The 207159-nt window shown below is 65.3% G+C and carries 169 protein-coding genes and 3 pseudogenes; 82 read left to right on the top strand and 90 right to left on the bottom strand.

Going from position 1 to position 207159, the window contains the following annotated elements; all coding sequences use genetic code 11:
* Together QX124_RS20025 and QX124_RS20030 are read right to left on the bottom strand one after the other, a co-directional pair.
* The coding region (locus QX124_RS20025) for a fatty acid desaturase (protein ID WP_409997718.1) at positions 1-1107 on the bottom strand (1107 nt) is incomplete at its 3' end.
* A 300-nt stretch (positions 1108-1407) separates the two neighbouring features.
* Positions 1408-2487 (bottom strand): AI-2E family transporter, encoded by a 1080-nt coding sequence (locus QX124_RS20030; RefSeq protein WP_315798058.1) that lies wholly within the window; start codon positions 2485-2487, stop codon positions 1408-1410.
* Between the two features lie 786 nt (positions 2488-3273).
* Here QX124_RS20030 and QX124_RS20035 point away from each other — a divergent pair.
* The 7 genes from QX124_RS20035 (at position 3274) to QX124_RS20065 (ending at position 10820) form a co-directional block, all read left to right on the top strand.
* A complete protein-coding gene (locus QX124_RS20035) occupies positions 3274-4449 on the top strand; it encodes a transporter substrate-binding domain-containing protein (protein ID WP_315798059.1) in 1176 nt (391 codons plus the stop codon).
* A 14-nt stretch (positions 4450-4463) separates the two neighbouring features.
* Entirely contained in the window at positions 4464-5087 is a 624-nt protein-coding gene (locus tag QX124_RS20040) for an ANTAR domain-containing response regulator (protein ID WP_315737327.1), read from the top strand.
* A gap of 240 nt (positions 5088-5327) precedes the next feature.
* Entirely contained in the window at positions 5328-6203 is an 876-nt protein-coding gene (locus QX124_RS20045) for a nitrilase family protein (protein WP_315798060.1), read from the top strand.
* Between the two features lie 49 nt (positions 6204-6252).
* Positions 6253-7413, top strand: coding sequence for a substrate-binding protein (locus QX124_RS20050; protein WP_315798061.1), 1161 nt, complete (start codon positions 6253-6255; stop codon positions 7411-7413).
* A gap of 62 nt (positions 7414-7475) precedes the next feature.
* Positions 7476-8312, top strand: a complete 837-nt coding sequence (locus QX124_RS20055; protein WP_315772549.1) for a branched-chain amino acid ABC transporter permease — start codon at positions 7476-7478, stop codon at positions 8310-8312.
* A gap of 34 nt (positions 8313-8346) precedes the next feature.
* Positions 8347-10122 carry an ABC transporter permease subunit gene (locus QX124_RS20060; RefSeq protein WP_315798062.1) on the top strand — a complete coding sequence of 592 codons (1776 nt, stop codon included), beginning with the start codon at positions 8347-8349 and terminating at the stop codon, positions 10120-10122.
* Positions 10119-10820 (top strand): ABC transporter ATP-binding protein, encoded by a 702-nt coding sequence (locus QX124_RS20065; RefSeq protein WP_315798063.1) that lies wholly within the window; start codon positions 10119-10121, stop codon positions 10818-10820. Before QX124_RS20060 ends, QX124_RS20065 begins: the two co-directional genes overlap by 4 nt.
* Here the strand turns inward: QX124_RS20065 and QX124_RS20070 are convergent.
* The 7 genes from QX124_RS20070 to QX124_RS20100 form a co-directional block, all read right to left on the bottom strand.
* The gene (locus tag QX124_RS20070) at positions 10817-13939 is read right to left on the bottom strand and encodes a CusA/CzcA family heavy metal efflux RND transporter (protein ID WP_315798064.1); all 3123 of its coding nucleotides are present in this window, start codon (positions 13937-13939) and stop codon (positions 10817-10819) included. The two genes, QX124_RS20065 and QX124_RS20070, sit on opposite strands and share 4 nt — an antisense overlap.
* Before the next feature lie 42 nt (positions 13940-13981).
* On the bottom strand, positions 13982-15220 hold the full coding sequence (locus QX124_RS20075) for an efflux RND transporter periplasmic adaptor subunit (protein ID WP_409997719.1): 1239 nt from the start codon (positions 15218-15220) through the stop codon (positions 13982-13984).
* 1012 nt (positions 15221-16232) lie between these two features.
* A complete protein-coding gene (locus tag QX124_RS20080; RefSeq protein ID WP_315772543.1) occupies positions 16233-17108 on the bottom strand; it encodes a hypothetical protein in 876 nt (291 codons plus the stop codon).
* Between the two features lie 15 nt (positions 17109-17123).
* Positions 17124-17618: a hypothetical protein gene (locus QX124_RS20085; protein WP_315772542.1), complete on the bottom strand. Its 495-nt coding sequence runs from the start codon at positions 17616-17618 to the stop codon at positions 17124-17126.
* Positions 17619-17907: 289 nt separating this feature from the next.
* The gene (locus QX124_RS20090) at positions 17908-21486 is read right to left on the bottom strand and encodes an error-prone DNA polymerase (RefSeq protein WP_315772541.1); all 3579 of its coding nucleotides are present in this window, start codon (positions 21484-21486) and stop codon (positions 17908-17910) included.
* A 340-nt stretch (positions 21487-21826) separates the two neighbouring features.
* Positions 21827-23410: a DNA polymerase Y family protein gene (locus QX124_RS20095; RefSeq protein ID WP_315798066.1), complete on the bottom strand. Its 1584-nt coding sequence runs from the start codon at positions 23408-23410 to the stop codon at positions 21827-21829.
* Complete coding sequence (locus tag QX124_RS20100; RefSeq protein ID WP_315798067.1) at positions 23310-24098, bottom strand: DNA repair protein; 789 nt, start codon at positions 24096-24098, stop codon at positions 23310-23312. The genes QX124_RS20095 and QX124_RS20100 overlap by 101 nt, the downstream gene beginning before the upstream one ends.
* Before the next feature lie 173 nt (positions 24099-24271).
* On the opposite strand from QX124_RS20100, the gene QX124_RS20105 reads away from it, so the two are divergent.
* The gene (locus QX124_RS20105) at positions 24272-25510 is read left to right on the top strand and encodes a putative DNA modification/repair radical SAM protein (protein ID WP_315798068.1); all 1239 of its coding nucleotides are present in this window, start codon (positions 24272-24274) and stop codon (positions 25508-25510) included.
* A 93-nt stretch (positions 25511-25603) separates the two neighbouring features.
* Positions 25604-27088, top strand: coding sequence for a UdgX family uracil-DNA binding protein (locus QX124_RS20110; protein ID WP_315798069.1), 1485 nt, complete (start codon positions 25604-25606; stop codon positions 27086-27088).
* A gap of 19 nt (positions 27089-27107) precedes the next feature.
* Here the strand turns inward: QX124_RS20110 and QX124_RS20115 are convergent, their stop codons facing one another.
* From QX124_RS20115 to QX124_RS20125, 3 genes are all read right to left on the bottom strand, one after another.
* Positions 27108-27848 carry a methyltransferase domain-containing protein gene (locus QX124_RS20115; protein WP_315737312.1) on the bottom strand — a complete coding sequence of 247 codons (741 nt, stop codon included), beginning with the start codon at positions 27846-27848 and terminating at the stop codon, positions 27108-27110.
* 41 nt (positions 27849-27889) lie between these two features.
* Complete coding sequence (locus tag QX124_RS20120) at positions 27890-29242, bottom strand: radical SAM protein (RefSeq protein ID WP_315798070.1); 1353 nt, start codon at positions 29240-29242, stop codon at positions 27890-27892.
* Positions 29243-29412: 170 nt separating this feature from the next.
* Complete coding sequence (locus QX124_RS20125) at positions 29413-30930, bottom strand: class I SAM-dependent methyltransferase (RefSeq protein WP_315798071.1); 1518 nt, start codon at positions 30928-30930, stop codon at positions 29413-29415.
* Positions 30931-30933: 3 nt separating this feature from the next.
* Between QX124_RS20125 and QX124_RS20130 the strand changes: the two genes are divergently transcribed.
* A complete protein-coding gene (locus tag QX124_RS20130; protein WP_315798072.1) occupies positions 30934-31131 on the top strand; it encodes a hypothetical protein in 198 nt (65 codons plus the stop codon).
* A gap of 53 nt (positions 31132-31184) precedes the next feature.
* On the opposite strand, the gene QX124_RS20135 is transcribed toward QX124_RS20130, so the two are convergent.
* From QX124_RS20135 to QX124_RS20145, 3 genes are all read right to left on the bottom strand, one after another.
* Positions 31185-32006, bottom strand: a complete 822-nt coding sequence (locus QX124_RS20135) for a hypothetical protein (protein ID WP_315779699.1) — start codon at positions 32004-32006, stop codon at positions 31185-31187.
* A gap of 110 nt (positions 32007-32116) precedes the next feature.
* Positions 32117-33037 (bottom strand): DUF692 family multinuclear iron-containing protein, encoded by a 921-nt coding sequence (locus QX124_RS20140; protein ID WP_315772530.1) that lies wholly within the window; start codon positions 33035-33037, stop codon positions 32117-32119.
* Between the two features lie 758 nt (positions 33038-33795).
* Positions 33796-34965 (bottom strand): M20 aminoacylase family protein, encoded by a 1170-nt coding sequence (locus tag QX124_RS20145; RefSeq protein WP_315757710.1) that lies wholly within the window; start codon positions 34963-34965, stop codon positions 33796-33798.
* A gap of 174 nt (positions 34966-35139) precedes the next feature.
* Here QX124_RS20145 and QX124_RS20150 point away from each other — a divergent pair, with 174 nt between their 5' ends.
* Positions 35140-36759: a GMC family oxidoreductase gene (locus QX124_RS20150; RefSeq protein ID WP_315798073.1), complete on the top strand. Its 1620-nt coding sequence runs from the start codon at positions 35140-35142 to the stop codon at positions 36757-36759.
* Positions 36760-37027: 268 nt separating this feature from the next.
* Here QX124_RS20150 and QX124_RS20155 read toward each other — a convergent pair whose 3' ends face one another.
* Both QX124_RS20155 and QX124_RS31900 read right to left on the bottom strand, forming a co-directional pair.
* Positions 37028-37804, bottom strand: a complete 777-nt coding sequence (locus QX124_RS20155; protein WP_409997720.1) for a hypothetical protein — start codon at positions 37802-37804, stop codon at positions 37028-37030.
* A gap of 3 nt (positions 37805-37807) precedes the next feature.
* Entirely contained in the window at positions 37808-38200 is a 393-nt protein-coding gene (locus QX124_RS31900; RefSeq protein ID WP_409997721.1) for an acyltransferase family protein, read from the bottom strand.
* Between the two features lie 202 nt (positions 38201-38402).
* On the opposite strand from QX124_RS31900, the gene QX124_RS20160 reads away from it, so the two are divergent.
* The 4 genes from QX124_RS20160 to QX124_RS20175 all read left to right on the top strand — a co-directional run bounded on the left by QX124_RS20160 (position 38403) and on the right by QX124_RS20175 (position 41116).
* The gene (locus tag QX124_RS20160) at positions 38403-39347 is read left to right on the top strand and encodes a metallophosphoesterase family protein (RefSeq protein ID WP_315772526.1); all 945 of its coding nucleotides are present in this window, start codon (positions 38403-38405) and stop codon (positions 39345-39347) included.
* Positions 39348-39361: 14 nt separating this feature from the next.
* Complete coding sequence (locus QX124_RS20165; protein WP_315776491.1) at positions 39362-39679, top strand: cupredoxin family copper-binding protein; 318 nt, start codon at positions 39362-39364, stop codon at positions 39677-39679.
* A 97-nt stretch (positions 39680-39776) separates the two neighbouring features.
* Positions 39777-40331, top strand: a complete 555-nt coding sequence (locus QX124_RS20170; protein ID WP_315798137.1) for a sigma-70 family RNA polymerase sigma factor — start codon at positions 39777-39779, stop codon at positions 40329-40331.
* Complete coding sequence (locus QX124_RS20175; RefSeq protein WP_315798074.1) at positions 40328-41116, top strand: anti-sigma factor; 789 nt, start codon at positions 40328-40330, stop codon at positions 41114-41116. The genes QX124_RS20170 and QX124_RS20175 overlap by 4 nt, the downstream gene beginning before the upstream one ends.
* 110 nt (positions 41117-41226) lie before the next feature.
* Here the strand turns inward: QX124_RS20175 and hpnO are convergent, their stop codons facing one another.
* Positions 41227-42618, bottom strand: a complete 1392-nt coding sequence (hpnO, locus tag QX124_RS20180) for an aminobacteriohopanetriol synthase HpnO (RefSeq protein ID WP_315737300.1) — start codon at positions 42616-42618, stop codon at positions 41227-41229.
* Between the two features lie 101 nt (positions 42619-42719).
* Here hpnO and QX124_RS20185 point away from each other — a divergent pair, with 101 nt between their 5' ends.
* Entirely contained in the window at positions 42720-43346 is a 627-nt protein-coding gene (locus QX124_RS20185) for a DUF2147 domain-containing protein (protein ID WP_409997722.1), read from the top strand.
* A gap of 62 nt (positions 43347-43408) precedes the next feature.
* On the opposite strand, the gene QX124_RS20190 is transcribed toward QX124_RS20185, so the two are convergent.
* The gene (locus QX124_RS20190; RefSeq protein ID WP_315737298.1) at positions 43409-46009 is read right to left on the bottom strand and encodes an MMPL family transporter; all 2601 of its coding nucleotides are present in this window, start codon (positions 46007-46009) and stop codon (positions 43409-43411) included.
* Positions 46010-46496: 487 nt separating this feature from the next.
* On the opposite strand from QX124_RS20190, the gene ispH reads away from it, so the two are divergent.
* Both ispH and hpnH read left to right on the top strand, forming a co-directional pair.
* Positions 46497-47423, top strand: coding sequence for a 4-hydroxy-3-methylbut-2-enyl diphosphate reductase (gene ispH / locus QX124_RS20195; RefSeq protein ID WP_315714888.1), 927 nt, complete (start codon positions 46497-46499; stop codon positions 47421-47423).
* A gap of 34 nt (positions 47424-47457) precedes the next feature.
* Positions 47458-48606: an adenosyl-hopene transferase HpnH gene (hpnH, locus tag QX124_RS20200; protein WP_315714889.1), complete on the top strand. Its 1149-nt coding sequence runs from the start codon at positions 47458-47460 to the stop codon at positions 48604-48606.
* A 101-nt stretch (positions 48607-48707) separates the two neighbouring features.
* On the opposite strand, the gene QX124_RS20205 is transcribed toward hpnH, so the two are convergent.
* The 5 genes from QX124_RS20205 to QX124_RS20225 all read right to left on the bottom strand — a co-directional run bounded on the left by QX124_RS20205 (position 48708) and on the right by QX124_RS20225 (position 53242).
* The gene (locus tag QX124_RS20205; protein WP_409997723.1) at positions 48708-49472 is read right to left on the bottom strand and encodes a phosphorylase; all 765 of its coding nucleotides are present in this window, start codon (positions 49470-49472) and stop codon (positions 48708-48710) included.
* A 345-nt stretch (positions 49473-49817) separates the two neighbouring features.
* Positions 49818-51068 carry a hydroxysqualene dehydroxylase HpnE gene (gene hpnE, locus QX124_RS20210; RefSeq protein WP_315798076.1) on the bottom strand — a complete coding sequence of 417 codons (1251 nt, stop codon included), beginning with the start codon at positions 51066-51068 and terminating at the stop codon, positions 49818-49820.
* Entirely contained in the window at positions 51068-51907 is an 840-nt protein-coding gene (gene hpnD, locus QX124_RS20215) for a presqualene diphosphate synthase HpnD (RefSeq protein ID WP_315798077.1), read from the bottom strand. The genes hpnE and hpnD overlap by 1 nt, the downstream gene beginning before the upstream one ends.
* Positions 51904-52782: a squalene synthase HpnC gene (gene hpnC / locus QX124_RS20220; RefSeq protein WP_315757722.1), complete on the bottom strand. Its 879-nt coding sequence runs from the start codon at positions 52780-52782 to the stop codon at positions 51904-51906. The genes hpnD and hpnC overlap by 4 nt, the downstream gene beginning before the upstream one ends.
* A gap of 223 nt (positions 52783-53005) precedes the next feature.
* Positions 53006-53242, bottom strand: a complete 237-nt coding sequence (locus QX124_RS20225) for a hypothetical protein (protein WP_315714894.1) — start codon at positions 53240-53242, stop codon at positions 53006-53008.
* 476 nt (positions 53243-53718) lie between these two features.
* On the opposite strand from QX124_RS20225, the gene QX124_RS20230 reads away from it, so the two are divergent.
* Positions 53719-54213, top strand: a complete 495-nt coding sequence (locus tag QX124_RS20230) for a hypothetical protein (RefSeq protein WP_315737293.1) — start codon at positions 53719-53721, stop codon at positions 54211-54213.
* Positions 54214-54519: 306 nt separating this feature from the next.
* Here QX124_RS20230 and QX124_RS20235 read toward each other — a convergent pair whose 3' ends face one another.
* A complete protein-coding gene (locus QX124_RS20235; protein WP_315737292.1) occupies positions 54520-56877 on the bottom strand; it encodes an efflux RND transporter permease subunit in 2358 nt (785 codons plus the stop codon).
* Between the two features lie 399 nt (positions 56878-57276).
* Positions 57277-58863, bottom strand: a complete 1587-nt coding sequence (locus tag QX124_RS20240; RefSeq protein ID WP_315737291.1) for a B12-binding domain-containing radical SAM protein — start codon at positions 58861-58863, stop codon at positions 57277-57279.
* 583 nt (positions 58864-59446) lie between these two features.
* On the opposite strand from QX124_RS20240, the gene QX124_RS20245 reads away from it, so the two are divergent.
* The 7 genes from QX124_RS20245 (at position 59447) to QX124_RS20275 (ending at position 68233) form a co-directional block, all read left to right on the top strand.
* Positions 59447-61183, top strand: coding sequence for a methyl-accepting chemotaxis protein (locus tag QX124_RS20245; protein ID WP_315779681.1), 1737 nt, complete (start codon positions 59447-59449; stop codon positions 61181-61183).
* Positions 61184-61272: 89 nt separating this feature from the next.
* Complete coding sequence (gene folE, locus QX124_RS20250; RefSeq protein WP_315779679.1) at positions 61273-61893, top strand: GTP cyclohydrolase I FolE; 621 nt, start codon at positions 61273-61275, stop codon at positions 61891-61893.
* Positions 61894-62097: 204 nt separating this feature from the next.
* Entirely contained in the window at positions 62098-62643 is a 546-nt protein-coding gene (locus QX124_RS20255) for a sigma-70 family RNA polymerase sigma factor (protein WP_315779677.1), read from the top strand.
* Positions 62640-63290 carry a ChrR family anti-sigma-E factor gene (locus QX124_RS20260; protein WP_315798078.1) on the top strand — a complete coding sequence of 217 codons (651 nt, stop codon included), beginning with the start codon at positions 62640-62642 and terminating at the stop codon, positions 63288-63290. The genes QX124_RS20255 and QX124_RS20260 overlap by 4 nt, the downstream gene beginning before the upstream one ends.
* Positions 63291-63776: 486 nt before the next feature.
* Positions 63777-65060, top strand: coding sequence for a sodium:proton antiporter NhaD (nhaD, locus tag QX124_RS20265; RefSeq protein ID WP_315776482.1), 1284 nt, complete (start codon positions 63777-63779; stop codon positions 65058-65060).
* A gap of 55 nt (positions 65061-65115) precedes the next feature.
* Complete coding sequence (locus tag QX124_RS20270) at positions 65116-67122, top strand: PQQ-dependent sugar dehydrogenase (RefSeq protein ID WP_315798079.1); 2007 nt, start codon at positions 65116-65118, stop codon at positions 67120-67122.
* A gap of 217 nt (positions 67123-67339) precedes the next feature.
* Entirely contained in the window at positions 67340-68233 is an 894-nt protein-coding gene (locus QX124_RS20275) for an SMP-30/gluconolactonase/LRE family protein (protein ID WP_315798080.1), read from the top strand.
* A gap of 1523 nt (positions 68234-69756) precedes the next feature.
* Here the strand turns inward: QX124_RS20275 and QX124_RS20280 are convergent.
* From QX124_RS20280 to QX124_RS20295, 4 genes are all read right to left on the bottom strand, one after another.
* Positions 69757-70137, bottom strand: a complete 381-nt coding sequence (locus QX124_RS20280; protein ID WP_315714907.1) for a hypothetical protein — start codon at positions 70135-70137, stop codon at positions 69757-69759.
* A 99-nt stretch (positions 70138-70236) separates the two neighbouring features.
* Positions 70237-71115: a transglutaminase family protein gene (locus QX124_RS20285; protein ID WP_315798081.1), complete on the bottom strand. Its 879-nt coding sequence runs from the start codon at positions 71113-71115 to the stop codon at positions 70237-70239.
* Entirely contained in the window at positions 71112-73646 is a 2535-nt protein-coding gene (locus QX124_RS20290; protein ID WP_315798082.1) for a circularly permuted type 2 ATP-grasp protein, read from the bottom strand. The genes QX124_RS20285 and QX124_RS20290 overlap by 4 nt, the downstream gene beginning before the upstream one ends.
* Positions 73647-73676: 30 nt before the next feature.
* Entirely contained in the window at positions 73677-76991 is a 3315-nt protein-coding gene (locus tag QX124_RS20295) for a transglutaminase family protein (RefSeq protein WP_315798083.1), read from the bottom strand.
* Positions 76992-77425: 434 nt separating this feature from the next.
* On the opposite strand from QX124_RS20295, the gene QX124_RS20300 reads away from it, so the two are divergent.
* Positions 77426-77623, top strand: coding sequence for a hypothetical protein (locus QX124_RS20300; protein ID WP_008964013.1), 198 nt, complete (start codon positions 77426-77428; stop codon positions 77621-77623).
* A 209-nt stretch (positions 77624-77832) separates the two neighbouring features.
* Here the strand turns inward: QX124_RS20300 and QX124_RS20305 are convergent, their stop codons facing one another.
* The 4 genes from QX124_RS20305 to hpaR form a co-directional block, all read right to left on the bottom strand.
* Positions 77833-79356: an altronate dehydratase family protein gene (locus QX124_RS20305; RefSeq protein ID WP_315798084.1), complete on the bottom strand. Its 1524-nt coding sequence runs from the start codon at positions 79354-79356 to the stop codon at positions 77833-77835.
* A 111-nt stretch (positions 79357-79467) separates the two neighbouring features.
* Entirely contained in the window at positions 79468-80247 is a 780-nt protein-coding gene (locus QX124_RS20310; RefSeq protein WP_315714912.1) for an HpcH/HpaI aldolase family protein, read from the bottom strand.
* 131 nt (positions 80248-80378) lie between these two features.
* The gene (locus tag QX124_RS20315; RefSeq protein WP_315779659.1) at positions 80379-81464 is read right to left on the bottom strand and encodes a malate/lactate/ureidoglycolate dehydrogenase; all 1086 of its coding nucleotides are present in this window, start codon (positions 81462-81464) and stop codon (positions 80379-80381) included.
* Positions 81465-81622: 158 nt separating this feature from the next.
* Entirely contained in the window at positions 81623-82078 is a 456-nt protein-coding gene (hpaR, locus tag QX124_RS20320; RefSeq protein ID WP_409977900.1) for a homoprotocatechuate degradation operon regulator HpaR, read from the bottom strand.
* A gap of 177 nt (positions 82079-82255) precedes the next feature.
* On the opposite strand from hpaR, the gene hpaH reads away from it, so the two are divergent.
* Genes hpaH through QX124_RS20345 form a run of 5 tightly spaced genes read left to right on the top strand, consistent with a single transcriptional unit; the run spans position 82256 to position 87559 of the window.
* Positions 82256-83062 (top strand): 2-oxo-hept-4-ene-1,7-dioate hydratase, encoded by an 807-nt coding sequence (hpaH, locus tag QX124_RS20325; protein ID WP_315798085.1) that lies wholly within the window; start codon positions 82256-82258, stop codon positions 83060-83062.
* Between the two features lie 24 nt (positions 83063-83086).
* Positions 83087-83485 (top strand): 5-carboxymethyl-2-hydroxymuconate Delta-isomerase, encoded by a 399-nt coding sequence (locus QX124_RS20330; protein ID WP_315737276.1) that lies wholly within the window; start codon positions 83087-83089, stop codon positions 83483-83485.
* On the top strand, positions 83478-85016 hold the full coding sequence (gene hpaE / locus QX124_RS20335) for a 5-carboxymethyl-2-hydroxymuconate semialdehyde dehydrogenase (RefSeq protein WP_315737275.1): 1539 nt from the start codon (positions 83478-83480) through the stop codon (positions 85014-85016). The genes QX124_RS20330 and hpaE overlap by 8 nt, the downstream gene beginning before the upstream one ends.
* A 12-nt stretch (positions 85017-85028) precedes the next feature.
* Positions 85029-85901, top strand: a complete 873-nt coding sequence (locus QX124_RS20340) for a fumarylacetoacetate hydrolase family protein (protein ID WP_315776472.1) — start codon at positions 85029-85031, stop codon at positions 85899-85901.
* A gap of 23 nt (positions 85902-85924) precedes the next feature.
* Entirely contained in the window at positions 85925-87559 is a 1635-nt protein-coding gene (locus QX124_RS20345; RefSeq protein ID WP_315798086.1) for a thiamine pyrophosphate-dependent enzyme, read from the top strand.
* A 6-nt stretch (positions 87560-87565) separates the two neighbouring features.
* On the opposite strand, the gene QX124_RS20350 is transcribed toward QX124_RS20345, so the two are convergent.
* The 3 genes from QX124_RS20350 to QX124_RS20360 all read right to left on the bottom strand — a co-directional run bounded on the left by QX124_RS20350 (position 87566) and on the right by QX124_RS20360 (position 90278).
* Positions 87566-88801, bottom strand: a complete 1236-nt coding sequence (locus tag QX124_RS20350; protein ID WP_315798087.1) for an MFS transporter — start codon at positions 88799-88801, stop codon at positions 87566-87568.
* Between the two features lie 74 nt (positions 88802-88875).
* Complete coding sequence (gene alkB / locus QX124_RS20355) at positions 88876-89529, bottom strand: DNA oxidative demethylase AlkB (protein WP_315798088.1); 654 nt, start codon at positions 89527-89529, stop codon at positions 88876-88878.
* Between the two features lie 5 nt (positions 89530-89534).
* On the bottom strand, positions 89535-90278 hold the full coding sequence (locus QX124_RS20360; protein ID WP_315798089.1) for a 2OG-Fe(II) oxygenase: 744 nt from the start codon (positions 90276-90278) through the stop codon (positions 89535-89537).
* Positions 90279-90511: 233 nt separating this feature from the next.
* Between QX124_RS20360 and QX124_RS20365 the strand changes: the two genes are divergently transcribed.
* Complete coding sequence (locus QX124_RS20365) at positions 90512-91270, top strand: transglycosylase domain-containing protein (RefSeq protein ID WP_315798090.1); 759 nt, start codon at positions 90512-90514, stop codon at positions 91268-91270.
* A 15-nt stretch (positions 91271-91285) separates the two neighbouring features.
* Here the strand turns inward: QX124_RS20365 and QX124_RS20370 are convergent, their stop codons facing one another.
* Together QX124_RS20370 and QX124_RS20375 are read right to left on the bottom strand one after the other, a co-directional pair.
* Positions 91286-92638, bottom strand: a complete 1353-nt coding sequence (locus tag QX124_RS20370; protein WP_315798091.1) for an amidase — start codon at positions 92636-92638, stop codon at positions 91286-91288.
* 6 nt (positions 92639-92644) lie between these two features.
* A complete protein-coding gene (locus tag QX124_RS20375) occupies positions 92645-92968 on the bottom strand; it encodes a hypothetical protein (protein ID WP_315737268.1) in 324 nt (107 codons plus the stop codon).
* A gap of 191 nt (positions 92969-93159) precedes the next feature.
* Between QX124_RS20375 and QX124_RS20380 the strand changes: the two genes are divergently transcribed.
* The 4 genes from QX124_RS20380 (at position 93160) to QX124_RS20395 (ending at position 96981) form a co-directional block, all read left to right on the top strand.
* Positions 93160-93573 carry a Zn-ribbon domain-containing OB-fold protein gene (locus QX124_RS20380; RefSeq protein WP_315798092.1) on the top strand — a complete coding sequence of 138 codons (414 nt, stop codon included), beginning with the start codon at positions 93160-93162 and terminating at the stop codon, positions 93571-93573.
* A 4-nt stretch (positions 93574-93577) separates the two neighbouring features.
* Entirely contained in the window at positions 93578-94717 is a 1140-nt protein-coding gene (locus QX124_RS20385; RefSeq protein WP_315798093.1) for a thiolase C-terminal domain-containing protein, read from the top strand.
* A 108-nt stretch (positions 94718-94825) separates the two neighbouring features.
* Entirely contained in the window at positions 94826-95740 is a 915-nt protein-coding gene (locus tag QX124_RS20390; protein ID WP_315737265.1) for an SDR family oxidoreductase, read from the top strand.
* A gap of 125 nt (positions 95741-95865) precedes the next feature.
* Positions 95866-96981 carry an SMP-30/gluconolactonase/LRE family protein gene (locus QX124_RS20395; RefSeq protein WP_315798094.1) on the top strand — a complete coding sequence of 372 codons (1116 nt, stop codon included), beginning with the start codon at positions 95866-95868 and terminating at the stop codon, positions 96979-96981.
* Positions 96982-97914: 933 nt separating this feature from the next.
* On the opposite strand, the gene ppc is transcribed toward QX124_RS20395, so the two are convergent.
* The 3 genes from ppc to QX124_RS20410 form a co-directional block, all read right to left on the bottom strand.
* Positions 97915-100698 carry a phosphoenolpyruvate carboxylase gene (gene ppc / locus QX124_RS20400; RefSeq protein ID WP_315772494.1) on the bottom strand — a complete coding sequence of 928 codons (2784 nt, stop codon included), beginning with the start codon at positions 100696-100698 and terminating at the stop codon, positions 97915-97917.
* A 138-nt stretch (positions 100699-100836) separates the two neighbouring features.
* Positions 100837-102381, bottom strand: coding sequence for an acyl-CoA synthetase (locus QX124_RS20405; protein WP_315772492.1), 1545 nt, complete (start codon positions 102379-102381; stop codon positions 100837-100839).
* Positions 102382-102558: 177 nt separating this feature from the next.
* Positions 102559-103368: a crotonase/enoyl-CoA hydratase family protein gene (locus QX124_RS20410; protein WP_315772490.1), complete on the bottom strand. Its 810-nt coding sequence runs from the start codon at positions 103366-103368 to the stop codon at positions 102559-102561.
* 102 nt (positions 103369-103470) lie between these two features.
* Here QX124_RS20410 and QX124_RS20415 point away from each other — a divergent pair, with 102 nt between their 5' ends.
* Positions 103471-104346: an SDR family oxidoreductase gene (locus tag QX124_RS20415; protein ID WP_006613814.1), complete on the top strand. Its 876-nt coding sequence runs from the start codon at positions 103471-103473 to the stop codon at positions 104344-104346.
* Between the two features lie 132 nt (positions 104347-104478).
* Positions 104479-106059 carry a fatty acid--CoA ligase gene (locus tag QX124_RS20420; RefSeq protein ID WP_315772488.1) on the top strand — a complete coding sequence of 527 codons (1581 nt, stop codon included), beginning with the start codon at positions 104479-104481 and terminating at the stop codon, positions 106057-106059.
* 182 nt (positions 106060-106241) lie between these two features.
* Here QX124_RS20420 and QX124_RS20425 read toward each other — a convergent pair whose 3' ends face one another.
* On the bottom strand, positions 106242-107516 hold the full coding sequence (locus tag QX124_RS20425; RefSeq protein WP_315737259.1) for an acyl-CoA dehydrogenase family protein: 1275 nt from the start codon (positions 107514-107516) through the stop codon (positions 106242-106244).
* A gap of 166 nt (positions 107517-107682) precedes the next feature.
* Here QX124_RS20425 and QX124_RS20430 point away from each other — a divergent pair, with 166 nt between their 5' ends.
* Positions 107683-108462 carry an enoyl-CoA hydratase-related protein gene (locus QX124_RS20430; protein ID WP_315737258.1) on the top strand — a complete coding sequence of 260 codons (780 nt, stop codon included), beginning with the start codon at positions 107683-107685 and terminating at the stop codon, positions 108460-108462.
* 148 nt (positions 108463-108610) lie between these two features.
* Here QX124_RS20430 and QX124_RS20435 read toward each other — a convergent pair whose 3' ends face one another.
* From QX124_RS20435 to QX124_RS20445, 3 genes are read right to left on the bottom strand one after another with little or no spacing between them, the layout of a single operon-like run.
* Positions 108611-108997, bottom strand: a complete 387-nt coding sequence (locus QX124_RS20435; protein WP_315772486.1) for a DUF6285 domain-containing protein — start codon at positions 108995-108997, stop codon at positions 108611-108613.
* Positions 108997-109986, bottom strand: coding sequence for a phosphotransferase family protein (locus QX124_RS20440; protein ID WP_315776457.1), 990 nt, complete (start codon positions 109984-109986; stop codon positions 108997-108999). Before QX124_RS20440 ends, QX124_RS20435 begins: the two co-directional genes overlap by 1 nt.
* Positions 109983-110777, bottom strand: coding sequence for an enoyl-CoA hydratase/isomerase (locus QX124_RS20445; protein ID WP_315737255.1), 795 nt, complete (start codon positions 110775-110777; stop codon positions 109983-109985). The genes QX124_RS20440 and QX124_RS20445 overlap by 4 nt, the downstream gene beginning before the upstream one ends.
* 178 nt (positions 110778-110955) lie before the next feature.
* On the opposite strand from QX124_RS20445, the gene QX124_RS20450 reads away from it, so the two are divergent.
* Together QX124_RS20450 and QX124_RS20455 are read left to right on the top strand one after the other, a co-directional pair.
* The gene (locus QX124_RS20450) at positions 110956-111735 is read left to right on the top strand and encodes an SDR family oxidoreductase (RefSeq protein ID WP_315737254.1); all 780 of its coding nucleotides are present in this window, start codon (positions 110956-110958) and stop codon (positions 111733-111735) included.
* A 165-nt stretch (positions 111736-111900) separates the two neighbouring features.
* Entirely contained in the window at positions 111901-112734 is an 834-nt protein-coding gene (locus QX124_RS20455) for an alpha/beta hydrolase (RefSeq protein ID WP_315737253.1), read from the top strand.
* A gap of 77 nt (positions 112735-112811) precedes the next feature.
* Here QX124_RS20455 and QX124_RS20460 read toward each other — a convergent pair whose 3' ends face one another.
* On the bottom strand, positions 112812-113102 hold the full coding sequence (locus tag QX124_RS20460; RefSeq protein WP_315772483.1) for a hypothetical protein: 291 nt from the start codon (positions 113100-113102) through the stop codon (positions 112812-112814).
* Positions 113103-113285: 183 nt separating this feature from the next.
* Between QX124_RS20460 and QX124_RS20465 the strand changes: the two genes are divergently transcribed.
* Positions 113286-113897, top strand: a complete 612-nt coding sequence (locus QX124_RS20465) for a flavin reductase family protein (RefSeq protein WP_315772482.1) — start codon at positions 113286-113288, stop codon at positions 113895-113897.
* Between the two features lie 26 nt (positions 113898-113923).
* Here the strand turns inward: QX124_RS20465 and QX124_RS20470 are convergent, their stop codons facing one another.
* From QX124_RS20470 to yghU, 3 genes are all read right to left on the bottom strand, one after another.
* Positions 113924-114247: a cytochrome c gene (locus tag QX124_RS20470; RefSeq protein WP_315798095.1), complete on the bottom strand. Its 324-nt coding sequence runs from the start codon at positions 114245-114247 to the stop codon at positions 113924-113926.
* Positions 114248-114258: 11 nt separating this feature from the next.
* The gene (locus QX124_RS20475) at positions 114259-115458 is read right to left on the bottom strand and encodes a molybdopterin-dependent oxidoreductase (protein WP_315798096.1); all 1200 of its coding nucleotides are present in this window, start codon (positions 115456-115458) and stop codon (positions 114259-114261) included.
* A 346-nt stretch (positions 115459-115804) separates the two neighbouring features.
* Positions 115805-116680, bottom strand: a complete 876-nt coding sequence (gene yghU / locus QX124_RS20480) for a glutathione-dependent disulfide-bond oxidoreductase (protein WP_315798097.1) — start codon at positions 116678-116680, stop codon at positions 115805-115807.
* Positions 116681-116859: 179 nt separating this feature from the next.
* Between yghU and QX124_RS20485 the strand changes: the two genes are divergently transcribed.
* Positions 116860-118371, top strand: a complete 1512-nt coding sequence (locus QX124_RS20485; RefSeq protein WP_315798098.1) for an acetyl-CoA acetyltransferase — start codon at positions 116860-116862, stop codon at positions 118369-118371.
* A 15-nt stretch (positions 118372-118386) separates the two neighbouring features.
* Here the strand turns inward: QX124_RS20485 and QX124_RS20490 are convergent, their stop codons facing one another.
* The 11 genes and pseudogenes from QX124_RS20490 to ltnD form a co-directional block, all read right to left on the bottom strand.
* Complete coding sequence (locus QX124_RS20490; protein ID WP_315737246.1) at positions 118387-118731, bottom strand: antibiotic biosynthesis monooxygenase; 345 nt, start codon at positions 118729-118731, stop codon at positions 118387-118389.
* A gap of 113 nt (positions 118732-118844) precedes the next feature.
* Positions 118845-119951 carry a tetratricopeptide repeat protein gene (locus tag QX124_RS20495; protein ID WP_315798099.1) on the bottom strand — a complete coding sequence of 369 codons (1107 nt, stop codon included), beginning with the start codon at positions 119949-119951 and terminating at the stop codon, positions 118845-118847.
* A gap of 39 nt (positions 119952-119990) precedes the next feature.
* Positions 119991-120956, bottom strand: coding sequence for an MBL fold metallo-hydrolase (locus QX124_RS20500; RefSeq protein ID WP_315798100.1), 966 nt, complete (start codon positions 120954-120956; stop codon positions 119991-119993).
* Positions 120957-121306: 350 nt separating this feature from the next.
* On the bottom strand, positions 121307-122998 hold the full coding sequence (locus QX124_RS20505) for a methyl-accepting chemotaxis protein (protein WP_315798101.1): 1692 nt from the start codon (positions 122996-122998) through the stop codon (positions 121307-121309).
* Between the two features lie 218 nt (positions 122999-123216).
* Positions 123217-123873: pseudogene (locus QX124_RS20510) on the bottom strand (methyl-accepting chemotaxis protein); the annotation flags it as partial.
* 180 nt (positions 123874-124053) lie between these two features.
* Positions 124054-125658, bottom strand: coding sequence for an ABC transporter substrate-binding protein (locus QX124_RS20515; RefSeq protein ID WP_315798102.1), 1605 nt, complete (start codon positions 125656-125658; stop codon positions 124054-124056).
* A gap of 72 nt (positions 125659-125730) precedes the next feature.
* Positions 125731-127432: pseudogene (locus QX124_RS20520) on the bottom strand (methyl-accepting chemotaxis protein).
* Between the two features lie 528 nt (positions 127433-127960).
* Positions 127961-129988: a HAMP domain-containing methyl-accepting chemotaxis protein gene (locus QX124_RS20525; protein WP_315798103.1), complete on the bottom strand. Its 2028-nt coding sequence runs from the start codon at positions 129986-129988 to the stop codon at positions 127961-127963.
* A 278-nt stretch (positions 129989-130266) separates the two neighbouring features.
* A complete protein-coding gene (gene otnK, locus QX124_RS20530) occupies positions 130267-131544 on the bottom strand; it encodes a 3-oxo-tetronate kinase (protein WP_315798104.1) in 1278 nt (425 codons plus the stop codon).
* A complete protein-coding gene (otnI, locus tag QX124_RS20535; RefSeq protein ID WP_315798105.1) occupies positions 131541-132323 on the bottom strand; it encodes a 2-oxo-tetronate isomerase in 783 nt (260 codons plus the stop codon). Before otnI ends, otnK begins: the two co-directional genes overlap by 4 nt.
* A gap of 26 nt (positions 132324-132349) precedes the next feature.
* Positions 132350-133273: an L-threonate dehydrogenase gene (gene ltnD, locus QX124_RS20540; RefSeq protein ID WP_409997724.1), complete on the bottom strand. Its 924-nt coding sequence runs from the start codon at positions 133271-133273 to the stop codon at positions 132350-132352.
* Between the two features lie 120 nt (positions 133274-133393).
* Here ltnD and QX124_RS20545 point away from each other — a divergent pair, with 120 nt between their 5' ends.
* The 7 genes from QX124_RS20545 (at position 133394) to QX124_RS20575 (ending at position 139631) form a co-directional block, all read left to right on the top strand.
* On the top strand, positions 133394-134056 hold the full coding sequence (locus tag QX124_RS20545; RefSeq protein WP_315798106.1) for an aldolase: 663 nt from the start codon (positions 133394-133396) through the stop codon (positions 134054-134056).
* Between the two features lie 24 nt (positions 134057-134080).
* Entirely contained in the window at positions 134081-134293 is a 213-nt protein-coding gene (locus QX124_RS20550) for a hypothetical protein (protein WP_315798107.1), read from the top strand.
* A 513-nt stretch (positions 134294-134806) separates the two neighbouring features.
* Entirely contained in the window at positions 134807-135844 is a 1038-nt protein-coding gene (locus QX124_RS20555) for an ABC transporter ATP-binding protein (protein ID WP_315798138.1), read from the top strand.
* 32 nt (positions 135845-135876) lie between these two features.
* The gene (locus QX124_RS20560) at positions 135877-137166 is read left to right on the top strand and encodes a PotD/PotF family extracellular solute-binding protein (RefSeq protein ID WP_315798108.1); all 1290 of its coding nucleotides are present in this window, start codon (positions 135877-135879) and stop codon (positions 137164-137166) included.
* A 91-nt stretch (positions 137167-137257) separates the two neighbouring features.
* A complete protein-coding gene (locus tag QX124_RS20565; protein ID WP_315798109.1) occupies positions 137258-138193 on the top strand; it encodes an ABC transporter permease in 936 nt (311 codons plus the stop codon).
* 3 nt (positions 138194-138196) lie between these two features.
* The gene (locus QX124_RS20570) at positions 138197-139099 is read left to right on the top strand and encodes an ABC transporter permease (RefSeq protein ID WP_315737232.1); all 903 of its coding nucleotides are present in this window, start codon (positions 138197-138199) and stop codon (positions 139097-139099) included.
* Between the two features lie 244 nt (positions 139100-139343).
* Entirely contained in the window at positions 139344-139631 is a 288-nt protein-coding gene (locus QX124_RS20575) for a GIY-YIG nuclease family protein (protein WP_315798110.1), read from the top strand.
* Positions 139632-139853: 222 nt separating this feature from the next.
* Here the strand turns inward: QX124_RS20575 and QX124_RS20580 are convergent, their stop codons facing one another.
* The 6 genes from QX124_RS20580 to QX124_RS20605 all read right to left on the bottom strand — a co-directional run bounded on the left by QX124_RS20580 (position 139854) and on the right by QX124_RS20605 (position 145491).
* Positions 139854-140558: an ABC transporter ATP-binding protein gene (locus QX124_RS20580; RefSeq protein WP_315776444.1), complete on the bottom strand. Its 705-nt coding sequence runs from the start codon at positions 140556-140558 to the stop codon at positions 139854-139856.
* A complete protein-coding gene (locus QX124_RS20585; RefSeq protein ID WP_315757783.1) occupies positions 140542-141273 on the bottom strand; it encodes an ABC transporter ATP-binding protein in 732 nt (243 codons plus the stop codon). The genes QX124_RS20580 and QX124_RS20585 overlap by 17 nt, the downstream gene beginning before the upstream one ends.
* Positions 141270-142274, bottom strand: coding sequence for a branched-chain amino acid ABC transporter permease (locus QX124_RS20590; RefSeq protein WP_315737228.1), 1005 nt, complete (start codon positions 142272-142274; stop codon positions 141270-141272). Before QX124_RS20590 ends, QX124_RS20585 begins: the two co-directional genes overlap by 4 nt.
* Positions 142274-143152: a branched-chain amino acid ABC transporter permease gene (locus tag QX124_RS20595; protein ID WP_315737227.1), complete on the bottom strand. Its 879-nt coding sequence runs from the start codon at positions 143150-143152 to the stop codon at positions 142274-142276. Before QX124_RS20595 ends, QX124_RS20590 begins: the two co-directional genes overlap by 1 nt.
* 193 nt (positions 143153-143345) lie before the next feature.
* On the bottom strand, positions 143346-144590 hold the full coding sequence (locus tag QX124_RS20600) for an ABC transporter substrate-binding protein (protein WP_315737226.1): 1245 nt from the start codon (positions 144588-144590) through the stop codon (positions 143346-143348).
* A gap of 82 nt (positions 144591-144672) precedes the next feature.
* A complete protein-coding gene (locus QX124_RS20605; RefSeq protein ID WP_315798111.1) occupies positions 144673-145491 on the bottom strand; it encodes a putative hydro-lyase in 819 nt (272 codons plus the stop codon).
* Positions 145492-145604: 113 nt separating this feature from the next.
* On the opposite strand from QX124_RS20605, the gene QX124_RS20610 reads away from it, so the two are divergent.
* From QX124_RS20610 to QX124_RS20625, 4 genes are all read left to right on the top strand, one after another.
* On the top strand, positions 145605-146567 hold the full coding sequence (locus tag QX124_RS20610) for a LysR family transcriptional regulator (RefSeq protein WP_315776439.1): 963 nt from the start codon (positions 145605-145607) through the stop codon (positions 146565-146567).
* Complete coding sequence (locus QX124_RS20615) at positions 146564-147814, top strand: Zn-dependent hydrolase (RefSeq protein ID WP_315798112.1); 1251 nt, start codon at positions 146564-146566, stop codon at positions 147812-147814. Before QX124_RS20610 ends, QX124_RS20615 begins: the two co-directional genes overlap by 4 nt.
* A 224-nt stretch (positions 147815-148038) precedes the next feature.
* Positions 148039-148950, top strand: a complete 912-nt coding sequence (locus tag QX124_RS20620) for an NAD(P)-dependent oxidoreductase (protein WP_315798113.1) — start codon at positions 148039-148041, stop codon at positions 148948-148950.
* Between the two features lie 46 nt (positions 148951-148996).
* Entirely contained in the window at positions 148997-149350 is a 354-nt protein-coding gene (locus QX124_RS20625) for a hypothetical protein (RefSeq protein ID WP_315779591.1), read from the top strand.
* Positions 149351-149356: 6 nt separating this feature from the next.
* Here the strand turns inward: QX124_RS20625 and QX124_RS20630 are convergent, their stop codons facing one another.
* Positions 149357-150430: a tartrate dehydrogenase gene (locus QX124_RS20630; RefSeq protein WP_315798114.1), complete on the bottom strand. Its 1074-nt coding sequence runs from the start codon at positions 150428-150430 to the stop codon at positions 149357-149359.
* A 160-nt stretch (positions 150431-150590) separates the two neighbouring features.
* Between QX124_RS20630 and QX124_RS20635 the strand changes: the two genes are divergently transcribed.
* The 6 genes from QX124_RS20635 (at position 150591) to QX124_RS20660 (ending at position 157706) form a co-directional block, all read left to right on the top strand.
* Positions 150591-151367 (top strand): SDR family oxidoreductase, encoded by a 777-nt coding sequence (locus QX124_RS20635; protein ID WP_315798115.1) that lies wholly within the window; start codon positions 150591-150593, stop codon positions 151365-151367.
* Between the two features lie 79 nt (positions 151368-151446).
* The gene (locus QX124_RS20640; RefSeq protein WP_315798116.1) at positions 151447-152871 is read left to right on the top strand and encodes an amidase; all 1425 of its coding nucleotides are present in this window, start codon (positions 151447-151449) and stop codon (positions 152869-152871) included.
* Between the two features lie 202 nt (positions 152872-153073).
* Positions 153074-154396 carry an MFS transporter gene (locus QX124_RS20645; protein WP_315737218.1) on the top strand — a complete coding sequence of 441 codons (1323 nt, stop codon included), beginning with the start codon at positions 153074-153076 and terminating at the stop codon, positions 154394-154396.
* A 26-nt stretch (positions 154397-154422) separates the two neighbouring features.
* A complete protein-coding gene (locus tag QX124_RS20650; RefSeq protein ID WP_315798117.1) occupies positions 154423-155085 on the top strand; it encodes a sulfite oxidase-like oxidoreductase in 663 nt (220 codons plus the stop codon).
* Between the two features lie 179 nt (positions 155086-155264).
* Positions 155265-155630: a hypothetical protein gene (locus QX124_RS20655; RefSeq protein WP_315779585.1), complete on the top strand. Its 366-nt coding sequence runs from the start codon at positions 155265-155267 to the stop codon at positions 155628-155630.
* Positions 155631-156488: 858 nt separating this feature from the next.
* Entirely contained in the window at positions 156489-157706 is a 1218-nt protein-coding gene (locus tag QX124_RS20660) for a bifunctional alpha/beta hydrolase/OsmC family protein (RefSeq protein ID WP_315798118.1), read from the top strand.
* Position 157707: 1 nt separating this feature from the next.
* Here QX124_RS20660 and QX124_RS20665 read toward each other — a convergent pair whose 3' ends face one another.
* A complete protein-coding gene (locus tag QX124_RS20665; protein WP_315798139.1) occupies positions 157708-158754 on the bottom strand; it encodes a YeeE/YedE family protein in 1047 nt (348 codons plus the stop codon).
* Positions 158755-158968: 214 nt separating this feature from the next.
* Here QX124_RS20665 and paaI point away from each other — a divergent pair, with 214 nt between their 5' ends.
* Both paaI and paaK read left to right on the top strand, forming a co-directional pair.
* Positions 158969-159436, top strand: a complete 468-nt coding sequence (gene paaI, locus QX124_RS20670) for a hydroxyphenylacetyl-CoA thioesterase PaaI (protein WP_409997725.1) — start codon at positions 158969-158971, stop codon at positions 159434-159436.
* Between the two features lie 43 nt (positions 159437-159479).
* Positions 159480-160808 carry a phenylacetate--CoA ligase PaaK gene (gene paaK / locus QX124_RS20675; RefSeq protein ID WP_315798120.1) on the top strand — a complete coding sequence of 443 codons (1329 nt, stop codon included), beginning with the start codon at positions 159480-159482 and terminating at the stop codon, positions 160806-160808.
* Positions 160809-161054: 246 nt separating this feature from the next.
* Here the strand turns inward: paaK and paaE are convergent, their stop codons facing one another.
* The 8 genes from paaE to QX124_RS20715 form a co-directional block, all read right to left on the bottom strand.
* Complete coding sequence (paaE, locus tag QX124_RS20680) at positions 161055-162134, bottom strand: 1,2-phenylacetyl-CoA epoxidase subunit PaaE (RefSeq protein ID WP_315737212.1); 1080 nt, start codon at positions 162132-162134, stop codon at positions 161055-161057.
* Positions 162135-162239: 105 nt separating this feature from the next.
* Positions 162240-162743, bottom strand: coding sequence for a 1,2-phenylacetyl-CoA epoxidase subunit PaaD (gene paaD, locus QX124_RS20685; RefSeq protein WP_315737211.1), 504 nt, complete (start codon positions 162741-162743; stop codon positions 162240-162242).
* Positions 162737-163513 carry a 1,2-phenylacetyl-CoA epoxidase subunit PaaC gene (gene paaC / locus QX124_RS20690; RefSeq protein WP_315737210.1) on the bottom strand — a complete coding sequence of 259 codons (777 nt, stop codon included), beginning with the start codon at positions 163511-163513 and terminating at the stop codon, positions 162737-162739. The genes paaD and paaC overlap by 7 nt, the downstream gene beginning before the upstream one ends.
* A 133-nt stretch (positions 163514-163646) precedes the next feature.
* Positions 163647-163934, bottom strand: a complete 288-nt coding sequence (gene paaB, locus QX124_RS20695) for a 1,2-phenylacetyl-CoA epoxidase subunit PaaB (protein WP_315737209.1) — start codon at positions 163932-163934, stop codon at positions 163647-163649.
* Between the two features lie 13 nt (positions 163935-163947).
* On the bottom strand, positions 163948-164937 hold the full coding sequence (gene paaA, locus QX124_RS20700) for a 1,2-phenylacetyl-CoA epoxidase subunit PaaA (protein ID WP_315737208.1): 990 nt from the start codon (positions 164935-164937) through the stop codon (positions 163948-163950).
* A 78-nt stretch (positions 164938-165015) separates the two neighbouring features.
* Positions 165016-165897 carry a phenylacetic acid degradation operon negative regulatory protein PaaX gene (paaX, locus tag QX124_RS20705; protein WP_315798121.1) on the bottom strand — a complete coding sequence of 294 codons (882 nt, stop codon included), beginning with the start codon at positions 165895-165897 and terminating at the stop codon, positions 165016-165018.
* 93 nt (positions 165898-165990) lie between these two features.
* Positions 165991-166467: a phasin gene (locus tag QX124_RS20710; protein WP_315715766.1), complete on the bottom strand. Its 477-nt coding sequence runs from the start codon at positions 166465-166467 to the stop codon at positions 165991-165993.
* Positions 166468-166655: 188 nt separating this feature from the next.
* The gene (locus tag QX124_RS20715; RefSeq protein ID WP_315798122.1) at positions 166656-167426 is read right to left on the bottom strand and encodes a hypothetical protein; all 771 of its coding nucleotides are present in this window, start codon (positions 167424-167426) and stop codon (positions 166656-166658) included.
* 146 nt (positions 167427-167572) lie between these two features.
* Between QX124_RS20715 and QX124_RS20720 the strand changes: the two genes are divergently transcribed.
* Positions 167573-168493: an alpha/beta hydrolase gene (locus tag QX124_RS20720; protein WP_315779569.1), complete on the top strand. Its 921-nt coding sequence runs from the start codon at positions 167573-167575 to the stop codon at positions 168491-168493.
* A gap of 109 nt (positions 168494-168602) precedes the next feature.
* Here QX124_RS20720 and QX124_RS20725 read toward each other — a convergent pair whose 3' ends face one another.
* Together QX124_RS20725 and QX124_RS20730 are read right to left on the bottom strand one after the other, a co-directional pair.
* Positions 168603-169607 (bottom strand): alpha/beta hydrolase, encoded by a 1005-nt coding sequence (locus QX124_RS20725; RefSeq protein WP_315798123.1) that lies wholly within the window; start codon positions 169605-169607, stop codon positions 168603-168605.
* A gap of 139 nt (positions 169608-169746) precedes the next feature.
* Complete coding sequence (locus QX124_RS20730; protein ID WP_315715763.1) at positions 169747-170007, bottom strand: DUF6489 family protein; 261 nt, start codon at positions 170005-170007, stop codon at positions 169747-169749.
* A 522-nt stretch (positions 170008-170529) separates the two neighbouring features.
* Here QX124_RS20730 and QX124_RS20735 point away from each other — a divergent pair.
* The 10 genes from QX124_RS20735 to QX124_RS20780 all read left to right on the top strand — a co-directional run bounded on the left by QX124_RS20735 (position 170530) and on the right by QX124_RS20780 (position 182446).
* Positions 170530-172125: an ABC transporter substrate-binding protein gene (locus QX124_RS20735; protein WP_315737203.1), complete on the top strand. Its 1596-nt coding sequence runs from the start codon at positions 170530-170532 to the stop codon at positions 172123-172125.
* A gap of 108 nt (positions 172126-172233) precedes the next feature.
* Entirely contained in the window at positions 172234-173214 is a 981-nt protein-coding gene (locus QX124_RS20740; protein WP_315737202.1) for an ABC transporter permease, read from the top strand.
* A gap of 2 nt (positions 173215-173216) precedes the next feature.
* Entirely contained in the window at positions 173217-174182 is a 966-nt protein-coding gene (locus tag QX124_RS20745; protein ID WP_315798124.1) for an ABC transporter permease, read from the top strand.
* A gap of 34 nt (positions 174183-174216) precedes the next feature.
* Positions 174217-175200: an ABC transporter ATP-binding protein gene (locus QX124_RS20750; RefSeq protein WP_315779563.1), complete on the top strand. Its 984-nt coding sequence runs from the start codon at positions 174217-174219 to the stop codon at positions 175198-175200.
* Entirely contained in the window at positions 175197-176192 is a 996-nt protein-coding gene (locus QX124_RS20755) for an oligopeptide/dipeptide ABC transporter ATP-binding protein (protein WP_315737199.1), read from the top strand. The genes QX124_RS20750 and QX124_RS20755 overlap by 4 nt, the downstream gene beginning before the upstream one ends.
* Positions 176193-176339: 147 nt before the next feature.
* A complete protein-coding gene (locus QX124_RS20760) occupies positions 176340-178142 on the top strand; it encodes a gamma-glutamyltransferase family protein (RefSeq protein ID WP_315798125.1) in 1803 nt (600 codons plus the stop codon).
* A 15-nt stretch (positions 178143-178157) separates the two neighbouring features.
* Positions 178158-178868 (top strand): DUF1028 domain-containing protein, encoded by a 711-nt coding sequence (locus QX124_RS20765; RefSeq protein WP_315776421.1) that lies wholly within the window; start codon positions 178158-178160, stop codon positions 178866-178868.
* A gap of 84 nt (positions 178869-178952) precedes the next feature.
* Positions 178953-180464, top strand: coding sequence for an ABC transporter substrate-binding protein (locus tag QX124_RS20770; RefSeq protein WP_315798126.1), 1512 nt, complete (start codon positions 178953-178955; stop codon positions 180462-180464).
* A gap of 145 nt (positions 180465-180609) precedes the next feature.
* Positions 180610-181551 (top strand): ABC transporter permease, encoded by a 942-nt coding sequence (locus tag QX124_RS20775; RefSeq protein WP_315776419.1) that lies wholly within the window; start codon positions 180610-180612, stop codon positions 181549-181551.
* A gap of 64 nt (positions 181552-181615) precedes the next feature.
* Positions 181616-182446 (top strand): ABC transporter permease, encoded by an 831-nt coding sequence (locus QX124_RS20780; RefSeq protein ID WP_315798140.1) that lies wholly within the window; start codon positions 181616-181618, stop codon positions 182444-182446.
* Positions 182447-182707: 261 nt separating this feature from the next.
* On the opposite strand, the gene QX124_RS20785 is transcribed toward QX124_RS20780, so the two are convergent.
* The 3 genes from QX124_RS20785 to QX124_RS20795 form a co-directional block, all read right to left on the bottom strand.
* A complete protein-coding gene (locus QX124_RS20785) occupies positions 182708-185806 on the bottom strand; it encodes a MexW/MexI family multidrug efflux RND transporter permease subunit (protein ID WP_315798127.1) in 3099 nt (1032 codons plus the stop codon).
* Positions 185807-185890: 84 nt separating this feature from the next.
* On the bottom strand, positions 185891-187081 hold the full coding sequence (locus QX124_RS20790) for an efflux RND transporter periplasmic adaptor subunit (RefSeq protein ID WP_315798128.1): 1191 nt from the start codon (positions 187079-187081) through the stop codon (positions 185891-185893).
* A 1-nt stretch (position 187082) separates the two neighbouring features.
* Positions 187083-187769, bottom strand: coding sequence for a helix-turn-helix domain-containing protein (locus QX124_RS20795; RefSeq protein WP_315798141.1), 687 nt, complete (start codon positions 187767-187769; stop codon positions 187083-187085).
* Between the two features lie 279 nt (positions 187770-188048).
* Here QX124_RS20795 and QX124_RS20800 point away from each other — a divergent pair, with 279 nt between their 5' ends.
* Both QX124_RS20800 and QX124_RS20805 read left to right on the top strand, forming a co-directional pair.
* Positions 188049-189269, top strand: coding sequence for a cytochrome P450 (locus QX124_RS20800; RefSeq protein ID WP_315798129.1), 1221 nt, complete (start codon positions 188049-188051; stop codon positions 189267-189269).
* Between the two features lie 65 nt (positions 189270-189334).
* Entirely contained in the window at positions 189335-190357 is a 1023-nt protein-coding gene (locus QX124_RS20805) for a hypothetical protein (RefSeq protein WP_315798130.1), read from the top strand.
* Positions 190358-191262: 905 nt separating this feature from the next.
* On the opposite strand, the pseudogene QX124_RS20810 reads toward QX124_RS20805, so the two are convergent.
* The 3 genes and pseudogenes from QX124_RS20810 to QX124_RS20820 all read right to left on the bottom strand — a co-directional run.
* Positions 191263-191460: pseudogene (locus QX124_RS20810) on the bottom strand (NAD(P)H-binding protein); the annotation flags it as partial.
* A gap of 13 nt (positions 191461-191473) precedes the next feature.
* Complete coding sequence (locus tag QX124_RS20815) at positions 191474-192322, bottom strand: VOC family protein (RefSeq protein WP_315779548.1); 849 nt, start codon at positions 192320-192322, stop codon at positions 191474-191476.
* Entirely contained in the window at positions 192319-193578 is a 1260-nt protein-coding gene (locus QX124_RS20820) for a Glu/Leu/Phe/Val dehydrogenase (RefSeq protein WP_315758540.1), read from the bottom strand. The genes QX124_RS20815 and QX124_RS20820 overlap by 4 nt, the downstream gene beginning before the upstream one ends.
* A gap of 205 nt (positions 193579-193783) precedes the next feature.
* On the opposite strand from QX124_RS20820, the gene QX124_RS20825 reads away from it, so the two are divergent.
* Positions 193784-194677 (top strand): sugar kinase, encoded by an 894-nt coding sequence (locus QX124_RS20825; protein WP_315779861.1) that lies wholly within the window; start codon positions 193784-193786, stop codon positions 194675-194677.
* 20 nt (positions 194678-194697) lie between these two features.
* A complete protein-coding gene (gene rbsK / locus QX124_RS20830) occupies positions 194698-195606 on the top strand; it encodes a ribokinase (RefSeq protein WP_315798131.1) in 909 nt (302 codons plus the stop codon).
* Here the strand turns inward: rbsK and QX124_RS20835 are convergent.
* Entirely contained in the window at positions 195603-196838 is a 1236-nt protein-coding gene (locus QX124_RS20835; protein WP_315798132.1) for an NAD(P)/FAD-dependent oxidoreductase, read from the bottom strand. The two genes, rbsK and QX124_RS20835, sit on opposite strands and share 4 nt — an antisense overlap.
* Positions 196839-196988: 150 nt before the next feature.
* Here QX124_RS20835 and QX124_RS20840 point away from each other — a divergent pair, with 150 nt between their 5' ends.
* Positions 196989-197774: an enoyl-CoA hydratase/isomerase family protein gene (locus QX124_RS20840; protein ID WP_315798133.1), complete on the top strand. Its 786-nt coding sequence runs from the start codon at positions 196989-196991 to the stop codon at positions 197772-197774.
* Positions 197775-197782: 8 nt separating this feature from the next.
* Here the strand turns inward: QX124_RS20840 and QX124_RS20845 are convergent, their stop codons facing one another.
* Both QX124_RS20845 and QX124_RS20850 read right to left on the bottom strand, forming a co-directional pair.
* Positions 197783-199489, bottom strand: coding sequence for an IlvD/Edd family dehydratase (locus tag QX124_RS20845; protein WP_315798142.1), 1707 nt, complete (start codon positions 199487-199489; stop codon positions 197783-197785).
* A gap of 138 nt (positions 199490-199627) precedes the next feature.
* Positions 199628-200446: an NAD(P)-dependent oxidoreductase gene (locus QX124_RS20850; RefSeq protein ID WP_315737184.1), complete on the bottom strand. Its 819-nt coding sequence runs from the start codon at positions 200444-200446 to the stop codon at positions 199628-199630.
* Between the two features lie 89 nt (positions 200447-200535).
* Between QX124_RS20850 and QX124_RS20855 the strand changes: the two genes are divergently transcribed.
* Entirely contained in the window at positions 200536-201504 is a 969-nt protein-coding gene (locus tag QX124_RS20855) for an SMP-30/gluconolactonase/LRE family protein (RefSeq protein WP_315798134.1), read from the top strand.
* A gap of 112 nt (positions 201505-201616) precedes the next feature.
* On the opposite strand, the gene QX124_RS20860 is transcribed toward QX124_RS20855, so the two are convergent.
* On the bottom strand, positions 201617-203047 hold the full coding sequence (locus QX124_RS20860) for an aldehyde dehydrogenase family protein (protein WP_315772449.1): 1431 nt from the start codon (positions 203045-203047) through the stop codon (positions 201617-201619).
* Positions 203048-203532: 485 nt separating this feature from the next.
* Positions 203533-205902 (bottom strand): transketolase, encoded by a 2370-nt coding sequence (locus tag QX124_RS20865; RefSeq protein ID WP_315798135.1) that lies wholly within the window; start codon positions 205900-205902, stop codon positions 203533-203535.
* Positions 205903-206041: 139 nt separating this feature from the next.
* On the opposite strand from QX124_RS20865, the gene QX124_RS20870 reads away from it, so the two are divergent.
* Both QX124_RS20870 and QX124_RS20875 read left to right on the top strand, forming a co-directional pair.
* Entirely contained in the window at positions 206042-206503 is a 462-nt protein-coding gene (locus QX124_RS20870; protein ID WP_315737180.1) for an Lrp/AsnC family transcriptional regulator, read from the top strand.
* A gap of 70 nt (positions 206504-206573) precedes the next feature.
* Positions 206574-206792, top strand: a complete 219-nt coding sequence (locus QX124_RS20875) for a hypothetical protein (protein WP_315798136.1) — start codon at positions 206574-206576, stop codon at positions 206790-206792.
* Positions 206793-207159 lie beyond the last annotated feature (367 nt).

The following is a 207159-nucleotide window of genomic DNA, read 5'->3' on the forward strand; positions in this document are numbered from 1 at the left end:
GGCTTCGCGGAACGACACCAGCCGGCGCTGCGACTCGTCCCACAGCACCAGCCGGACGCAGCGCAGGCTCTCCGGCAGCGTGATGCGGCCGATCTCGCGCAGTTCGGGATGATCGCGCAGCACGACCGGCAGCCGGTAATAGGGAATCCGGCTCGAGAGATGGTGGACGTGGTGGATGCCGATATTGGCGGTCAGCCAGTGCAGCCATCCCGGCAGGTCGTAGTGTGAGCTGCCGTAGAGCGCGGCCTGCTGCATCGTCCAGCGCTCGTCCCGCTCCCAGACGGTGTGCTCGAACTGATGCTGGACATAGAACAGCCACACGCCGGCCATGGCGGCGAGCAGCATGATCGGGAGATGCACGACCAGGAACGCCTGGATGCCGATGAGCCACATCAGCCCGGCAACCACCAGGGCAATGCCGAAATTGGTGGCCATCGTGCTGATCCAGGGCGACCAGCCGGCCCGCATGAGACCGAACGGCAGACGGTGCTGCAGGAAGAACAAATACGCAGGCCCTGCCACGAACATGACCAGCGGGTGGCGGTACAGCCGGTAGCGCAGCCGCGCCCAGGCCGACCGCGCCTGATATTCCCGCACGGTCAACGTATCGATGTCGCCTATTCCGCGCCGATCGAGGTTGCCGCTGGTGGCGTGGTGGATCGCATGGGTGCGCCGCCACCAGTCGTAGGGCGTCAGGGTCAGCACACCGAGGACACGGCCGACCCAGTCGTTCGCCTGACGCCCGGCGAAGAAGGTGCCATGGCCGCAATCGTGCTGGATCATGAACAGACGCACCAGGAAACCGCCGGCGGGGATCGCGATGAGCAACGAAGCCCAGGCATGGCCGAGCGAGAACGCGAACCAGGCGGCCGTCCACAGGGCCACCAGCGGCACGGCGGTGATCACCAGCTCGGTCACGCTGCGCAGGCGGTTTGGCGTGCGGTAGCTGCTGAGAATCTGCATCCAGTAGCGGGCATCGGCCGCGGCGCGGCCCTCGTTATCGCCGGCGCGCAGCGTGGCGCGGTCCTTGGGCGGCACAATCGCCATCGCGACTGGCTGATCGAACTGCAATGTCGTCTCCACCTTGTGTTCTTGGCGATCGCGCATGGCGAGACCGCGGCCAAATGGACCCCTGCGGACCGCCGAACAGGCTGCAGGAGTTCGAAATCACGAGCTATCGTCGGTTTAACCGCCGTCGAAGCCAAATGGTTCATCGTGCGCCTGACAACGAACCGCTCTGGAAGAGAAAGTCTGGGACGTGGACGCCCGTCAGGAGACGGGTAAAGAGCGCATGCGGCGGATCAATGAACTTAACCCGTCGAACGCCTCATGGCTAGGAGAGGACGGGTTACGATCCGTTAATCCGCCCGATGAAATGCGCGCTCCACATTGTGCACCGCGTTCCCCTCATCCCGTCCCGCGCGTGGCATCCGGCGCCAAGGCCTCCTCACAGCGCGAGGTCGAGAAGATGTCCCAGATCGCGATGAACATTGCCGCGATCACCGGCCCGATGACGAACCCGTTGAGGCCGAATGCCTCGATCCCGCCCAATGTCGAAATCAGCACCACATAGTCGGGCATCTTGGTGTCCTGTCCGACCAGGATCGGACGCAGGACATTGTCGACGAGACCGATGACGAGGGCGCCATAGGCGATCAGGACCACACCCTGCCAGATCGATCCGATGGCAAGAAGATAGAGCGCGACCGGAAACCAGACGAGGCCCGCTCCCACTGCCGGAAGCAAGGACAGGAAGGCCATCACGACTGCCCACAGCAGGGGCGCGTTGATGCCGAGGAACCAGAACATCAGGCCGCCCAGCGCGCCTTGCGCCAGAGCGACGAGCAGACTGCCCTTCACCGTCGCGCGGATGACCACGGTGAACTTCCGCAGCAGCGCATCGCGTTGCTCCGGGCGCAGGGGAATGGCGCTCTTGATGCGCTCGGATAGCGTCTCTTCGTCACGCAGCAGGAAGAACAGCAGATAGACCATGATGAACAGATTGACGAAGACCTCGAACGTACCCTGTCCGATCACGAGCGCCTGGCTCGCAATGACCTCGCTGCCCTTCAGCAGGACGGCCGACAGCTTGCCCTTCATTCCGGCGAGGCTGCCGAGTCCGAAGCGGTTGAGCAGATCGACGACCCATGTCGGAAGCGCGGCCAGCATCTTCTGGAAATACTGTCCGATGTCGAGCTGACCGGACTGCATCTGTTTGTAGACAGCGGATGCCTCCTGTGCCAGCGACGCCCCGATCAGCGACAGCGGAAGGATGACGATCACGACGAAGATCAACACCACGACGGCCGCCGCCAGGCCGTGTCGGCCGTGCATCGACCGCGCCAACCAACGGTGCAGCGGAACGAAGACGATGACGCCGACGACGCCCCACAGAACCGCGCCGTAGAACGGCAGCAGGATCCACCCGAACATCAGCGATATCGCGACGAGCAAGAGAAGCAGGGCTCGGTCTTCGAGGCTACGCATCTGGCTTTCCTAGCGGACCGGGACCATGACTTGGACCCGTTCCTTCATCTACAGCGGACGGTTTGCCGCCTGGTCGCGAGATGGTCAACGTTCGAATTCGACTTTGGCCCCTGCCACGACGCGACGTTGCCGGCGAAAACATGCTCCAGAACGCCGAATTTGTCTGCCGTTCCAGCAACAACGCCGATTTCAAGAGCCTGCTCGAAAAATAAAACGATTCTGAAAATCAGCAAATCAGGCGTATAAGGTCCGCGTTCCGGTCCGGATGAGGGGCGTACGCGTCGTCACGAGACGTTGGACCGGCAATGCGGTGGACGCGAGGGCATCGGCGCGCATCATGTGTGCGGACGAACGATGCGCTTCGCGGACGTGAAATCGCGTGGTCCTGGCCTCCCGGTGCTGAGGCTGGAGGTTGCGGAGTCCTGATGAGCTCTGCGATCGACGGGGTCAATCAAGCCGGTCCCCGGGGAGATCGCGTATAAGCGTTAAAACCTCCGCGCAGGGAATGCCGGGATGTCTCGGCTGACCTGTGGTGACTGCCGCCTGCTTTTTTTCTGCAGGCGGGCCATGGGTGCGGCCAGCGCCCGGCATTCCCTGCGCCCTCATCGGTTCACGAGGGCCCGCCTGCCGCATGATCCGGACGCCCTGGCGTCGCGGCGATGCTGCGGCTTGCCTGATCGGGATCCCTGCCTGCGGCCCCGCCCCCGGTTGCCAACCGCACGGCGAGCCGCAATAGTCCGCGCTTCCGAGCCGGCCCGACCGGCCCGTTGACCTGGAGGCATGATGATGACGACGAGACCGGCCGCAAAATCATCCGACAAGGATGTCTGGCGCGTCGGCGTGCTGTTCTCGCGCAGCGGCCTGATGGAGGTCACGGAGTCCGAGCACTTCTTCGGCACCGCGCTGGCGATCCAGGAGATCAACCGGGACGGCGGCGTGCTCGGCCGCGAGATCGAGGTCATCGCCTATGATCCAGGCTCGCAGCCGGAAACGTTCCGCAAGCTCGCCGACCGCCTGCTCACCGAGGACGGCGCTTCCGTGATCTTCGGCTGCTCGACCTCGGCCGAGCGCAAGGCGGTGCTGCCGGCGATCGAGCGTCGCAACGGCCTGCTCTGGTATCCGTCGCTCTACGAGGGTTTTGAATATTCGCCGAACGTGATCTACACGGGACCGGCGCCGAACCAGAACGCGTTCCAGCTCGCCGAATACATCGTGCGCAAGCACGGCCCGCGCGTCTATATGATCGGCTCGGACTACATCTACCCGCGCGAATCCAACCGCATCATGCGCGACCTCGTCGAGTCCTATGCCGGCCGCGTCGTCGGCGAGCAATATGTGACGATGGAGGCTGGAGACGCCGAACTCGCACGCGGGCTCGACGCCATCAGGAACGCCGCGCCCGACGTGGTGTTCTCGACCATCGTCGGCCGCACCGCGCAGCGCTTCTACCGGATGTATGCACAGGCGGGCTTCGATCCGAAGCGGCTGCCCATCGCCAGTCTCACAATGGCTGAAGGCGAGGTCCGCGCCATCGGCGCCGAATACTGCGCGGGTCACCTCACCGCGGCGAGCTATTTCGGTACGCTCGCGCGCGACAGCAACGACCGCTTCAAGGCGGCGTTCGCCGCCGCCTTCGGCCCCGACAAGCCGGTCAGCATGTGGAGCGCCTCGGCCTATGCGCAGATCAAGCTGTTCGCGCTGGCGCTGGCGCAGGCGGGCAGCCTCGACACCCAGAAGCTGGTGGAAGCTGCGCTCGGCCTCAGCCTCGATGCGCCGGAAGGACCGATCCGGATCGATCCCGACAATAACCATGTCTGGGTGACGCCGCGGATCGGACGCGTCCGCGCCGACGGCCAGTTCGACATCGTCTGGGAGAGCAAGAGCCCGATCAAGCCCGATCCCTATCTTTCGGTGTCGCCGATCGGCGGCCGCTGGCTGAGCGAAGAGGCGCTGTCGGCATGAGGCCGGATGACCGCATGAAGCCCGGCGTGCGCCGCCTCATCGAGGAGCTGCGCGGCGCCCGCGTGCTGGTGATCCATCCACGCGACGCCGAGGGGGACGCGCTGATCGACCAGCTCAAGCGCATCGGCTGCAACGTGCGCGGCGTATGGCCGCCGCCGGCCGCGATCCCGCACGACATCGACACGGTGTTCCAGCTGATCGAGACCTCGGAGGAGATGATCTTTCCGGAAGGCACCAGCGATCATCCCCTCACCTTCATCGCCATCGTCGACTACGAGAACCCGACCATCCTGAAGCGACTGCTCGACAGCAATGCACATGGCGTCGTCAACAAGCCGATCCGATCGTTCGGCATTTTGTCGTCGCTGGTGCTGGCGCGCTCGCTGCGCGGCTATACGCGGCGGCTCGAGGGCAAGGTGCAGAAGCTCGAGGAGACCTTGAAGGCGCGGCGCGACGTCGACAAGGCGGTGAAGATCCTGATGGGGCTGAAGCAGGTCGGCGAGGTCGAGGCTTACGAGCTGATCCGCGCGCAGGCGACGCAGAAGCGCGTCGCGATGGCCGACATCGCAATCTCCATCATCAATGCACAGGAGACGCTCGGAGGACTGGGGGTGCTGGATGCGCCGGCCTCGCGCTGAGCGGGTGTTTCCGCGCTCATGCGTTGGGCAGCCGCGGCCCGAAATTTTTGCAGCCGATGGCGTTGACTTCGTATCAAGCATGGGAATTACTTGAGGCCATCGCGGACATCGGATGTCCGCCAATGGCCGGTCGGCCATTTCACATCAGGCTATGCAGCCCTCGCATTGCGCCGCAAGGCGCAGTCGGGGGCTTTTTGTTTGGCGCGCGCGGACCTCGCGAACGCAACGGAGACTCGTGCCTTGACGACGGATGACGACAGCAAAGTGCGGATCGCCTGCATCCAGATGCAGCCGATGGTCGGCGAGTTGGCAACCAACCTCGCCCACAGCCTCGATCTGATCCAACAGGCGGTGGCGCAAGGCGCCAACCTCGTGGTGCTGCCCGAGCTTGCCTCCTCCGGCTACGTGTTCAAGTCGCGCGAGGAGGCCTTCGCCGCCTCCGAGACTATCCCTGGCGGTCCCGCCGTGACGGCCTGGAGCGAGATCGCGGCCGAGCACGGCCTGCATCTCGTGGCCGGGATCTGCGAGCGCGACGGCGCAAAGCTCTACAACAGCGCGGTGCTGATCGGGCCGAAGGGCTACATCGGCACGTTCCGCAAGGTACACCTGTGGAACGAGGAGAACCTGTATTTCGAGCCCGGCAATCTCGGCTTCCCCGTCTACCACACCGAGATCGGCCGCATCGGCATGGCGATCTGCTACGATGGCTGGTTCCCGGAGAGCTATCGCCTCAACGCGCTGCAGGGCGCCGATATCGTCTGCGTGCCGACCAACTGGGTTCCGATCCCCGGCCAGGTGCCGGGCCGCGAGGCCATGGCCAACATTCTGGCGATGGCGGCGGCGCATTCCAACTCGATCTTCATCGCCTGCGCTGACCGCGTCGGCGTCGAGCGCGGCCAGCCGTTCGAGGGCCAGAGCCTGATCGTCAGCTACACCGGCTGGCCCGTCGCCGGCCCCGCGAGCCGCGATAAGGAGGAGATCGTGATTGCCGACGTCGCGCTCGGCGAGGCCCGCCGCGCCCGCAACTGGAACGCCTTCAACCAGGTCCTGCGCGACCGCCGCTCCGACGTCTATGACGAGATGCTCGGCAGCGAGGTCAAACGGGGTTGGTACTGACTGCTTCACAACGACTTTTCAGCTTTCGACCATTCACGGAGGACAATCGATGAAGTTGCGTTTGATCACCACCTCGCTGGCGCTCGCCCTTGCGGCGACGGCACTCTCCCCTGCTTTGGCCGCCGATCCGATCAAGATCGGCGTCCCCGTCGGCCTGTCCGGCGCCAACTCCGTCGTCGCTCCCTCGGTGGTGCAGTCGGCCGAGCTCGCAGTTGAGGAGATCAACGCCAAGGGCGGCGTGCTCGGCCGCAAGCTCGCGCTCGAGGTCGCCGATGACGCCTCGGGCGCCGCCGGCGCGCAGAAGGCATTCGACGCACTGATCTTCCAGAAGAAGGTCAACGTGCTGATCTCGATGGAGACCAGCGCGGCCCGCAATGCCGGCCTGCCGATCGTCGCCCGCGGCAAGACGCCCTACATCTACACCTCGTTCTACGAGGGCAAGTCCTGCAGCCCCTATCTGTATGTCAACGCCTGGGTGCCGGACCAGCAGGTGCCGCCGATCGTCGACTACTTCAACAAGGAGAAGAAGGCGAAGAACTATTTCCTGATCGGCTCCGACTACGCCTTCGGCCGCGGCATGCTCGGCTTCACCAAGAGCTACATCGAGAAGACCGGCGGCAAGGTGGTCGGCGAGGAATATCTGCCGATGGATGGCTCCGACTGGACGTCGATCATCTCCAAGCTCAAGGCATCGGGTGCGGACGCGCTGATCACCTCGACCGCGGGCGGCGCACCGAACGTGACCCTGACGAAGCAGTTGCGCGCCGCCGGCGTGAACCTGCCTTACGGCAACCTCGCCGTCGACGAGGGCACCGCCAAGGGCATGGGCGCTGATGCCGCCGGCATCTTCCTCTCCGCCTCCTACGTGACCGGCATCGACACGCCCGCCAACAAGACGTTCCTGGCGGCGATGGCCAAGAAGTTCGGTGCCGAGCTCAAGACGCCGAACGATCTCTCGGTCCCGGAATATGAGGCGGTCTACGCCTACAAGGCGGCGGCCGAGAAGGCCGGCAGCACCGACCAGGACAAGGTCCTGAAGGCGTTGGCCGAGGTCTCGGTCGACGGCCCGCGCGGCACGATCAAGATGGACAAGCAGCGCCATGCGCCGCTGACGATGTATCTCGGCCAGGTCCAGGCCGACGGCAGCGTGAAGGTGATCCAGAGCTTCCAGAACGTCGATCCCGGCGCACAGTGCCCGGGCAAGTCCTGATCGCGTATGATGACGGCGAGGCGGACCGTAGTCCGCCTCGCACCTCTCGACTGGAAATGACCATGCTGACCGTCGCCCTTGATGCCGTCACGACGGCCGCCATGCTCTTCATCATCGCCGCCGGCCTGCTGATCGTGTTCGGCGTCATGAAGATCATCAATTTCGCCCATGCCGCCTTTCTGACCGTCGGCGCCTATGCCGCGCTGGTCGGCACGCAGTTGAACCTGCCCTGGTTCCTGATCCTGCCGCTTGCCTTTGCTGCCGGCGCCGTCTGCGGCGGGGTCACCGAGGTCGTGATCGTGCGGCGTCTCTACAAGCGCCCGCTCGATGCGATCCTCGCCACCTGGGGACTCGGAATCGTGCTCGGACAGCTCATTACGTTGATGTTCGGCCGCGAGGTCCAGTTCGTGCAGGCGCCAATCTCAGGCACGATCCATCTGTTCGGGGCGGACTATTCGGCCTACCGGCTGGTGATGATCGTCGCGGCCATCATTGTCGGCCTGCTGTTCACCGCCCTGCTCAACGGGACGCGGCTCGGCCTGTCGACCAAGGCCGTGATCATGAACGAAATGCTGGCGCAGGGCCTCGGCGTCGATTCCTCGCGCGTCAGGCTCATCACCTTCGCGCTCGGCAGCGGGCTCGCTGCGCTTTCGGGCGCGCTGATCACGCCGCTGTCGAGCGTCGATCCGAACATGGGCGTGCCCTGGCTGATCGGCGCGTTCATGCTGGTCATGGTGTCCGGCGGCTCGCTGCTGGCACTGGCCGGCTCCTGTGCCGTGCTCGGGACGTTGCAGGTTCTCGTCTCCACCTTCGTCAACCCCATCCTTGGCGGGCTGACCATTGCGATCTGCGCTGCCATCGTGCTGCGGATCCGCCCGGAGGGTTTTGCCCGTGCCTGATGCGCGCCCCCTCGCCTCTCCCGAGACGCCTGCAATGAGCCGTGCGATGCCGCGCATGATCGTCCCGGTGGTGCTCGTGGCCATCGCGGCCGGCGTGATCGTCATCGCGCCGCTGCTGCTCGATACCTACCTCGTGAACATCCTGGTGCGTGCCTGCTTCGTCGCCATCGCCGCCATTACCGTCGACATCATGTGGGGCTATTGCGGCACGCTGACCTTCGGCCAGTCCGCGTTCTTCGGCATCGGCGCCTATGCGCTCGCAATCATGTTCACCGAATATGGCTTCGGCACCTGGCAGGTGTGTGCAGCGATCGCCGCCGCGGTGACGATCGCTGCAGCTGTCGCAGCTTTCACTGGCTGGCTGTCGTTCTATCCCGGCTCGACACCGCTCTACGCCTCGGTGATCTCTCTGGTGGTGCCGATCGTGCTGGTGCAGATCCTCTATTCCGGCGGCACCTTCACCGGCTCGTCCAGCGGCCTCGTCGGCTTCGAGAGCTTCGATCTGGAGATCGAGACCTGGCTGCGCCTCGCCGGTCTCGGGCTGCTTGCCACGGCCGTGCTGGCGCTCATCCTGATGCGCAGCGACACCGGGCGCCTGCTTGCAGCGCTGCGCGACAACGACGCGCGCTGCACCTATCTCGGCATCGACACCTCGCGGCTGCGCATCATCGTGCTCGTGCTGTCCGCGATCGTGTCTGCGCTCGCCGGCTTCTTCTACGCGGGCTTCGGCGCCGTCGCCGCGCCCGAGAACGCCAGCTTCACTTTCGGCACTAACCTCGTGATCATGGTCGCGCTCGGCGGCCGCGGCACCGTGATCGGTCCGGTGATCGGCGCGCTTTGCATCGAGGTGGCGAGCGCCTACCTTGCCAATAGCCTCCCCTATGTGTGGGAGCTGATCGTCGGGCTTGCGCTGATCATCGTGATCCTTGTCTTCCCGGACGGCCTGCTTGGCGCTGTGATGCGCCTGTTCAAGCGCGGTGGTTCGGGACGGAGCACTGCGACGACGCTGCGCCCGGCCGCCGCCGCCACGGCGGTCAGCAATCCGGACGCCGTTGCAATCGAAGTTCGCGCGCTCGGCAAGCATTATGGCAGTCTCGCAGTGCTGGACGGCGTGCAGTTCACGGCATATCGCGGCGAATTGCTGAGCCTCGTCGGTCCTAACGGGGCCGGCAAGACCACCTTGATCCGTTGCCTCTCCGACGGCCGCGAGCGCTCGACCGGCGACGTCGCGATCGCCGGCCATGACATCGTACGGCTGCCGCCGGATAACGTCGTCCGTTTTGGTCTCGGGCGCAAGTTCCAGACGGCTTCGGTGTTCGAGACGCTGACCGTCGCCGAGTGCCTGCGCGTCGCGCGGACACATGCTGATCCTCCTGCAATGACGTCGCGCGCGGTGACGCTGGCGCTGCCGCCTGCAGCCATGTCGGTCGTCGAACGCTCCGGGCTCAGCGAGCGGCTCGATGAGGAAGCGCGCAATCTGAGCCACGGGCTCAAGCAGGCACTTGAGCTCGCGATGGTGCTGTCGCTCGAGCCCGACGTGCTGCTGCTGGATGAGCCAACCGCCGGACTGACGCGCGCGGAACGGCAGAGCTTCGCCGACATCCTCACCGCCCTCGCCCGTCGCGACCGGCTCTGCATCCTCCTGGTCGAGCACGATCTCGATTTCGTCCGCGAGATCTCCTCGCGCATCATCGTGCTGCACCAGGGGCGCCTCGCGCTCGACGGCTCGGTCGACGAGGTCGTGAACAGCGATCTGGTGCGTGAAATATACACCGGACAGCATGTCCTGCATGCGGAGACCCTCGCATGAGCAGCGTCCTGGAAGTCAGCGATCTGGCGAGCGGCTACGGCTCGTCGGAGGTGATCAGCAATGTCGGCTTTGCGCTCGGCAAAGCCGAAACCCTTGCCATCGTCGGCAAGAACGGCATGGGCAAGACCTCGCTGCTCAAGGCCATCGTCGGCTTCCTGCCGGCCTGGCGCGGCCGAGTGAAACTTGCAGGCAAGGACGTGACGCGGGTGGCGCCGCATCTGAAGCGGAAGATGGGGCTGGTCTATGTTCCCCAGGAACATGCGCTGTTCCAGGACCTGTCGGTGCGCGACAATCTCAGACTTGGCGTGCTCACGGACGATGACATGAGCGCGCGTTTCGAGCAGGTCGGCGGCTGGTTTCCGGTGCTGACCAAGCGGCTGAGCCAGCGGGCCGGCACGCTGTCCGGCGGCGAGCAGAAGATGCTGATCGTGGCGCGCGCGCTGATGGCGAAGCCCGACGTGCTGCTGCTCGACGAGGTCACGGAAGGTCTGCAGCCGTCCGTCGTCGACCGGCTGTCCGAGGTGCTGGTGCGGGTCCGGCGCGAGATCGGCACCTCCATGATCGTGGTCGAGCAGCATCTGCCGTTCGCGCTTTCGATCAGCGACAGATACCTCGTGTTCAAGCGCGGCGAGATCGTTGATGCCGCCGCGGTCGATCGTGACTCCGCCGCGCGCATCGACGAGCACATGCGCATCTAGCGGACCCGTCGCCGCGAGAACAGCGAGATCAGGACCGGCAGCGTGATGAGGATGACCACCGGCGCCAGCATCATGCCGGTGACCACGACGATCGCGAGCGGCTTCTGCACCTGCGAGCCGATGCCGGTCGACACCGCGGCCGGCATCAGGCCGATGCCGGCGACGACGCAGGTCATCAGCACCGGCCGAAGCTGCAATTCGCCGGTGCGGATGACCGCCTCGATGCGGTCGACGCCCTCGTCGATCAGCTGGTTGAACTGCGACAGGATGATGATGCCGTCCATCACGGCGATGCCGAACAGCGCGATGAAGCCGATCGCGGCCGACACGCTGAACGGAATGCCCGACAACACGAGGCCGACGACGCCGCCGAAGATCGCCATCGGGATCACGCTCATCGCCAGCAGCGTGTCGACCATCGAGCCGAAATTGAACCACAAGAGCACGCCGATCAGAGCGAGGCTGATCGGCACCACGATCGACAACCGTTTGATTGCGTCCTGCAGATTGCCGAACTCGCCGACCCACTCGACGCGTGAGCCCGGCGGCAACTGCACCTGCTCGGCGACCTTCTGCTGCGCCTCCTGGATCGCACTGCCGAGATCACGCTCGCGCACCGAGAACTTGATCGGCAGATAGCGCTCCTGCTGCTCGCGATAGATATAGGCCGCGCCCGAGACCAGCTTGATGGTCGCGACCTCGCTCAGCGGAATCTGGGTGATGCCGTTCGGCCCCTGCGCGCCGATGCGCAAATTCTCGATCGCCTCCGCACTCTTGCGATATTCCGGCGCCAGACGGACGATGATCGGGAAATGCCGGTCGCTGCCCGGCTCGTAGAGATCTCCCGCAGTGTCACCGCCGATCGCGACCTTGATGGTGGCGTTGATGTCGCCCGGTGCAAGGCCGTAGCGCGCGGCCTTGGCGCGGTCGATGTCGATCTGGACCGTCGGCTGGCCGAGCGAGGTGAACACCGCAAGGTCGGTGACGCCCTGCACCGTCGCCAGCACCTGCTTGATCTTGTTGGCGGTGTCCGTCAGCGCCTGCAGATCATTGCCATAGAGCTTGATCGAGTTCTCGCCCTTCACGCCGGACACGGCTTCCGAAACGTTGTCCTGCAGATATTGCGAAAAGTTGAACTCGACACCGGGAAAGCGGTCGTCGAGCTGCTTCAGCAGCTCCGCAGTGAGCTGGTCCTTGTCCTTGGTGCCGGGCCAGTCCTTGACCGGCTTCAGCGGCGCGAAGAACTCGGCATTGAAGAAGCCCGCGGCATCGGTGCCGTCGTCGGGACGGCCGTGCTGCGAGACCACCGCATCGACCTCGGGCCGCGCGCGGATGATCTTGCGCATCTCGTTGACGTAGGCGTTGCCTTCCTGCAGCGAGATCGTCGGCGGCAGGGTCGCACGGATCCAGAGATTGCCCTCCTCCAGCTTGGGCAGGAATTCCAAGCCCAGCAGTCGGCCAACCACCACCGTCAGCAATACGAGGCCGATCGCGCCGGTCATCACCAGGTTGCGATTGCCGACAGCCCAGCGCAGCACCGGCAAATAGATCGCGTGCAGCAGTCGCATCAGGCGCGTCTCGGTCTCCTCGACATGCGCCGGAAGGATGATCGCACTGAGCGCGGGCGTGACCGTGAAGGTCGCGAGCAGACCGCCGGCGAGCGCATAGGCGTAGGTGCGCGCCATCGGCCCGAAGATGTTGCCCTCGACGCCGCTGAGCGTGAACAGCGGCAGAAACGCGGCGATGATGATGGCTGCGGCAAAGAAGATCGAGCGCGACACGTCCGCCGCGGCCGACAGGATCGCGTGGCCCTTCATGCCCATCATCGTTTCCGGTGAGATGTGGCTCTCCTCGGCTGCCGATAGCGGCGTGGTCTGCGTCAGCCGGCGGAAGATCGCCTCGACCATGATCACGGTGGCATCGACGATCAGGCCGAAATCGATTGCACCGACCGACAGCAGGTTGGCGGACTCGCCGCGCAGCACCAGGATGATGACGGCAAAGAACAGCGCGAACGGAATGGTGGCGCCGACGATCAGCGCGCTGCGCAGATTGCCCAGGAAAATCCACTGCAGCAGCACGATCAGGCCGATGCCGACCACCATGTTGTGCAGCACGGTGTGGGTCGTGGTGTCGATCAGGTCCTTGCGGTCGTAGATGCGCTCGATACGCACGCCGGGCGGCAGGATCGTCGAATTGTTGATCTGATCGACCAGTTGCTCGACGCGGGCGATCGTCGGCGAGCTCTGCTCGCCGCGCCGCATCAGCACGATGCCCTGGACGATGTCGTCATTGTTGTTCAGGCCGGCGATGCCGAGCCGCGGCTTCTCCGCCACCGTGACATTGGCGACGTCCTTCACCAGCACCGGGTTGCCGCCGCTCTGCGACACCATGGTGTTGGCGAGGTCGTCCATCGAGCGGATCAGGCCGACACCGCGCACGACCGCCGACTGCGTGCCGATCTCGACCGTGTTGCCGCCGACGTTGATGTTGGAGTTGCCGACCGCCTGCAAGAGCTGCGGCAGGGTCAGGCCGTTCGCGACGAGCTTGTTGAAGTCGACCTGGATCTCATAAGTCTTGGTCTTGCCGCCCCAGCCGGTGACGTCGATGACGCCAGGCACCGCGCGGAAGCGGCGCTGTAGCACCCAGTCCTGCAAGGTCTTGAGGTCGAGCACGCTGTAGCCCGGCGGACCGCGCAAGCGATAGCGATAGATTTCGCCGACCGCGCTGAGCGGTGAGATCTGCGGCGTGACGTTGCCCGGCAGCGGCGACAGTTGCGACAGGCGATTCAGCACCTGCTGCAAGGCTTCATCGTAGGTGTAGTCGAACGAGAACTGCAGCTTGACGTCGGACAGGCCATACAGCGAGATCGTGCGGATGTTGCGCAGGTTCTTGATGCCCGCGACCTGGGTCTCGATCGGGATCGTAATGTAGCGCTCGATCTCCTCGGCCGAGAGGCCGGGGCTCTGCGTCACGATGTCGACCATCGGCGGGGTCGGATCTGGATAGGCCTCGATGTTGAGCTGGCGGAATGCGATCAGACCTCCGATCAGGACGGCGACGAACATTCCGACCATCAGGAAGCGCCGCTGAACGGCGATGGCGACGAGACGGTCCATTCAGATCGGCACTTTCAGGAAGACAGGCAGGAGAAGCGCATGTCAGCTGCCCGAGGCTGCGCGATCGATGAACAGGCTGCCCTTGGTGACGATCTGCTCGCCGGCGCTCAGATTGCTTTCGACCGCGACCTGATCGCCATTGATCAAGCCGGTCTTGATCTTGCGCAACTCGATCGACTTGTCGGGGCGGGCGACCCAGACGCGGACCTGATTGCCTTCGTAGATCAGCGCCTGCCGCGGCACCGCGACCGCGGGCTGTTCGCCTGGCGAATAGATCGTCACGTTGGCGAACATCTCCGGCTTCAGCAGGCCATCCTTGTTGTCGATGGTGGCGCGGACCAGGAGCCGCCGTGTCGCCGGGTCGATCGATGCGGCGACGTAGTTGATGCTGGCCTTGAGCGGCCGGCCGGGCAGCGCCAGCACGTTGACGAGAATCTCCTCGCCGACGTTCACCAGCGCCGCATCGCTCTCGCGGACGAAGGCCGTCAGCCAGACGGTGGAGAGATCACCGATCACGAATACCGGGTCGCTCGCACCGGAATTGACATATTGTCCAGGGCCGACCTTGCGCTGCACGACCGTGCCGGCGATCGGCGAGTAGATGGTGATCTCGCGATCGATCACGCCCTTGCTCTGGAAATCGGTGATCGCGGCCTCGGTGAAGCCGAGGATGCGCAGCTTGTTGCGCGCGGCCTCCAGCGCCGTTTGTGACGACCGCATGTCATTCTGAGCCTGAACGGAGGTCGCCTCCGCCTGCTGGAAATCCTTCAGCGGGATCGCCCGGCCTTCGAACAGGTCCTTGGCGCGCTTGTACTGGATGTCGGCGAGGTCGAGGGCAGACTTCGCCTTGTTCATCGCGGTGATGGCGGCGATGAAATCGTTCTGCGCCTGCACGGTGTCGGCGGCCTCGATCACGAACAGCGGCTGGCCCTGGCGCACGGTTTCGCCGGGACGGGCGAGCAGCTTGGTGACACGGCCGGCATAGGGCGAGAAAACCGGTGTCGAACGATCCTCGTCGACGGCAACCTTGCCCTCGGTAATATGCTCGGCACGAAATATCTTCTCGCACACCGGCTCGATCGTCAGCGTCGACCATTCCGCCGCCGATGGCGTGAAGCTGGTGCCGTTGCGTTTGGACTGGCTGGAGAGCTCGATATTGTCCTTCGCAGCCGTTCCCGACCGGACCTGCATGTAGCCATAGCCGCCCGCGCCGGCCATCGCCAGGGCAGCAAGGCCGATCAGCAGCCGCTTGGTGCTGAGCATCTGCGGAGATGGGTTCATGTCAGACGCCATGGCTGGTCAGATCGGCTCGCTTTATCGGTCGACGATTCCGGCTCTGGCGGTCTCATCGTTGCGCTAATAGTGCGGAACTGGAGCTTTAAACAACCTAAAAATCGCCCACCGCGCCTCTGTTTTGCTTTAAAAATTTGAAAGTTGAACGACAGCCGTTCAGCCTGCATTCAGCTGGTTCCGGGCAATCGCGGTTTCACCGCGACGCACCATGGACGCATCGAGCGCGCGGCGGATCGCCGTGACGGTGTTGCCAGTCTGTAGGCCAAACCTCCGCGGGTACGCGCCTACTCCAGCCTGACGCCCATGCTCCGGATTTGCGTTCCAGCTCGGACGGGCTCGCAACGTTGCGCGTGTCCGCAAAAATCGAGTCATGGTTTTCAAGGCCCTGCGATGGGTGACGGTCCATCGTGCGATCATCCGTTGCAGCTTCGATCCGTTGACTGTGACACGCACATGAAGACGTCGTCTCGCGGCGCGGATGCGCCCGAGTCTTGCCGATCGTTTCACCCTCTCGTGAAGAGGGCGCAGGGAAGGCCAGGCGCCGGCTGACGCCTGCGGCCCGCCTGCGAGAAAAAATGCAGGCGGCAGGTACCACAGGTGCAGCCGAGAACGCCCGGCCTTCCCTGCGCGATGGTTTTCACGTTTACTGCGTAGTCTCCCCGGTGTCCGGCTTTTAGCCACCGTCGCCGGCGGGATCATCACCCGCGGACTTGGCGCCAGCATCGGGGCGCCAGGACCATACGCCTTCACGTCCGCAAGCCTGCCGTTCGTCCGCGCAAGGCCTCGCCCCACGCTGCGGCATCTCACAGCCATCGCTCCCCGCCCCGCGTGTCGTGACGATCGCGCGCAACGCCCCTTCTTCGATGGAGCGGGATGGCCGCAATGAAACACATTTTCTGAAAAAAAGAAAGAAAAATCTTTGATGGTCGCGCAACGAGGCCACCACCATCTCGAACATGGACCCCAACATGTTCGACAGGTGCAGCTCATGCGGCTGGCCTCAAGGCCGCGTGCTCAAAGGTGAGATTCGTCCCTGGTTGAGCAGAAGACGAACTGGCGGGCAGGATGGCTTTGGCACCGTCACGACCTCTTGGATGCCTGACCGCCACTCATCAAGAACGATCACGTGCAATTTGCCCTCCACACATGCCGAAGCTCCCAGGGCCTTGATCAGCTGCGGGAGGTCTTCCGGGTGGACGTTCGCGTCCAGCTCGACCGGTACCGGCATTGCACGCAATACATCCTTGGGCGGATTGGCAGCCCAAGCAAACACGACGACAGCGACCGCAATCAGTGGCGTCATCACGTAGGTCATCCGCACCAGTTTGTCGAACAGGAGCCGCCTGAGCTCGGAGTTGGCGGTCAGGCTGATCAAGCGTCGGGATTCTTTCAGCGCACGCCAATCGATTGGAGAGAGTGCGGAACCGTCGCGGTTGCGGGGCGCGCGCAAATATTCGCACAATTCCTCCAGGCTGTTTACCGACAGACCTTTCAGAAAAGGTCTGGCCCTGAGTTCGATCCTCTCCTTCCAGCTGCTCGGTATGCCCCTGCTGTCGGCGAAGTCCTGCAGCGTGAGACTCGGCGGCGCGATGACCTTGATGGCAAAACCGAACAGGACCCCAAGCCCGATGAAGCCGACCGCGATGGCGGAAACGGCAATCACCAGCCGTACCCCGAAACCGAAAGCCCCCAAGGAAGAGAGCGACGTTCCGACCACGACACCAGCTGCCGCGACGGCGATCCCGCTCACGATCCACTTCGCTGTTTCCCGCAATGAGACGCCCGCTGCATCGACCTGCTTTTCCTGGGCGTCCGCGAGTTCGGCGATGGCCTCGAAACCGATCGGATCCTCCTGCGCTGGCGGCCGACTCGTCATGTGCAGCCCTCAGGTTCAGACGATGTGGATATGGGCGTCGACACCGTGACCGCGGAGAGCGGTCTCGGCATCAGCTTTCAGTGCTACGTCCTTGTGATCCTTGGCTCCAACCGTAAGCACGAAGTATGGGGCTGCTTCGCCGAAGCTCTTCATAGTCCGGGACAGCTCGGCAATCTTCGGGACGTGGGCGTGCAGCGTCCCGATGTTATCGAAACTCTTGAAGACTCTCGTCTGAATATCCGGCGACAGGATCTGTTGGAGCATTTCGTCGGTCAGGCGACGCGGGATATAGGATGGCGCAGCAAGTGCGTCGGAGCTCATTGCACCCGAGAATACGAAGGGGGCAATACCGATGCCGGAAGCGGCTGCGACAACGCAGCGATTCGCAAGATCGAGCTTGTATGTCCCACCCTTCGGGACCGTGAACTGATCGTGTTCATCTAATTTGTACCGCTCGTGGGCGGCTGGGTCAGGTACCGGCGACGCGGATCGTTTGGGGGTCTCGGTCATGGTGGGTTGCCTTCTTGCCGGAATGTTCTGGAACGAACTCTCCAACAACTTAAAGTTTTGTTTATTGATTTGGATCAACCGACGAACTGAGATGAGCGCGCGCAGCGCGCCTCGCGAAGAACCGTGGAGCTCTCCGGGAAATTGATAGGCTTGAAGTCGGATGAGACCGTTGTTGCGAATCGCAATGCTTCAGCCGGTTCGACGGACCAATCCAACGATGCTGTCCTCGGAACAGGGCAGCAGCACCGGTGTCACGTGGCCATGGCGGCTGTATTGCATAGCAATGACCTCAATGAAAATCCCGCGAGCGCGGCAGGATGCGGACGTTGCGGGGGTGGCTGACGCGCTGGGAGGGAGTGTCGAGGTGATCGCGGCGGTCGTCGTTGAGCGGCTCGGCCGGCATCGGGCCGTGCGGCACGGCACCGAGACGATCGTTCGACAACAAGGCGAGATCGGCGCTGCGGTCGACCAGGCGCTCGGCGACGAGATGCACCACCTTCTCGGGGCTGCTCTGGATGCGGCCTTCGACCAGCACGAGGCGCGCGCCCATCACCTCCTTGCGGAAGGTCTCCATCACCTTCGGCCACACCACGATGTTGGCGATGCCGGTCTCGTCCTCCAGGGTCATGAACACGACGCCCTTGGCGCTGCCCGGCCGCTGCCGCACCAGCACCACGCCGGCGCAACGGACGCGACGGCGGTCGTTGGCGTGGTTGACGTCGCGGCAGGCCAGCACGCCTTCCGTAACGAAGCGCTGGCGCAGGAACTCCATCGGGTGGCCCTTCAACGACAGGCGGATGGTCTGATAGTCCGCGACCACGTGCTCCGGCAGCGGCATCTCGGGCAGCGGCTTGGCGCCCTCGTCCGGCTGCTCGCGGGCGATCGCGGCCTCGAACAGCGGCAGCGGCACATCGTCGGGCAGCCGGCGCACGGCCCAGAGCGCGGCACGACGGTCGAGCCCCAGCGAGCGGAACGCATCGGCATCGGCCAGCAGCAGCAGCGCGCGCTTGGGCAGAGCGGTGTCGCGGGCGAAGTCTTCCAGCGAGGTAAAGGGCCCACGGGCGCGCGCCTTGATGATGCGGTCGGCCCAGTCGTCGTCGCCTGTCTGGTCATTGAAGAGAGAAGCGCCGGGCATGCCGCCTCCGTCATTCCGGGGCGATGCGACATAGCAAAGCAGCGAAGCTGTTTTGCTCTGAGCACCGAACCCGGAATCTCGAGGTTCCGGGTTCGCACCATCCGGTCGCGCTTCGCGCGGCCTCCCTGGCGCGCCCCGGAACGACGGAGAAATGACATCACGAGGGAATGATACCGACGACCAAGCCTCCGCCTCGCTCCGCATCGCCTCCGACAATCGCTTGATCCGCTCCTCGTCGCGGTCGATCCAGCGGAAACCGTCGATCTGGCGGAAGCCGAGGCGGACGGCGCAGTATTTGCTACCCATTTCCTCCAGCGTGTTGTCGGCGAAGCTGTGGGACACGTCGATGTTCCGGATCTCGACGCCGTTCTTGCGGGCGTCGCCGACGATCTGCGCCGGCGCGTAGAAGCCCATCGGCTGCGAGTTGAGCAATGCGCAGCAGAACGCGTCGGGATGGAAGCATTTCAGCCAGGACGAGACATAGACGAGCTGGGCGAAGCTCGCGGCATGGCTTTCCGGAAAGCCGTAGGAGCCAAAACCCTTGATCTGGTCGAAGCAGTTCTTGGCAAAGGCCGGATCGTAGCCGCGCGCGATCATGTTGCCGACCATCTTCTCCTCATAGGAGCCGATGGTGCCGACGTTGCGGAACGTCGCCATCGCGCGGCGCAGGCCGTTGGCTTCCTCCGACGAGAACTTTGCGGCCTCGATCGCGATCCGCATCGCCTGCTCCTGGAACAGCGGCACGCCGAGCGTCTTGTGCAGCACCTTGTAAAGCTCGTCTTTCGGGCCGTTTGCCGGCGATGGATAGCTGACCTTTTCGAGACCGTTCCGGCGCCGCAGATACGGATGCACCATGTCGCCCTGGATTGGTCCGGGCCGGACGATCGCGACCTCGATGACGAGGTCGTAGAAGGTGCGCGGCTTCAGCCGCGGCAGCATGTTCATCTGCGCCCGGCTCTCGACCTGGAACACGCCGAGCGACTCGCCCCGCTGCAGCATTTGGTAGACTTCGTTGTCGTCCTCCGACCGGATATCGGAAAGCACGTATCGCTGGCCCTTGTGATCGGCGATCAGGTCGAAGCATTTGCGGATGCAGGTCAGCATGCCCAGCGCCAGCACGTCGACCTTCATCATGGACAACGCGTCGACGTCGTCCTTGTCCCATTCGATGAAGGTGCGGTCGTCCATCGCGGCATTGCCGATCGGCACGTAGCTGTCGAGCCGGTCCTGGGTCAGCACGTAGCCGCCGACATGCTGTGACAGGTGCCGCGGAAAGGTGATCAGCTCCGATGCCAGCTCCACGGCGCGGCGGATCATCGGATTGGTTGGATCGAGCCCGGCCTGGCGCACCTGCATGTCGGAGAGGCCGTCGCCCCAGCTGCCCCACACGGTGTCGGCGAGCACCGACGTGACGTCCTCGGTCAGCCCCAGCGCCTTGCCGACGTCGCGGATGGCGCTGCGCGGGCGATAATGGATGACGGTGGCGATGATCGCCGCGCGGTGCCGGCCGTAGCGGCGATAGACATATTGCATCACCTCCTCGCGCCGCGAATGCTCGAAATCGACGTCGATGTCGGGCGGCTCCAGCCGCTCCTTGGAGATGAAGCGCTCGAACAGCAGATCGATCTTGGTCGGATCGACCGAGGTGATGCCGAGCACGTAGCACACGGCCGAGTTCGCCGCTGAGCCGCGGCCCTGACACAGGATGCCCTGGCTGCGGGCGTAGCGGACGATGTCGTGAACCGTGAGGAAATAATGCGCGTAGTTGAGCTCGGCGATCAGCGCCAGCTCCTTGTCGAGGACTGCGCGCAGGCGGTCGTCGAGATCATCACCGAAATAGGTTTTGGCGCCGGCCCAAGTCAGGTCCTGCAGATGCCCCTGCGCGGTCTTGCCCGGCGGCACCGGCTCGTCGGGGTACTGGTATTTGAGCTGGTCGAGCGAGAAGACGATGCGGTCGGTGAAGCGGATGGTCTCGGCAATCGCACCGGGATGATCGCGGAACAGCCGCGCCATCTCGTGTCCCGGCTTGAGGTGGCGCTCGGCATTGACTTGGAGCCTTCGGCCGATGGCCTCGATCGAGGCTTTCTCGCGGATGCAGGTCAGCACGTCCTGCAGCATCCGCTGCTGGGGATGATGATACAGCACGTCATTGGTGGCGATCAGCGGCACCTTGACCGATGCGGCGAGACGCGCCAGCCGCGCCAGCCGGCGGCGGTCGTCGCCACGATAGAGCAGGCTGCCGGCGAGCCACACGCCTTCGGCGCGGCTGTCCTTCAGCCGCGTCAGGACTTCGCTGATGACAGCCTCGTCGAAGCGATGCGGCGGCATCAGCACCAGGAGCTGCCCCTCGATGAAATCAAACAGATCCTCGAAGGTCAGGCGGCAGTCGCCCTTGGCGACCTTGTCGAGATCGCTGCCGCGCTTGCCGCGGGTGAGCAGCTGGCACAGCCGGCCGTAAGCCGCACGGTCGCGCGGATAGACGAGGATATCCGGCGTGCCGCAGGTGAAGACGAGACGTGCACCGTACAGGAGCTTCGGCTTGTCCTTCAGCCGGTCATTGCCGAGCTCGCTATAGGCGCGCACGATGCCGGCCAACGTGTTGTGATCGGCGATGCCGATGGCTTCGAGGCCGTACGCGGCGGCCTGGTGCACGTAGTCCTGCGGATGCGAGCCACCCTGCAGGAAGGAGAAATTGGTGGTGATGCCGATCTCGGCATAGGGGACGGGGATCATGGCGCGACCGCGCAGGCTGTTTCCGTGACAGCGCGTTGCCCGCCTCCTGCAGGTGATTTGCCCCAACGCACCGGCTTGCACAGCTGCCCACCCTCCCCTGGAGGGGGAGGGTCGACACGCGCAGAGCGCGCGGCGGGGTGGGGTGAGCCCAGCAACCGGTTGTCATTGCGCCAGCTCTTCTCAGCTGCCGGTAAGTTGGCCTCGAGGACAACGGGCAGCGCAAACGCGGATGGTCTGTCACCCCACCCCGGCTCGCATGCACGCATGCGAGCCGACCCTCCCCCTCCAGGGGAGGGTGAGCAGCGGGGTCGCCGCGGGATGTGTGCCATCTCCCCCACCCTCATGCGAACAGACCGTGCATGTACCAGGCGGGCTGTACGGGCAGGCCCTCCTGCTGATCGAGCTCGCGGTCATACAACCCGTCGCGGTAGAGCCAGAAGCGCAGGCCGTGCTCGTCCTCGACGCGGAAATAGTCGCGCGTCAGCCCCTGCCCGCCCGGCCGCCACCATTCCATGGCGATGCGCTCCGGGCCTTCGGCGCGCACCACCGCATGCGCGGCACGGCGCCAGACGAAGCGCGCGGGCGGGCCGTCCGGCACCCCGGCGATCACTTGGATCGCCTCCGGCTGCGCGAACAGCCGCAACGGGCGCAGCGGCGGCTCGCCTTCGCTGCGCTCCGGCCAATCGGCCACCGTGGCGACGGCGAGATGCTGCTGCGCCCGTAACGGCAGCGCTGCCCGCTCCGGGATGTGGGTGTCGACCGGCAGATGCACGACCACACGCTTGCCGCCGATGCGCGCGGCGATGCGGTCGATCAGCGCCGACAGCTCGTCATTGTCGTGGACATGGACGTCGAGATCGCGCTGCTGCTGCACCACGATCTCGCTGCGACTCGCCGACAGCCGGATCATGTCGAAGCCGAAGCCGGGATCGAGCGGATCATTCAGGGCGTCGAGCCGCTCGCGGAACAGACGGTCGATGATTGCGGCCTCGGTGACCGGCTGGCCGGTGTCGACCGCGATGACGCGCACCAGGCCGTCGGTGCGGAAGAAGCAGGCCTCGAGCCGCCGCGCGCCCTTGCCCTGCTGTGCCATCGCCGCCACCAGCATCGCGGCGAGACTGGAGAGACTGGCCGCGATCACCGTATCGGTCGCGACCGGCTCGGCGAAGCGCTTGTCGACGATGTAGTCCGGCGGGACTTTGCGCGGGCTGATCGGCGCATCGGCCTCGCCCAGCGCCTGGGCCAGCACGCGGGTGAAGGCGACACCGAACCGCGCCGTGATCTCGTTGCGGCCGCGCGACGCGACGTCGCCGATCGTCTTCAAGCCGGCGCGGCGCAGGCCGAGCGTGATCGCCTCGCTGCCGCCAAGGGCTGCCACCGGCAGCGGCGCCACCGCGGCCGCCTCCTCGCCGTCAGGCACGATGCGGCCATGCACCTGCCGGTTCAGCGTGCGCGCACACACGGCGTTGGAGGCGATCGCTGCCGACACGGTGAGACCGTGCGCGGTCAGCGCATCGCAGAGCGACCGCATCAGTTTGGCTTCGCCGCCGAACAGATGCACGCAGCCGGTGATGTCGAGCGAAAGCCCATGCGGCGGATCCAGCGCGACCAGCGGCGTGAAGCGGTCGCACCAGTCGGCGATGCCTTCGAGCATCTTGGCGTCAGCCGCGAGGTCGGCCTCGTGGACGACGAGGTCGGGACAGACCGCGCGGGCGTTCGCCAGCGGCTGGCCGAGGCTGACGCCATGGCACGCCGCCGCCTCGTCCAGCGCATGGATCAAGAGCGCATTGGCGTCCTTGATGACGACGACCTGCGGCAGGTCGTCACGCCGATCGGCGGAGCAGTTTCGCTTGATCCGATCGATGGGCAGGCGCGGCAGCCACAGGCTGAGGATCCGCCGCCGGTTCGCTGAAACGGCACGCATCGGGGCTCCACTCCATGATCCATCGTCCGGTCTGGCCGTGACGGTTGCGAATGAGCTCGGCGTCGAGACGCGGCGCGCCCCAGGCCATCCAGGGCGCCGAGGGTAGCGACGGCGCGGTGCGGACGATCCAGCGCGTCTCGGCGGTCGAAGGTTCGGGTGTGGCTGCAATGCGCAACACGAGCGCGGTCACGCCGGACTCCTGTGCCGCCAGGGTCAGCTTGCGGCTGGCGACGAGATCGAGCTTTTGCGTCTCGCCCCACACCTCCAGCATCACCCCGCCCAGCGCATCGCAGGCGAGCGCGTCGGCCGCGGTGCGCAAGCCGTGATCGAGATCTGGCGCCCGCACGATCACGATGCGGCGCGGGTCGAGGCCAAGCTCGGCGAGCCCGCTCATCGACAGCGCGCCCATCTCGCGCTCGGCGAAATCCTGCCGGATCCAGATCAGCGGCCGGCGCGCCGCGACGCGCGCCGCGAGCCCGCACAGGAAGCCTGTCGCTGCCGTCGCCTGACGGCCGGTCTCGGCGAACACCTCATGCAGCGCGCCGGTGGCCAGGCCGCCCTGCAGCACGGCGTCGGCCTCGTCATGGCCGAGCGCGACCCGGCGCAGGTCATGTGCGCCATCTCCCGCCTCGAGACGGGCAATGCGGCCGCGCAGACGCGCGAGCGTATCCATGCGTGCGCCGGTCATCCGTCGCCGCTCCTCTTCCATCCATCGTGCGGGCGCTGCCGTTGTTGCAGTTGAACCCACGACGGCCCTCTTTGTTCATGATACGTTCTAATATAAAGCTAACGCCTTCGAGAGAGTCAATCGGGATTGCCCCGGATGTGATTCAGCGAATGGAATCAAAGGGATTCAAAGGTATGGAGCTGCTCCGCAAGCTGGAGATCCTGGCCGATGCCGCCAAGTACGACGCCTCCTGCGCCTCCAGCGGTACCGAGATGCGGGATTCCCGCGACGGCAAGGGTCTCGGCTCGACCGCGCCCGGCATGGGCATCTGCCACTCCTATGCGCCGGACGGCCGCTGCATCTCGCTGCTCAAGGTTCTGCTGACAAACGCCTGCAACTACGACTGCCTGTATTGCGTCAACCGCGCCTCCTCCAACGTGCCGCGCGCGCGCTTCACGGTCGACGAGGTGGTGAAGCTCACCATCGATTTCTATCGCCGCAACTACATCGAGGGTCTGTTCCTGTCGTCCGGCATCATCCGCAGCCCGGACTACACCATGGAGCAGGTCGTCTCGGTCGCGCGCAAATTGCGCGAGGAGCATCGCTTCCGCGGCTACATTCATCTGAAGACGATTCCGGAGGCTGACGAGGCGCTGATCGCCGAGGCCGGCCGCTATGCCGACCGGCTCAGCATCAACATCGAGACGCCGCTGGAGGCGAGCCTCACCAGGCTGGCGCCGGAGAAGGACCAGCGCGCCATCCGCCGCACCATGGGCCGTCTCCGGCTCAAGCTCGACGAGACGGTGGAAGCCAAGAAGACGGTGCGGAAGGCGCGGCCGCCGCGCTTTGCCCCTGCAGGCCAGAGCACGCAGATGATCGTCGGCGCCGACGACGCCAACGACCGCGTCATCCTGTCGACCTCGGCCAATCTCTACGGCGCCTACAAGCTCAAGCGCGTCTATTACTCCGCCTTCAGCCCGATCCCCGATGCAAGCCGCGCGCTGCCGCTGCAGGCGCCGCCCTTGGTGCGCGAGCACCGGCTGTACCAGGCCGACTGGCTGATGCGGTTCTACGGCTTCGACGCCGATGAAATCGTCGAGGAAGGCGAAGGCATGCTGCCGCTCGACATCGACCCCAAGCTCGCCTGGGCGCTGCGCCACCGCGACCGCTTCCCGCTCGACATCAACACAGCAAGCCGCGAGGAGCTGTTGCGCGTGCCCGGCTTCGGCACCCGCACGGTGGAGCGCATCCTCGCGACCCGCCGCACCACCACGATCCGCTTTGCGGATCTGGCCCAGCTCAACGTCATCAGGAACAAGGCGCTGCCGTTCATCGTTCTCTCCGACCACCGGCCACAGCCGTCCCTGCTCGACGGCGCCGCGCTGGCGGCCCGGCTGCGGCCGAAACCGCAGCAGCTGGGATTTGGATTCTAACGGAAGCCGTCATCGCGAGCGCAGCGAAGCGATCCAGGGCCGCACGAGAAGTCTGGATTGCGTCGCTTCGCTCGCAATGACGTGAGGAGAGAAATGCACGTCGTAACCCTCGACAACGACACTGATTTCGACGGCTGGCGCCGGGCAGCGCGGGCGCTGGCGATGAACGACGTCAAGCCGGCCGAGGTGAGCTGGCGCGTCAAGGGCGCGGAGGCCGATCTGTTCGACGATGAAGCCGAGACGACGCTGCCGGAGGTGCCGGAGGGCGCGTTCTCGGTGCCGGCGAGCTTCATGGAGCTCGCGGAGAGCGCGATCCTGCACAGTGACCCCAACCGCTTCACCCTGCTCTATCGGCTGCTGTGGCGTCTCAGGACCAATCACGACCTGATGGAGATCGCGACCGATCCCGACGTCGCGCAGGCCAACGCGCTGGCGCGAGCGGTGCGCCGCGACGTCCACAAGATGCATGCCTTCGTCCGCTTCCGCGAGGTCGGCCGCGAGCGCGAGACGCGCTACGTCGCCTGGTTCGAGCCGGAGCACCACATCGTCGAACGCGCCGCGCCGTTCTTCGCCCGCCGCTTCGCCGACATGCCGTGGTCGATCCTGACGCCCGAACTCTGTGCGCATTGGGACGGCAGCCGCGTCAGCTTCACGCCCGGTGTGAGCAAGGCTGACGCGCCATCCGAAGACCGGCTCGAGGAGGTGTGGCTGCGCTATTACGCCAGCATTTTCAATCCGGCACGGCTGAAAGTGAAGGCGATGGAAAAGGAGATGCCGAAGAAATACTGGCAGAACCTGCCCGAGGCGAAGCTCATCCAGCCGCTGATCGCGGCCGCCTCCCGGCGCACCACGGAGATGATCGCCGAGCCCGGCACCTCACCGCACAAGCCGCAGAAACGCGTCGAGGAGAGCGAGATGACCCGCAAGCCAACCACACACGCGCATGCTGCTGAGACCTCACGTGATGTCGAGTCCACCGATCTCGAGACCTTGCGTGAAGAAGCCGCCGGCTGCCGCGCCTGCCCGCTGTGGAAGGACGCCACGCAAACCGTGTTCGGCGAAGGCCCCGCGCATGCGCCGCTGATGCTGGTCGGCGAGCAGCCCGGCGACAAGGAGGACCTCACCGGCCATCCCTTCGTCGGTCCCGCCGGCCAGATGCTCGACCGCGCGCTGGCCGAGGCCGGCATCGACCGCAGCAAGGTCTACGTCACCAATGCGGTGAAGCACTTCAAGTTCGTGCCCCGCGGCAAGATCCGGCTGCACCAGAAGCCGAACACGCCGGAGATCAAGGCCTGCCGGCAATGGTACGAGCGCGAGCTCGCCACCGTGCGTCCGGCCCTGGTCGTGGCGCTGGGCGCCACCGCGGCGCAGTCCGTGCTCGGCAAGATCACGCCGGTCAACAAGAGCCGCGGCCATGTCGTCGACCTCGCAGACGGCCCCAAGGCGATGGTGACGGTGCACCCGTCCTACCTGCTGCGGCTGCCGGATGCCGACGCCAAGGCGCGGGAGTATGAGCGCTTCGTCGAAGACCTGAAGATCGCCGCCGCCGCGATCAAGCGCGCCGCGCACGCGGCGTGAGGCTGCCCCCAACCGGCCCTTACTTGATCGCCAGGAAGCCCTCGAAGCAGACATGCTTGTAGATCGTCATCGTGTCCACGAACCCGGCCCGCCGCAGCATGTCGAGATTGCCCTGGGTCGAGAACGGTTCCAGCACGCCCTTGAGGCTGCTGGCCTTGCCCAGCACCTCGTCCGGCGAGTAGCCGTTGTCGAGCTTGTAGTCGATATAGACCGACGTCATGATGTCCTGGAACCGCGCGTCCGGCGCCCTGACCTTCTCGAAGAACAGGAACGCGCCTCCCCAATTGAGCGACCGATAGATCGCATCGATCAGGGTCTGGCGATAGCGCGGCGGCACGAACTGCACGGTGTAGTACGACACGATGAAGTCGCTCGCCTCGTAGCCGACCTCGCAGGCATCGGCCGCCAGGTATTCCACGTTCGCCACATCCCTGCTGTGCGCCCGCGCGTAATCGATCATAGCCCGCTCGGTATCGATGCCGATCCAGCGCGTGCCGTGCGGATGGCGCTTGGCGAGTTGCCGCAGCAGCGTCCCCGTCGACGTTCCGATTTCATAGGCGACGGAATCCCGCTTCACGAAGAAATCGCTGATCTGCTCGACCAGCTTGTGGCCGGCTTCGTAGTTCGGAACCGACCTCGCGACGTGGAGATCGAAGTGCTGAGGCGTGTCGCCGCCGAAGCTCCAGCCGGCACGCGCGGCGCGGATGCCGTCACCGGTCGCGTTGTCCCGCTCGAGGGTTGCTTGCCCGGACACAACCATGACGTTTCCTCCCTGGTCGACGACGTGTTGAAACTCCCGATCTAACCGTATTGAAGCGCGCGCTCCGTCACTTTCGGCGACAACGCGTCCTTGACGGCCGGACTGAAGAACAGCGACAGCATCTCATCCTCGAACAGCCGGCCGAGCTCCGAAAGCTGCAGCCCCGCATGGCCGTCGCCGTCGCGATACGCTTCCAGGGCGCCGACGCTGCTCAGCCTGGCAACGAGCTTGTCATAATGGGCGGACAGCTCCCGGTTGTCGGCGCGCATGGCACGGCGATCGGCATCCTCGACCCGGCCGGTCCGGAGCCCTGTGGCATAGGACGTCGCCAGCAATTCCTGCCGGTCGACGGCGCGCCCCGCCGTGATCGGACTGTTGCCAGCAAGGACGGTTTCGACATAGGCGCGCACGTCGGGAACATTGCGGAAGACGTAGCCGCTCTTCGCGGCCCCGGCACTGACATGCGAATACGCGCCCGCACCGATCCCGAGAAGATCCCGTGATGGCGAGGTCCGGATCGTCTTGAACGGGTCGGCATAGCGGCGCGCGCGCACGAAGCGGTTGCCGTCGGTCAGGTCATATCCGAGCGCCGCCATCTCCTGCCAGATCAGCATGCGTCCGAACAAGGTCGCGAACTCGCTCTCGAAGCTCGCCTGCTTCAGGTCGGATTTGAGCCAGTGTCCCTGGGGGCGATCGGCAAACCGAGCGTGATACCAGGTGAGGTGCGGAGGCCGGATCTCGGCGACCATCGCCAAATTGTTCCAGGTCTCGGACGGCGACCCCTTGTACAACCCCTGGATCAGGTCGAGATTCCAGTTCTCGAAGATGTCGGCGACGATCAAGCACGCGAGAAGTGGAACGTCCCGCTTGTAGCCGCGCGCGGCATATTTGAGCACGGTATCGTCGAACGATTGCACGCCGAAACTGAGGCGCGTGACGCCCTGCTGCTTCAGAGAGCGCAGCTTCTGCTCTCCCTCGGGCGCGGTGATCGTGAGCGGGCTGCCCTCGATGCAGATCTCGGCGCCGGGCCGCACGTCGAACGTATCGCGGATCGTCGCGATCAGATCCGTCAGTGCGTCCTCATCGAGAACGAGCGGTGTGCCGCCCCCGATATAGATCGACGACACCACCGTTCCGGATCGGCGCAGCTGCGGCTCCCAGGCCGCCAGCTCGCGCTTGAGCGCATCGAGGTAGCGAACGACCTTGTCGTCGTCCGTGGCGGACTTGCTGTTCCGTCCGGCGTAGTGCTCGACCGTATAGTGACAGAACGTGCAGCGCGTCTCGCAGAACGCGATGTGCACGTAGAGGCTGATCTCGCGGCTCCAGTCGATCCCCCGCTCCAGGCAGGACGGATCGAGCGGCGTCAGCGAGTTGATCGGCGGATAGATGGCCACCGAATGCGAGCCGCCCAGGACCGTCCGGCTGATCCCCACGCCGGCTGCGTGGAGCGCGGGAAGGACGAGCGGAATTCCAAGCCGATGCAACGACGCGCGGGCTCGTTCGAAGGCGGTTTCTTGCGATCGCATATGAGCACCTCGAGCAATCACCTCAATGAAAACGAACGTCAATTTCGTTGCGCAATGATCGTCAGGTAAACGTCGGCACGCGTATCCGGATTCTCGTCCTGTCTGTACGTCACGTCGAAGGGATTGATCAGCCGCGGCATGTATTGCTTGCGCCACAGCGTGGCGTTCTCGCCCACCAGCGACGGCACGATCTGCCCCCATATGCGCTCGGTCACGATCGTCAGCTCCGGCTGCGCGAAGGCTTCGCGCATCCAGGCATAGATCCTGGCGTACTGCACCCAGGGCTGCGCCAGGGCCGACAGCTGCAGCTGGACCAGCCGATGCGTCGCCGCGATGCGGCCTCCGGGACGGACGACCCTGGCCATTTCCCTGACCATGACGGGTCCCATCCCGAGCTCCCAGATGCCGCCGGTCCACTCGTTGACGGCAGCGTCGGCGGTGGCGTCGGGCAGCGGAATGCGCTGCGCGAGGCCGGGACGAAATTGCAGATTGGTGATGTCCCGTTCGCATGCGAAGCGACGAGCCCGATCACTCAGACAGCGGAACATCTCGATGGAGATGACCAGTCCGTCCCTGCCGACGGCGGGCGAAAGCCGCCTCGCAACGCGACCGAGGCCGCCGCACACGTCGACCACGATGCTGCCGGGCTGGAGCTTCAGCAGCTCCGGATGATTGGGCAGCAGGTCATCCCCGGCGCGGACCAGCTTGTCTTCGACTTCGGGCGTCTGGCTCCAGCTATTGTCGTTCTCGCAAGACTTGAGCAGAGGCAGGCGCCAGCGCAGATATGACCGCCGAAAACGATCGGCGAGTTCGAGACCAGGACCGGACGGCAGACTCGTCGCCGTGTTTCCGAGCAGCACCTCATCGCTCGGCAGGTTCTCGATCAGAACATCTCCGAACTCGTTCTCGATGATGCTCAGCGCGTCGAAGACGCGGGCAAAGTCGTCGTCGCCGGCATCGCCATCCGGCCATAGCGTCCGCACGTCCAGAACGAGCCGGAGGCCGGAGATGAACCTGGATGCTGCCCAGCCGAGCATCCGGCTTCGCGCCGCCTCGTCGCAGATCGATTGATCCGGCGCCATCAGCACATGCACGGGAATGCAGGCCCGGACGATCTCGTCGAGCCCTGCGATCGGACGATCGGGGACGGGCCAGGCCACGTCCTCGACAGTCACTGACGCGCCGAGATGCAGCAGCGACTGGCGCAATTGGTGATCGGCGACCAGATCGCACGTCTGCACCACCGTCTGGTGCATCCGCAATGCACCGCCCTGCCGCAACCTTGCCAGTCGATCGAAGCATTTGCGATGGTCCGACAACCTCGAGCAACGCAGCAGAACTTCCGGGGGAAGCGGCTCGGCGCTCAGGCGCTCGGTCAGCTGCTCGATCGATTCCAGAGTATCCAGATCGACGACAATGGATCGGCGCAGCATCGGCTCTCGCATCTGCCATGCCTTGCGCCGAAGAAGCGCGAGCTGTTGCGCCGATGGCGTTTCAGCCGAGGTGACATGCATGAAGCCCTGGCCGTGCAGGGACGCCAGCATCTTGTCGATCATCCCTTGATCGTCATATTGCGCCCGCAGCGCGGCGAGCCTGATCGGCCGCGGCATCAGCGTCGTCACGAAATCGAGCAGACCATCGCCGGGCGGCACGACCATCCCCGCATCGAAATGGCCGTGGCTCAACAAATGATGGCCCGAAACTGTAGCGTCCACCACCTCGACGGCCGGATCCAGCATGACGAAGGCATCGTCTGACAGCCGGCCGGGAAGGCTGTCGGGAGCAGAACGCAAGGGCTTTTCAAGCGGTCTCATGGGACTGGCGCCCATTCGATGCGCGACTGAACTGAACGGTCGGTGCAGCCCTCCATCGTCAGGATGTTTCCCGATGCTAGCCCGTCCGCCCCGCTCGTCAGGACGCCCAATTCCATCAGCGATCCGACCACGGCCTGCACGTCGTCACGCGAGAGATCGCGCATCTCCAGAGCCAACTCGTCAACGGTCCGCGGCGTGCCGAGCAGGTCGAACGCCCGGGCCCCCCGCTCCGACAGTTCGGCATATTCATGCGCCAGCTCGGGCCCCGGGAAATACACCAGCCAATGGCGCGACGAGGCCTCGAGATCGTCGGACGGATCGAACTCGAACGGGTCCTCGATCCAGGGCGTGAGATCGCAGGATGACGAAACCACGACCGCAGCCGGATTGCGACGGACGCGAGCCGCCTCACCCTCGCTGCGCGCCGCCACGCCCGCGTGGCGGGCCGCGTCGACGGGCCACGCCGGCGGCGCCGACCGGCCGAGCCTGCGCGCCAAGGCGATCGTCGCGTCATCAATCGCCATGACGTCCTGATGGGCGCGGGACGCAAATTCCGGAAGCTTGGTCAGATAGGCGACGAAGCCGGCCGCACAGCGCCAGAAATTCGGTCCGTCGTCCGGATAGCCGGTCGATCTGACGAAATCCTCAGCCACAATATCGACGTCGCGACCGCTCATGTTCAGAAGGCGGCGTGTCAGCGGCACCAGATCGAGCGCCCCCAACGCATTCCTGACGAGTCCGCGCCGGTACATGCCGATATTGGCGTTCGTGGCCTCCGGCGTGCCCGCGTAGTCGGTGACGATCGCTCTCTCCTCCATGGAGAGGCCATCCGGATCTGCGGTTCGGGCGTCGGATCGGGTGATCCATGTGACGAGACCATCGTCTCTCAACACGCGACGCCAAGTGCTCCATACCAGCTCGGCATTCATCACGCGGCCTCGCTGCGGGTGGTACGGCGGCTCGCCGGTCCATAGGCGCGATCCCAGGCATTCCGCGCCCGCTCCAGGTCGGAGAGGATCAAGTCAGTGGTGCGGTCCGTATCGACCCGCTCCCCCGCGCAATAGAGGGATTGCGTCTCGTATTCGAGGATGACGGCCCCGGGGCGCGCCCGCGCCAGAACGTCATCGAGAAGGTCCCACACCTCTTCGGTGACCTGCGTGTCGTGAAGATCGTGATATTGGCCACCGATCCAACGCCCGCCTGCGAGGTGGATGGAGATGATGCGCTCGGACGGGATCGTCGCCAGGAAGCGTTGAATGGAGTAGCCGCGTGAGCCGTGGTTCTGCGCATTCGCATACAGATTGTGAAGATCGAGATGCAGATAGGTCCCCGATAGTTCCAGGATTGCCGCGAGGAACTCTTCCTCGGGCATCTCGCTGCCGGGACAGGTCCGATAATAGGCTGCGTTTTCGTGCGCGAGCGGGACGCCATAGAGCGCCTGCAGCGTGCGCGCCCGCTCGGCGAGCCGCACGACCTCCGCGCGAGAAAACTGCAGCGGACTGCTCCACACATCCGCCCAGGACGCATCGCTGTAGAAGCAGTGATTGGCAACCCAGGCCACGCCGAACTTCCTGGCCAGCGGCACGTGTCGGCGCACCGCGGCTGTCGCCGTCAGATCCTCGAAACCGAAATCTCCGCCATAGTTCGAATGTCCGAGCAGCGGAAACTTGCCTGAGACATCACGGACGAGTTCGATGGCACGGGGAGACAACACCCCCGGGCCATCGAGGGGGCTCATGATCGAGTCGAACAGGATTTCGAGCGCATCAAGCGGCTGGTCGAGGAAGGGAAACCAGCCGATCAGTTCCGGGTTGAATTGGAGTCCCACTCCAAGACGCGGAAAGCTCATAGGTCTCATCTCCGACCAGCCCGACCACGCCGGCTAAGCCAGCGCGCCGGGATTTCTTGCAGGAGATCTGCTTCAGGAGGCAGCACACTTTGCGGCTGTGGCCGCACAGCGCGCCGCAGTTGCTGCGCATCGCGCAGCGGTGGCCGCACACCGTGCCGACGCCGCCTTAGCCTGGGCATGCGCTGCCGTCGCAGCGCACTTGGCCGAGTTTGCCGCGCATTGCGCCGCAGTTGCCGCACACTTGGCCGCGGCCGCAGCCGCTTCCTTCACGGAGAGCTTCTTGACGTCCATGGGGGTTCTCCATCTGTGGAATCGAACTGGTGAACAAGGAAATTTCAGACAGGCAATGAACGCTCGATCACGAGCAGTGGCCAGAAACGCGAATGACTATAACTTACTCGCTTTCGTTGTAAATACCTTAGGTTGTGTGTTTGAAAACACTTGCCTGTTACGACAGTGACGCTGGCGGAAATTTATTTCAGCTCCGCAGACGGGCGCGCGTCGTCAGCTGCGCATCGCGTGACGCGCGCCGATACAGATCATCATTGCAGCGATGCCTGTCGTTGGGACGTGAGGAGAATTCGTAACAAACAAGCCGCACGATCGATGCAGGCGGATCGAATCAATACGCGCTGCGCCTGTCAGCGCCAGAGGCGGCAAAATAGCAAACACGCGCCCCATCCATAAGACAGGGGCGCCGACTCCGGTCGGCGCCCCTGTCTGGCGGATCAGTTCATCTGAGATGGCTGGGCCGCGGCTCACGCCGCCAGCGTGTTCTCCACCACCTTGATGAAGAACGAGGTGCCGTAGACGATCGCCTCGTCGTTGAAGTTGTAGGCGGGATGATGCAGGCCGGCGCTGTCGCCGTTGCCGACGAAGATGAAGGCGCCGGGACGAGCTTCGAGCATGTAGGCGAAGTCCTCGCCGCCCATCATCGGCGGCATCTCGTGCACGTTGGCATCGCCCGCGACCTCCTTGGCGGCGCGGATCGCGATCTCGGTCTGCTCGGCGTGATTGATCACCACGGGATAGCCGCGCGCATAGTTCAGGTCGATCTTGGCGCCGGTCATCTGGGCGACGCCGGTCACGACCTCGCGCACCCGCTTCTCCATCAGTTCGCGCACCTTCGGCGTCAGCGTCCGCACCGTGCCGCGCAGCACCGCGCTCTGCGGAATCACGTTGCGGGCGTTGCCGGCGTGGAACTCGCAGATCGACAGCACCGCGGCCTCCAGCGGATCGACGCTGCGCGACACGATCTGCTGCAGCGCCGTGACGAGCTGGGCGCCGACGAGAAGAGAGTCGATGCAATTGTGCGGCTTGGCGGCATGACCGCCATGGCCCTCGATGGTGATGTCGACCGCGTCGGTCGATGCCATCAGCGCCCCCTGGCGGATGGCGAACGCGCCGACCGGCAGGCCGGGGCCGTTGTGCATGCCGTAGACCTGATCGATCTTGAAGCGGTCGATCAGCCCGTCCTTGATCATCGCGTCCGCACCGCCACCGCCCTCCTCGGCCGGCTGGAAGATCACGGCGACCTCGCCGGCGAAATTGCGCGTCTCGGCGAGATAGCGCGCCGCGCCGAGCAGCATCGCGGTGTGGCCGTCATGGCCGCAGGCATGCATCATGCCCGGGGTCTTCGAGGCATAGGGCAGCCCGGTCGCCTCCTCGATCGGCAGCGCGTCCATGTCGGCGCGTAGTCCGAGCACCCTCACCTCGCCATGGCCGGGCTTCCGGCCCTTGATGACGCCGACCACGCCAGTCTTGCCGAGGCCCGTCACGACCTCGTCACAGCCGAACTCGCGCAGCCGCTCGGCGACGAAGGCCGCCGTCCGATGCACGTCGTAGAGCAGCTCCGGATGCGAATGGATATCCCGCCTCCAGGCCTGGATATCGGGCTGCAGATCGGCGACGCGGTTGACGATGGGCATGGGAAATCTCGTAACTCCTGTGGGACTTTGCGCCTGTTTAGCATGCAAAAGCCGCACCGCCCAAGATAAGGGCTGCGCCCGTCTCATGGCTCGGTCAACCAGCCATGAACGTGGCGCTTGTCCGGGCCCGTCCGGGCTGACTAAAAGCCTGGCAACGATGGGAAGGGAATGCCGATGCCGAGACAGCTCGAGGGGGATTTCGACTATATCGTGGTGGGCGCCGGCACTGCCGGCTGCATCCTCGCCAACCGGCTGTCGGCCGATCCGAACAGCCGCGTCCTGATTCTCGAGGCCGGCGGCAACGACAATTGGATCTGGTTCCATATTCCGGTCGGCTACCTCTTCGCGATCGGCAATCCACGCTCCGACTGGATGTTTCGTACCGAGGCCGAGCCGGGCCTGAACGGCCGCTCGCTGGCCTACCCCCGCGGCAAGGTGATCGGCGGCTGCTCCGCGATCAACGCCATGATCTCGATGCGCGGCCAGGCCGCTGACTACGACCATTGGCGCCAGCTCGGTCTCGCCGGTTGGAGCTATGCCGACGTGCTCCCGGTGTTCAAACGGCTGGAGGATCATTTTCTCGGCGAGAGCGAGCATCACGGCACCGGCGGCGGCTGGCGCATCGAGGCGCCCCGGCTGTCCTGGGCGGTGCTGGACGCGGTCGGCGACGCCGCCGAGCAGATGGGCATCCGCCGCATCCCCGACTTCAATACCGGCGACAATGAAGGCATCAGCTATTTTCACGTCAACCAGAAGCGCGGCCGGCGCTGGTCCTCCGCGCGGGGCTTTCTCAAGCCGGCGCTGAAGCGGCCTAACCTGCGGCTCGAAACCAACGTCCTCGTCGACCGCCTGATCGTCGAGAACGGCCGTGCCACAGGCGTGCGCTTCCAGCAGAATGGTGAGACCATCGAGGCGCGCACCAAGGGCGAGGTGATCCTGAGCGCCGGCTCGATCGGCTCGGTGCAGGTGCTGCAGCGCTCGGGCATCGGCCCGGCGGATTGGCTCAGCGAGCTCGGCATCGATATCGTCATCGACAGACCGGGCGTGGGGCGCAATCTGCAGGACCATCTGCAGCAGCGCGCGATCTACAAAGTGTCGGGCGTGAAGACGCTGAACGAGACCTATTACTCGCTGGTCCGCCGCGGCCTGATGGGGCTCGACTATGCGTTCCGGCGCCGCGGGCCGCTGACCATGGCGCCGTCGCAGCTCGGCATCTTCACGCGCTCGGACCCGACGCGCGACCGCGCCAACATCCAGTTTCACGTGCAGCCGCTGTCGCTCGACAAGTTCGGCGATCCCCTGCATCGTTTTCCCGCGATCACCGTCAGCGCCTGCAACCTCCGCCCGACCTCGCGCGGCACGGTGCGCATCCGCTCCGCCAGGATCGATGAGGCGCCGTCGATCGCGCCGAACTATCTGGCGACCGAGGACGACCGCCAGGTCGCGGCCGATGCCATCCGCGTCACGCGCCGGCTGATGAAGCAGAATGCGCTTGCGGCCTACAGGCCGCAGGAATATCTGCCCGGCCCGTCGGTCGGCGATGACGACGCCGCGCTGGCCAAGGCCGCCGGCGACATCGGCACCACGATCTTCCATCCCGTCGGCACCGCCAGGATGGGCACCGCAGACGATCCGATGGCGGTCGTCGACGAGCGGCTGCGCTTCCGCGGCATCGAACGGCTGCGCGTCGCCGATGCCTCGATCATGCCGACCATCACGTCAGGCAACACCAACACGCCGACGGCGATGATCGCGGAGAAGGCGGCGTCGATGATCTTGGAGGATGGGCGCTAGGCGCTCACGTCCGACTCCTCATTCCCGTCATTGCGAACGCAGCGAAGCAATCCAGGGTCCCGACCCCACTCTGGATTGCTTCTTCGCCTTGGGCTCCTCGCAATGATGCGGGAATCGTAGGGTGGGCAAAGCGGCGCCGAAGGCGGCGCGTGCCCACCGTCGTGCGGCAGACTCGGCGGCACGGCGGCGGGCACGGCGCCACTAATATCTCGGATGTGAGAGAGCACGGCATCGCCTTTGCCCACCCTACGCATCGCCGCATGCTGACCTAGATGATCCGCGCCACCAGCGGAACCCGGCGCAACAGTGCTGCTGCGAGCCAGCTCACCGACAGCGTGCCGATCAGCACGATCGCGAACTTCACGGCGGCCGGCCACGCCGGGTCGTAGACCAGATATTGCAGCCATAGCAGCGGCAGGAAGTGCAGCAGGTAGATGCCGTAGGCGGAGGGCTGGACGCGATCCATCAGCGCCAGCGGCGCCTTTGCCCAGCGCTGAAAGAAGGTCGGCACGGCGAACGCCATCGCAGCACAGAAGCTCGCGACCGCCATGCCATAGGCCGTGCGCCACCACAACGGCGGTGAATCGAAATCGGCGATCCAGTTGTGATGCGCGTAGGCCAGCAACAGGATCGCGCCGTAGCAGCTGTAGGAAAGACCGAACCAGATCCACCAGCGCCGGACCAGTGCGCCATCGGCTGCGAACGGCCCCGCCCGCAGCCCGGCGGCACCGATCGCGATGCCGGCGACGAAGAAGGTCGGGTAGAGCAGCACCCGGCTCGCCTGCAGCGGCAGCGGAAAATGTCCGGGCATGAACCAGAATCCGTCACCGAAGCCGAGATGCGGCGGCAGATAGGCCAGGTTGGCGATGACGAGGAAGATCAGGAAGCCAGTGAGCGGATAGTGCAGCAACGTTCCGGCCCAGCGCCCGAGTGCGCCGATCGCCTGCGGTGCCAGGACGCATACGAGCGCAGCCAGCATATCAAACCCCAGCAGCACGCCGAGAAACCAGGCCGAGCCGGACGGCCACGGCCCCTCGCTGATCATCCGTCACCACACCGCGCTGAACTGATCCTCGGCCACATCGTAACGGTAGTAGGCGATCGGCATGATCACGAAGATCGAAACGATATAGGGCACGCCGAGCCGCAGCGCGCGGCGCCCGACATAGTCCGACGCTCCTCTGCCCGCCAGACTCGCCGGCACGAACAGGCCGGAGATGAAGAACATGCACGACATGAAGTAGCTGTCGTTGAATAGCGCGACCAGATCGAAGCCGAGCCAGTGCATGCGGTCGCCGCCCTGACCGAAATCGGTGTAGTTGATCGCGGAGTGATAGAGCACGACCGAGAGCGTGATGAAGGTCCTGGCGCGGTCGAGCGCCACGATCCGATCGCGCGACGTCTCGGTTCGTTGCAGGGTCGGGGTCACGCGCTCATGCATCGACGTCGCATCCAGTCCATCAGCCGCTCATATATTTCGCGCGGCCCTGCGCCACATCCTGCGTGAACAGGTGAGCCGTCGGCCATTGCCGGCACGATCACGAACACGTCATCGCTTTTGGATCGCGAGAAGCCGGGAATAAACCCAGGCCACCACCGCTCTTCTCACCCGCAAGCCCGATGACGGGCAACGGGAGATGACGATGAGCCTTGGTGATCATGACGAGAACGGCGTCAGCCGCCGCAAGGTGCTGGAATGCATGACATGGGCCGGCACCGGCGTGCTCTGGACCTTGTCGGGCGGCGTGCCACGTTCGCTCGGCCTGGTCGACGCGGCGCGGGCGGCCGAGCAGCCCGCCTCCGGCCTGACCTTCCTGCAGATCAGCGACAGCCATGTCGGCTTCGACAAGCCGGCCAATCCCAACGCGATCGGGACGTTGGAAGAGGCCGTGAATCGCATCAAGGCGATGCCGGTGAAGCCGGCCTTCATGATCCATACCGGCGACATCTCGCATCTGTCGAAGGCGGCCGAGTTCGACGATGCCGACCGCATCATCTCGCAATCCCGGCTCGACGTGCACTACGTGCCGGGCGAGCACGACTTCCTCGACGAGGACGTCAAGCTCTACAAGGAGCGCTACGGCAAGGGCAGCCGCGGCGCCGGCTGGTATTCGTTCGACGCCAATGGCGTGCACTTCATCGGCCTCGTCAACGTGGTCGATCTCAAGGCCGGCGGGCTCGGCAATCTCGGCGCCGAGCAGCTTGCCTGGCTGGAGCAGGATCTCAAGGGCCGCTCCAGATCCACGCCGATCGTGGTGTTCGCGCACATCCCGCTGTGGACGGTGTATCCGCAATGGGGCTGGGGCACCGAGGATGGCGGCCGCGCGCTCGACACCCTGAAGGGGTTCGGCTCGGTGACGGTGCTGAACGGCCATATCCACCAGGTGATGCAGAAGGTCGAAGGCAACGTCACCTTCCACACCGCGCGCTCGACCGCGTTCCCGCAACCGGCGCCGGGCACGGCCCCCTCGCCCGGCCCCATGAAGGTCGAGGACGCAAGGCTGCGCAGCCTGCTCGGCATCGCCAGCATCGATTTCAAGGTCGGTGACGAGCGCCTCGCCATCATCGATACGCCGCTTGCGGGCTGAGGGACGAAAACGCGATGATCCAGCTTGTTCTTCGCGGTGCCGGCTTGGCCGCCGTACTGCTTGTTTGCGCCACGCCGGCGCGCGCCGAGACCATCAAGGTCACGATCGACAATTTCACCTTCACCCCGGCTGCGCTGACGGTGAAGGTCGGCGACACGGTGACCTGGACCAACCATGACGACATCCCGCACACGGTGGTGTCGGCCGGGAAATACAGGTCGAAGACGCTCGATACCGACGACAGCTTCTCCTTCACCTTCGCAGCCGCCGGCGACTACAAATATTTCTGCTCGCTGCATCCGCACATGACGGGACTGGTCAAGGTTGAGTAGCATCGCGAACCAGGGCATGAGCATCGTCACATGGACCGGTCGGCGGCGCAGCGCCGGCCGCGCCGTGCGACCGCGAACCGAGCCGGAGACCACGCCGGTGACAACAGCCAATGACGATCCCGAGAGGGCGCGACGCTTCCGCGAGGCGGCGCTGCCCTATCTCGACGACGTCTACACCCTGGCGCGCTATCTCCTGCGCAACCCTGCCGATGCCGAGGATGCCGTCCAAGAATGCTACCTGCGTGCGCTGAAGCATTTCGACACTTACCGTGGCCCGGCGATGAAGCCGTGGCTGTTCGCGATCCTGCGCAACGTCTGCCACGCCGAATTCGCGCGCCGCGCCGGCGCGCCGGCCAAGGCGCTCGACGACGCGCCGGAAGCGGCCGAGCAGCCCCCGCTGTGGCAGGAGAGCGCCGAGACGCCGGAAGGCGCCGTATTGCGGGAACGTGATGCCTCGGCGATCCGCCGGCTGATCGACACGCTGGCCGAGCCGTTTCGCGAGACCTTCGTCATGCGCGAGGTCAACAATCTGTCCTATCGCGAGATCGCGGCGGCGGCCGGCGTGCCGGTCGGCACCGTGATGTCGCGCCTCGCCCGCGCCCGCGCGATGCTGCGCGCCGCCTGGCTCGCGCGGGAGGAGCCACAACGATGACCTGCGATGAAGCCGAGATCCTGATCCACGCGCTGGCCGATGGCGAGCTCGACGCCGGCCACGCGCGCGAGGTCGAAGCCCATGTTGCGAGCTGCCCGCGCTGCGCCGCGGAGCTTGCTGCAATCCGGCAGATGAAGCAGATGCTCGCCGGCACCGACCTCAGCTACAAGGCGTCCCCTGCCTTGCGCCAGCGGATCGAAGCCACCCTGCCGCCGGCCGATGCGGCCTCCATCACCCCGCTCGCTGCAGTGCCGAGCCGACGCACGCTGCTGCGAGGCTTCGCCCTGGGCTCGGCGGTGTCGGCGCTGGCCGCCACCGGCCTCGTCGCCATCGTGCTGCGCAATGACGACCAGCAGCGGATCGAGGCCGAGATCGTCTCGGCGCATCTGCGCTCGCTGCAGGCCGGCCACCTCACCGACGTCATCTCGACCGATCAGCACACCGTCAAGCCCTGGTTCAACGGCAAGCTCGACGTCGCGCCTCCGGTGATCGACCTCACCGCACAAGGCTTCACGTTGATCGGCGGGCGGCTCGACTACGTCGACGCACGCGCGATCGGCGCCGTGGTCTATCGCCGCCGCCAGCACGTCATCAACCTGTTCGTGGCGCAGACCGCGTCTACCGAGCGCCGCGCCGCACGGATGGACACCGTCCAAGGCTTCAACATTCGCTCTTGGCGCGACCGCGGCCTGAGCTATTGGGCGGTCAGCGATATCGGCGCCGACGAACTCAACGAGTTCGGCGAGCGGTTCGAGCGCGCGATGGGTGCGAACAAGGAGGGATGACGCGCTCTCGCGCTTCAGTCATTGCGAGCGAAGCGTGCCCACGGTCTGTCCGGAGACGAACTGAAACGGCGGGCACGGCGCTACGCGCCTTTGCCCACCCGACGCGAACATCACGCCGATTTGCGGATCGCGTTGTCGACCAGGGTCTTGCCGAGCGACCAGATCGCGCCGGGGACCTTGTGGCTCTGCGCGATGACGTCGTCGAAGGCGCGCTCGATCCAGGCGCAGTCCTCTTCGGTGATGGTCAGCGGCGGCAGCAGCTTGATCGTGTGCAGGCCATGGCCGGCGACCTGGGTCAGGATCTTGTGATCCTTGAACAGCGGCACCGTGATGAGCTGGCAGAACAGGCCCTTGTTGGCGCTCTCCAGCATGGTCCAGGAGGCCTTGAGGCGCAGCGATTTCGGCGGACCGAACTCGACGCCGATCATCAGTCCCTTGCCGCGCACTTCCTTGAGCAGCTCGTAGCCCGGCACCATCCGCGTCAGCGCCAGCCGCAGCTCGGCGCCGCGCTTGGCGGCGGCCTCCACCAGCTTCTCGGCCTTCATCACCTCGAGCGTGGCAATGCCGGCGGCCATCGCGAGGTCGTTCTTGGCGAAGGTCGAGCCGTGCACCACGGCGCGGTCCATGCGGTTGAAGATCTTGTCGAAGATCTGCTTGCGCGTCAGCAGCGCGCCGACCGGGACATGGCCGCCGGACAGCGCCTTCGACAGCAGCACCATGTCGGGCTCGACATTCCAATGTTCCACCGCCAGGAACCGGCCGGTGCGTCCCATGCCGGTCTGGATCTCGTCGGCGATGAAGATGGTGCCATATTTCTTGCAGAGCGCGGCGGCCCCGGGCAGGAACTCGTCAGAGGGCATGTTGACGCCCTTGCCCTGGATCGGCTCGACGATGAAGGCTGCGATCTCGCGCGACGACAGCGCCTGCTCGAGCGCGGCAAGATCGTTGAAGGGGATGGCCGTGCAGCCCGGCAGCAGCGGCTCGAAGCCGTTGCGGAAGTTCGAATCATCGGTCAGCGATAGCGCGCCGTAGGTGAGGCCGTGATAGGAGTGCCCGCAATAGACGATACCAGGCCGGCCGGTCGCGCCACGCGCGAATTTGATCGCGGCTTCCACGGTCTCGGCGCCGGAATTGGCAAAGAACACCTTGTCCAGATACGGGACATATTCCAGCAGCCGCTCGGCAAGAACACCCGCCAGGGTCGAGACGTCGAGCTGAACGAGATTCGGCAGATCGCTATCGAGGACGCTTTTCAGCGCGGCGCGCAGCGTCGGATGATTGCGGCCGATTGCAAAGACGCCAAAACCGCTGAGCAGGTCAAGATAACGGGCCCCATCACGATCGTAGAGATATTGCCCTTGTCCCTTCTGGAACCCAACATCATATCCAATCGTCTTGAGAACGCGGACAAGCTGCTCGTTCAGATGCCGAGAATGCATCGTGCTGCGCTGCGCTTGGCGCTCCACAAACATCTCGGAAACGTCTAGATTGGGTTTTAGCATCGGCTACATACTTCGGTTGATGGACGTGACGTCAACTGAAAACGCGCAATGCGGCGTTTTGCCCTCATTCGCACCATCAAAGCAAGCACGGGTTTCTGCCAATGTTGCATCGCCTTAGATATCTCATGTCGACGACACTAGCATACTCTGCAGTCGTGTTCGCAGCAGGAATTTCTTCCGCGCTCGCGGCCGACCCCACCGGCGACTGGCGGGTCGCCGACGGCGTCGCGAACATCCGAGTCGCACAATGCAATGGCAGCATGTGGGGCGTCGTGGCCTGGGAGAAGACCCCGGGCGGACGCGACAGCAACAACCCCGATCCGGCCCGCCAGAGCCGTCCGACGCTCGGCATGCCGATCCTGATCGACATGAAGAAGAAGCCCGGCGCAGACGCGTGGGAAGGCCAAGTCTACAACGCCAAGGATGGGCAGCTCTACAGCTCGACCATCACGCCGATCGATCCCGATCACCTGGAGATCAAGGGCTGCGTGCTCGGCTTCCTGTGCGGCGGCGAGACCTGGACGCGGGTCGCTCCGCCGATCCCATCGAGCCCCGTGAACAGCATGGCTAAAGGTACACAGAAACCAATCGCGCCAGCCCCTGCCCCGGCGGCCAAAACGACGACCGGCGTCGGCAGTGGCGCAACCGCATTGGCCAAGCCGGGACAAAAGCCCGCGGACCAGGTCGGCGATATCTGCCTGCTGCCCGATATCGCGCGCGCCCGTTAATTGGCGTCCGTCACCCGAACAAAAAAGCGGCCGAGAGATCGGCCGCTTTTTCTATTCCGGGATCACGAGCCCTCTTGCTCCTTGATCTCGCGAGGCTTGCCCATCAGCGCCGGCTGGAACAGCAGCACGGCCGCGAGCGTGGTGACCAGCGACAGCGCCAGCAGCTTGCCCATGCTGGACGTTCCGGGATGGCTCGACAGCCACAGGCTGCCGAACGCGGTCGCCGTCGTCAGCGCGCTGAAGAAGATCGCCCGGGTCAGGCTAGTCTGCAGCAGGTTGGTGCGGCCGCCGCGCCACGCCACCACGTAGTAGATCTTGAACGCGACGCCAATGCCAAGCAGGAGCGGCAGGGCGACGATGTTGGCGAAGTTCAGCGGCAGCTTGATCAGCACGCAGATCTCCAACGTCACGGCGCCTGCGACCAGCAGCGGCACGATCGTCATCAGCACGTCGGTGAAGCGCTTCAAGGTCACCCACAACAGGAGGCTGATCACGACCAGCGAGTAGATGCCGGCGTGGATGAATGCCTTCACGATCGTGTCACCTGACTTCAGGATCGACACCGGCCCGCCGATCGCATTGGGCTCGGCCGCCAGCACCGCGTTGGCAAATCGCCTGAGATTGTCGTTGTCATTCGGATCCCCCTTCGGCTGCGCCTCGACCCGAATCAATCCGTCCTTGCTCTTCCACTGCGACACCAGCTCCGGTGGCAGGTTCGCGAGGCTGACGGGCTGCGCCTGCAGGGTGGCGCTGAGCTGCGCCAGCGTGATCTTCCACGGCTCGACGAACACCGCCTGCGCCTTGTTGCGCACCGCTTCGCTGGCGCCCGCGAGCCTGGCAAGCGCGTCGGCGAGCCGCCGCGACGCGACCGCGCCCAGCCCACTGCTCTCGCCCGCGGTGCGCCGGAGATTGTCGACGGTCGAGTTCAGGGCGTCGACATTCTCCTTGTCGCTCGGCGCCGCATCGATCTGGTCCGGATTGAGTGCAGGCCCCAGCACCTTCGCGCCCTGCGCGATCAGCTTCAGCTTGGCCGGCTGGTCCTCGGGCACGAAGCTGTCGAGCGACATCACGCGCGCCACCTCGGGCAGCTTCTCGAGCTTGGCCTCGATCGCCTTGGCCTCGGTCTCGGAGCGCGTCAGCACGTCGATCGCGTTGGCGCCCGTGTTCGGATCCTTTCGCAGGTCGAGATAGGTCGCGATCGACTCGGCGCGCGGATTGCGCAGGTTCATCGGGTTGAAGTCGAACTTCATGTAGTAGAGCAGCGGCAGGCCGGCGACGACCAGGCCGAGGGTGCCGACGATGATCGGCACGCGGTGCTTCTCGAGGAAATGATCGACCGGCGCCAGGAAGGCGTAGCCGACCGGCTCCTTCTCGCCGGGCGGATTGAGAATCCTTAGCAAGGCCGGCAGCACCGTGATCGACGACAGGAACGCGATGATCATGCCCGCGCCGGCGATGGCACCGAGCTCGGAGATGCCCTTGTAGTCGGTCGGCAGGAAGCACAGGAAACCGGCAGCCGTCGCCATCGCCGCAAGCGACAGCGGCACGGCGGAGCGACGCGCAGCTTCCGCCAGCGCCTCAGGCAGATTGTCGTTCTTGAAGCGCTCGGAACGGTAGCGCACGCTGAACTGGATGCCGAAATCGACGCCCAGGCCGATGAACAGCACGGCGAACGCGACCGACAACAGATTCAAGGAGCCGACCATCATCAGGCCAACGGCCGTGGTGAGGGCGAGGCCGATGAACAGGTTGATGAACACGGCCGAGATGATCTTGGCCGAATGCAGCGCCAGCCACAGGATGATCAGCACGACGACCACGGTGCCGATGCCGTTGACGACGGCGCCCTCCTGCACGGTGGCGTATTCCTCGTTGGCGATCGGCACCGGCCCGGTCAGCCGCACGCGCGCATGAAAACGGTTCGGGAAATCGAGCTCGACCGCGGCCTGCCGGATCGCATCGGTGGCGGCCTTGCCCGGCTCGAGCGCCTGGTAGTCGAGGATCGGCTTGAATTGGATGAAGGCGCGCTTGTCACTGTCTTCGAGCGGCTTGTCGGAGATCAACTGGCGCCAGGAGAAGGTCGCATCGCCCTTGTCGAGCACGGTCTCGACGGTCTGGGAGATGTAGTCGAACGGCCGCGCGACGTTGTCGAGCTTGACTTGCCCGCGCTTGACGCCGGCAAGGCCGGTCTCCAGCGCACCGGTCAGGCCGCGGATCGAGGGGTCCCCGGCCATGATCTCGACCAGCGGTGCCGCCGCCGCGAACTGGTCCGTCAGTTGCTTGACCTCCTCGGTCGGCAGGAACAGCAGGCCGTTCCTGGCGAAGAACTCGCCGCCGCCGAGCAGCTCGACCGATGAGAAGTTCGCGGTGTCGCCCTTGAGCTTCTTGGCGAGCGCATCGGCCGCCACACCTGTCATCTCGGGCGTCGCCGCTTCGACCACCGCCAGGATCATCCGATCGCGATCGAAGGCCTGCTCGTACTGCTGGTCGCGCTTGCGCCAGTCGAGCTCGGGCGAAATCAGCTTGTTGATGTCGGTATTGATGGAGAAATGACGCGCCGTATAGAAGCCCGCGCCTACGGAGAGCAGCAGGGCCGCAATCAATGTCGGCCAGGCAAACCGGGTGCAGGCCTTGACGATCGAGACGACAAACGTGGTCAGCACTTCGTGACTTTCTAATGTTTAGAGAGCTGGGCGGAAACGTCCGCTTCATGGCGGAGTTCCCCGATCAGGGCGAGCCCCGGACGCACACATCCTGAGCGGCGCCCCGACCCGGCCTGGCCCAACCTTGAAGACGAGGATGGTCCCTCGACGGCGGATCAGGTCGAACGATGCACGGAACCGTCGGGGCGGCTGATATAGCGGCTGTTCTCGGCGGTAAAGTGACGAACGAGTGAGAGCATAACCAACTCAATTAATTGATCTAATTTATAATTACTAAATTACCTGCGGCCGGTCGCGGGCTGTGTGCGACGGGTCACATGCGAGCGACTTGCAGACTGGCTTTCCTCTTCGCTCGATTTTTGACACAAAGCCCTGCGCTTCCATCGGTGTGGCGGGCAATTGGGGCATTCGCTGGTGCGAATATTGCAGCCCCGTCGCACGCACGGAGGTGCCGGGTCGAAAGTGAGGCAACGTGGCTGGACGTCCCATGCAGGTGTATCTCGCGCAGCCGCGCGGTTTTTGTGCTGGAGTCGTGCGTGCGATCGAGATCGTCGAGCGCGCGCTGGAGAAGTATGGCCCGCCGGTCTATGTGCGTCATGAGATCGTCCACAACAAGCACGTGGTGGAGAGCCTGAAGGCCAAGGGCGCCATCTTCGTCGAGGACCTCTCCGAGGTGCCGCCGCGCGCCGTCACCGTGTTCAGCGCCCACGGCGTTGCCCGGACGGTGGAGGAGGAAGCGGCCGCCCGCGGGCTGCCGGTGCTCAATGCCACCTGCCCGCTGGTGACCAAGGTCCACAACCAGGGCAAGCGCTACATGTCCAAAGGCCGTACCCTGGTACTGATCGGCCATGCCGGTCATCCGGAGGTCGAGGGAACCATGGGTCAGGTTCCCGGCCCGGTCCACCTGGTGCAGAACGTGGCCGATGTGGCCACCCTGCCTCTGCCGGTCGATACCCCGCTGGCCTATATTACCCAGACCACGCTCAGCGTGGACGACACCAGGGACATCATTTTAGCCCTTCAAGCCCGCTTTACAGACCTTCAAGGTCCCGATATCCGGGATATCTGCTATGCGACACAGAACCGGCAATCTGCGGTAAGGGACTTGAGCAAGCTGGTGGACGTCATCCTGGTGGTGGGCGCCGCCAACAGCTCCAACTCGAACAGACTGCGCGAGATCGGCACCGAGGCCGGGGTCGCAAGCTATCTGATCGCTGATGGCAGCGAGCTCGATCCGGTTTGGCTGAAGGATGCCAAGGCCGTCGGCATCACCGCCGGCGCCTCGGCCCCCGAAGTCCTCGTCGACGACGTCATCGAAGCCCTGCGGCGCATCGGACCGGTTGAGGTCGCGGTGGTCCCGGGGCGGGAAGAAAACATCGAATTCCGCCTGCCGGCCGAGCTGGTCGCGGGCTGATCGGTCCTCGTTTGGTCCAGAAAGAAGAGACGTAATGGCAATCCCCTTCCATAAGGAACTGCGTATCGGGGCCTATCTGATGAAGCAGAAGCTTCTCGGCCGGAAACGCTATCCGCTCGTGCTGATGCTGGAGCCGCTGTTCCGCTGCAACCTGGCGTGCGCCGGCTGCGGCAAGATCGACTATCCCGACGCGATCCTCAACCGCCGCATGAGCGCGCAGGAGTGCTGGGACGCAGCCGACGAATGCGGTGCGCCGATGGTGGCGATCCCCGGCGGCGAGCCGCTGATCCACAAGGAGATCGGCGAGATCGTGCGCGGCCTGGTCGCCCGCAAGAAGTTCGTCTCGCTCTGCACCAACGCGCTGCTGCTCGAGAAGAAGCTCGATCTGTTCGAGCCCTCCCCCTACCTCTTCTTCTCGGTGCATCTCGACGGCCTGCGCGAGCATCACGACAAGGCGGTCTCGCAGAAGGGCGTGTTCGACCGCGCCGTCTCCGCGATCAAGGCCGCCAAGGCGCGCGGCTTCACCGTCAACGTCAACGCCACGGTGTTCGACGGCCATCCCGCCGAGGAGATCGCGAAGTTCCTGGACTTCACGACCGAGCTCGGCGTCGGCGTGACCATGTCGCCCGGCTATGCCTATGAGCGCGCGCCGGACCAGGAGCACTTCCTCAACCGCACCAAGACCAAGCAGCTGTTCCGCGACGTCTTCAAGCTCGGCAAGGGCAAGAAGTGGAATTTCATGCATTCCGGTCTGTTCCTCGACTTCCTGGCCGGCAACCAGGAGTTCGAGTGCACCCCCTGGGGCATGCCTGCGCGCAACATCTTCGGCTGGCAGAAGCCCTGCTATCTGCTCGGCGAAGGCTACACCAAGACCTTCAAGGAGCTGATGGAGACCACCGACTGGGACTCCTACGGCACCGGCAAGTACGAGAAGTGCGCCGACTGCATGGCGCATTGCGGCTACGAGGCGACCGCCGCCAATGCGGCGCTGACCAACCCGATCAAGGCGATGTTCGTGTCGCTGCGCGGCATCAAGACCGAGGGTCCGATGGCGCCGGAGATCGATCTCTCCAAGCAGCGCCCGGCGCAGTACGTGTTCTCGTCGGAGGTGCAAAAGCGCCTCTCCGAGATCCGTCACGACGAGGCGATCGAGGCGCAGCAGAAGGCCTCGACGGCCGCCTGATCTTCACGGCTCTGATCAATCAAAAGGCCGCCGAGTGATCGGCGGCCTTTTTCATTGAACTGATCTCTGGATCGGGATGGACGCTACGCTCCGCAAACGGCTCACGCCTCGGCAGCGGCCAACGTCTCGGTCTCGAGGAAATGCTCAGCCGCCAGCATGCCGCTCAGCAGCAGGTCGCGGGCACCGCGCAACGAGCGCAGGGCGCGATTGAACTCGATGCCCGTCGATACCAGGCCGCGCAGCACGGTCGGATTGCGGGCGACGCCGCGCAGGATCATCGGCAGATCGATGTCGCCGTTCGGCTTGATCGCGTCCTTGGCGAGCGACGGGAGGGTGCGATGGGCGGGATCGGAGATCACCCGCAGCGCCGCGAACGGCAGCCCGTATTCGGCAGCATAGGCGGCGGCGATGTGGCTCTCCATGTCGACCGCGGCCGCCCCGGTCTTCATGCGCAGCGCCGCCTTGCGGGCCTGAGCCACCACCACCTCTTCGGCCCCGGCCAGCACGCCGCGCACGACGCGGCGCTTCTTCAGGGCGGCGCGGGCGATGTGCTCCTCGCGCAGCGACAGGCCCGACAGCCAGCGGGCATCGCCGGCGGTCACCTCGGTGGCGACGACGATGTCGCCAGCCTTGAGGCTGGGATCGAGGCCGCCGGCCACGCCAAAGCTGACGACGCCGCGGATCGAGGTCGGATCGAACACGGTGAGCAGCGAGCGCAACTGCCTGGGGTCGCTCGAGCTGCAGATCACCATCATGCCGGGCCCGGCAGCAATCCGGGCCTCCTGCACCAAGCCCGTCACGACCAAGACCGGCCGCGGATCAATCGGGCGATCCGCGGACGTATCGTCCCCCATCCCCAACTTCACAATCCGACCCCTGACACCTTCTCGGACGTCGCGTGATTCGACGTCTCCGTCTCTTGTTCCAAAGCCTCAGCCACGGCGGCGCCAGAGCGGAAAGGCCTTAACAAACCGAGGATTACGCAGAAAAAATCCGCGAGGAAACCCCGTTTGCGCCGCACTGCACCCGTACCCGATGCGTTTTTTGCCTGGTGTTGCCATTTGGCCCCGCCGATCCCTGTTCCGCCCTGGAACAAATTGCGCCGGCGCCACCAGGCGTGGAACTTTAAGCAAGAACTACGCCACGAAAATGTGAGACTCGCGGCGCCGGCGGCATGACGGCGCTGCCGGATTCGCGCCGCCCTGCACCTGTCAGCCGTGCCCGAGCAGGAGATTCGCAGCGCGGTCGCCAGAGCGGACCGAGCCCTCGATGGTCGCCGGCAGGCCGGTATCGGTCCAGTCCCCCGCCAGAGCGAGATTGCCGAACGCCGTCTTCGCTCCCGGTCGGAGCGCGTTCTGCTCGGGCGTCGCCTCGAAGGTGGCGCGACGCTCGCGCACGATCTGCCACGGCGGCAGCTCCCCCTTGATCCCGGCGGCCTTGCAGACGTCGGCCCAGATCGCGGCGGCGAGCTCCTCGCGCGGCATGTCGACCAGCCGATCGCCATTGCTGATGGTGACCGAGAGCCGCTGCGGGAAGGCGAACAGCCATTCGACCAGGCCGCCGACCACCCCGAGCAGAGCTGGTGCATCGCGCGGCGGCGTGATGCGGAAATGGGCATTGACGATGGCGCGATATTTCGTCGGCCCCGTGAGCCCCGGCAGCAGGGTCATCGCCGGCCGCGGCGGCACGGCGAGCACCACGACGTCGGACGGACCGAGCGCGACCGTTTCATCACCGCCGAACCTGAGCCCGGTGACGCGACCACCCGCATCGTCGAGGCCACGCAGCTCGCGGCCGATCCGCACGCTGCCGCCTTTGCCTTCCAGGAATTTCACGGCCGGATCGATCAGCACGCCCGACAATCCATCGCGCGCGATCAGCGGCCGGCAGGCCTGGCCGCCGGCGAGCAAGGTCTCGCGGACGATGGCGCCGGCGAGCCCCGCCGATCCTTCTGGCGGATCGCAGTTCAGTGCCGCGAGCAGCAGCGGCTGCACCAGGCGGTCGTACAGCGTACCCTTGCAGGGAATCGTGCTGCCGATCGTCTTGGACGTACCGGCCCAGATCAGCGGCGACAGCGCGAGGTAGTCGCCGAGCTTGGTATCCGGCACGCGGCGGCCCTCGTCGAACACCCACAGCGGCAGGCGGCCGTTGCCGAGATCGAGCAGCCAGCGCTGGCCGCTCCGGATGTCGACGAAGGCGAACTGCGCCTTCTCCGGCCCGACCAGCCCCGCTTCCGAGCCGATCGCGCGGGCATAGGACAGCACGTGATGATTGGCCGACAGCAGCAAATGATTGCCGTTGTCGATCACCAGGTCGGTCGCAGCGTCGTAATAGGACCGGCAGCGGCCGCCGAGCTGCTGCGTGGCCTCGTGGACGTGCACGATGTAGCCCGCATTGGCGAGCCGCACGCCGGCGGAAAGGCCGGACACGCCGGCGCCGATGATGTGAGCGGTCTTTTGCATCAGATGATTGCGTAACGGAGGATGATGCCGATCTTCGTGAGCTTGCTCACGCGGACGGGCTCGCGCGGCAGCGCGAAGCCACGTTCGAGCAGGAGGTCGAACACGGCGCGGTAGTATTTCGACATGATGCGCGGCGCACGCACCGCGCGGCGGCGATTGCGCCGCATGATCTCGTCGGCCTTCTCGAAATGCGTCTTCGCCCTGACGGCAACCGAGTTGCAGACCTTGGGCAGCGCTCGCTCCTGCGTCACCTTGGCCGGATCATCGCCGGTGATTCCGGCGAACAGCAGCGCCTCGCGCGGCAGATAGAGCCGGCCGATGGCCGCGTCCTCGTCGATGTCGCGCAGGATGTTGGTGAGCTGCAGCGCGCGGCCGAGATGGTGGGCCAGCAGGATGCCGTCCTCCTCAGGCATGCCGAAGATGCGCACCGAGAGGCGGCCGACCGCGCTCGCGACCCGGTCGCAATAAAGGTCCAGCGTGGCGAGATCTGGCGCGCGGACATCCTGCGGCACGTCCATCTCCATGCCGTCGATGATGGCGAGGAAATCCTCCCGCTTCAGGCCGAACGTCTTCACCGCGGCGACGTAGTCGCGCAGCCGCGGCGGCGGGTTGCCCTGGTAGAGCGCGTCGATGTCGTCGCGCCATTTCTGCAGCGCCGCCAGCCGCTCGGGCCGCGGCCCGTCGGAATCGGCGATATCGTCGACCTCGCGACAGAAGCTGTAGACCTGGAACATCGCGTCGCGCTGGGCGCGCGGCAGGATGCGCATGGCGGCGTAGAACGAGCTGCCGGAGGCCGCCGTGCCGTGATCGATATTGTCTGCGGTCGCCTCGAGGGTCATGCGCCGGCTGCCGATTTGGTGACGGGATGGCGCCCGGCCACGCGGCGGCCGATCTCGCCCATCACCGACGTGAAGGTGAGGCCGAGCATGCCTACGGGCGACAGGTGCACGCGCTCACTCAGCGGATCGCGCACCTTCAGCAGCGCCACGATACGGTCGGCGAAAGCCTGGATCACGGCGATCTCCAGTCCGAAACGGAAATCCTTGACGCCGCTGTTGAGGTCCCTGCCCTCATCGAGCAGCGCCGCGTTACGCACCGCGAGCTTCTGCAGGCAGGCCAGCAGTTGCGGCGGCGATCTGGACTCGCCGAGCATCTCGACGGTGGCGCCGGCTTCCGCCAGCGCATCGCGCGGCAGGTACACGCGATTGAGCGCCTTGTAGTCCTTGCCGCAGTCCTGCAGGTGGTTGTTGATCTGCAGCCCGGCGCAGATCGCATCCGAGGCCGGCCAGGTCGCGGTGGACTCGCCGTGCACATCGAGCATGAAGCGGCCGACCGGCATCGCCGAGTAGCGGCAGTAGTGGATGACCTCGTCCCAGTTCTCGTAGCGCAGCTTGGTCACATCCATCCGGAAGGCAACCAGCAGATCGAGCGCATGCCGGGGCGGCATGCCGCGCTCGGCGAGCGCCCGGCGCAGGCTGACGGCGACATCCTGGGTCTCGCCGGTCCCGGTCAGCTCGGCTTCGAGCAGATCGAGCAGCCGCAGCTTCTCCTCACCCGGCAGGCTCGGATGATCGGCGATGTCGTCGGCGGTTCGCACGAAATTGTAGAAGGCGAGGATCAGCGCCCGGTGCTCTGGACGGATGATCCAGGAGGCCACCGGAAAGTTCTCGTCCCGGTGTGTCTTGCCGGATCGCAAATCGCTCGCGGTGGTCATGGACGAAACAGCTATCAGGTTGAAAGGGCGCTACCGAAAACAATGCCCGCCGCTTCGCTCATGCGAACGGATTGCTCGCCCCCATATAGGCGAAGATCCAGCCAAAACCAATGCAATCGATGTCGGGCAGCCCATAGGATCGAACCGCCGCCCTGCCCTGAGGGGCGGGCCGGCGGTCGTTAACCAAGAGAGTTCGGAAACAACCGTTCCGAACGGCAACCGCTTACTGGTTGTGGGTCTTCAGCACCTGATCGCAGGCCGGGCTGATCTTGGGGCGGTTCTCCTTCAGGCACGCAAGGATGGTGAAGTCACCCTGATCGATGACGGCACGACAGAACTTCTGAACGTCACGCGTGCAGGCCGCCTGCTCTTCGGGCGTGCCGCCGCGGCCTTGCGCGAACGCGCCGGTGGAAACGGACACCGACGACAGCAGGGAAAGTGCCAGGAAAATCTTACGCATCGTGTTCCTTCATTTTGACAGCAGAGGAGACCTCCCGGATCGCCGATGCTGCCCGGGAAACACCTGTTTGGTTTGGCAAGGACCGCAAGCCCCCCAGCGCCGGAGGTACGCTGCCAAATGCGGCCAAATTTGCGCCCTATGATCCCGAGCGGATCAAGCTCGGACATCACAGCTTTGGCACAAACAAGGCGTTGATACTAGGGCGTTATTCTCGGAACACGTTTTTCGCATTTGGCTGTTGCAAGCATGCCGCGCGGACCGTTAGATGCAGCGCCGTCGAGGCGGCTTGCGTGCAGCCGTCTTGCGAGGACGACCATTCGGCGCCGACCCGTCGCACGGTGTCGGCGGGCATCATGGCATCCGGTCGCAGCGCCCGACCGGCCGTCATTTGAACCTAACCTTCGGCGAGAACACCAAGTGTTCGAAGCGGCGGCGTACGCCGACACAGCGGTGTCATTTTGGATGGGAAACTCGATATGAAACTGTTCGGCTCACCTTTCTCTGGGCGCGTCGTCAAGGCCGCCGGTCTCGGAGCGGCATTGTTCGTGGCGGCGACCGCGGTTCAGGCTCAGTCGGGCCCGTTCGCCGGCTTCGACGGGTCGTGGTCGGGCAACGGTACGGTCGCGCTGTCCGACGGCACCACCGAGCGCATCCGCTGCAAGGCCAGCTACAAGGTGGCCGGCGCCAATCTGAAGCAGAGTCTGCAATGCGCCAGCGACAGCTACAAGTTCCTCCTGACCAGTGACGTCACCAGCCAGGGCGATCGCATCTCCGGCAACTGGAGCGAATCCAGCCGCAACGTGAACGGCGAGCTGCAGGGCACCGCCGGCAACGGCCAGATCGACGTGTTCGTGCAGGCCGCCGGCTTCGCCGCCAGCATCACCCTGAGGACCAGCGGCAACAAGCAGGTCGTGCAGATCTCCTCCAAGGGCGAGATCCGCGGCGTCAACATCACGATGTCGAAGACCTGAACGGTCGCGACATCGTCAGCAACGGAATGCGCGAACGGCCCTGACGACGTCAGGGCCGTTTTGTTTTTTGAGACATCAGAGACCATGAGCATTGGGCCCCCCGCTGTCGTCGCCCGGCTCGCCGCCTTCGCTAAAGCTCCGGCGCGCCCTTGAACTCATGGCCGCGTCGAAGCCGAAGGCGCAGACGGGACCGGGCGACCCAGCATCCAGAGGCAGTCGTGACTAAGCCGATAAGCCGCGGCGTACTGGATCGCCCGCGTCGTACGCGGGCGATGACAGTGTTGGACTGGGCTTAGATCACGCCCCTCACACCGGCTTGCGCTTCAGCTTCTGCGACAAGTTGATCAGGAACATCGCGGTCGGGCGGAGGATGAAGAGGTCCGCGAACAGCGCCGCCACCATCGAGAACGCGCTGAGCCAGCCGAACAGCCGCAGCGACGGCAGATCCGAGAACACGGTGACGACGAGGCCGCAGGCCAGCACCACCGTGGTGAGGATCAGCGCCGGTCCGACCAGCACGGTGGCACGCTCCACCGCGACCGCGGCGCTGACGCCGGGCGCACTCTCCATCCGCAGCCGGTTCAGGAAGTGGATGGTGGCCGACAGGCCGAGGCCGAAGGAGACCGTGAGCGCCACCACGCTGGCAAATTGCAGCCCCTCCCCCATCGCCCACAACAACGTCCCGGACATCACCACCGGGAAGATGCCGGGCAGGATGCAGGCGAGCATCACCACCCAGGAGCGGAAGGCGAGCCCGATGAACATCGCCACCAGCGCGAACTCGATGGTGAGCCCGTGATTGAGCTTCTGGATCATGCTGGCGGAGTTGCGCGCGGCGATGGCGGCTAGGCCGGTGACCGCGATCTCAAAGCCGGGGTGCTTCTTCCTGACCGTGTCGAGCTCATGATCAAGCTTGTCGACCACCGGCAGCAGCTGGCTGGAATCCAGATCGGGAACGCGGCCGGCGACCACCACCGCATCCTGCTCCTTGTCGATGAAGCGGCGCACCAGATGCTCGGGGATCAGGTTGACGTATTCCTGCAGCGTCGTCGTATCGGACGAGCCGGCCTTCTCGGCCAGCCAGCGCCTGAGCGTCTCGACCGACCAGACGTTGCCGACACCGGCAGTCTTCTCGACCGTGGCATGGACGTCGGCGATGGTCTGCAACGTCTCCGGCGCATAGAGCGAGGCGCCCTTGGGAAACTGGACCAGCACATTGACCGGATTGGCGCCGGTGAGCTTGGCATCGAGCCGGTTGCTCGCCGCCACTGCCTGGCGCTTGTCCGGCACCTGGTCGGCGAGCCGGTAGCGCGGCTCCAGGCTCGCATAGACCACCGCGAGCGAGCCGACGAACACCACCGCGATCAGGCTGAACAGGCCGGGACGACCGACCATGCGCACCGCGATCCAGTAGCAGAAATTGCGCAGCGCCTGCACGCCGGCATCGGCCCCCTGGAATTTGACCGCGAACGTCTTCTCGTTGCGCACCAGCAGCACGCCGAACACCGGCACCAGCGACAGCACCGCGACCAGCGCGATGATGGTGGCGGCAAGCCCCGCCTCGCCGAACTTGCGGATCAGGTCGCTGTCGGAGAACTGCAGGGCGATGAAGGAAATGCCGGCGGTGGCGTGGGTCAGCACACAGGCGGGGCCGACGACCAGCACGGCGTTCTTGAACGCCGTCACCTTGTCCTGCCCTGCGATCAGGCGGTCGCGGGCGGCGAAGGTGAGCTGCATCGAATCGGAGAAGCTGATGACCATGATGAGCGGCGTCATCACGTTCAGGAACATGTTGAGATTGAAATTGGCCCAGCCGAGCGCGCCGAGCGCGAGCATGATCGCGATCAGCGGCGGAAACGCCGCCGCGATCATGAAGGAGACCTTGCGGAAGAAGATGATGGCGATGATGCAGCCGGCGAGAATGCCGAGAATGTTGTAGGTCAGCCCGTCACGTTCCACCGCGTTGCGGATCTCGAGCTGCATGACCGGCACGCCGGAAAGCTGGACATTCAAGCCGGTGTCGGCGAGGTTCTCCGCCATCAGCTTCCGGATGTCGCCCACCACCTTCCCGAGATCGTTCGAGGCCACCACCTTGGGCTCGAGCGACAGCACGATCAGGGCGAGCGTGCCGTCCTCCGACAACAGCTTGCCGCGGATGATCTCGTTGGACTTCACCGTTTCGATGAACTTGTCGTAGGCCTCGCCCTCCGGCAGATCCGACGGAAACAGCGCTGCCGGCAGCTTGCCGGGCGCCGGCGCCTGACGGGCCGAGAACAGCGACACCAGGCCACGGGTGCCCTCGACCAGTTGCAGGTCGGTCACGAAGTCACGCAGCTTCTCGAGGTTCTGGCGGGCCAGCAAGGTCTTGCCCTCGACCACGACGAGGACGTCGAATTCCTCGGCCGGGAACTTCTTCGTCACCTCCTCGTACTGGTGGAATTCCTTGCTGTCGGAGCGAAACAGCTGGCTGAGCGAATCGTCGATCTGGATCCGCTTGATGCCGAACACCGCCGCCACGATCAGGACGAGCAGGACGACGCAGGAGAAGATCGGCGCCTTGACCGCGAGGAGGCCGAGCCGCTCGATGCCGAAAGCGATGCTGTCGGCCGGCCGGTGCTCGACCTTCTCGACATGGACTTCGTTGTCGTGCCTGACTTCCAGCATGCGGTGTCCAGTGGTTGGGGGCGGCCTAATTCGGAAGGCCTGAGCGCATAGGGCAGAAATAAGGCCGCTCAGCGAAGCAGAGATGACCGCATTGTGGCCCGCAGCCGAAGCTAATCCTTGAAAACATGTGACAATTCGTCGAGGCCGGGTCTAGCAGGGTTCACTCCCCGGCCGCAACCACGCCCGGCCACACAAGACGGCGAGCCGGCATGGCTTCCGATCACGCCACGATTCTGCCGTGCTTGAAAAGAGCGTGGACGACCCGGACGGACGCGGGGCTCAAAAACCTGAACGACTCAAGGGACCGGTATCCGATCCGACCGAGCCGTCCCTTGCCCGGGGCAGGCCGCGGCCGGTGCTGGCGAGCACCACTCGCCGCCCCTGTCCCAGAGAGGACCGTCACCCTGCGGGAAGGGCGGCCTCGCGCAGCCGGATCGAGTAGTTCGACGCGTTCTGATTCCCGCGCGAGGCGGCGCGCGCAAACATGATGAGGTGATGCGCGATCAGCGCCACGGCGATGAAATTCTCGATCTCGCCTCGCTTCAGCTGGCTCCAGGCAAAGCGCCAGAACGGCCGCTTGTAGTCGCCGAGCACGCCCACCTTCCAGAAGATCTTGCCCATCATGACCAGGCCGCGCCTGATGTTCGGCCAGCTCTTCATCTCGTCGCTGACCGGCACCTTGATGCGGTTGGCGTAGGTGGTGTCGCATTGGTGCTTGTAGCGCGCGAGCAGCCGCTCCGGCTCATAGGCCACCTCCATGCAGCGCCGCCACGCCGTGACCACTTCGTCATAGGGCATCAGGAATTTCACGTTGGAGTCGCGGCCGTCATCGTGGACCAGCCTGCCCTCGCGCTCGAGGCGATCCCACAGCGGCGTCTTCGGCAGCGCCTGCAGCAGATTGATCGTGAGCAGCGGGATCCGGCTCTCCGCGACGAACTGCAGCAGCGCGTCCGCGGTCTGCGGCGTATCGGTGTCCAGCCCCATGATGATACCGGAGACGACCTCCATGCCATAGCCGTTGATGGTCCTGATCCCCTCCAGGATCGGCACCATCATGTTGTGGTCCTTGTGCATCGCCGTCAGCGCATCCGGGTCGGGCGTCTCGATGCCGCAGAAGATCGTGATGAAATAGGCCTCACGCATCTTCTCCAGGATCTCGGGCCGCTTGGCGATGTTGAGCGTGGCCTCGCAGGCGAGCCGCATCACATAGCCGGTGCGCTTCTGCCATTCGATCAGATGCGGCAGCAGGTCCATCGCCGCCTTGCGGTTGCCGATGAAATTGTCGTCGACGAAATAGACCGAGCCGGTGACGCCGCATTCCCTAAGCTTGTCGAGCTCGGCGATGATCTGCTGCGGCGACTTGATGCGCGGGTTGCGTCCATAGAGGCCGGGGATGTCGCAGAACTCGCACTGATAGGGGCAGCCGCTGGAATACTGGATACTGCCGAGAAAGTACTTCTTCACCTCGGCGAGCTCATAGGCCGGCACCGGGAAATCGGTCATCGCCACCCGCTCGTCGGTCCGCAGCACGACCTGCTGCGCAGGCCGCGACGGATCCCGCGCCAGCCGCGCGATCAGCTCGTCGGTGGCATCGCCGAGCTCGCCGACATGCAGATAGTCGAAGCTCGGATAGTAGTCCGGACAGGCGCTGACGGAAGGGCCGCCCAGCGCGACCGGCAGGTCGAACGCATGCGCCCTCTGGCAGATGTCGTTCATCTGCTGACGCTGGATGTGCATTCCGCTGACGAACACCGCTTCGGCCCAGGAGAAATCCTCGTCCTGCGCCGGGCGGATGTTCTCATCGATGAAGCGCACCTGCCAGGAACTTGGAAGATAGGCCGCGATCAGCAGCAGCCCCTGCGGCGGCATGAAGGCCTGGACGCCGTCGGTGAGCGGATAGGCATGCTCGAAGGTTCCGAACGACGAGGTGTAGCGCGGAAACACACAGAGAATGCGACGTACCGTTTCGATGCCCTCGAATCTCATCGACTGCCCCTCGCGACAACCCGCTAACTGGTTACCTTACGGCCGAAGATAAGGCTTCGCCACCCCTTCCGGAAAAGTTGAGTGCGATCGAGCCTTCCGCTCCTGTCGCAGGGCGCAACGTCCCCTCCGCATGCCGGATGCTCGCGCCGTCTGGCCTGATCAGACGCGCCCCGACGAGGCGACCTGATCCGATGCATCGCAATTCGGATGGCGGAATGCGAAGGGCGATCTAAAGTTCCAATGAGATGGATCATTGATCGATCGAGCGCAACGACCGTTCCCGGCCGGTCTCCGATCGGCGAACCAATTGGGGAGCGCGTGCGCGGCCGGCCACCGGTTGCAATGCATTTGCAGGGGAACGAGGGGCCTCGAAATGGCGCATGCCCTCCGTAGTCGACCGGATGCCCCGGCGCCCGCCCCTGCTGCGGAGCACCAACTAATCGATTGAAACGCCAAGCGAAGTACGCGGGGGTTGCATAATACTGACGGTGTCAACTTAACGCTTTCTCCATGAAGGTTTTGCATAACTATTAACAATCAAGCGCCTCCTGCGTCGTAGCAAAAACTCGCGGTATCTCACCTCATGACCTCACGCCCGACGTCAACGAATACGGCCACGCGCCAATCCATCGCAGTCAAGCTCTATGCAATCTTCGCGTTGTTTGCGCTATTGACCGCCGCAATCACCTGGCTGTCCGACTACAACTCGCGGCGGGCCACGGAGCTCATCAAGGCCATCGAGACGGCCAATCTCGCCGCTCACAACGTTCAGCTGGTCAACGGCCTCGTCTATGCCGTCGTCATGGAGTCCCGCGGCGTCTATATGTCGACCGACCCCGCCGTCGTAAAACAATACGGCAACGGCTTGCTCAAGTTCAATGCCGACATCCTGAAGGTCGTCGACAAGTGGCAGGCGATCGTACAGGCCGACGACGCCCAGCAATTCGCAACATTCAAGAAGCGGATCGACCAATTCGTCGAATTCCGCGCCGAACTGGTCCGCCGCGCCAATGAAATCAGCCCGGCCGCGGGACGCGAGTGGGGCGACAACGACGCCAATCGCTCCGTGCGCAAGGCGCTCAACCAGGATCTCGAGGCGCTGTCCAAAGTCTATGTCGAGCGCGCAGGAAAGATCGCCGAGGAAACGGCGCTGAACAACAAGCTCTCGCTCGTGCTGACCGGCCTTGGCGGCTTGATGTTGGTTCTGGTCGCAGCCGGCGTGGTGATCATCGCTCGCTCGATCGCTCGGCCGCTGTCTCAGATCACCGATACGATCCGCCGGGTCGCCACCGGCGCCGAGAACGTCGAAGTGCCGTATGCCGGGCGCGCCGACGAGGTCGGCGAGCTCGCTCGCGCCATCGGCGTGTTCCAGCAGGCGATGGCCCATAACCGCGACCTCAATGTCCAGGTCTCGCAGGACTCGGAAATCCGCGAAGCCCGCGCCCGCCACATCGAGACCGCGGTCGAGCAATTCCGCACCGCGATCGGCAGCGTGATGCGGACCGTCACCGAGAACGCCGCCGCGATGCGCCAAACCGCCGAGATGATCACGCGGCTGACGGCCGATGCCAACGAGCGCGCGGTCACCGCCGCCGGCGCGACGTCGCAGGCGTCGACCAACGTCTCCGCCGTCGCGAGCGCCGCCGAGGAATTGTCGACGTCCGTCGAGGAGATCGGCCGGCAGATCCGGCAGTCGGCCGGCGCCGTCGAGCAGACCGGCCAACGCACCGAGAAGTCGGTCACGGAGATCGAGGGCCTTGCCGCCGCCACCCAGCGCATCGACGGCGTGCTGACCCTGATCCAGACCATCGCCGAGCAAACCAATCTCCTCGCTCTGAATGCGACCATCGAGGCCGCCCGCGCCGGCGAGGCCGGCCGTGGTTTTGCCGTGGTCGCTCACGAGGTCAAGGCGCTGGCCGGGCAGACGGCCAAGGCGACCGAGGAGATCAGCCAGAACGTCGGCCTGATCCAGGCCTCGACCAAGACCGCGGTCGACGCGGTCCGCGAGATCGGCCAGGCGGTCCGCGGCATCAACGAGATCACCTCGAACATCTCCAATGCGATCCAGCAGCAGGACCAGGCGACGCGGGAGATCTCGGCCAACGCGCAGTCGACCGCCCAGGGCAACCAGACGCTGGTCATGAACATCGGCTCGCTCCGCGACGCCATCAGTGAGACCTCGACGGCCGCCGCCTCCGTCCTGTCGGCGTCCGGCGACCTCAACGCGACCGCGCAGACGCTCGCCAACGAGGTCGAGAAGTTCTTCCAGAACCTGCGCTCGGGTCCCTCCGCGGAGATGCGGCTGCGCAAGGCGAGCTGACGGCGGCGAGCCATCGGTCGCGGAAATCGCCCCGCAAGACGTGATCCGTTCCGATATCGGAACCGTTTCTTGGTTTTTGGAGAGCCCTCGTGCGCCAGACAGCCAAGAAACTTCCGTTCGCCTGCGACCCGGTTGCGGTCACCCAGGATGACGTCGAGGACGCCATCCGCACCATCCTGACCTGGATCGGCGAGGACCCGTCACGCGAGGGTCTCTCCGAGACCCCGGCCCGCGTCGCGCGGGCCTACAAGAGCTATTTTTCCGGCTATGAGCAGAACCCCGAGGAGTATCTGCGCAAGACGTTCGAGGAGACCGCCGGCTACGACGAGATGGTGCTGTTGCGGAACATCCCGTTCCAGAGCCATTGCGAGCACCACATGGCGCCCATCATCGGCCGCGCCTGGGTCGGCTACGTGCCGCGCAACCGCGTCGTCGGGATTTCCAAGCTCGCCCGGGTCGTCGAGGCCTATGCCAGCCGGCTGCAGATCCAGGAGCGCATGACCGCCGAGATCGCCAACATCATCGACGAGGTGCTACAGCCGCAGGGCGTGGCGGTTGTGATCAAGGCAGCCCATCACTGCATCAGCTCGCGCGGCGTCAAGAAGCACGGTGTCGATCTCACCACCAGCCGCATGCTCGGCTGCTTCCGCACCGAGCCGATGAGCCGCCAGGAGTTCCTGGCGATGGTCAATTCCGACCTGAAGGATTGAGGGTCCGGAAAATCCTCGGCCCGCTGTGATCCAGCCGTCCATGGTCCACGTTATCCAGGATTAAGCAGCGTGCCGGGGACCATGACCACGCGACTGAGAGCGACTGGATTAGCGCAATGGAACGTGGCATCGTCCCGGCATCGATTTGCACGGGCGTTCGGTGCCCGTACCAGGGTGAATGTGAGCAGAGGGCCGAAGGCGACTGTGGACTGGGCTGAATTGATCGGACGCGTCGCCGCGCGCGGCGACCGCGAGGCGTTCAAGACCCTGTTCGCGCATTTTGCGCCCCGCATCAAAGGCTTCCTCATCAAGACCGGCTGCAACGCCGACGACGCTGAGGAAATCGCCCAATCCACCATGGTGGCGGTGTGGACGAAGGCGGGGCAATTCGATCCATCGACGGCCGGCGCGGCCGCCTGGATCTTCACGATCGCGCGAAACCAGCGGATCGACGCCGCGCGCAAGGCCGCCCGCGACAGCCGGCTGAGCAAGGAGGTCGTGCGCGACGAGGAGGCCGATCCGACGCTCGCAGCCGATCAGATCGTCTCGCGTGTCGAAGATGCCACACGGGTGGCGGCCGCGATCGAAAGATTATCGGTGGAGCAATCCACCGTGATCCGCCTGTCGTTCGTTGAAGAACGACCGCATTCGGAAATCGCGGCGGTGCTCGGCCTGCCGCTGGGTACGGTAAAGTCACGAATCAGACTGGCGATGAATCGCCTGAGAGACCTGTTGGACGACGCGACATGACGATCAGCCACCACCCGCCGGAAGACCTGCTGGCCGACTTCGCCACTGGTGCGCTCGACGAGGCCGAGCGGCTGGTCGTCGGTGTCCATGTCGCCGATTGCGGCCGATGCCAGCGCTTCGTACGCGCCATCGAGCAGCTCGCCGGCGCCTCGCTGGACGCGGCCGAGCCGGTCGCGACGGGCGCGGATGCTTTCGATGCCGTGATGGCGCGCATCGATCGACGCCCGCAGGCGGCGCCGCAGGTGAGCGAGGTCGCCGTGCATGATCCCGAGCTCGCGGATGTGCCCGAGATGGTCAAGCGCTGCAAGATCGGCAAGCGCCGGCGCGTCGCGCCCGGCATCAGCATGCGCCCGATCCTGCTGCCGGGCACCGGCAAATCGCGCGCCTTCCTGCTGCACTCGGAGCCCGGGGCGCGGATGCTGGAGCATACGCATTCCGGCAATGAGCTGACCTGCGTGCTGAAGGGCAGCTTCAGCCATCTCGGCGGCTATTACGGACCCGGCGACTTCGACTATGGCGACGACGAGGTCGACCATCGTCCGGTGGTCGGTGACGAGGGCCCCTGCCTCTGCCTCGTCGCGATGACCGGCGACCTGCGCATGCACGGCCTGCTCGGCCGCCTCATCAGCCCGTTCGTCCGGCTCTGAATTCCTCCGCCGTCCTTGTGAGCGCAGCGAAGCAATCCAGGGCGACGCGAAGGGCCTGGATTGCTTCGTCGCTTCGTTCCTCGCAATGACGACCGCAAGCATTCGGGTGATCCGCATCTGACTCTGACCCGTTTCCGCTCAGAGAGAGCGCATGGCGGAGAAGGATGCGATCAGCAAGCGCGGATCAGCGGATCAGAAGGATTACGTTGCGCATCTCGGCAGACTTCTGGCCCGTGCCGGACGCAACGATGAGCAAGCTTTTGCCGAGCTCCATGCTGCTACGATCTTGAAGATGCGGAAGACCGTGCGCGCCGCAGCGCGGCCGAGATCCGCGCCATCCGCAGCCACGCCGACGCGATCGCGTCGGCGCTGGTGTAGGACCCGACGCGGTTTCGGTCCCCTGCTTGCTGGCGGACCGCCGATCGGTCATATCTGGGGCGGTTCCACGCTGCCCATGCCGAGATTCATGACCGGAAATCCCCCGCGATGACCGCTGCCATCGTCGCCGTCTTCACGCTCGCCTATGCCGTGGTGGCGCTGGAACACCCGTTCCGGATCAACAAGGCGGCCACCGCCCTGGTCGGCGCCGGCCTGATGTGGACCGTCTACGCCGTCATGGGCGGGACGGCGCCGACGGTCGCGGCCGAGCTCAACGAGTCCGTGGCCTCGACCGCGCAGATCATCTTCTTCCTGATCGGGGCGATGACCATCGTCGAGGTCATCGACGCCCACAACGGCTTCGAGGTCGTGACCTCGCTGATCGGCACCCGCAACCAGGTCACCCTGGTCTGGCTGGTCGGCTTCGTCACCTTCTTTCTCAGCGCCATGCTCGACAACCTCACCACCGCAATCGTGATGGTGTCGCTGATGAAGAAGCTGTCCGGCCGCGACGAGGACCGCCTGGTCTTCGCATCGATCATCGTCATCGCCGCCAATGCCGGCGGCGCCTGGTCGGCGATCGGCGACGTCACCACCACCATGCTGTGGATCGGCGGCCAGATCACGCCGCTCGCGATCATGAAGTCGGTCTTCATCCCCTCGCTCTTGAACCTGCTGGTCCCGCTCGCCGTCGTCAGCTTCACCCTGCGCGGCAAGCAGCTGGTGCCGCCGGCGAGCGCCGGCCTCGCCTCGATCAGCCCGATCCTGCCGTTCGAGCGCAATTTGATGTTCTTCATGGGCCTTGGCATCCTGGTCGCCGTGCCGGTGTTCAAGGCGGTGACCCACCTGCCGCCGTTCATGGGCATCCTGTTCGGCCTTGGCCTCTTGTGGATGGTCGGCGAGATCGTCCATCGCGAGAAGGCCTCCGAGCAGAAGCAGCGCCTGACCCTGGTGCATGCGCTGACCCGGATCGACATGCCCTCGATCGTGTTCTTCATCGGCATCCTGCTGGCAGTCGCCGCGCTCGAGCACACCCACATCCTCGAGGCGCTGGCGCAATGGCTCGACCGTACCGTCGGCCGGCTCGATCTGATCGTGATCGTGCTCGGGCTCGCCAGCGCCGTGATCGACAACGTGCCGCTGGTCGCGGCGTCGATGGGCATGTACAGCCTGAGCCAGTTTCCGCCGGACAGTTTTCTGTGGGAGTTCGTCGCCTATTGCGCCGGCACCGGCGGCTCGATCCTGATCATCGGCTCGGCGGCCGGCGTCGCCGCGATGGGGCTCGAGAACATCCACTTCTTCTGGTACGTGCGCCGCATCAGCGGCATCGCCTTGCTTGGCTATTTTGCCGGCGCCGCCGCCTACGTCATCCAATACAATCTGCTTCATTGATCGGGACCAACGCATGAGATGGTCGTGGCACAGTCTTGCAGCCGTCGCGACTGCCATGCTCATCGGCATCGGAGCTTGCCGCGCCGACAACGCGACGGTCCGCAGCGGCTACGCGCTCGGCCCGGCCAGTTGCGGCGACGGCGCCCTCGCCTTTCCGCGCCTCCAGATCGACATGAAGCCCGGCTTCTGCGCCGGCCTCGTCGCCAGCCGCGACGACGGCCTGCGATTTCCGCGCGGCATCGTGCAGATCCCCGGCCATCGGCTGTTCGTGATCGCGGACATGGGCGGCTGGGGCCATGACGACGGCCGGCTGCTGATCCTCGATCCCGCGGCGCCCGCCGGCCAGCGCCTCCGCGAGGCGATCATGCGGCTGTCCTATCCGTTCGGGCTTGCGGCCGGTCCCGACGGCAAGATCTACGCCGCCACCGATACGTCGATCTTCCGCTTCGATCCGCTCGCGAGCAATCCGAAAGCAACGATCGAGACCATCATCCGCGACCTGCCGGGACGCCGCCTCACGCTGCCCGACGGCACGCGCCTATCGGAAAGTGCGCATCCGCTGAAGGCATTCGCCTTCGACCGCACCGGACGGCTGTTCGTCAATATCGGCTCGCCCAGCGACAACTGCCTGTCGCCGGCGCCGATCACGCAGCCCTGCGCCGCCGGTGAAGGCACCTCGGGGCTCGCCGCGATCTGGCTGTTCACGCCACCGGCCGGCGGCGTCTTTGCGGCGCTGAAATCCGGCGATCCCTCGCCGCCGCACGAGGTCTACGCGCGCGGCCTGCGCAACTCGATGGCGCTGGCCCTGCATCCGCGCTTTCCCGATCCCGGCACCGCCTTCCTGCAGGGCGAGAACGCGCGCGATCTGCAGGACGTGTTCGCACCCAACGAGGAGATCAATGCGATCGAGCAAGGACGCCACTACGGCTGGCCCTATTGCACCGATCTCGCGACGCCGAGCCCGGAGTTCAGGCGCGTGCTGCAATCCGGCGCTCTCAGAAACTTCTGCAATGAGACCGCGCTCTACAAGCAGCCCTGGTCGCTGCTGCCACCGCACGGCGCGCCGCTCGGCATGCTCTACTACACGGGCGATCGCTTCGACGAGTTGAAGGGCAGGCTGCTGGTCGGCCTGCATGGCTACCGGCCGACCGGCAGCCGGCTGCTCGCCTATGAGGTCGACGAGCGTGGTTTCCCGAAAGTGAGCCCGGCGCCGGTGCGCTATCATGTGAGCTGCGCCGCCGAGCCGACCCGCGCTTTCCAGACCGCAGCCGGTCCCGCGCCGGCTGCGGCGTTCGACGAGGTCATCACCGGCTGGCATCGCGTCAACGGCATCCGGCCGCAAGGCGCGCCGGTCGGCATGACCGTGGCCGACGACGGCGCGATCTGGCTGGTGGAGGACAAGAACCAGACCGTGATCCGGATCGACCGCACGGACGAGGCTGCACCCGAGCCGTTGCCTTGCGACACGAGAAGCGATCAACTGATCGACCGGCTGGCCGCCTTGGTGATGGACGATGCTGCCGGGCGCGCGCGGTTGGCGATGGTGCGCAAGAACCTCGTCGAGAAACATTGTCGCGGTTGCCATTCGGATTTCGGCCTCGAGGCCGGGCAATCCGATCGAGACAAGGACCTCGCGGTGCTGCGCTTCATGCTGGCCCAGGACGGCTGGATCTATCCCGGCGATTCCGAAGCCGGCCGGCTGCGTCAGCGATTGCGCGGGTTGGGTGCCGAGCGGCAGATGCCGCCCGGGGCCGACCTGATCAAGACGGAACCAGGCTATGCGAAACTGCTTGATGTGGCCGACGACCTCGTCGCGCGCCTGGTTCCAGGCACGCGGATGCGGGTCAAAGCGGGTGGCCCGCCGCACCGCAAGTTCTTCGCCGCGGACGGCCGCGAATGCGGCGACATTCCGTTCGGCAAGATCGTCGTGGTGACCGAGAGGTCTGCCGTCAATAAGCCCGGCTTCAGCCGTTTCTTCCGGCCAGCCGACACCTATCTCAACGGCACCTGCACGGACGACGATGGCTATTACATCCAACAGCAGTTTCTGGTGCCGCTCTGACGGACGCGACGAGATCATCCCTGGGATGAGCAAAGCGACTGCCACAGGCGCAGTGTGCTCCCCTCCCCCTTGCAGGGAGGGGTCGGGGGTGGGGGTAGTCGCGAGCACCGCTGCCCGCGATGGTGGGCACGGCGTGCCGCACACGGTGTTGGCTCGGAAGCAGCGTCGCATCGCGCCCTTGCCCACCCTACGCATCCCGCGTTTGGCGGGACTCGCAATGCTCGTCCTTGCGACCGTCCCTGCTCTGGCCGCACCAAAACTGTTCGAGAGCACGCAGCTCACACCGTCAGGCGAATACACCTTCGGCATCGAGGGCCCCGCCGTCGACCGCGACGGCAATCTGTTCGTGGTCAATATCAGCAAACCCGGCACGATCGGCAGGCTGGCGCCGGAAGCGACGGCCTCGGAGAAATTCACCGAGCTGCCCGACGGCAGCATCGGCAATGCGATCCGCATCGACGCTGCCGGCGTCATGTTCGTCGCCGACTACAAGAAGCACAACATCTTCGCCATCGCGCCCGGCACCACCGAGCCCCGCCTCGTCTTCCATGCCGACGACATGAGCCAGCCCAACGACGTCACGCTGTCACGCGACGGCACCATCTATGCGAGCGATCCCAACTGGAAGGCGCGCAGCGGCCGCGTCTGGCGCATTGCGAAGGGCGCTGATGGCGTGATGCAGGGCGTGGCGATGATCGCGCCACGCGCCATGGGCACCGCCAACGGCATCGATCTCAGCCCCGACGGCCGCACGCTCTATGTCGGCGAATCCAACAGCGGCGAGATCTGGTCCTATGCGATCGACGGCGACGCGCTGACACGGCCGAAGCTGATCAAGACCTTCGAGCCGAACACGATCGACGGACTGCGCACCGACGCCAGCGGCCGGCTGCTGGTCGCGCGCATCCTCAAGGGCAGCATCGCCATGCTGGCGCCGGATGGGCGCATGATCAGGGAGATCGCGCTGAAAGCCAAGGAGCCGACCAACCTCGCCTTCGGCGGCAGCGACGGCAAGACCGTGTATGTGACCCAGCGCCAGGGCGGCTTCATCGAGTCGTTTCGGACTGATGTCGAGGGGCGAGAGCATTGTTTGCAGATGCGGAAGTGCTGAAGAAGTAGGGTATCCGGCCTATTGATCATCAAGAAATGACCGTCTTCCAAAATGGAGGCCAGCCACTTCAAGTTCGGGCCGCGCATATTCAGCGCAAACTGGACAATAGTTATGCCATTGCCCATCTCGGTCTCTTCGATTATCCCACGATTCAATGCGACTTACGTAGTTGATTGTTTGTTGAAACGATCGCAAGCCCGGCGCCACCGAAGCACCGCACTCACCATCACAATAGGCCACCCATTTTCCGTTTTTCTGCCGGATCATTGGACTTAACCTCCCGCTGCGCTATGATTTCTTCACACTTGCGGCGAATTAATGGCGAGAGGATTTTGAAATGAGCTTCTATGTCTCCTATATGACGCCGGTCAAACGAGCGCGCATACATAAGGGATCATGCCCTCACTGCCGCGATGGCAAAGGGCAGGAAAACCAAGAGAGAAACAACTCCGGACACACTGGATGGTCGCGCCCCTTTGTAAGTCTTGAGGAGGCAGAGACCTATATGGTCGAGGCCTTCCCTGGGTTTAGCGACATAGGAAAATGCGGCCACTGCAAGCCGGGCGTAGACTAACGCCAGTGGGCTTATTAACTAGTTCGTTCTGATTTTCCTCACCGAGTTGGTCTACAAGAGACATTATCACGTCGACATATCCACTATTCGCCAATTGCCCGTCGTGCCAGTTTGTCGCACGCTTGCCCACTTGTGTCGTCGGGCAAATCAGACCGATGTTTCCGGCCATCCCGGGCTCGTGAGAGGGGCGTATCGCGGTCGTCACGAACGTGGAGCCTGGGGAGCGGTGGGCGTGTGGTGCTGCAGCGTGATCAGTCGCGCGGACGAACGGCATGATGCGCACGGTGAAGTCGTGATGTCCCGACACCCCGATGCTGGTGTCAACCTGGCGCAATGCGATCGCGCTGGGGATGGTGGCCAGAAAGCCCGGCGCACCAGGGAGACCACGTATAAGCCGTAAAGCCATCGCGCAGGGAATGCCGGTTGATCCGGCTTTGCCTGTGGTTCCTGCCGCCTGCATTCTTTTCGCAGGCGGGCCATGGGTGAGGCCATCACCCGGCATTCCCTGCGCCCTCTTGTTCTCAGAGGGTTCGAGCTATCCTTCATGACTCGGACAGATCATGTCGCGAGAACGCTGCCTCATACTCCGTGTCATGTCCGCGCAGGCGGGCATCCAGTACGCCGCGGCGTCTCGATTCATCACCCCTGCTGAGGAATACTGGATCGTCTGCTTTCGCGGACAATGATAGCGGAAAGTATCCCGCCGCAGCGCGAATGGTGGAGAGACCGTGCAACAAACTCGCCGTCGTCCCAGGCAAGCCCGGGACTCATACTCCGCAGCAGGAGTGACGTGCGAGATGCTGCTAACAGCGTGCCGCCCATCACTCAGTTGGGGTTATGGATCCCGGCGTTCGCCGGGACGACAGTGATTGTGAGGCCGGCACCTTTCATCTCACCCGCAAACCAAGGCCCCCGCGTGCGCGAGGGCCTTGGTAGCAATGGCGATCGCTTATCGCCCGTACACGACCGGCGCGCGGCGCACGATCAGCGGCGGCGGCAGGTCGCGCTCCCAGACGCGGCCGTCGTCGAACTGAATGCGCATGCCGTCGGGCGAATACACCGCGCTTTCGTCGCGCGCATCGATCCACAGCCGGCTATTGGGAGCATTCCAGTCCGGCCAAGCCTGGAGGGACTCACCGGTCTCGGTGGTCAGGTTCACGGCATCGCCGTTCTGCGTCACGAAGGCCGGCGCGCCGATCATGCCGTCGCGGCACATCTGGATGCAGCGGTAGGTGCCGGTGAGGTTCGCACTCGGCTGGGCCGAGGCGCTGCCGGCGACGCAGGCGCCGACGAGGCCAATGACGATTGCAACGCGTTTCATGTCGATCACTCCATCGCTCGAAAGGGTCAGCCAGCCCCCATTCGGGCCCCTCGGGCGGATCAAGTGCGATGCGGGAAAAATGTTCCGGCCGTTCCCCGTGAGGGAACCCTACTCGACCATCACCACATCGACGGCGACGCCGAGCTTCTGCTTGCGCGAACCGACGATGATGCCATCGACCGGCGAGACGTCGGAGAAGTCGCGGCCCATGCCGAGGATGATGTGATCATTGCCGACCAGGAGATCATTGGTCGGATCGAAGCCGATCCAGCCCAGCTCCTCGCCACCCCACAGCGACACCCAGGCATGGGTGGCGTCGGCGCCCTGCAGCGGCGGCTGGCCCTCGGGCGGGATGGTGCGCAGATAGCCGCTGACATAGGCCGCGGGCAGACCGAGACCGCGCAGGCCGGCGATCATGATATGAGCAAAATCCTGGCAGACGCCGTGGCGATTGTCGAACACCTCGCGCAACGGGGTCGAGATCACGGTCGCCTTCGGATCGTATCTGAACTCCTTGCGGATGCGCCGCATGAGGTCGGCCGCGCCGGCAACGATGCCGGTGCCGGCGCGAAAGCTTGCCGCGGCATAGTCCGTCACCGGCTCCAGCACCGGCACCAGCGCGCTGGCGAAGACGTAGCCGATCGGCGACGACGGGCCGAGGCTCGTCGCCTCGAAGGCGGCATCGCGCACGTCCTCCCAGGCCGCGCTCGGCGCATCGCGCTCCGGCGGTGTGCGCGACAGCCTCACCCGCGAGCGCGAGTCGATGCGCAGGTGGCGGTGCTGAGTGTCGATCACGATGCTCTCGGTCAGCGTGCCGAAGAAATCGCGCCGCGCCGTCCGCTCCGAGGGACGCGGGCGGATGTCGATGCTATGCGAGATCAGCTCCTGGCCGTCGCCGCTAAGCGGCTCCAGGCGCAACGAGCAGCGGGCAAAGCTGACGGCGCTCTCATACTCATAGGTCGTGACATGCCGGATGTCGTAGATCACGCGAGGCCCGTCAGCTTTTCCGGCCGCGTCGCGTTCGGACCATGCGGGAAATAGTGCTGGCCAATCGCCTCCGCCAGATTGAGCAGGTCCTGCTCCAGTGCAAACAGCGTGCGGCCGTCGAGATGGGCCGCCTCCGCTGCGGTCAGCCGCGCGCCCAGCGAGATCGCGAGGCGTTGCGGCCGCTCGATCAGCCCGTTCTCCTTCAGGACCGGCAGGCTCGCAATGTGCTCGTTCAGCAGCTCGACCTGGAACGCGACCGAGCGCGGGTTATAGAGGTCGAGCACGACGAGATCGCGGATCGGCGCCAGCGCCGGGCCGATCAGATAGCGCGAGCGATAGGTGATCTGACAATCGACCAGGGTGAGCAGGACGTCGAGATCCTCGGGCGTCGCCTCGTCATAGCCGAACTGCCGCGCGAACCGCGCGGTGTTGATGGCGCGCTCGGCGCGGCGACCCATGTCGAGGAAGCGCCAGCCGGCGGCGCGGTTCATGTTCTCCTGGGCAAGGCCGGCGAAGCTCGCGAGCCGGTCGAGCGTGAGCTCGGCGATGCTGACGACGGCGTCCTCATCCTCGGCCTCCTGCGCCAGCCGATTCGGCATCTCGGTGATGACCTGCCAGGCGTCGGGCGAGAGGCGCTCGCGCAGCGAGGTCGCGGTGCGCTGCGCCGATCTGAGCAGCGAGAGCGCCGAGCCGAACTGCGCCTCGGCCTGCAAGGCTTCGGCAGCCACCTGGAATCCCTTGCTGCGCGAGGTCTGCTCAACAGCGCCCCATGCCAGCAACAGCCGCTGGATGCGCTCGGAGGTGTTGAGCTGCGCCGGCGATCCCTTGCCGGGATCACGATGCTGGGCTGCGAGCGCCCGGATCAGCCGCACGGTGGCCTCGGCGCGCTCCAGATAGCGTCCGAGCCAGAACAGATTGTCGGCGGCGCGGCTCGGCAGCACGCCGGCGATGCGGCGTATCCGCACGTTGTCGGAGCCCGGCAGCAAGGTGCGCGCCGCCACCGCCTTGTCGGCGACCACCCAGACGTCGGCGGCGCGCGCGCCGTCGCCCATCGACACCGCGCGCGCATCGAGCTTGTCGGCGATGCGGCAGAAGCCGCCGGGCATCACGGTCCAGCCGTCGGGCGTGGCCGCCGCGAACACCCGCAGCACGAACGGCCGCGGCGCGATCCGGCCGTCCTGCCACACCGGCGTGGTCGACAGCCGCACTACCTCCTGGCCGACATAATCGATGCCGCGCTGGCTGATGGCAGCGCGCAGCCGCTCGCGCTCGGCGGCCGAGAGCTCGCCGGCCAGCACCGGACCGCTGCTTGCGAAGCCCGGCACGGCGCGGCCATAGGCGCCTTCGATCGAGAACTCCTCGAGCCGCGACAGCACCTCGTCGCGCGCAGACTTCTGGCCGCACCACCACGTCGCGATGTGCGGGATCTTGAGATCCTCACCGAGCACGCGCCGGGCAAGGCTCGGCAGGAAGCCGAGCAGCGCGCGCGCCTCGAGCACGCCGGAGCCCGGCATGTTGGCGACCACGACGCCGCCCTTGCGCACGACGTCCATGAGTCCGGCAACGCCGAGCCGCGATGCCGCGTCGAGCTCGAGCGGATCGAGCGAGTTGGAATCGAGCCGCCGCAGCAGCACGTCGACGCGCTTGAGGCCGGCGACGGTGCGGATGTGCACGCGGTCGCCGCTGACGGCGAGATCGTCGCCCTCGACCAGCAGGAAGCCGAGATAGCGCGCCAGCGTCGCGTGCTCGAAATAGGTCTCGCTGAACATGCCCGGCGTGAGCACGCCGATCCGCGGCTCGTCACGATCGGCGCTGGCGCGCAGCGCATCGCGGAACGCTTCGAAGAACGGCGCGAGACGCTCGACGTTCATGGACTTGTAGATCGAGGAGAAGGCGCGCGACAGCACCAGCCGGTTTTCCAGCGCATAGCCCATGCCGGACGGCGCCTGGGTGCGGTCGTTGAGCACCCACCAGCCGCCGTCGGGCCCACGGCCGATATCGGCGGCGTAGATGCTGAGGAAGCGGCCGCCGGGCGGTTTGACGCCGCAGACCGGGCGCAGATATTCGCTGGACCCGGCGACGGCGGCCGCAGGAAGCGCGCCGCTCGCGAGCAGCCGTCCCTCGCCATAGATGTCCTGCAGCACCCGCTCGAACAGCTCGGCGCGCTGGACGATGCCCTGGGACAATTGCGCCCATTCGGACTCGTCGATCAGCAGCGGCAGATGGCTCAGAGGCCACAACCGCTCGGCGTTATCGCCCGGCGAGCGATAGGTGACGCCGGCTTCGCGCAGATGGCGATCGGCGGAGGCGAAGCGGCGCTCGATGTCGCTCGGCGCGAGTGCGGCGAAGGTCTCGGCAAAGCGGGTCCAGACCGGCCGCGGTCGGCCGTCGGCCCCGATGAACTCATCGGGGATGCCGGGGAGCCGGGCATAATCGCGCGCCCAATGCTCGGCGCGGCGCAGCGGAGAACGTGCCGCCGGCCGACCGGCGGCGGGGCTCGCTCCCTGGTCCTGGCCGCTCGAGCCGTCCATACCCTGGTCCTCCGCGCAAACTCCGTTTCATCAATGCAGGAGCGGCCTGCGCAAGTCGAGGGTCATCGGGAATTCATTTGTGCGTTCTTCCGGCGGCAGCGGGATTCGTCCGGGAGTGTGGCCGTGATCCTGGAAGCGGGCGAGCCGCCGCGCCTCCGCCTCGTAGGAGTTGATCGGCTTGGTGTCGTAGTTGCGGCCGCCGGGATGGGCGACGTGATAGACGCAGCCGCCGAGCGAACGGCCATTCCAGGTGTCGATCAGGTCGAAGGTCAGCGGCGCATGCACTGGAATCGTCGGGTGCAGACCGGAGGCCGGCTGCCACGCCTTGAAACGAACCGCCGCCACCGCCTCCGCCGAACGCCCCGTCAAGGTCATCGGCATTCTCCTACCATTGCAGGTCACGAGGTGGCGGCCTTCGATGAAACCTTCAGCTTTCACTTGAAGTCGTTCGACCGAGGAATCGACATAGCGCACCGTGCCGCCGGCCGCGCCTTCCTCGCCCAGCACATGCCAGGGCTCCAGCGCCTGCCGCAGCTCCAAGGTCACGCCGCCATGCTGCACGCGGCCGAAGGTCGGAAAACGGAACTCGAGCTGCGCCTGGTACCATTCCGGCGAGAAATCGTAGCCGGACGACCTCAGCTCATCCAGGACATCAAGAAAGTCGTCCCAGATGAAGTGAGGCAGCATGAAGCGGTCGTGCAGCGCCGTGCCCCAGCGCACGAACTTGCCTTCCTGCGGCTCGCGCCACAATTTGGCGATCAGCGCACGGATGAGAAGCTGCTGCGCCAGCGACATGCGCGGATCGGGCGGCATTTCCAGCGCACGGAACTCCACGAGTCCGAGGCGGCCCGTCGGTCCCTCCGGCGAGTAGAGCTTGTCGATGCAGATCTCCGAGCGGTGGGTATTGCCGGTGATGTCGACCAGCAGATGCCTGAACAGCCGGTCGACCAGCCACAGCGGCACGCTCTGCCCGATCCGTGGCACATTGGCGAGCGCGATCTCCAGCTCATAGAGACTGTCGTGGCGCGCCTCGTCGATGCGCGGAGCCTGGCTGGTCGGCCCGATGAACATGCCGGAGAACAAATAAGACAGCGACGGATGCCGTTGCCAATACAGGACGAGGCTCTTCAGCAGATCCGGGCGGCGCAGGAACGGCGAATCCGGCGGCGAGCTGCCACCGACAACGACGTGATTGCCGCCGCCGGTGCCGGTGTGGCGGCCGTCGATCAGGAAGCGATTGGCGCCGAGCCGCACCTTTGCAGCATCCTCATAAAGTCCGAAGGTGATGTCGACCGATTGCCGCCAGCTCGCGGCCGGCTGGATGTTGACCTCGATGACGCCCGGATCGGGCGTCACCTTGATCACCTCGATGCGCGGATCGAACGGCGGCGCATAGCCCTCCACATGAACCTTGATCTGCATCGCCTCCGCCGTCGCTTCGACCGTTGCGACGAGCTCCAGGTAGTCCTCGATGGTTTCGACGGGCGGCATGAACACGCAGAGAATGCCATCGCGGATCTCGACCGACATCGCAGTGCGGACGCCGAGCCCACCCCAGTACTGATACTGAACGTCCTGCTGCGGCTTCGGCGCGCGATCGAGCTTCGGCAACGGCGGCACCTGCGGCACGATCACCGGACGCCCCTGCGTGAACATCGGCAGCGGCCCGCGCTCCTCCATCGGGTCCTGCTCGTGGATATACGGGAAATCTTCCGGCGGAATGTAGGCCAGCGAGCCGATCGGCAACCGCAGGCCGAGCGGCGAGTCGCCGGGAATCAGGAACAGGCGCTTGCGCCGCAGGCCCCAGCGCTCGCTGCGCCAGCGCCTGGGCTGTGCATTCCAGCGCTGGATCGGCAGCACGAAGCCGCGCGGAATGTGCAGCCCTTCGTCGAACACCCGCGCCATGCGTGCGCGCTCTTCGGGATCGGCGAGCTTGGAGTCGAGTGCGTCGACGTTCTCGGGCAGCGCGGCTTCCTTCTGCAGCCAATGCGCGGGATCCTCGAACGCGGGCAGCACGTAGTCGGATTCGAGCCCGAGCGTCTCGGCGGCCGTGTCGAGGAAACGCTCCGCATCCTGGATCGTCGCCTTGCGCGGACCATCGACGCTGGCGATCAGGTCCGGATTGCGCCAGATCGGCTCACCATCCTTGCGCCAATACAGTCCGAACGCCCAGCGCGGCAGGCTTTCGCCGGGATACCACTTGCCCTGGCCATAGTGCAGCAGACCGCCGGGCGCGAAGCGCGCGCGCAGACGCCGGATCAGGCTGTCGGCGAGCCCGCGCTTGGCCGGGCCGACGGCACCCGTATTCCACTCAGCCGATTCCATGTCGTCGATCGACACGAAGGTCGGCTCGCCGCCCATCGTGAGCCGCACGTCGTTCGCGGCGAGATCGGCATCGACGGCTTCGCCGAGGCGGTCGAGCCGGTCCCACGCCTCATCCGAAAATGGCCGGGTGATCCGCGGCGCTTCGCGGATGCGCCTCACATTCATCTCGAAGTTGAAGTTGACCTCGGCAACTCCGGCGCTGCCGCTGATCGGCGCGGCCGAGTGATAGTGGGGAGTCGCAGCAACGGGGATGTGTCCCTCGCCCGCCAGCATGCCCGAGGTGACGTCAAAGCCTATCCATCCAGCACCGGGCAGATAGACCTCGGCCCAGGCATGCAGATCGGTGAAATCATTCTCGACCTCGACCGGCCCCTCGACCGGATCGATGTCGGGACGGAGCTGAATCAAATAGCCGGAGACGAAGCGGGCGGCGAGGCCGAGATGCCGCAGCGTCTGGATCAGCAGCCACGCCGAGTCGCGGCAGGAGCCGGCGGCCGACGACAGCGTCTCCTCCGGCGTTTGAACACCGGGCTCCATCCGGATGATATAACGAATCTTTTTCTGCAACTGCGCATTGAGTTCGACGAGATAGTTGACGGTGTTGTCCGCATCGCGGGGAATCGACTTCAAGTATTCCGCGAACAACGGCCCCGGCTCGATCGTCTCGAGATAGGGCGCGAGTTCCACCTTGAGACCCTCGGGATAGGCAAAGGGAAAACTGTCCGCATAAGGCTCGACGAAGAAGTCGAACGGATTGATCACGGTCATCTGCGCCGTGAAGTCGACCTCGATTTTGAGTTCGTTCACCTTCTCAGGGAAAACGTAGCGGGCCAGCCAATTGCCTTGCGGATCCTGTTGCCAGTTCACGAAATGGTTGGGCGGCGTGACCTTGAGCGAATAGCTCAGCACGGGGGTCCTGGTATGTGGTGCAGGACGCAGGCGGATGGTCTGCGGGCCCAGTTCGACCGGACGATCGTATTTGTAATGGGTGACGTGATGTAATGCGACGTAGATTGACACGAGGTTTCGGCGCTCCAGCAACTTTTTTAAGCAGAACATTGCTGTGCTTAGGGATCAAGCACTAACAAAGGGCAGAGCTGCCTATTGAACTATCCTAAGCCCGAAAGGCGGCATTTGGGTCCAGGTAGGTCGAGTTGAGCCTCCCCTGTCAGGTGCTTCAGCTGCACGCACCGGTCGCTTTTCCGGCCGCTGCGCGCCCCAATCCGGCCCGTCACGAAGAACGAGAGAAGAACAAACAACCTCTCCAGCCGCACGCGGAGAGTTGTCCACAGGAAGGCGCGCAGGCGCTCACGGAAGATTGACCAGTCCCTCAAAGCAGGGATTAACCCCGAATGATGAACTAACAAGAACTAATAGCGTTGCATTTGCCGCAATCGCTTGATAGCTCGACTACACATGCTATTTAGGACCACCATTGCCAAAAGGAGAATCAAGTGGCGAAGACAGCTAAGAAGGCAGCTACCAAGAAGTTGGCGCGGAAACCCTACACGCCCGCCGACATCAAGCTGCTGAAGCAGCACTCGAAGTCCAAGACCCCGGTTGCCAAGATCGCCAAGGCCATGAAGCGGACCGAAGGCTCGCTCCGTCAGAAGGCCCTGGCGCTCGGCATCGGCCTGGGCCACCAGCGGTAAATTGCTCTGCGCCGCTGTCGCGCGAGCGTCGGCAGGGCCAGCCCATGACGGACTGCCCACGACAGCCAGCACATGGCGGCGCGCTCACCTGTCATCTGATCTCAGTTGCGATCCAGTCTCAGCTATTGGCGATCTCAGCTGCGATCAGATGCCGGGACATGTCAGACGGCAGCCCCGATATGGGGCCGCCGAATAGCTGAGTGATCCAGCTACATCGTCGCGCCGAGCACCCAGGGTGCGAACTCGGCCCCGCCGAAATCGAAGCTCTCGCTCTTGGTCGGCTGCCCCGAGGCGGTCTTCAGCATCAATTCGAAGATGCGCTGGCCGCACTCCTGCACCGTCTCCTCGCCGTCGAGGATGGTGCCGCAATTCACGTCCATGTCGTCTTCCATCCGCTTGTACATCGGCGTGTTGGTCGCGAGCTTGATGGACGGCGCCGGCTTGCAGCCGAACACGCTGCCGCGTCCGGTCGTGAAGCAAACGAGATTGGCTCCTCCGGCCACCTGCCCCGTCGCCGCGACGGGATCGTAGCCAGGCGTGTCCATGAACACGAAGCCCTTCTTGGTGACGGCCTCGGCATAATGCAGCACATCGACCAGATTGGTGCTGCCGGCCTTGGCCATCGCGCCGAGCGACTTCTCGAGAATCGTCGTCAGGCCGCCCGCCTTGTTGCCCGGGCTGGGATTGGCGTTCATCTCCGCACCCTCGCGCGCCGTATACTCCTCCCACCAGCGCATCAGGGAGACGAGCTTCTCGCCGACGTCGCGGCTGACTGCGCGGCGCGTCAGCAGATGCTCGGCGCCATAGGTCTCGGGCGTCTCCGACAGGATCACCGTGCCACCATGTCGCACCAGCAGATCGCTTGCTGCACCGAGCGCCGGATTGGCCGAGATGCCGGAATAGCCGTCGGAGCCGCCACACTGCAGCGCGACCGTCAGTTCGCTGGCCGGAACCGTCTCGCGCTTGACCCTGTTGGCGTCGGCGAGCGCTTCCTTGACGAAAGCAATGCCGGCCTCGACGGTCTTGCGGGTGCCACCGACCTCCTGGATGTCCATCGCACGAAGGCGGCCGGCGAGCTTCTGCTCCTCCATCAGTCCGCCGATCTGATTGGCCTCGCAACCGAGACCGAGCACGATCACCGCAGAGAAGTTCGCGTGACGCGCGTAGCCGCCGAGGGTTCGCCGCAGCAGCTTCAGCGGCTCGTCGAGCGTCATGCCGCAGCCGGTCTTGTGCGTCAGCGCCACGACGCCATCGACGTTCGGGTAGTCGGCGAGCGGATCATCACCGGTGAAGGGATTCCGCTTGAAGACGTCGGCGACCAGGCCCGCGACATGCGCGCTGCAGTTCACCGACGTCAGAATGCCGATGTAGTTGCGGGTCGCAACCCGGCCATCGGGACGGCGAATGCCCTCGAACGTCGCCGGAAGATCGAAGTTCGGCGTCGGCTTCACGTCGACGCCATAGGCATAATCCTTGGCGAAATCGCCCATGCCGCAGTTCTGTGTATGAACGTGCTGCCCCGGCGCGATCGGCGCGGTAGCGAAGCCGATGATCTGGCCGTAGCGGCGGATGGGCTCGCCCTGCGCGATCGGACGCACCGCGACCTTATGCCCCGCCGGAATGCGGTCCACCGTGGCCACGCCATCGGCAACCGCGAGGCCGGGCGGCAGACTCGCACGCGCGATCAGGACGCTGTCCTCGGGATGAAGACGGATGACGGGGGCGGGAGCCATGGCAATCTCTCTTCGTTTGTATCGGTAGGTCGCAAACCGGCATGCGAATAGCGAGTTGCGAATAGCGAATGAATGAATCCCCTATTCGCTACTCCCCATTCGCAATTCGCCTCAGGCCTTGCCGCCGGAGTCCTTGCGGGTCTGCGCAACTTGCTGGCGGGCATAGACCTGCATCAGGCCGACCTCGTTGGACAAGGTCACGAGCTTAAAGCCCATGTTGATGGCGCGGACAGCGCCCTCGGCGCCGCTGCAATGAATACCGGGATTGAGCCCGCGCTTGCCGCATTCCTTCACGATCTTCTCATAGATCTTGAGGATCTCCGGCTCGTCACGATCGAGCTTCGGCACCAGGCCATAGGAAAAGCCGAGATCGGAGGGACCGATATAGACGCCGTCGATGCCTTCGACATCGAGAATGGCTTCCATGTTCTCGACCGCGGTCCTGGTCTCCATCATCGGCAGCAGCACGATCTCGTCGTTGGCCGTCTTCTGATACTCGCCCGCGCCGCCATACATGCCCGAACGGATCGGACCGTTGGAGCGCACACCCTTGGGCGGATATTTGGAATAGGAAACGAGGTTGCGCGCTTCCTGCGCTGTGTTGACCATCGGGCAGATGACGCCATAGGCACCGCCATCGAGCACCTTGCCGATGATGCCGGGCTCATTCCACGGCACGCGCACCATCGGCGTGACCGGATGGCCATGCATCGCCTGAAAGCACTGCACCATCGACAGATAGTCCTGTACCCCGTGCTGCATGTCCACGGTGACGCTGTCGAAGCCGCACTGAGCCACGACCTCCGCGGAAAAGCCCGAGGGGATCGCGAGCCAGGCATTCACCACCGTCTTGCCTTCGGCCCAGAGCTGCTTGACCTTATTGTTCGCCACGACTGCGTTTCCTTCCCTTGTTGTTCAACCGATCTGTCTCATTAGAATTCGTTGTCGCCGATGGCGCAACGCAATGCAATCCCGCTCAATTTGAGCATGGATGCTTCGCACCACCCGCAGTCACACTGATTTCACGATGTCGCCCGCTGAATGCTCGCTTCGCTGACACCCACTTCGCGTGCCGTGTTCACTATTGCCGCCCAGGTGTCATCGGGCAAGGGCACGCCATTGGCCGTACGCTCGGCCCGCATCTTGCGCTCGGGATCGCCCGGCACCAGCACCTGATCGACGCCGGAGACCGGCTTGGTCGCCCGGATGAAATCCGTGTAGCGGGTGATCTCACCATCGAAGAAGCTCGCCGGATCGACCACCTTCGGGTCGATGTAGATCGCGAGCATGCCGTTGGCAAAGCGCCGGTTTGCCGACGTCGCCCCGGTGCCGGTCAAGGCGCCGCCAAGCAGCTCACAGATGAAGGCGAGACCGGAGCCCTTGTGCTCGCCGAAGGCGCGGATCGCTCCCGTCCCCTTGGTGTGGTCGCGCGTCCCCTCGGCCTCATAGGGTCCATAGAGCACCGCCGGATCCTCGCTGAGCGTACCATCGGCATCGATCAAGGCGCCCTTGGGCAGCTTCTTGCCGCCGCGGCTCGCCACCAGGACCTTGCCCTCAGCCACGATCGAGGTCGCGAAATCGAGCACGATGGGATCCTGTCCCTGGCGTGGGATGCCGACACAATATGGCGCGGTCGAGAACCGCTTCTCGACTCCGCCATAGGGAGCCACCAGCAGCGAGCCTGCGGCCGTGACGAAATGAATGGAGACGAGTCCCTCAGCGGCGGCCATCTCCGCCCAGTCGCCGACCCGGCCGAGATGGCCGGAATTACGCAGCGCCAACGCAGCCAAGCCGCTCTTCTTGCAACGCTCGATGCCGATCTTCACGGCCTGTGGTGTCACGGTCTGGCCGTAGCCGAACTTGCCGTCGACGACCACCAGCGACGGGGTGTCGACCACGACCTCTGCGGTCTGATTGGGCACGATCGAACCCATCTTCTGCCAACGGATATAGACGGGCACGCGGATCACACCGTGGCTGTCATGCCCTGTCAGGTTGGCCGTCGTCAGATAGGTCGCGATCCGGCGGGCCTCCTCCGGCGAGGAATTGGCGTGTTCGAAGACATCGGCAACGAAATCGATGAGATGCGCAACCTTGATAGTGACCATGACAACTCGCGGGTTCGATCAGCATGCGAAAACAGAGTTAGCATGGTTTGCCATGCCTGCGACGCACGCCCTCTCCGCTCGACTGCATCGCTTCTTATCAAAACGCCGAACGGCCTGCCAAGCATGAGACCGCGCCATTGCGCTTGGTCCGCGGCATATCAGCCATCGCCGTCGTCGGAGGCGTCGAGATCGCCGCCGATGCTCTGCTCCAGCTCGCCCAGCATCTTGTGCAATGCGGCAAGCTTGCGGGCCCCATACCGGCTGGCAATCGATGCATAGATCGCCTCTGAGCTCGGCGCGACCTGCGCGATCAGCTTCATGCCCTTGGCGGAAATCGACAACACGCCCCTGCGCATGTCGCGGCTATCGACTTCGCGCTGAATCAAGCCGCGCGCCTCGAGATCGCGCAGGATGCGAGAGAGGCTGGGCCCGAGCAGGAACGCGACCCGCGCCAGCTCCGTCACCTCGATCACATCGACCGCCGCCAGCGCGCGCAAGATGCGCCATTGCTGCTCGGTCAGGCCGTGCTGTCGCAGATTGGGGCGAAACTGCCGCATCACGGCCTCACGCGCCCGCAACAAGGCCATCGGCAGCGACTGCGAGAAGTCGCGCATTGGCACCTTGCGCGCTTCCTTCGCAGCCTGCCTGGCGACCTTGGCCCTGGTCTCGCTCACATCAATCTCCCGTGGGCCATCCTGAATATTTGCACTGCAGCAAACGCCGTTTCGGTTTGCCGGCTGAAACTTAACATGTTAATCATCTGCCGCCATCTCTTTTCTGAGCGATAGACCATGCCTCTTGCGAGCGACCAGATTCATAGCTGCGCCTTACGCCTGGATCAGGCCGAAAAGAGCCGCCGCCAGATCAGGCAGTTGTCGCAGGAGTTTCCCGATATCACCATCGCAGATGCCTATGCGATCCAGGAGGCCTGGATCAGCATCAAGGTCGCCGCGGGCCGCGTCATCAGGGGTCATAAGATCGGGTTGACATCGAAGGCGATGCAGAGCGCGCTGAACATCGATGAGCCGGATTCGGGCGTGCTGCTCGACGACATGTTCTTTGCCGATGGCGGGCTGGTGCCGTCCGACCGCTTCATCGCGACGCGTATCGAGGCGGAGCTTGCCTTCGTCATGAAGCATCGTCTTTCGGGACCGGACTGCACTCTGTTCGACGTGCTCAACGCGACCGATTTCGTGGTGCCGGCATTGGAGATTCTCGACACCCGGATCGAGCGGGTTGATCAGGAAACGAAGGCGACGCGCAAGATCTTCGACACGATCGCCGACAACGCCGCAAATGCCGGCATCGTGCTCGGCGGCCGGCCGCTGCGGCCGCTCGATGCCGACCTGCGCTGGATCGGCGCACTCTGTTATAAGAACGGTCAACTGGAAGAGACCGGCTTGGCCGCCGGCGTGCTGAACAACCCGGCAACGGCCGTTGCGTGGCTCGCCAACAAGATCGCGGCAAATGGATTCGCGCTGGAGCCGGGACAGGTGGTCCTTGCCGGCTCGTTCATCCGGCCGATCGAGGCGCGCAAGGGCGACACGATCCAGGCCGACTACGGCCCGTATGGGACGGTGAGCTGTTACTTCGCCTGACGCCTGCCCCGGAGCGACCGCACCATGCCGCATTTCAGCATCGAATACTCCGCCAATCTCGACGGCTTTGTCATGATGGGCAACCTTTGCGAAGTGGTCCGCAAGGCCGCCAGCGAGACCGGGATCTTTCCGATCGGCGGCATCCGCGTGCGCGCGATCCGCTGCGAGCACTACGCGATCGCCGACGGCAAGCCCGATTCCGCCTTCCTCGCGATGCTGCTGCGGCTCGGCGAAGGCCGCGACCTCGCGGCACGGCAGAAGGCCGGCGAGCACGTCTTCAAGGCACTTTCAGATTACCTCGACCCAGTCTTCGCCAGTAGCAAGTTCGCGCTGTCCTTCGACATGCAGATCAACGATGCCGCGACCAGTTGGAAGCGCAACAACATCCACGACGCCCTGAAAGCGGAGGCATCCCATGGATAAGGCCAGTCCCAAAGCCGACATCTACAAGGCCAATCTCGACCGTGCCGCTCCCCTGCTCGCGAAGCTGAAGGACGAGGGCATCGGTCACTTCATCGACGGCAAGGTGGTGCCGGCGATCTCAGGCGCGACGTTCGAGACGAAGTCTCCGATCGACGGTGCCGTGCTCGCCAAGGTCGCGCGCGGCAATGCCGAGGACATCGATCGCGCGGCGACGTCGGCCGCCCTCGCCTTCAAGTCGTGGCGCGACATGGCGCCGGCGATGCGGCGCAAGCTGCTGCATCGCGTGGCCGACGCGATCGAGGATCATGCCGACGACATCGCCGTGCTCGAATGCATCGACACCGGTCAGGCCTATCGCTTCATGGCCAAGGCCGCGATCCGCGCCGCCGAGAATTTCCGCTTCTTCGCCGACAAATGCACCGAGGCCCGCGACGGCCTGAGCACGCCGAGCGACGAGCATTGGAACATCTCGACGCGGGTGCCGATCGGGCCTGTCGGCGTGATCACGCCGTGGAACACGCCGTTCATGCTGTCGACCTGGAAGATCGCCCCGGCGCTCGCGGCGGGCTGCACGGTCGTGCACAAGCCGGCGGAATGGTCGCCGATCACGGCGCAGTGGCTGGCCAAGCTCGCCAAGGACGCCGGCATTCCCGACGGCGTCCTCAACACCGTTCATGGCTTCGGGGAGGAGGCCGGCAGGGCGCTGACCGAGCATCCCGCGATCAAGGCAATCGGCTTCGTCGGCGAGAGCTCGACGGGATCTGCGATCATGGCGCAGGGCGCACCGACCCTGAAGCGGGTGCATTTCGAGCTCGGCGGCAAGAACCCGGTGATCGTGTTCGACGATGCCGATCTCGACCGCGCGCTCGATGCCGTCGTGTTCATGATCTACTCGCTCAACGGTGAGCGCTGCACCTCATCCAGCCGCCTGCTGGTGCAGCAGAGTATCGCCGAGACCTTTACGGCCAAGCTTGCGGCGCGCGTGCGTGCGCTGAAAGTGGGTCATCCGCTCGATCCCGCCACCGAACTCGGGCCGCTGATCCACGAGCGGCATCTCGCCAAGGTCTGCTCCTATGTCGACGTTGCACGCGAGGACGGTGCGATCATCGCCGTCGGCGGCAAGCGGTTCGACGGCCCGGGTGGCGGGCATTACGTCGAGCCGACGCTGGTGACCGGCGCGCGCCAGACCATGCGCGTGGCGCAGGAAGAAGTGTTCGGGCCGTTCCTCACCGTGATCCCGTTCCGCGACGAGGCTGACGCGATCGCGATCGCCAATGACGTGCAATACGGCCTTACCGGCTATGTCTGGACCGGCGACATGGGCCGCGCGCTGCGCGTCGCCGACGCGCTGGAAGCCGGCATGATCTGGCTGAACTCGGAGAATGTCCGCCACCTGCCAACCCCGTTCGGCGGCATGAAGGCATCGGGCATCGGCCGCGACGGCGGCGACTATTCGTTCGACTTCTACATGGAGACCAAGCACGTCTCGCTCGCGCGCGGCACCCACAAGATCCAGCGGCTCGGGGTGTAAGGAGACAAGCCCATGACCTCCCCTCGCCTCGCCACCTATGTCGCCGATGGCTCGGTCCGCTACGGACTTGCGACCGACAAGGGCCTCATCGATCTCTCCACGCGTTTCGCCCAGGATTATCCGACCTTGCGCGAGGTGATCGCCGCGGGAGCCCTGCCCCGGCTGATCGATGCCGCAGCCGGGCTGTCGCCCGATCATGGCCTCGATGCCATCAGCTGGCAGCCGCCGGTCCCCGCGCCCGAGAAGATCATCTGCATCGGCGTCAACTATCCCGATCGCAACGCCGAGTACAAGGACGGCCAGGACGCGCCGAAATATCCGTCGATGTTCATGCGCACGCCGCGCTCCTTCGTCGGCCATGACACGCCGCTGGTGCGCCCGCGCGCCTCGCCGCAGCTCGACTATGAGGGCGAGCTGGTCCTCGTAATCGGCAAGGCCGGACGGCACATTCCGGAGAGCGAGGCGCTGGATCACATCGCCGCGCTCACGCTGTGCAACGAGGGCACGATCCGCGACTGGGTGCGGCATGCGAAATTCAACGTCACGCAAGGCAAGAACTTCGATTCGACGGGCAGCCTCGGGCCCTGGATCGTGCCCTACACCAATGAGAGCCAGCTCGCCGACATCAGGCTGACCACGCACGTCAATGGCGAATTGCGCCAGGACGACCGCACGTCGCGGCTGATCTTCGGCTTCCGCTACCTCATCAACTACATCTCGACCTTCACCACGCTTGTCCCCGGTGACGTGATCGTGACGGGCACGCCCACCGGCGCCGGTGCACGGTTCGATCCGCCGCGCTATCTGAAGCCCGGCGACGTCATCGAGATCGAAGCCGAGGGCGTCGGCACCTTGCGCAACGGCGTCGTCGACGAAGCCCTGTAGAAGTTCAGAAACGGAATGTCAGCATGACCACCATGACCGGCGGCGAAGCCATCGTCAGCGGGCTCGTCGCCCACGGCGTCGACACCGTGTTCGGCCTGCCCGGCGCGCAGGTCTACGGCCTGTTCGACGCCTTCCACCAGGCGCAGTTGAAAGTCATCGGCGCCCGCCATGAGCAGGCCTGCGGCTACATGGCGTTCGGCTATGCGCGCGCCAGCGGCAAGCCCGGCGTGTTCAGCGTCGTACCGGGTCCCGGCGTGCTGAATGCTGGTGCTGCGCTGCTCACCGCCTTCGGCTGCAATGAGCCGGTGCTGTGCCTCACGGGCCAGGTGCCGACCGACTATCTCGGCCGTGGCCGCGGCCATCTGCACGAGATGCCAGACCAGCTTGCGACCTTGCGGACCTTCGTCAAATGGGCCGAGCGCATCGAATATCCCGACAGCGCGCCAACGCTCGTGTCGCGCGCCTTTCAAGAGATGATGTCCGGGCGGCGCGGCCCCGCGGCGCTGGAAATGCCCTGGGACGTGTTCACGCAGAAGGCCGAGACGGCCGCCGCAAAGCCGCTGGCTCCGTTCGCGCCGCCGCAGCCCGATCCCGACCGCATCGCCAAGGCCGCCGCGCTGATCACGGCTGCGAAGACGCCGATGATTTTCGTCGGTGCGGGCGCGATCGATGCGCGCGAGGAGATCCGCGAGCTCGCCGAGATGATCGACGCGCCGGTGGTCGCCTTCCGCTCCGGGCGCGGCATCGTCTCCAATGCGCACGAGCTCGGGCTCACCATGGCCGCGGCCTACAAGTTGTGGCCGACCACGGATCTGATGATCGGCATCGGCACCCGCATGGAGCTGCCGACCACGTTCCGCTGGCCGTTCAAGCCGGATGGCCTGAAGTCGATCCGCATCGACATCGATCCCGCCGAGATGCGGCGCCTGATCGTCGATGCCGGCATCGTCGCCGACGCCAAGGCGGGCACGGCCGCGCTCGCGGCCGCCGTCAGCAAAGCGGGCTATCGCAAGACAACAGGCCGTCGCGCGTCCATCCGCGACGCCAGCGCTGCGACCTTGCAGGAGATCCAGCAGGTGCAACCGCAGATGGCCTATCTGAACGTGCTGCGCGAGGTGCTGCCGAAAGACGCCATCGTCACCGACGAGCTGTCGCAGGTCGGCTTCGCCTCCTGGTACGGCTTTCCGGTCTACGAGCCGCGCACCTTCATCACCTCGGGCTATCAGGGCACGCTCGGCGCCGGCTTTCCGACCGCGCTCGGCGCCAAGGTCGCGCATCCCGACAGGCCTATCGTCGCGATCACCGGCGACGGCGGTTTCATGTTCGCCGTGCAGGAATTGGCGACCGCCGTGCAATACAACATCGGCGTCGTCACTTTGGTGTTCAACAACAACTCTTACGGCAATGTCCGGCGCGACCAGCGCGAGCGCTTCGACGGCCGCGTCGTCGCCTCCGATCTCGTCAATCCGGATTTCGTCAGGCTCGCCGAATCCTTCGGCGTCGCCGCCAGCAAGGTCACGTCACCCGACCAGTTCAAGTCGGCGCTGGAGACCGCGCTCGCCCATGGCGGGCCGTATCTGATCGATATCGAGGTGCCTCGCGACAGCGAGGTCTCGCCCTGGGCCTTCATCCATCCGTCGAAGCCTCCAGGGATCTGATCGACCTCACGGCGGGGACGCGCGGCGTCCCTGCAATCCGGCCGCGGCCATCGCCAGCAGGCCGGCCCCGGCCACGAGCCAGCACGCGACCGGCGCCCATTGCACCAGAGGTGCGTAGTCGGGCAGCTTCTGCAGACCGCCGGCGACGGCGGCGATCCGCGCGAAGGTTGCCAGCGCCAGCGCCGAGAAGACGAGCCCGGTCACCTTGCCCTCGGCACCTGTCGTCCCGATCGCGAGCGCCGCGGAAATGGCGCTCATCATCATGCAGCCCCAGGCCGCACCGGCGATGAACTGCGCGACAATCAGCACGGTCAGCGCACTCGCGAGCTCGGCACTGACGATGGCGAGTGCACCCAGCAGCCCGGCAATTCCCATCACCATGAGCCCGCCGCGATGCTTCACCACGACGCTGGCCGGGAACAGCACGAGGTTGAAGCCGATCCAGAACACCGGCATCAGCCAGGGCAGGTCCTCCGGCTTGGCAAAGCGCAGATAGAACGCCGAGCTGTTGATGCTGAAATGCAGCTGGTAGCCGAGCGCGAGGATCACCATGGCGCCAATGAACAGTAGCGGCAATCCCCGCAGCGGCTTGGGCTCGGGCTTGGATTCGGGCTTGGCCGGGGCTTGCGCGGCCGGACCGGCATCCTGCGGGATGCGCGCGAGACCGAGCGCGGTCAGCAGCAGCACCGCCGATGAGATGACGAACGGCAATCGCGGATCGTAGTCGCGCAGGATCACGCCGAGATATGGCGACACGGCGCCGGCCACGCCATAGCCGAGCATGACCAGCGCTGCCAGGAACGGAATGGCCGGCCGGGCCGCATGGCGCCCGAGCAGGGTCAAGGGCGGCGCGCGCAACACCGAGGAGGTCAGCGCCCAGATCGCGATCAGTCCGATGAAGACCGCTGGACCCGCCGACGCCGCCACGAAAGGCAGCGCGACAAAGGCGGCGCAGGATACCGCAGCCAGCAGGCCGACGAAGAGACCGAACCGCGCGGCGACGCGCCCGATGCGATCGGCCGCGATCCCCATGGCCGTATCCGAGAGCGTGAAGATCGCCTGGTCCAGCATCAGGATCAGAACGACGGCCGAGGGCGCGATGCCGGCCTGGGCCGCGAGCTTCGGCAGATAGATCACATAGGTCGTCCACAGCAGCGTGAACACCAGCTGCAGCAGCGCAAGGTGAAGTCCTATTCGTGTCGCCGCCGGCGCTCGCTCCTCCGCAAGTTCGACAGTGCTCATGGCCCCTCTCCTGGGGGCAGCATAGAGCCAAGGATGCCCGTTGCAAAACGGGGAAGGTCACAGACCGGCCAGGACTACCGCGCTCGGCGGAAGGTCAGGTTGATCCGCCGGCGGCCGAGCCGAGCATGCTCACCGTCGGCGAGCGGCGCAACGCCGTGAAATGCGAGCCGCACCGGCCCGCCCCAGACCACGACATCGCCGTGGACCAGCCGATAACGCTGCGTCTTGTCGGTGCGTTTGAGCCCGCCGAACAGGAACGTCGCCGGCAGCCCCAGTGACACCGAGACGATCGGCGCGCCGATGTCACGCTCATCGCGGTCCTGATGCAGCGACATCCTGGCGCCCGGCTCATAGCGGTTGATCAGGCAGGCATCGGGCGCGAAGCCTGCGAAGCCGGCCTCGCTTGCGGCGCGCTCGGCAAGTTGCCGAAACAGCGGCGGCATCGCCGGCCATGGCTGGCCGCTGTCCGGATCAACAGCATCATAGCGGTAGCCGCTGCGATCCGTGACCCAGCCACACGCGCCGCAACTCGTCATCGCGACCGACATCTGATGGCCGCCCGGGGTCACCATGCGGCGAAACGGCGCCTGCGCCGCGATCGCCTCGATCGCTGTGATCAGCTCCGCCTCCTGCGGCCGCCCGAAGCCGCGCAGCAGCACCGCGCCGGGCGCGAGCTGCTCGCGGGCCGGTCCTGCCGCCGCGAGTCCATCAAACAGATCCGCCGTCATGCGCCTCACTTCGCATCATGAAAGATCACGCCCAGCGTATGCCGCCGGCCGGAGCGCAGCCGGCTGACACCATGACGCATGTTGACGCGGTAGCTGCCGCGCGTGCCCTGGACCGGGCGGTTGTGAACCGCGAACACCACGGCATCGCCTTGCCTGAGAGGCACGACCTCGGCCCGCGACTGCATGCGCGGCCGCTGCTCGGTCAGCACGAACTCGCCGCCCTCGAAATCACGCCCCGGCTCGGACAAGAGGATCGCGACCTGCAGCGGAAACACATGCTCGCCATAGAGGTCCTGGTGCAGGCAGTTGTAGTCGCCCTCGACATATTGCAGCAGCAGCGGCGTCGGCCTGGTCTGGCCGGCCTGGTGGCAGCGCGCGAGAAATTGCGCGTGCTCGGCCGGATATCGGACGTCGATCCCCATCGTCGCATTCCAGCGATTGGCAATTGCGACCAGATGCGCATAGAGCTGCGGCCGCAGCCGAGCGAGCGGCTCCGGCAGCGGATAGCTGAAATATTTGTACTCGCCGCGGCCGAAACCGTGCCGCGCCATGACCACCCGGCTGCGGAAGCAGCCGTCATCCGGATAGAGCGACGCCAGCGCGCGGCACGCCTCGGGCGATACCAGCTGCGGCAACACCGCACAGCCGCTCGCGTCGAGCTCGCGTCCAACCATCGCCCAATCGATCGCATCGACGCCGGTCGCGACGGCCGGATTGAGGTCGGGCACTGCCCGCTTGAGTCTGGCCATAAGCTTGATCCCAGCTGTCATTCCGGGGCATCGCGAAGCGACGAGCCCGGAATCCATACTCACGATCGTGGTTATGGATTCCGGGCCTGCGCCTGGCGGCGCATCCCGGAATGACGAGCGTGTCATGAAACGCACGCCAGTGGCCACCCGTTTTCCGGACGATTCTTCGCATCACAGCTTCCTGAAACAATCCGGTGAACCGGAACGCTCATGCCGGGACCAATCCTCTGACGATGCGATCTCCGCGCACCAAACGGCTCTTCATCCTGTTCGGCAAGTCGATCCTGGCCGTGCTCTCGATCGCCGTCGTGCTGCTGCTCTACGCCGAGGTCTATGCGATCTGGTACGCCGAATATCATCTCGGCGTGCCCACGGAGGCCGAGCTCGCGGCACGTCCTACCGATGGCCATCTCTGTGTGGGCGAAACTGGAGTTCCCTACGTCCCGCTGGCTGACATGCCTCTGCAGCTGCGCGAGGCTGCCATCGCGCTGGATGGCCCCGAGTTCCTCACGCGGCCCAATCTCATGCTGCCGGCGATAGCGGCAGCCCTTGTCCAGCAAGACGGATGGCGCCCCGATTCGAGGATCACCGATCAGGTTGCCCGCCATTGCCTGCATGTTCTGGCTCCCGAATGTTGCCGCAGCCTGGACTGGCACATCGGAAACCTCGTCCTCATGGGACGTCTCGAACGAACCCTGTCGCGTGAGCGTATCCTGGAATCGTATTTGAACGACACCTATCTCGGCCGCGGCACCGTTGGCGTCGCAGCCGCGGCCCGCGCCTATTTCGACAAGTCCCTGGCTGATCTCAAGATCGAAGACATCGCCTTTCTCATCGCCCGCTTTCGCTATCCCTCATACCGCAGTCAGGATCACAGCGGCCGCGACGTCGTCATCGACCGAATGCTGTCGACCGGCTTCATCGACCAAGCCCAGGCGGCGGCGGCCAAAGCCGCGCCACTTCCCACCATTGATGCGCCGCGCAAACCCTGATCGCGTTCGGCCGCCTCAGCCCCGCACCACGCCCTCGACCCCCGCCGCGATCTCCAGCAGCTTGCGGTCATTGCCGCCGGATTGCGCCAGCATCAGGCCGACGGGGACCTCGCCATGGCGGTGCGCCGGCAGCGAGATCGCGCAGCCGTCGATCATGTTGATGAAGGTGCAGTTGCGCAAAGCGCGGATGTTCTCGCGGGCGAAGGCTGCGTCGTCGGCGAGATCGGCGATTTTTGGCGGCGTGTTGGCGGTGGTCGGCATGACAAGCGCGTCGTAGGGCGCGATCCGCGCGGCGGCCCGCTTCACCAGCGAGCGTCGGGCATTCAGCATCTCGATGTAGTCCGGCACCGTGATCGCCTCGCCGCGCAGGATGCGGACGGAGACGCGCGGATCATAGACGTCGCCCTTGGCGGTCAGCAGGAAGCGGTGCCAGGCGTAGCTCTCGGCCGCGGCAAAGCCGCCCTTGGCGCCGATGAGGCCGACGTCGAGGAACTCGGGGAATGCGATGCGCTCGATCAGCGCGCCCTGCTGCGCCAAGGTCTGCAGCGCCCGCTCGAAGGTCGCGGCGACCTCGGCATCGAGCTCGTCGAACACGATCGTCGTGGGCACCGCGAGCCGCAGCCCCTTCACCGGCCGCGCGGCCAGCGGCCGGATCGGCTCGTCGGCCAGCACGGAATCCAAGATCGCACAGCACGCCACGGTGTTGGCGAGCGGACCGAAGCTGTCGAGCGTGGTCGACAGCGGCACGCCGCCGTCGAGCGGCACGCGGGCCTGCGTCGGCTTGAAGCCTGTGATGCCGTTGAAGGCGGCGGGGATGCGGCAGGAGCCGCCGGTGTCGGTGCCCAGCGCGCCATAGGCCATGCGGTCGGCGATCGAGACGGCGGCGCCCGACGAGGAGCCGCCGGGCACATAACCGACCTCGCGCTTCCAGGCGCTCTTCGGCGTGCCGTAATGCGGGTTGATGCCGATGCCGGAATAGGCGAACTCGGTCATGTTGGTGCGGCCGATCACGACGAAGCCGGCCCGGCGCAGCCGCGCCACAACAGGCGCATCGGCCTCGGCCGGCGCGGAGTCGTCGAGCGCGCGCGAGCCGGCGCGGGTCACTTGGCCCTTGATGTCGAACAGGTCCTTGATCGAGACCGGAATGCCGGCGAAGGGCGACGGCGCCGCATTGGCCCTACGCAGCGCGTCCATGCCGTCAGCGGCAGCCAGCGCGGCCTCCTTGTCGACATGGATGAAGGCGCGCTCCCCCTCACCCGCGGGATCGGCAATGCGGGCGAGACACTCCTCCACCAGCTTGCGCGCGGTGGTGCGGCCGGCGGCGAGATCGTCGGCCAGCGCGGCCAGGGTCGGATTTGAAGCGGTCATGGCGTCCTATCGCATGTCTGCGGCATCGGCCGCGATGTCCATATCGAGCAGCGCGGAACTCAGCGACTTGCCGTGCGCATCCAGCGCGAGCGACCGGGTCACCCCGCCGCCGAGCGCCCGGCTCATCACGAAATTCAGCGCCGCTATGTTGGGCAGCTCATAGCGGACCACCTCGCCCCGGACAATGCCGGCAAAGTGGGCCCTGACCCGCTCGGCCGTCACCTGTGCGAGCAGCAATGGATAATCCTTGGCGTCGTAGGCGATGACGGAGATGTTCGAGGTATCACCTTTGTCGCCGGTCCTGGAATGGGCGATGTCGCGCAGCTTCATCTCGTCTCCGATCATGCGGCCGCATCAAAGACCAATTTTCACCGGACGGCAATTGCTGCCCGGGACACCTCTGCGCTTGCCGGAGAGCGGCATGCGCGGCGTGATGGACCGTTGACGCGTCTGCTTCAAATGGCGCATCACATCCGGCAAATGAGCAGGCGACGGAGCCCGCCACAGGGAGGATCCATCGGATGGCCGAGCCAGCGCGCGCACGTCCCAAGCCGACGCCCGAGACCCAGCATTTCTGGGACGGCACCCGCGCTGGTGAATTGCGGCTGCAGCGCTGCGACGCCTGCGCCCACGTCTACTTCCCGCCGCGCCCGTTCTGTCCGGCCTGCGCCAGCCGCAAGGTCAGCGTCTTCAAGGCCACGGGCAAAGGCACGCTCTACAGCTACGTCATCAACCATCGTCCCCCGGCGCCCGGCTTCACGCCGCCCTACGCCATTGCCGTCGTGGCGCTCGAAGAGGGCCCGCGCATGATGAGCAACATCACGGGCTGCCCCCAGACACCGGAGGCATTGGAGCTCGACATGCCGCTCGAAGTCACTTTCGAGCCGCTCGACGAACAAATCACCCTGCCCCTGTTCCGGCCGGCGAAAGGATAGCGCCATGCGTCGAAACCAGGTTGCCGTGGTCGGCGCCGCCGAGACCACCGAGCTCGGTATCATCCCGACGATGTCGCAGATCCAGCTGCATGCGGACGCGGCGCTGAATGCGATCGCCGATGCCGGGCTCAAGCTGTCGGACATCGACGGCTTCGCCACCGCGGTCGAGACGCCGCAGCAGATCTGTCATTACCTCGGCATCACGCCGACCTGGGTCGACGGCACCTCGGTCGGCGGCTGCTCCTTCATGCTGCATGTCCGCCACGCCGCGGCTGCGATCGAAGCCGGCCTATGCAAGACCGTGCTGATCACCCACGCCGAGAGCGGCAAATCGATGATCGGCAGGCTGCCGCGCTCGATTCCGCCGGACAGTCTGCAGGGCCAGTTCGAGGCGCCGTTCGGCATCTCAGGGCCGCCCAGCATGTTCCCGATCCCCGTGCTGCGCTACATGAAGACCTACGGCATCACCCATGAGCAGTTGGCGATGGTCGCCGTCGTCCAGCGCGAATGGGCCGCGAAGAATCCTCGCGCGATGATGAAGGATCCGATCACGGTCGAGGACGTGCTGAACTCGCGCATGATCGCCTATCCGTTCCGGCTGCTGCAATGCTGTCTCGTCACCGATGGCGGCGGCGCGCTGATCCTGACCTCGGCCGATCGAGCCAAGGATTTTCCGCAGAGGCCAGTCTATATTCTCGGCACCGGCGAAAGCGTGGAGACGCCGATGGTCAGCCAGATGGAGACGTTCAATTCGTCGCGTGCCTTCAAGGTCGCGGGCCCCCTCGCCTTCAAGGAGGCCGGCATCGGCCATGCCGACGTCGACCATCTCATGATCTACGACGCGTTCGCGCATCTGCCGCTGTTCGGGCTCGGCGATCTCGGCTTCATGCCGCATGAGGAGACCGGCCCGTTCATCGCTGCCGGACACACACGTCCCGGCGGCAAGCTGCCGCTCAATACCAATGGCGGCGGCCTGTCCTACATGCATTCGGGCATGTACGGCATGTATGCGTTGCAGGAGAGCGTGCGCCAGATGCGTGGCATCGCCCCGGCGCAGGTACCCGGAGCCAAGATCTCGGTGTGTCACGGCGTCGGCGGCATGTTCGCCGCGTCAGGGACGATTATTTTCACGAACGAAGGATAACCACCGTCATTCCGGGGTGCGCGAAAGCGCGAACCCGAAATCTCGAGATTCCGGGTCTGGTGCTGCACACCAGCCCGGAATGACGGGGCAAAACAAGGAGACCTCCCCATGACCAAATCGCTCCAGGACAAAGTCATCATCGTCACCGGCGCCGGCCGCGGCATCGGCCGCGAGATCGCGCTGCTGTGCGCCGCCGAAGGTGCCAAGGTCGTGGTCAACGATCCCGGCGTCGCCTCCGACGGCTCGGGCACCAGCGCAGCGCCGGCGGAGGAAGTGGTCGAGGAAATCAAGAAGCGCGGCGGCACGGCGGTGGCGAATTTCGAGAGCGTGTCCGAAGCGATCCCGGCCAGCAAGATCGTGAAGGCCGCGACCGACCACTTCGGCAAGCTCGACGGCGTGGTCAACAATGCCGGCATCCTGCGCGACATGATCTTCCACAAGATGAGCATCGAGGCGTTCGAGGCCGTCATCAAGGTCCACCTGATGGGCTCGTTCTATGTCGCTCACTCCGCCGCGCGGCTGTTCCGCGAGCAGGAGAGCGGCTCCTTCGTCCATTTCACCTCGACCTCAGGCCTGATCGGCAATTATGGCCAGGCCAACTACGCCGCGGCAAAGCTCGGCATCGTCGGCCTGTCGAAGTCGATCGCGCTCGACATGGGCCGCTTCAACGTGCGCTCCAATTGCGTCTCGCCATTTGCCTGGAGCCGCATGATCGGCACCATCCCGGCGGAGACCGAGGCCGAGAAGGAGCGCGTCGAACGCATGAAGCGGATGGGGCCCGAGAAGATCGCGCCCGTCGTCGCCTATCTGCTCGGCGATGCCTCGAAAGACGTCACCGGCCAGATCTTCGCCGTTCGCATGAACGAGATCTTCCTGATGAGCCAATCGCGCCCGCTGCGCTCGGTGCACCGCGGCGAAGGCTGGACGCCGCAGACCATTGCGGAGCATGGCATGCCGGCGCTGAAGCCGTCGTTCTACAAGCTCGATCGTTCCGCCGACGTGTTCGGCTGGGATCCGATCTGAGATTTGCAGCGCGCAAAATCTGCTTGCAGCGCACACCATCTCAAGTTGTTTTTTGTCCAAACGACCCGCGCGTTGCCATGATTTCGTCGTATGGTCGCCTCCCAACAAAAGTCGGGAGGACATAGATGACGAATGCACGACACGACCTCACGCAGGATTCGCCGGCCGGAACTGATGGCTTCGACCGGCGCATGCTCCTCAAGGGCGTCGCCGGCTTTGCCGCGGCGGCAGCAGCAGTCTCGCCGGCCGGTGCCCGCGATTTCGGACCGGGCGCGCAGCCGCAACGCTATCCGGATCCCGACATCGTCGTGATCGACGAGAAGCGCTTCAAGGCCAAGGTTGGCAACACCACGATCAAGCGTCTGTTCACCGGCTGCCTGTGGGCGGAAGGTCCGGCCTGGAACGCGCAGGCGCAGTATCTGGTCTGGAGCGACATCCCGAACAACCGACAACTGCGCTATCTCGACGACGACGGCCACATCTCCCAGCAGTTCCGCAAGCCATCGAACGAGTCGAACGGCAATACCTTCGATTATGAAGGACGGCAGATCACGGCCGAGCGGACCCGCCTCGTCCGCTTCGAGCACAACGGCTCGGTCACCGTTCTCGCGGAGAAGGCGAACGACAAGCCCCTCAATGGCCCGAACGACATGGTCGTCAATCCCAGCGACAAGTCGATCTGGTTCACCGATCCCGGCTACGGCTCGATCAACCTGTATGAAGGGCAGAACGCCCGCAACGGCTCCAACCAGCCGTTCCAGAAGGAAGCCGTCTACCGCGTCGATGCGCAGTCCGGCGCGATCACCAAGGTCGCGGACGAGCCGTTCAAGCCGAACGGCATCGCCTTCAGCCACGACTACAAGAAGCTCTACGTCTGCGACACCGGCATCACGCACTATCCGAACGCCAAGAACGTGATCTGGCAGTACGACGTCAATGGCGACAAGCTGGCGAACCCGAAGGCGTTCATCGACATGACGCTCGACGGCAAGTCGGGCTTCGCGGACGGGCTGCGGGTCGACATCGACGGCAACATCTGGGTCGGCGCCGGCTGGGTCGGCGAAGGCTATGACGGCGTCCACATCTTCGCGCCGGATGGCGTCCGCATCGGCCAGATCAAGCTGCCGGAGATCTGCGCCAATGTCTGCTTCGGCGGCAAGAAGCGCAATCGCCTGTTCATGACCGCGAGCCAATCGCTCTATGCGGTCTATGTGGAGACGCAGGGCGCGCATATCTGTTAGGCCGGAAAACCGCCCTTGCTACGAGGCGTCCCTGCGAAAGCGGGGATGCCTCGTCAACGATGGGGCCACACTCACACTGCCGTCCCGGACAGGCGCGCGGTACGCGCGCGCAGATCCGGGACCCATAACCCCAGGGAGACGTGCGAGGCACGATGGTCGATCCTCCTCGCCCAGCCACATCTGCCTGCGGCTCCGGGTCCGAATCAAGACCGGGCCCCGACGAACGGACGCACCTCGCCTTCTGAAACGAATAAAGAACTTGCTATTTTTCGGAAATCGTGTTCTTCTCTCGCCATCCCGCCTCATGCAAGGGGCGTAGCGCGCGATCGTCACGACACGCGAGGCGGGGATGCGATGGCCGCGGTTGAGCCGCAGCGTGTCCCTGGATGCGCGGACGAACGGCTTTGCCGCGGACGTGAAATCGCGTGGTCCTGGCGCCCCGAAGCAGGCGTCAAGTCCGTGGTGATGCCCAGCGCATCGCGCGGGCGACGGTGTCTACGAGCCGGCACACCGGGGAGATCGCGTATAAGCGTGAAGACATCGCGCGGGGAATGCCGGATGTTTGGCTGAACCTGTGGTGACTGCCGCCTGCTTTCTTTTCTGCAGGCGGGCCATGGGTGAGGCCTTCACCCGGCATTCCCCGCGCCCTTGCACTCTCGTGAGGGACATGTTCGCTGCATGCACTCGGGCGCGAAACGCCGCGAGGACGAGATCGTATGTCATTTGCTGCTTGAGCCGCAAATCAGTCGCACCACCGCTGTCGTCCCGGGCAAGCCACGATGCGCGCAGTGCGTCGTGGCGCCGACCCGGGACCCATACGCCGCGGCGGCCGTGATAGGCGAAGGTCGACAACGCATTCGCCCCAAACTACTCCCTGGGGTTATGGGTCCCGGCGTTCGCCGGGACGACAGAGAGTCTGTGGTTACAGCCGAGCTATCCCGTATTTCTCAACCCCGCCGAGATGCCGTTGATCGTCAGCTGAATCCCGCGCAGCACCTGCTCGTCCGGGTTCTGCGCGCGGTGCTCCTTGAGAAGCTCGACCTGCACGTGGTTGAGTGGATCGAGATACGGAAAGCGGTTGCGCACCGAGCGCTCCAGCAGCGGATTGCCCTGCAGCAAGCGCTCCTGTCCCATGATATCGAGCAACGTCTCGATCACCAGATTCCATTCGCGCCGGATGCGGCCAAAAATCTTTTCGCGCAGGGCCTCGTCCGGGACCAGCTCGGCATAGCGCGAGGCGATGGCGATCGAGCTCTTGGCGAGCACCATGTCCATGTTCGACAGCAGCATGCGGAAGAACGGCCATTCCTGATAAAGCTCGCGCAGGAATGGCATGCCCTGCTCCGGATTTTCCGCGATCCAGGTCTCGACCGCGCTGCCGAAGCCGTACCAGCCCGGCAGCATCAGCCGGCACTGCGCCCAGGAGAACACCCAGGGGATCGCACGCAGGTCCTCGATCGCGCGGGTTTTCTTGCGCGAGGCCGGGCGGCTGCCGATGTTGAGGGTGGCGATCTCGTTGATGACCGTCGAGGCCCAGAAATATTCGACGAAGCCGTCGGTTTCGTAGACGAGGCCCCGATAGGCCTTGAAGGCGAGCTCCGAGAGCCGGTCCATCGCAGTGAGATATTCGCGCTTCGGCGCCGGCTGCCGCGGATGCAGCAGGCTGGCCTCGAGCGTCGCGGCGGCGAGAATTTCCAGATTGTTACGTCCGACCTCGGCGTTGGAATATTTGCTGGAGATGATCTCGCCCTGCTCGGTGATCCGGATCTGGCCGTTCACAGCGCCGCCGGGCTGGGCGATGATGGCGTCATAGCTCGGACCGCCGCCGCGGCCGACCGATCCGCCGCGGCCATGGAACAGCCTGAGCCGAATGCCATGGCGTTCGAAGATGTCGACCAGGCCGATCTCGGCCTTGTAGAGCTCCCAGCCCGAGGTGACGAAGCCGCCGTCCTTGTTGCTGTCGGAATAGCCGAGCATGACCTCCTGCACGGCGCCGCGGCTGTCGACCAGGCGGCGGTAGTCGTGCAGCGCCAGCATGCGGTCCATGATGGCGCTGGAGGCCTGCAGGTCCTCGATGGTCTCGAACAGCGGCACGATATTGACGGCGCAGCGGCCCGATGGATCGATCAGGCCGACCTCCTTGAGCAGCAGCGCCACCTCGAGCATGTCGGACATGCCCTTGCACATCGAGATGATGCACTGGGGGATCACGTCGGCGCCGAAGGTCGCGTGCGCCTCGGCAGCGGCGCGGAACAGCGCGAGCTCGCCGACGGTCTCATCGCTGTACTTGACGAATTGCGACACCAGCGGCCTGGCGTTGCGCAGCTCGCTGACAAGCAGGCCGACCCGCGCATCCTCGCTCAGCGCCATATAGGACATGCCGGGCATCGCGGTGTCGATCAGCTCGGCGACGGTTCGCTCGTGCACCGCCGAGTTCTGGCGGATGTCGAGCCGGGCCAGATGGAAGCCGAAGCAATCCACGGCACGCCGCAGCAGCCGCAGCCGCCCGCGGGCGATCACCTCGGCATTGTTGGCGACCAGCGAGTGATGCAGCACGTCGAGATCATCCTGCATCTGCTTGACGCTGTCGTAAGGCGCCACGGCCGCCACGGGAAGGCGGCTGATCTGGATACCGAGCTTCTTCGCCGTCGCCGCCAAGCGCGCATAGATGCCGGACACCGCCAGGCGATATGGCTCGCCGTGACGATGCGGCGACGTGTCCGGCGAGCGCTCGGCCAGCGCACGCAGCTCCTCGGAGACATCGGCGAGATGCGCGGCGATGGACAGCTCGCTGCCGAGCAGGTGCAGTTCCTCGAGATAGTAGTGCAGCGCCAGGCTGGATTGCAGCTTGAGCGTTCCGCGCATCACTTCGGCGGTGACGAACGGATTGCCGTCGCGATCGCCGCCGATCCAGCTCCCCATGCGCAGGAACGAGGCGAGATCGCCCGCCACCTCCGCTCCGTCATTGAGCCGATCCTCGAGCGAGCACAGCAGACGCGGCACCTCACGCAGAAACGTGTAGTCGTAGAACGACAGCCCGTTGGTGACCTCGTCGAGCACCGTCAGCTTGGTCCGGCGCAGCAGGTTGGTCTGCCACAAGGTCAGCACGGCGCGGCGCAGCGCCTCGTCATTGGCCTCGCGCTCATCCGGCGTCAGCTGCATCCGCTCGCGGCGGTCGAGCAGCATCGCGATCTCCATCTCGCGATCCATCGTGCTCTTGCGCCGCACCTCGGTCGGGTGCGCGGTCAGGACCGGGCTGACCAGCGCCGTCGAGAAGAACTTGCGCAGATCGGAAGCCTCGAACCCGGCGGATTTGGCGTGAGCGAGCGTCGCCGCCAGCATGCCGGCCCCGCCATTGGAGTCGCTCTTGGCACGCATGCGTCGGATGTTGTTCTGGTCCTCGGCAATGTTGGCGAGGTGCGAGAAATAGCTGAAGGCGCGGACGATGCGGACCGTCTCAGCCGTCGTCATGCCGTCGAGGATCTGCTCCAGCTCGCGCCGCGCTTGGCGGTCTTCGTCGCGGTGGAAGCGCACCGAGGTCTGGCGGATGCGCTCGACGAGGTCGAACAATTCGGCGCCTTCCTGGTCGCGGACCGTATCGCCGAGGATGCGGCCGAGCAGCCGGATATCGTCCCGGAGCCGCGCATCCTCCTCCATGGCCTGCGCCTCGGCAGCGCGGTTGGGACGGATTTCCTCTGTCATGGCTTGCGGCGACATGGATGCGCTCTCCAGCAGCTGCCCATTTACGGGTCAGTCTGCCGTATCTATACCGCAGCGCAAGATCAAGAAAGAGGCGTCGCCTGCCCTATTCAATGCTCACGTGACGTCTTCTCATCGCTGAGAGCCGCCAATCGATCAGATCTTTCGCCCTGCCTGCGCCCAATAGGGGTCGCGCAGCCGCCGCTTGAAGATCTTGCCGGAATCCTCACGAGGCAATTTGTCCTGGATTTCGATGTGCTTGGGCACCTTGTAGTCGGCCAGCGAAGCCCTGAGCCGGTGTCTGATCTCGCCGGTGTCCAGCACGACGCCGGGCTGCGGCTCGACCACGGCCATCAGGGCTTCCCCGAACTCGGCATCGGGAATGCCAAATACCGCGCAATCGTGCACGCCGGGCACGGCATGCAATACGGCTTCGATCTCGGCCGGATAAATGTTGACGCCGCCGGAGATCACCATGTCGCGCTTGCGGTCGCACAGGAAGACGTAGCCCTCGGCATCGATGTAGCCGACATCGCCCGAGGTGATGAAGCCGTCGCGGTCGATCTCGGCAAGCTTCTCCGGCTTGTTGTGATAGGTAAAATCCGGATTGCCCGCGATGCGCGAATAGATCTCGCCAACCTCGCCCTGCGGCAGGATGCGGCCGTCCTCGCCGAGGAAACGAAGCTCGGCGCCCGGCGAGACCTTGCCGACGGTGCCTGGCTTCCTCAGCGCGTCCTCGGAGGTTGCGAAGGTGACGGCGCCGGATTCGGTCGAGCCGTAGAACTCGTAGATGACCGGCCCCCACCAGTCGATCATCGCGCGCTTGACGTCGGCCGGGCACGGCGCGGCAGCGTGAATGACATGGCGCAGCGACGATACGTCGTAGCGGCGGCGAACCTCCTCCGGCAGCTTCATCAGCCGGATGAACATGGTCGGCACCATGAAGATCGTATCAATCCGCTCTGTCTGGATGATGCCGAGAAATTCTTCCGGCTCGAAGCGCGGCATCAGCACCAGCGCGCCGCCGAGACGTCCGGCACGCAGGCCGAACGCATTCGGGGCAGAATGATACAGCGGCCCCGGCAAGAGCGCGCGCGAGCCCGGCTTCAAGCCGTAGATCAACGCTCGCATGCGCTCGGCCGACGCGGCCTGCTCCACCGTCGGCGCATTGCGGCGGACGCCCTTGGGATGACCGGTCGTGCCCGAGGTGTAGATCATGTTCTGCGGCTGTGGCACCTGCGGCCCTTCGTAAGGGCTCTGCTGGGCAAGCCAGCCCTCGAACTCGATTGCGAACTCCGGTGTCGCGAGCAGATCCGCGCCGATCTTGTAGTTGGACAGAATCTCCGGCGGTGTGGGCACGCTGAGCGCCGTGACATCGGCCGGTATCGCCCCGGCGAGCTGATGCAGCAGATCGGCGTGACCGATCAGCACCTTGGTCGCGGAGTCCTTGAGGATGTAGTCGATCTCCTCCGGCTTGAAGTGCCAGTTCACCGGCACGCCATAGGCGCCCAGCCGCATCGCGCCATAGGCCGCCTCGATGAAGGCGATGTCGTTGCGCATCAGCATGCAGACGCAATCGCCCTGGCCCACGCCGAGCTGCGCGAGGCCGCTGGCGATCCGCGCGGCGCGGTCGGCGATTTCGGCGTGGCTGCGCCGGCGCTCGCCGGAGATGATGCCGCAGAACAGGGAGGACGTTTCCATTTTCTCTGCTATCCGATCTGGCGTCGGTTTGAGTTTCGGCCGTCACTCCGGGGCGATGCGCCGCGACAAAACGGCGGAGCCGTCTTGCGCGGAGCATCGAACTCAGGTGCGCAGTTGCGCACCGGAGAATCTCGAGATTCCGGGCCTGCTCCTTCGGAGCATCCCGGAATGACGGACTCAGTCCGCAAACTTCGGCGCGCGCTTCTCGATGTTGGCGCGCACCGATTCGAGCTGGTTCGGACTGCCGATCAGCTTCTGCTGCTCGACCGATTCGGCGAGCAGCACCGGCCCCGGATCGACCGAGAGATTGTTCAGCATCCGCTTGGCGGCGCGGATCGCATCCGGATTCTTGCCGGCAATCTCCCGTGCGGTCTCCAGCGCAGCCGCGCGCGGATCGGCGCAGATGCGGGTGACGAGGCCGTAGGACTGGCCTTCCTCCGGCGAGAACACCCGGCCCGTGTAGGTCAACTCGCGCAGGATGTCGTCGCGCATCAGGGTGGCCAGGATCGGCGTGCCCGCCATGTCGGGCACGAGACCCCATTTGATCTCCATGATCGACATCTTGGTGTCGGGCGCGACGTAGCGCATGTCCGCGCCGAGCGCGAGCTGGAAGCCGCCGCCATAGGCGACGCCATGCACTGCAGCAATCACCGGCACCGGCAGCTGCCGCCAGCCCCAGACAGCCTGCTGGGCGAAATTCGCCTTGCCGTGGGTGCGAATGGTGAGATCGCGCGTCTCGCCGCCGGGTATGCCATTGCCGCCGGACTCCTTCATCGCGGCGAAGCGGCCCATGTCGAGGCCGGCGCAGAAGGCACGCCCCTCGCCGGACAGCACCACCGCCCGCAGTCCCTTCTCCTTCGACAGCCGGTCGGTCGCCGCGACCAGCGCCTCGAACATCTCCATGTCCAACGCATTCATCTTGTCGGCGCGAACCAGGCGAACGTCGGCGACGCCGTCCTTGATCTCGATCGCGAGGCGGTTGTCCATCGAGCGGTCTCCCTACGGATGTCTTTGTGACTTTACAGAAGGCTGTCGGAGCGATTTAGTCAATCGACCAATTAACTCACAACATGTCAGGCGGAAACTCCCATGTTCAAGGACAATCTCCTCGAAGGTCGACGCATTCTGGTGACCGGCGGCGGCACGGGCCTTGGCAAAGCGATGGCTGCACGCTTCCTGCAACTCGGCGCCGAAGTGCATATTTGCGGCCGGCGGAAAATCGTCTGCGACGAGACCGCGACCGAACTCATGGACCTCTACGGCGGCCGCGTGACCAGCCATGGCGTCGACATCCGCAATGCCATGGCGGTGGAGGAAATGATCGAGGCCATCTTCCAGGAAGGCGGCCTCACCGATCTGATCAACAACGCGGCCGGCAACTTCATCTCCCGCACCGAGGAATTGAGCCCGCGCGGTTTTGACGCGGTCGCCAACATCGTGATGCACGGCACGTTCTACGTGACGCATGCCGTCGGCAAGCGCTGGATCGCCGCGAAGCAGCCGGGCAACGTCGTGTCGATCACGGTAACCTGGGTGCGCAACGGCTCGCCTTACGTGGTGCCATCGGCGATGAGCAAGTCGGCGATCCACGCCATGACGATGTCGCTTGCGACCGAATGGGGCCGCTATGGCATCCGCCTCAACACCATCGCACCCGGCGAAATCCCGACCGAAGGCATGAGCAAGCGCATCAAGCCCGGCGACGAGGCCGGCGCGCGGACCAAGGCGATGAACCCGATGGGTCGCGTCGGCACCATGGAGGAGCTGCAGAACCTCGCGGTGTTCCTGATCTCCGGCGGCTGCAACTGGATCAACGGCGAGACCATCGCGATGGACGGCGCCCAGGCGCTGGCGATGGGCGGCAACTTCTATCAGTTGCGCGACTGGAGCGACGACGATTGGACCAAGGCCAAGGAGTCGATCAAGGCGCAGAATGAGAAGGACCGCGCGACGCGCACGAGCTGATGGTCCAATCACCCGGTTGATCGGCGACGTGCGCCCTGTAGACTGATCGAGAGATGCTTGCTCCGGCGCGATCCGGGGCGAGGACCACGACAAGACATCAAACAAAGAACAAGACGCAATCGGAGGGGAAACATGTCCGTCTCGACGGCATCGTCGACGCTCGTCGACGTCGTGCGCGACAGAGCGCAAACGCTGGGCTCCGCCACCGCCTATGAGTTCGAGGGGCGCATCACCAGCTTCGCCGCGTTCGACCGCAAGACCAACCAGGTCGCCAACGCGCTGAAGGCGCTCGGCATCAAGCCGCACGAGCGGATCGCCTATTTCGGCAAGAACAGCGACATCTATTTCGAGCTGCTCGTCGGCGCCATGAAGGCCAACGTCGTCATGGCGCCGGTGAACTGGCGCCTCGCCGGTCCCGAGGTCGCCTTCATCGTCGAGGATTGCAGGGCTCCTGCCCTCTTCGTCGGGCCGGAATTCATCACGATGATCCGAAACATCCGCGACCAGATTCCAAGCGTGCGGCACATCATCACCACCGAGGGCGGCGCACCGGAATGGCAGGACTACACGGCTTGGCGCGACGCGCAGAGCGCGGATGATCCGGGCGTTCCGATCACGCCGCAGGACATCGCGCTGCAGCTCTACACCTCCGGCACCACCGGCAAGCCGAAGGGCGCGATGCTGTCGCACGCCAACTTCCTCAACCTCGTCAACACCGGCAATCCCGAGGAGAAACCGGACTGGAACAAATGGTCGACCGACGACGTCTCGCTGATCGCGATGCCGATCTTCCACATCGGCGGCTCCGGCTGGGGCCTGATGAGCCTCTATCGCGGCGCCCGCGGCGTGATCGCCCGTGAGTTCGATCCGACCAGGATCCTCGACTTCTTCGAGCAGTCCGGCATCACCAAGCTGTTCATGGTGCCGGCGGCGATGCAGTTCGTGGTGCGGCAGCCGCGCGCGCGGCAGGTCGATTTCTCCCGCCTGAAATACATGCTCTACGGCGCCTCGCCAATCCCGGCCGCGCTGCTCAAGGAATGCATCGACGTGTTCAAATGCGGCTTCGTGCAGATGTATGGCATGACCGAGACCACGGGCACCATCATCGCGCTGCCGCCCGAGGACCATGTCGAGGGACTGGAGCGCATGCGCTCCGCCGGCAAGCCGCTGCCCGGCGTCGAGGTCGCGATCATCGATATCAACGGCAACCCGCTGCCGCCGCGCCAGGTCGGCGAGATCGCCACCCGCTCCGGCACCAACATGACCGGCTACTGGAACCTGCCGGAGGCGACCGCACGCACGCTCGGCAAGGACGGCTGGCTGCGCACGGGTGATGCCGGCTACATGGACGAGGACGGCTACGTCTACATTCACGACCGCATCAAGGACATGATCATCTCCGGCGGCGAGAACATCTATCCGGCCGAGGTCGAGAGCGCGATCTGCGATCATCCCGATGTCGCCGAGGCCGCGGTGATCGGGATTCCCGACGACAAATGGGGCGAGGCCGTCAAGGCGATCGTCGTGATGAAGCCTGGCACGCGCGCCACCGAGACCGACATCATCAATTTCACCCGCACGCGCATCGCCGGTTTCAAGACGCCGAAGAGCGTCGACTTCCTCGACGCCCTGCCGCGCAACCCCTCCGGCAAGATCCTGCGGCGTAATCTGCGCGACCCGTATTGGGCGGGCAAGGACCGGCAGGTGAATTGAGTGCACGCACCGCCATCCTGGATCGCTTCGCTTGCGCTCGCGATGACGCCGTGGAGAGAGTGCGCGCTCCCTCTCCGCCGTCATTGCGAGGCGCCTTGCGCCGAAGCAATCCAGGGCTCCGGAGACGACGCTCGATTGCATCAATTGCGCTTGCGACAGGGGCCCTGCCGCTCAACAGCGTGTCACCGCTTGTTCACCCCCATGTAGCCGAACAGGAAGCCGGCGACCTTCCGCATCTGGATCTCCTCGCTGCCCTCGGTGATGCGGTAGCGGCGGTGGTGCCGGTAGATGTGCTCGAACGGCTTGTGGCGCGAATAGCCCATGCCGCCATGGACCTGGATGGCGCGGTCGGCCGCCTCGCAGCACAGACGGTTAGCCCAGTAGTTGCACATCGAGACCTTGTCCGAGAGTGTGTGCTCGACCTGGGCCTGGGTGAGCTGGTCCATCTCCCAGGCCGTCTTGCGGATCAGCAGCCGCAGCATCTCGGCCTGGGTCGCCAGCTCAACCAGCGGCCATTGGATCGCCTGGTTCTCGGCCAGCGCCTTGCCGAACGGTTTGCGCTCACGCGCGTAATTCACACTCTCATTGATGCAGTAGACGGCCGCGCCGAGCGAGCTCGCCGCCTGGCGGATGCGGTTCTCATGGACGAAGCATTGCGCCAGCGACAGCCCGCGCCCGACCTCGCCGAACTGCGCATCCTCCGGCACGAACACGTCGGTGAAGCTGACGCGCGGATGATCGGTCGGCATGTTGAAGGTCCAGAGATACTCCTCGACCTTCACACCCTCGGTCTTGGCCGGCACCAGAAAGCAGGTGATGCCGCGCGCGTCACCATCATTGCCCGAGGTGCGCGCGAACAGTGCACAGTGGGTGGCGACGTGCATGCCCGTCGTCCACATCTTCTCGCCGTTGATCAGCCAGCCCTTGATGTTGTCGCGGGTGGCCGGAACGGCCTTGGTTTCCATGTGGGTCGCGTCCGAGCCGTGATGCGGCTCGGTGAGACCGAACGTGATGCGGTACTTGCCGGTGATCGAGCCGTCGATCATCGCCTTCTGGTCGTCGCGGCCGTACCGGTCGAGCATGGTGACGATCGGCAGATTGCCGACGATCGAGTGCTCGTTCTGCAGGTCGTTGTGCAGGCCGAGGCCCTTGGAGGCGAAATGCTCGCGGATCACGGCCATCCAGAGGTTGGACCCGTCCTTGCCGCCATAGCGCTTCGGAATTGCAAAGCGCAGATGGCCGGCCGCATCGGCACGATCCTTGGCCTTGCGCAGCAGTTGCTCCCATTCATGCCGCGGCAGGCCGCCATTCTCGAAATCGGTGCGCGCCCATTCGCGGCGATGATCGAAGAAGCGGATGTTGTCGTCGGCCTGCTCCAGCGGCTTGATCTCGGCGGCGATGAAGCGATCGAGCTCGTCGAGATAGGCGACCAATTCCTTCGGCAAGGAAAAATCCACGGCGTGTCTCCCAGTGTGTTTCGTTGTTGTTGTTGATCCTGGTCGGCGCGACCTCCCGTCGCGTGCTTGTGGCGCGCAGCGCCGTTGCGTATTTGGATGACTGCAACACCTGCGCAGGCGCTAAGCTGATGCGCGACAGCCAATCAGAAGACAGGAGGAACAGCCGATGGAGCTGAAGTTTTCGAGAGTGACGCGCAAGGGGCCGATCACGATCGTCACCCTGGCGCGCCCCGAGGTCTACAACGCCCTGCACATCGAGGCGCATCATGAACTCGAGCGCGTGTTCGACGCCTTCGCCGCCGATCCCGAGCAGTGGGTCGCGATCGTCACCGGTGAGGGCGACAAGGCGTTCTGCGCCGGCAACGACCTGAAATGGCAGGCGGCCGGCGGCGCGCGCGGTTGGGGTAAGAGCGGCTTCGCGGGGCTCACCTCCCGCTTCGATTGCGACAAGCCGATCATCGCCGCCGTCAACGGCGTCGCAATGGGCGGCGGCTTCGAGATCGCGCTCGCCTGCGACCTGATCATCGCCTCCGAGAATGCGACCTTCGCGTTGCCCGAGCCGCGCGTCGGCCTCGCCGCGCTCGCCGGCGGCCTGCAGCGGCTGCCGCGCCAGATCGGCATGAAGCGCGCGATGGGCATGATCCTCACCGGTCGACATGTCGGCGCCCGCGAAGGCCATGAGCTCGGCTTCGTCAATGAGGTGGTGCCGCAAGGCGAGGCGCTGGCGGCGGCGGAGCGATGGGCCGAGACGATCGCCAAGAACTCGCCGATGTCGATCCGCGCCTCCAAGCAGGCGATCGAGAAGGGCCTTGCGGTCTCGCTGGAGCAGGCCATCACCGAGCAGCGCGACTACCCGGCGGTGCAGGCGATGATCCATTCGCAGGACTACATCGAGGGACCGAAGGCGTTCTCGGAGAAGCGGCCGCCGAGGTGGCTCGGGCGGTGAGTTATCCGATACTTCGCATGCTCTGGGCCTGATCGCGCCGGGTTGTCTCCGCTCCGTCATGGCCGGGCTTGACCCGGCCATCCACGTCTCGCAGCAGACTCGTGAAGAGATGGATGCCCGGGTCAAACCCGGGCATGACGCCGGTGGGTTAGGAGCCATCGGTGCTCCTCCCAGCTTCGCGCTTGTAGGACGCGTAGTTCGGCTGATCGACGGCGAGCTTGGCGAGAGTGGTCCGCCAGAGGTGCTGCTTCAGGCCCGGTGTCTGGAGACCAACGGCGCCGCTGGCGATCTGAGCCGTGAGCGCTCGATTGAGTTCGAGTAAATCACCATCCTGTCCCAGCAATTCTCTCAACCGCGCATGCTCCGCCTCATCTGCCGCAGCCGCCTGTGTCAGCTGTCGCACCACGAGATCGAGCGCGTTGATGCCCACGCGCAGCTTGAACGCCTGGTGCCCCGAGATCAGCGGCGCGATGTCGTTGCGCAGGAAGTCGGCGACGGATTGCACCAGCTCGGTCGGCGTCGGCTCGTCCTGCATCAGCCCTCTCCCCTCGGCGCAAGCAATCGCAACAGATCGATCTCGGTCTCCGACGCGCGGCGGCCGATCATGGCGCGCTCCATCGAATGGTCGGGACCGATGCGAAAACGCTGCATCATGCCGCAGCACATCACGCCCCAGCGCAGCGTGCCCATGACCTCCCAGAACTTCACTCTATCAGCGTCGACCTTGCGGCCCCCGCCCTCGTAGCCCGCGAACAGCTCCTCACGCGATCCGAAGCCGCCGACCGGCTTGTCGATCTCGCCGAAGCGCCAGGAGTTGACGCAGATCCAGCCGAGATCCTCCATGGGATCGCCGAGATGGGCGAGCTCCCAGTCGAGCACGGCGCGCACGCCATCGCGGCCGATGATGAGATTGCCATTGCGGAAATCACCGTGCACCAGCGTGATCTCGGCCGGGGGACCGGGATCGTTCTGCGACAGCCAGCGCAGGGCCAGATCGAACACCGGGCGCGGCCAGTCGAAGCTTTGATATTCCCGTGCGAGCTCCGCGATCTCCTTGGTCGCGGTCATCCCGCGCAACGCGGGCAGCGTCTCGCGTCGAATCCCGTGGATGCCAGCGGCGATGCCGCCCAGCTGGCGCGCGAGGCGCGGCCGCGCCTCGGCGAATTCGGCATCACGCAGGATCTTGCGTGCGATGGTCTCGCCCTCGACGCGGCGCATGATGAAACCGGCGCCGAGATCGTCCTCCGGCCGCAGCACGTGCAGGACCTCGGGCGACGGCACGCCGGCGGCATAAGCGAGCCGCATCAGCGCCGCCTCGTTGTCGAGCCCGGCGGCACGCCCGGGCGCGGCGCCGTAGCCTTTCGGCGAGCGACGCAGAATGGCGCCGACCTCACCGACGGGATGGACGATGTCGAAGCGCCATGTCTCCTGGCTGGCGCCGCCGGAGAGTCTTGCGGCGCCGCTCACACCGGTCGCCCCCGGCATGAACGAGGCGACGCAGCGGGACAGCTCGGTCTCGATCATTGGCCCTTGAACTTGGCCGGGCGCTTTTCGAGGAACGCGGTGACGCCTTCCTTGAAATCCGAAGTGCTGCCTGCGACGCGCTGCGACTGAAATTCCGCGTTGAGCTGCTCCTCGAAAGAGTTCTCCGGGCTGTCCCAATACAGCTGGCGGATCTGCGCCAGCGCCACCGTCGGCCCGTTGGCGAGCTCGTGCGCGAGCTTCATCGTCTCCTCCTTCAGGACCGCATCGTCATAGACGCGGTTGACGAGGCCCCATTGCAGCGCCGTCTCGGCCGGCAGCTTCTCGCCCAGCAGCGACAGCTCGATCGCGCGGGCCTTGCCGACGAGGCGCGGCAACAGCCAGGTCGAGCCGCAATCAGGCACCAGTCCGATGCGGCGGAAGGCCTGCAGAAAGTAGGCGGACTTCGCGCACAGGATCATGTCGCCCATCAGTGCGAAGCTCATGCCGGCGCCGGCGGCCGGGCCATTCACCGAGGTCACGATCGGGCAATGCAGATTGCGCAAGCGGCGCAGAAACGGATGGAAGGCGGTCTCGAGCGCGGCGCCGGCATTGCTGCGGCCGGGCTTGGCCTGCGCATTGCGGCCCTGCAGGTTGGCGCCGGTGCAGAACGCGCGGCCGGCGCCCGTCACGACGAGGCAGCGCACCGCAGCCTTCTTCTCCTCGATCTCGTCGAGCGCTTCGGCCAACCCGCCGAGCATGTCGATCGAGACCGCGTTCATCACCTCCTGATGATCGAGCGTGAGGATGGCGACGGGCCCGTCGAAATCGAGCGTGACGTGCTTGTACTGCATGGTTTCCTCTCAAGAGCTTTTCGGTCGCTGCATTCTTCGCGGCGGAAATTCGAAGCGCAGCCCGGTTCGGTCAGCATATTTGATTTTTGCGCTTCGCTTGTCCATGGTTGCATCATCCAAATAACCGAAGCGACGCGTAGCGCGCTCACATCATCACGGAAACGCCCGAGAGAACCCCATGACCATGTTCGACCTCACCGGCCGTGTGGCCGTCGTCACCGGCGGCAATGGAGGCATAGGCCTCGGAATCGCCCAGGCACTTGCGTCCAGTGGCTGCAACGTCTCGATCTGGGGCCGCAACGCCGAGAAGAACAAGGCTGCTGCGGCGTCGATGGCCGCCGGGCCCGGCAAGGTCGACACCCGTATCTGCGACGTGACCAGCGCCGCTTCCGTCAACGAGGCGATGAAGGCCACGCTCGACACGTTCGGCCGCGTCGACGGCTGCTTTGCCAATGCCGGCATCGGCGGCGGTGGCCGCAAGCCGTTCATCGAGCGCAGCGAGGAGGAATGGCGCACGATGTTCGCAACCAATCTCGACGGCGTGTTCCATGCGTTCCAGGCTGCCGCGAGGCACATGACCGCGCGCGCCGAAGCCGGTGACGCGTTCGGCCGGCTGGTTGCCACCTCGAGCCTGGCCTCGCTGTTCGGCACCGCGCGCAACGAGCACTATGCCGGGACCAAAGCCGCGCTGAATGCGCTGTGCCGCGCGCTCGCGGTGGAGCTGGCGCGCTATGGCGTCACCGCGAATGCCATCCTGCCTGGCTGGATCAAGAGCGACATGACCGCGGGCATCATGGGCAACGAGAAGTTCGTCGCCAACGTCATGCCGCGTATCCCGGTGCGCCGCTTCGGCGAGCCGTCGGATTTCGGCGGCATCGCCGTCTACCTCATGAGCAAGGCGTCCTCCTATCACACCGCCGACTGCTTCGTGATCGACGGCGGCTATACCGCATTCTGATCCCTCGCAGCGGGTGGTGAGCCGGTGCGCCGGCTCACCAGAGGGGGATTGTTCCGTGCTGCGCTCCAAGATTTCCGAAATTTAATCCGCCTCTGGCTGCCACGCCCCCGTGACGCCGGCGTTGTCACCCATCACATAACGGAGAGAATTTCCAGGAAGGATGCCATGAAGCGCGGTGTGACGGTTTTGGCCTGTGTGTCTGCCCTGGCTGTGGCCGGCTACTTTGCGATGGCAAAGTGGGGCATCCAGCACGAGAGCCGCGAGTTCTTCGATGCCGCGCGGCAGCGGTCGATCAATGTCGATGTCGCGGTGCGCAAGGACTACGAGATGAAGGCCAATGCCGGGCTGTGGCGGCTGCCCGTGGCCATCATCAGCAACGGCAACACCGTGAAGAACACCGAGTACTCGTTCCTCGCGAACGTGTTCGCCGCGCGCGGCTACCTCGTCGCCAGCGTCCAGCAGGACCTGCCGACCGATCCGCCGCTCGTCACCAAGGTCGGGATGCCATATGTCGGCCGGCTCGACGTCTACCAGAAGGGCGAGGCCAACATCCTCTGCGTGCTGAACGAGATGAAGAAGCGTCATCCGAATGCCGACTACGATCACCTGACCCTGGTCGGCCACTCCAATGGCGGCGACACCGCGATGTATTTCGCCAAGGAGCATCCGAACATCGTCTCGCAGGTGGTGACGCTCGACAATCTGCGCGTGCCTTTCGTCATCAGGGACAAGCTCAAGATCCTGTCGTTCCGCTCGGATGATCCGCAGTTCAAGACCGACCCCGGCGTGGTGCCGACGCATGTCGACAGGAAGAGCGGCATCGACATCATCAAGACCGAGTTCCAGCACACCTGGATGAGCGACCGTGGCCCCTACACAGCGCGGGAACGGATCCAGGCGACGCTCGACAAATATCTCGGCGGCGATGCGACGAGCGAGCTGGCCCCGGCAGATACCGACAATCTGATCGTGACCAACGGGGCAGCCGCCCTTCCCTGATCTGGCAATCAGCGCGACGGCACGACCGGCGAAATGCGAAGGGCGGCCGCGCAATCGCGCAGCCGCCATCGCAGACGTCAGTCCTGCGGTTTCTTGGCCGGCGGGCCGCTCTTGTTCCCCGGCATGCCCTTGATGTTCGACGGGTCCTGCGCGCTGACGTCCGGATTATGGCGGTTGATCGTGGACGAGCCCACCGTGCCGCTTCCCGTCTCAGTGCCCGGTCCGTTCTTGTTGCCTGGCGCGCCCTGGATGCCCGCTCCGGAATTCTGCGCACTCGGCGGCGGCGTGGTCTGTGGGCTGCCCTGCGCCAGCGCGGACGTGGCCGAGACGACGAATGCGCAAGCAATCAGACTAATCATTGGTTTCATGGCGCGACCTCCATTTGTCGTTGCCGTGTGCTGTCCGAACGTAGCGCTGGCGGAGCCGTTCCCGGGAACATCGAATTTCCGCGAAGACGGCGCTGATGTGCGCAACCCCTGCCCGCTTTATTGGCTTCCGCATCGCGTCACAGCCCACTACGGTCGGGGAACCGACGCACCAGAGGCCTCTAGATGGAATACCTCTCCACCGATCTCAGCCCGCGCGAGCGCTACAAGATTCTGACCTCCTTCGTGCTGCCGCGGCCGATCGCCTGGGTGACGACGAGAAGCGAGACCGGGATCGTCAACGCCGCGCCATTCTCGTTCTTCAACGTGCTCGGCGAGGACCCGCCGCTGTGCGTGTTCGCGATCAACCTGCGGCCCGATGGGCGGGTCAAGGACACCCTCGTCAACATCCGCCGCGGCGGCGAGTTCGTCGTCCACATCACCGACGAGCCGCTGGCGCAGGCGATGCACGAGACCGGCGGCGACTTTCCACCTGAGATCGGCGAGCCGGATCACCTCGGGCTCAAGCTTACACCGTCGCGGATGATCGGCGTTCCGCGGTTGGCGGAGGCACCGTTCGCGATGGAGTGCAAGACCTGGCAGCTCATCGACGTCAATGGCGATCGCGTGCTGGTGCTCGGCGAAGGCCTCGCTTTCCACATCCGCGACGAATTGTGGGACACCGAGAAGATGCGGGTCGAGATGGAGCTGTTCCATCCTGTCGGGCGCATGTTCGCCGACCGCTATTGCCGCACCAATGACCGGATGGATTTCCCGCCGGCGAAGGGCGCCGCCTGAGCGTTCCCGGCCGCCGGCACGGGCAGTCAGTAGGTCGCGGCGAGATAGTCGACGATCTTGCCGACATCGGCCGCGTCGATCGGGGCGCCATAGACCTTGATCATCTTGGTGACTTCGGCCTGCCAGAACTCCTTCCTGTTCTGCATCGGCGGCTGGGTCCTGATGTAGTCGGAGGAGTGACAGGCCGTGCAATTGCCCTGCACGACGGCGAGATCGGGCCCCGGCTTGAAGGCCGCCGTCTCCTGCGGAACCTGATAGTTGACCAGGGCTGCCGTGAGCGAGATGGGGCGGCCCGCCAGGCAGCCAAGTCCGACGGCCAGCGTGGCGATGAGGAAAGGCGTCCGACGCATGGTGATGCTCCTCAGGCCGCCGTGACGCGGACGGTTTCGACGACATTGCGCAGATAGCCGGCCGGATTCCAGCGCGGCGTCTCCGGCTGGGTCTCGCCGGAATTGCTCGTGGCACGCACCTTGAGATCGTGGGCCCCCGCGGCCAGCTTCACCGGCAGCTTCCACTCGCGGAAGGAATATTTCCCGAGATCCTTGCCGAGCTTGGCGTCGGTCCAGGTCTTGCCGCCGTCGGTCGAGACCGCGACCTGCTTGATTCCCGTTCCGCCGTCGAATGCGAGGCCGCGCAGCATTGCCCTGCCCGCCTTGAGCTTTGCGCCATCGGCCAGGCTGGTGATGAACGAGCGGACCGTGAAGCGGTTGATCGGGATCGTCGCTTTCGGCGTGGTTCCGGGCTCGACGGCATTGTTCGGCGTGTCCGGAATTCGATAGGCCGATTTCATCCAGAAGCCGTCAAAGACGTTGTCGATGACAGTGATCTCGTTGAGGTGCTTGACCCAGTAGGTGCCGTAGTAGCCGGGCACGATCAGGCGCAGCGGAAAGCCGTTCAGGAACGGCAGATCCTCGCCGTTCATGCCGTAGGCCAGCATCACGTCGCCATCCATGGCGTGATCGAGGTCGAGCGCCTTGACGAAATCCGGCGTCTTGTCGATCACCGGACCGTCCATGCCGCCGAAGGTGACTTGTCTGGCGCCGGCCTGAACACCCGCCATGTCGAGCACGGTCTTAAGCGGCACGCCGCGCCAGCGCGCATTGCCCATCGCACCATTGCCGAGTTGACCGCCTGCGACGCGCGGCTCGAAGAAGCCACGGCTGTTGCCGGAGCATTGGTTGACGGCGACGATCTCGGTCGCCTTCAACTTGCGGATGTCCTTGAGCGACAGCTTGAGCAGCTTGTCGACCTTTCCCCTGATCGCGAGCGTGAACTTGTCCGGATCGAGATCGTAAGGCAGACCCGCCAAATGATAGCGGACGAAGAAGGCATTGTTCGGCGTGATCACGCCGTCATTGAACACCCCTAATGGCGTTTCGAGTTGCGGCGGCCGGCTGGTCAGACCGATCATCGGTCGCTTCTGCGGATATTTCACCAGCGGGCGCTCGCCATTGGCGAAGGGCAACGTCACCGTCTCCTCGGCCAGCGCACGGGTCGTGCCGAAGCTGCCCAGCAAAGCAGCCATCCCCGCGCCCTTGAGCAGATCACGTCTGTCGATCATGCAACTCCCTCCGGAGTGGTCGTTTTGAACCCGCGGTCATCACCGCCGGCTCTCATCGAAATCTGGCGGCATGCACGGCCGCTGCGAATTGATCGTTGCACATTCTCTCACTGCGAGAAAAGCCGTGAACGTCCGCAATCATGGCATCGCAGCGCGGCAACGGACGAGACTTCGCACGTGCAACAAGAGCAATCGTGCATCGAACCGCAGGGTGGGCGAGCGGGGCCGTCAGTCGGCGCGTGCCCACCGACGGCGCCGGCGAGGGACGACGTTGGGCACGGCGCACTCCACAGTCGTTGCACGCCGCGATGAGCTCGCCGCGCCTTTGTGCACCCTACACGCGCAACTACGTGCCCTGCCCGATCTTGTCCTGTGTCTTGGTGTCGAAGTCGCTGGCGTCGTGGCGCTCGTGGAGCTGGCTCTTTGGATCGCCGGAGACGCGGTTGACCATGCGGCCACGCTTCACAGGGGTGCGCTGCGCGATCTGGTCGGTCCAGCGCTGAACATTCCTGTAGTCCTGCACCGAGAGGAACTCGCCGCCTTCGTAGAGCAGGCCCTTGGCGAGCGCGCCGTACCACGGCCACACCGCGATGTCGGCGATGGTGTAGTCGGGGCCGGCGAGATACTCGCTTTCGGCGAGACGACGGTCGAGTACGTCGAGCTGGCGCTTCACCTCCATCGCGAAGCGGTCGATGGCATACTCGATCTTGGTCGGCGCATAGGCATAGAAGTGGCCGAAGCCGCCGCCGAGATAGGGCGCAGCTCCCATCTGCCAGAACAGCCAGGACAGGCATTCGGCTCGCTTGGCCGGCTCGGTCGGCAGGAAGGCGCCGAACTTCTCGGCCAGATACACCAGGATCGCACCGGACTCGAATACGCGGATCGGTTCGGTCCCGCTGCGATCCAGCAGCGCCGGGATCTTGGAATTGGGATTGATGGCGACGAAGCCCGAACCGAACTGATCGCCCTCGCCGATCCGGATCAGCCAGGCGTCGTATTCGGCGCCGCTGTGGCCGAGCGCCAGCAGCTCCTCGAGCATCACTGTGACCTTCACACCGTTGGGCGTTCCCAGAGAATAAAGCTGCAAGGGATGACGGCCGACAGGCAATTCCTTCTCGTGCGTCGGACCTGCGATCGGCCGGTTGATGTTGGCGAAGCGGCCGCCGCTGGCCTTGTTCCAGGTCCAGACCTTGGGCGGCACATAGCTGTTCTGTTCAGACACGGCAGACTCCGGCGTGAGCGTCAGGAGCGAGCGTTTTAGGCGCATCTGCCGTGAAGCGGAAGCCATGCTGCGCGCGGGCGCCATCAGCATTTTCTGCATTGCGCGGTCGAACCTGCGATGACAGAACGGAGACAAGATAACAATGACGGTCCGTCACGGGCCGGCTCTTGGAAACGCCGATGACTGCAAGTACCCTGCCCCCCGACCGCATTCCCGTGATCGTCGGCGTGGGCGAGATCGTCGATCGTCCCAAGGATATCGGCGACGGTCTCGAGCCGCTGACGCTGCTCGAACAGGCGATCCGCCGTGCGGAAAATGACGCGGGCGCCAAGCTCATCCACGACATCGGCTCGCTCGACGTCGTCAACTTCCTGAGCTGGCGCTACCGCGATCCCGAGCAGCTTCTCGCGCAGCGGCTCGGCGTGACGCCGGCGCACTGCCATTATGGTCCGGTCGGCGGCGAGAGCCCGATCCGCTTTCTGCACGAGGCCGCCTTGCGCATCGCGCGCGGCGAATGCGAGGTCGCCGTGGTCTGCGGCGCCGAGGCGCAATCGACCGCGACCAAGGCCGACCGCGCCGGCGTGCCCTTGCCGTGGACGCCGTTCGCCCACGACGTCGAGGAGCCGAAGCGCGGCGCCGCGTTCCAGAAGCCGCTGGCGGTGAAGCTCGGCGTATTCCGCCCGGTCTCGGTCTATCCGTTCTACGAGGTCGCGAGCGCGGCCAAATGGGGCCAGACGCCGCGGCAGGCGCTCGCCGAATCCGGCGAGCTGTGGTCGCGCTTTTCCGCGGTCGCCGCCTACAATCCCAACGCCTGGCTGAAGCGGCACTTCGCGCCCGAGGAGATCACGACTCCGTCGGCCGACAACCGCCCGATCGCCTGGCCCTACACCAAGCTGATGGTCGCCAATCCCATGGTCAACATGGGCGCGGCGCTGATCCTGACCAGCTTGGCCAAGGCGCGTGCGGCGGGCATTGCCGACAGCCGCATGATCTATCCGCTCGGTGGCGCAGCGGCGGAGGATCCGCGCGACTACCTCACGCGCGATCAGTTCGCCGAGAGTCATCCGCAGAACGCCGTGTTGCGGGCCGCAATGAACATCGTAGGCGGCAACGGCGCGGCGTTCGAGGTCATCGAGCTCTACAGCTGCTTTCCCTGCGTGCCGAAGATGGCACGGCGGATCCTCGGCCTCGGCGCCGACGTGGAGCCGACCGTGACCGGCGGGCTGACCTTCTTCGGCGCGCCGCTCAACACCTACATGACGCACGCCGCCTGCGCGATGGTGCGGCGGCTGCGCGGCGGCGCCAGGCGCGGCCTGCTGTACGGCCAGGGCGGCTTCGTCACCAAGCATCATGCGCTGGTGATCTCGCGCGAGCCGCCGTCGTCCCTGTCACAGGAGGTGAGCGTGCAGGCCGAGGCCAATCGGCATCGCGCCGCCGCGCCGGCGTTCGTCAGCGAAGCCGGCGGCGGTGGCCGGGTCGAAAGCTTCACCGTGCTGTTTGATCGCAACGGCGAGGTCGAGCATGGCGTTGCGATGCTGCGCACCGAGCAGGACACGCGCACGTTGGCGCGCGTTCCGGCGCAGGACGCAGCCACGCTGGCGCGGCTGATGGATCAGGACAGGACGCCGGTCGGCGCGCTCGGCACGATCACGATGGCCGCCGATGGTGTGCCGGAGTGGCGGACGAATTAGTTCGCTTCCGTCGCCTCACACCTCCCGGGCGTCACGCTGCCAGCGCGCATAGGCCGTGTCCCAATCAGGATCAGGATCGCTGTCCGCCACGAAGCCGAGCGTCCTGCCGCCGCCGAGGTCGCGGAAGCCGATCATGGCGCGGCGGTGCGCGCCGCTTCTGACATAGGCGCGCATGCTGGCTTCGTCGGTCCAGACCGTCAGCGTATGATAGATGCCATTCACCGGACGAAGCTCGACGCGCAGATTCCCGGGAGCCGCACGCGCCTGGCGGACGGCGCGCAACGTGTGCCACCAGAATCGCGCCAGCCGATTGAGGCCGCGATGCGGGCGGAAGCCGGTGACGGAAACGTAAACGCTCATGGCGCGCTCCTGGATCGCAGACCGCCGCGCAATGGAACGATCGCGCCGACGGGTGTGAGCACAACGCTGCTCGCCGTCTCCCGGATGTCGGAGCGCAGATCACGGTCCGGCGCTCAGCGCCCGCTACGCCTGGGCTTCGCGTCGGCAGGCACCGTGCCCGTGGTCTCCGCCGCCGCCGGAGGCGCGCCGTCGTCGCCGGCCAATTGCCGGTCGCGCCTGCGCGCGAGAGCCTCATCCCGCCGTGCGGCCGCGATCGCCAATTCCGGATCCAGCTTGAGGGCCTGGTTGAAGTCGGCGAGCGCGCGGTCGTAGCGCCCCTTCGCCAGCCACACCGCGCCACGGTCGCTGTACATTCCGGCATCGCTGAAGCCCATGCGCACGGCGTGGTCGAGATCGACGAGGGCCTCGTCGAGATCGCCCTTGCGCTGATGCGCGAGGCCACGATCGTGAAACAGCGCCGGGTCGTTCGGATCCAGCCGGATCGCCCGCTCAAAATCGCCAAGCGCGCGGTCGATGCGGCCCATGCGGACCAGATCCCTGGCGCGATAGCGATAGAGATCGGCATTGCGGGGCGCGAGCCGGATCGCTTCGTCGAAATCAGCGACAGCGCGCTCGAGATCGCCCTGCCGGCTGCGGTCCATCCCCCGCTTCAGGAAGGATGCGGCGGTCGTCGGTGCAGCCGGGACGACCTGCTCTGTGGCTCTCGGCTCTGCCGGCGGAGACAGCGCGGGGGCCTCCGCCTCCGGAGGCGGCACCGGCAGCACGGCTCCGGTCGCGTCTTGGACGGCAGGCGCCGGGACGGTCTCACCTGCGACCTTGCGCTGCGGCCCCGATCGGGCCTGCGGCGACGGTGTCACGATCGAGCGCGTCGCCGGACTGCTCATCCAATCACCGGCGGAGGGCAAGAGCAGAATCTCGAGGCCGATCAGGATCGCGCTGAGCACGGCGGTCGCCGCGGTGAACTGCAGGATGGCGTCCCAGCGTTCGCGGCGGACGCGGTCGCGCTCAGAAGCAAGATGGGCGTCGTATTCGGCGCGCAGGTCAGGGGCGCGCAGCACGTTGTAGGCGACGATGATCAACTTGAGCTGGTGCTCCGACGCCGGATCGGCGCCGCCCCGGAGGTCGGGATGGTGCGCCTTGGCGGCCTGACGGAATGCCCGCTTGATCGTGTCGAGATCGGCCCGCGGCGATACGCCGAGCACCTCATAATGCGTCGTCATGGCGCGATCCCGAGCCTCTCTTCCGAGGCCGGTTCGGGATCACGCGGGGAGCAGGTCGAGCGCATAATGGGCGCCATCGCGGGTGAGCCGACCGAACGCGGCCCACGGAAAATGAGATCCACAAACCAACATCTTTTCTGCAACGATACGATCGAGCAATCTGCGCCGGCTGACCTCGGCAGCCGCGCCGTCCTGGTCATAGGCGCCGTGCCATTCGGGATGGCGCAGGCACAACGCCGGCACATAGGCGGTGTCGCCCGAGATCATCAGTTGCTCCGCTCCGGAGCTGAGATGAAACGCGGTGTGCCCCGGCGTATGACCGGGGACGCTGACGAAGCGGATACCGGGCACCACCTCGTCCTCGCCCTCGACCGGCAGCACGTTCTTCCAGCCCGGGATCACGCTCTGGATGCGGCGCGCCAGCGACTGCCGCCACGGCGGCAGCCGGCTGGTCAGAGATGCATCGGTCCAGAATTTGTATTCGGCCGCAGCCACGATGATCTCGGCGGAGGGAAACACCGGCACGTTGGTGTCCTCGCCGAGCAGTCCGAAAATATGATCGGGATGGAAGTGCGAGATCAGGATGGTGTCGATGTCCTCCGGGCGAATGCCGGCTGCTTTCAGATTGTCCAGCAGGCGGCCCGAAATGAAGATCGAGTCGGAATTGTAGCCCTGGACCTGACCGCCGCCGCCGGCATCGCACAGCACGGTCTTGCCCTTCAGCCGCACCACGAAGGTGGAGATCGGGACCGGGACGAAGGCGGGGCTCAGACCCGCAGCGCGCAGTGCTTCCTTCACGTCGCTGATGCTGGCATTGTCGATGAAGCCGGCCTCGTGCGGCTTTTCCCATACACCGTCGTAGAGGGCGATCACCTCCGCCTCGCCGATCGTGATCCGGCGATAGCCGTGCGCGGGATCCTCAGTGCGGCGGCGCGGCTTGGCGGCAACCACGGCAAGCCCCGCATCGAGACCCAAGGCGACCGCGGCCGTCGCGGCCGTTAGCACCAGGGTCCTGCGCGAAGGTCTGCTCGCAATCACATTGCCTGCCACTAAATGTACCGCTGGTTGAATAAATATCTAACACAAGTTAATCTCTGCACCTTAGCGGGATTATGGCGCCACAACGGCCTTTCTGGCCGGGGCGTCAGGTGTGGGGAGTCTGCAACGGTGGGGGATGATCCGGTCGAGCGGGGCGCCGCCTGACGAACGGCGCACGCATGAGCGTCCACGTCGACGTGGTTCGCCGCGGCGTCATCGGCTGTGCCCGCGGCTATCGGTCGGGGCTGTGCCGTTCGACTATCGGACGCGACAGCGGGCAATCTCGGCCGCTGTCGCCGGCTTCGTTATCTCGCGGATCAGGCGGCGCGAACCGATTGCAGGAAACGGCCGACCTCCTGCTTGAGACGCTCGCTATCACCGGAGAGCTGGCGCGCGGCGCTGAGCACCTGCCCCGAGGTGTCGCCGGTCTCGCTGGCGCCGCGCTGGACGTTGGTGATGTTGGCGGACACCTGCTGTGTACCCGCGGCGGCGTGCTGGATGTTGCGCGAGATCTCGGCGGTCGCTGCGCCCTGCTCCTCGACCGCGGCCGCCACCGTCGCGGCGATCTCCGACAGCCGCTCGATCGTCGTCGAGATCTCCCTGATGGCGCCGACCGACTCCTGCGTGGCCCCCTGGATGCCGGAAATCTGTTGGCCGATCTCGCCGGTCGCCTTTGCAGTCTGCTCGGCCAGCGCCTTGACCTCGGAGGCGACGACGGCAAAGCCGCGGCCAGCCTCGCCCGCCCGCGCGGCCTCGATGGTGGCATTGAGCGCCAGCAGATTGGTCTGCCCGGCGATCGTGTTGATCAGCTCGACGACGTCGCCAATGCGGGTCGCCGCCTTCGACAGCTCGCCGACACGATCATTGGTGCGGCGCGCCTGCTCGACCGCATCGGAAGCGATGCGCGCGGACTCCTGCACCTGGCGGCTGATCTCACGGACCGACGAGGTGAGCTCCTCGGTCGCCGACGCCACGGCCTGAACATTGGCCGACGCCTCTTCGGAGGCCGCGGCAACAGTGGTGGAAAGCTCCTGCCCCCGCACGGCGGTGCTCGACAGCGAGTTGGCCGAGCTCTCGAGCTCGCTGGAGGCCGAGGACACCGTATTGACGATGTTACCGATGGCGCCTTCGAAACCGTTGGCGAGCTCCGACATCTCCCGCTTGCGCGCGGCGGCTGCGCGCCGCTCCTGCTCTCCGAGCTCCCTGTCGTTGAACCGCACCATCGTCTGAACGGTCTGCAGGTTACGCAAGGCGCGGCCGATCTCGTCGTCGCGCTCGATGCGCATGCGGGTGTCGAGCGTGCCCTGGGTGATGCTCTCCATCGTCTCGTTCAGATGATCGAGCGGCGCCACGATCACGTTCATCGTACGCAGCCCGACCAGACCACACAGCACGACACCAGCGGCAGCAATCGCCACGGCGGTCATTCCGGCGAGCCCGCCCTCCCCGAACGAGATGACGCCAAGCACGAGCAGGAACAGCGTCTGCAATCCGACCAGCGTTCGCAGCCTTGCCGCGATCGAGCCGGTGAACATCGAGAGATGGTCGAACACCGAGCGGCGGCGGACGATGCCGTCGTCGATCTTGTAACCATGCGGCCGCTTTTCGCGGATCGCCGCATAGACCTGCTCGGCCTCCGCGCGCTGGTCGGCGGGCAGCTTGGTGCGCACCGAGGTGTAGCCGACGACTTGGCCGTCTTTGCAGATCGGCGACGCCGTCGCCAGCACCCAGTAATAGTCGCCGTTCTTGCGGCGGTTCTTGACCGCGCCGACCCAGGGTCGGCCGGCCTTGAGCGTGGTCCAGAGATTGTCGAAGGCTTCAGGCGGCATGTCGGGATGACGCACGATGTTGTGCGGCTGCCCCATCAGCTCGGCTTCGGTGAAGCCGGCCGCGTCGACAAAATCCTGGTTGAAGAAGGTCAGCTTGCCCTTCGTGTCGGTCTTGGACACGATCAGCGTGTCATCCGTGATCGGATACTCGACGTTGGTGACCGGCAAATTCTTACGCATGGCGAGTCTTTCGAGCCATGCCGGCATCGGCATGGCTAATTTTGCTGCAAACGATGCGTCCATTGTCGCAGTCGCCGATTAACCTAAGATAAAGTGCCGCAACCGTTGAAATACGGATCGCTGGACCCCATTCATGGGCGGTTGCCGTTGTCCGGCGGGCAAAGCAAAGGGCGCAGCTTGCGCAGCCGCGCCCTCCTATCATCGGCGGCCGTGCGCACTCAGGCGGCGCGGACAGTCTCCAGGAATCGGCTGACTCCGGCCTTCGACCGGTTGCTGTCGGACGACAGCGCCTGCGCGGCGGACAACACCTCGGACGAGGCGGAGCCGGTTTCATTGGCGCCGCCCTGCACCTCGATGATGTTGGACCAGACGTCCTTGGTGCCCTGCGAGGCGTGCTGGACGTTGCGGGAGATCTCCTGCGTCGCCGCCCCCTGCTCCTCGACCGCAGCAGCGATGGTCGAGGCGATCTCCGAGAGCCGCTCGATGGTGCCGGAAATCTCCTTGATGGCGCCGACCGATTCCTGGGTCGCGCTCTGGATGCCGGAAATCTGCTGACCGATCTCGCCGGTCGCCTTCGAGGTCTGCCCGGCCAGCGCCTTGACCTCGGTGGCAACCACCGCGAAGCCGCGGCCGGCTTCGCCGGCGCGCGCCGCTTCGATGGTGGCCTTGAGCACCAGCACGTTGGCCTGGCCGGCGATGGTGTTGATGAGCTCGACGACGTCGCCGATCCGCGCGGCGGCCCTGGACAGCTCGCTCACCTGGTCGTTTGTCCGCCGCGCCCGGTTGACGGGCTCGCTCGCCATGCGGGCCGATTCCGGCACCTGGCGGCTGATCTCGGTCACCGAGGAGGACAGCTCCTCGGTGGCCGACGCGACCAGGAAACGTCCGACCTCGCGCCTGAGGGGGTGTCGCCCGACGGCATCTGCAGCCGACGGCCGAAGAAATCGCCGACAGCATCTCGATGATTGCGAGCTGCTGCATCTCGCGCTTGCGATGCGGCCGCCATGGGCCGCACATGCTGGCGCTCGCTCCCCCTTTTTATCCCGCGCTGCGGGTCACTCCAGCTCGATCGCCTGATAGGCGCCGGTCTCGTCGAGCGCCGTGCCCCAGATCTTGTGCGAGGCCTGATGTTCGGCGGGGCCGAAGTTGAGCAAGGCTCCAAGACCGAGATCGATGTTGCGCATCGACTCGAGGGTATCGATCAACCGCTCGGTATCGAGCTGCGGACCGGCCTTTTTAAGGGCTTGAATCAGGATGCTCGCCTCGATGTAGCCCTCGAGCGAGGTGTAGTCCGGCGGCTCGCCGGGGAAATGCTTCGCCAGCGCGGCCTTGTAGTCGAGCACCACGCTCGAATAGCCGGAGACGGCGGGAACGGTCTGGGTCACGATGACCCCGGAGGCGTATCGCGAACCAAGCAGCATGAGCTCGTTGGCAAGCGCCGATGCACCGACCGCCGACACATTGACGAAGACGACGCCGGGAAGCGCGTCGCGCGCCTTTTCGATGAACTTCGCTGCCGCGCGCGAAGTCGCGACCATGATGACCGCACGGACGGGCACCTTCTGTGCCTTGAGCTGGTTGATCGCGGGCTCCACATCCACGGTGTTGCGGGTGTAGTTGACGCGCAGGATCGCAGCGTCGCTGAGGCCCAGGACGCGAAATGCCTTCGCCACGCCGGCAAAGCCTGCATCCCCAAACGAATCGTCCTGCGCGAACAGCGCGATCTGGCGCGGCGGCACTCGGCGCAGCTTCACCAGGTAACGGACCAGCGCATCGGCTTCTTCCGAATAGCTCGGGCGATAGTTGAAGACGTAGCGGTCCGGCGGATCGTGGCGCGAGACGTTCGCACCGGTGTAGGGGCTGAAGAACAGCATCCGGCGCTCGAGCGAATATGGAATTGCAACGGCCGCGGTCACGGTCCCGAAACTGCCGACGAAGCCGAACACGCGCTCCTTCTCGTAGAGCTGCTTCATGGCATCGAGCGTGCGGTTCGGATCATAGCCGTCATCGGCGACGGCGAGCTTGAGCATCCGGCCATTGACCCCGCCGGCGTCGTTGGCATGGTTGAAGGCGGCTTCGATACCGACCTTGAGCAGACGTCCTGATTCCTTGTTCGCGCCCGACAGCGGCAAGACGCTGCCGAACGTGACGTCACGCTCCGTGACGCCGCGAACCGATGGAGCAGGCACAGCACTCGTCGCGCCAGCCGCAGCGACCGGGAGCGTCGCATCCGGCGGCGCGCCGGCCGCCGTTGCGGGTGCGCCGATCGATCGCTCGATCTCTCCGAGCTGGAGCTCGGCCCGTCGGCAGTCCTGGCGGCCACTCGCCACGGCCGCGCGACCGTCGGCGATGAAGCGGTCGAACTGGCGCGTCAGCTCGTTTCGATCGCCGTCGTTGTTCGAGGCCTCCCGGATGACGGCCTGGAACTTGCCGATGATGGCTTGGATACGCGGCCGAGGGATATCGCTACAGGCAAGGGCTGCCCCGATGACGGGACCGATCCTGCCACTGAGGTCGCGCACGACGGCGAGGTTGTCGCCGGGCGCTGCATGGATCGATGTAGTGAACATGAGGGCGAGGATGATCGCCGAGGAATTCGCGAACGATCGCATCCAGCTTACCACCTCGTGGCGGGGCCGGAAGTCAAGAAAGGTGATCATGGCGGAGCTTCAAACTCGTTGAGACACGTTGGTTGGATCGCTGATTTAGCTGATGAGATTGCTGCCGGCCTCTCAGGCCGCGCGGACCGTCTGCAGGAAGCGGCTGACCTCGCGCTTGAGGCGGTTGCTGTCTGTCGACAGACCCTGGGCCGCCTCCAGCACCTGGGTCGACGCCGAGCCGGTCTCGGTCGCGCCGCGCTGCACGTCGGTGATGTTGACGGAAACCTGCTGCGTGCCGTGCGCCGCCTGCTGCACGTTGCGCGAGATTTCCTTGGTCGCGGCGTTCTGCTCTTCGACGGCGGCAGCAATCGTCGAGGAAACCTCCGACAGCCGCTCGATGCTGCCGGAGATCAGCCTGATCGCCGCGACCGATTCCTGTGTCGCCGCCTGGATGCCGGCCACCTGCTGGCCGATCTCGTCGGTCGCCTTGGCGGTCTGCTCCGCCAGCGCCTTGACCTCGGCGGCGACCACGGCGAAGCCCCGCCCCGCCTCGCCGGCACGCGCCGCCTCGATGGTGGCGTTCAGCGCCAGCAGATTGGTCTGCCCGGCAATGCTGTTGATCAGCTCGACCACGTCGCCGATGCGGCTCGCCGCGCGCGACAGCTCGCTCACCCGCTCGTTGGTCTTCTTCGCCTGCTCGACCGCTTCATTGGCCATGCGCGCCGATTCATGCACCTGGCGGCCGATCTCGGTGACCGAGGACGTCATCTCCTCGGTGGCCGAGGCGACGGATTGCACGTTGGTGGACGCTTCCTCCGACGCGGCCGCCACCGTGGTTGCGAGCTCGCCGGCGCGGACCGCCGTCTTGCTCAACGTGTCCGCCGACACTTCCAGCCTGGACGAAGCCGACGAGACCGTCTCGACGATCTCGCCAACGGCGCTTTCGAAGTCGTCGGCCATCTTGTGCATGTCGGCCTTGCCGGGCCAGCGCCCGCTGCTCGGCTTCCTTCTGCTCCGCTTCCAGCGCGTGACGTGCGACCGCATTGCTCTTGAACACCTCGACGGCGCCGGCCATCTCGCCGATCTCGTCGCCGCGTCCCACGCCGGGGACCTCGACGTCGAGACGGCCGCCGGCGAGGCTCTTCATCGCGCTGGTCATGCGATGTAGCGGGTTGGTGATGCCGCGCCCGACGAGCGTCGACACGACGAGCAGGATCAGCAGCACGATCCCGGCCGCCGTCAACGACTGCCGCGTCGAGGCCCAGGCCTGCGCCGAGAGGTCATCGATATAGACGCCGGTTCCGACCAGCCAATTCCAGGGTGCGAACCCCGCGACATGGGTCAGCTTGGGCTGCGGCGTCTCGGAGCCGGGCTTCGGCCAATCGTAGTCGACGAAGCCGCGGCCATGCTGGCGAACCACATCGATCATCTCGATGAACAGCTTCTTGCCGTTCGGATCCTTCATGTCCGCGACGTCCTGCCCGACCAGCTTGGTCGAGATCGGATGCATCAGCATCTTCGCGGTCATGTCCGTGACGAAGAAATACTCATTGCCGCCATAACGCAGCTGGGAGGCGCGCTCGAGAGCGCGCTTCTGCGCCTCGGCGACCGAGATCGTCCCCTTCTGCGCGGCCGCATGCTCCTCGGCGAAGATGCCGAGCGCGAGCTCGGTCAGATGCCGGAGCTCGAGCTGCTTCTGCTGCTTGAGGCCTGCGGCGAGCTCGCGGGAATTGAAGGCAGTCAGGCCGATCAGGCCGAGGAAGCTCAGACCGATCAGGGCATAGATCTTGATCCCGATGGTGAGCTTGAGGCGATGGGGCATTGCAAAGGACATGTCGGTCTCCACGGCGCGACTCATGCTGGGGGCGCTCGGGGACAGATCACGTCGACGACGGGCGTGGGCTCGCCTCGTCGTCACGCAAACGGGCCCGCAGCCCACGCGTGGAAGCTACGGGAGCTAAAATTAAGTCTGGTTAAGACCATGTCCGTGCAAATACGGAGCAGCGATCGAAAAGTGATCGTTGCCCGTCCAGATCGGTAACGCGCTCCGGCTTGGCCGTGCGGCGCGTCATCTCATGCCGTGCGACCGAACGAGAGAAGCGCCGTTTGCCCGTGGGGCTCGACTGCGCGTTGGCCGCGAATGACCAGACCCTACACGCTGACTCTTAACGTAAGTTAAAAACGCAGATTGACTACGCAAGTTAGTTTTCCGGCGTCGATGTAGCGCGAACAGAAAAGCCGCGGGCGACGGGGCCGCGGACTGTCCCTGTTGGGCCAGAAAACGCAGAAGGCCGGAGCGTTCGATGCTCCGGCCTTCCAATCCCCCGCGCGACCAGCAGTTCGTCGCTTCCGCTGCTCAGCGTTACGCCGCCCGCACCGAGCCGAGGAAGCTCGCGACCTCCTGCTTGAGGCGATTGCTGTCGCCGGACAGCGCCTGTGCCGCTGAGAGCACCTGGGCCGAGGCCGACCCGGTCTCGGCCGCGCCGCGCTCGACATCGGCGATGTTGGACGAGACCTGCTGCGTGCCATGCGCGGCCTGCTGAACGTTGCGTGAGATCTCCTGCGTCGCCGCACCCTGCTCTTCGACAGCCGCTGCGATGGTCGAGGAGATTTCCGACAGCTTCTCGATCGTGGAGGAGATCTCCTTGATGGCGCTGACCGACTCCTGCGTCGCGACCTGGATGCTCGAGATCTGCTGGCCGATCTCGCCGGTTGCCTTCGCGGTCTGCTCCGCCAGCGCCTTGACCTCGGAGGCGACGACCGCGAAGCCGCGGCCGGCGTCGCCGGCGCGCGCCGCCTCGATGGTGGCGTTGAGCGCCAGCAGGTTGGTCTGGCCGGCAATCGTGTTGATCAGTTCGACGACATCGCCGATGCGGGTGGCAGCCTTGGACAGCTCGCTGACACGCCCGGTCGTGGTGCGGGCCTGGCCGACGGCGTCGTTGGCGATGCGCGCCGATTCCTGCACCTGACGGCTGATCTCGGTGACCGACGAGGCCATCTGCTCGGTCGCAGACGCCACCGACTGGACGTTGGTCGTGGCTTCCTCCGAGGCAGACGCAACCGCCGTCGTCAAGCCTTGCGAGCGCGTCGCGGCCTGGGTCAGCGTGGTGGCGGACTGCTCGAGCTGGCTCGAGGCCGACGAGACGGTGTTCACGATTTCGCCGACCGCGGCTTCGAACTGCTCGGCCAGCCGCTGCATGTCGGCCTTGCGCTGGCGCGCCGCGATCGCGTCCTGTGCATTCTTCGTTTCGGCCTCGGCACGCGCCTTCTCCTCCGCGTTGCCCCGGATCACCGTCACGGTCTTGGCAAGATCGCCGATCTCGTCGCCGCGCGATGCACCGGGGATGACGATGTCGAGCCGGCCACGCGCCATCTCACCGAGCGCCGCATTGAGCCGGGTCAACGGACGGGCGATTCCCAGGAACGAGAAGACGACCGAGCTGAGCACCGATGCCAGGACGGCCAGTCCGACGATCAGCATGATGCGGCTCGCCTGCGCGGCCACCTCGTCGGCATCAAATCTTGCGCTGGCGTTGCGCGCGCGGGCATCCTGGATCGCTGCCGTCATGAGTTCGCCGGCCTCGCCGAGATAGACCAGCGTACGGTCGCGCAGCACCGCTTCCTTGATTCCTTCGATCTTGACCACCTCGTCGTTCGCAGCGACGAAGTCCGACGCGATGCCGTTGAGCTTGCTGATCGTCGCCTGGATCTCGCGGTCATCGGCCAGCATGCGGGCATCGGTCAGCGAGCTCTTCAGGATCGGCACCGTCTGCTTCAGATGCGCGATCGTCACGGCATCCCCGGTCATGCCGAACCGCCAGGCCTGGGACCGCATGTAGTTCAGCTTGGCATCGGCCGCATGAAGCTGCCGCTCGACGCGCTCGCGGAAGGCAAGTTTCGGCAGCGCCGGCGAGGCGAGCAGCGCCTTGAGACCGTTGGTCCACTCGTTGGAGACAGCGCTCCGCTTGTCGATCTGCAGCAGCAGCGCCTTCTGCGCCTGGGCAAGCTCCACCGCGCCGGCGGCGTAGTTCGTCATCAGCTCCTTGAGCCGGCTCAGCCGAGACCGATTTTCGGCCGTCGCCACGTTCGCAAGGGCGCCGTCGATGTCCGTGACCATCGCGGCCGAGAACTGCTGAATGTCGGCAGCGGCCTTCTCGGCATCGGCCGGCACCCGCGCCAGCCGGGCCGAGCGGCCCGCGAGCTGGGTCTGCTGCATGTTGATGCTGGCCGACATGACGCTCTCGACCACGCGCCGGGAGCTCTCCGCCCGCTGATTGGCTTCGTTGACCGCTCTCTCGGCAATCATCTGATTTGCGATCATGCCGACCGCGAGAGATGCGCCGATGGCGCCAGCAAGCCCGAGTTTGTAGCCGATCCGATTCAGTTTCATTGCCCTACCCACAGATGGACGCGTCACGCGACGGTCCGTACCGGAGGTATAGCGGTGAGGTCCCTAGAGACCGTTAATTTACGGGAGTTATCGGGCATTACACGCAAAAAACTTCTGCTTTTTCAGTGTGCGTCCCGATGCTTATGGCGGCACGGCGGCGCTGCCGTGCCGAGCGACGGCTCACAAACTAAGCAGATGATGAGATCGGGACCGAGGCCCAGCACGTCGTTCCAAAATCCGGCACAGGCCGACGCAGCCGGCAGTCGGCTGACGCGCAGTTAGCGCATCAGCCCGAGCGCGTCGGCGAAGAACTGCGGCCCGCCGAAATTGCCGGACTTCAGCGCCAGCAGCATGTCGCCGCCCTGCGCGCCGATTGCGCGAAGCACTGGCACGCCGGCCGCGATCTCTGGACCAACGAGGAAGCCGGGAATCCCCAGCCGGTCAACGACGGCGCCCGAGGTCTCGCCGCCGGCGACGATCAACCGCCGCACGCCGGCCTCAATCAGCCCCTCGGCGAGATCGGCCATCGCCTGCTCGATGGCGTGCCCCGCCGCTTCGCGGCCGTGCCTGGATTGCAGCGCGCTGACCTGATCCGGCGTCGCGCTGGAGGCAATCAGCACAGGCCCCTTGGCAATGCGCTCACGCGCCCAGGCCAGCGCGCGCTGCGCCTCGTCCGGACCGGCGACCAGGCCCGCCGCATCGAGATGCAGCACCGGCATGATGGTCTCGGCCTGCGCAATCTGCTGCAGCGTCGCCTGCGAGCAGCTTCCGGCGAGGCAGGCCGCCATGCCGCCGACGGGTGCATCCGCGTGATGCGCCAAGCCGTGGGTATGCACGTGCCCGGCCTCGACCAAAGCGCGCGCCAGCCCGAGCCCGATGCCGGACGCGCCGACAGAGACCCGGTTCTTCAAGGCGGCCGCGCCGATCGCAATCAGGTCGGCGTCGAACACGGCGTCGACGATCGCCGCACCAATGCCCTGCGCGGCCAATTCCTGCAGCCTGTGGCCGATCGCCTCCGGCCCGTGCACGACAGCGGCGAGGTCGACCAAGCCGATTTTCCTGCGGCTCTGGCGCGCCAGCACGCGCACCAGATTGGCGTCGTGCATCGGGTTGAGCGGATGATCCTTGAGCGGGCTCTCGTTGAGCGGCACGCTGCCGACGAAGAGGTTGCCTTGATAGACGGTCCGCCTGGTTTCCGGGAAGGCCGGGGTCACCAGCACGATGCCGTCGCCCGCATCACCGGCGAGCGCATCCATGACAGGGCCGATATTGCCGGCGTCGGTGGAATCGAACGTCGAGCAGATCTTGAACAGCACGTGGTCGGCCCCCCGTGCGCGCAGCCATTTGTCGGCCTCGCGTGAGCGGGCCACGGCAAGCGAAGCCTCGATCGACCGGCTCTTCAGCGACACCACGACGGCATCGACCTCCGGCAGCGTGAGGTCATCAGCCGGCACGCCGATCGTCTGCACCGTGCGCAGGCCGGCGCGAGTCAAGGTGTTGGCGAGGTCGGAGGCGCCGGTGTAGTCATCGGCGATGCAGCCGAGCTTCAAGGTCACGGCTTCACTCCCTTGTAGGGCACAAACCAGCCGAGCCCGTCCTCGGTGCGACCGCGCGGATTGTACTCGCAGCCGACGAAGCCGGCATAGCCCAGCCGGTCGAGCTCGGCGAACAGGAACGGATAGTTCAGCTCCTCGCCGTCGGGCTCGTTGCGCGAGGGAATGCTGGCGATCTGGATGTGGCCGATGATGTCCATCATCTCGCGCAGCCGCATGGTGACGTCGCCATGGATGATCTGGCAGTGATAGATGTCGAATTGCAGCTTGAGATTTGGAATCTTCAGCTCGCGGATGAGATCGCGGGCGAAGCCGAAATCGTTGAGGAAGTAGCCGGGCACGTTGCGCGCATTGATCGGCTCGATCACGACGTCGAGGCCATGGGGCGCGAAGAACTCGGCCGTCCATGCCACCGACTTGTAATACGCCTCGACCGCCTTCGCATCGCCGCGCTCGGCAATCCCCGCCATCAGGTGCAGCCGCTTCACGCCGGTGGCCTTGGCATAGGGCAGCGCCGTCTCGAGGCTCGCCTTGAGATCATCGAAGCGCTGGGGCAGCGCGGCAAAGCCCTTCTCGCCGGCATCCCAGTTGCCGGGCGGCAGGTTGAACAACGCTTGCGTCAGGCCGTTGCCGTGCAGCCGCTTGCCGACCTCCTCGGCCGGATAATCATAGGGAAACAGGAATTCGACCGCGGTGAAGCCGGCCTTGGCGGCGGCGGCGAAGCGGTCGAGGAACGGATGCTCGGTGAACATCATCGAGAGATTGGCGGCGAAACGGGGCATGGCGTGAAAACTCGTCGTACTGCTTGCTACTTGGAGGAGCCCGGCAGCGTCGTGCCGGTGACCTGCGCGTACATCCGCGCCACCGAGGCGTCGTCGTCGCGGCCCATGCCGGCGGCCGACGTCATCAGGAACATCTGCAGCGCGGCGGCCGAGACGGGCACCGGAAAACGATGGCTGCGCGCCATGTCCTGGATGATGCCGAGATCCTTGACGAAGATCTCGACCGCACTGCGCGGCGTGTAGTCGCCGTCGAGGACGTGCGGCATGCGGTTCTCGAACATCCAGGAATTGCCGGCCGAGGCTGTGATGACCTCATAGACCTTGCGGATGTCGAGGCCCTGCTTGGCGGCAAAGGCGATGGCCTCGCTGGCGGCTGCGATGTGCACGCCGGCGAGCAGCTGGTTGATCATCTTGAACGCGGCGCCCTGCCCGGCCGCATCGCCGAGCTCATAGAGCTTGGCCGCCATCGCATCGAGCGCCGGCCGCGCCTTGGCAAACGCAGCCGCGCTGCCCGAGGCCAGGATCGTCAGCTCGCCCTGCGCGGCGCGCTGCGCGCCGCCGGAGATCGGCGCGTCGAGGTAGTGCCGGCCGGTGGCTTCGAGCTGCTTCGCGAGCCGCCGCGCGACGTCAGGGTCCATGGTCGCGGAGGAGACGAACACGGAGTCCTTCGGCATGGTTTCGGCAGCACCGCCGGGGCCGAACAGGATGGCTTCCGTCTGCGCCGCGTTGACGACGACACTGACCACGATGTCGGCACCTCGCGCCGCCTCGGCCGGGCTCGCCGCGCCTTTGCCGCCGTCGGCGACGAGGCGCGCTACGGCATCCGCCGAGACATCGCATCCGGTCACCTCGAAGCCTGCGCGTTTCAGCGAGGTCGCCATGCCGAACCCCATCGAGCCGAGCCCGATCACGGCGACTTTCAATTGCGATGGCGACGGCATGCGGCAGATCCCTGAAGCGTTTCCTGGTGACGTCCGGTTGCCCCGGACTGCACTCTGGGTATCACGGCTTGGCCGCGTTGCCAAAGCGTGAGACAAAGCGGCCAAAGAGCGAAATGCGAGGAAAGTCCCGTGGCGGAAACTGCGATTCGCGAGGCCATCTGCCGGTTCGGCCGCTCGCTGTTCGAGCGCGGGCTGACGCCGGGCTCTTCCGGCAACATCAGCGTGCGGCTCGATGATGGCGGCTGGCTGGTCACGCCGACCAATGCCTCGCTCGGCTTTCTCGATCCGGCCCGTTTGTCGCGGCTCGATGCCGCGGGAAAGCTGGTCTCGGGCGACGCGCCGACCAAGGAGGTGCCGCTGCACACCGCGCTGTACCAGACGCGCAATGCTGCCCGCGCCGTGGTGCATCTGCACTCGACCCATTCGGTCGCGATCTCGATGCTGCCGGACATCGATCCGCGCGCCGCGCTGCCGCCGCTGACACCTTATTATTTAATGCGCTGCGGTCAGACCGCGCTGGTGCCCTATCATCGTCCCGGCGATCCCGCGGTAGCCGATGCCATCAAGGGTCTCGCCGGCAAATACGCCTCGGTGCTGCTCGCCAATCACGGGCCGGTGGTGTCCGGCGATACGCTGGAAGCCGCCGTGTTCGCGATGGAGGAGCTCGAGGAGACTGCAAAGCTGTATCTGCTGCTGCGCGGGCTCAACCCACGTCACCTCTCGCCGCAGCAGGTCGACGATCTGGTGAAAGTGTTCGGCCTCGGCCTGCCCGATCACAGCGATCATCACTGATCCCACCGGTCCGGATGGATGGGCATGCAATATCCCGCAACAACGCCAGCCGAGATCGATGCCGCTGTGCGGGTGCTCTATGACGAGGCCCGCTTCTATCGCTGGTTTCCGATCGCAACCGACTCCTATGACGCGTTCGCCGCCTCCGATCCAATCGCGGTCAGCGAGCTGCGCGACATCGCCGAGCGCATGCTGGTGGCCGCCGCGCAGGCCAGATCGCGGGCACGGCGGGTCTAGCATCCCGCCCGGCCTGCCTGCATGCATGCCGCGGAGCCTGCGCCGCCTTGTCACTGATCAAGCTGCCTTGCCTCCAGACGGCAACGATGCCTAATATTGAGGCAAGATAAGGCTGCGGCAGCAATCACGGGCGGATCGATCGAACAAGGACGGCACCGGCAGCACACCACTGCCGCGGCGCGAGGATGCGCCCCGCTCTTCCACCATCGATTGCAGCCCATCGCTCAGCACGCCCGGAGCACGAAAGGACAAGGGCAAAATGCCTCCACATCGGCGTGGGCGCGGCTGTTTGGCCGGATCGGCGCCCGATCTGAGCGGGCTGCCGCCGGGACCGGGGAATGCCCTTTCGAACGTTGCATACGCATCTCGCCCAACGCGCAATCTTCGCGCACTGCCCCACCCCCACGGCGACCCTTGGCATATCCGTTGCAGACATCAGACGGATCGGATCGCAGCCGCCCGATGGAGCGAGCCGCGATCATGACCGACACGCAACAGGACGACGGAGGGCGGATGGCGGCGGGCGCGAGCTTGGAACTGGTGAGGGTGACGAAGATGTACGGTCACGTCACCGCCGTCGACGCGATCGATCTGCGGATTCCCGCCGGCTCCTATTGCTGCCTGCTCGGTCCGTCCGGCTGCGGCAAGACCTCCACCCTGCGCATGATCGCCGGCCATGAATCGGCGACATCGGGCGACATCATCGTCGGCGCCAAGAACGTCACCGAGCTGCCGCCCGCCGGGCGCGGCACCGCGATGATGTTCCAGTCCTACGCACTGTTTCCGCATCTCTCGGTGATCGACAACGTGGCGTTTGCGCTGAAGATGAAGGGCGTCGCCAAGCCCGAGCGCCACGCAAAGGCACGCGAGCTGCTCGAGCTGGTGGACATGCAGAGCTATGCCGGCCGCCTGCCGGCGCAGCTCTCCGGCGGACAACAACAGCGCGTGGCGCTGGCGCGCGCATTGATCACCTCGCCGCAGATCCTCCTGCTCGACGAGCCGCTGTCGGCGCTCGATCCGTTCCTGCGCCTGCGCATGCGGGCCGAGCTGAAGCGGCTGCAGCGCGAGCTCGGCCTCACCTTCGTCCACGTCACCCACGGCCAGGACGAGGCCATGGCGCTGTCCGACCTCGTGGTGCTGATGAATGGCGGCCGCATCGAGCAGCAGGGCAGCCCGCGCGAGATCTTCAATCATCCGCGCACCGAATTCGCCGCCCGCTTCATCGGTGGCCACAACGTGATCCCGCTGAACGGCGAGACCTTCGCGGTGCGCGTCGACCGCATCCAGCTCAAGGCGCCGAATGCGGCGATCGACGGTCCGGCGGTGCCGGGCACGATCAGCAAGATCGAATATCAGGGCACCTACGTGCTGGTCGCGGTGGCGACCGATGGTGGCCCCGAGATCTCGGCGCAGCTCAGCGACGATCAGTTCGATGCACAGACCCACAGCATCGGCGAGCGCGTCGTCGTCACCTGGAATCCGGCGCTCGCCGATGCGCTGACGACCCGTCCCGCAGCCGCCGCCGCACCGGCCGCTGAGCTGGTCGCCTGATTTCGTTTGCTCGTTTTCCCAAGGAGATGATCATGACCGACCGATCGAAGACAACATCCATCAGCCGCCGCGCGCTGCTCAAGGGCGCGGCGGGCGTCGCCGGTCTCGCCGGCTCGGGCACGCTGCTCAGCGCGCCCTATGTCCACGCAGCCGACGCCAAGGTGCTGCGCTATCTCGGCACCGCCGTGAACGAGGGCGACGAGATCTCGAAGAAATGCCTCGCCGACACCGGCATCAAGATCGAATACATCACGGCGACGACCGACGACGTGACCAAGCGCGTCATCACCCAGCCGAACTCCTTCGACGTGCTCGACACCGAATACTTCTCGCTGAAGAAGCTGGTGCCGTCCGGCAACATCTTTCCGCTCGATGCGCGCAAGATCAAGGAGTTCGACAACATCACGCCCGTCTTCACCAAGGGCGAGCTGCCGAACGGCAAGAAGATCGGCGGCCAGGGCACCGCGCCGTGGAAGGTGCTCTATCTCGACGGCCCGAACTCCAAGACGTTCTCGGCGACGCCGACCGAGTTCGTCACCTTGATCCCGACCGTGTACAATGCCGACACGCTCGGCATCCGTCCCGACCTGATCAAGCGCCCGATCAACTCCTGGGCCGAGCTGCTCAACCCCGAATTCAAGGGCAAGGCCTCGATCCTCAACATCCCCTCGATCGGCATCATGGACGCCGCCCTCGTCGTCGAGGCGACCGGCCAGTACAAATATGCCGACAAGGGCAACATGACCAAGGCCGAGATCGACCTGACGATGAAGGTCCTGACCGAGGCCAAGAAGGCCGGCCAGTTCCGCGCGTTCTGGAAGGACTTCAACGAGTCCGTCAACCTGATGGCCTCGGGCGAGACCGTGATCCAGTCGATGTGGTCGCCGGCGGTCACCAAGGTGCGGTCGATGGGCATCCCCTGCACCTTCCAGCCGCTCAAGGAAGGCTACCGCTCATGGGCCTCGGGCTTCTGCGTCTCCAAGGCGGTGGCCGGCGGCCCGAAGCTCGACTGGGCCTATGAGTTCGTCAACTGGTACTTGTCCGGCTGGGCCGGCGCCTATCTCAACCGCCAGGGTTACTACTCGGCCGTGCTCTCCACCGCCAAGGCCAACATGACCGAGGACGAGTGGGGCTATTGGATGGAAGGCAAGCCGGCGAAGGCCGACATCAAGGCGCCGGACGGCACCCTGATGGAGAAGGCCGGCGCCGTGCGCGATGGCGGCTCCTACGAGGACCGCATGGGCAACGTCGTGTGCTGGAACGCGGTCATGGACGAGAACGACTACATGGTCCGCAAATGGAACGAGTTCATCGCCGCCTGATGTGACGATCCCGGCCTGCCGTGCCGTGCTTTCCCGCGCGGCAGGCCTCCTTCTCTCTCTCCCCGCACACACAGGACGACAGGTTGCATCCGTGGCCGTGACGATCGACAATTCGCCTGACAGCGTGGCGCCGGCGGAGAGCGCTTTGCGCAAGATCACCATGCGCTCGATCGCCTGGCTGCAGGCCGGCCCGATGATGCTGGTGTTCGCGCTGTTCTTCCTGTTGCCGCTCGTGCTCGTCGTCGTCGTCAGCGCCTGGGACTACAACGAATATGAGATGATCCCGGCGTTCAGCTTCCGCGGCTACACCGACACGTTCGAGGGCTGCGTCGCCAACCTGCCCGAGCTGTGCACCATCCTGAAGACCTATCTCAAGACGCTGAAGCTGTGCCTCCTGACCTGGGGCCTGACGCTGATGATCGGCTTCTGGGTCGCCTATTTCCTCGCCTTCCACGTTCGCAGCAAGACCTGGCAGATCGTGCTGTCGCTGTTGTGCACGATCCCGTTCTGGACCTCCAACGTCATCAGAATGATCGCCTGGATCCCCCTGCTCGGCCGCAACGGCCTCGTCAACCAGGGCCTGGTCGGCGCAGGATTCGTCAACAAGCCGATCGAATGGCTGCTGTTCTCCGAATTTTCGGTGGTGCTGGCGCTGGTGCACCTGTTCACGTTCTTCATGGTGGTGCCGATCTTCAATTCGATGATCCGCATCGACAAGCGGCTGATCGAGGCCGCCTATGATGCCGGCGCGTCGGGCTGGCAGACACTGGTCAACATCGTCATTCCGCTGTCGAAGCCCGGCATCGTGATCGGCTCGATCTTCGTCATCACGATCGTCATGGGCGACTTTGTCACCATCGGCGTGATGGGCGGCCAGCAGATTGCCTCCGCCGGCAAGATCATCGAAGCGCGCCTCTCCGCGCTGCAATTCCCGGCCGCCGCCGCCAATGCCGTGATCCTGCTCGGTATCACCATCATCATCATCTCCGCGCTGACGCGGATCGTCGACGTGCGCAAGGAGCTCTGAGCCATGGGCGACAAGCGGCCGCGCTCGTTCTACATCCTCGCCTTGTTCTTTTCGGCCTATGTGCTGTTCCTGTACGGGCCGATGATCGCGATCTACATCCTGTCATTCCAGGGGCCTGACGGCGGCCTCACCTTTCCGATGAACGGGGTGTCGCTGACCTGGTTCGGAAAAGTGTTTTCCGGCGGCGGCATCGTCGATATCGGCGCGGCGTTCAAGCGGTCGCTGGCGCTCGGGCTCGTCGTGATGGTGATCACAGTGGTGCTGTCGGTCGCCGCAGGCATGGCCTTCCGCAAGCCGTTCCGCGGCGCCTCGGTGCTGTTCTACACGGCCATCGCCAGCCTGATCATGCCGTCGATCATCACCTCGCTCGGCATCGCGCTCGAATTCCGCCTGATCGACGACTTCGTCAACAAGCACGGCGCCAATGTCGGGCTCGGCTGGCTCGCTGACGGCTATACCACGGCCATGGGCCTGTTCACGTCGGGCCTGGGTGCGCATCTCACCTGGACCTTGCCGTTCGGCCTCCTGATCATGTTCGCGATCTTCAACCGCTTCGACGGCCGGCTGGAGGAAGCCGCACGCGACCTCGGCGCCACGCCCTGGCAGACCTTCCGCCACGTCGTGCTGCCGATCATCCTGCCCAGCGTGGTCGGCATCGGCCTGTTCGGCTTTACGCTCTCCTGGGACGAGCTCGCCCGCTCCAGCCAGGCCATCGGCTCCGTCAACACCCTGCCGCTGGAGCTGCAGGGCCTGACAACGACGGTGACGAAGCCCGACATCTACGCGCTGGGCACGCTGACCTCGGCGGTGTCGTTCGTGGTGATCTTCGCCGCGCTGTCCGTGATCCTGGTGCTGCAGGCCCGCCAGCGCCGCCAGGGCTCCGACGCTGGTAAGGGCATGGTGTAAGCTACGACGGATCATAACGCGGCCTCGGTCATTGCGAGGCGGTCTTGCGCTGAAACAATCCATACCTTCTAATCGGCTGGAATCCCCGGATTGCTTCGCTGCGCTCGCAATGACGGCTGTGGTGGGCGCCGTCTCCTCCTCATACTCCGTCATCGCGAGCGCAGCGAAGCGATCCAGGGGCAGCGGAAAAGACTCTGGATAACCTCGCTCCACTCCGGTCGCCCCGGACCTCGTAGCCGATCCGATGAAACAACCCTGCGTCTACATCATGGCGAACAGGCGCAATGGAGCGCTCTATGTTGGTGTGACCAGCGACCTGCCTAAACGCGCGTACCAACATCGTGAAGGTCTCGTTCCGGGATTCACCAAGACATACGGGTGCAAGCTGCTCGTCTGGTACGAAGTCCATGAAACGATGGTAGCCGCGATCGAACGCGAGAAACAGATCAAGGCAGGCAGCCGAAAGAAGAAATTGGCACTGATCGAGGCGATCAATCCGCAATGGAATGACTTGTACGATGCTCTGACCTGATTCTTCCGATCGTGATTTCGAAATACCGAGAGAACAAATGCCAGACCTCCTACTGGTCTGGCATTCTGGATTGCTTCGCTCCGCTCGCAATGACGGTCGTGGTGGGCACGGGAGCCCCCACATACTCCGTCATACCGAGCAAAGCGATCCAGGGGGCCGCAGCAAGAACCCTGTATTACCCTTGCTTTGCAGCGGCTCGGCGGCTGCGAAGCACACAGTCGATCACAGCCCCAGATACGCCTTCCGCACATCCTTGTTGCCGCTGATCTCAGCCGCCGTGCCCTGCATCAGGACGCGGCCGGTCTGGAGGATGTAGGCGCGGTCGGCGATCTCCAGGCATTCGGCCATGCGCTGCTCGACGATCAGCACGGTCATGCCGGCATCGCGGATGCGCTTGACGGCCTGGAAGATCTCGTCGACCAGCTTCGGCATGATGCCCTGCGACGGCTCGTCGAGCATCAGAAGCCGCGGCCGGGTCATCAAAGCGCGGCCGATCGCCAGCATCTGCTGCTCGCCGCCGGACAAGGTCTCGGCGCGCTGCTCGAGCCGCTCGGACAGCCGCGGAAACAGTGTGAATACGAAGTCGAGCGGCTCCTCGCGGTTGGCCTCACCGCGATACAGATAGCTGCCGAGCCTCAAGTTGTCGCGTACCGAGAGCCGCGGAAACAGCCGCCGGTTCTCCGGCACATAGGCAATGCCCTTGGCCGTGATCAGATGCTGCGCCATGCCGTCGATGCGATTGCCGTCGAAGGTGACGGCGCCGGCACGCGGCCGCTCGGCGCCGGCGATCGATTTCAGAAGCGTCGACTTGCCGGCGCCATTGGCGCCGGCGACGCAGACGATCTCGCCCTTGTTGACGTCGATCGAGACGTTCGAGATCGCGACCAGGCCCTGATAGGCGGTGGTGACGTCACGCACCGACAGCATGGCGGTCTCCAAGATAGGCGGAAATGACTTTGGGATCGCGGACGACATCCTTGGGCTTGCCTTCGATCAGCACCTTGCCGAGATCGAGCACGATGGCGCGGTCGACCAGCGGCATCACGATCTCCATGACGTGCTCGACCATCAGCACCGTGATGCCGGTGTCGCGCACGCGGCGCACGAGCTCGACGCCCTTTTGTGACTCGACCGGCGTCAGGCCGGTCAGCACCTCGTCGAGCAGCAGCAGCTTCGGCTCGGTCGCGAGCGCGCGGGCCACTTCCAACCGCCGCTTCTCCGACGGGACGAGATCGCTCGCCAGCACGTCGGCACGCGTATCGAGCCCGCAGAAGGCCAGCACGTCATGCGCCTTCCGCCGCGCCTCGCGCATGACAGTGTTGCGCACCAGCGCGCCGACGATGACGTTCTCGATCACCGTCATGCTCTCAAAGCTCTTCACGACCTGGAAGGTGCGGCCGATGCCACGCTGGCAGCGCTCGGCTGCCGGCAGCGCCGTGACGTCCTCGCCGTCGAAGATGATCGCGCCTTCAGTCGGCTTGAACGCGCCGGCAATCAGGTTGAACAAGGTCGACTTGCCGGCGCCGTTCGGCCCGATCAGGCCGACGATCTCGCCGCGCCCGACCGAGATCGAGACGTCGGAGTTCGCCGTCAGGCCCGAGAAGCGCTGGGTGATGTTGCGGGTTTCCAGCAGCGCGGTCATGACGCCACCGCCTCTCGCGCCGGCTGAGCGGCCGGCTTCGGCTTGCGCGAGAACAGGCTGACCAGACCCTGCGGCCGCGCCAACGAGATCGCAACGATCAGGCCGCCATACACGATCAGGTCGACGCCGCGGCCGGAGCCGCCGATGAAGGAGCGGGTCAGCTCGGTCAGCGGGATCAGGATGACCGCGCCCAGCATCGGTCCCCACAAGGTGCCGATGCCGCCGAGCACGGCCGGGAGCGCCATCAAGAGCGAGAACTGGAATCCCATCACGCTTTCAGGATCGATGTAGGACACGAACTGCGCATAGAAGCTGCCGCCGATCGCGACCAGGAAGGCCGAGACGGCCGCTGCGCCCATCTTGGAGTTGAACACGTCGACGCCGAGGCTCTCGGCGGCGACCGGGTTGTCCTTCACCGCGCGCCACCAATAGCCCCATTTCGAATCCTCCAGCCACCAGGTCACGAACCAGGCGACGCAGGCGAGCACGAGCGCAAAGTAGAAGTACGGCAGCTTGGAGCGGGTGAACTGGAAGGTCAGCCACGAGTCGCGCCGCACCGGAATGTCGATGCCGAGCGCCGCACCCGCCCAGTCCCAGTTCTGAAACAGCAGCAGCGTGATCTCCGCGATCACGATGGTTGCGATCACGAAGTAATGGCCGCCGAGCCGGAAGCAGGGATAGCCGAGCGCCATCGCAATGACGGCTGAGATGAGACCGCCAGCGAGCATGCCGAACCACGGCAGCACGCCGAACTTGGTGAACAGGATCGCGGTGGTGTAGGCGCCAAGCCCGAAATACAGCGCGTGTCCCAGCGAGATCTGGCCGCAATAGCCGGACAGGATGTTCCAGCTCTGCGACAGCGCCGCATACATCAGGGTCAGCACCATGATGTTCTGGACGTAGACGTCCTTGACGAACAGCGGCACCGCGGCCGCGACCGCGGCGAGGAAGGCGGCGAGGACGAGGTCGCGCCGGCGGCGTTGGATGAATGCCTTGTCCATCAGATCGATCCGAACAGGCCGCGCGGGCGGATGAAGACGACGAGGAGATAGACGCCGTAGATACCGACGGTCTTGAGTGACGGCGGCAGGATCAGCGTGGTGATGGCCTCGACCAGGCCGACGACGATGCCGCCGGCAAAGGCGCCGAATACGCTGCCGAAGCCGCCGAGCGCGACCGTCACATAGGCGATGGTCGCGAACGACGCGCCGACATCGGGGAAGACGTAGAAGAAGATCGCCATGACCGCGCCGGCAAGACCGACCAGCGCAGCTCCAAGGCCCCAGCCGAGCGCGAACACCTTGTTCTTGTCGATGCCGACCAGCGCCACCGCGCCGGCATCCTCTCGCGTCGCCTCCAGCGCCCGGCCGAAATCGGTGCGGTGGATGAAGAAATAGAGCCCGGCGAAGGCCGCGATCGCGATCAGCGCACCGACCAGTTGCGGCTGCGGCAGGTAGATCCCCGCGATCGAGATCGTCTTGCCGCCGAGCCAGGAGTGCGGAATGCTGCGATAGTCCGGCGTGAAGAAATACTGCGCGACCCCGCGCATCAGCACCGCGAGCCCGAAGGTGGAGAAGATCTGCACCATGCCGGTATTGGCCTTGGCACGGACCGCGAATCTGACGATCAGCAGATAGACCACGGCCCCGAACACGAACAGAGCGGCGGCGACCAGCGGCGCCGCAAGCAACGGGTCGAGCGCAAAGAACGCGAACAGGAAGAAGGTCGCGTACATCGCGATCATCAGGAACTCGCCATGGGCGAAGTTCACGACGTCCATCAGCCCGAAGATGAGCGCCAGCCCCACGGCGATCAGGCCGTAGAGCAGGCCCATCAAGAGGCCGCTGGCGAGACTTTGGATGATTGTTTCTGCTGTCACAGATCTTGCCCCACTCTCGATGTGACACTTGGTGTCGTCCTGGCGAAAGCCAGGACCCATAACCACGACTGTTTTTGTGGGGCACGACGACGACCAATCATCGTCCAACCACGGCCTCGGAGTATGGGTCCCGGGTCGGCGCCGCCACGCGCTGACGCGCGTCGCGGCTTGCCCGGGACGACACTCGAGGTTGCTACTTCATCGGCCAGGTGGCTTGGGCCACCGCGGCCTGGGTCGGGAAGATGGTGACGAACTTGCCGCCGACATATTGCAGCAGCACCGGATCCGCGTCGTTGTTCTGGCCGCTCTCGTCGAACTTCACGCGCTTCCACGGCATGATGGTCTGCTCGCCCGGCATGTCGGTCGCGGCCAGCGCGTCGCGGATCTTCTCGCCGTCAACAGACTTGGCGCGGTTGATGGCATCGGCCATCACGATCAGGCCCATGAACTGCCGCGAGGAGTAGTCGTTGAAATCCTTGCCCGACTTGGCCTTGAACATGTCGTTGATCTTGCCGACCATCGGCCGCTTGGCGGCGAGATCGAGCGAGAACGAGCCGCGCGAGATCACGCCTTCGAGCTTGTCGCCGACCGCGTCATACAGCGCCTTCTCCGAGAAGCCGGCGTCCTGCGCCACGATCGCATTCGGCTTGTAGCCGAGCTCGGCCATGGTCTTGACCAGCAGGATGCCGTCGGTGGTGTAGCTCGACGGCATCAGCACGTCGGCATTGGCCGCCTTGAGCTGCTGCACCTCGGCCGACAGCGACGGCGAGTTGGCGCGGTACTTGATGTCGGCGACGATCTTGTAGCCGCGCTCGTTGGCGAGCTTGAGCTGGGCGTTGCTCGAATCCGTGCCGAAGATCGTGTCCTCGTGGAACAGCGCGAGCGTCTCGATCTTGGTGCCCTTCTTCTTCATCGCATCGAAGAAGTCGAACATCGCCTGCGAGAACATCTCGTCATGCGGCGCGGCGCGGAAATAGTATTTCAAGCCGCGGCGATGCAGGCTCGGCGAGGAGTTGTCGGCGGAGAGATACGGAATCTGGTAGCGCTCGCAGATCTGGCTCGCGGTAACCGCGACGGCACTCTGGTAGGAGCCGATGACGGCTGCGACCTTCTCCTGCGTGATCAGGCGCTCGGCCTCGGCGCGGCCCTTCTGCGGATCCGCCTGATGATCGGCGAACACCAGCTTGATCTTGGCGCCGCCGAGACCCGGCAGACCCTCGGTACGGGCCAGCGGCAGGTCGTAGTCGTATTTGCCGTTGATGATCTCGGCCGCCGTCTCGAACGCGCGCTGCGCGTCGACGCCGATCTGGGCGCTGGCGCCCGAGAACGGATAGATGACGCCGATCTTCACTTCCGACGTCTGGGCGCGGGCGGCGATCGGACCGAGAGCAGCGGCAGCGGTGGCTCCAAGCAGGACGTTACGGCGCGTAATGGTCATGGCAAGATCCTCTGATGAAAGCGCATCGATGAAGCGGTTGACGTCGGTGGTAAAGGCTCAAAAAGCAGCACAAGCTGGCTGATTAGAGGACGGCGAGATCCTTGTTCCTGAGATCGGTGATCAGCATCAGGCCCGGCGCGTGGGTGATCGCGAAGGGCAGCTTGGCCGCGGCGATGACCGCCTGCGGTGTGACGCCGCAGGCCCAGAACACAGGGATTTCGTCCGCGGCGACGGGCACCGGATCGCCGTAGTCCGGCTTGTTGAGATCAGCGATGCCGATCTGCTCAGGATGACCGAGATGCACCGGCGCGCCGTGCACCGCGGGAAAGCGCGTCGTGATCTGCACTGCGCGGATCGCCTGCGCCGGCTTGAACGGGCGCATCGACACCACCATCGGCCCCGCGAACGGCCCCGACGGCGTGCAGGCGATGTTGGTGCGGTACATCGGCACGCGACAGCCCTGCTCGATGTGGCGGATCGGCAGACCGTCCGCCATCAGCGCCTCCTCGAACGAGAACGAGCAGCCGAGCACGAAGGTGACGAGGTCGTCGCGCCAGTGCGCAAGCAGATCGGTCGGCTCCTCGACCATCTCGCCATCGCGCCAGACGCGATAGCGCGGCACATCGGTGCGGATGTCGAGGTCGGCGCCGAGCGCCGGAATGAAAGGATTGCCCGGTTCGGACATGCCGATGATCGGACACGGTTTTGGATTGAGCTGGCAGAAGCGATGGAAGGCGCCAGCGTACGTCTCGGGGATAATCGCCAGATTGCCCTGGACGAAGCCGTTTGCGACCCCCGCCGTGCTCCAGCCCCTGCCGGTGCGATAATCCAGGCGGGCTTGATGGCTCGGGAGAAGTTCAGTCCCACCCGCTGATTGCTGCAGTGCCGCAGAAACAGTCATTTGTGCCACTTGCCTAATATCTCGACAAACTCACTGAACATCAGCCATGCTATAAAGTCTAATCTTCGTTTTTAATCGAGATCGATAAGACAAATTGATCCGAGCGGGGCGCGATGTTGGATTTCCGTTCCATCGAGACCTTCCTCTGGGTGGTGAAGCTTGGCAGCTTTCGCGGCGCGGCGCAGCGCCTGAACACCACTCAGCCGGCCATTTCCCAGCGGATCGCCCAGCTCGAGCGCGAGCTCGGCGTCAAGCTGCTCAACCGCGACCACCGCGTGGCGTCGCCGACCGCGAGCGGACGGCAGATGCTGGTGTATGCCGAGAAGCTGATCGGCCTGCGCGCGGAGATGCTGGCCGAGGTCGGCGACCGCTCCGCGATGCGCGGCGTGCTCCGGCTGGGTGTCGCCGAGACCATCGTGCACGACTGGCTGCCGCGGCTGATCAAGAGCGTCAACGAGAGCTATCCGAACCTCTCGCTGGAGATCGAGGTCGACGTCACGCCGAACCTGCATGCGCGGCTGCTGGCGCAGGAGATCGAGCTCGCCTTCGCGCTCGGCGCGCCCTCCGAGTCCGGCATCCGCAGCCGCGTGCTGTGCGACTATCCGATCAGCTTCCTCGCCAGCCCCTCTTTGGGTTTCGGCAAAGGCCTGATCACGGCGGAGCAGATGGCACGGTTTCCAATCATTACCTTCCCGCGCAACACCCAGCCCTACGACAATGTGCGCTCGCTCTTCAATCGCCCGCATCTGCCGCCGATGCGTCTGCACGCCAGCGCCTCGCTGGCGACCGTGATCCACATGGCCGTCGAGGGCCTCGGCGTCGCCGTCATTCCCGCGGCGATCGTCGCCAACGAGATCGAGCGCGGACGCCTGCAGGAGTTGAAAACGGATTTGCGGATTCCGCCGCTGACCTTCACGGCGAGCTGGCTGTCATCGCCCGAGATGGTCGCGATCGAGCGCGTCGCCGAGCTCGCAGCCAGGACGGCGCAGACGGCCAGCCATCCGGCGGCATCGGTTGACGCCATCGTCGCGGCGCGCGATGGACAGGATGCCGGAGTACAGGGATTTCAAGCATGAGCCGCGCCGTCACCAATCTGCAGATCGATTCCGCCCGCCTCTGGGACAGCATTCACGAGACCGCCAGGTTTGGCGCGACGCCGAAGGGCGGCGTGCGGCGGCTGACCTTGAGCCAGGAGGACAAGCAGGTCCGCGACTGGTTCCGCAAAGCCTGCGAGGATGCCGGGCTCGACGTGCACGTCGACACGCTCGGCTCGATGTTCGCACTTCGCAAGGGCCGCGACATGTCGAAGCCGCCGGTCGGGCTCGGCTCGCATCTCGACACCCAGCCGACGGGCGGCAAGTTCGACGGCATTCTCGGCACGCTCGGCGCGCTGGAGGTGATCCGCACGCTCAACGACGCCGGCATCGAGACCGACGCGCCGCTCTGCATCGTCAACTGGACCAACGAGGAAGGCTCGCGCTTCGCGCCGGCGATGATGGCGTCGGCCGCCTATGTCGGCGACTTCACGGTCGAGGACATTTTGTCGCGGACAGATGCCGCAGGCATGACCGTGGGCGCGGCGCTGGACGAGATCGGCTATCGCGGCGAGACCAAGGTCGGCACGCAGAAATTCTCAGGCTTCGTCGAGCTGCACATCGAGCAGGGTCCGATCCTGGAGGCCGAGAACAAGACCATCGGCGTGGTCGACCACGGCCAGGGCGTGTTCTGGTACGACGGCAAGGTCACGGGCTTCGAGAGCCATGCCGGCTCGACGCCGATGCCGCTGCGCCGCGACGCGCTGCTGGCGCTGTCGGAGTTCGCGCTCACCCTGGAGCAGATCGCGCTCAAGCTCGGACCGAACGCGGTCGCCACCATCGGCGAGGCCGTGATCGCCAATCCCTCGCGCAACGTGATCCCCGGCGAGATCGCCTTCACCATCGACTGCCGCAGCGCCGACGCCGAGACGCTGGACGCGCTCGATACCAGCCTGCGTGCGGCGGCGAGCGAGATTTCCAAGAAGCGCAAAGTCGAGATCGCGATCGACCAGGTCTGGCGCAAGCCGCCGACGCACTTCGATCCCAAGCTGGTCGATGCCGTCGAGCGCGCTGCCGGCACGCTCGGCTATTCGCACCGGCGCATCACGTCGGGAGCGGGCCATGACGCCTGCAATCTCAACACGATCATGCCGGCCGCGATGGTGTTCGTGCCCTGCAAGGATGGCATCAGCCACAACGAGCTCGAGGATGCCACGCAATCCGACTGCGCCGCCGGCGCCAACGTGCTGCTGCACACCGTGCTGTCGCTGGCGGGCGTGGCGTCGTGACGGGCTGATTGCTCTCACTCGCTCCTACTTTAAGTTATCATTCTCCGATCTAAGTCGCGCAGGCACACTGAGCTCCCCTCCCCCTTGCGGGGAGGGGTCGGGGGTGGGGGTCCACAACGGCGGTGTCGCCCGGGGCTCCCCCTCCCCAACCCTCCCCCACAAGGGGGAGGGAGCACAGCTTCGTCGGCGCGACTGCTCGGCACATCCCGAAAGGAGACCATCACGTGCGCGGAGTTTTCATCGACGCCAACGAGTCGCTTGCCGAGATCTTCGAGCGGCAGCGCAAATCGGGCGATCCCGAGATGCGCGTGCATCTCGATCCGGACATCAAGCCGGACGACTGGCCCGCCATTCTCGATGGCGCCGAGATCGGCGTGGTCGATCACACCACCCTGCCCACCGATGTCGCCATGCAATGCAAGGGCCTCAAGCACGTCGTGTTCCTCGGCACCGGCGCACGCAGCTACATGAATCCGGAGGAGCTGGCCGATCTCGGCATCACCGTGCACCTGATCAAGGGCTATGGCGATACGGCGGTGGCAGAAGCAGCGATCGCGCTGATGTGGGCCTCGGCCCGCGGCATCGCGCAGATGGACCGCGAGATGCGCGCCGGCAACTGGCTGCGCGACGACGGCATGCAGTTGACCGGCAAGACCCTCGGCCTGATCGGCTTCGGCGGCATCGCCGCGGAAGTCGCGCGCATCGCGTCCGGCAGCGGCATGAAGGTGATAGCCTGGAACCGCTCGCCGAAGAGTCATCCGGGCGTGGAGTTCGTCGATCTCGACATGCTGCTCAAGGAGAGCCACGTCGCCTCGCTGCATCTCCTGCTCAACGACGAGACCCGCGGCTTCCTGTCCCGCGACCGCATCGCGCAGATGCGGCCGGGCGTGATCTTCGTGAACACCGCCCGCGCGGCCATCGTCGACGAAGCAGCGATGATCGACGCCCTGCGCTCCGGCCACATCCGCCACGCCGGCCTCGACGTCTTCAACACCGAGCCGCTGCCCGCCGGTCACGTACTGACCACCATCCCCAACGTGACGCTGTCGGCGCATTCGGCGTTCCGCACGCCGGAAGCCAGCGAGAACCTGATCCACGCCGCTTGGGAGCACTGCCGCAGGGTGGCGAAGAAGTAGTTGTTGACGCGTAGGGTGGGCAAAGCGGCCGCCGCTAGGCGGCAGCGTGCCCACCGTCGATCAGCGCGTACGCGGCAAGACGGTGGGCACGGCGCCACCGCGATCTCATGCGGGGATGCAGCAGAGCCGCGCCTTTGCCCACCCTACGGCTCTCTCCTTCGTCATTGCGAGCGAAGCGAAGCAATCCAGAGTCCCCGCGACGGCCCTGGATTGCTTCGTCGCTACGCTCCTCGCAATGACGATGTTGATCGAGCTGCCGCCCCCCCACCGTCGTCCCGGCGAACGCCGGGACCCATACCGCGTGATTTATCAGTGGCGCGCGGTGGCAGATATCGGCGGCTACAACGACGGCCGGTGGTTATGGGCCCCGGCGTTCGCCGGGGCGACATCGAGCAAATAGCGGCGACTAGTCCACCATGTCCGCGACGGCCTTGCCGCACGCCACCGTATCGGCGTTGCCGCCCAGATCCCGCGTGCGCAGCGTCCGCTCGGCCAGCGTCCGCTCGATCGCGCCGACGATCGACTGCGCTGCAGTCTTCTCTCCCAGATGCTCCAGCATCATCGCGCCCGACCAGATCATGCCGATCGGGTTGGCAATCCCCTGCCCTGCGATATCGGGCGCCGAGCCGTGCACCGGCTCGAACACCGACGGGAAATTGCGCTCGGGATTGATGTTGCCCGACGGCGCGATGCCGATCGTGCCGGTGCAGGCAGGTCCCAGATCGGACAGGATGTCGCCGAACAGATTGGAGCCGACGACGACGTCGAACCAGTCCGGGTGCAGCACGAAATTCGCGGTGAGAATGTCGATGTGGTACTTGTCCCACTTCACGCCCGGATAGTTCTTCGCCATCGCTTCCACGCGCTCGTCCCAATACGGCATCGTGATCGAGATGCCGTTGGACTTCGTGGCCGAGGTCAGGTGCTTCTTCGGCCGCGACTGCGCCAGCTCGAAGGCGAACTTGAGGATGCGGTCGACGCCGACCCGCGTCATCACCGTCTGCTGGGTGACGAACTCGCGATCGGTGTCCGGGAACATGCGGCCGCCGACCGACGAATATTCGCCTTCGGTGTTCTCGCGCACCACCCAGAAATCGATGTCGCCGGGCTTGCGACCCGCCAGCGGCGACGGCACGCCGGGCATCAGCCGCACGGGACGCAGATTGACGTACTGATCGAACTCGCGGCGGAACTTGATGAGCGAGCCCCACAGCGACACATGGTCTGCGATCTTGGCGGGCCAGCCGACGGCGCCGAAATAGATCGCGTCATGGCCGCCGATCTGCGCCTTCCAGTCGTCCGGCATCATCTGGCCGTGCTTCTCGTAATAGTCGTAGCTCGAGAAGTCGAAATGATCGAACTGCACCGCGACGCCGTGCTTCTTGGCCGCCGTCTCGATCACGCGAATGCCCTCGGGCATGACCTCCTTGCCGATGCCGTCGCCGGGAATGACTGCGATGCGATAGGGCTTCTTGCTCATCGAGCGGATCCTTGGTCGTTTACGCCGGTACGCCCGGCTGAAATGGCGAATGCCTGAATGAACCAAACCACGCCCAAGCGCAACGCTGCGGTGCAAGATTGACCGCATGGCTGACGCGCCAGACAATCCTATCTCCTCACCCATCCCAGCGAGCACGTCCATGGACCTTCATTTGCGCGGCAAGCGCGTTCTCATCACCGGCGCGTCCAAGGGGATCGGTGCCGCAGCCGCCGAAGCCTTCGCCGAGGAAGGCTGTCACGTCAGGCTTGCAGCGCGCAGTGGCGACCGGCTCGCGGCGCTGGTCGAGCAGCTGCGATCGAAGCATCAGATCGATGCGGCCGCGCATGTCGTGGACCTGCGCAAGAGCGAGGACGTCGCGCGGCTGGCCGAAGCCGCTTCCGATATCGACATCCTCGTCAACAATGCCGGCGACATTCCGGGCGGCGCGATCGACAAGATCGACGAGGCGGCCTGGCGGCATGCCTGGGACCTGAAGGTGTTCGGCTTCATCAATCTGACGCGCCTGGTCTATGCGCAGATGAAGGCGCGCGGGGCCGGCGTCATCATCAACGACATCGGCGCGGCCGGCGAGAAGTTCGACGCCAACTACATCTGCGGCAGCGCCGGCAATGCGGCGCTGATGGCCTTCACCCGCGCGCTCGGCTCCAAGAGCCTCGCCGACAACATCCGTGTGGTCGGCATCAATCCCGGGCCGGTCGGCACCGATCGCCACGTCACTCTGCTCAAGACCCGCGCCAAGCATCAGTTCGGCGACGAGAGCCGCTACACCGAATTCCAGAAGAGCCTGCCGCTCGGCCGCCCCGCGCATGTCAGGGAGATCGCCGACCTGATGGCGTTCCTGGCCTCGGACCGTGCCGGCTACACCTCGGGCGTGATCTATACTGTCGATGGCGGCATCAGCGCAGGGTGGGGTTGACCGCCGCAACCTTTCCACCCCACACGAAACGTGATCTACAACATGGCGCCGGGACGCTTGCCATCAGGAGAACTGCACTTTGGCCGACCAGGGACTGATCCGTGAGACCGCCTGCGCCGTCGTCGACAGGTTGAAGGCCGGCGAGGTCACGCCGCTCGATTGCCTCGACGCACTGGAAGCGCGCATCAAAGCCGTCGACGACAAGGTCAACGCGCTGCCGACCCTGTGCTTCGACCGCGCCCGCGAGCACGCCAAGGCGCTGATGCAGAAGCCGGTTGCCGAGCGCGGGGTGCTGGCCGGGCTGCCCGTCCCGATCAAGGACCTCACCGACGTCGCCGGCGTGCTCACCACGCAAGGGTCGCCGATCTTCAAGGACCGGATTCCGGAACGCTCCGATCTCCTGGTCGAGCATCTCGAAGCCAATGGCGGCGTGATCTATGCCAAGTCGAACACGCCGGAGTTCGGCGCCGGCGCCAACACGTTCAACGAGGTGTTCGGCGCGACGCTCAATCCCTGGGACACGTCCCGCTCGGCGGCAGGCTCCTCGGGCGGCGCTGCAGTCGCGCTCGCGACCGGCATGGCCTGGCTCGCGCATGGCTCCGACATGGGCGGCTCGCTGCGCAATCCCGCGAGCTTCTGCGGCATCGTCGGCCTGCGCCCGAGCTTCGGCCGCGTCGCCCATACGCCGGCCGTGGCCATCGACCGCAATCTCGGCGTCCAGGGCCCGATGGCCCGCAACGTCGAGGATCTCGCGCTGCTGCTCGACGCGATGAGCGGCGAGCACGCCGCCGATCCGATCTCGCTGCCCTCGCCTGCGACGTCGTTCCTGGCCGCGGCGCGCTCCGGCAAGAGGCCGGTTCGCGTTGCCTACTCTCCGGATCTTGGCATCACGCCCGTCGATCCGGAAGTCGCGGCGGTCACGCGCAAGGCGGCGCAGCGCTTCGCCGAGTTGGGCGTGATCGTCGAGGAGGCGCATCCCGATTTCAGCGAAGCGCACGAATGCTTCCACGTGCTGCGCGCGCTCGACTTCGCGATGAGCAAGGCCGAGCTGTTGCGCACCAAGCGCGACCTGTTGAAGCCGGAAGTGATCTGGAACATCGAGGAAGGGCTGAAGCTGACGGTCGCGCAGATCGCGCGCGCCGAGGCCCAGCGCGTGGCGATCACCGCGCGCGCCGTGAAATTCTTCGAGACCTACGACCTGCTGCTGGCGCCGGCGACCATCGTACCGCCCTTCCCGGTCGAGAACCGCTACGTCGCCGAATGCGCCGGGCATAAGTTCGACAACTACGTGCAATGGCTCGGCATCGTCTACGCGATCACGCTGGCCTGCTGCCCAGCCCTGTCGCTGCCCTGCGGCTTCACGGCGTCGGGTCTTCCGGTCGGACTGCAAATGGTCGCGGCACCGCACGCCGACGCCAAGCTGCTCGCAGGCGCCAAGGCGCTGGAGGACGTCCTCGGCGTTGCCGGCTCGATCCCGATCGATCCGCGCGCGCCGAAGGGCTAAGTCATTCCCCCCATCCTGAGGAGCCGCACAGCGGCGTTTTGAAGGATGAGGCCGCAGCGTGATGCGCCCCCGCCTCGACACTGTTTGTGACACGCGCGCAGAGTTCCATGCGCTGAACATGGGACCCATGTCCGTTATCGTCTGTGGCAATCGGGGCTGCTGCCGTAGAAGGGCCGCAAATCACGCTTGCCGGAGACCGGATATGACTGACCAGGTGATCGAGCCTGCCGAAGAAGCCACGACGTTCAGCGATGTCGAGCGCCGCATCAAGGCGATCCTGATCGGCTCGGCCGGCAACCTGGTCGAATGGTACGATTTCTATGCCTACACGGCATTCGCGCTGTATTTCGCGCCGGCATTCTTTCCCTCGAAGGACCCGGTCGTCGAGCAGCTCAACGCCGCGGTCGTGTTCGCCGCGACCTTCCTGATGCGCCCGCTCGGCGGCTGGCTGTTCGGCTATCTCGCCGATCACCATGGCCGGCGGCTGTCGCTGACCGTCTCGGTCCTCTGCATGTGCTTCGGCTCGCTGATCATTGCGGTGACGCCGACCTATGCCACCATCGGCATCGCCGCGCCGATCATCCTGGCGCTCGCCCGCGTCATCGAGGGCCTCAGCCTCGGCGGCGAGTATGGCGCCAGCGCCACCTACCTGTCCGAGGTCGCCGACGCCAAGCATCGCGGCTTCTATTCAAGCTTCCAATACGTCACCCTGATCGGCGGCCAGCTCACCGCGATCATCGTGCTGCTGCTCCTGCAGAAGGTGTTCTTGACAACCGAGGAGCTCAAGGCATGGGGCTGGCGCATTCCATTTGCGATCGGCGCCGGCCTCGCCATCTTCACCGCCGTCATGCGGCGGAACCTGCATGAAACCGAGGCCTTCGTGGAAGCAAAGAAGACGGTCAGTCCGTCGGGATCGATCACCACGCTGCTCAAATATCCGAGAGAGCTGCTGCTGGTGGTCGGCCTGACCGCGGGTGGCACGGCGGCATTCTACACCTTCACGACCTACATGCAGACTTTCGTCAAGCTGTCGGTCGGCCTCACCGAGGACCAGACCACGATGGTGATCTTCGGCTCGCTGCTGTTTGCCTGCGTGCTACAGCCGCTCTATGGCGCGATCTCCGATCGCATCGGCCGCAAGCCGCTGCTGATCTTCTTCGGCGTCGCCGGCACGCTGGCGACGATCCCGATTCTGACCGTGCTGCAGGGCACCAAGGAGCCGTTCACAGCTTTCCTTCTGATCTGCGGCGCCTGGATCTTCACGGCCGGCTACACCTCGATCAACGCGGTGGTGAAGGCCGAGCTGTTTCCGACCAATGTCCGTGCGCTCGGTGTCGGCCTGCCCTACGCGATCACCGTCTCGCTGTTCGGCGGCACCGCACCGGCTATCGCGCTCTACTTCAAGAGCATTGGGCACGAGACCTGGTTCTATTATTATCTCACGGGCGTGATCTTCACGTCGCTACTGATCTATGCGACCATGCGCGACACCAAGCATGCGTCGGCGATGCACCGCCATGAATGAGCTGCCACCACGGATGAGGTGCCGTCATGGCTGACGAGTCCGGGCTACCGCCCGAGAGCAAGCTGACCCGCAGCAAGGAGCGCTGGGCTCACGAGGGCAAATTCCTGACCGGCCGGATCGTGCGGCCCGAGGACCAGCGCCTGCCGCCGGGCCAGCATCTGACCCGCGACTGGCCGGTGCTCGATCTCGGCCTGACGCCCTCGGTCACATCAGAGCGCTGGCGGCTCGATGTCTATGGCGCGGTGGAAAATCCTCTGTTCTGGGATTTCTCCGCCTTCCTCGCCCAGGAGCAGCGCCAGTTCACATCCGACATTCATTGCGTGACGACCTGGTCGCGCTACGACAATCAATGGGAAGGGCTTGCGACGCGCGACCTGCTTGCCGCCTGCCGGCCGCGCGACACAGCCGATTTCGTCGTGCTGCATTCCAATGACGGCTACACCACCAACTTGACGCTGGAAGATTTCGCCGCCGAGGATGCGCTGCTCGCACACAGTTGGTCCGGCGCGCCGCTCAGCCAGGAGCATGGCGGCCCGGTCCGCGTCGTGGTGCCGCATCTGTATTTCTGGAAGAGCGCGAAATGGCTGAAGGCGATCGAATTCCTCGATCACGACGCGCCCGGCTATTGGGAGGTGCGCGGCTATCACAACCGCGGTGATCCCTGGGCCGAGCAGCGCTATTCGGAGTGACGGGCTCCGCTCGAGCCCCCCAACGGAGACCGTAGGGTGGGCAAAGACGCGAAGCGTCGTGCCCACCGCCGTCGCCGCTGAAAATGAAGCTGAAAAGAAGCTGAAAAGAAAAGAATAGTGGGCACGCTCCGCTTTGCCCACCCTACGGGCTCAGTTTCCGAACCTGCCAGAGATATCGCATGGAGTTCACCTCAGAAACCGGCAAGATCCCCAAGGGCTACGGGTATCTTCTCAAGCCGAGCGTCATCCTCGCCGCACTGACCGCAAGAGATCTCGGCGGCATTCGCATCCACCTCGTTCGCAGCCACGGCAGGCGTCTGTTCGATGCGCGATATCGGCCGCCGGACGGCGACATTCCTTATGAGCGTCTCAACATCAAAGTCGGCACCGCGCACGAGCGGGACTTGCCTGGACTTCGTCGGCGCGCGAAGGACGAAGCCCTGCCCGCGCTCGTCCAATGGATTTCCGACCTCGTCGCGCAAGACCTGCCGACAGCGATCCGGCACGGCGAACAGGAGATCGAGCTTCTGCCGCCGCGAGAGTGATCATGGCCTGGTCTTGAGATCGATCGCTTGCCTAGGCTGACCGGAGTCCGACTGCATATGGAGATACGTCGCGACGAACAAGTACGCCAGTTAGTTACTCCGTCATGCCCGGGCTCGTCCCGGGCATCCACGTCGTTCCCAGCATGCCGAACGGCGTGGATGGCCGGGACAAGCCCGGCCATGACGACCTTGAGGCAGGCGAGCGCAAAACTACGATCGTCAAATGCGATAGCCCCGGGGCGGACCGAACGGTGATGGCGTCAATGATGTGATCCCTCGTCCCACCTCGTTTCCACAAAATATGCCCCTTGCATATTTCTGAAAATCGTGATTTACTCACCGCCGTCCCGCCTCGTTGCAGAGGGGCGTATCGCGATCGTCACGGACGTGGAGCGCGGGATGCGGTGGGCGCAACGGGTCGCAGCGTGGTCCTCCATGCGGACGAACGATCCGGTACGCACGGCGAAATCGTGTGGTCTCGGCGCCGCGGTGCTGGCGTCAAGTCGCGGTGCGGATGACGCGCGTCGCGATGACGGGGGCAAGACAGCCGTTCCCCGGAGAGAGCACGTATAAGCCGTTCCAACCATTGCGCAGGGAAGGCCGGGATGTCCTCAGCCATACCTGTGGTTCTGCCGCCTGCATTTTTTTCCGCAGGCGGGCCATGGGGGCGGCAGGCTCCCGACCTTCCCTGCGCCCTCTCGATTGCAGAGGGCGAATAGCCGCAAAGCTCGGGCCGTACAGGCCGCGAGAATGCGCCATCATGTCTGCTGGTATGGCCTTATCTGTTGTATGACGATGTGAGACGATGTGGTGTCATCGCCTCGAGCGGTAGTGAAGACGCGACGAATGGGGCACGATATGCCGACCGAACGTTTCCAGTTTGAAGGCGCAAGCGGCGAGCAGCTTGCCGCTGCGCTCGACCTGCCCAACGGTTCGCCGCGCGCTTACGCGCTATTCGCGCATTGCTTCTCCTGCGGCAAGGACACGCATGCGGCGCGGCGCATCGCCATGGCGCTGACGGCGCATGGCATCGCCGTGCTGCGGTTCGACTTCACCGGCCTCGGCTCCAGCGAAGGCGACTTCGCCAACACGACATTCTCCTCCAACGTCGCCGATCTTGTCCGCGCCGCCAATCATCTGCGCGAGACCCGACAGGCGCCGGCGATCCTGATCGGCCACAGCCTCGGCGGCGCCGCCGTGCTGGCGGCCGCCGGCGACATTCCCGATGCCAAAGCCGTCGTGACGATCGCCGCGCCTTCGGATCCGGGCCATGTCACCAACATGTTCAAGGACAGCCTCGAGGCGATCCGCCGCGACGGCTCGGCCGAGGTCTCGCTCGCGGGGCGCCCGTTCCGGATCAGCAGCTCCTTCCTCGACGACATCGCCGAGCAGCGCCTGCTGGACAAGGTCAAGCATCTGCACAAGGCGCTGCTGGTGATGCACTCGCCTGTCGACGAGACCGTCGGCATCGACAACGCGACCCACATTTTCGTCGCTGCCAAGCATCCGAAGAGCTTCATCTCGCTCGATCACGCCGATCATCTCATCAGCAGCAAGCTAGATGCCGCCTATATCGCCGAGGTGATCGCGAGCTGGGCCGGCCGCTACGTCGCACCGGCGCCGGTCGAGCCGGCGGCCACCGATGGCCCGCGCGACGTCGTCGTGCGCGAGACGCGGGCGAGCAAGCTGCAGCAGAGCATCGCGCTCGGGCCCCACCATCTCACCGCAGACGAGCCGCTCTCCGTCGGCGGCCAGGACACCGGCCCGGGCCCCTACGACCTTCTGCTCGCGGCGCTCGGCGCCTGCACCTCGATGACGATGCGGCTCTATGCCGATCGCAAATTGCTGCCGCTCGACCTGATCACCGTGACCCTGCGTCACAACAAGATCCATGCGGAGGACTGCGCGGCGTGCGAGACCAAGGTCGGGCTGATCGATCAGCTCGAGCGCGAGATCCACATGGACGGCGCGCTCGATGAGGAGCAGCGCAGGAAGCTGATGGAGATCGCCGACAAGTGCCCGGTGCACCGGACGCTGACGTCGGAGATCCGCATCGTCACGCGTGCGACGGACTGAGCTAACGCGCCGCTTCCGGCTCCATCTTCAGCGGCCGCACGCGCAAGGCGCCGCGCAGGCCTGCGGCCGTGCCGATGAAAATGCCGGTGATGGCAACGAACGATGGCAGCGCCAAAGTGGAGAGTCCCGTGAGCCCCTGCCCGACCGAGCAGCCCAGCGCCATCACGCCGCCGATGCCCATCAGCGCGGCGCCGCCAACCGAGCGCAGCATGTGATTCGGCGAGTGAAAACCTTCGAGCTTGAAGCGGCGCGTGACCAGCGCCGTCACGAGACTCCCCGCCAGCACGCCAGCGACCGTTGCAATGCCGAAGTTCACCGTCGAGCCGGTCGACAGCATCACATATTGCAGGCCGTCGGCGATCGGCGCGACGAAGGTGAGCGAGCCCACCGGCACCGGATTGAACTCATCGGCGCCGAGATAGCCGGTCGCAAACCATCCGGCCGCGACCAGCAGGCCGACGACGAGACCGGCGAGCATCTGCCCCGGTGCGCGCCGGAACGGCGCATGCGCGAAGGCGAACACGATCAACACGCTGCCGAGCGCGAGCGCCGGCAAGAGGCGCGCTGGCGCACCGTGCAGGCCGCCGGCCGACAGCAGCGCAGGAAGCGATGTCGCCGCGGCCGTGGTCTGCGAGGCCTGCATCAGCGCGATGCGCAACGGCGCGATCAGGCCCTTCAACGTCATCTCCGCTGCGATCGCCAGCACCGTCACCACGACGAAGGAGCGCAAATTGCCGCGGCCGAGCAGCACCAGCGCGCGCGAGCCGCAACCGTTGGCGAGCACCATGCCGTAGCCGAACAGGACACCGCCCAAGAGCATCAGCGGCACCGAGAAGGTCGGCTGCAGATAGATCGACTTGCCGAGATCGACGGCCCCGTTGGCCGCGAGCAGCTGTGTGGCGACGATGGCGATGCCCATCGCCAGGACGTAAGTTCGCACCAGCCGGCGGTCGCCGTCGGCCCACCAGCCGCGCAGGCTGCTCATCATGCAGAAGCCGCTGAGCAGCCCGACCACGCCATAGATCAGGCCGATCATGAGACCGGCCATCACGGCCAGATTGGCGGCTTCGGGCACGTTCAGGAATCCTTCCGGTTGCGGACAACACGCGCGTTGCGCGGGCAGCGCTTTCGCTTGACGCGCGCAGAATATTTGCCACGATGTCGCACCTAACTAGATGAGAATGCTTGTTCCAACAAGCACCGACGGGAGAGAACGCCGTGATTTCAGAAACGCATCCTCAGGGGTGGCCGACGCATTGCGCATGCATGGAGGCCGCACAGTGAGCGGCGTGGCGACACTTTCCCCCGACGCTCTCGCCCGCGCCTGCGCCGACGCGATGTGGCAGGATGATCGCGCCAGCCAGGGGCTCGGCATGCACATCGTCGAGATCGGCCCCGGACGCGCCACCCTGCAGATGAAAGTGCAGCCTCACATGGTCAACGGCCATGGCATCGCCCATGGCGGCTTCATCTTCACGCTGGCCGATTCCGCCTTCGCATTCGCCTGCAACTCGCACAACGACCGCACCGTGGCCGCACAGGGCAGCATCAGCTTCATCCGCCCCGGCAAGCTCGGCGACGTTCTGCTTGCCCGCGCGCACGAGGTGTCGCGCAGCGGGCGCTCCGGCATCTATGATGTCCGCGTTACGGCAGGCGACACGGTGATCGCCGAATTCCGCGGCCATTCGCGCAGCATCGGCGGCACGCTGGTCCCGGCCGCCGCGAGCTGATCCGCTTCCCTATCGCCCCGCGCCCCCGCCGGAGGACCTGACCATGACATCGACCAAGCTTCAATCGACCGGCAGCTACGTTCCCGAGATGGACGACACCGAGCGGGCCTCGCGCGACGAGATCATGGCGCTGCAGACCCGCCGGCTCGCCTGGTCGCTCAAGCACGCCTACGACAACGTCACCCATTACCGCCAGGCTTTCGACAAGGCCGGCGTGCATCCGTCGGATTTCCGCGAGCTTGCCGATCTGGGCAAGTTTCCGTTCACGGTGAAGACCGACCTGCGCGACAATTACCCGTTCAACATGTTCGCCGTGCCGCGCGAGCAACTGGTACGGGTGCACGCCTCCTCGGGCACGACCGGCAAGCCGGTCGTGGTCGGCTATACCCGCAACGACATCGCGACCTGGTCGGCCGTGATGGCACGCTCGATCCGCGCCGCCGGCGGCCGCAGCGGCATGATCATCCACAACGCCTATGGCTACGGCCTGTTCACCGGCGGCCTCGGCGTCCACTACGGCGCCGAGCAGCTCGGCTGCACGGTGGTGCCGATCTCCGGCGGCATGACCGAGCGGCAGGTGCAGCTGATCAATGATTTCCGCCCTGACATCATCACCGTGACGCCAAGCTACATGCTGGCAATCCTCGACGAGTTCAAGCGTCAGGGCCTCGATCCGCGGCAGAGTTCGCTCAGGATCGGCATCTTCGGCGCCGAGCCATGGACCAATGCAATGCGCGCCGAGATCGAGGACGCATTTGCGATGGATGCCACCGACATCTACGGCCTGTCCGAGGTGATCGGCCCTGGCGTGGCGCAGGAATGCCTGGAAACCAAGGACGGACTGCACATCTGGGAGGATCACTTCTATCCGGAGATCGTCGATCCCGACACCGGCAAGGTGCTGCCCGACGGCGAGATGGGCGAACTGGTGTTCACCTCGTTGACCAAGGAGGCCTTCCCCGTCATCCGCTATCGCACCCGCGATCTGACCCGGCTGCTGCCGGGCACCGCGCGGCCGGGCATGCGACGGATGGAGAAGGTCACGGGCCGCTCCGATGACATGATCATCCTGCGCGGCGTCAACCTGTTCCCGTCACAGATCGAGGAGATCCTGCTGTCGACCGAATGGTGCGGCGGCCATTTCATGCTGGAGCTGACGCGCGAGGGCCGCATGGACGAGCTGACGATCTACGCGGAGTCGCGACCGGAGCATTGGGACGAGACCGGCCTCGGCGCGCACGCCGAGCGCATCTCCATCCACATCAAGAACACCATCGGCCTCACGGCAAAGGTGAAGGTCGTCCCGCCCGACACGCTGGAACGCTCGGCCGGCAAGGCGAAACGGATCAAGGACAAGCGGCCGGTGGGGTAGCCGTTCAGAGATGAAATCGAGATTGAGCGCCGATGACAGTGAGCTCCCTCGCCACGCCTGCGGGGAGAGGGTTGGGGTGAGGGAGACTCTCCACGCACCGAACTCGCGGAGAGTCCCCCTCACCCGGATTGCATCTAACGATGCAATCCGACCTCGCCCCGCCTGCGGGGCGAGGTGCAGCGAGCGAGCCGAGCGAGCGTGCTCACATCAGCCTCGATCAGCGGTCGAAATTTCGCGGCCACTACCTCACACATGATCGTAGTCCACCACCACGCGCTCCGTCACCGGCCTGGCCTGACACGTGAGCACAAAGCCAGCCTGCAGCTCCCATGGCTCCAGCGAGTAGTTCAGCTCCATCTCCGCTCTCCCCTCCACCAGCTTGGCGCGGCAGGTCGAGCACATGCCGCCCTTGCAGGCGAAGGGCAAGTCCACACCGGCGCGAAGCGCGGCGTCGAGAATGGCCTCGCCGTCGGCGACCGGGACCTCGCGGCGCTTGCCGTCGATGATCAGCGCGGCGATCGCCTTGGGGGGCGCCGTATCAGGCACGACAGCTTTCGGCCGCGGCTTGCCGCCGGCGCCCGAGACGAAGCGCTCGACATGGACGCGCTCGTCAGCGATGCCGAGCGCGCGGCAGGTGGCCGCGATGTCCTCGCTCATGCCGGTGGGGCCGCAGATGAAGACATGATCGATGCTCTCGGCCGGCACCAGCGAACGCAGGAGCACGCGCACCTTCTCGCCGTCGAGGCGGCCGTGCAGGATCGGCAGGTCCTGCTCCTCGCCGGAGATGACGTGGAACACCGAGAAGCGGTCGAGGAAGCGATCCTTCAGCTCCTCGAGCTGTTCGCGGAACAGCATGCCTGCGGTGGTGCGGTTGCCGTAGAACAGGAAGAAGCGGCTGCGCGGCTCCCGCGCCAGCACGGCTTTCACGATCGAGAGGATCGGCGTGATTCCGGAGCCGGCGGCAAGGCCGACATGAGTACGCGCGGCCTCAGGCTGCAGTGCCACGCCAAAACGGCCGGTCGGCGTCATGACGTCGATCTCGTCGCCGCGCCTCAATTCGTCGGTGACGAAGCTGGAGAATGCGCCGCCATCGACACGCTTCACGGCGATCCGGATCTCGTCGTCATCGGGACCGGAGCAGATCGAATAGGAGCGCCGGACCTCCTCGCCGCCGAGCGTGGTCTTGAGCGTGAGGTATTGCCCTGGCGCGAAGCGATAGTCATCGGCAAGCTCGTTCGGAATCGCAAAGGTCAGCGACACCGCATCGGGCGCCTCCCGGCGCAGGTCACGGACGGCGAGACGATGGAAGCGTGGCGTTGTCGACATCGGGTTCATCCTCCCGTCATTGCGAGGCGCGAAGCGACGAAGCAATCCAGGGCTTCGGGCGTGGCCCTGGATTGCTTCGCTTCGCTCGCAATGACGGCTGTGGCATCAGTGGCACTTGAAATAATCGAACGGCTCGCGGCACGATCTGCAGCGCCACAGCGCCTTGCAAGAGGTCGAGCCGAATTCGGCGAGCTGCTCGGTGTTGGCGGATCCGCATTGCGGACACGCAACCTCGGCCACGCCGAACAGCGCGCGCCGGCCGCTCGACGGCTGCGGCGGCGCGATGCCGTACTCCCGCAGCTTGCGTCGCCCCTCCTCGCTCATCCAGTCCGTGGTCCAGGCCGGCGACAGCACAGTACGCACGCTGGCCTCGCGGAAGCCGGCGCGCTCCAGCGCCAGCTCGATCTCGAGCGCGATCATGTTCATCGCCGGGCAGCCGGAATAGGTCGGCGTGATCGCGACCTCGACCCGTTCGCCGACCACCTCGACCTCGCGCAGCACGCCGAGATCGTCGATCGTCAGCACCGGGATTTCCGGATCGACCACCGACGCCGCCGCCTCCCAGGCACGCTGGCGCAGCTCAGCCGGGCTCAATTCGGCGACTACCACGACGCACCGGGGAAGCTGCGCTGCATGTATTGCAGCTCGCTGAGGAGATGGCCGAGATGCTCGCTGTGACGCCCGTCGCGGCCGCCCTGCTGCATCCAGTCGTTCTCCGGCAGCACCAATGTCGCCTCACGCGCGACATGCGAGACGATCGACAGCCATTCCGGCAGCAGCATCGTCGGATCGATCGCGATGCCGGCATCGATCAGGCCGCGCTCCGCATCGTCGACACTGAACATCTCTCCCGTATAGGCCCAGAGATCGTCGATCGCAGCCTGCCCGCGGCGGTGGCTTTCGTCGGTGCCGTCACCGAGCCGGATCACCCATTCGCTGGCATGGCGCAGATGATAGGCGCATTCCTTCTCAGACTTGGCCGCGATCGCCGCCAGCGTCGCATCGGTGGAGCCCATCATGCCCCGCCAATAGAGATCGGCGAACGCCGCGTAGAAGAGCTGGCGCACCATCGTATGCGCGAAGTCACCATTCGGGCGTTCGACCAGCAGCAGGTTACGGTACTGTCTGACGTCGCGGAGATAAGCGAGCTTGTCCTCGTCGTTGTCGCAGCCCTCGACCTTGGCGGCGTAGCCATAGAGCTCGCGCGCCTGGCCGATCAGGTCGAGCGCCATGTTGGACAGCGCCATGTCCTCTTCCAGCATCGGCGCATGGCCGCACCATTCGGAGAGGCGATGGCCGAGGATCAGCGCATCGTCGGCGCGACGCAAGGTGTAGAGCACCAGCGGGGTCTCGGAGACGATGATCGAGGGTGCGGTCATGGTTGTGGTCCGATCAGGTCGCCACGAACTCCGTCATTGCGAGCGCAGCGAAGCAATCCAGGGATTCATCCGAGCAGGCAGTCTGGATTGCTTCGCTGCGCTCGCAATGACGACGACTGAGATCCTCAGCCGATCACATATGCCCGACTTCCTCGGGCACCTCGTAGAACGTCGGGTGGCGATAGATCTTCGACTCCGCCGGCTCGAACATCATGCCCTTGTCGGCGGGATCGGACGCGGTGATCGCGCTCGACGGCACCACCCAGATCGACAGACCCTCGCCGCGGCGGGTGTAGATGTCGCGCGCGGCCTGCAGCGCCATGGTCGCATCCGGCGCATGCAGCGAGCCGCAATGCTTGTGCGCGAGCCCGTTGCGGCTGCGGATGAAGACCTCCCACAACGGCGTGTTCGGCGTCGCCATTTCGATCTCCCTGCTATTCGGCCGCTTGCGCCATCTGGCGCCGCGCGCGCTTCTCTGCATAGGCCGCGGCGGCCTCGCGCACCCAGACGCCGTCGGCATGCGCCTTGCGGCGCGCCGCCATCCGGTCGCGGTTGCACGGGCCGTTGCCGGCCAGCACCTGCTTGAACTCGTTCCAGTCGATCGGGCCGTGCCGCCAATGGCCCTGCTCGTCCTGTTTCATCTCGGGATCAGGAATCGTCAGACCGAGATACTGCGCCTGCGGCACGGTGGCATCGATGAACTTCTGGCGCAGCTCGTCATTCGAGAAGCGCTTGATCTTCCACTTCGTCGAGGTGTCGCTGTGCTGGCTGGCCTGGTCGGGCGGGCCGAACATCATCAGCACCGGCCACCACCACCTGTTCAGCGCATCCTGCGCCATCGCCTTCTGCTCGGCGGTGCCGCGGCAGAGCGTCAGCATGATCTCGTAGCCCTGCCGCTGATGGAACGATTCCTCCTTGCAGACGCGGATCATCGCGCGCGCATAGGGACCATAGGAGCAGCGGCACAACGGAATCTGGTTCATGATCGCGGCGCCGTCGACCAGCCAGCCGATCACACCGATATCCGCCCAGGTCAGGGTGGGATAGTTGAAGATCGAGGAGTACTTCGCCTTACCGGCCAGCATCGCATCGACCAGCTCCTCGCGCGAGGCGCCGAGCGTCTCGGCTGCGGCGTAGAGATACAGCCCATGGCCGCATTCGTCCTGGACCTTGGCGAGCAACGCCGCCTTGCGGCGCAGGCTCGGCGCGCGCGTGATCCAGTTGCCCTCGGGCAGCATGCCGACGATTTCGGAATGGGCGTGTTGGGAGATCTGCCGGATCAGCGTCTTGCGATAGGCCGACGGCATCCAGTCATTGGGCTCGATGCGCTCTTCGGCATCGATGCGGGCCTGAAAGCGCGAGGCGCGTCCAGCGTCCTCGGCGAAGCTGCCCTCCTCGGGCGAATTGAGCGCCTGCGTGTACATGCGGCGACGTCCTCCCAGGACTTGGTTGCCGCCAATATATAACGATATTTTATCCGTGCAATCGAATTCTGTAATATATCAGGGTGCCTCATGCACGTCGGCGAAACGCCGCTGCAGCGCCGCGCCGGCCTCCGGCAACGGGCCCTGATCGTTGGTCGCATGGGCGTCGAGCCAGCGCTCGGAACCCGGCAGCAGCAACCGATAGATCTCGCCACACAGCGCCCGGGCCTGCCGTCCCGGCCAATTCCCCGGCAGCAACTCGGCCGGCAGCAGCGGATCGCGCAGCACGATGCGCCGGTAGTGGTGAATCAGCAGGATCCGCGCGGTGAAGGCCTGGCCGGCGGAGAGCGCCTCGCCGCGCGCGATGCTGTCCTTGAGCGGCGCAAAGGAGGCGGTGAACTTGCGGTACGCCTCCGCCGTCCGCTCCAGCGCCCAACTCTCGGCCACCAGCCGCCGTGCCATGTCGGAGCCGGCCGACGCCTGCAGGCGGATGGCCCCCTCCACAGCGTCAGGGACGGCGATGCTCGCGGGGGCCACGAACACGCCGGGCAGCGGGCTGCCGAAACCGGCATCGCGCAGGGCGGCGCGCGCCTGCTCGCGATCATCGGCGCTGCCGATGAGCAGCAGTTCGAAGCTGCCGTTCCATTCCGCCGGCGGCGAATCGTAGATGTGGCGGGTGGCACCGGCGAAGGTCTGCTCGCCGCGACGGGTCAGGCGATAGAAGCTGTTGCGGCCTATTCTGGTGCGCTCGAACCAGCCTTCCGCCGTCAGCCGCGACATCGCCGTGCGCACCACGCTGCCGTCGATGGCCAGCCCTTCGAAGAAGGCGAGCAAGGTGCCGAGCCAAACGCTGCCGCCCCGCGGCACGATGGCGTCGCCGAACACGGTGATGATCAGCGACCCCGTGCGCGACGGCTCGCTCTTGAGCTGATGGACGATCCGGGACAGCGGCTGCGGCATGGCGAAGGCTTTAGCCGGTTTCACCCGATCGCAAAAGAAAAGGCCCGCACGATGCGGGCCTTGCAGGTCGATCGTCTGACGCGCGAGACGCGCTCAGGCGGTCTTGTTGTAGGCCTTGGCCATGTTCTCCTGGGCGAGCTTGGCACCCTCGGTGACGAGCTTGCCGACATACTCGCTGGTCGACTTGGCGCGCGCGACGAGCGCCTCGCCACGGGCACGGGCCAGCTCACCCTGGATCTGGACGGCCTCGCTGATCGACTTGGCGGACGCCAGCCGGTCGATGCCGTCGAAGAAGGCCTCGGTGTCCTGATACAGCGCCTGCTGAATGTTGCGGCTGATCTTGCCGGCCTCGGTCACGCCGTCGAACACAGCGGTCTCGATCGCCGACGTCACCTTCTCGGAGCCAGCGAGGGCCTCCGCAGCGCGCTCCTTGGCGGTCGACGCGGTCTTCTTGACGAACTCCCGCGCGGACTCCGGCACTTCCATCGTCTGCAGGTTCTTGAACGCGTCGGTCACCGGTGCAAAGGCGTCCTTGACGGTGTCGAACACGGTATTGGTCTCGGTGGTCATGGCTGTCTCCATCCTCAATGGTTCTGAGCTATGGGCTCACTCCGTCCCTTATGAAACCGGAGTGACTCAGCTATATCATTCCGAATGGTGCGCCGCAACATAAATGTTGCAATGCACCATTCTAGGCTGGGACAAAAGGACTCGCCACCTCAGAGCGCCCCTCGCAAGTCGGGGCGTTCGGGCGAACCTCAGTGCTCGGCAGGGGCGCCGCCGTGCTTCTTGTTGCGGTTCTTCCCCGGCCGGGCCGCCTCGGCCGGCTTTGGAGCCGCCTCATCAGCCTTGGGCGTGGCGTCGACCGGCTGCGACGGCTTCATCGTGTCGAGCATGGCCCGGATCGCGCGCAACTCTGCCTCGATCGCGACTGTCGGTGACGGATCGGGTGCTTTGGCAGCGTTCAGCGTCTGGTCGAGCAATGCTTTGATCTCGCTCAACTGAGGCGTGACGTCGACGGCGGGTTTCGCCGCCGGTTGCGGAGCCTTGGTTGCGGCAAGAAGCTCGTTGAGCAAGTCCTTGATCCCCTTCAAGTCCGGCGTGACGTCGCGCGGCGGCGCCACGACTGGCGCCGGCGCCTTGGACGCGGAGAGAAGCGAATCCAGCACGCTCTTGATCTCGTTCAACTGCGGAGCGAGATCGGCGGGCGTCGTCGCGGGCACCTGCGCGGAAGCCAGCAGCTCCTTCAACAACGCCCGTGTCTCCGCCAGCTCGCCCTCGATGGAGGCGAGCCGCTCATTCAAGGCGGTGAGCTGACCACGGCTCGGCACGTTCATGCCGGCGAAGTAGTTTTCCATCAGATCGACCATGGGCTTCTGTCCGTTTCCTGAACCAGTTGCGGGATCATTGGAGGATGGACGGGGCGTCACGCCCATCGGGCGCAGCCGCGTGAAGGCGCTGAAGCTCCTCTGCATCTCACCGACCATCTGCTGCCAGAATGCGATCGGGTCGCCGGATTTGTTCGCCATCGGCACGCTCCTTCAGACCAACACAAGACTCAAACACAACCTCTCATAGCACGCCTTCGTTGCGGTGCGGGAGAACTTGTAGCTTGCTTCTCTCAAGCAACAGACCCATGCCATAGAGGGTTCCAAGGCTTTGAACGAGGGATCAAGTGACTGCAACTGCTCATCAGCTGCCGCAGACTGTGCGCGCCAACGGTATCGACATCTGCTATGAGATCTTCGGCGACCCGGCTGCCCCTCCCCTCGTGTTGATCATGGGCCTCGGCGGGCAGATGATCATCTGGTATGATGAGTTCTGCGAACAGCTCGCAAGCCGCGGCTTCCGCGTGATCCGCTTCGACAACCGCGACATCGGCCAATCGAGCAAGCTGCATGGCGGTCGCCGGTTGACGCCGTTCGAGCTGATCAAGCTGCGCTTCTTCAACATCCCGGTCTCCGCACCCTACAAGCTGCTCGACATGGCCAAGGACACGGTCGGCCTGATGGACGCGCTCGACATCAAGTCGGCGCATCTGGTCGGCGCCTCGATGGGCGGCATGATCGCGCAGGAGATCGCGATCTCCTTTCCGCAGCGCGTGCGCTCGCTGACATCGATCATGTCGACGACCGGCAATCCGCGCATCCCGCCGCCGACGCGCGAGGTCGCGATGCTGCTGATGGCGCCGCCGCCGAAGACCAAGGACGAGTACATCAAGCGCTTCCAGAAGACCTGGAAGGCGCTGCGCGTCGGCTCATTTCCCGAGGACGAGGCAAGTGACGTGGCGCTCGCCGAACGCTGCTTCGCGCGCGGCATCAATCCCGCCGGCGTCGGACGTCAGTTGCGCGCGATCCTGGCCTCCGGCAGCCGCAAGCCGCGGCTGCATCTGGTGACGGCGCCGACACTCGTGATCCACGGCAAGGTCGACCCGCTGGTCCATCCCACCGCCGGCAAGGACACCGCGGAGTCGATTCCAAATGCCAAGCTCCTGATGATCGACGGCATGGGCCACGCCACTCCGCGGCCGATGTGGCCGCAGATCATCGACGCGATCGCCGAGCACGCGCACGGCGCGAATGCGCAGGCGGCTTAGGAGAGCCGACGCGCTGCGTCGGCAGGCTTGACGACACCTGTTGTTGTTTGTTGTTGTTTGGCTCGGCCGCAGCCTCTCACTCGGACGTGCAATCTGCCTCGGCCGTTCTTCAACCGAACCGTCGCCGCCGCCATTCGATCAGCTTGGCGCTGACCTCCGCGGGCTGCTCCTGCTGCGTCCAATGGCCGCTGTCGCGGACGAGATGTTTCTCCAGGTCCGGCACCAGCTTCTCCATGCCGTCAGCGGCCGAGGGCGGCAGCACGGCGTCGTTCTCCGCCATGATCATCAGTGCCGGCACCCGCACCGTATGATCGAGCCCTTCCGAGCGCTGCCAGTTCCGCGTCATGTTGCGATACCAGTTGATGCCGCCGGTGAAGCCGGTGCGTGTGAAGGTGTCGACGAACACCTGCTTCTCCGCCTCCGACAGGATCGGCTGCCGCATGTCCTTGGCGGCGTCATAGGCCGCGATCATCTGTGGGAACGCCAGGTTGAGCGATGGCGAGGCTGCGATCCCGCCGGCCGGCGGCTCCGTCGGCGGCGCATCGCTGCGCGGCAGCGGCTTGCGCATGAAGGCATCGAAGGTCTCCGCGACGCGGCTGCCGAAGATGCGATCCGGCTCGCGTGCGGGATCCTGGAACTGCACGATGTACATCATGTCGCCGAACCGCTTACGCATGATGGCAATGGGATCAGCGGGCGCGCGTGGCAGATGCGGCGTGTTGATGCCGACGACGCCGGCGACACGCTGCGGATAGCGCAGCGGCATCTGCCAGACGACGAAGCCGCCCCAGTCGTGACCGACGAAGATCGCCTTGTCGATCTTCAGGTGATCGAGCAGACCGACGAGGTCGGCGGTGAGATGCTCGAGATCATAGGCCTCGACCGGCTCCGGCCGGTCGGTCGCGCCATAGCCGCGCTGATCGGGTGCGATGACGCGGATGCCGGCCTCGGCCAGCGCCTTGATCTGATGCCGCCAGGAAAAGGCCAGTTCCGGCCAGCCGTGACAGAGGATCATCGGCGGCCGGTCGCTGACGGGGCCCGCCTCGTAATAGCCCATGCGAATGCCGTTGGTCGTCGCGAACTGCAGCGCCGGCATCCAAGACGGATCGGTCATGCATCCTCCCCTGAAGCTGTTCAGCCGGCCTTTTTCGACCGGTCTTCGGCGTCGGCGTGGAGCCTGCTCCATGCCGTGACGTCACGCCGCTTCTCTTCGGAGTTCCGCGCAAGCGAAATCCGTGCAGCCGTCGGCCGCGTCAGGCCGACTTCTTGTCGTTCGAGCGGCTGCCGCCGAGGCCCGTCATGGTCAGCATCAGGTCCTGAAACCGTTCGGCCAGGCGGGGATCGAAGGTGAACCAGCTCTGCATGATGGCTTCGGGCGTCAGCTTGTCGATGTTGCTCGTCATCTGGTTCTGCAGCCGGTCCATGACCGCGGCCTGCATCGGACCGACATCGGGAAGTCCGAAAAACTGCCGCGCTTCGAGCGGTGTGCAATCGATCTCGATATTGACTTTCATGTCCGCTCCGCTGTTCGAACCATCCCGACGCCAGCCCGGGCCGGGCTCCCTTCACCAGGAACGCCGATCCCGGACTCGCGGCAGGGGGTGTCCAGTATCACCGCGCCGCCCCCCTTCTAGCAAGCGGCGCCTTGCTGCAGGTGCGCAATTCCCGGGACATGGTCAATCCGGGAGCCTTCCGCCCATCCCGGACGCCGCCCCCCGCGTGCGCCGCACAGCGGCGGCGGGGGATAACCTTATCGTTTAGGCTTAAACAAACTGCACTTGTGTGCCGCCGCTGAACTCTGGCAACATATTCTGATCGATCTGCCGCGGGTCGTACGGCGCACCGCCAGGCCAGAGCCAACGGGATCAGTTCATTCCGGCGCGGCATCAGACTTGCAAGCATATCGCCCGGCGTCTTGTTGCTTCTTGAAGTTCGTGCAAGAGGCGCTGCAGAAATCACGAACTTCGAAGCAAGGCAGGCCGGACACAATCGCGCCTGCCGAGAAAACAAGCGTCAAACGCGGAGAATTTGAACATATGTCGGGACGCAAATCCCTGCTCATCGCGGCAGCGGTCGCATTCGGCCTCGCCGTCATGCCGGCCTCGGCCCAGACCCTGCGCTACGCCAACCAGGGCACCCTGAAGTCGCTCGATCCCTATACCTTCAAGGAATCGACCACGATTGCGCACCATGCCCACGTCTATGAGGGACTGACCGCGCGCGACAAGGACCTGAAGATCGTCCCCGCGCTGGCCGAGAGCTGGGAAACGCCCGAGCCGACCCGCTGGCGCTTCCATCTGCGCAAGGGCGTCAAGTTCCACAATGGCGAACCCTTCACCGCCGACGACGTGATCTTCTCCGCCGATCGCGTCCGCGCCACCGGCTCCAACTTCCTGTCCAACGTTCCGCCGGACGCAAAATTCATCAAGGTCGACGACTACACGGTCGACGTGAAGCTCGATGCCCCCAATCCCATCCTGATCTCGCAATGGGATACGTGGTACATCATGAGCAAGAAGTGGTGCGAGGACAACAACTCGGTCGCGCCGACCCCGGTGTCGGCAACCACGCCGAGCTACGCCGCGCTGCATGAGAACGGCACCGGCCCCTTCATCATCGAGAGCCATCAGCCCGGTGTGAAGACCGTGTTCAAGGTCAATCCGAACTGGTGGGGCAAGCCCGAGCACAATCTGAAGGAGATCGTGTTCACCACCATCGCCTCCGACGCCACGCGCGTCGCCGCGCTGCTGTCCGGCGAGGTCGACATCATCGAGCCGGTCCCGGTGCAGGATATCGGCCGCGTCGATTCGAGCCCGAACGCCCAGGTCCTGAAGGGGCCCGAGCTGCGCACGATCTTTCTCGGCATGGACGAGACCCGTGACGAGCTGCTCTACTCCAACGTCAAGGGCAAGAACCCGTTCAAGGACATCCGCGTCCGCGAAGCGTTCTACAAGGCCATCGACATCGAGCTGATCAAGACCCGCGTCATGCGCGGCCTGTCGACGCCGTCGGCGCTGATGATCGCGCCGCAGCTCTATGCGCTGTCGAAGGAGTTCACGCGGCCGAAATACGATCCCGACGCGGCCAAGAAGCTGCTGACGGAGGCCGGCTATCCCGACGGCTTCGAGGTCGGCATGGACTGCCCCAACGACCGCTACGTCAACGACGCCGCGATCTGCCAGGCCGTCGTCGGCATGCTCGCGCGCATCGGGGTCAAGGTGAACCTGAATGCGCAGCCCAAGGCGCAGTACTTCGCCAAGGTGCTGAAGCCCGGCGGCTACAACACCTCGTTCTTCCTGCTCGGCTGGACGCCGTCGTCGATGGACGCCCACAACGTGATGCACGACATCATGGGCTGCCGTGACGACGCCAAGGACGCCACCCGCGGCGAAGCCAATCTCGGCAATTACTGCAACAAGGAGTTCGACGCCCTGACCGACAAGGTCCTGGTCGAGACCGATACCGCCAAGCGCGATCAGTTGATCAAGCAGGCCTTCGAGATCGGCATCAAGGATTACGGCTACATCCCGCTGCATCAGCAGGCGGTGGCCTGGGGCGTCTCGAAGAAGGTGAAGATCCCGCTGCGCGCCGACAACGCCGTGCTGCTGTTCCTCGCCACCAAGACCGAGTAGTCCACACGCAACGACTAGTCCCGGAAAGCAGAACTGCTTTTCGGGACTTTTCATTTCCTGCGGCAAGTGCTACGCGCCGCCGCATCTCGAAGGATCTGAAAGGATCAGATGCTCGCCTTCGCGCTTCGCCGAGCAATTCAGGCCATCGGCGTCATGATCGCCGTCGGAATCATCGCGTTCGCCATGTTCCGCTTCGCCGGAGATCCGGTGAGCCAGATCGTGCCGATCGACGCGTCGGCCGCGGAACGGGCCAGCATCCGCCAGTCGCTCGGCCTCGACGATCCGTTCATCGTGCAATTCGGCCGTTATCTGTTCGACGCGGCGCAGTTCAAGTTCGGCGTCTCGTATCAGTTCCGGCAGCCGGTTTCCGATCTGCTCAAGGAGCGCATGCCGGCGACGCTGGAGCTTGCGATCTGCGCGACGATCCTGGCGCTGTTCTTCGGCATCCTGATGGGCGTGTTCTCGGCGCTGCACCGCGACTCCCTGCTCGCCAAGCTGTTCCAGATGGTATCGCTGATCGGCATCTCCTTGCCGACCTTCCTGATCGGCATCCTCCTGATCTATCTGTTCTCGGTCACGCTGGGCTGGCTGCCGTCGTTCGGCCGCGGCGACACCGTCAGGCTCGGCTGGTGGACATCAGGCCTGTTCACCGTCTCAGGCTGGAAGGCGCTGATCATGCCCTCGATCACGCTCGGCCTGTTCCAGATGACCTTGATCATGCGGCTGGTCCGCGCCGAGATGCTCGAGGTGCTGCGCACCGACTACATCCGCTTCGCCCGCGCCCGTGGGCTGACCACGCGCGCGATTCATTTCGGCCATGCGCTGCGCAACACGCTGGTGCCGGTGATCACCGTGGTCGGCCTGCAGTTCGGCTCGGTGATCGCGTTCTCGATCATCACCGAGCAGGTGTTCCAATGGCCGGGAATGGGCCTGTTGTTCGTGCAGGCGGTGCAGAACGTCGACATCCCGATCATGGCGGCCTACCTGATGATGGTGTCGCTGATCTTCGTCACCATCAATCTCGTGGTTGATATCCTCTACACCGTGGTCGATCCGCGCCTGCGCGCGACCATCAGCCGGCCGGCCTGATCATGAGCGACGCAGCCCTTCCTCATCCCACTCCCGTCGAGACGCCGCGCGCCACCGACGGATGGCTGAAGCGCGCGCTTGCGAGCGACCTGTTCTATTCCTTCCGCCGCTCCAAGCTGACGGTCGCCGCGGCCGTGATCACGCTGTTGTTCTTCCTGCTGGCGATCTTCGCGCCGCTGCTGTCGCCGCAGAACCCGTTCGACCCGGCCCAATTGCAGCTGTTGAACTCGCGGATTTCGCCGCTATGGACCGCCGACGGACAGAGCCCGTTTTTGCTCGGCACCGACGAGCAGGGTCGCGACGTGCTCTCGGCCATCCTCTACGGCCTGCGGATTTCGCTCCTGGTCGGCGTTCTCGGCGTCGCCTTTTCCGGCGCGCTCGGCATCGGCCTCGGCCTGATCGCGGGCTATTTCGGCGGCCGGGTCGACACCGTGATCATGCGCATCGCCGACGTCCAGCTCACCTTTCCGCCGATCCTGATCGCTTTGCTGGTCAACGGCATCGCCAAGTCGGTGTCCGGCAACCGGCTGGACTGGCTCAGCATGCTGGTCGTGCTCGTGCTGGCGATCGGCCTCTCCTTCTGGGTGCAATATGCGCGCACGGTGCGGAGCTCAGTGCTGGTCGAGAAGAACAAGGACTACGTCGCCGCAGCTCAGCTGATCGGCCTGCCCGCGCCGGTCATCATGCTGCGCCACGTGCTGCCCAACACCACCGGTCCCGTGCTGGTCATCGCCACCATCAACCTGGCGCTGGCGATCATCACCGAGGCGACCTTGTCGTTCCTCGGCTCGGGCATGCCCGAAACGATGCCCTCGCTCGGGACCCTGATCCGGATCGGCAACAACTATCTGTTCGCCGGCGAATGGTGGATCGTCGCCTTCCCCGGCATCGCTTTGGCCGGACTGATCCTCGCCATCAACCTGCTCGGCGACTGGCTGCGCGACGCCCTCAACCCGAAACTGCGGTGACCCGCGTGAATGCGTCCTTCCAAGGCTTGAGCTCATGACCGCCCCCGTTCTGTCCGTGCGCAACCTGCAGGTCGAGTTCGCGACCCGGCGCGGCACCCTGCGCGCGATCGACGGCGTCTCCTACGACATCGCCAAGGGCGAGGTGCTCGGCGTCGTCGGCGAATCCGGTGCCGGCAAATCCGTCACCGGCCTCGCCGTGATCGGCCTGATCGATCCCCCGGGCCGCATCTCCGGCGGCGAGATCCAGCTCTCCGGCCTGCGGATCGACAACCTGCCGCCGGAGGAGATGCGCAAGGTGCGCGGCAAGCGCATCGGCATGATCTTCCAGGATCCGCTGACCTCGCTCAATCCGCTGTATCGCGTCGGCGACCAGATCATCGAGACCATCAGGACCCACACCAACCTCACCGAGCAGCAGGCGCGCAAGCGCGCCATCGACCTGCTCGCCGAGGTCGGCATATCGGCGCCCGAGAAGCGCATCGACGGCTATCCGCACGAATTCTCCGGCGGCATGCGCCAGCGCGTCGTGATCGCGCTGGCGCTGTGCGCCGAGCCGGAGCTGATCATCGCCGACGAGCCGACCACCGCGCTCGACGTTTCCGTGCAGGCGCAGATCATCTCGCTGATCAAGCGGCTCGGCCGCGACCACGGCACCGCCGTGATGCTGGTGACCCACGACATGGGCGTGATCGCCGAGACCTGCGACCGCGTCGCGGTGATGTATGCCGGCCGCGTGGCCGAGATCGGCCCGGTGCAGGAGGTGATCCAGAACCCGCTGCACCCCTATGCCAAGGGCCTGATGGGTGCGATCCCGACACTCGCGGGCGAGGAGAAGCGGCTGGTGCAGATCCCAGGCTCGATGCCGCGACTGTCCGCGATCCCGCCCGGCTGCTCGTTCAATCCGCGCTGCAGCTTCGCCTTCGACCGCTGCCGCGTCGATCGGCCCGAGCCGCTGCGCCAAGGCACGCAGGCGGTCGCCTGTCACCTCTATGATCGCGCGACGGAGACCGCGGCATGACCGATTTCGTCGAGGTCAGGAATCTGCGCCGGGTGTTCGACGTCTCGAAGCCCTGGCTCAACCGCGTCATCGAGCGTCAACCGCAGGAATTCCTGAAGGCCGTCGACGGCGTCAGCTTCGGCATCAGGAAGGGCGAGACCTTCGCGCTGGTCGGCGAATCCGGCTCGGGCAAGACCACGGTCGCGCGCATGGTGGTCGGGCTGCTGGCGCCGACGTCGGGAGAGGTCATCATCGACGGCGTGTCGATGAGCGATGCGCGCCAGGCCCAGGTGCGGCGCACGCTGCGCCGCCGCATCCAGATGGTGTTTCAGGATCCTTACGCGAGCCTCAATCCGCGCTTCCGCGTCGATAGCATCATCGCCGAGCCGATCCGCGCCTTTGACATCATCGAGGGTGAGCGCCAGATCAAGGACCGCGTCGGCGAGCTGCTGACCCTGGTCGGCCTGCATCCCGACGACGGCCAGAAGTTTCCGCACGAATTCTCTGGCGGGCAGCGCCAGCGTATCGCCATCGCGCGCGCGCTCGCCTCGGAGGCCGAGTTCATCGTCTGCGACGAGCCGACCTCGGCGCTCGACGTCTCCGTACAGGCGCAGATCCTCAATCTGATGCGCGACCTGCAGGACAAGTTCGGCCTGACCTATCTGTTCATCAGCCACAATCTCGCGGTCGTGCGCCACATGGCGAGCCGCATCGGCGTGATGTATCTCGGCCGCATCGTCGAGATCGCGGACGGCCGCACGCTGTTCAGCGATCCGCGCATGCCCTACACCAAGATGCTGCTCGGCGCGGTGCCGGACCTGTCGATGTCGGGCCGCCAGCGCATTCCGGTCAAGGGCGAGATCCCGAACCCGATCAACCCTCCTCCGGGCTGCACCTTCAACCCACGCTGTCCCCTCGCGTTCGATCTGTGCCGGCAGCAGGCGCCCGAGCTGATCGGCGGCGTTGCCTGCCATGCGGTGAACCAGCCGGCCGCGGCCGCTGTGCCGGCCTGAGTTGTGATGAGCGATGAGGCGAAATTTGAATGGATCGTCATTGCGAGGAGCGAAGCGACGAAGCAATCCAGGGCGTCATCCACGGTCCTGGATTGCTTCGCTTTCGCTCGCAATGACGGCGACTCGATAGGATAGGCAAAGCCGGCCATGAGCTTCATCAACCCCGATCCCTTCACGACCCGCCCCGAGATCGACGGCACCTTCGGCGTCGTCACCTCGACGCACTGGCTGGCCACCGCGGTGGGCATGGCGATGCTGGAGCGCGGCGGCAACGCCTTCGATGCCGGCGTCGCGGCGGCCTTCACCCTGCAGGTGGTGGAGCCGCATCTGAACGGTCCCGGCGGCGACGTGCCGATCATCCTGCACGACGTCAGACGCGGACGCACCGAGGTCATCTGCGGCCAGGGCCCGGCGCCATCAGGCGCCACCATCGCGCACTACAAGCGCGAGGGCCTCGACATGATCCCCGGCACCGGCCTGCTCGCGGCCTGCGTGCCCGGCACCTTCGAGTCCTGGATGCTGCTGCTGCGCGACTATGGCACGATGCGGCTGCGCGACGTGCTGGAGCCGGCAATTTCCTACGCGCGCGACGGCTATCCGCTGGTCGAGCGCGTCTCCGCGACGATCCAGACCGTCGAGCAGCTGTTCAAGACGCATTGGCCGACCTCGGCCGCGCTCTATCTGCCCAATGGCGAGGTGCCGAGACCGGGCACGCTGTTCACCAATCCACAGCTCGCGGAAACCTACGCGCGCATCCTGAGTGAAGGCGAAAGCGCGGGTGATGATCGCGACGCGCAGATCGAGCGCGCGCGCAAGGCCTGGTCGCAGGGCTTCGTCGCCGAGGCGATCGACCGCTTCTGCCGGACGCAGGAAGTGATGGACGTCTCGGGTTCGCGTCACAAGGGCGTGCTGACCGCCGACGACATGGCGCGCTGGCAGCCGACCATCGAGGCGCCGCTCACCTACGAGTACGGCCGCTACACCGTGTGCAAGGCCGGCGTCTGGAGCCAGGGCCCGGTGCTGCTGCAGCAGCTCGCACTGCTCAAGGGCTTTGCGCTCGACGGCCTCGATCCGACCGGACCCGACTTCATCCATTGGCAGATCGAAGCGGCGAAGCTTGCGTTCGCCGACCGCGAAGCGTTCTACGGCGATCCGAAGTTTGCCGACATCCCGATCGGCATGCTGCTGTCCGATGCCTACAACGACGAGCGGCGCAAGCTGATCACCGACAAGGCCTCGCTCGAGCTGCGTCCCGGCACGCTCGACGGCTACGGCGCCAAGGTGAAGCTGCGCGAGGCCCAAGGCCACCGCGAGGCCGTCGGCGCAATGGGCTCGGGCGAGCCGACCGTCGGCCGCTTCGGCGAGGTGCGCGGCGACACCGTGCATTTCGACATCATCGATTCCCAAGGCAACATGATCTCGGCGACGCCCTCCGGCGGCTGGCTGCAATCATCGCCGGTCATCCCCGAGCTCGGCTTCTGCCTGGGGACGCGCGCGCAGATGTTCTGGCTGGAGGAGGATCATCCGGCCGCGCTGGTGCCGGGCAAGCGTCCGCGCACCACGCTGTCGCCGACCATGGCGCTGCGCGACGGCGAACCCTACGTCGCCTGGGGCTCGCCCGGCGGCGACCAGCAGGACCAGTGGAACACGCAGTTCTTCCTGCGCCACGTCCATGCCGGCACGAACCTGCAAGAGTCGATCGACGCGCCGGCGTGGCACTCCGAGCATTTCCCGATCTCATTCTGGCCGCGCACCGCGCGCCCCGGCGTGCTCGTGGTCGAGGGCCGCGTGCCCAAGGCGACCGTCGAGGAGCTGCGCCGCCGCGGCCATGTGGTCGAAGTCGGCCCCGACTGGTCGGAGGGCCGCCTCACCGCGGCCTCCCGCGTGGGCCGCCGCCGCCGCGCCGCGGCCAATCCGCGGGGCATGCAGGGTTACGCGGCCGGACGATAAGAGAGCGACGCGACGATGACCTGGTCGATCATTGCCAAGGACGATCTCACCGGCCAGATCGGCATCGCCGTCGCCACCCGCTTCTTCGCCGTCGGCGCGCGCGTGCCCTTCATCGTCGCCGGCCACGGCGGCATCGCCACCCAGGCGCTGGTCAATCCCTATTACGGCATCGACGGCGTCACGCTGCTGCGCGACGGCCGGCATCCGCGCGAGATCGTGCAACTGCTGACATCTGCCGATCCCGGCCGCGAGAGCCGCCAGCTCCACATCCTCGATCGCAACGGCCAGATTGCCGCCCACACCGGCCGCGACTGCATCGACTGGTGCGGCCATCTCGAAGGCCGGGGCTTTTCAATTGCCGGCAACATGCTGGCCGGCCCGCAGGTGCTGAACGAGACCGCAAACGCCTTTCTCGCCAGCCACGCCCTGCCCTTCGCGGAGCGTCTGATCGCGGCCATGAAGGCCGGTGAGGCCGCCGGCGGTGACAAGCGCGGCAAACAGTCGGCCGCCCTTCTGGTCCACGGCAAGGAGGAATGGTCCGAGCTCGATCTGCGTGTCGATGATCACCCCGATCCGCTGGCAGAGCTCGAACGACTGGAGAGCGTCAGCCGCAAGCATTGGGCCGTGTTCCGGCAGTTCATGCCGACGCGCGACAATCCTGCAGGGATCACGGATCGCGCCACGATTGATGCCGGCATCGCCGCCGCGCTCGCGAACCAGACATGACCAAGCCGGAAGCATGGCACGTGATCGGGGTTGGTATTGATAGTGCAACAACGCAGGCTGCATTCGCGTGAGGGACATCGGATGATGAGGAACTGGTGCTTGGCCGCGGTCGCGGCCGTTGTCGTGGCCTCTTGGGGGCCGGTCGCGCAGGCGCAGACCACCTTGCGCATCGGCCTTGCCGAGGACCCCGACGTTCTCGATCCGACCATGGCCCGCACCTATGTCGGCCGCATCGTGTTCGCCGCGACCTGCGATAAGCTGTTCGACATCGACGAGAAGCTGAACATCGTGCCGCAGCTCGCACTGTCGCAGGAGAGCTCGGCCGACGGCAAGGAGGTCATCATCAAGCTGCGGCCCGGCGTGAAATTCCACGACGGCGAGCCGTTCGACGCTGAGGCCGCGAAATTCTCGCTCGACCGCCACCTCACCTTCCCCGGCTCGTTCCGCAAGCCCGAGCTGGCGTCGCTCGATCATGTCGACGTCGTCGATCCCCTGACGATCAAGCTCGTCCTGAAGGCGCCGTTCTCGCCGCTGATCGCCCAGCTCACCGACCGCGCCGGCATGATGGTGTCGCCGAAGGCCGCGAAAGAGGCCGGCGACAAGTTCGGCCTGCATCCGGTGTGCGCCGGTCCGTACAAGTTCGTCGAACGTGTCCAGCAGGACAAGATCGTATTCGAGAAGTTCGCCGACTACTGGAACAAGGACAACGTGTTCATCGACAGGATCGTCTACCAGCCGATCGTCGACGCCACGGTGCGGCTGGCGAACCTAAAGTCCGGCGCGCTCGACCTGATCGAGCGCGTGCTCGCCACCGACATCAAGGACGTGCGCGCCGATTCCAGGCTCGCGCTGTCGACCGCGATCGAGCTCGGCTATCAGGGCATTACGCTCAACATCGGCAAGGACAAGGCCAAGGGTCCGCTCAGCCAGTCCGCCAAGGTGCGGCAGGCGCTGGATCTCGCGATCGATCGCGAGGCGCTCAACCAAGTCGTCTTCAACGGCGAGTTCATGCCGGGTAACCAGTGGGTCAATCCCTCGCATCCCTACTATCAGAAGGCCTTCCCTGTCCGTGCTCGCGATGTCGAGAAGGCAAAGGCGCTGCTGAAGGAGGCCGGCGTCACGCCGCCTGTCGCGGTCGATTTCATGGTGCCGAAGGGCGCCGAGACCGAGGCCGCCGCCCAGGTCGTGCAGTCGATGGCTGCCGAGGCCGGCTTTGACCTGAAGATCCGGGTCACCGAGTTGGCGACCTCGCTGAAGCAGGCCGAGGCCGGCGACTATCAGGCCTTCATGCTGTCATGGAGCGGCCGCATCGATCCCGACGGCAACAGTTACGTGTTCCTGCACCGCAACGCGCCGCAGAACTACAGCGTCTGGGCCAACGCCGAGGCCGACAAGGCGCTCAGCGACGCGCGGCTCGTGACCGACATGGCCCAGCGCAAGGCGCTCTACGAGAAGCTGACGAAGCTCGAGATCGAGGACGAGCCGATCCTCTACCTCTATCACCGCCGTATCCTGATCGCGCACACCAAGAAGCTCGAAGGCTACAAGCAGATGCCGGACGGCCTGGTGCGCGTGGTCGGGCTGAAGCTGAAATGAGCGGTCGGGTGGCCTCTGTCCGCCGGGACGCGCAGCCGACGCGGCGAACTCCCTCTGCTCCCTCCCCCCTTGTGGGGGAGGGAACGCAGGAGGCGCGACCTGCATCTGACGGCCGACATCTTCAGCGCCGCAGGAAGAGCTGATCATGCTGACCTTCCTCGCGCGCCGCCTCGGCCAGATCATCCCGACGCTGATCTTCGTCTCCATCCTCATCTTCTCGCTGCAGCAACTCCTGCCCGGCGACCCCGCGCTGGTGATGGCCGGCGAGGAGCGCGATCCGGCGGTGATCGAGCAGATCCGCAAGCAGTATCGCCTCGACCAGCCGCTTCCGGTTCAGTACGGCTACTGGATCAAGGGCGTGCTCTCGGGCGATTTCGGCGAGTCGCTGCGCATCAAGATGCCGGTGCGCGATCTCATCCTGCAGAAGCTGCCGGTGACCCTGCAGCTCGCGTCGATGGCGATCGTGATCGCGTTCCTGATCGGCATTCCCGCCGGCATCATTTCCGCCGTGAAGCGCGGGACGGCCTGGGACTATGCCGCAAACCTGTTTGCGCTGTGGGGCATCTCGACGCCGAATTTCTGGCTCGGCATCATGCTGATCTTCCTGTTCTCGATCCAGCTCGGCTGGCTCCCCGCCTCCGGTTACGTCTCGCCCGCCGAGGACTGGCGGGCCAGCCTCGCCGCCACCATCATGCCGGCCTTCGTGCTCGGCAATGCCATCGCCGCGATCCTGATGCGCCACACCCGCAGCGCGATGCTGCAGGTTCTGAGCAGCGACTACATCCGCACCGCACGTGCCAAGGGCATCTCCGAACGCCAAGTCATCCTCGGCCATGCGCTGCGCAACGCCTTGACGCCGGTCATCACGCTGGGCGCGCTCGAGCTCGGCACGCTGTTGTCCGGTGCGGTGCTGACCGAGCAGATCTTCTCGATCCCCGGCTTCGGCAAGCTGATCGTCGATGCCGTGTTCAATCGCGACTACGCGGTGGTGCAGGGTGTCGTGCTGGTCACCGCCACCGTGTACATCATGCTGAACCTGATCGCCGATCTCGCCTATGTCCTCGTCAACCCGCGGCTGAGGAGCTGACATGGTCGAGACGACGCTGTCAGCTCCGCACGGAGCCCGCGCCCTCGCCCCGCTCGAACGGCCGATGCAGCGCACCCTGCGCCGCCTCGTCAAGCGCAAGGGTGCCATGGTCGGACTCGGCCTGATCACGGTCTTCATCCTGCTCGCCGTCCTTGCGCCGCTGGTGGCGCCCGCCGATCCCATCAAGACGAGCTGGGCGCTGGTGCGCAAGGCGCCGTCGGCGGCGCATTGGTTCGGCACCGACGATCTCGGCCGCGACGTGCTGGCCCGCGTCATCTACGGCGCGCGGGCCTCGCTGCTGGCCGGTGCGATCTCCGTCGCCATCGCGCTGGCGATCGGCGTCCCCATCGGCATGCTCGCAGGCTACCGCGGCGGCTTCATCGATGCCCTGATCAGCCGCATCACCGACGCGATGCTGGCCTGCCCGTTCCTGATCCTGGCGATCGCACTGGCGGCGTTCCTGGGGCCGAGCCTCGGCAATGCCATGATCGCGATCGGCATCTCGGCAACACCGATCTTCGTCCGGCTGACCCGCGGCGAGGTGATGAGCGTCAAGGTCGAGGAATATGTCGAAGCCGCGCGCAGCGTCGGCGACACCGACCTGCAGATCGCGGTCAGGCACATCCTGCCGAACATCATGCCGGCGCTGCTGGTGCAGGCGACGCTGTCGGTCGCCGCCGCCATCATCGCCGAGGCCGCGCTCTCGTTCCTGGGGTTGGGCCAGCAGCCGCCGGCGCCGTCCTGGGGCAGCATGCTCAACGCCGCCCAGCGCTTCCTCACCAACGCGCCATGGATGGCGATCTGGCCGGGGCTTGCGATCTTCCTGGTCGTGCTGTCGCTCAACCTCCTCGGCGACGGCCTGCGCGACGCGCTCGATCCGCAGCAGGAGGAGTGAGCCATCTCGCTTAGGAGCAAGCCGTAGGCCATCGCCGGCGCTTCATCCTCCGCTGTCGTCCCGGCCTTGAGCCGGGACCCATAGCCACAGGCCGTGGTTTGAGGCACGCGCGGAGTGACCCTCTCGCACAACAACGACCGCCGGTGGCTATGGGTCCCGGCGTTCGCCGGGACGACAGCGGGGGGCGTCGAGAGACCGCCCCAAACAAAACGGCGGCTGCCAATGCAGCCGCCGTTGATCTCAGGGTGTCACAGCAACTGCTCAGCTCGCCTTCAGCGCGTGGTCGGTCTCGGCGTCGAACTGGGCGATCTGCCGGGCGCGCTGCGACTTGGCGGCGGCCTGGTGGTCGGTGGCGATGACGGTGTAGACGGCCGGCAGCACGAACAGGGTGAACAGCGTGCCGATCGACATGCCGGCGACGACGACGAGGCCGATCGAGAAGCGGCTGGCGGCGCCGGCACCGGTCGCGGTCAAGAGCGGGATCAAGCCGGTGACCATCGCCGCCGTCGTCATCAGGATCGGCCGCAGGCGGATGCGCGCGGACGTCTCGATGGCGGTGCGGCGGTCCATCCCCTCGTTGAGCTGCAGCTCGTTGGCGAACTCCACCATCAGGATGCCGTGCTTGGTGATCAGGCCGACCAGCGTCAGCAGGCCGACCTGGGTGTAGATGTTCATGGTCGCGAGGCCGAAGAACAGCGGGATCAAGGCACCGACGATCGCCATGGGCACGCTGATCATGATCACGAACGGATCGCGCAGGCTCTCGAACTGCGCCGCCAGCACCAGGAAGATGATGATCAGCGCGAAGCCGAAGGTGATGGCGAGCTGGTTGCCTTCCTGGACGTATTGACGGGCGTCGGCGAGATAATCGTGGCTGAAGCCGGACGGCAGGTTCTTGGCCTGCTTCTCCAGGAAGTCGACCGCCTGCCCGACCGTGACGCCGGGCATCGGCACGGCGGAGAAGGTCGCCGAGTTGAGCTGGTTGAAATGCGTCAGCGAGTTCGGGTCGGTCGCGGTCTCGATGTTGACCACCGTCGACAGCGGCACCTGCTGGCCGGCGGCGGTCGCGACATAGTAGCCCGACAGCGATTCCGGCGACAGCCGCTTGTCGCGCGGCACCTGCGGGATCACCTGATAGGAGCGGCCTTCGAGGTTGAAGCGGTTGATGTAGTTGCCGCCGAGCAGCACCGCGAGCGTGTTGCCGATCGACTGCATGGTGATGCCGAGATCGCTCGCCTTGCTGCGATTGATCCAGACCTTGACCACCGGCTGGTTGAACTCGAGGTCGCTGTCGGAGACGATGAACATTCCGCTCTTGCGCGCGGCGTCCTTCAGCTTGGCCATCTGCTCATAGACCGCCTGGAAGCCGCTGGTCGAGCTGATCACCATCTGCACCGGCAGACCGCCGGGACCGCCCGGCAGCGCCGGCAGGTTGAAGGCGAAGGCGTTGATGCCCTCGATCTTCGACAGCTCCGCCTGCACCAGCGGCTTCAGCTTGATCGAGGAGCGTGTGCGCTCGTCCCAGGGCTTGAGCAGCATGCCGGCAAAGCCGCCCTGCGGGCCGAGGATGCCGTTCAGAACGAAGCGAAGGTCGGTCTCGGGGAACTTCGCGAACGCCTTGTCGACCTTGTCGGTGTAGAAGTTGATGTAGTCGATGTTGGCGTATTTCGGCGCCTTGGTGATCGAGAACACGATGCCCTGATCCTCCTCCGGCGCCAGCTCCTTCGAGGTGTGCATGTAGAGGAAGCCGACCAGGCCGAGGATCGTCAGCGCGAACAGCGCGGTCACCGGCCGGTAGTCGAGCGAGCGGTCGAGCCGGCGGCCGTACCAGCGCGTCATCGCGCCGAACACCCGGTTGACGAGGCGCGCGAAGCGGCCCTCATCGGCGCTCTTCAGCAGCACCGAGCACATCATCGGCGACAGCGTCAAAGCAATGACTCCCGACACGATGACGGAGCCGGCGAGCGTGAAGGCGAACTCACGGAACAGCGAGCCGGTCAGACCGCCGAGGAACCCGATCGGCGCATACACCGCCGCCAGCGTGATGGTCATCGAGATGACCGGACCGACGATCTCGCGCGCGCCCTGCAGGGCAGCCTGGACAGGCGCCTTGCCCTCCTCCAGATGGCGGTGGATGTTCTCCACCACGACGATGGCGTCGTCGACGACGAGGCCGATCGCCAGCACCATGGCCAGCAGCGTCAGCAGATTGATGCTGAAGCCGAACGCCAGCATCATCGTGCAGACGCCGATCAGCGACAGCGGGATCGTCACCACGGGGATGATGACCGAGCGCAGCGACGCCAGGAACAAAAAGATCACGACGATGACGATCAGCACCGCTTCGCCGAGCGTATGCTCGACCTCGTCGATCGAGGACTGGATGAATTTGGTGGAATCATAGGCCACCTTCATCTTCATCGATGGCGGCAGGTTGCGCTCGAGGTCGGGGAACAGCGCGCGCACACCCTTGACGATGTTGAGCGGGTTGCCCTGCGGCGTCGCGTCGACGCCGATGAAGATCGCGCGCTCGCCGCTGAAGGCGACACTGGCATCGGTGCTCTGCGCCGCGAGCTCGACGGTGGCGATGTCCTCCATGCGGACGAAGCCGCCGTCCTTGGCCTTGACGATCATCCGCTTGAACTGGTTGACGTCGGTCAGGCCGGTATTCGTCGTGATGTTGGAGACGATGAAGTAGCCCTTGGCCTGGCCGGCCGCGGACTGGAAGTTGTTGGCCGCGATCGCCGCCGCGACATCCGTCGGCGACACGTTGCGGCCGGCCATCTTCTCGGGGTTCAGCCAGATCCGCATCGCGAAGGTCTGGCCGCCCAGAATGTTGGCCGCAGCGACGCCGTCGACCGTCGACAGCACCGGCTGCACCACGCGCGTCAGATAGTCCGAGATCGCCGATCCCGACAGCTCCTCGCTGGAGAAGCCGAGATACATCACCGACGTCGTCTGCCCCGTGGTCTTGGTCACGATCGGATCGTTGGATTCCTTCGGGATGAGGTAGCGGACCGAGTTGACCTTGGCGAGCACCTCGGTGAGCGCCTGGTTCGGATCGAAGTTGAGCTTGATGAAGACCTGGATCGTACTGGTGCCCTGCACCGAGGACGAGGTGATGTAGTCGACGCCCTCGGCGGACGCGACCGCCTGCTCCAGCGGCGTCGTGATGAAGCCCTGGATGAGGTCGGCGGAGGCGCCGGGATAGACGGTCGTAACGTTGACGACCGTGTTGGACAGCTTCGGATATTGCCGGATCGGCAGCTCGAACGCCGCGCGCAGGCCGAGCAGCAGGATGAGCAGGCTGACGACGACCGACAGCACCGGGCGCTTGATGAAGATATCGGTGAAACGCATCGCGGCAATCTCGTCAGCAGGAGGCGGGTGAGGTGCGGGCGGGCCGCCTCATGGAGGCGGCCCGGCATTGGCTCAGAGGCTCGGTCAGTAGCGCGGCGGCTTCGCCGGCACCGGCGGCGGCGGATCGGTCGAGATCGCGACGGCAGCGCCGGACTGGATCTTGAGCTGGCCGACGGCGACGACGCGATCGCCCTCCTTCAGGCCCTTCAGGACCACCGCGCGGCCATTGATGCGATCTCCGGTCTGCACATAGATCCGGTCGGCCGTCAGCGCGGTCTTGCCGTCGTCGGTCTTCTTCTCGTTGATCACGAACACCGAGTCGCCATAGAGCGTGTAGTCGACCGCGGTCTCCGGCACCGTCAGCACCGGCGGCTTCTCCGGCAGCACCACGGTGGCGGTCGCGAACATGCCCGGCTTCAGGATGCGCTCCGGATTGGCGATCGTCGCCTGCACGCGGATGTTGCGGGTGTCGGTCGCGATCTGCGGCTCGATGGTGGTGATCTTGCCTTCGAACGTCCTTCCCGGATAGGCATCGACGCCGACGCGCACGGTCTGGCCGACCTTCAGCTGAGCGCTGTCCTTCTCGGTCACGGTGAAGTTGACCCACAGCTCGGACAGATCGGTCAGCGACACGATCTGCGTGCCGGCGCTGAGATACTGGCCGACCTCGACCTTGCGGACGCCGAGATCGCCGTCGAACGGCGCGCGCACCAGCTTCTGCGCGATCAGCGCCTCGGTCTTGGCGATGCCGGCCTGGGCCTGGTCGTAGGCGGCCTGGGCCTGGTCGACGGTCGCCTGCGGCCCGAACTGGCGCGACGCCAGTTGCTTGGCGCGATCGAGCGACAATTGCGCCACGGTCACCTGGGCCTTGTAGTTGGCGAGATCGCCCTGATCCGGCGCGTCATAGAGCTGCACCAGCGGCGCGCCCTGCTTCACCGTGGAGCCCGGGGTGAACATGATGTCGGTGATGCGGCCGCTGACGTCCGAGGTCACGTTGACCTGGTGCACGGCGGCGAGATCGCCGACGGCCGTCAGCAGGTTCGGCACGGTCTCCGGGCTCGCGGTCGCGACGGTGACGCTGATCGGCGGCGGCTTCATGTTGGCGAAGAACTGCGCGATCATCTTGTCGCGGAACATGTTGAACCACACGAGGCCGCCGACCAGCGCCGCGAGCAGGCCGCCGATCACGATGAACCACAGCACCGGGCGGGTGCGCTTGCGCGGCTTGTCGTCGACCGGCTTTCCGGAGAGCTTGGGTTCGGTCGCAATGTTCATGTCATGCACTTTCTGCCGTCGCCGGCCGGGCCGGAGGTTGCGACAATTCGTGATCGAGGTAGCACGCAATGGCGGCGTCGGTCAGTCCGATGCCGCGCAGGATGAATTCGCTGAGCTGGCGCTCCAGGCTCGCCGCAGTTCCATACGGCACACATGGAACGGATGGAAGCCGCGTCAATGCCGCCATCAACACGGTGTGATGCGCGAACCAGAACAGGTCGCGGGGCGCGGCGATTAAGCGCACGGCGTCACCGGAGGCAACGGCTGTCACCAGCGAGTCAACGAACTTGGCGCCGATCAGATCATCGATCTTCGCATACAGCAGCCTTGCGAATTCGCCATCATCGAGATGGCTCGACGCCATCAGCCGCAGCCGCTGCTCTTCTTCCTCATTGGGGCCGTCGGCAATGCCGAGGAAATGCCGGACCATCCCGGCCATCAGCATGACCAGCGTCGCGGTCGAAGGTTCCTGGCTGAGCAGCACCTCGAAATCCGGATCGGTCTCGCACTCCTCGGTGAGGATCTCCGCATACAGCGCCGCCTTGGAGGGGAAATGCTTGAACAGCAGCGCTTCCGAGATCGCCGCTGCGGCAGCCACGCTCTTGGTCGTGGTGCCGGCATAGCCATGACGCGCGAAGCAGCGCTTGGCTGCACCGAGGATCAGCTGCCTGCGGAGATCGCTTGTCATGCGCAAAGTGGACATCGGCCGTGAGTAAATACTCACTTGATCTATGTCAAGAAAGATGCCGCGGCGCAGCAGGGTTTGGCGGCCAAGTCCCTGAAATCGCTGGCGGGATTTCACCGTTGCCAAAGGCAATTCTATACCTCTGAAAGCGGCGGATCTGCGGCAGGGCGGGCGGTCCGATCCTGCCCTCGGTGCCCGGCGCTGCCGGGTGGCACATTTTCTTCTGCTGCCGGCCGTGCGACGGTCGCAGCAACAAACGAGACTCGGACGGGAGGACCATCGATGACCGACGACGCAGCGCTCGCCAGCCAGTTCGATCTCGAGCGCCTGACGCCTGAGTTCTACGCCGATCCCTACCCGACCTACCGCGCGCTGCGCCAGCATGCGCCGGTCAAGCGCCTCCGCAGCGGCTCCTATTTCCTCACCCGCTACGACGATCTCGTCACCGCCTACAAGGCCACGAAGACGTTCTCGTCCGACAAGAAGCGCGAGTTCGCGCCAAAATATGGCGACACGCTGCTCTACGAGCACCACACGACGAGCCTCGTGTTCAACGATCCCCCGGCGCACACGCGGGTGCGCCGCCTGATCATGGGCGCGCTGTCGCCGCGGGCGATCGCCGAGATGGAGCCCGCTCTGATTGCGCTCGTCGATGGGCTCCTGGACCGGATTGCAGCGAAGGACAGATTCGAGCTGATCGAGGATTTCGCCGCGGCGATCCCGATCGAAGTCATCGGCAACCTGCTCGGCGTGCCGCACGAGGAGCGCGGCCCCTTGCGCGACTGGTCGCTTGCCATCCTCGGCGCGCTGGAGCCGGTGCTGACGCGCGAGCAGCTTGCCCGCGGCAACCAGGCGGTCGGCGATTTCCTCGCCTATCTGGAAACGCTGGTCGCACGCCGCCGCGCGGCACCCGGCAATCCGGAGCGCGACGTGCTGACGCGCCTGATCCAGGGCGAGGCCGACGGCGAGCGGCTGAGCGAAAAGGAGCTCCTGCACAATTGCATCTTCCTGCTCAATGCCGGACACGAGACCACCACCAATCTGATCGGCAACGGCCTGGTCCTGCTGGGCCAGCATCCGGCCGAGCGCGAGAGGCTGATCGAGACCCCCAACCTGATCCGCACCGCCGTCGAGGAAATCCTGCGCTACGAGAGCTCCAACCAGCTCGGCAACCGCATGACCACCGAGCCGGTCACGCTCGGCGACATCACGCTCGAGCCCGGCACCTCCGTTACGCTGTGCATCGGCGCGGCCAATCGCGATCCCGCCCAGTTCGACGATCCCGAACGCTTCGACATCACCCGCCTCGCCAACCGCCACCTCGCCTTCGGCACTGGCGCCCACCAATGCGCAGGGATGGCGCTGGCAAGACTGGAGGGCACGGTGGCGATCGCGCGGTTTCTGGCGCGGTTTCCGAACTATCAGCTCGACGGCGAGCCCGTGCGCGGCGGCCGGGTGAGGTTTCGGGGGTTTGCGACGGTGCCTTGTGTTGTTGAGGGCTGAAGTGTGATAGCAACTGATTGAACCGATACCGCACTGGCTTTATACTGAGTGGGGGGGGCGACAACGTGCGCATCTTCATCGATGAGAGCGGGACATTTAGCGGATTTCAAGCCAATTCTGTCAGCCTCGTTGGGGCGCTGGTGATCCCAGACGTGTTGCTGAGTAATATTGAAAAGAAGTATGCGAAGTTCCGGGACGGGTTGCCGAAAGAAAACAGGGAGGTGAAGGGAAAGCTCCTCAACGAAAGACAAGTAGACAAAGTTGTCACGCTCCTCATGCGCAACGAGGCACTGTTTGAGATAACGGCGCTTGATCTCGGCCTGCATCAAGAAGATGCGGTCCGCAATTATAAGCAGAAGCTCGGCGAGCAAATGCTGGCGAAGGTAGCCAATTTCAGAGAAGATGTTCGCCCGGAAGTCCAAGCAGCCAGCGAATATATCCTGCAAGCCCCGCTGAATCTGTTTCTGCAAGCGCTCACAACATTCAATGTGCTGCACCGAGTTATCAGCCGCGCAACGACATTCTTCGCGCAACGAAAGCCGTATGAGCTTGGTTCCTTTTCGTGGACCGTGGACGGGAAAGAACCGGCCAAGGTCACCAGATGGGAGGAATGGTGGGCGCACTACGCGCAAGGCGCGCTTTCGAGCATGTCAAAGCGACGCCCGGCATGGATGCTGCCCGAATCCTTTAATGCCGATTACTCGTTCTATGAGAAATTCAGTTATGAAGATGAAAAAGGTAGCGCAGGAACCTCGCTGAAGCTGCTGCTCAAGGATATTACTTTTTCTGCGCAAACATCACATGGTCTTGAATTCGTAGATATTCTGACGAACGGCGTTCGGCGAGCGCTCACGGGGAATTTGCAGCGGGAAGGCTGGCAGAACATCCATCGCCTGATGATCCACGAAAACGGCGAGCCCTATATCTCGTTCGTTCTCTTTAGCGAGGGCGAGGACATTATTCACGCTGCTCCCTACGCAGACGTGGTCAACAAGGGTTTTTCGAAAAACGGACGACCGATGCTGACTAAGCGCAATCTCCGGCTTGCATTGAATGCACAAGGCGGCAGACCGCTGATAGCGGTATAAAGACGCTACCAACGTCTCGTCCGGACTAATGTGTTACCTAATGGATCGCACCCAATCGGCAAGAGTTCTGGAATGGGCGCAGCTTTGCGTTCCTTGAGCGAAGATGTCCGCCTGCCCGACCCGACGGGCAAATCGCTCCCGCGCAAATGGCCGGCACGAATGCGCGATGACCCGGACCAGCCTGCTGATCACTCGTCAATCGTCGCCCAAACGGCCTGCGCTGAAAAACTCAGTTCGCAAGGCGCCTCAATCATATCTCCCTGTTCAGCACTTAGCACGAAAATATTCTTCTTTCTTTTTTACAGAAATCATGATTGTATGTCGCCGTCCCGTCTCACAAGAGGGGCGCTTCGCGGTCGTCACGAACGTTGAGGCGGGATGCGGTGGGCGTGTTGGTGTCGCAGCGTGGTTATTCCGCGCCGACGAACGGCATCGATGCGCACGGTCAAGTCGCGTGGTCCTGACACCCCGATGCTGGTGTTACGTTTGCGTCGACGCTCGCGCGTCGCGCAGGCAACGGTGGCCAGAAAGCCCGGCGCACCGGGGAGAACGCGAAGCAGCCGTCAAAACCATCGCGCGGGGAATGCCGGGTGTTCTCGGCTGAACCTGTGGTTCCTGCCGCCAGCATTTTTTCCGCTGGCGGGCCATGGGTGCGGCCAGCGCCCGGCATTCCCCGTGCCCTCTTCCCAAGGAGGGCAGGACGATCAGCAAAGCTCGGACGCGAAAACGCGCCGCGAGATGGGACCTTCATGTCTCACTTCCGTCAGCTTAAGTCTCACCGCCCCGACACAACTCTCACCATCGTCATTGCGAGCGAAGCGAAGCAATCCAGGGCCGCGCACGCGACTCTGGATTGCTTCGTCGCTTCGCTCCTCGCAATGACGGGGAGACAGACGGGACTCAACGGTCGGGCGGACGATCGAGTAGGTCAGCCCCTGCTCCGGCAGATGCGCTTCGAACGCCAGCTTGGCCTTCTGGAACGCCAGCAGCGGCTTCTGCACGCAGATGGCGGACAGCAGGACGAAGTGACTCACACCAGCACTCCGCGCAGCATCCAGCACGTTCACACAGGCTTGATAGTCGATCGCCTGGGCATCCGTCGGCTCGGCTTCGACCTCACTCCGCCGCGCGCGGGGTCTTCTCGAGGATCAGCGTGTGGATGCCGCAGGTGCCGCTGTAGAGGCTCATCACCCGCGTGCCCGGCTTGCGGCCGGCGCGCGGCTCGGAGACCTGCAGGCCGGCGGCGAGCAGCCGCGCGCGCGTCGCCTCGATGTCGGCGACACGCCAGCTCAGGCCCCACAGCTTGTCATGGGCCTTGTCGTTGCCGGCGACCGGCCGCTTCACCACCTCGACGATCAGGTCGCCGCAGCGGAAGAACATCAACTGCCCCCATTCCTGATGGCTGCGGTCGAGCGCCATGTCGAGCCCGAGCCGCGCGCCGTAGAGCGCGGCGGCGCGTTCGGGATCCTCGGTCGAGATCACGATATGGTCGAGGCCGAGCACGGCCGTATCGGCGGTCTTGGCGGACGGCGGGCGCGGCTCGGCAAGCTCGAGGAAGAACATGCGCACGCCACGCGTGAGATCGGTCATGGCGCGGGTGCGCTTCCAATGCAGCGTCTGGCCCGAGACGCGATCGGTGTTCTCGACCTCGGTGATCGGGTCCGGCTTCAGCGCCACGCGCTCCAATCTGCGATGCATCTTGGCGATGTCGTTGGTGGCAAAGCAGATGCTGGCGAGCCCCTCGCCCCAGATCTTGATGACGTTGCGGATGCGGTCGGCCGCCACGCTCTGGCCCATCGGGGCCATCAGCTCCAGGCTCATATTGTCGAGCGTGAACAGGACGCGATCGGCGCCCTCGCCCGAATTCTGCCAGGACGGCTTGCGCGCCAGCAGCGTCTCGAAGGCGGCGCTGCCGGCCTGGACATCCTGAAGCAGGACGACGACGTGGTCGAGCCCGGTGATCACGGAAACAGCCCTCGCGAGTTCTTGGCGGCACGCACCTTCTCCACGCCGATCGCCATCGCCGCGGTCCGGTGGGAGATGCCGTCGACCTTGCCGCGCGTCAGCATGCGCTCGAAGGCACGGTCGAGGATCTGGTACTCCCTGCGCATCACCTCCTCTTCCTCCCAGAACAGCTGCTGCAGATCCTGCACCCATTCGAAATAGCTGACGATGACGCCGCCGGAATTGCAGAGAATGTCGGGAATGAGGAAGATCTCGTTGCGGCGCTGGTCGAGCACCAGATCGGCATCCGGCGTGGTCGGACCATTGGCGGCTTCCGCAATGACGCGGCATTTCAGGTTCGCCGCCACCTTGGCGTCGATCACGCGCTCGACAGCCGCCGGCACGAGGATGTCGCAGGCCAGGGTCAGGATCTCCCGCGGATCGAAGGCGAGCTCGGTGGAGAAGCCGGCAATGCTGCCGTGCCTGGCGGCGTGCGCCATCAAGGCCGGGATGTCGAGACCACGGGGATCATGGAGGGCGCCGGTGTGATCGCTGACCGCAATCACCTTCATGCCCATCTGGTGGAAGCCGAGCGCGGCATAGGAGCCGACATTGCCAAAGCCCTGCACGACCGCGGTGGACTTGGTCGGGTCGATGCCCAGCTCATCCATCACCCGCCTCGACACATGGGCGACGCCGCGGCCGGTCGCCTCGCGGCGACCCAAGGTGCCGCCGGAGAACACCGGCTTGCCGGTCACGATCTCCATCACCGTCTGCCCCTGGTACATGGAATACGTGTCCATGAACCACGCCATCACCTGCTCGTTTGTGCCCATGTCGGGCGCCATCACGTCGGTGTGCGGCCCGACGAACGGGATCATCTCCTGCATGTAGCGGCGGGACAGCGATTCGAGCTCGCGCCGGGACAGCTTGGACAGATCGACGTTGACGCCGCCCTTGGCGCCGCCATAAGGCAACCCGACGAGGGCGCACTTCCAGCTCATCCAGATCGCCAGCGCCGCCACCTCGCCGATGTCGACGGTGGGAGCAAAGCGCGTGCCGCCCTTGGTCGGTCCCATGGTCAGGAGGTGCTGGACCCGGTAGCCTTCATAGACCGCGATCGTGCCGTCATCCTTGTGGATCGGACACGAGACGGTGATCGCCCGCTTCGGCAAGAGAAGCCGGTCCCGCTCGTCGGCTGGGATGCCAAGATGGTCGGCGATCACGTTGAACTGATTGGTGGCCATCTCGAAGACCGGACCCGCATAGACAGTCATATTCCACTCCCGAATCTGCGTTTCTGCAGGCCGGCAACCATAGCGCGACCCGAGCGCCGGCGGCAGGGGGCCACCGGTAGCAGAGGGCCGATCTCGACCACCATGGTGACGATTTGACGAAGAATTTCAGCGTTGATCCGCTTTGATCGCTTGCTAATCTGCGGCGCCGGGGCCGCAATCACCCCTTAGTGAGACAGAAATGGCAATGCAGGCCCTCTTCATCGGACAGACCTACATCGACGTGACGTTCATCACCGACCACATGCCGACGGGGGACGAGAAGCACGTGGCCTCCGACTATGCCGTCTCGTTCGGCGGCAATGCGGTGACTGCGGCATTTTGCTGCGCCAAGCTCGGCATCGTGCCCGACCTGATCGCCACCGTCGCGAATGACTGGCTCGGGCGGATGTTCCAGGACATGACCGCGAAATACGGCATCTCCGTCCATCCCCGGAAGGTCAATGCCTCCTCGCTGTCCTTCATCATGCCGAAGGACGGCAAGCGCGCGATCGTGCGTTGCCGCGACGATGCGCATATCCACCCGTTCCCGCTGCTCAATCTCGGCAATTGCCGGGCGTTGCATGTCGACGGCCACCAGCCCGACGCCGCGTTGCATTATGCCAAGCTGTGCCGCGAGGCCGGCGTCCTGACCTCGCTCGACGGCGGCGGCCTGCGCACCAACACCCATGAGCTCCTGGAATATATCGACGTCGCGATCGTGGCCGAGCGGCTGTGCGAGCAGATGGACCTCACGCCGGAGAAGATGCTCGACTACCTGAAGAGCCGCGGCTGCCGCATCGGCGGCGTCACCCAAGGCGAAAAGGGCCTGCTCTGGTATGACGAGGTCGGCGCCGTGCATACGCTGCCGGCCTATCCGATCCCGCGCGAACGCGTGATCGACACCAACGGCGCCGGCGACGTCTTCCACGGCGCCTATGTGTATTCGTACCTCGCCAATCCGGCGAAGGGCTGGAAGGAGCATTTCGAGTTCGCGCGCGCGGCCTCGACGTTCAAGATCCAGAAGCTCGGCAACGAGGCCGGCCTGCCGACCCTCGCCGACATCGAGCTGGTCAGGCAGGAATTCGAGGCGCGCGTCTAGCGGTTGTGGGGAGCAAGCGGATGGGGCGGGTCGTCGTCGCCGGCAGCACCAACATGGATGTGGTGGCGACGGCCGAGCGCCATCCGCGCATCGGCGAGACCGTCGCCGGCCGGTCGGTGATGTACTTTCCCGGCGGCAAGGGAGCGAACCAGGCGGTCGCCGCAGCCAAGCTCGGCGCGCCGACGGCGCTGATCGGCCGGCTCGGTCGCGACGCCTTCGGCGAGCAGTTGCGCGCATTTCTCACGGCTCAGGGCATCGATCTCACTGCCGTGAAGGACAGCGCCAGCGCGTCGACCGGCACCGCGATCATCACGCTGGCCAAGGCCGACAACACGATCGTGGTGATATCAGGCGCCAACGCCGAGGTCAGCGCCGACGATGTGGCACAGGTGTCTCTTGGCTCGGGAGACGTGGCCGTCAGCCAGTTCGAAATTCCGCAGGCGACGATTATAGCGTTCTTCCAGCGTGCCAAATCGGCCGGCGCCACCACGATCCTCAACCCCGCCCCGGCGAGCGCATTCGACAGCACGCTGTTCGCACTGGTCGATGTGCTCGTGCTGAACGAAACCGAGCTCAGTTTCCTGGCCGGGATCGAACTCGGCGACGCGCCGACGCCGCAGCAGGTGAATGAGGCGGTTCGCGCGCTCGAGCCTCGCGACGATCAGACGGTCTGCGTCACGCTCGGCGCGCGCGGCGCGGTCGCGGTTTCTGGCGCCGAGGCCAGGCTGGTCGAAGGCCGCGCGGTCAAGGCCGTCGACACCACCGGCGCCGGCGACTGCTTCGTCGGCGCGCTCGCCGCGCGGCTGTCGCAGGGCGCGGCGATCGCGGATGCGATCGGCTATGCCAACATCGCCGCATCGATCTCGGTGCAGCGGATGGGTGCCGGCCCTTCGATGCCGACCGCAGAGGAGGTGCGCGCGCTGCTCTAAGCGAGAGCGCTCTTCAGATCGAAGCTGGGATCAGCGGCTTTGGCTGCATCCAAGGTGCCGCCTGCAGCAAGCAACTTGCGGCCGAACATATGGTCGCCGGCACGGTTGACGGACTCGATGCCGACCAGCCTGCCCTCCTTGTAACAGAATGCGGAGAATGCCTTTTGCGTGGGATCACCGCGCAGCACGACCTGGTCATAGCCGGTGGTGAGCCCCGCGATCTGGAGCTTGTCATTGCCCTGGTCGCTCCAGAACCACGGCTGTCCGTCATAGGGCTTGACGTCGCCCGTCAGCCGCGCCGCGACGCAGCGGGCGTGATCGGTGGCGTTCTGCACCGACTCCAGCCGCAGCGTCCCGCCGAAGCGCTGGCTGACGAACAGGGCGCAGTCGCCGATGGCCGAGATGTGCGGATCGCTGGTGAGCAGATATTCGTCGACGACGATGCCGGAGGCGACCTGCAATCCAGCCTCGGCGGCGAGCTCAACATTCGGCAGCACGCCGACGCCGACCACGACGAGGTCAGCGGGGATGTGCCGACCATCGCTGAGGCTGACGCCGGTGACCTTGTTGCCGTCGGCCTCGATGCTGGTGGCCTGCACGCCGAGATGGATGCGCACGCCGGCTTCCGCATGCTGCCTCTGGAAGTAGTCCGAGATCTCGGCGGTCACGGCCCGCGCCATCACCCGCGCGCCGAGCTCGAGCACGTCGACCTCGAGCCCTTTGATGCGTGCGGTCGCCGCGAATTCGAGACCGATGAAGCCGGCGCCGATCACGACGACCCGCTTGGCATCGCCCAGCAAGGTCCGAAGCGCTTCGCTGTCATCGAGGATGCGCAAGTAACGAACCGCCGGAAGATGGGCGTTGGGGATGTCGAGCAGGCGGTTGCGAGCACCGGTCGCAAATACGAGGTGTCCGTAGTCCAGGGACTTGCCCGAGGCGAGCAGCACCTTGCGGGCTTCGCGCTGAACCGCGACCACACGGTCGTAGACGAGATCGATGGTCTGGTCCGCGTAGAACTTCTGCGGCCGGAACATCAAGGTCTCCGGGCCGCCCGTTCCCTTGAGATACGCCTTCGACAGCGGCGGGCGCTGATACGGCAGATGCGGCTCGTCGTTGATCAGGTGAATGGGATCGGCAAAGCCTGCCTGACGCAGCGAGGTCGCGAGCTGGAAACCCGCATGCCCCGCACCCACGATCACAACCGGTCCCTTCGTCACTGCGTCCTGCCCCATTCTGTCCATATCCCGTGTTTGCACGCCATGTCTGCTGCGGGTTTACCTCCCGTCATGCCAGCCGAGCCGGGTTGTCGCAGACTTCCCCGGCATTGTCACCGGCCTGCTGTGCGCTTTAAATGCGGCAACAACCATGCAAGGGAGGATTGAATGTCGGACGCAGCCGCGGACCCCGCTCGCCTGAGCATTGACGGCCCGATCGCGACCATCACGCTGGACCGACCGGCAGCGTTCAACGCCATCAACCTCGCCATCGCGCAGCGCCTGGAACAGCTCGCGGCGCAGGTCGAGGCGGACCCGACCATCCGGGTGCTCGTCCTCAAGGGCGAAGGCCGCGCCTTCTGCGCCGGCGGCGACCTGCAGACGATCGGCGCTGCCGCCGAGGCCGACACCATCACGCCTGTCGTGAGCGAGCTGCTGCACCACTACCACGCCTTCATCGCGAGCCTGCGGCGCATGCCCAAGATCGTGCTCGCCAGCGTGCACGGCTCCGCCGCCGGTGCAGGAATGTCGCTGGCCTTCGCCGCCGATCTCTGCATTGCGGCCGAGGATGCGCGCTTCACGCCGGCCTATGCCAAGCTCGGCGTCTCGCCCGACGGCGGCGGCACGGTCGGTGTCGTTGCGACCGTCGGTGTGCGGCGCGCGCTGCAGATATTCCTGGCCGAGGACAGCTTCACGGCGGCGCAGGCATACGAATGGGGACTGGTCGCGAAAATCGTCCCGGCCTCCGAGCTCGTCGCAGCTACCGACGCGCTGGCTGCGCGGCTGGCGCAGAATGTGCCGGCGGGGATCGCGGCGACCAAGGCGCTGATCCACCGCGCGCCGACCAGCTCGGTCGAAGACCAGCTCGCCGCCGAGCGCGACGCAATCATCAACTGCATGCACACGGATGAATTCCGCGCCGCCGTGAAGCGGTTCACCAGCAAAGGAAAGTAGGACTGCGCTCACCCCTTCCCTTTCCGGCGCATGAAGTCGAAATCGCAGCCGTCGTCGGCCTGCAGGATCGTCTCATGAAAGAGGTGCGCGTAGCCGCGCTCCGCCCATTCCGGCGTCGGGGCTTGCATCAGCGCAGCTCGGCGCCGGTCCAGCTCGGCGTCGTCGACCAGCAGGTCAATGCTGCGCTTGGCGACGTCGAGCCGGATCATGTCGTCGGTCCGCACCAGCGCCAGCGGCCCGCCGACGGCGGACTCCGGCGTGATGTGAAGGACGATGGTGCCAAAGGCGGTGCCGCTCATGCGCGCATCGGAGATGCGCACCATGTCCTTGGTGCCGCCGCGCGCGAGCTTCTTCGGGATCGGCAGATAGCCGGCCTCCGGCATGCCCGGCGCGCCTTTGGGTCCGGCGTTGCGCAGCACCAGCACGTCGTCCGCCGAGACGTCGAGATCGGGATCATCGACCCGCAGGGTCATGTCCTCGATCGACTCGAACACGACGGCGCGCCCGGTGTGCTGCAGCAGCTTGGGGCTTGCCGCCGAATGCTTGATGACCGCGCCGCGCGGCGCGAGATTGCCGCGCAGCACCGCGAGCCCGCCCTCCGGCTTGATCGCGTCACCGCGCGAGCGGATCACGTCCTGCCCCGGCACGTCCTCGGCGGCGGCCACGATGTCGCGCAGCGACTGGCCGGTGATCGAGCGGCAATCGAGATCGATGAGATCACCGAGCTGCTTCATCAGCTTCGGCACGCCGCCGGCGTGGTGGAAATGCTCCATGTAGTGATCGCCGGATGGCTTGAGATCGACCAGCACCGGCACCTCGCGGCCGATGCGGTCGAATGCATCGAGATCGATTGTGTGCGGGGTCCGGCCAGCGATCGCGGTGAGATGCACCAGGCCATTGGTCGAGCCGCCGATTGCCTGCAGCACCACCTGCGCATTCTTGAAGGCGGCCGGCGTCAGCAGCTCGCTCAGTTTCGGCCCCTTGGCCTTGGCCATCTCGGCCGCGACGCGTCCGCTGGCTTCGGCCGAACGGAAGCGCTCGGCATGCGGCGCCGGAATCGTTGCGCTCATCGGCAGCGACAATCCGAGGGCCTCGGTGATGCAGGCCATCGTCGAGGCCGTTCCCATCACCATGCAGGTGCCGACCGACGGCGCCAGCCGGCCGTTGACCGCCTCGATCTCGCTGCCGTCCATCTCGCCGGCGCGATACTTCGCCCACAGCCTGCGGCAATCGGTGCAGGCGCCGAGCACCTCGCCCTTGTGATGACCGACCACCATCGGACCAACGGGGATGACCACCGTCGGCAGGTCGGCCGACACCGCCGCCATGATCTGCGCCGGCAAGGTCTTGTCGCAGCCGCCGATGACGACAACCGCATCCATCGGCTGGGCACGGATCATCTCCTCGGTTTCCATCGCCATCAGGTTGCGCAGATACATCGAGGTCGGATGCGCGAAGCTCTCGGCGATCGAGATCGTCGGAAACACGAACGGCATCGCGCCGGACAGCATGACCCCGCGCTTCACCGCTTCTAGGATCTGCGGCACGTTGCCATGGCAGGGGTTGTAGTCGCTGTAGGTGTTGGTGATGCCGACGATGGGCCGGTCGAGCGCGTCGTCCGAATAGCCGGCGGCCTTGATGAAGGCCTTGCGCAGGAACAGCGAGAAGCCGGCATCGCCGTAGGCAGTCAGTCCCTTGCGCAGGCCATCGGTCATGGTCTTCTCTTCTTTCATTCTCAACGTCATTCCGGGGCGCGCGAAGCGCGAACCAGGAATCCAGAAGTTGTCTTGCGCTCTCACATCGAGATTCCGGGTTCGCGTCCTGCGGACGCGCCCCGGAATGACGACGCCCAATTACCCCCAGTCGATGATCCGGCTGGTGTCGCCATCGAACTCGGTGGTGCAGAAAGCGCCGCCCTGGAAGTAGTCGCCGATCGGATCGGCGGGCAGCTTGGCTTGCTCCGCAAAAGCATGCTCGCGGAAATCCTCGGCGCGGCCGGTCGGGCGATAGCCGAGATCGTAGGCGCGCTGATTGTCCCACCAGGCGCGCTCGTTCAACGAGGCGCCATAGAGCACATCGAAATGAATGTCCGGATGCTCGAGGCCGATGCGGCAGAGCTCGACCAGATCCTCCGGCTTCAGCCAGATCGACAGCCGGCGCCGGTCGAGCGGCTTGTCGCCGAAATTGCCGATGCGGATGCACGTCACCTTCAGCCCGTGCTTGTCGGCATAGAGCGAGCCGAGCGCTTCGCCGAACACCTTGCTGACGCCGTAGCGGCCGTCGGGACGCGGTTGCACGTCGTTGTCGATCTTGCGATGGCGCGGATAGAAACCAACCGCGTGGTTTGACGACGCGAACACCACGCGCTTGACGCCCTTGCGGCGAGCCGCCTCGAACAGGTTGTAGCCGCCGATGATGTTGGCCTGCAGGATGTCATTCCATGGACCTTCGACCGAATAGCCGCCGAAATGGATGATGCCGTCGATGCCATCGCACAGTGCTTCGACCTGGGAGAGGTCGGCAAGATCGGCCGCCTTGAACGTCTCCTGGCTGGAGAGATCGGCAGGCGGTCGGAGATCGCTGAGCAGAAGGTCCGGATAGATCGGCGGGAGCAGCTTCCGCAAGGAAGTGCCGATTCCACCGCTCGCTCCGGTCATCAAGATATGTGGCATTTCATCCCTCGTGTTCGGCCCGCAGGTTTGCGGTCATTGCTTGCGGATGATAGCAGAGATCGTAACGGTGCAATAACAGGACCGGCCAGATGTCCGACGGAAACGCTCACGCCCAGGGCTTTCGCCCTGCCACCTTCTATCCCGATCCGGCGATCCAGACGCTCGATCCGCGCTTCGAGAAATACTGGCTCAAATTGTCGGCCGTCGAGCGGCTGGCGACGGGCCTGCGCTGGGCCGAAGGGCCGGTGTGGTTCGGCGACGGCCGCTATCTCTTGTGCAGCGACATTCCCAACCAGCGCATCCTCAAATGGGAGGAGGAGACCGGGGCTGTCTCGGTGTTCCGCAAGCCCTCCAACTTCGCCAACGGCAACACCCGCGACCGGCAGGGCCGGCTGGTCACCTGCGAGCATGGCGGCCGCCGCGTCACCCGCACCGAATATGACGGCTCGATCACGGTGCTGATCGACAGCTTCAAAGGCAAGCGGTTGAATTCGCCGAACGACGTCGTGGTCAAATCCGACGGCTCGATCTGGTTCACCGATCCGACCTTCGGACTGCTCGGCAATTACGAGGGCTACAGGGCCGAGCCCGAGATCGACGCCAACGTGTACCGGATCGACGGCACCACCGGCCGGGTGACCATCGTCGCCGAGGGCGTGCTGGGGCCGAACGGGCTGTGCTTCTCGCCCGACGAGAGCATCCTCTACGTCGTCGAATCCCGCGGCGCGCCGACCCGCAAGATCCTCGCCTACGACGTCTCCGGCGACGGTACCAAGCTTACCAACAAGCGCATCCACATCGATGCCGGCCCGGGCACGCCGGACGGCATGCGCTGCGACGTCGACGGCAATCTCTGGTGCGGCTGGGGCATGGGCAGCCCTGAGCTCGACGGCGTCATGGTGTTCGCGCCTGACGGAGCTCCGATCGGCCGCATCGCCCTGCCCGAGCGCTGCGCCAACGTCTGCTTTGGCGGCCTCAAGCGCAACCGCCTGTTCATGGCCGCCAGCCAGTCGATCTACGCGCTCTACGTCAACACGCAGGGCGCGCTGGGCGGCTGAGTGTCCAATTGGTAGGGTGGGCAAAGGCGCGGAGCGCCGTGCCCACCAGCTTTGTTGTCGGCGTGAGTGGTGGGCACGCTGCGCTTTGCCCACCCTACGCGCCCTCACGCGATCAAGCCGCGTTGTAGCCTGCGACCGCCTTGACCTCGAGGTATTCCTCGAGACCGAACTTGCCCCATTCGCGGCCGTTGCCGGACTGCTTGTAGCCGCCGAACGGCGCGGTGCGGTCGTTGGGCACGCCCTGCAGATTGACGTTGCCGGCGCGGATCTTGCGGCCGACCTCGCGGGCCTTCTCGATCGTCGGCGCGGTGACGTAGCCGGCGAGACCATAGGGCGTGTCGTTGGCGATCTTGACCGCCTCGGCCTCGTCCTTGGCGGGGATGATGACCAGCACCGGCCCGAAGATCTCCTCGCGCGAGATCGTCATCTCGGGCTTGACGTCGGCGAAGATCGTCGGCCGCACGTAGAAGCCCTTGTTGACGCCCTCGGGCAGGCCGGGACCGCCGGCGACCAGGGTCGCGCCCTCCTCGATGCCCTTGTTGATCAGCGCCTGGATCTTGTCCCACTGGCCGCGATTGACGACCGGGCCGATCGTGGTGCCTTCGCCGCGGGGATCGCCGGCCTTGGTCTTGTCGGCAACGCCCTTCGCGATGGCAGCCACTTCCTTCATCCGCGCGGCGGGCACGATCATGCGCGACGGCGCGTTGCAGGACTGGCCGGAATTGTTGAACATGTGCATGACGCCGCCGGTCACCGCCTTGACCAGATCGGCCCCCTCCAGGATCACGTTCGGCGACTTGCCGCCGAGCTCCTGGCTGACGCGCTTCACGGTCGGCGCGGCGCGCTTGGCGACGTCGATGCCGGCGCGGGTCGAGCCGGTGAACGAGATCATGTCGATGTCCGGATGCTCGCTCATGGCGGCACCGACCTCCGGCCCGAGGCCGTTGATCAGGTTGAACACGCCCTTCGGCACGCCGGCCTCGTGCAGGATCTCGGCGAAGATCAGCGCCGAGGTCGGGGTGAACTCCGACGGCTTCAGGATCATGGTGCAGCCCGCGGCCAGCGCCGGGGCGACCTTGCAGGCGATCTGGTTGAGCGGCCAGTTCCACGGCGTGATCATGCCGACAACGCCGACCGGCTCGCGCACCACCACGGACGCCGGCAGCGTCTCCTCGAACTCGTATTTCTTCAGCACATCGAGCGTCGACATCAGATGGCCGAGACCGGCGCCCGCCTGCAGCTTCTCCGCCATCGGCAGCGGCGCGCCCATCTCGTCGGAGACGGCAGCACCGATTTCCTTCATGCGGCCCTTGTAGACGGCGATGATCTTCTCGAACAGCGCGACGCGCTCCTCGCGCGAGGTCTGCGAGAACGTCTCGAAGGCGCGCTTGGCGGCGGCGACCGCCTTGTCGACATCGGCCTTGGAGCCCAGCGCAACCTCGTACATCGCCTCTTCAGTCGCCGGATTCACGACCGGCGTGGACTTCTTGACGACCGGATCGACCCAGGCGCCGTCGATGTAGAATTGCAGGCGATTGACCATCGGAAAACCTCTTCACGTGGAAGCATCTGGAGGGGGCGGCAGCACGCGGCCGGCATCCTGGCACGCGCGATCCGCGGGATGAACCCGCCACATGCGGGGACCGGGGTTGCGTCCCGCGGATATAGGAGCAAGGCCGCGACCGGCGCAAGCCGACGGACCTGCGTTTCGTCGCCGCTCCATTTTGCATCGCAGCAAATGCGATTGCGGCGATCATTCCGGATGGCAGAATTCCCCGTCCTGCAGATTCATTTTCAACATGTGAACTGCTTCACATCGTGGCCCGGTCGTGCCGATTACTCTCTCCTTCATAGACAGCCCAGCATCTCGAAAGGACGCTGGAAAACATTTCACAACGAATGACTTCGCCAGTTTTTATTGCGTAGCTTTTCAGCACCTAGCCCTTTTGCTCCAAGTTGCGACGCCGTCTCCTTCATCCAGGTGGGGGAGACGGCGCAGCTGTTTTCAGCTCCCTCTTCCCCCCGCCCTCACACCGCCATCTTGCGATGCCGCACCGGAGCGCCGGTGAGGCTCTCGGCCGCATCGATGATCGCGTTGGCATCCATGCCGTTGTGGCGATAGAGATCGTCGATCGTGCCGGTCTGGCCGAACTTTTCGACGCCGAGCGCCTCGACACGATGGCCGCGCACCGACCCGAGCCAGCCGAGCGTCGCCGGGTGGCCGTCGATCACGGTGACGATGCCGCAGTCGCGCGGCAGCGGCGCCAGCAACTGCTCGATATGGCTGAGATGCTGCACGCCGCGGCGATGCCGGCGCAGGCTGCGCGCCGCCGTCCATCCCGCATGCAGCCGGTCCGCCGAGGTGATCGCGAGCAGGCCGACGTCGCGCCGGGATTCGCCGATCAGGCCGGTCGCCTCGATCGCCTCTGGAGCAAGGGCGCCGGTATAGGCGACGATCACCTCCGCATTCGGCCCCGGCTTGCGCAGCCAATAGGCGCCGGCGGCGATGTCGGATTCCAGCTCCGGCGTCATGATCCGCTGCGGCTGATCGATGGTGCGCGTCGATAGCCGCAGATAGAGCGAGCCGCCCTCGCCTACCTCGCGCTGCATGTGGGCAAAGCCCCATTTCATGATCGCGGCGAGCTCATCGACGAAGGCCGGCTCGAACGACGACAGCCCGTCCTGCGCCATGCCGATCAGCGGCGTTGCGATCGACTGATGCGCGCCGCCTTCCGGTGCCAGCGTCACGCCCGACGGCGTTGCCGCCACCATGAAGCGCGCATCCTGATAGCAGGCGTAGTTCAGCGCATCGAGGCCGCGCTCGATGAAGGGATCGTACAAGGTCACCACGGGCAGCAGCCGGGCGCCATTGATGGCGTGCGACAGGCCGAGCGCGGAGGCCATGATGAACAGGTTCATCTCGGCGATGCCGAGCTCGATGTGCTGGCCCTTCGGCGATGCCGCCCAGTTGAAGGTCGACGGGATCTTCTCGCTACGGAACAGGTCGGCCTTCTCGGCGCGCGCGAACAGGCCGCGGCGGTTGACCCAGGCGCCGAGATTGGTCGACACGGTGACGTCGGGCGACGACGTCACGATGCGCGAGGCCATCGCGGTGTCGCTGCGCGCGAGATCGTTGAGGATCAGGCCAAAGCCCTGCTGCGTCGACATCTGCGCCGCGGCCGTAAAGGTCAGCCGCTCCGGCACGTCGAACACGGCATCGTCAAGCCGGCGGCCGTCGCGATTGAACGGCACGGCGGCGAGAAACGCCTCCAGCTTTGCCGGGTCCTGCTTCAGGCCTTCGAACTTGTCCCACTCATGGCCGGGGCGGATGTTCTGCTGGGCGCGCCATTTCTCCATCTGCGCGACGGTCATCAGGCCGGCGTGATTGTCCTTGTGGCCCTGGAACGGCAGGCCAACACCCTTGATCGTGTAGGCGATGAAGCAGACCGGGCGGTCGTGATCGATGGACTCGAACGCCTCCAGCATGCTCGCCATGTCGTGGCCGCCGAGATTGGACATCAGCGCCAGCAGCTCGTCGTCGCTGCGCTTGTCGAGCAGCCGCGTGACGTCGCCCTGATCGCCGATGTCGTCCTGGATGTGCTTGCGGAAGGCGGCGCCGCCCTGGAAGCACAGCGCCGCATAGAGCGCGTTCGGGCAGTTGTCGATCCAGCGCCGCAAGGCCTCGCCGCCGGGCTCGGCGAACGCCTCGCGCATCAGCTTGCCGTATTTCACGATCACCACGTCCCAGCCGAAATTGCGGAACATGGTCTCGAACTTCTCCCACAGGCCTTCGCGCACGACGGCGTCCAGGCTCTGGCGGTTGTAGTCCACGATCCACCAGGTGTTGCGCAGGCCGTGCTTCCAGCCCTCCGCCAGCGCCTCGAAGATGTTGCCCTCGTCCATCTCGGCATCGCCGACCAGCGCGATCATGCGGCCTTCGCGGCGGTCCTTCATCCAGCCATGCGCCTTGACGTAGTCCTGCACCAGCGACGAGAACAGCGTCTGAGCGACGCCGAGGCCGACCGAGCCGGTCGAGAAATCGACGTCGTCGATGTCCTTGGTGCGCGAGGGATAGGACTGCGCGCCCTTGAAGCCGCGGAAATTCTCCAGCTTCTCGCGGGTCTGCCGGCCGAACAGATACTGGATGGCGTGAAACACCGGGCTGGCATGCGGCTTCACCGCGACGCGGTCCTCCGGGCGCAGCACCGAGAAGTACAGCGCCGACATGATGGTCGCGAGCGAGGCCGAGGAGGCCTGGTGGCCGCCGACCTTGAGGCCGTCAATATTCGGCCGGATGTGGTTGGCGTGATGAATGGTCCAGGACGACAGCCACAGCGCCTTGCGGGCCAGCGCGTTCAGCATGTCGAGACGGTCTGACGGTGCGGATGGCGTGGCCATGGCGCGGCTCCCGGGGGATTGTTTGGATTCTGCAAGCCTAATCCTGTCGACGAGACCATAATTCTCAAATTTTCGCGCATCATGGGCCATTATTGGGATATTTTTCCATCCGATCACCACTTCTAGGGATGCCATCCCAATGCCCGACCTCGACGCCATCGACCGCAAGATCCTCGCCCATCTCCAGGCCGACGGCCGCATCACCATGCAGGAGCTCGCCGACAAGGTCGGACTGTCGGTGTCGCCCTGCCACCGCCGCGTCAAGCTGCTGGAGGAGCGCGGCGTCATCACCCGCTACATCGCCACCGTCGACCAGAAGGCGCTGGGGCTGCACGTCTCCGTTTTCATCTCCATCAAGCTGGCGCGGCAGAAGGAGGAGGATCTGAAGCGGTTCGAGAAGGCGATCTCGGCCTGGCCCGAGGTGCTGGAGTGCTATCTGATGACGGGGAATCGCGACTACCTGCTGCGCGTGGTCGCGGCTGATCTCTCCTCCTATGAAGCGTTCCTGAAAACCAAGCTGACTCGTCTCGACGGCATCGCCTCGATCGAAAGCAGCTTTGCGCTGAGCCAGGTGAAGTATTCGATCGCGCTGCCGGTGTGAGGCCAGCTGCCTCAGCAATCTCAGCTGTCGTCCCGGCGAACGCCGGGACCCATACTCCGCGGCAGTTATTGTGAAGAAAGACTGGGTCGACATCGTGCGCAACAACATCTCCCTGGGGTTATGTGTCCCGGCGTTCGCCGGGACGACACTGGAATCCTGGGCGAGAGCGCTCGTCCCCCCAACGCCGGCGATCTATCGCCACATGCGTTCGCAGTCCCGCGGCGGGTTGCGCCCGAGCTATGCTGATCGCTTCACCTTCCTCAGCTTTGCGCTGAGCCAGGTGAAGTAGTCGATCGCGCTGCCGGTGTGAGGCCAGCTGCCTCAGCAATCTCAGCTGTCGTCCCGGCGAACGCCGGGACCCATACTCCGCGGCAGTTATTGTGAAGAAAGACTGGGTCGACATCGTGCGCAACAACATCTCCCTGGGGTTATGTGTCCCGGCGTTCGCCGGGACGACACTGGAATCCTGGGCGAGAGCGCTCGTCCCCCCAACGCCGGCGATCTATCGCCACATGCGTTCGCAGTCCCGCGGCGGGTTGCGCCCGAGCTATGCTGATCGCTTCACCCTCCTCGACAACAGAGGGCGCAGGGAAGGCCGGGCGCTGGCCGATCGGGATAGGGGGGAGTCTCGCGACTCCACCCCTCCCACACCACCG

The organism is Bradyrhizobium sp. SZCCHNRI3043 (assembly GCF_032377735.1).
In the GTDB taxonomy this organism is placed as follows: Bacteria; Pseudomonadota; Alphaproteobacteria; order Rhizobiales; family Xanthobacteraceae; genus Bradyrhizobium.

What these genes read in the sequence shown, in the direction of transcription:
- QX124_RS20070 (WP_315798064.1), bottom strand. Translation starts at nt 13,939, where the DNA reads ATGGACCGTCTCGTCGCCATCGCCGTTCAGCGGCGCTTCCTGATGGTC.
- QX124_RS20410 (WP_315772490.1), bottom strand. Translation starts at nt 103,368, where the DNA reads ATGGACAACCGCCTCGCGATCGAGATCAAGGACGGCGTCGCCGACGTT.
- QX124_RS20835 (WP_315798132.1), bottom strand. Translation starts at nt 196,838, where the DNA reads ATGGGGCAGGACGCAGTGACGAAGGGACCGGTTGTGATCGTGGGTGCG.
- QX124_RS20290 (WP_315798082.1), bottom strand. Translation starts at nt 73,646, where the DNA reads ATGGACGGCTCGAGCGGCCAGGACCAGGGAGCGAGCCCCGCCGCCGGT.
- QX124_RS20455 (WP_315737253.1), top strand. Translation starts at nt 111,901, where the DNA reads ATGAAGCGCGGTGTGACGGTTTTGGCCTGTGTGTCTGCCCTGGCTGTG.
- QX124_RS20790 (WP_315798128.1), bottom strand. Translation starts at nt 187,081, where the DNA reads ATGAACATTGCGACCGAACCCAAGCTCTCCGGAAAGCCGGTCGACGAC.
- QX124_RS20085 (WP_315772542.1), bottom strand. Translation starts at nt 17,618, where the DNA reads ATGACCGAGACCCCCAAACGATCCGCGTCGCCGGTACCTGACCCAGCC.
- QX124_RS20765 (WP_315776421.1), top strand. Translation starts at nt 178,158, where the DNA reads ATGACCTGGTCGATCATTGCCAAGGACGATCTCACCGGCCAGATCGGC.
- QX124_RS20750 (WP_315779563.1), top strand. Translation starts at nt 174,217, where the DNA reads ATGACCGCCCCCGTTCTGTCCGTGCGCAACCTGCAGGTCGAGTTCGCG.
- QX124_RS20240 (WP_315737291.1), bottom strand. Translation starts at nt 58,863, where the DNA reads ATGAGATTCGAGGGCATCGAAACGGTACGTCGCATTCTCTGTGTGTTT.
- hpnE (WP_315798076.1), bottom strand. Translation starts at nt 51,068, where the DNA reads ATGCAAAAGACCGCTCACATCATCGGCGCCGGCGTGTCCGGCCTTTCC.
- QX124_RS20475 (WP_315798096.1), bottom strand. Translation starts at nt 115,458, where the DNA reads ATGATCGACAGACGTGATCTGCTCAAGGGCGCGGGGATGGCTGCTTTG.
- QX124_RS20570 (WP_315737232.1), top strand. Translation starts at nt 138,197, where the DNA reads ATGGGCGACAAGCGGCCGCGCTCGTTCTACATCCTCGCCTTGTTCTTT.
- QX124_RS20415 (WP_006613814.1), top strand. Translation starts at nt 103,471, where the DNA reads ATGTTCAAGGACAATCTCCTCGAAGGTCGACGCATTCTGGTGACCGGC.
- QX124_RS20840 (WP_315798133.1), top strand. Translation starts at nt 196,989, where the DNA reads ATGTCGGACGCAGCCGCGGACCCCGCTCGCCTGAGCATTGACGGCCCG.
- QX124_RS20485 (WP_315798098.1), top strand. Translation starts at nt 116,860, where the DNA reads ATGACTGCAAGTACCCTGCCCCCCGACCGCATTCCCGTGATCGTCGGC.
- QX124_RS20800 (WP_315798129.1), top strand. Translation starts at nt 188,049, where the DNA reads ATGACCGACGACGCAGCGCTCGCCAGCCAGTTCGATCTCGAGCGCCTG.
- paaA (WP_315737208.1), bottom strand. Translation starts at nt 164,937, where the DNA reads ATGTACACGCAGGCGCTCAATTCGCCCGAGGAGGGCAGCTTCGCCGAG.
- QX124_RS20445 (WP_315737255.1), bottom strand. Translation starts at nt 110,777, where the DNA reads ATGCAGTACAAGCACGTCACGCTCGATTTCGACGGGCCCGTCGCCATC.
- QX124_RS20825 (WP_315779861.1), top strand. Translation starts at nt 193,784, where the DNA reads ATGCAGGCCCTCTTCATCGGACAGACCTACATCGACGTGACGTTCATC.
- QX124_RS20175 (WP_315798074.1), top strand. Translation starts at nt 40,328, where the DNA reads ATGACCTGCGATGAAGCCGAGATCCTGATCCACGCGCTGGCCGATGGC.
- QX124_RS20495 (WP_315798099.1), bottom strand. Translation starts at nt 119,951, where the DNA reads ATGACGACGCATTATGAGGTGCTCGGCGTATCGCCGCGGGCCGATCTC.
- QX124_RS20340 (WP_315776472.1), top strand. Translation starts at nt 85,029, where the DNA reads ATGACCTCCCCTCGCCTCGCCACCTATGTCGCCGATGGCTCGGTCCGC.
- QX124_RS20040 (WP_315737327.1), top strand. Translation starts at nt 4,464, where the DNA reads ATGAAGCCCGGCGTGCGCCGCCTCATCGAGGAGCTGCGCGGCGCCCGC.
- QX124_RS31900 (WP_409997721.1), bottom strand. Translation starts at nt 38,200, where the DNA reads ATGCATGAGCGCGTGACCCCGACCCTGCAACGAACCGAGACGTCGCGC.
- QX124_RS20740 (WP_315737202.1), top strand. Translation starts at nt 172,234, where the DNA reads ATGCTCGCCTTCGCGCTTCGCCGAGCAATTCAGGCCATCGGCGTCATG.
- QX124_RS20390 (WP_315737265.1), top strand. Translation starts at nt 94,826, where the DNA reads ATGACCAAATCGCTCCAGGACAAAGTCATCATCGTCACCGGCGCCGGC.
- QX124_RS20075 (WP_409997719.1), bottom strand. Translation starts at nt 15,220, where the DNA reads ATGAACCCATCTCCGCAGATGCTCAGCACCAAGCGGCTGCTGATCGGC.
- QX124_RS20145 (WP_315757710.1), bottom strand. Translation starts at nt 34,965, where the DNA reads ATGCCCATCGTCAACCGCGTCGCCGATCTGCAGCCCGATATCCAGGCC.
- QX124_RS20030 (WP_315798058.1), bottom strand. Translation starts at nt 2,487, where the DNA reads ATGCGTAGCCTCGAAGACCGAGCCCTGCTTCTCTTGCTCGTCGCGATA.
- QX124_RS20230 (WP_315737293.1), top strand. Translation starts at nt 53,719, where the DNA reads ATGAAACTGTTCGGCTCACCTTTCTCTGGGCGCGTCGTCAAGGCCGCC.
- QX124_RS20125 (WP_315798071.1), bottom strand. Translation starts at nt 30,930, where the DNA reads ATGATCGACAAGATGCTGGCGTCCCTGCACGGCCAGGGCTTCATGCAT.
- QX124_RS20590 (WP_315737228.1), bottom strand. Translation starts at nt 142,274, where the DNA reads ATGGACAAGGCATTCATCCAACGCCGCCGGCGCGACCTCGTCCTCGCC.
- QX124_RS20440 (WP_315776457.1), bottom strand. Translation starts at nt 109,986, where the DNA reads ATGATCGAGACCGAGCTGTCCCGCTGCGTCGCCTCGTTCATGCCGGGG.
- QX124_RS20100 (WP_315798067.1), bottom strand. Translation starts at nt 24,098, where the DNA reads ATGACCGGCGCACGCATGGATACGCTCGCGCGTCTGCGCGGCCGCATT.
- QX124_RS20235 (WP_315737292.1), bottom strand. Translation starts at nt 56,877, where the DNA reads ATGCTGGAAGTCAGGCACGACAACGAAGTCCATGTCGAGAAGGTCGAG.
- QX124_RS20435 (WP_315772486.1), bottom strand. Translation starts at nt 108,997, where the DNA reads ATGCAGGACGAGCCGACGCCGACCGAGCTGGTGCAATCCGTCGCCGAC.
- rbsK (WP_315798131.1), top strand. Translation starts at nt 194,698, where the DNA reads ATGGGGCGGGTCGTCGTCGCCGGCAGCACCAACATGGATGTGGTGGCG.
- paaI (WP_409997725.1), top strand. Translation starts at nt 158,969, where the DNA reads ATGCATGGAGGCCGCACAGTGAGCGGCGTGGCGACACTTTCCCCCGAC.
- hpnC (WP_315757722.1), bottom strand. Translation starts at nt 52,782, where the DNA reads ATGACCACCGCGAGCGATTTGCGATCCGGCAAGACACACCGGGACGAG.
- QX124_RS20110 (WP_315798069.1), top strand. Translation starts at nt 25,604, where the DNA reads ATGCACGTCGTAACCCTCGACAACGACACTGATTTCGACGGCTGGCGC.
- QX124_RS20450 (WP_315737254.1), top strand. Translation starts at nt 110,956, where the DNA reads ATGACCATGTTCGACCTCACCGGCCGTGTGGCCGTCGTCACCGGCGGC.
- QX124_RS20305 (WP_315798084.1), bottom strand. Translation starts at nt 79,356, where the DNA reads ATGGCTCCCGCCCCCGTCATCCGTCTTCATCCCGAGGACAGCGTCCTG.
- QX124_RS20380 (WP_315798092.1), top strand. Translation starts at nt 93,160, where the DNA reads ATGGCCGAGCCAGCGCGCGCACGTCCCAAGCCGACGCCCGAGACCCAG.
- QX124_RS20330 (WP_315737276.1), top strand. Translation starts at nt 83,087, where the DNA reads ATGCCGCATTTCAGCATCGAATACTCCGCCAATCTCGACGGCTTTGTC.
- QX124_RS20780 (WP_315798140.1), top strand. Translation starts at nt 181,616, where the DNA reads ATGCAGCGCACCCTGCGCCGCCTCGTCAAGCGCAAGGGTGCCATGGTC.
- QX124_RS20630 (WP_315798114.1), bottom strand. Translation starts at nt 150,430, where the DNA reads ATGAGCAAGAAGCCCTATCGCATCGCAGTCATTCCCGGCGACGGCATC.
- QX124_RS20345 (WP_315798086.1), top strand. Translation starts at nt 85,925, where the DNA reads ATGACCACCATGACCGGCGGCGAAGCCATCGTCAGCGGGCTCGTCGCC.
- QX124_RS20735 (WP_315737203.1), top strand. Translation starts at nt 170,530, where the DNA reads ATGTCGGGACGCAAATCCCTGCTCATCGCGGCAGCGGTCGCATTCGGC.
- nhaD (WP_315776482.1), top strand. Translation starts at nt 63,777, where the DNA reads ATGACCGCTGCCATCGTCGCCGTCTTCACGCTCGCCTATGCCGTGGTG.
- QX124_RS20065 (WP_315798063.1), top strand. Translation starts at nt 10,119, where the DNA reads ATGAGCAGCGTCCTGGAAGTCAGCGATCTGGCGAGCGGCTACGGCTCG.
- QX124_RS20160 (WP_315772526.1), top strand. Translation starts at nt 38,403, where the DNA reads ATGAGCCTTGGTGATCATGACGAGAACGGCGTCAGCCGCCGCAAGGTG.
- QX124_RS20150 (WP_315798073.1), top strand. Translation starts at nt 35,140, where the DNA reads ATGCCGAGACAGCTCGAGGGGGATTTCGACTATATCGTGGTGGGCGCC.
- QX124_RS20650 (WP_315798117.1), top strand. Translation starts at nt 154,423, where the DNA reads ATGGCTGACGAGTCCGGGCTACCGCCCGAGAGCAAGCTGACCCGCAGC.
- QX124_RS20115 (WP_315737312.1), bottom strand. Translation starts at nt 27,848, where the DNA reads ATGGTTGTGTCCGGGCAAGCAACCCTCGAGCGGGACAACGCGACCGGT.
- QX124_RS20165 (WP_315776491.1), top strand. Translation starts at nt 39,362, where the DNA reads ATGATCCAGCTTGTTCTTCGCGGTGCCGGCTTGGCCGCCGTACTGCTT.
- QX124_RS20050 (WP_315798061.1), top strand. Translation starts at nt 6,253, where the DNA reads ATGAAGTTGCGTTTGATCACCACCTCGCTGGCGCTCGCCCTTGCGGCG.
- QX124_RS20370 (WP_315798091.1), bottom strand. Translation starts at nt 92,638, where the DNA reads ATGACCGCTTCAAATCCGACCCTGGCCGCGCTGGCCGACGATCTCGCC.
- QX124_RS20375 (WP_315737268.1), bottom strand. Translation starts at nt 92,968, where the DNA reads ATGAAGCTGCGCGACATCGCCCATTCCAGGACCGGCGACAAAGGTGAT.
- ppc (WP_315772494.1), bottom strand. Translation starts at nt 100,698, where the DNA reads ATGTCGCCGCAAGCCATGACAGAGGAAATCCGTCCCAACCGCGCTGCC.
- QX124_RS20585 (WP_315757783.1), bottom strand. Translation starts at nt 141,273, where the DNA reads ATGACCGCGCTGCTGGAAACCCGCAACATCACCCAGCGCTTCTCGGGC.
- QX124_RS20655 (WP_315779585.1), top strand. Translation starts at nt 155,265, where the DNA reads ATGGAGTTCACCTCAGAAACCGGCAAGATCCCCAAGGGCTACGGGTAT.
- QX124_RS20785 (WP_315798127.1), bottom strand. Translation starts at nt 185,806, where the DNA reads ATGCGTTTCACCGATATCTTCATCAAGCGCCCGGTGCTGTCGGTCGTC.
- QX124_RS20550 (WP_315798107.1), top strand. Translation starts at nt 134,081, where the DNA reads ATGCAATATCCCGCAACAACGCCAGCCGAGATCGATGCCGCTGTGCGG.
- QX124_RS20490 (WP_315737246.1), bottom strand. Translation starts at nt 118,731, where the DNA reads ATGAGCGTTTACGTTTCCGTCACCGGCTTCCGCCCGCATCGCGGCCTC.
- QX124_RS20775 (WP_315776419.1), top strand. Translation starts at nt 180,610, where the DNA reads ATGCTGACCTTCCTCGCGCGCCGCCTCGGCCAGATCATCCCGACGCTG.
- QX124_RS20610 (WP_315776439.1), top strand. Translation starts at nt 145,605, where the DNA reads ATGTTGGATTTCCGTTCCATCGAGACCTTCCTCTGGGTGGTGAAGCTT.
- QX124_RS20470 (WP_315798095.1), bottom strand. Translation starts at nt 114,247, where the DNA reads ATGCGTCGGACGCCTTTCCTCATCGCCACGCTGGCCGTCGGACTTGGC.
- QX124_RS20850 (WP_315737184.1), bottom strand. Translation starts at nt 200,446, where the DNA reads ATGCCACATATCTTGATGACCGGAGCGAGCGGTGGAATCGGCACTTCC.
- QX124_RS20225 (WP_315714894.1), bottom strand. Translation starts at nt 53,242, where the DNA reads ATGCGTAAGATTTTCCTGGCACTTTCCCTGCTGTCGTCGGTGTCCGTT.
- QX124_RS20865 (WP_315798135.1), bottom strand. Translation starts at nt 205,902, where the DNA reads ATGGCCACGCCATCCGCACCGTCAGACCGTCTCGACATGCTGAACGCG.
- paaB (WP_315737209.1), bottom strand. Translation starts at nt 163,934, where the DNA reads ATGGCGACGCCGAACACGCCGTTGTGGGAGGTCTTCATCCGCAGCCGC.
- paaC (WP_315737210.1), bottom strand. Translation starts at nt 163,513, where the DNA reads ATGACCGCACCCTCGATCATCGTCTCCGAGACCCCGCTGGTGCTCTAC.
- QX124_RS20615 (WP_315798112.1), top strand. Translation starts at nt 146,564, where the DNA reads ATGAGCCGCGCCGTCACCAATCTGCAGATCGATTCCGCCCGCCTCTGG.
- QX124_RS20855 (WP_315798134.1), top strand. Translation starts at nt 200,536, where the DNA reads ATGTCCGACGGAAACGCTCACGCCCAGGGCTTTCGCCCTGCCACCTTC.
- QX124_RS20515 (WP_315798102.1), bottom strand. Translation starts at nt 125,658, where the DNA reads ATGATCACCTTTCTTGACTTCCGGCCCCGCCACGAGGTGGTAAGCTGG.
- hpnH (WP_315714889.1), top strand. Translation starts at nt 47,458, where the DNA reads ATGGCAATCCCCTTCCATAAGGAACTGCGTATCGGGGCCTATCTGATG.
- hpnO (WP_315737300.1), bottom strand. Translation starts at nt 42,618, where the DNA reads ATGCTAAAACCCAATCTAGACGTTTCCGAGATGTTTGTGGAGCGCCAA.
- QX124_RS20060 (WP_315798062.1), top strand. Translation starts at nt 8,347, where the DNA reads ATGAGCCGTGCGATGCCGCGCATGATCGTCCCGGTGGTGCTCGTGGCC.
- QX124_RS20365 (WP_315798090.1), top strand. Translation starts at nt 90,512, where the DNA reads ATGCGATCTCCGCGCACCAAACGGCTCTTCATCCTGTTCGGCAAGTCG.
- QX124_RS20135 (WP_315779699.1), bottom strand. Translation starts at nt 32,006, where the DNA reads ATGGAGGAGAGAGCGATCGTCACCGACTACGCGGGCACGCCGGAGGCC.
- QX124_RS20605 (WP_315798111.1), bottom strand. Translation starts at nt 145,491, where the DNA reads ATGACTGTTTCTGCGGCACTGCAGCAATCAGCGGGTGGGACTGAACTT.
- QX124_RS20095 (WP_315798066.1), bottom strand. Translation starts at nt 23,410, where the DNA reads ATGCGTGCCGTTTCAGCGAACCGGCGGCGGATCCTCAGCCTGTGGCTG.
- alkB (WP_315798088.1), bottom strand. Translation starts at nt 89,529, where the DNA reads ATGACGGCGGATCTGTTTGATGGACTCGCGGCGGCAGGACCGGCCCGC.
- QX124_RS20275 (WP_315798080.1), top strand. Translation starts at nt 67,340, where the DNA reads ATGCTCGTCCTTGCGACCGTCCCTGCTCTGGCCGCACCAAAACTGTTC.
- QX124_RS20080 (WP_315772543.1), bottom strand. Translation starts at nt 17,108, where the DNA reads ATGACGAGTCGGCCGCCAGCGCAGGAGGATCCGATCGGTTTCGAGGCC.
- hpaR (WP_409977900.1), bottom strand. Translation starts at nt 82,078, where the DNA reads ATGCGCGACTTCTCGCAGTCGCTGCCGATGGCCTTGTTGCGGGCGCGT.
- QX124_RS20770 (WP_315798126.1), top strand. Translation starts at nt 178,953, where the DNA reads ATGAGGAACTGGTGCTTGGCCGCGGTCGCGGCCGTTGTCGTGGCCTCT.
- QX124_RS20105 (WP_315798068.1), top strand. Translation starts at nt 24,272, where the DNA reads ATGGAGCTGCTCCGCAAGCTGGAGATCCTGGCCGATGCCGCCAAGTAC.
- QX124_RS20745 (WP_315798124.1), top strand. Translation starts at nt 173,217, where the DNA reads ATGAGCGACGCAGCCCTTCCTCATCCCACTCCCGTCGAGACGCCGCGC.
- QX124_RS20760 (WP_315798125.1), top strand. Translation starts at nt 176,340, where the DNA reads ATGAGCTTCATCAACCCCGATCCCTTCACGACCCGCCCCGAGATCGAC.
- QX124_RS20795 (WP_315798141.1), bottom strand. Translation starts at nt 187,769, where the DNA reads ATGACAAGCGATCTCCGCAGGCAGCTGATCCTCGGTGCAGCCAAGCGC.
- QX124_RS20710 (WP_315715766.1), bottom strand. Translation starts at nt 166,467, where the DNA reads ATGACCACCGAGACCAATACCGTGTTCGACACCGTCAAGGACGCCTTT.
- QX124_RS20645 (WP_315737218.1), top strand. Translation starts at nt 153,074, where the DNA reads ATGACTGACCAGGTGATCGAGCCTGCCGAAGAAGCCACGACGTTCAGC.
- hpaE (WP_315737275.1), top strand. Translation starts at nt 83,478, where the DNA reads ATGGATAAGGCCAGTCCCAAAGCCGACATCTACAAGGCCAATCTCGAC.
- QX124_RS20725 (WP_315798123.1), bottom strand. Translation starts at nt 169,607, where the DNA reads ATGACCGATCCGTCTTGGATGCCGGCGCTGCAGTTCGCGACGACCAAC.
- QX124_RS20505 (WP_315798101.1), bottom strand. Translation starts at nt 122,998, where the DNA reads ATGCGTAAGAATTTGCCGGTCACCAACGTCGAGTATCCGATCACGGAT.
- QX124_RS20460 (WP_315772483.1), bottom strand. Translation starts at nt 113,102, where the DNA reads ATGAAACCAATGATTAGTCTGATTGCTTGCGCATTCGTCGTCTCGGCC.
- QX124_RS20405 (WP_315772492.1), bottom strand. Translation starts at nt 102,381, where the DNA reads ATGGAAACGTCCTCCCTGTTCTGCGGCATCATCTCCGGCGAGCGCCGG.
- QX124_RS20525 (WP_315798103.1), bottom strand. Translation starts at nt 129,988, where the DNA reads ATGAAACTGAATCGGATCGGCTACAAACTCGGGCTTGCTGGCGCCATC.
- QX124_RS20560 (WP_315798108.1), top strand. Translation starts at nt 135,877, where the DNA reads ATGACCGACCGATCGAAGACAACATCCATCAGCCGCCGCGCGCTGCTC.
- QX124_RS20635 (WP_315798115.1), top strand. Translation starts at nt 150,591, where the DNA reads ATGGACCTTCATTTGCGCGGCAAGCGCGTTCTCATCACCGGCGCGTCC.
- QX124_RS20035 (WP_315798059.1), top strand. Translation starts at nt 3,274, where the DNA reads ATGACGACGAGACCGGCCGCAAAATCATCCGACAAGGATGTCTGGCGC.
- QX124_RS20730 (WP_315715763.1), bottom strand. Translation starts at nt 170,007, where the DNA reads ATGAAAGTCAATATCGAGATCGATTGCACACCGCTCGAAGCGCGGCAG.
- QX124_RS20660 (WP_315798118.1), top strand. Translation starts at nt 156,489, where the DNA reads ATGCCGACCGAACGTTTCCAGTTTGAAGGCGCAAGCGGCGAGCAGCTT.
- QX124_RS20385 (WP_315798093.1), top strand. Translation starts at nt 93,578, where the DNA reads ATGCGTCGAAACCAGGTTGCCGTGGTCGGCGCCGCCGAGACCACCGAG.
- QX124_RS20600 (WP_315737226.1), bottom strand. Translation starts at nt 144,590, where the DNA reads ATGACCATTACGCGCCGTAACGTCCTGCTTGGAGCCACCGCTGCCGCT.
- otnI (WP_315798105.1), bottom strand. Translation starts at nt 132,323, where the DNA reads ATGCCCCGTTTCGCCGCCAATCTCTCGATGATGTTCACCGAGCATCCG.
- QX124_RS20350 (WP_315798087.1), bottom strand. Translation starts at nt 88,801, where the DNA reads ATGAGCACTGTCGAACTTGCGGAGGAGCGAGCGCCGGCGGCGACACGA.
- QX124_RS20140 (WP_315772530.1), bottom strand. Translation starts at nt 33,037, where the DNA reads ATGAGCTTTCCGCGTCTTGGAGTGGGACTCCAATTCAACCCGGAACTG.
- QX124_RS20665 (WP_315798139.1), bottom strand. Translation starts at nt 158,754, where the DNA reads ATGGCCGGTCTCATGATCGGCCTGATCTATGGCGTGGTCGGGCTGCTC.
- QX124_RS20580 (WP_315776444.1), bottom strand. Translation starts at nt 140,558, where the DNA reads ATGCTGTCGGTGCGTGACGTCACCACCGCCTATCAGGGCCTGGTCGCG.
- QX124_RS20575 (WP_315798110.1), top strand. Translation starts at nt 139,344, where the DNA reads ATGAAACAACCCTGCGTCTACATCATGGCGAACAGGCGCAATGGAGCG.
- QX124_RS20055 (WP_315772549.1), top strand. Translation starts at nt 7,476, where the DNA reads ATGCTGACCGTCGCCCTTGATGCCGTCACGACGGCCGCCATGCTCTTC.
- QX124_RS20270 (WP_315798079.1), top strand. Translation starts at nt 65,116, where the DNA reads ATGCTCATCGGCATCGGAGCTTGCCGCGCCGACAACGCGACGGTCCGC.
- QX124_RS20245 (WP_315779681.1), top strand. Translation starts at nt 59,447, where the DNA reads ATGACCTCACGCCCGACGTCAACGAATACGGCCACGCGCCAATCCATC.
- QX124_RS20820 (WP_315758540.1), bottom strand. Translation starts at nt 193,578, where the DNA reads ATGACTGTCTATGCGGGTCCGGTCTTCGAGATGGCCACCAATCAGTTC.
- QX124_RS20185 (WP_409997722.1), top strand. Translation starts at nt 42,720, where the DNA reads ATGTTGCATCGCCTTAGATATCTCATGTCGACGACACTAGCATACTCT.
- hpaH (WP_315798085.1), top strand. Translation starts at nt 82,256, where the DNA reads ATGCCTCTTGCGAGCGACCAGATTCATAGCTGCGCCTTACGCCTGGAT.
- hpnD (WP_315798077.1), bottom strand. Translation starts at nt 51,907, where the DNA reads ATGACCCTCGAGGCGACCGCAGACAATATCGATCACGGCACGGCGGCC.
- paaK (WP_315798120.1), top strand. Translation starts at nt 159,480, where the DNA reads ATGACATCGACCAAGCTTCAATCGACCGGCAGCTACGTTCCCGAGATG.
- QX124_RS20715 (WP_315798122.1), bottom strand. Translation starts at nt 167,426, where the DNA reads ATGGCGAACAAATCCGGCGACCCGATCGCATTCTGGCAGCAGATGGTC.
- QX124_RS20395 (WP_315798094.1), top strand. Translation starts at nt 95,866, where the DNA reads ATGACGAATGCACGACACGACCTCACGCAGGATTCGCCGGCCGGAACT.
- QX124_RS20555 (WP_315798138.1), top strand. Translation starts at nt 134,807, where the DNA reads ATGGCGGCGGGCGCGAGCTTGGAACTGGTGAGGGTGACGAAGATGTAC.
- QX124_RS20260 (WP_315798078.1), top strand. Translation starts at nt 62,640, where the DNA reads ATGACGATCAGCCACCACCCGCCGGAAGACCTGCTGGCCGACTTCGCC.
- QX124_RS20845 (WP_315798142.1), bottom strand. Translation starts at nt 199,489, where the DNA reads ATGACCGATGGCCTGCGCAAGGGACTGACTGCCTACGGCGATGCCGGC.
- QX124_RS20430 (WP_315737258.1), top strand. Translation starts at nt 107,683, where the DNA reads ATGGAGCTGAAGTTTTCGAGAGTGACGCGCAAGGGGCCGATCACGATC.
- QX124_RS20315 (WP_315779659.1), bottom strand. Translation starts at nt 81,464, where the DNA reads ATGGTCACTATCAAGGTTGCGCATCTCATCGATTTCGTTGCCGATGTC.
- QX124_RS20090 (WP_315772541.1), bottom strand. Translation starts at nt 21,486, where the DNA reads ATGATCCCCGTCCCCTATGCCGAGATCGGCATCACCACCAATTTCTCC.
- ispH (WP_315714888.1), top strand. Translation starts at nt 46,497, where the DNA reads ATGCAGGTGTATCTCGCGCAGCCGCGCGGTTTTTGTGCTGGAGTCGTG.
- QX124_RS20420 (WP_315772488.1), top strand. Translation starts at nt 104,479, where the DNA reads ATGTCCGTCTCGACGGCATCGTCGACGCTCGTCGACGTCGTGCGCGAC.
- QX124_RS20860 (WP_315772449.1), bottom strand. Translation starts at nt 203,047, where the DNA reads ATGGTCAATCGCCTGCAATTCTACATCGACGGCGCCTGGGTCGATCCG.
- paaX (WP_315798121.1), bottom strand. Translation starts at nt 165,897, where the DNA reads ATGCCGCAGCCGCTGTCCCGGATCGTCCATCAGCTCAAGAGCGAGCCG.
- QX124_RS20755 (WP_315737199.1), top strand. Translation starts at nt 175,197, where the DNA reads ATGACCGATTTCGTCGAGGTCAGGAATCTGCGCCGGGTGTTCGACGTC.
- paaE (WP_315737212.1), bottom strand. Translation starts at nt 162,134, where the DNA reads ATGTCGACAACGCCACGCTTCCATCGTCTCGCCGTCCGTGACCTGCGC.
- QX124_RS20155 (WP_409997720.1), bottom strand. Translation starts at nt 37,804, where the DNA reads ATGATCAGCGAGGGGCCGTGGCCGTCCGGCTCGGCCTGGTTTCTCGGC.
- QX124_RS20465 (WP_315772482.1), top strand. Translation starts at nt 113,286, where the DNA reads ATGGAATACCTCTCCACCGATCTCAGCCCGCGCGAGCGCTACAAGATT.
- QX124_RS20870 (WP_315737180.1), top strand. Translation starts at nt 206,042, where the DNA reads ATGCCCGACCTCGACGCCATCGACCGCAAGATCCTCGCCCATCTCCAG.
- QX124_RS20360 (WP_315798089.1), bottom strand. Translation starts at nt 90,278, where the DNA reads ATGGCCAGACTCAAGCGGGCAGTGCCCGACCTCAATCCGGCCGTCGCG.